Raw genomic sequence first — 223410 nt, 5'->3', positions numbered from 1 at the left:
CTGCACCAGTTGCGTGGCCGGGTGGGGCGCGGCGCGGCGGCCTCGGCCTGCGTGCTGCTGTACTCCACGGGCGATGCCCCGCGGCTGGGAGAGGCGGCGCGCGAACGCCTGCGGGCCATGGTGGAAACCAACGACGGCTTCGAGATCGCCCGGCGCGACCTGGAGATCCGCGGCCCGGGCGAGTTCCTGGGGGCCCGCCAGAGCGGCGAGGCCATGCTGCGGTTTGCCGATCTGGCCACCGATACCGTGCTGCTGGAATGGGCGCGCAAGGAAGCCCCCATGCTGCTGGACCAGCACCCGGCGCTGGCGGAAAAACACGTGCAACGCTGGTTGGGTGGAAAATCGGAGTATTTAAAGGCTTAGCCGCCCGCGGATACTGCGCAGATAGCTATCAAATTTGTATCAAACTGATCTGATAGGACAATACGGCCATGACCCTCACCGAACTCAAATACATCGTTGCCGTGGCACGGGAGCGGCACTTTGGCAAGGCTGCCGAGGCCTGCTACGTGTCGCAACCCACCCTGTCGGTGGCGGTGAAGAAGCTGGAGGAAGAGCTCGACGTCAAGCTCTTCGAGCGCAGTGCCAACGAGGTCACCGTGACGCCGCTGGGCGAAGAGATCGTGCGCCAGGCCCAGGCGGTGCTGGAGCAGGCGGCCAGCATCAAGGATCTGGCCAAGCGCGGCAAGGATCCGCTGGCCGGCCCGCTGCGCCTGGGCGTCATCTACACCATCGCGCCCTACCTGCTGCCCGACCTGGTGCGCCAGGTCATCGGGCACACGCCGCAAATGCCGCTGATCCTGCAGGAGAACTTCACCGTCAAGCTGCTGGAGATGCTGCGCACCGGCGAGCTCGATTGCGCCATCCTGGCCGAGCCTTTCCCGGACACCGGGCTGGCGGTCGCGCCGCTGTACGACGAGCCGTTCCTGGCGGCCGTTCCGGTGCACCACCCACTGGCTACGCGCCCGAGCGTGACCACGCCGGAACTCAAGAAGGAGACCATGCTGCTGCTGGGCAACGGCCATTGCTTCCGCGACCACGTGCTGGAGGTCTGCCCCGAGTTCGCCCGGTTTTCCAGCGATGCCGAGGGCATCAGCAAGAGCTTTGAAGGTTCGTCGCTGGAGACCATCAAGCACATGGTGGCCGCGGGCATGGGCATCACGCTGGTGCCCCGCCTGAGCGTGCCCGCCGAGGCGTTGGAGGCCAAGCCGCGCAAGGACGCGCTGGTGCGCTACCTGCCCGTGCTCGACGGCCCTGGCGGCGAGCCGCCCACCCGCCGGGTGGTGCTGGCCTGGCGCCGCAGTTTTACCCGTTACGAAGCCATTGCCGCCCTGCGCAATGCCATTTATGCCTGTGAGTTGCCCGGCGTGGCGCGCCTGTCCTGATGAAAAACCGCTTTGCCCTGTACCTGGACCTGATCCGCTGGAACCGCCCCGCCGGCTGGCTGTTGTTGCTGTGGCCCACCTGGAGCGCGCTCTGGCTGGCTGCCGGGGGCTTTCCCGGCTGGCACCTGCTGGGGGTTTTCACCCTGGGCACCATCCTCATGCGCAGCGCCGGATGCTGCGTCAACGATGTGGCGGACCGCGAGTTCGACCTGCACGTCAAACGCACCGCGCAGCGGCCTGTGACCAGCGGCGCCCTGTCCAGCCGGGAGGCGCTGGCGGTCGGTGCGGTGCTCACGCTGGCGGCTTTTGCGCTGGTGCTCACCACCAATGCGGCCACCATCGCCTGGTCTTTCGCAGCCCTGGCGGTGACCCTGGTGTACCCGTACGCCAAACGCTTTGTCTCCATGCCGCAGGCGGTGCTGGGCGTGGCCTTCAGCTTTGGCATTCCCATGGCCTTCTCGGCCGTGCAGAGCACCGTGCCCTGGCAGGCGTGGGTGCTGCTGCTGGGCAACCTGTTCTGGGTGCTGGCGTATGACACCGAATACGCCATGGTGGACCGCGATGACGACCTGCGCATCGGCATGAAGACCTCGGCCATCACCCTGGGGCGCTGGGACGTGCCGGCCGTGCTGGCGTTCTACGGGCTGTACCTGGTGCTGTGGAGCGCCGTGGTGGCGCCGCTGCTGCAGTCGGGCTGGTGGTGGGTGGGGGTGGCCGCTGCCGCGGCGCAGGTGGTCTGGCACGGCACGCTGATCCGCACCCGCACGCGCGAAGGCTGCTTCCAGGCGTTTCGCGTCAACCACTGGGTGGGGTTTGCCGTGTTTGCCGGCATTGCGGCCGGTTACGGACTGCGCTGACGTAAAAAAGCCCGAACCGCTGGCGCGGTCGGGCAGCTGGCAACGGTCGCTCTGCGGCCGTTGCAGGATTTACAGGCGGTTACTTCTTCAGGCACTCGCTCATGTGTTTTTTGCGCTCATCGCCCTTCATGCCCTTGGCTTCCGCGTTGCAGGCTTTCATTTTTTCCTGCTGGCTGGTGCCCTTGGCGGCCGCGGCGGGCTTGGCGCTCAGACATTCCTTCATGAAGGCTTTGCGTTCATCGCCGGTCTTGCCCGTGGCTTCCTTGTTGCAGGTGGCCATCTTGGTCTGCTGGGGCGTGGCCGCGTGGGCGGCGCCCAAGGACAGGGAAAGACCCAGAGCCAGAAGGGAAAGCAGTTTTTTCATCGGATGTCCTCTCAGGTAAATGGCGTATGACCGCCGTGGCAGAAAAATGCACCAGGGCATTCAAGCACACAACGTTCCAAAAGACAACGCGGATGACTCGGGCGGGTGCCCCGTAAAATCACGGCATGCTGTCTGTAAAAAATGAACTTCTGGAGGCGCTGGCCGCTTCCCTCGAAAAACTGTCCCCCGGGGCGGGCGCCAAAGCCGCATTCGAGTCGCCCAAGGTCGCCGCCCACGGCGATCTGGCCACCACCGCCGCCATGCAACTGGCCAAGCCGCTCAAGCTCAACCCGCGCCAGTTGGCCGAAACCCTGCGCGCCGACCTGTTGGCCCAGCCGGTCTACCAGCGCTGGGTGGATGCGGTGGACATCGCCGGACCCGGCTTCATCAATATCCGCCTCAAGCCCGAGGCCAAGCAGCAGGTGGTGCGTGAAGTCCTGGTGCAGGGCGCGCAGTTCGGTACACAGGCGCGCAATGGCCAGCGTGTGCTGGTGGAGTTCGTGTCGGCCAATCCCACCGGTCCCCTGCATGTGGGCCATGGCCGCCAGGCTGCGCTGGGCGACGCCATCTGCAACCTATTCCAGACGCAGGGCTGGGAGGTGTACCGCGAGTTCTATTACAACGACGCCGGGGTGCAGATCAGCACGCTGGCCAACAGCACGCAGCTGCGCGCCAAGGGCTTCAAGCCGGGGGACGCACAGTGGCCCGAGGCGGCCTACAACGGCGACTACATCCAGGACATTGCCAACGATTACCTGGCCCGCAAGACGGTGCATTCGGACGACCGGGAGTTCACCGCCAGCGGCGACGTGGACGCGCTGGACGATATCCGCCTCTTCGCGGTGGCCTACCTGCGGCACGAGCAGGACCTCGACCTGAAGGCGTTTGCCGTGCAGTTCGACAACTACTACCTGGAGTCCAGCCTGTACACCAGCGGCAAGGTGGATGCCGCCGTGCAGCGCCTGCGTGACGCCGGCAAGACCTACGAGCACGACGGCGCCCTGTGGCTCAAGTCCACCGACTACGGGGACGACAAGGACCGCGTCATGCGCAAGGGCGACGGTTCGTACACCTACTTCGTTCCCGATGTGGCCTACCACATCACCAAATGGGAGCGCGGCTTCCACAAGGTGGTCAACATCCAGGGCACCGACCACCACGGCACCATCTCGCGCGTGCGCGCCGGCCTGCAGGCCGTGGGCCTGGGTATTGCGCAGGGCTTCCCCGACTATGTGCTGCACACCATGGTGCGGGTGGTGCGGGGGGGCGAAGAGGTGAAGATTTCCAAGCGCGCTGGCAGCTACGTGACGCTGCGCGACCTGATCGAGTGGACCAGTAAGGACGCCGTGCGCTTCTTCCTGCTCAGCCGCAAGCCCGACACCGAATACACCTTCGACGTCGATCTGGCCGTGCAGAAGAACAACGACAACCCGGTGTACTACGTGCAATACGCCCATGCCCGCATCTGCTCCGTGCTGGCGGCCTGGGGAGGTGACGTGGCCAGCCTGCGGCAGGCGGATCTCTCACCCCTGCAAAGCCCCCAGGCCCAGGCGCTCATGCTGCTGCTGGCCAAGTACCCGGAAATGCTGACCGCCGCCGCGGCGGACTTCGCGCCGCACGACGTGACGTTCTACCTGCGCGAACTGGCCGCCTGCTACCACAGCTACTATGACGCCGAGCGCATCCTGGTGGAGGACGAGGCGCTCAAGACGGCCCGTCTGGCGCTGGTCGCTGCGGCGGCGCAGGTGTTGCACAATGGGCTGGCGGTGCTGGGCGTGAGCGCTCCGCAAAAAATGTAGTCAATCAAACAAGAAGGCAGCGCATGAAACAGCAGCGTGGCGGAACCCTGTTGGGGTTCATCATCGGAGTGGTCGTCGGTTTAGGTGCCGCGCTGGCGGTGGCCGTGTACGTGACCAAGGTGCCCGTACCCTTCATGAACAAGGGTCAGAGCCGTTCGGCCAACCAGGATGACGCAGAGGCCAAGAAGAACAAGGACTGGGACCCGAACGCCCCCCTGTATGGCAAGAATCCGGTCAAGCCGGCGCCTGCCGCCGCGCCCGCGGAGCCGGATGCCAAGTCCGCACCCGCCACCAAGGCGGAGAGCAAGCCCGACGCCAAGGGCACCGCCAAAGGCGAGCTCAAGCCCGCCGTGTCAGCGGACCCGCTGGGGGATCTGGCCAAGGCCAAGACCGGTGCTGCCGCGACGGCAGAGCCTTTTGCGTACTTTATCCAGTTGGGCGCCTTCCGCACGATGGAGGATGCCGAGAGCCAGCGCGCCAAGCTGTCCCTGAGTGGCATTGAAGCCAAGATTTCGGAGCGGGACCAATCCGGGCGCACGGTGTTCCGGGTGCGCGTGGGGCCGTTCGACAAAAAGGAAGACGCCGAGCGCAGCAAGGACAAGCTCGACAAGGCTGGCCTGGAAACCGCACTGGTCCGGGTGCAGCGCTAGCCGGCGCGGGAACTTCCGCGGAGTCCCGGGGTCGCATCTGTTCACACTTGGAGTTGTTTTACATGTTTATGAAACGTCGTGAGTTTTCCCGGGCTGCTGCCAGTGCCGCTGTGGTGTCTTCTGCCTGGTTCTCGCCCCTGGTGCAGGCACAGGCCAAGAAACCCCAGGCGGGCACCGATTACCAGGCACTGGAAGCACGGGCTCCGGTGGAGGCCCCCGCCGGCAAGATCGAGGTGGTGGAGTTCTTCTGGTACAGCTGCCCCCACTGCAATGCGTTCGAGCCCATGTTGGACGCGTGGTCCAAAAAACTCCCCAAGGATGTGGTGCTGCGGCGCGTGCCGGTCGCTTTTCAGGACAGTTTCGTGCCGCAGCAGCGCCTGTTCTATGCGCTGGAAGCCATGGGGCTGGTGGAAAAACTCCACGCCAAGGTGTTTGCCGCCATCCACGGTGACCGGATCAACCTGACCAAGGGCGATGCCATCGTGGAGTGGGTCAGCCGCCAGGGGGTGGACAAGGCCAAGTTCCTGGAACAGTTCAACTCCTTCTCGGTGGCGAGCAAGGTGACGCGTGCCACGCAACTGCAAAACGCCTACCGGGTCGAAGGCGTTCCTGCCCTGGGTGTTGCCGGACGGTACTACACCGACGGCTCCATGGCGCGCAGCATGGAACGCGCCTTGCAGGTGGTGGAGTCCCTGGTTCTGGACGTACGCTCCGGGCGCTGAGACGCCCCGGGCCCAGGGCGTTCGCACCTGCGGCCCATTTCATTTTTCCAGGAAATGCTTGCCTTCCCTGTGACAGCGGGATGGTTCGGTGCGCTCAATAATTCGCATCATGAAACTCTAAACCGGAAATTTCGATTTAAGTTTTAAATTCGATTAAATCGATTGACACGATTCTTTCGATTCGATATTCTCGCCTCCAAGCACAATTTCTGAGCAGGAGCAGCGAGCATGAGTCAGTCCCCGACCCCCCACGACAGCAGCGCCGGCGCCGCGCAAGGCGCGCCCGTCACGTCGATCCAGGAATTCCTGTCCTTCAAGCTGGCCAGCGAGGAGTACGGCATTGACATCCTGCGCGTGCAGGAAATCCGGTCGTACGAAGCACCGACCCGCATCGCCAACGCACCGGCGTTCGTCAAGGGGGTCATCAATCTGCGCGGCGTGATCGTTCCCATCATCGACATGCGGTTGAAGTTCAACCTCGGCGAGGTCAACTACGACGGGTTCACCGTGGTCATCGTGCTCAACATCGGCCGCCAGGTCGTGGGCATTGTGGTCGATGGCGTGTCCGATGTGATCACGCTCACCCCCGAACAGCTGCGCCCGGTTCCCCAGATCTCCTCGGCCATCGACAACGAACACCTGCTGGCCATCGGCTCGGTGGGCGACCGCATGCTGATTCTGCTGGACATCGAAAAACTCATGAATAGCGCCGACATGGGGCTGGTGTCCCAGGCGTTGCAGTAAACCCAACCGAGGAAAGCACCATGAATTTTTCAAACCTGAAAGTGGGCGTGCGTCTGGGTTGGGGCTTTGCCGTCGTCATTCTGGCCGGGCTGGTTGTGGCCATGTTTGGCAGCCTGGAGCTGGGCGCGGTGAATACCGAGGTGACGGCGCTGGTCGAGGACCGCATGGTCAAGGTGGAGCAGCTGAACCAGGTGAAGGAAAACCTGAATGTCGTGGCCCGGGCCATCCGCAACATTGCCCTCATGTCCGACGAAAAGGCCGAGCGGGCGGAGCAGCAGCGCATCTTGGACGCGCGTGTCCAAAATGCGGAACTGCTCAAGAAGCTGGAGGCATCCATCGTCAGCGAGCAGGGGCGCAAGCTGCTGCAGGACATTGCCGAAATCCGGGCACCATACAACGCGACGGTCGACAAGGCCCTGGCGCTGGGGCTGGCAAACAATGACGCCGAAACCCGGGATGTGCTGATCAACGAGAACCGGCCTTTGCAGGCCGCCTACTTCAAGGCACTCAACGCGCTGATTGGATTGCAAAAAAGCGCAATGGACAGCACGGCCAAGCATGTGCAGGAAACCACGGCGGCAACCCGCCTGGCGATGCTGATCATCGCCGCCGTGGCTGCCATGGCCGGTGGGCTGATCGCCTGGGTGCTGACCCGTTCCATCACCCGCCAGCTCGGCGGCGAGCCGGACTACGCCTCCAATGTGGCCCGCGAGATCGCGGCCGGCAACCTGGTGGTGGACGTGCAACTGCGCGGTGGCGACGAGTCCAGCCTGCTGGCGGCCATGAAGGCCATGCGGGACAGTCTGGCGCGGGTCGTATCCCAGGTGCGCCAGGGCTCCGAAAGCGTGGCGACAGCCAGCGTGCAGATCTCCCAGGGCAACAACGACCTGTCCGCCCGCACAGAAGAGCAGGCCAGCGCGCTGGAAGAAACCGCCGCGTCGATGGAAGAGTTGAGCTCCACCGTCAAGCAAAACGCCGACAACGCCCGCCAGGCCAACCAGCTGGCCCAGAGTGCGTCCACGGTGGCGGTGCGCGGCGGCGAAGTCGTGGCCCAGGTGGTGGACACCATGAAAGGCATCAACGACAGCTCGCACAAGATCGCCGACATCATCAGCGTGATCGACGGCATTGCGTTCCAGACCAACATCCTGGCGCTCAATGCGGCCGTGGAAGCGGCCCGTGCCGGCGAGCAGGGCCGTGGTTTTGCCGTGGTGGCCAGCGAAGTGCGCAGCCTGGCCGGTCGCTCGGCCGATGCCGCCAAGGAAATCAAGAACCTGATCACTGCCAGCGTGGAGCGTGTGGCCCAGGGCACCGAACTGGTGGACCAGGCGGGCACCACCATGACCGAAGTGGTCACCAGCATCAAGCGCGTGACCGACATCATGGGAGAGATCAGCGCGGCCAGTTCGGAACAGAGCGCAGGTGTCTCGCAGGTGGGTGAGGCGGTGACGCAGATGGACCAGGCCACGCAGCAGAACGCCGCGCTGGTGGAAGAAAGCGCCGCTGCCGCCGACAGCCTGAAGACCCAGGCGGAGCAGCTGGTGCAGGCGGTCAGCGTGTTTCGCCTGTCCGAGCAGGCCGTCCAGGCCCGGGTAACGGTGGCGCGCACTCCCGCCCCAGCCGTCGCGGCGGTCCAGGTCGCCGCAGTGGGGGGCAAGCGCCCCAGCCCGCTTCGCGTGGCCAACGCTACCAGCCCGCCACCCAAAGTCGCTCCCCGCAAACCGGCGCTGTCACTCGCCAACAGCAGTGCCAGCCAGGCGGGCGCAGACGATTGGGAAAGCTTCTGACCCGCCGGACCGAGGGCGGCCTGCGCGGCCCATGCAAGGTCCATATGAGAAATCGCAATATTTTCCCGGCTTGATGGCCGTGCAATGAGTCTCGCGACGCCGGGCGTCGCCAAGGAAAGAACAAAGGAATGCAAATGAAACTCACCATTGCTAGGCGGCTGGGGCTGCTCATAGCCAGTGCGCTGTTGGGCATTGTCCTGCTGGTAACCGTTTTTCTCTTCACGGAGAGAACCATGATCATGAACGAGCGCCAGTTGGGCGTTCAGCAAGCGGTGGAGACGGCGCATGGTCTGATTGCCCATTTCTACGACCAGGTCAGCAAAGGCCAGATGTCGGAAGAGGAAGGCAAGCGCCGTGCCGCAGCGGCCATCAAGGGATTGCGTTACAGCGGCACCGAGTATTTCTTCGTCCAGGACATGCAAATGAAGATGCTGGTGCATCCCAGCCCGAAGCTGGAAGGAACAGATGCGTCCAATCTGCAGGACTCCCAGGGCAAATACCTGACGGTGGAGATGACCCGCGTGGTCAAGGAGCAGGGTGCAGGTTCCGTGTACTACATGTGGCCCAAACCCGGTGGCCAGACGCCCGTGCAGAAAGTCACCTACGTCAAGGGATTCGAACCCTGGGGCTGGGTGGTGGGTTCGGGTGTGTATGTGGACAACGTCGATGCCGTGGTGTTCAAGCGGGTCGTCAGCGCCTCTGTCGCGGCCTTGGTTCTGGCGGGGATTCTGCTGGGTATCGGGCTGCTGATCACGCGCAACCTGCTGCGCCAGCTTGGCGGCGAACCCGAGGACGCTGCGGAGATCACCCAGCGCATCGCCCACGGCGACCTGACCGTGCACATTGATCTCAAGAAGAACGACCAGTCCAGCCTGCTGTTTGCCATCAAGTCCATGCGCGACAGCCTCTCCGGCATCGTGGGCCATGTGCGCACCGGCTCGGAAGGCGTGGCCACGGCCAGCGCCGAGATCGAACAGGGCAACCACGACCTGTCGGCACGTACCGAACAGCAGGCCAGCGCCCTGGAGCAAACGGCGGCGTCCATGGAAGAGCTCAGCTCCACCGTCAAGCAAAACGCCGACAACGCGCAGCAGGCCAACCAGCTGGCGCAAAGCGCCTCGGCTGTTGCCAAGCAGGGCGGCGAAGTCGTGGCCCAGGTGGTGGACACCATGAAAGGCATCAACGACAGCTCGCACAAGATAGCCGACATCATCAGCGTGATCGACGGCATTGCGTTCCAGACCAACATCCTGGCGCTCAATGCGGCCGTGGAAGCGGCCCGTGCCGGCGAGCAGGGCCGTGGTTTTGCCGTGGTGGCCAGCGAAGTGCGCAGCCTGGCCGGTCGCTCGGCCGATGCCGCCAAGGAAATCAAGAACCTGATCAACGAAAGCGTGCAGCGCGTCGAGCAGGGCAGCGCCCTGGTGGACCGCGCTGGCAGCACGATGACGGACGTGGTGAATTCGATCCGCCGGGTGACCGACATCATGGCGGAGATCAGCGCGGCCAGCCTGGAGCAAAGCACCGGTGTCTCGCAGGTGGGCGAGGCGGTGACGCAGATGGACCAGACGACACAGCAGAACGCGGCGCTGGTGGAGGAGATGGCGGCGGCGGCCTCCAGCCTCAAGACCCAGGCCCACGAGCTGGTGGACACAGTGGCCGTCTTCCGGATCGCTGAGTGAGGCGTGTGAAACCCCGTACAACAAAGACTGGAATGAAAATGAAACTCACAATCGCAAAACGGCTGGGCCTGCTCATTGGCAGTGCCTTGTTGGGCATGGGTGTTCTGGTTGCGGTATTTCTCTATACCGAGAGAACCATGATCATGGAAGAGCGCCAGCTGGGCGTGCAGCAGGTCGTGGAGACCGCCCACGGAGTGGTTGTGCATTTCTACGACCAGGTCAGTGCGGGCAAGCTGACGGAAGAAGAAGGCAAGCAGCGCGCCATGGCGGCGTTGCGCCCCTTGCGCTATAGCGGCTCCGAGTACATCTGGATCAATGACATGCAGCCCAAGATGGTGATGCACCCGATCAAGCCGGAGCTCGAGGGCAAGGACCAGTCCGGGAACAAGGACCCGACGGGGGTGAGCATCTTTGTGGAATTCGTCAAGACGGTGAAGGCCAGCGGTGCCGGCTACGTGTTTTACATGTGGCCCAAGCCGGGCAGCGATAAGCCGGTGCAGAAGGTTTCCTACGTCAAGGGTTTCGAGCCCTGGGGCTGGGTGGTAGGCTCGGGCGTGTATGTGGACAACGTGAATGCCGTCATCACCAAGCGGGTCATCAGCTTCACAGTGGGGGCACTGGTGCTGGGCGCCCTGTTGCTGGGGGTCAGCCTGCTGATCACGCGCAGCCTGCTGCGCCAGCTTGGCGGCGAACCCGAGGACGCTGCGGAGATCACCCAGCGCATCGCCCACGGCGACCTGACCGTGCACATTGATCTCAAGAAGAACGACCAGTCCAGCCTGCTGTTTGCCATCAAGTCCATGCGCGACAGCCTCTCCGGCATCGTGGGCCATGTGCGCACCGGCTCGGAAGGCGTGGCCACGGCCAGCGCCGAGATCGAACAAGGCAACCACGACCTGTCGGCCCGCACCGAACAGCAGGCCAGCGCCCTGGAGCAAACGGCGGCGTCCATGGAAGAGCTCAGCTCCACCGTCAAGCAAAACGCCGACAACGCGCAGCAGGCCAACCAGCTGGCGCAAAGCGCCTCGGCTGTTGCCAAGCAGGGCGGCGAAGTCGTGGCCCAGGTGGTGGACACCATGAAAGGCATCAACGACAGCTCGCACAAGATAGCCGACATCATCAGCGTGATCGACGGCATTGCGTTCCAGACCAACATCCTGGCGCTCAATGCGGCCGTGGAAGCGGCCCGTGCCGGCGAGCAGGGCCGTGGTTTTGCCGTGGTGGCCAGCGAGGTGCGCAGCCTGGCCGGTCGCTCGGCCGATGCCGCCAAGGAAATCAAGAACCTGATCAACGAAAGCGTGCAGCGCGTCGAGCAGGGCAGCGCCCTGGTGGACCGCGCTGGCAGCACGATGACGGACGTGGTGAATTCGATCCGCCGGGTGACCGACATCATGGCGGAGATCAGCGCGGCCAGCCTGGAGCAAAGCACCGGTGTCTCGCAGGTGGGCGAGGCGGTGACGCAGATGGACCAGACGACACAGCAGAACGCGGCGCTGGTGGAGGAGATGGCAGCGGCGGCCTCCAGCCTCAAGACCCAGGCCCACGAACTGGTGGACACAGTGGCCGTCTTCCGGATCGCGTAGCCAGCAACCCTGGCACCACGTCCTCGTCTGCCGCACCTGCGGGTGCGGTGTCATGTAAGTCATTTTCTGAATTTATGCGCACCAATCTACCGGTTACCCAGCACGAATGCCCTTTTCCGTCGGGGGCCAATCTGGTTTCGACCACCGACCTGAAAGGGCGCATCACACACTGCAACGATGCCTTTGTCAGCCTGAGTGGCTACACCCGCGAGGAGCTGTTGGGGCAGCCGCACAACTTGGTCCGCCATCCCGACATGCCGGCGGAGGCGTTCCGTGACATGTGGGCCACCCTCCACCTGGGCGTGCCCTGGACCGGCGTGGTCAAGAATCGCAGCAAGAACGGCGACCATTACTACGTGGTTGCCAACGTGACGCCCATCATGGAAGGCGACCAGCCTGTGGGCTACCTGTCCGTGCGCACGCAGCCGTCGCGGGAGCAGGTTGCAGCTTGCGAAGCGCTCTACGCCACCATGCGTGCGGAGCAGCAAGCCGGAAAATTGGTGCACTGCCTGCACCATGGTGCGGTGGTGCGCCATAGCGTGTGGGGCCATGTAAGCAGCTATGTGCGGCCAACGGTCAATGCGCGCATTGTGGCCAAGAGTTTGTTGGTGGGTGGCGTGGGCGTGATCGCCGGAGCGCTGGCCGCGGGGGGCACTTCGACGGTCTTCTCGCCGCAATTTGCAGGTGCAGTGATGTTGACACTCGGAGTGGGGTTGCTGGCTGCGTGGCGGGTGTATGAGTTGACGGCGCGGCCGGTGCAGAAGGTGCTCGCCTTTGCCAACAGCATGGCGGCGGGGGATTTGACCCGGGAACTGCACAGCGGCCGAGGCGGTGTTTATGGCCGCTTGGATCGGGCGCTCAACCAGCTCAAGGTCAATATCCGCTCCATCGTGGGTGATGCCCGCACGGAAGTCGTTCGCATGGAAAGTGCCACGGCCAATATTGCAACCGGCAGCCAGGACCTGTCCGCGCGCAACGAGTCTCAGGCCGCCAGCCTGGAGGAGACGGCTGCTGCGGTTGCGCAGCTTGCTGGCAATGTGCAGCAAACCGCAGGGGCGGCGCGACAGGCTACCGAGCTGGCGGCAGATGCCACCCGCATTACAGAGCGCAGCAACGAGGCGGTACAGGCGGTTACCCGGACCATGCAGGAAATCAACGAATCCTCGCAACGCATCGGCGAAATCATCCAGTTGATCGATGGCATCGCGTTCCAGACCAACATCCTGGCGCTCAATGCGGCCGTGGAAGCGGCCCGCGCGGGCGTGCAGGGGCGGGGTTTTGCCGTGGTGGCGACGGAAGTGCGCAATTTGGCGGGACGTTCAGCCGATGCGGCCAAAGAGATCAAGCAGTTGATTCTGGATTCCGCCCAAAAGATCGAGACGGGGACCCGCTTGACCCGCACCGCCCGTAGCACGATGGATGAGGCGGTGGACACATCGCGCCAGGTCAGTGCCCATATCGCTGATATCCACCGTGCCGTCGAGGAGCAAAGCAGCGGCATTGTGCAGATCAACGCGGCGCTGAACCATATTGAAGATCTGACGCAGAAGAACAATGCCTTGGTGCATGCTCTGGCGGACTCGTCTGCTGCGCTGGACATCCAGTCCCATGCGGTTGCCGATTCCATGCGCGTGATCCGGCTTACCCAGGCCGACGTGGTGGTTGATCCAGACGCCGTGGCGTTGCGCCGAAAAATGAAAGAAAAACAGGCCCTTCCCGTGCAGGGGCCGGCACGTCTGGCAGCGACCGATGCCGGGAGGGCGGTGTCGCGCAGGAGTCCGCAGATAGCCAGAGTTACATCGCTTAAAGTGATGTAATCGATCAAAACACGTTTCAACATGGTTGACATAAAAAACATGGTCGAAGAGCTGAAAAGCAAGCCCTATCTCACGCCCAACGAGGTGGCCCAGTGGATGATGGTGTCACCCATCACCGTGCGCGGGTGGGCGCAAAAGGGCATGCTGCAGGCGGAAGTGACGCCGGGCGGACACCGGCGTTTTCGCCGGGAAGAAGTCGAGCGCTTCGCCCGCCAATGGAACCCGGCGGGCAACCGCGGGCCGTTGCGGGTGCTCATCGTGGACGACGACAAGTCCGTGGTCGGCTTCCTGAAGGAGCTGCTGGAGGGTGCAGCGGATCCCGTCACCGTGGAGGTGGCCTATGGCGGGTTCGAGGCCGGGCGCAAGGTGCACGCGTTCACGCCGGACATCGTCTTGCTGGACTACATGATGCCTGGCATCCGGGGGGCGGAAGTCTGCCGGCAGATCAAGCAGATTCCGGGCTTGGCCAACGTCCGGGTGATTGGCATGAGTGGCTTCCTGAGCCCGGAAAACGAAGCCGAGCTGATCGCCGCAGGGGCGGAATGCTGCCTGACCAAGCCGCTGGACACGTCACGGTTGCTGACCCTGATGGGTGTCGAAGACTGACAACATAAAAAAACATGTGCAGGGGGAAAAGATGGTGTTTGCTCGTGAACCGTTTCAATCCTTGGGTAACGCCGGCCCCTGCCGCGTTTTGGTGGTCGATGACGATCCGGCACACCGCTTGCTGGCGTGCGATGTACTGACGCCCTCCCGCTACGCCGTCACGCAGGCGGGTTCGGGACGGGAGGTGCTGGATCTGTTGCGCGTCCACAGCTTTGACATGGTGCTGCTGGACAAGCGCATGCCCGGGATGGATGGCGACGAGGTATGCCGGCGCATCCGGGGGGAACTGGGTCTGGCCATGCTGCCCATCTTGATGGTGACCGGTGACGGGGACATCGACAATCTGACACAAAGCCTCTCGGCGGGGGCGGACGATTTCCTGCGCAAGCCCTTCGAGCCCCGTGAACTCCTGGCCCGCGTGGATGCTGCCGTGGCCCGCAAGCGCCTTACCGATCAGCTTGACAGTGCCGAATCCATGCTGTTCGCGCTGGCGCGCATGGTGGAGGCCAAGGATGGCAACACCGGTGACCACTGCTCACGCCTGTCGCACAGCGGAGTGGTGCTGGGCAAGGCCCTGGGGTTGGGGCCGGACGAGTTGATGGCCCTGCGCCGCGGTGGCGTGTTGCACGACATCGGCAAACTGGGCATTCCCGACCGCATACTGCTCAAGCCCGGCAAGCTGACGGAGGACGAGTGGGTCCTCATGCGCCAGCATGTGGACATTGGTGCCCGGCTCGTGGGCGGTCTCAAGACCATGCAGCGCACGGTGCCCATCATCCGCCACCACCATGAAAAATGGGATGGCAGCGGCTACCCGGACGGCTTGAAGGGCGAGCGCATCCCCCTTCTGGCCCGCGTGTTCCAGATTGTGGACATTTACGATGCGCTGGCCCACGCACGGCCCTACAAGCAGGCACTGGAGCGTCGCGACATTGTCCAGATCATGGAGGCCGAGGCGGCCCAGGGCTGGCGTGACCCCGAACTCACTGCCATCTTTCTGGACATCGTCAAAAACCGGCCCGAGGAACTGGACGTTCCTTCAGCGTCCCCGGATGACCTGGGCATGCACCTATTCAGCGCCATCCGCAGCACCGGCGCCATGGGCGGGCATGCGGGGACGGGCGCGTGAGCGCACCCGTGGCCGCCGCGTTGGGGCCCTTGCTGCGCGCGCAGGTCAGGCTGGTGGCCGTGATGGCGGGCTTGATGCTGCTGGCCCTGGTCTTGCCCCTGCACACCTGGCATATTGAATCCCGGTATTACCTGCCACTGCACACGACGGTGGAGTTCGTGGCGGTCATGGTGGCGTTCCTGGTGTTCGCCACGGTATGGCATACCCCTTCCCGGGAAGGCTCTGCCTCGCTGCTGTTCATTGCGGTGGCCCTGTTTGCGGCCGGCTGGCTGGATTTCTCGCACGCGCTGTCCTTCAAGGGCATGCCGGACATGGTGACGCCGTCTTCCACGGAAAAGGGAATTGTGTTGTGGCTGGCGGCGCGCTTTCTGGTGGCAGTGACGCTGGCGGGCCTGAGCCTGGCGCCCGAGCTGGCGGTGCCTTCGCGGCGCATGCGGTACGACATCCTGCTGGCGTACGCGGTGGTCAATGGGCTGGTGCTCGGGGCCGTGCTCTTCCATGAGTCAGAACTGCCCGCCACCTTCGTCGAGGGGGTTGGCGTGACCCGCACGAAGGTGCTGGCCGAATGGGTCATTACCGGTTTGCTGGTACTGGCGGCGTGGCGCTACTACCGGCGGGCGCGAGCGACCGGCGATGAGTTCCCCGCCCTGATCTTTGGCGCCGCGGCGGTCGCTGCATTGGGCGAAGTCTTTTTTACGGCGTATTCAGAAATCAACGACGCGCAGAACCTGCTGGGTCACCTGTACAAGATTGTGAGTTACAGCCTGATTTACCAGGCCATGTTCGTCATCAGTGTGCGTGCCCCGTATGTCCGCCTGGCCCACAAGACCGACCTGCTCCTGCAGGCCAATGAAACCCTGCGGACCCAGGCGCTGGCGCTGGAGTCCACCACCGCGCCGGTGTTGGTGACCGATGCCGAAGGTCGCGTGCGTTGGCGCAACCGGGCATCCCACCAACTGCTGGTCGTCGGGCCACTGGAACAAACGGAAGGTCTTTCGCTGTTCGCAGCGCCTGTCACGCCCGATCCGGAAGTGGCCGCGGTCATGCGGGAAGCCCTGCTGGCCTCGGGGCGCTGGCGGGGAGTAGTCGAGCTGCGCGACGACGGCGGCAAGCGCCTCATCATCAACCGCATGGTGACCTCCTTGCGCAGCGAATCCGGGGTGCTGGAAGGCTTTGTTTCGGTGGCCGAGAATGTGACCGAAAACCGGCGCGCGCGGGAGCGGCACAAGCGCGTGCTCGACACCGCCATTGACGGGTTCCTGATTGCGGATGCGCACGGCAAGCTGCTGGAAACGAATGCGGCTTTGGCCCGCATGTCGGGTTACTCGGCGAGCGAGTTGCGCAACCTCCATGTCCATGAGTTCAGCGTCACCGGCCGCCTGCGGGAAGCCCAGGAGCGCCTGCGCAAGGCCGACGTGCTGGGCCAGGAGCAGTTTGAAACACGGTTTCGCCACAAGTTGGGGCACGAGGTGGCGGTTGTCGTGTCCCTCACGTTCGACCCGGAAGTGCAGCAGTATTTTGTTTTTGTCCGCGACATCACCGACCAGATGCTGTCGGCGGCGGTCCAGCTGGATCTGGAGCGGCAGTTGCAGCAGGCGCAGAAGATGGAGGCGCTGGGGCAGCTCACGGGGGGCGTGGCCCATGACTTCAACAACATCCTGGCGTCGGTGTTGGGGTATTCCAAGCTGGCGCTGGACCGGCTGGTCCCCGACAAGCAGAGCAAGCTGGCCAGCTACCTGCGCGAGGTCATCATGGCCAGCGAGCGCGCGCGCGACCTGATTGCCAAGATGCTGGTGTTCTCCCGCACCAAGTCCAGCGCCGCGGCGCAGGCCATTTCTCCCGCGGCCGTGGTGCAGGAGGTCCTGTCCATGGTGCGCCCCTCCATCCCGTCGAGCATTCAGCTCGATGTCCGGCTGGAGGATGACCTGAGCATCCTGATGGACGCCGGGGACTTGAACCAGATTCTGCTCAACCTCATCATCAACGCCCGCGACGCCATTGCCGGCCACGGCGTGATCGGCATCCGCCTGCACCGGATCGAGGCCCATGGACAGGTGTGCGCTATCAGCGGGCAGCGCCTGAGCGGCCCCTACCTGGCGCTGGAAGTGAGCGACAACGGCAGTGGCATTGCGCCGGCGCACCGGCTGCGCATGTTCGATCCCTTCTTCACCACCAAGGACGTGGGCAAGGGCACGGGCCTGGGCCTGTCCATGGTGCAGGGCATCGTGCTGCGCTCTGGCGGCCACATCGTGGTGGAGTCGCAGCTGGGGCAGGGCAGCATGTTCCAGCTGCTGTTCCCGATCGCCTCGCCCGTGCAGGCCGCACCGGACCAGCCGTCCGACGCGCTGGAGCTGCTCCGGGGTGCCGGGCAGCGGGTCTGGGTGGTCGATGACGAACCGGCGGTCACCCGGTATCTGGGTGAACTGCTGGAGGGGCAGGGCTACCAAGTGACGCTGTGCAACAGCCCGGATGCCGCCCTGGCCGCATTTGCCGGTGCGAGCCACGCGGTGGATCTGCTCATTACCGACCAGACCATGCCCGGCATGAGCGGCACGGAACTGGCTGCGCGCCTGCATGCGGTGCGGCCCGAGCTGCCGGTGATCCTGTGTACCGGACACGGTGGCGGCATCGACCAAAGCGATCTGACGCGCTCTGGCATCCGCCATTTCTTCACCAAACCGGTAGCGGCCCACGACCTGTTGCAGGTCATGGCCGAAGAATGGGCCGTGGGCGTTCGAACCGTCTGAGCCCGCTTGTGGCATGCTGGCGGACATGAGCACCACGCACACGCCACCGCCGGGCTTTCTGACGGCCCCCACGCAATTCTTGTTCTTTACCGGCAAGGGCGGGGTCGGCAAGACCTCGCTGTCCACGGCGGCCGCCATTGCCCTGGCCGACGCGGGGCGGCGCGTGCTGCTGGTCAGCACCGATGCCGCCTCCAATCTGGATGAAATGCTGGGCGTTCCCTTGCGCAACTGGCCGGTTCCGGTGCCCGGCGTGGCTGGTTTGCAGGTGCTCAACATCGATCCCGATGCCGCTGCAGAGGCGTACCGTCAGCGCGTGCTGGCCCAGCTGGAGCCCCAGGCGTCGCAGGATGAGCGCGCCACCGTGCGCGAGCAGCTGTCCGGCGCCTGCACCACGGAAATTGCCGCATTTGACGAGTTCTCGGCCCTGCTGGCCAACCAGGGGCAGCCCATGGGCAGCCCGGCCGGCGACGTTGCGGCTGCGCCCTGGGACCATGTGGTCTTTGACACGGCGCCCACCGGCCACACTTTGCGCCTTCTGAGCCTGCCCAAGGCCTGGAGTGGATTCCTGGCCGGCAATGACCGGGGCGCGTCCTGCCTGGGGCCGCACTCCGGGCTCAAGATGCAGGAGGCGCGCTTCAACGCCGCGCTGGCAGCCCTGAGCGACGCCACGCGGACTACCGTGATCCTCGTGACCCGGCCGGACCCACGCCCCATGCAGGAAGCCGCCCGCACGGCGCAGGAGTTGCGTGCGCTGGGCCTGTCCAACCAGCGTCTGGTCATCAATGGCGTATTCCATGCCAGCCAGCCCGACGACCCGACGGCCCAGGCCCTGGAAGCGCTGGGACGGCAGGCGATGGCGGACATGCCCGGCCCGCTGGCGGCTTTGCCGTGCGACGAAGTGCCGCTACGGGCCTTCGACACCGTGGGCCTGCCGGCCCTGCGGGCGTTGCTGGGTGGGGCAGCGGCCCCGCAGCAGGGCGTGGGTAGCCCGGCTGCAACGCCCCTGCCGGCCGAGCCGCTGGACCGGCTGGCCGACGAACTGGCGGCCCTGGGCCACGGCCTCATCATGGTCATGGGCAAGGGTGGGGTGGGCAAGACCACCATTGCGGCGGCGCTGGCGGTGGGCCTGGTGCAGCGCGGCCACAACGTGCACCTCACCACCACCGACCCGGCCGCCCATTTGGCCGACACGCTCAACGGCAGCCTGCCCGGGCTGAAGGTGGACCGCATCGATCCCCAGGCGGAAACCGCGGCCTACATTGCCAAGATCATGGCCAGCCGCGGCAAAGACCTGGATGCCCAGGGTCAGGCGCTGCTGCTGGAAGACCTGCAGTCGCCCTGCACCGAAGAAGTGGCCGTGTTCCACGCCTTCAGCCGGGTGGTCACCGAAGCGCGCAGTGCCTTTGTGGTGCTGGACACGGCGCCCACCGGCCACTCGCTGCTGCTGATGGACGCCACGGGCGCGTACCACCGCCAAATGGTGCGCCAATACGAAGGCGGCGCCAACACCCGGCACATCGTCACCCCGCTCATGCGCCTGCAGGACGCCAGCATGACGCACGTGCTCATCGTCACCCTGCCTGAAGTGACTCCGGTGAGCCAGGCGGCCGCCCTGCAGGATGACTTGCGCCGCGCGCGGATCGAGCCGTGGGCCTGGATCATCAACAAAAGTGTGGCGGCAACCGGTACCACGGACCCGTTGCTGCAGGCGCGCCTGGGCGGCGAGTACCGCCAGGCGGCGCGCATTGCCAGCGGGCTGGCCCAGCGGACCTTTGTCCTGCCATGGCTGGCGCAACCCCCGGTGGGGGTGCCCGCGCTGGCACAACTGGTGCTACCAAAAAAATAGCTGCAGACGCATGTGGAATGCGGGCTGCAGCTATCTTTTGCACTGAATTCCGGGCAACCGGAATTCAGGGAGGAGGCGGATTAACCGCCCTTCTTGGAACGCTTGCCGGGGTTCTTCTTGCTGCGGGTGGCAGTGCCACGCTCAAGACTGATCTTCTGGCCGCGGCCACCGGTTGCCAGGGTCATGCCGGGCAGCGGCTTGGGTGCGGGGGTGGCTTTGCGGTCTGCTTCGGTGACGATTTTGTTGCCCATGAGATTTCTCGGCTTTAGAGTTGAAAACCGTTATTAAGCCATAGGTGAGAACGTCCCCGGCCGGCCGGGTGTACGCGGCGGACGGCGGCCATAATGGAAACCGTATGACCACGACGCTCCCCGACCGCTGCCTGCACCTCACCGGTGCCACCAATTTCCGCGACCTGGGGGGCTATGTGGGTCACGGCGGGCGCGCGGTGCGCTGGCGGCGCTTGTTCCGCTCCGACCACCTGGCGGCGCTCACTCCGCAGGACGTGGCCGCGGTGCAGGCCTTGGGGCTGGTGCGGGTGTGCGATTTCCGGGGCGTGGCCGAGCGCGCGCCGCTGGCCTGCACGGTGCCGGGCGTGGCGGTCCATTCCCTGCCCATTGAACCGACGGTGGTGCAGCGCATGCAGGACTGGGTCGCGTCGGGCCAGGCCCTCACCGCCCACGACACCGTGGGCCTCATGCAGCAGACCTACCGCGCCTTTGTGCACCACAACGCAGCCCGCTTTGCTGCCCTGTTTGCGCAGCTGCTGGACAACGACGCCCCGCTGGTGTTTCACTGCACGGCGGGCAAGGACCGCACCGGCTTTGCCGCGGCGCTGATCCTGCTGGCGCTGGGGGTGCCCCGACCGGTGGTGATGCAGGATTATCTGCTGAGCAACACCCTGTACCCCACCCCGAGGACTTCGGCCCACCAGGCGCCGCAGGACGTGCTGAACGTGGTCTGGAGCGTACGCGAGGCGTTCCTGGAGGCGGCCCTGCAGGCGGTGGATGCCGACTTTGGCGGCGTGTCGCGTTACCTGCAGGATGCGCTGGCGGTGGGGCCGCGGGAGCAGACCCGGTTGGCGCAGCTGTACCTGTCGGCCGCGTAACCCGGCCACCGCGCCGTCTCAGGGGTTGGTCTCGGGCATGTGCCAGTGTGCCAGCGCCGCGGCCGGCCCGGGGCGCGCCAGCAGGTAGCCCTGGTACTGCAGGCAGCCCAGGTGTTCCAGCGTGTCGCGCTGCGCGCGGGTCTCCACACCCTCGGCAATGACGTTGAGTTCCAGGGCCTGGCCCAGGGCGACGATGGTCTTGACGATGGCGGCATCGCCCGGATCGCTCTGCAGGTCCCGCACGAACGACTGATCAATCTTGAGCTTGTCCAGTGGCAGGCGCTTGAGGTAACTCAGGCTGGAGTAGCCGGTGCCGAAGTCGTCCAGCGCAAAGCGCACGCCGCGCGCGCGCAGGGTGCGCATCTTGGCGATCACGCCTTCTACATCGTCCACCAGCTGGCTCTCGGTGAGTTCCAGTTCCAGCCGTTCGGCCGGGGCGCCGGTTTCGTCGAGCACGGCCAGCACGTCGTGCACGAAGTTGGGGTGGCGGAACTGTCGTGCGCTGACGTTGACCGCCAGGTCCAGATGCGCCATGGCGGGCTGGCCGGCCCATGCCTTCAGCTGGATGCAGGCGGTGTGCAGGATCCAGCGGCCCAGCGGCAGGATCAGGCCGCTGGCCTCCGCTGCGGCAATGAAGTGGCCCGGCGCGACCAGGCCGCGGCGCGGGTGTTGCCAGCGCACCAGGGTTTCGGCGCCCAGCAGCTGCCCCTGGCTGTCGACTTGCGGTTGGTAGTGCAGCAGAAACTGCCCTTGCTCCAGCCCCTCGCGCAGTTCGGTTTCCAGCGCCACCCGGGCGGACATCTGGGCCTGCATGTCGGGGTTGAAGAAGCGCAGCACGTTGCGCCCGTCGGTCTTGGCCTGGAACATGGCCAGATCGGCCCGCTTGAGCAGCTCTTCCTGCGTGCTGTGGGGGTCTGAGAACATGGCAATGCCCACACTCACCGTGTTCTGGTAGCGCTGCGTGCCCAGCGGGTAGGGCTCGGCCAGTGTGGTGAGGATTTTCTGCGCCACCGTTTCAGCCTGGCGGGCAGCTTCGTCCACGTTGACGCTCAGGTCCTGCAGCATCACCACAAACTCATCCCCGCCCAGGCGCGCCAGGGTGTCCTGGTCGCGGGTGCAGTCGTGCAGGCGGCGGGCCACCTGCTGCAGCAGCAGATCGCCCATGTCGTGGCCCAGCGTGTCGTTGAGGGTCTTGAAGTTGTCCAGGTCGATGAACAGCAGCGCGCCGTCGTGCGCCGTGCGGTCCCGCGTGGCCAGGGTGTGGCGCATGCGGTCCAGCAGCAGGCGGCGGTTGGGCAGGTGGGTGAGCGGATCGTAGAAGGCCAGCTGGTGGATGGCTTCGCGGTTGCGCTTGAGTTCGGTGATGTCGGTGGAGACGCCGCACAGTGCGTAGATCTCGCCTGTGGAGCGGCGCAGTGGCAGTTTGACCGAGAAGTAGGTGCGGGTGTTCTGGCCGTCCGCGCTGGTGACGACCTCCTCCTCGGCCACCCGCTCGCCCCGCTCCAGCACGTGCAGGTCGTTGCGGCGCAGGCGTTCGGCGGTGGCCACGTCAAAGAGATTGGCGTCACCCTGGCCCAGCACGTCGGTCAGCGGCAGGCCGATGACCGTGCACATCGTGCTGTTGGCGTAGCGGTAGCGCAGCTGCAGGTCCTTGATGTAGATGTGGGACTCGACGCTGTTGAGAATGGTGTTGAGCTTGTCCTCGTTTTCGCGCAGACTGCGGGTCTTCTCGTTGACCTGGCGACGCAGCAGCGCGGCAAAACCCACCACCAGCAACAGCAGGGCCCCGGCGACGGCCGCGCCCCACCAGAACGTGCGCGGCACCAGTGTGCGGGGCGGCTCGCTCCCCCAGCGGCCCAGGATATTGAAGTACACCGAGTCCGGCTTCTCCTTCCAGTCCAGCAGATGGCGGTCCACCGCGGCCAGCAAATCGGCGTTGCGTCCCTTGCCCGTGGCGTAGAACAGGCGGCTGGGCTGGAACATGATGCTGGTTTCCACCAGCTTGTAGTGCGCAGCCTGCAGCTCACCGAACTGGTGGTTGGCCACCACGGCGTCGGCCTCCCGCGCGGCGACCTTGGCAAATCCCTCGGTCAGGTTGGACACCGGCACCCATTGGGCCTCGATGCCAAAGCTGGCGAGCAGGGTGCTGAAGTACTCCTGCTGGACAGAGCCCTGCAGGATGGCTACCCGCCGGTTCTGCAGGTCCAGCACCGACTGGATGGCCGATCCGTCACGCCGGTACAGTTGGGACCAGCTGTGCAGTGCCGGCACCTGGTGGAAGTCAAAGATCTGGGCGCGCTGCTCGCTGAACGCCACGTCGGGCATCAGGTCGATCTGGCCCAGCCGGGTGGCTTCCAGGCAATCCTGCCATTCGCATGCCACCGGCACCAGCGTCCAGTCTTCGCGCTGGGCAATTTCCTGCAGCAGGTCGCCCAGGATGCCGGTGGGCCGGCCGTCGGCTCCAAGGGAAATCTTCGGTTCGTTGGCGTACACGCCCACCCGCACTTCGCGGGCCTGTGCCATGGCGCCGTGCAGCAGGCAGCCCAGCAGCACGCCGCCGATCAGCCGGAGGAGGGGTAGGGGCTGTGGATGCAGGGGCATGGCGCAGAGGGCGGACCCCGGCGCCAGCGCGGGGGCTGGTTCCGGGCGGGGTGCAGGATTGCCTGAAAAATGGAAAGCACCAGTGTAGTGCCCTTCGCGCTCAGTACAATGGGCAACGCTCTATTTGAGCAAGTTTCGTGCCTTTATGAAAAAACCACTCTTCCCTCTGCTTCTGCTGCTGGCCTGCGCCGGGTTCCTGGGGGCGGCCCATGCCGAAAAGGCCGACCGCAACAAGCCCATGAACATCGAGGCCGATGCCCTGCGCTACGACGATGTCAGGCAGGTCAGCATTTTCACGGGCAACGTGGTCATGACCAAGGGCACCATCGTGATCCGTGGCGCCCAGGTTGAAGTGCGCCAGGACCCGGACGGCTACCAGTTCGGTCTGGTGACCGGGACGCCGGGCAAGCAGGCCTTTTTCCGCCAGAAGCGCGAGGCGCTGGACGAGTTCATCGAGGGCGAAGGGGACTCCATCGAGTACGACGGCCATGCCGACACCGTGAAATTCATCAAGAAGGCCCAGTTGCGCCGCTACCGCGGAGCCACCCTGGCCGATGAGGTCAGCGGGGGCCTCATCGTGTACGAGAACCTGACCGACATGTTCAGTGTGGACGGCAACGCCGGCAAGGGCCTGGGCGTCGCGCCCGGCGGGCGTGTGCGGGCCATGCTGATGCCCAAGCCCGAAGGGGCGGCAACGGCGCCCGCGCCAGCCCCGGTGGTGCCCGCCCTGCGCGCGACCACCACGCTGGGAGGGCCGCCGAAGTGAGCGACGCTGTGGACCACGGCCCCGACACATCGGTCGGCCGGCTGGAAGCCCGCCACCTGCAGAAATCCTACGGCAAGCGCCAGGTGGTCAAGGACGTGTCCCTGACCGTGCGCACCGGCGAGGTGGTGGGGCTGCTGGGGCCCAACGGGGCGGGCAAGACCACCTCGTTCTACATGATCGTGGGCCTGCTGCGCGCCAGCGCGGGCGACATTACGATCGACGGCCAGAGCATCGAGCACATGCCCATCCACCGCCGCGCGCGCCTGGGGCTGGGTTACCTGCCGCAGGAGGCGTCCATTTTCCGCAAGCTCAACGTGGAAGACAACGTGCGCGCCGTGCTGGAGCTGCAGCACGACGAGGCCGGCCAGCCGCTGCAGAGCGCGGAGATCGAGCTGCGCCTGACGGCGCTGCTGCAGGACCTGCGCGTGGAACACCTGCGCGAGTCGCCCTCGTTGGCGCTCTCCGGTGGCGAGCGCCGCCGCGTGGAGATTGCCCGTGCCCTGGCGACCCGTCCGCGGTTCATCCTGCTCGACGAGCCGTTTGCCGGCATCGACCCGATTGCCGTGATCGAGATCCAGCGCATCATCAACTTCCTCAAGAGCCGCGGCATTGGCGTGCTCATCACCGACCACAACGTGCGCGAAACGCTGGGCATCTGCGACCACGCCTACATCATCAGTGACGGCACCGTGCTGGCGCAGGGGACTCCGTCCGAGATCGTGGACAACGCCGATGTACGCCGCGTGTACCTCGGTGAACATTTCCGGATGTAGCCATGGTGCCCCCACGCTTGTTACTTCGTGTACTGCGCTGCCCCCCGCGGGGGCCAAGTCCGCTTGGGGCGGCCCGGCGCGGACTTGCCGTGCCCTGGCCATGAAACAGGGGCTGTCCCTTCGCGTCTCCCAACACCTGGCGCTCACGCCGCAGCTGCAGCAGTCCATCCGCCTGCTGCAGCTCTCCACCCTGGAGTTGAGCCAGGAGGTGGAGCAGATGCTGGACGAAAACCCCTTCCTGGAGCGTGCGCAGGAGAGCGCCGAGCGCGAGGACTTCGGCCTGGAGCAGGCCGATACGCCGGTCAGTGCGGGCGACCGCGAGTCGGAGTCTGCTCCTGATTTTGTAGCAAACTACGCAGATTCCACGGTCGCTGTCAGCCAGAATAATGACGAAACCACGCCCCTATCGGCCGATGAGGGGCCGAGCTGGGACGGTGACGGCACTACCGAGATGCAGCCCGATGACGGCGAATGGGGCACCGACGCCAAGGCGCGCGCCAACAACCTGGGCGATGGCGACGAGGCGGACGCCACCGAGCTGGCGCGTTCGCGCGAGTCGCTGCAATCCCACCTGCACCGCCAGGCGCTGAGCCTGCGCCTGAGCGAGGCCGACGCGGGCGCCCTGCGTTTCCTGATCGAGTCCCTGAACGACGACGGCTACCTGGAGGAGTCGCTGCAGGATCTGGCGCACGGCCTGGCCGGCGACGACGTCGAGCAGGCCGACGACCTGGTGCACCACTTCACCGTGGCGCTGGGTCTGCTGCACAGCCTGGAGCCGGCCGGCGTGGGCGCCCGGGACCTGGGCGAGTGCCTGCGCCTGCAGCTGCGCGCCCGGCTGGATGCGACGCAAGCCAGTGGGCAGCCGCAGGAGCGCCAGGCGGTGCTGGCCCTGGCCCTGCGCATCTGCGCCCAGCCCATGGAACTGCTGGCCCGGCGCGACGTCAAGACCCTGGTGCAACGCTGCGGCGGCACCGACGCCCAGACGCGTGAGGCCATTGCCCTGATTGCCCGGCTGGAACCCAAGCCGGGGCGGCGCTTTGTGGACGTGGAACGCAACATCGTGGTGCCCGACGTGCTGGTGGTGCCGGTTGGCAAGACCGGCGCGGGCCTGACGCCCCAATTCCGCGTCCTGCTCAACCCCGACGTCATGCCCAAGCTGCGGGTGCACGACATCTATGCCAGCGTGCTGCGCAACCACCGTGGCGGCAGCGACGCGGCCAGTTATGCCGGCCTGCAGCAACGCCTGCAGGAGGCCCGCTGGTTCATCAAGAACATCCAGCAGCGCTTTGACACCATCCTGCGCGTGAGCACCGCCATCGTCGAACGGCAGAAGAGCTTCTTCACCCACGGCGAGCTGGCCATGCGCCCGCTGGTGTTGCGCGAGATTGCCGATGAGCTGGGCCTGCACGAGTCCACCATCAGCCGCGTCACCACGGCCAAGTACATGGCCACGCCGTTTGGCACCTTCGAGCTCAAGTACTTCTTCGGCTCCGGGCTGGGCACCGAATCCGGCGGCAACGCCTCCAGCACGGCGGTGCGCGCCCTCATCAAGCAGTTCATCAGCGCCGAGAGCCCCAAGAAACCGCTGTCGGACAACCAGATCTCCGACATGCTCAAGGAGCAGGGCATTGAATGCGCCCGGCGCACGGTGGCCAAATACCGCGAGGGGCTCAAGATCGCGCCCGCATCGCTCAGAAAGGCTCTTCAATGAACCAACTCCAGATTTTTCTCCCCTGCGCCGCCGGCGTGGAAGACCTGCTGGCCCACGAGGTGCACCACCTCACCGGCCTGATGGGCCAGGACCTGCTGACCCGCCGCGGCGGCGTCATGGCGCGGGCCTCGTGGCGCGACGCCATGCGCCTGAACCTGCACAGCCGCCTGGCGCAGCGCGTGCTGGTGCAGCTGAGCTACACCGAGTACCGCAACGAGCAGGACCTGTACCGCGCCGCCGCCGACGTGGCGTGGGAGATCTGGTTCACGCCCAAGCAGAGCATCAAGGTAGAAGTCACCGCCCAGCACAGTCCGCTGACCAGCCTGAACTTTGCCGCGCTCAAGATCAAGGACGCGGTGTGTGACCGTTTCCGCGACAAGGCCCACGGTGTGCGCCCCGATGTGAACACCCAGTGGCCCGACGTGCGCATCTACGCCCACCTGACCACCGACACCTGCTCGCTGTACATCGACACCTCGGGCGAGCCGCTGTTCAAGCGTGGCTGGCGCGAGGACAAGGGCGACGCCCCGCTGAAGGAAACCCTGGCTGCCGCCATGATCGCCGCCAGCGGCTGGGCCGATGGCGACGACGACCTGTTGCCCCTGTACGACCCCTGCTGCGGCAGCGGCACCATTGCCATCGAGGCCGCGCAGGTGGCCTGCAACATCGCGCCCGGCAGCCTGCGCCACTTTGCCTTCGAGAAGTATCTGCCGTTCCAGGCACATGTCTGGTCTGCTATCAAAAAAGAAGCTGCTGACGCAGTGGTGAAGCCGGCAGCAGGCCAAAAAGCCCTGATTTACGGCAGTGACGTGTCGCACCGCATGGTGGACTTCGCCCAGCGCAACGCCGAGCGCGCCGGCGTGGCCGACGTGGTGGAGTTCCGCGGCGGCGACGCCCTGCAGCGCATGCCGCCCACGGATGTGCCCGGCGTGCTGCTGCTCAACCCGCCCTATGGCGAGCGCATTGCCGTGGGCGGCATCAGCGGTGCCGCAGCGACACGCTCCGGCGCGGCGCGGCGCAGCCCACAGGGTAGTGACGCGCCGCCGGATTTCGAGGCCCAGTTTGGCGCCCGCGAGCAGGCGGTGACCGAAGACGGGGGCGAGTTTTTCAGCCAGCTGGCGACGCACTGGAAAAAGAACTTTTCCGGCTGGACGGGCTGGATTCTCACGCCGGACCTGAAACTGCCCGGAAAAATGCGCCTCAAGGAGTCGCGCCGCGTGCCCATGTGGAACGGGCCCATTGAGTGCCGGCTGTTCCGTTTCGACATGGTCAAGGGTGCGGCGCGCGAGCGCAAACCAGGGGGCGCTGGCTCCGCAGGAACGTGATGCCTGTGCCGGCAGAAGCCCGCCAGGTGGTGTTGGACACCAATATCGTCCTGGATGTCTTCGTCTTTCAGGACCCCGCCGCGCAGCCCCTGTTGCAGGGCCTGCAGCAGGGCCACCTGCGCTGGCTGGCCACCGCGCCCATGCGTGACGAGCTGGCGCGCGTGCTGGCCTATCCGCAAATTGCCAAACGCCTGGACTACCACCGGTTGCCCCCGGCCCAGGTGCTGGAACGCATGGATGCGTTGGCCCACTGGGTGGCGGTGGCGCCCAAGGCCGGCGTTACCTGCAAGGACCCGGATGACCAGAAATTCATCGATCTGGCGGTGGCCCACCAGGCGCTGGTCCTGAGCAAGGACCACGCGGTTCTGTGCATGGCCAGGCGCCTGCTCGCCCTCGGGGCGGCTGCGCGGGCCGCTCTCTAAAGAAGCCGCACCCTAGTGGCGGTGTACCCTCGTCTCAGGGCGTGCCCAGGCGCAGCGCGGGTTGCGTCCGGTAGGCTGCATCGGTGATGCGCGGGGCGGCGTCGTTGCCGCCGAGCTTGAACACTGCCACCGTCTGCACCAGTTCCTGGGCCTGGCTCTTGAGGCTGGAAGCCGCTGCCGCCATCTCCTCCACCAGCGCCGCATTCTGCTGCGTGGCCTGGTCCATCTGCGTCACCGCCTCGCCCACCTGCGTCACACCCAGGGCCTGCTCGTTGCTGGCCGCGCTGATCTCGCCCATGATGTCGGTGACCCGCTTGATGCTGCTGACCACCTCGGTCATGGTGATGCCGGCCTGGTCGACCAACGCCGTGCCGTGCTCCACCCGCTCCACGCTGGCGCCAATGAGGTTCTTGATCTCCTTGGCGGCCTCGGCGCTGCGTCCGGCCAGGCTGCGCACTTCCGATGCCACCACGGCAAAGCCGCGGCCCTGCTCGCCGGCGCGGGCCGCTTCCACGGCCGCGTTCAGGGCCAGGATGTTGGTCTGAAAGGCAATGCCGTCGATCACGCTGATGATGTCGGAGATCTTGCGGCTGGACTCGTTGATGCCCTTCATGGTGTCGACCACCTGGCCGACGACCTCGCCGCCTTTGACGGCGACGGTGGAGGCGTTCATGGCCAGCTGGTTGGCCTGGCGGGCGCTGTCGGCGTTTTGCTTGACGGTGGAGCCCAGCTCCTCCATGGAGGCGGCAGTCTGCTCCAGCGCGCTGGCCTGCTGCTCGGTGCGGGCGGCCAGGTCGTTGTTGCCGGAGGCAATCTGGGCACTGGCGGTGGCCACGCTTTCGGATCCCTCATGCACACTAGAAACGACCTTGACCAGGCTGTCCTGCATGACCGTCAGCGCCTGCAGCAACTGCCCCATTTCATCATGGCCCGTCACCGCAATATGCAGGCTGAGGTCGCCGGCCGTCACGGCCTGGGTCAAACGGAGCGCACGCGCCACCGAGGCGGTCGTGGTACGCGTGATGGCGACCATGATCCAGAGTCCGAACGCCGCCAGGGCGGCAATGGCCACACAGCCCATCGCCAGCGTCCACTGCGTCGCCTCAACGGTCTGGTCCAACTGCCCGCGCAGGGCGCCAAACGCGGCATTGATCAGTTCGAACTGGGCATCGATGATCGCCGTCATGGCGGAGAAATACTCTGCCGACGGGAAGTTCAGGGTTTCGGCACGCAGAATCTTCTCGTCCACCAGCTGCAGGCTGCCTTCGGCGGCCCCGAACGCCTTGTCCAGCGTAGCCGCGAGCGTCAACTTGAGCGAGGGGTTGGCCGCGACGGCCAAGTCAAGCGACTTGCGGGCGCTGCGCAGACTGACACGAATCGGCTCGGACAGTCCTTCAATGCGTACCTTGTCTTCCGGCAAGGCGTTTCCGCGTGCCAGCAGGGTGGCGCCACGGGCGCGCATCTGGCCCAGGCCTTCCGTCAGGCGGGGAAGATGCTGCAACACGGCGGCCTGCAGGTGGTAGCCGCCGGGGTTGGCGTCCTGGTTGATGCCCGACGCAATGGCAATGTCTTCCACCAGCGTCAATTCATCGGCAATCAGGGCCGTATGGCGGGCAAAGCTCTCCGGCCCGGCAATGGACTTGCTGCCCACGGCGGCGGCCAGCGCTTTCCAGTCATTGCTGATCTTGGCCGCCAGTGCCTTCAGCTTGGCGTCGTCCAACGCAGCGACGGAGCCCTCGGCGCGCGCCAGAGCGCGCTCCACCTCTGCCGATTTGGTCTGGCGGGCTGCGGCCTGGCCATCGCCGCCGCTCAACACCACGGCAGACAGACCGCGGTGCTGCTGCGTCAACTGGGCCAGCTTCATCGCGTCGCCCGCAGGTGCCAACCCGCTGACCTCCCGCCGGGCATCGCCAATGTTCGCCAGTTGCCCCTTGATGAACATGACGGTTGGCACTGCCAGCATCAACGCCGCCAATACGGTGATGAGCGAAAACTTATGGGCGAATTTCAGGTTTTGGATAAACGACTGCATGGGGTGTTTTCGCGGTTACGGGGGGGAGTGCAAAGAGTCACGGAAAGCCCCGGTCAGGGGCGGTCAGTCGACCAGGATCTGTCCATCGTGTTCCACATAGGGCTGGTACGGGCCGGTGCCGCTTGTGGAGGCAATGGACGCCGGAACGAATCCCCCATGGAGCGCGTCAAAAACATGGATCTCCCCTTCTTCAATCACGTAATGCCAACCGTGCAGGGTCAGCGCTCCGGCTTCGACTTCCCGTCGAACCATGGGGTAATCCATCAGACGCTCCAACTGCAACACCACCGCCCGCTGCTCGGTGCGACACAACGCCTCCGGGCTGGGTTGCACAGGCAGCAGCGCTTCGCTGGCCAGCTTGAGCCACTGCTTGAGCGCCACGGCCTCTTCCGGTGCACCTTCATACGCCGTGCGGATGGCTCCACAATGGCTATGCCCGCACACGATGATGCGTTCAACGTGCAGACTCAACACGGCAAACTCGATGGCCGCCATGGTCCCATGCAAGCCATGCGAACCATCATAGGGCGGTACAAATGCCCCTACGTTGCGTACGATGAACAATTCACCCGGCCCCGCGCCCGTCAGCAGATACGGAACCAGCCGCGAGTCCGAGCAACCAATGAACAGTGTCTTGGGGTGTTGCCCGTCGGTGACCAGATCCTGAAACCGCTGCTGGTGCAGCGGAAAGTAGTCCGAGCGGAATCGCCGCAAACGCAGCAGCAGGTCGTCAGGCGGTGCGGCGGCCATGCTCACTGCACCAGAGGCGAATCGCTCCACTCCAGATCGATGCCCTCGACCGTGGCCTCTCCCACCAGGAGACTCATGTACTGGTGCAGCGCCTTGGCACGCGACTGCATGGCCAGCTGGGCTGCCACACGCTGGCGCACATCGTCATAGGACAACTGCTTGCCGGCACGGCGCTCCAGCACCTCAATGATGTGAAAGCCAAACCGGGTATGCACCAGTTTGGTATGCACGCCCAGGGCCCACGGAGTCTGCTTCTGGTGAAACAGCTCATTGGCCAGCTCGGGGGCGCATTCATCCGGCCCGATCCAGCCCAGGTCGCCACCCTGGGTGCTGGTAGGGCAGTTGGACAGCTCTGCCGCACGCTTCTCGAAGAGACCGGCGGGAGCGTCCTTGTGCAACAACTCCAGCAACGCTTTTTCTGCGTGGGTCGCCAGTGCCTGCACGTTCACACCCGGCGTCACCGCAAACAAGATGTGGCGTACATGCAGCGCCTGCCCCACGACAAACTTTGCCAGGTTGGCGTCGTAATAGCGCCGGCACTCTTCCTCGGTGGGCTGTGGCGTGACCACCGCTTGCTCCACCATGGTTTCTATGACCTGGCGCTCAGCGTCCGTTAGCTCCGGGGCAACCAGTCCCGTGTGCCGCGGCAGCAGATTGGCCTGGACGGCGTGCTGACGCAGCAACTCGCCGTAGGCAATTTCCTTGAGTGTCAGGCCGTCCGGATTGGCCCCAGGGGCATGCAAGGCAATGCCGTTGATGCTGGCGGCGGGCGTTGCCTCAGCACCGCCAGAGCACTGGCAGGCACCACCGCCGCAGCCGGTAGAGGGGGTCATGGTTGCATTCATGGGAGCTCCTGGCTATGCCGGTTCAGTTGTTACGTTGCTGGCTCAGCGGCGTGGTGGGCGTCATGCCCAAACGGCGGCTGCGCACCACCTGGTACGGGCGTACCAGATAGGCCGCGGCACCGAACCCGCTCCACACATGCACCAGACGGGTGAAGGGGAAGATCAAGAAAATGGACATGCCCAGGAACATGTGCACCTTGAAGACCCAACCCACGCCCGCCAGCATCTCTGCCGCGCCGCCCTGGAAGGTCATGATGTGCTGCGCCCAGCCGGCGAGAACCATCATCATGCTGCCGTCCAAGTGCTGCGCCGACAGGGGAATGGTGCCCAGGCCCAGCGCCAGTTGCAGCCACAGCAGCAGCAGCAACACGATGTCGCTGGTCTTGGAGTTGATGCGGATGCGTTCATCGCTCAAGCGGCGGTGCAGCAGCAGCGTGACGCCGACGAATCCGAAAAATCCGAACAGGCCGCCGGAAATCATGGCCATCAGCTGCTTGTTGCCGGCACTGATGAACGACTCGTACAAGAAGTGCGGTGTCAGCATGCCGAAGCTGTGACCGAAGAACAGGAACAGCACGCCCACGTGGAACAGGTTGCTGCCCCAGCGCAACTGCCCAGCACGCAGCATTTGCGAGGAGTCGCTCTTCCACGTGTACTGGTCACGGTCAAAACGGATGAGACTGCCCAGCAGGAAGATGCTCAGGCAGATGTACGGATAGATACCGAATAGAAAGTTGTCAAGGTAGTTCATGCGTTCACTCCTTGGGAAGTGCTTGGTTTACGTACAAAGTGGATGGGTTGGGGGTCGCCGGGCTTGGCCTGACCTTTGGTGCTGCAGCCGTCAAAAGCCATGGGTTCAACCCAGCTCTCGTCCATGGGCTCATCGGCCTCGATAGGTACGGCCTGCACCTTCTGGCCCGCGAGTTCCAGCACAGCCGCCAGCACGGCAGCGTAGGGGCTGCCGCGCTTGAGCAGCGCGCTGAAAATGGCCGTGAGGATGTGCTCCATCTCGCCCAGGAAATCGGCCGCCAGCTTGGGCGGCTGGGTAGAGGCGAACTCCAGCACGACGCACAGGTGGTCGGGCAACTCATCAGGTCCCAGCAACAGGCCGGCCTTCTCGTAAGTCTGCGCCAGGTCCACCATGGCAGGCCCACGGTCGCGCGAGTCTCCGTGCACATGCTCGAACAGGTGCAGGGAGGTTGCGCGACCCCGGTCAAAGGTTTCCACGTAACGGGATTCCACTTCCATGGGGTCCAGGCGGGTCAGTTCGGCGGCCAGGGCCTTGAGCTCCTGACGCCGTTCTGCGGGCACCACTGCTTCGGCCTCAATGGCCTCGATCAGTTTGGGCAAGTTGGCGCGCAACTCTGCGCTGGGGTACCCCAGCAACATCGCCAGCGCGCGCAGGGAGTAACGGTTGTCTTTCACAATGTTCTCCTGATGGTCAGACCATCGACTTGATGGGAATGGTGCGCGCCTTGGTGCCACCAAACAAACTGGTTTCGGAAGCACCATCCGAGCACCCGTTGCCAAACGAGAAACCGCAGCCGCCGCGCAGGTCGAACGCGTTCTCGGCGTACTCACGGTGCGTGGTGGGGATGACGAAACGGTCTTCGTAATTGGCGATGGCCATGATCTTGTACATGTCCTCCACCTCGGCTACCGTCAGTCCGGTCTGCTCCAGCACGGCCAGGTTCTGCACCTGGTCCACGTGCTTGCTGCGCTGGTAGGCGCGCATGGCCAGCATGCGCTCCAGGGCGCGGACCACGGGTCCGGTGTCGCCGCCAGTCAGCAGATTGGCCAGGTACTGCACGGGGATGCGCATCTGGGCAATGTCCGGAATCTCGCCGTTGGCGCCGATGTGACCGGCATTGGCCGCCGAGTTGATGGGCGACAGGGGCGGCACATACCAGACCATGGGCAGGGTGCGGTACTCGGGGTGCAGGGGCAGTGCGACCTTCCAGTCCACGGCCATCTTGTACACCGGGCTGTTGCGCGCGCCGGCCAGCCAGGCTTCCGGGACACCGTCCTTGCGCGCCTGTTCGATCACGGCAGGATCGCTGGGGTTCAGGAAGATATCGAGCTGGGCCTGGTACAGGTCCTTCTCGTTTTCCACGCTGGCCGCTTCCTGGATGCGGTCGGCGTCGTACAGCACCACACCCAGGTAACGGATGCGGCCCACACAGGTTTCCGAGCACACGGTTGGCTGGCCGGCTTCGATACGGGGGTAGCAGAAGATGCACTTCTCGGCCTTGCCGGACTTCCAGTTGTAGTAGATCTTCTTGTAGGGGCAGCCGGACACGCACATGCGCCAGCCGCGGCACTTGTCCTGGTCGATCAGCACAATGCCGTCATCTTCGCGCTTGTAGATCGAGCCCGAGGGGCACGATGCCACACACGCCGGATTCAGGCAGTGCTCGCACAGGCGTGGCAGGTACATCATGAAGGTGTTTTCGAACTGGCCGACCATGTCCTTCTGGACCTGGTCGAAGTTGGCCAGGTTGGCGTCCTTGCTGCGCTTGGAGAACTCGCCGCCCAGGATTTCTTCCCAGTTCGGGCCCCACTCGATCTTCTCCATGCGCTTGCCGGTGATCAGGCTGCGCGGACGTGCGGTCGGGGGCGCCTTGACTTCAGGCGCCGACTGCAGATGGTCGTAGTCGAAGGTGAAGGGCTCGTAGTAGTCGTCGATCTGCGGCAGGTTGGGGTTGGAGAAGATGCGCATCAGCAACTTCCACTTGCCACCCTGACGCGGCTCGATGGAACCGTCGGCCTTGCGAACCCAGCCGCCATTCCACTTGTCCTGGTTTTCCCACTCCTTGGGATAGCCAATGCCGGGCTTGGTTTCCACGTTGTTGAACCAGGCGTATTCCATGCCCGGACGGCTGGTCCAGACGTTTTTGCAGGTGACTGAACAGGTGTGGCATCCGATGCACTTGTCCAGGTTCAGCACCATGGCGATTTGCGCGCGTACTTTCATGTTGTGTGCTCCTTCTTAAGCCTGGATGGTTGCTGCGGCTTCGTCATCGAGCCAGTCAATCTTGCGCATCTTGCGCACCACCACAAACTCGTCGCGATTGGTACCAATGGTTCCGTAGTAGTTGAAGCCGTAGCTGAACTGCGCGTAGCCACCGATCATGTGCGTGGGCTTGAGCACCACGCGGGTCACGGAGTTGTGAATGCCACCACGGGTGTTGGTGATTTCCGCTCCGGGCGTGTTCACGATCTTTTCCTGCGCGTGGTACATCAGGACCATGCCGGGGTTCACGCGCTGGCTCACCACCGCGCGGGCCGCGATGGCGCCGTTGGTGTTGAACAGCTCGATCCAGTCGTTGTCCTCAATACCCGCTTCCTTGGCATCGTCTTCGCTCATCCATACACAAGGACCGCCACGGCTCAGGGTCAGCATCAGCAGGTTGTCCGTGTAGGTGGAGTGGATACCCCACTTCTGGTGCGGCGTGATGAAGTTCAAGGAAATTTCCTTGTTGCCATTGGGCTTGCGGTCCTTGATGCCGGCAACGGCCTTCAGGTCCACAGGCGGACGGTAGGTGGACAGCCCCTCACCAAAGGCCACCATCCAGGGGTGATCCAGGTAGAAGTGCTGGCGACCGGTCAGGGTGCGCCATGGGATCAGTTCATGCACGTTGGTGTAGCCGGCGTTGTACGACACGGTCTCGGACTCGATGCCGCTCCAGGTCGGGCTGGAAATGATCTTGCGCGGCTGTGCCTGCACGTCACGGAAGCGGATCTTCTCGTCTTCGCGGTGGATGGCCAGGTGGGTGTGGTCGCGTCCGGTGATCTTGGACAGGGCCTCCCAGGCCTTGACGGCCACGTGACCATTGGTCTCGGGAGCCAGTTGCAGGATGACTTCGGCTGCGTCGATGTCCGTCTCGATCTTGGCCATGCCCTTGGACACGCCGTCCGTCAGCACTTTGCCGTTAAGGCTCTGCAGCTGCTTGACCTCGACGTCTGTATTCCAGCCGATGCCCTTGCCACCGTTGCCGGCTTTTTCCATCAACGGTCCGAGGGACGTGAAGCGGGCGTAGGTGTTGGGGTAGTCGCGCTCGATGACGGCCACACTCGGAGCAGTCTTGCCGGGGATCAGTTCGCACTCGCCCTTCTTCCAGTCCTTCACGTCGAAGGGCTGTGCCAGCTCGGAGGCCGTATCGTGCATCAACGGCGTGAGCACCACTTCCTTCTCGACGCCCAGGTGACCCACGCACACTTCGCTGTAGGCCTTGGCGAAACCCTTGTAGATTTCCCAGTCCGAGCGCGCTTGCCACGCGGGGTCCACTGCCGTGGACAGCGGGTGGATGAAGGGGTGCATGTCGCTGGTGTTGAGGTCGTTCTTCTCATACCAGGTGGCCGTGGGCAGCACGATGTCCGAGTACAGGCAAGTGGTGCTCATGCGGAAGTCCAGCGTGACCAGCAGGTCCAGCTTGCCTTCGGGCGCCTTGTCATGCCACTGCACTTCGGTGGGTTTGGCTTCATCCTTGCCCAGGTCCTTGCCCTGCACGCCGTTGGTGGTGCCCAGCAGGTGCTTGAGGAAGTACTCGTGGCCCTTGCCGGAAGAGCCCAGAATGTTGGAACGCCACACGAACATGTTGCGCGGCCAGTTCTTGGGGTTATCCGGGTCTTCGCAGCTCATCTTCAAGGAACCGTCCTTGAGCGACTTGACGACATAGTCCTTGGTGTCCATGCCAGCGGCCTGCGCATCCTTGACCACCTGGAACGAATTGGTTTCCAGTTGCGGTGCGCTGGGCAGCCAGCCCATGCGCTCGGAACGCACGTTGTAGTCGATCATGCTGCCGCCGAACTTCGTCTTGTCGGCCAGAGGCGACAGGATTTCGTCCACGCCCAGCTTTTCGTAGCGCCACTGGTCGGTGTGCGCATAGAAGAAGCTGGTGGAATTCATCTGGCGGGGTGGGCGCACCCAGTCCAGCGCGAAGGCCAGCGCCGTCCATCCGGTCTGGGGACGGAGCTTTTCCTGGCCCACATAGTGGGCCCAGCCGCCGCCGCTTTGGCCGATACAGCCGCACATCATCAGCATGTTGATGATGCCGCGGTAGTTCATGTCGGAGTGGTACCAGTGGTTCATGGCCGCACCGATGATGACCATGGACTTGCCACGGGTCTTGTCGGCGTTGTCGGCGAACTGGCGCGCCACAGCAATCACCTGGTCGCGCTTGACGCCAGTGATCTTTTCCTGCCATGCGGGGGTATAGGGGGTGTCCTGGTCGTAGCTGGTGGCGCCATTGTCGCCAGCCAGCCCGCGGGCCACACCGTAGTTGGCCACCGTCAGGTCGAAAACCGTGGCGACCAGCACCGAGCGGTCGCCCAGCTGGACGCGGCGCACCGGCACCTTGCGCACCAGCACGTCGTCCACTGCAGCACCTTGCTTGTTGGCCGTGAAGTTGGGGGTGTCGATACCGCCGAAATAGGGGAAACCGACGTCGCCGACTTCGTAGTTCGGCGTTGCGCCCTCCATCAGGCTCAACTTGAGCTTGGTGTCACCGTTGTCGCGCGCTTCCTTGCTCTCCAGGTTCCACTTGCCCATGTCGGCGCGCCCCTCGGCGCCCCAACGGAAACCGATGGAGCCATTGGGCAGAACGATCTTGTCGTTCTCGTCGATGGCAACCGTCTTCCACTCCGGGTTGTTGTCTTGGCCCAGCTTGTCGCTGAAGTCGCTGGCGCGCACGTATTGCCCCGGCACCATGACCTTGCGGCCGTCCGGCAGGGTGCGCTCTTCCAGCTGCACCAGATTGGGCATGTCGGTGTAGCGGCGCACATAGTCGTCGAAGTAGGCGCTGCGCTTGTCAAAGTAGAACTCTTTGAGGATCACGTGGCCCATGGCCATGGCGACGGCAGCATCGGTACCCTGCTTGGGGTGCATCCACAGGTCGGCCAGCTTGGCGACTTCGGAATAGTCAGGGGTTATGGCGACCGTCTTGGCGCCCTTGTAGCGCACCTCGGTGAAGAAGTGGGCGTCTGGCGTACGGGTCTGGGGCACGTTGGAGCCCCAGGCGATGATGTAGTTGGAGTTGTACCAGTCGGCGGACTCGGGCACGTCGGTCTGCTCGCCCCACACCTGCGGGCTGGAGGGTGGCAAGTCGCAATACCAGTCGTAGAAGCTCATGCAGACGCCACCGATGAGCGACAGGTAGCGGCTGCCGGCGGCGTAGGACACCATGGACATGGCGGGAATCGGCGAGAAGCCGATCACGCGGTCCGGGCCATATTTCTTGGCGGTGTACACGTTGGCGCTGGCGATCAGCTGGTTGACTTCTTCCCAGGTGCTGCGCACAAATCCACCCAGACCGCGCTGCTTTTGCCACTCGCTGCGGGCAGCATCGTTCTCGACCACGGCAGCCCAGGCGTCGACCGGGCTCTTGGCAACGGCCAGCGCGGCACGCCAGTGCTGCAGCAGGCGACCACGCACCATGGGGTACTTCACGCGGTTGGCGCTGTACAGGTACCAGGAATAGGAAGCGCCGCGCGCGCAGCCACGGGGTTCGTGGTTGGGCAGGTCGTCGCGGGTACGGGGGTAATCGGTCTGCTGGGTTTCCCAGGTGACGATGCCGCCCTTGACATAGATTTTCCAGGAGCAGGAACCTGTGCAGTTCACGCCGTGGGTGGAACGCACGATCTTGTCGTGGGCCCAGCGGTCGCGGTATGCGTCTTCCCAGGTGCGATCTTCACCCGTGGTAACGCCATGGCCGTCCGAAAAGGTCTCCTTCGGGCTGGAAAAGTGGCTTAGTCGATCTAAAAAATGACTCATGTGGATCTCCGGTAACAACTTCTTTTAACAGGGCAGAGGCACAAGGCCTCTGTCGCTTCAGGGGTTCTTGATTTCAGCGTCTGCGCGCAGGTAGAACCACCAATTGATGACCAGGCACACCGCGTAGAACACGGCAAACCCGTACATGGCGAACTGGGGGGTTCCCGCCTTGATCTGTGCACCAATCAGCACCGGAGCGATGAACGCGCCGTAGGCAGCAACAGCCGATGTCCAGCCGAGCACGGGGCCGGCCTGCTGACGGTCAAAGATGAAGCCAACGCTGCGGAAGGTGGAGCCATTGCCCACACCGGTGGCGGCAAACAGGACAATGAACAGCACCATGAACAGGAAGAAATGCTGCTCGGGTGCCGGCGACTGGTAGGCCAGCATCATCACGTAGCCCACGGCAGCAGATGCCGCGACCATCACCACCGAAACCCACTGGGTCACGATCGAGCCACCCAGCTTGTCGGAAATCCAGCCACCAATGGGGCGCACGGCGGCGCCGATGAACGGGCCCATCCAGGCGTAGGTCAGTGCCGAGGGGGCGTTCGGGTTTTTCAGCGTGTGGGTCATCACACCGGCGGCGTCCGGCACGTGCTGGAAGCCGAAAATGACCGTGATGGCCAGCGGCAGCGCCATCGAGAAACCGATGAAGGAACCGAAAGTCACCACGTACAGAGCCGTCATGGACCAGGTGTGCTTGTTCTTGAAGATTTCAAACTGCTTGGCAACGTTTTCCTTCATGGAACCGAAGGCGGCCAGGCGCATCATCAGCACGGCCGCGATGATGTCCAGGGGAATGGCCACCCACATGTTGAGCAAACCCAGGCCGGTAGGCGCCGGCAGGTACAGGTACAGCATGAAAATGGACGGCACGAACGCCAGCGTGTACAGGTAGGTCACCTTGATGAACGCTGCAATGGGGTTGCCCGTGTCCGGCGACACCGTCTTGAGGTTGCTCATGCCAAACCAGCACAGGATGCTCAGCGGAACCAGCGACAGGACCCAAGCAAACCCGGCGTTCTGGATCCAGGTCTGGGTGCCGGCAACGATCTTGCCGAAAATCCAGCCGCTGTCCTTAACCAGCGCGCGGGATTCACCGCCGAAGGCGCCGAACAGGCCGATGGTCATGACCAGCGGGATGACGATCTGCATGGTGGTCACGCCAAAATTGCCCAGACCCGCGTTCAGGCCCAGCGCCGTGCCCTGCAGGCGCTTGGGGAAGAACGTGCTGATGTTGGACATGGAACTGGCGAAGTTACCACCACCCACGCCCGACCATAGCGCCATCAGCTGGAATACCCACAATGGCCACTCGGGGTGCTGCAGCGCCACACCGGTGCCAATGGCCGGAGCCAGCAGCATCGCGGTGGTCAGGAAAATGGTGTTGCGCCCGCCTGCCAGACGGATCAGGAAAGACGCCGGAATGCGCATGGTGGCGCCGGAGATGCCCGAAATGGCAGTCAGCGTGAACAGTTCCGCCTGGGTGAACGGGAAGCCCAGGTTGAGCATCTGCACCGTGATGATGCCCCACATGCCCCAGACGGCGAAGCCGCACAGCAATGCCGGAATCGAGATCCAGAGGTTGCGGTAAGCAACTTTCTTGCCTGTGCTTTCCCAAAACTGCTCGTCCTCGGGACGCCAGTCGGAGATGTCAGCACCGGTATTGGTTTTTGTATTCATAGTGTTGGCTCCAGGTAAGAGAGCGATTTAGTCTTGCAGTGAAAACGGGGTGGCAGTTTTGCCCATGACTTGTGAGCGACGCACTTCGGTCCAGTACATCCAGATCAGGGAGACCCAGACCACGCCGTACATGAGCATGAAGGCGCTGGAGCGAATGCCGGTAAGGTCCATCAGCGCACCGAACATGATCGGCAGCACGAAGCCGCCCAGTCCTCCGGCCAGACCCACCATGCCGCTGATGGCGCCAATGTTGTGGGAGTAGTCATCGCTGATGTACTTGAACACGCTGGCCTTGCCAAAGGCGAAGGCCACGCCCAGGATGCCCATCAGCACCGTGAAGGCGTACACATTGAGGCCCAGGTGGAAGGTCGTGGAACCGTTGACCGTCATGATCGTGAAGTCGGTCTGGGGATAGGACAGCAGGAACAGGCAGATCCAGCTCACCCACATCACCCACCAAGTCACGCTGTGGGCACCGTACTTGTCCGACAGCACGCCACCGAAGGCGCGCAGCACACCCCCCGGCAGGGAGAAGCAGGCCGCCAGCAGGGCCGCCACGCGGATGTCCAGGCCGTACTCGCCCACGTAGTACTGCACCATCCACAGGGCCAGCGCCACATAGCCGCCGAACACGATGCTGTAGTACTGGCAATACTTGATGACCTTGGGGTCTTTCAGGGCCTTGAGCTGGTCCTTGAAGCTGACCGTGCTGGGCACCAGGTGCGCCGGATCGCTGTAGCTGAACATCCAGAACAGGATCAGCGCGCCCAGCATGATGGCGGCGTAGACCTGCGGCACCATGGTCCAGCCAAAGGCCACCAGGATCACGGGCGCCACGAACTTGTTGACTGCCGCGCCGGAATTGCCGGCGCCGTACACGCCCATGGCAGTACCCTGGCGCGCCTTGGGGAACCAGCGCGCGACATAGGGGGTTCCCACCGAGAAGGAGCCGCCAGCCAGCCCGACAAACAGGCCGATGGTGAGAAAGTGCCAGAACTCGGTGGCGTAGCTCATCAGCCAGATGGCCGGCACGGTGATGGCCATCAGGGCCGCCATCACGACACGCCCACCAAACCGGTCGGTCCAGATGCCCAGGGGCACACGGATCAGGGACCCGGTAAGCACCGGCGTCGCCATGAGCAATCCAAACTGCGTGGAGTTGAGGTTCAGCATTTTCTTGATCGGGATACCGATCACGCCGAACATCATCCACACCATGAAACAGACGGTGAAGGCCAGGGTACTGACAATCAGCACCGACCACGCTTTTCTTGAGTTACTCAGTTCAGAAGCCATATGTCTTTCTCCAGAGATATGGCGTAACTGTCGGGCATTCAGGGGGTGCTGAATATCCACCTTTGGAACATGGCGATCCACCAAAAAGAACTAGGGCGCGTCCCGTCGCCCTAGTTCCAAAGAACTACTCCCTAGTCCAAATGGATTTCATTTGATTTGCATCAAGTGAGATCGTGCGCTGCTGCGTAGACGGCTGCCTGCACCCGCGACGTCAACTGCAGCTTGCGCAGGATGTGCTGCACATGGATCTTGACCGTGGTTTCCGCAATGTCCAGCGCCCGTGCGATCACCTTGTTGCTGTCCCCGCGCGCAATGAGGGCCAGAATTTCCCGCTCCCGGGAGGACAGCGCGTCCAGCCCCGAGACGGCGCGCGGGCTGCGCACCGCGGCCCCGGTCGGCGCGGCGGCCGCCCCCCCCGGTTCCACCAAGGGTGCGGCAGAGGATGCCACGGCCGCGGGTACGGCGGCATTGCTGCGGAAAGCGGTGACCAGCTTGGTCATCATTTCCGGGCTGACCACCGACTCCCCGGCGAGCACCTTGACGATGGAGTCGCACAACTGGTCTGATTCCACCGTTTTCAGCAGGTACCCATCGGCGCCGGCCCGCAGGGCGGCCGCCAGATCGTCCTCGTTCTCGCTCACGGTCAGCATGAGCACGCTGGTTCCCGGCGCGGCGTCTTTCAGGGCGGCGATACCGTCGACCCCCCGCACGCCTGGCAAATGGTTGTCCAGCAGAATCAGGTCGGGGCGGCTGCGCTGCACGCAGCGCAGCGCCTCGCCGACGTCTCCCGCCTCACCCATGACATGGAAACGCTCGTCCTGGGAGAGCAGCGCGATCAGCCCGCGGCGAAACAGGTTGTGGTCATCGACCACCAGCAATTCAATGGTTTTCATCCGTTGTGTCTCTTCAGGCACCATGCACCGGTTCTGCCAGCGGCGCCAGGTTCAGCCCCGCAGTGGCCAGGCCACCGGCAACGGGATGTTGCGGCAATGTTAACGTGACGGTGGTGCCCTGGCCCGGCACGGAGCTCACGCTCACTTCGGCACCGATGCGGTCGGCCCGCTCGCGCATGATCTTCATGCCCACGTGGGACTCGCCGGGGCTCTGGTGGGCATCGAATCCCACACCGTTGTCGCGCACCACAAAACGCCAGTCCAGGCCCTTGGTCACATCCAGACTGACGTGGGTGGCCCCTGCGTGCTTGCGAACATTGGACAAGGCTTCCTGCACCACGTGCAGCACCTGCACTTGCACGTCGGGCGGCAGGGGCAGGCCATCGCCCTGCACCTGCAGCAGGGTGGGCAGGCCCGTCTGGTGCTTGAACTTCTGCAAAGTCTCCTGCAGCGCCTGCTCCACGTCGTCGGTGTTGGTGCGGGTGCGGAAATGGACCAGCAACTCACGCACATCGTTGATGCTCTCGCGCAACCCGGCATCGAGTTCGTCCAGCGCGGCCTGCACCTGGGTGGGCTGTGCCTTCTGCGTGGCCGTGCGCAGCAGTTGCACCTGGATTTTCAGGAACGCCAAGGACTGGGCGATCGAATCGTGCAGCTCCCGCGCCAGCATGGCCCGCTCTTCGCCGACGGCGGCCTCGCGCTCCAGCGCAGCGGCGCGCAGCCCCTCCAAGGCGCTGGCCAAGTGGCTGGCCAGGGCATCCAGCAGTTCCACCTCATCCCCGCTGAGACTGACGGTGCTGCGGAAAAACAGGTCGATTTCGCCAATCAGACGCTGCTGCAGCCGGATGGGCACACTGACCACACTCTCGTAACCCGCACGCACGCAATGCTGCATGGGCGAGTCGTCCTGACTCACGATCGGTATGACGCGGGTACGGGCATCGAGCTTGAGGTCGCCGCACGCGCAGGCGCCGGCCATCAGGCCGCGCTCATCGTTTTCCATCTCCTTGGGCAGGCAGTCGGAGGCCAGCATGAGGTAGCGCTGGTTTTCCTCGTCCGACCAGCGCACCGCCACTGCGTCAGCCTTCATCACCGTGCGCACCCGTTGTGCAAACCCCTTGCACAGCTCCTCAATGGTGGCGGCCCCCGCCAGAAAGGCACTGACCTCGTACAGCGTTTCAATGCGGGTCCGCTGCGCCTCGATACGCCGGGTTTTCGCATCGACCTTCGCCTCCAGGCCGTCGTACAGCGACTGCAGCCGGGTCGCCATCATGTTGAAGCCGGCAGCCACCTGGCCGAACTCGTCCTGCGTGTCCACCTCAATCCGGGTATGGAAATCGCCGGACTCCACCTTCAGAAGACCCTGCCGCAGATTGGCCAGCGGGTTGATCACATACAGGTAGCCGGTGTACAGCATCACCACTGCCGCCCCGATAGCCAGCGCCATCATCACCAACTGAAACAGGTTCAGGATGGCCGTAAAACGGGACATCTGCTGCTCAATGGCCATCACAAAGCTGTCAATGGCGCTGACAAACTCACCGGCCGTCAGCAGCGACTGATGGGCCGACAGGGGCTGCTCGGCCAGCCACTGGCCGCGCTGCACCTGCCACAACGACTCCACCACGGTGAATTTGCGGCGGACCGTCTCATCCCACGGCACGAACAGCGGGCGTGTCGGGTCCCCGGTGCGCAACAAGCCCAGGCTTTGGTCGAACTCGCTGACCAGCGCCTGCACTTCCGCACGCGACAGCCCGGCCTGCACCGTGCTGGACAGGCGCCAGGTCTGCATGCGCATGCGCCCGGCCTCGTTGACCGCGGCGGCGCCCCCCTCCAACTGCCAGGTGACCCACAGCGTCAAACCGATGGAAACCAGGGCCACGACCAGCAGACCCGCGCCAATCCGGATAAGCTTGTTGGACAGGGAGGATTTTCTTTGCATCCCCCGAGGTTACTACTGCGACCGCTATCAAAGTGATTGAACTTCTTGATTGGCACTCGATCACAGAGAGTGCTAATATTCCTCCAGTAATACAAGGAGTTCTGGTATGACGCTTCAAATTGGATCTTCCGCCCCCGCTGTGACCGTTGCGAACCCGTGGGCCATGGTGCCCTCGCTGGGCAACTTGGACGCCTATATTTCGGCCGCCAACCGCTTGCCCATGCTCACGCTCGAGGAAGAGCAGGCCTTCGCACGCAAGCTGAAGAACGAGAACGATCTTGAAGCCGCAAGTAAGTTAGTGCTCTCTCACTTGCGCTTGGTGGTGTCCGTATCCCGCCAGTACCTGGGCTACGGCCTGCCCCACGGCGACCTGATCCAGGAAGGCAATGTGGGCCTGATGAAGGCCGTCAAGCGCTTCGACCCCGACCAGGGCGTACGCCTGGTGAGCTACGCCCTGCACTGGATCAAGGCCGAAATCCACGAGTACATCCTGAAGAACTGGCGCATGGTCAAGGTGGCCACCACCAAGGCCCAGCGCAAGCTGTTCTTCAACCTGCGCTCCATGAAGCAGCGCTACAAGAGCGACGATGCGGCTGCCGACGCCGGCACCCACCGCGAAACGCTCAGCCCCGACCAAGTGGCGGCCATGGCGCGCGAACTCAACGTCAAGCCGGAAGAGGTGCTGGAGATGGAAACCCGCCTGTCGGGCGGCGACGTGCTGCTGGACCCCAGCCCGTCGGACGACGGCGAGGACGCCTTTGGCCCCATTGCCTACCTGACCGACACCAGCCATGAGCCGGTCGCCATGCTGGAGTCCCGCCAGCGGGACGTGCTGGCCTCGGAAGGCATTGCCACGGCCCTGGAGGCGCTGGACGCCCGCAGCCGGCGCATTGTGGAAGAGCGCTGGCTCAAGGTCAACGACGACAACACCGGCGGCATGACCCTGCACGACCTGGCCGCCGAGTACGGCGTCAGCGCCGAGCGGATCCGCCAGATTGAAGTCGCCGCCATGAAGAAGATGAAGGCCACCTTGGCCGCCTACGCCTGAGCGGCCCTGCCAACCGGGCACACCGTGCTGCGGCCCCCACCCCAGCCCCTGAGGGCGGGGGCCATCAGGGGTTTTTCGTATCCGGAACCGTATCCATGCAACGCCGCGCCCTGCTTCTTGCTCCATTTTTCATAGCTGCCTGCACAACATCCACGCTGGCCAACGCCCAAAAAGACCCTAAAAATGAGCCGGCATGGCCAACCCGCCCGCTGCGCATCATCGTGGGCTTTCCCGGCGGCTCCTCCCCCGACCTGACTGCCCGGGCCTTTGCCGAACCATTGGCCCAGGCGCTGGGCCAGCCGGTGATTGTGGAGAACAAGGTGGGCGCGGCCGGCAACATCGCGGCGGCTGCCGTGGCCAACGCCACCGACGGCCACACCATCGGCCTGATGATCAACGGCAACCTCACCATTGCCAAGCTGCTCAACCCCAAGCTGGCCTACGACCCGCGCCGGGACCTCACGCCCATCAGCCTGATTGGCACCTCGCCCCTGGTGCTGGTGGCGCCGGTGCGCATGCCCGGCGTGGCACCCGGGGCCCCGGCGCCGGCGGTTCTGGCCGCCGCGCGCGCCGCCGGCGACCACTGGAACTATGGCACGCCCGGCGTCGGCACCGTGGGCCATCTGGCCATGGAACTGCTCAAGACCCAGGCCCACATTGCGCCCGTGCATGTGCCCTACGCCGGTTATCCGCAAGTGGCCACGGCATTGATAGCCGGCGACCTGCAACTGTCCCTGCTGCCCCCGGCCCTGGCTCTGGCGCAGATCCAGGCCGGCAAATTGCGCGCCCTGGGCATCACCGCCAGCGTGCGCAGCCCGCTGGCACCCGACTTGCCCAGCCTGTCCGAAGTCGGCGTGCCGGGCTTCAACCTGGCGATCTGGAATGCGGCCGCCGCACCCAGCACCATGTCCCGGGCGGTGGTGAACCGCCTGTCCACCCTGTTCAGCGAGATTGCCCGCAGCCCCGCCATGCGGCGCACGCTGGCGCAGCAGGGCTGGCAAGTGGCAGGAACGTCGGCGCAGGGGCTAGCCAACCGCATCGCGTCGGACACGGCGCTGCTGGGCGGCATCATTGCCGCACAGGGCATCCGGATCGACTAGTTTTGCTATTGTTTTGGTAGCTGCCTGCGCAGATTGCACGGGCGCCAGAGGCCAAAAATGCCCCGAAATTGCGGGGCCGCTACGGCCCCGCCCAGCTCAGGATGCCTGCTTGAGCAGGATCTGGATGTCGGAGGTCAGCGCCTTGACGTCGCTGCCATAGCGGGCAAACAGGCGCAGCTGGCCCTTGGTGTCGTACACATAGCTTCCGGCTGAGTGGTCCAGGGTGTAGCTGGTGGGGGTCTTGCCCTCCACCTTCTTGTAGTAGATCTTGTATTCCTTGGCCAGCTCGGCCTGCTTTTCCGGCGTGGTGTACAGCGCCAGGAAGGTGGGGTCGAAATTGGCCATGTAGCTCTTGAGCAGCTCCGGCGTGTCACGCTGCGGGTCCAGCGTCACGAACAGGCCCTGCAGGCGGTCCCCGTCCTTGCCCAGCGCCTTTTTCACCGCCGCCAGTTCCGACATGGACGTCGGGCACACATCGGGACACTGGGTGTAGCCAAAGAACATGACCACCACCTTGCCTGCAAAGTCCTGCAGGTGGCGGACCTGGCCATTGTGGTCGGTCAGCTCAAAGTTCTTGGCGTACTCCGCCCCCGTGATGTCCACCGACGAAAACGCCGCCTGCTGCGGGGAGCAGGCCCCCAACAGGCCCAGGGCCCCGGCCAGCAGGGTGCTGCCGGCGATCCACTTCAATGCAAAACGTTTGTTCATATCGACCCGATTCATCCAAAGTGCGCTTGGCCGCGCCAGACCCTGCAGTCTAGCGCGCCGTCTAGAAAATATAGTGGTCCAGCAAAAGCGCCGCGAACAGGGCGCTGAGGTGGATCAAAGAGAAGCGAAAGGTCCTGCGCGCCAGCGCATCGGAGTAGTCGCGCCACAACTTCCAGGCGTAGCCGCAGAAACCCGCGCCCAGCACCACCGCCGCGGCCAAGTAGAGCCAGCCGCTCATGCCGTAGACAAAGGGCAGCAGGCAGGCCGCGAACAGCACCAGGGTGTAGAGCAGGATCTGCAGCCGGGTGAATTCGCTGCCGTGCGTCACCGGCAGCATGGGCAGACCGGACTTGCGGTAGTCCTCCACCCGGTACAGGGCCAGCGCCCAGAAGTGCGGCGGCGTCCACAGGAAGATGATGAGGAACAGGATCAGCGCCTCGGGCCCCACGTCGCCCGTCATGGCCGCCCAGCCCAGCACCGGCGGCATGGCGCCGGACGCGCCGCCGATGACGATGTTCTGCGGCGTCAGCGGCTTGAGGATCACGGTGTAGACCACGGCATAGCCCACAAACGTGGCAAAGGTGAGCCACATGGTCAGCGGGTTGACCCAGAAATACAGCACCGCCGAGCCCAGGGCACACAGCGCGACCGAAAACAGCAGGGTCTGCCCGTCGCCCAGTTCACCGCGGGCGGTGGGGCGCCAGGCAGTGCGCTTCATCTTGGCATCGATGCCCTTTTCCACCAGGCAGTTGAAGGCCGCCGCCGCCCCCGCCACCAGCCAGATGCCTAGGCAGGCCAGCGCCGCCCGCACCACCTGCGCCGGCGTCGGGGCCCCGGGCACGGCCAGCACCATGCCGATGAGGGCGCAGAAAACAATCAGTTGGATGACGCGCGGCTTGGCCAGCGCATAAAACTGCCGGAACACGGACAGGGCCGGCGCAGACGTATTGGCGCTCATGCGGACACCTCCGCGGGTGCCGTCCGGCCCCGGGTCAGCAGCCAGACCAGCGCCACCACCATGGCACCGGCACCGCCGGTATGCAGCACGGCGGCGACCAGGGGCCAATCCAGCACCACGTTGCTCAGGCCCGTGGCGAACTGCAGCACCACCAGCATGCCCAGCGCCCGCGCCGGAGTGCGCAAGGCCGGGTAGCGGCGCCCGAGGTGCCACGCAAGGCCCCCCAGCACCAGCAGGGTCAGGACAGCCAGCAGGCGGTGCGAAAAATGGATGGCCGTGAGCGCCTGGAAGCTGATGTGCTCACCCTGCGCCGTCAAGCCCAGGGGGCGCCAGATTTCAAAGCCCTCGGCAAAATGCATGGCCGGCCACCAGCTGGCCTGGCACATCGGAAACTCGGCGCAGGCCAGCACGGCGTAGTTGGTGCTCACCCAGGCGCCCGAGGCGGCCTGCAACACCAGCAAACCCAGAGCCAGCCACAAGGCGGTACGCGCGCCGTGGCGCAGCGCGCTGCCCGGCACGGGCGGGGGCCCCAGGCGCACCACCTGCGTGGCCAGCAGGGCCAGCAACATGTAACCCCCGAGCAGATGCAGGGTCACGATGGCGGGAAACAGTTTCATGGTGACCGTGAGCGCGCCGAAGGCACCCTGGATGCACACCCACACCAGGGTGAGCGTCGGCCACCAGGGGCTGATGCCGCCCCGCAAGGCAGGGGACTTGCGCCCCACCCAGCCGGCAACCGCCAGCACGGTGATCAGGACGCCCACGCCCATGGCCAGATAGCGGTGCACCATCTCCACCCAGGCCTTGCCAGGCGTCACCGGCCCGGTGGGCATGGCCTGCTGGGCCGCCGCAATATGCTCCCCGGCCCCCAGCGGGCTGGCGCTGCCATAGCAGCCGGGCCAGTCCGGGCAGCCCAGGCCGCTGTCGGTCAGCCGGGTGAACGCACCGAACAGCACCAGGTCAAAGGTCAGGAACAGGGTCATCACGGTCAGCGCCTGCAGGCGCCCCACGGGCGTGGCCCCCCGGTTGCGCAGCACCACCCAAGTCAGCGGCCCGGACGCCAGCAGCAGCCCCATCACGAGCATGCGCAGGACCGGCGAAAAATCGTACAAAGCAGTAGGCATAACGGTCGTTCTCAGGGTTGGCGGCCGGGGGTGTCCCAGACAGCTGCGGCGCGCAGCAGGCGGTCCAGGTCACGCTTGACATTGGAGGCACCGTGGGTGTCGAGTTGGGGCGGGAAGCGCATCATCCAGTTGCCCATGGGGTCCACCAGATACAGGTGCTCGGACAGCTCGTGCCCGGCCTGCGGCTGCAGCCACTGGGCCAGCGCCGCGGGTGGCACCCGCAGCACCGTGGCGCCCTTCAGCGCCGGACGCAGCGCCTCGGGCACCACCGCGGTATCGGTGATCAGCCAGACCCAGTCCACGCGGTCCTTTTCCTTGCCCAGCGCCTCGCGCAACTGGCGTTGCAGGTACAGGTGGCGCTGGCAGGCATCGTCGCAGGCGCCGGTGGACGCGCTGACGAGCAACCACTGGCCCTTGAGTGCACGCAGGTTGACCGGCTGGGCGTCCAGCGTAGTGGCCACCAGATCGGGCAACGGGCGCTGGGGATTGATCAGTTCGCCGAAATTGCGCCGCCCCTCCGGGCGCAGCACGTAGTAGGTGTAGTACGACGCCACGACCGGGGCTACGCACACCAGCAGCACCAGCAGCATTTTCCAGCGCCCCATGCGGGTGCGCCCCGCCTGCGCGGTCGCGACCTCCTGCAGGGCAGGCAGGGAATGCACGGTCATGCCCAGGGGCTGATCGTCATGGAGAGGGGGGCTAGACATGGCGGGACGGGTCCTTGGGGCGATGAATGAAACGTCGAACAATTTGAAACCAGACATACAGCACGGCAATCAGGCCGGCCAGGGCAAACCACTGCAAGGCATAACCGATGTTCTTTTCCACCCCGAGGTTGAGGGCGGGCCAGTCACGCAGCAGGCCATCGCCCGAGGCGCCGGTCTGCTGCAGGGTGATGGCCGGCAGCGGCAAGCCGGTTTCCCGCCTGAATTGTGTCAGGTCGAGATTCTGCCGGATTGCACCCTCCCCCACGCCACCCGGGGCATAAAGGTCGGACGGTGGCAAGGCCATGCGCCCCTCCACTTCAACCACACCATTCGGCGTGTCCAGGGGCGCCAGGCGCGTGCGGTCCACGAAATTGCGGGGCGTCCAGCCCCGCTGCACCACCACGGCACCGCCGCCCTCCAGCAACAGGGGCGTCAGCACCAGGAACCCGACGCGCCCGTCCATGGGGCGGTTCTCCAGGTACACCGTGGCGCCCTGCACCCACGAGCCGCGCAGACGCGCCCGCTGGTGCAAGAGCCCCAGGGGGTCAGCCGCGTGGCGCAGGGCCGCGCTGTCCAGCGGCGACTTGGCGCTCTGGCGCTCCACGGCGGCCTGGCGTTCCTGCTTCTCCGTGGCCCGTGACAGCTGCCACACACCCAGCGCCACCGTGGCCGCCATCGCTGCGACGGCCAGCACCGAGACCAGGGCAAACTTCAAACGGGAATTCACCCGATAATCCTGTGCATGACGTACCTTGTAAGCATTGCCTTTGTGGCCATTCTCGCCAGTCTGGCGCTGGCCCTGTTCTTCATGTTGCGCGGCGGGCGCAACGGCGAGAACGCCTCCCCCAAAATGGCCCGCGCCCTGGGGTTGCGGGTGGGATTGTCCATCGTTCTGTTCGTCGGTATTCTCGTGGCCTGGAAAATGGGCTACATCCACCCGAGCGGCATTCCCCCGGGACATTGACCGGCCCCTGTTCAGGGCACCAATCAAAAAGGCACCGCAAGCGGTGCCTTTTTACATGGCGCCCCGAAGATCAGAGCCAGTAGACCAGCACGTACAGGCCCAACCACACCACGTCGACAAAGTGCCAGTACCACGCCGCGCCTTCAAAACCGAAATGGCGCTGGGGTGTGAAATGCCCCTTTTGCAGGCGCAGGGTAATGAACAGCAGCATCAGCATGCCCACGAACACGTGGAAGCCGTGGAAGCCGGTCAGCATGAAGAAGGTGGAACCAAATACGCCCGAAGTCAGCTTCAGGTTGTACACGGTGTAGGCGTGGTAGTACTCGAAGCCCTGCACGCAGAGGAACGTGGCGCCCAGCAGCACCGTGGCCCACATGAAGCCGATGGTCGTGCTGCGCTTGCCGGCCACCAGGGCGTGGTGGGCAATGGTCAGGGTCACGCCGGAGGACAGCAGCAAGGCCGTGTTGATGGTGGGCAGCCAGAACGGGCCCATGGTCGTGAAGGGCTCCACAATGCCGGCGGGCGACGCCGTGGCACCGGCTGCCACACTGGGCCACACGGCCTTGAAGCCGGGCCACAGCAGGGAGTTGTCCAGGCTGCCCAGCGCGGGCACCGAGTGGGCGCGGGCCCACCACAGCGCCGTGAAGAACGCGCCGAAGAACATCACTTCGGAGAAGATGAACCAGCTCATGCTCCAGCGGTACGACAGATCGATCTTGTGCCCGTACTGGCCACTCTCGCTCTCCGAGATGGCATCGCCAAACCATTGGTACAGCACAGCCAGCCAGCCCACCAGGCCGATGGCCAGCGCATATTTGCCCCACTCGACTCCGTTGACCCATTGGCCTGCGCCCAGGATCACGAAGAACAGCCCCAGCGCCGCCATGGCGGGATGGCGCGAGGGGCCGGGCACAAAGTAGTACGGGCTTGCGCCGTGTGTTGATGAACTCATTTCAGCTCCATTCCTTCCAAATACTCGTCTGTTCCTAGCCCGCGAAAAACCCGGGGGCTTCGTCTTCTCTTATTTAGCAACCACCCAATTGACCAGCACCACCAGCCCCACCACCAGCAACAGCACCCCGACCAGCCCGACCGCCACCACGTGCAGGGGGTTGACCCGGGCCAGATCCTCCTGATAGCCGCTCTTGCTGCGCACACCCAGGAACGACCAGGCCACCAGCTTGACGCTGCGCCAGAACGAGGCCGCGGGGGCCGCCGAATTTTTATCCGTCACGACCGCACCTCCGTCCCGTCAGCACCCCGCACACTGGCCACCGGAGCCGGAGGCGTTTTGCCACCAACTTCAAAAAAGGTATAGGACAGCGTGATGGTGTTCACGTCCTTGGACAGCTTCGGATCAATCACAAACGCGACCGGCCAGTTCTTTTTCTCGCCCGGATCCAGCGTGTACTGGTTGAAGCAGAAGCACTCCAGCTTGTTGAAATGCGCAGCGGCCTGCTGGGGCGCATAGCTGGGAATGGCCTGCGCCGACATGCGCCGGTTCTGGGTGTTCTGGAATTCGTACATCACAGTGGTCAGCTCGCCCGGGTGCACCTGCACCGACCGCAGCGCCGGCTTGAACTGCCAGGGCCCGCGAGCGTTGGCGTCGAACTCCACCGTGATGGTGCGGCTGGTATCCACCTGCGTGTTGGCCGGGCCAACGGGCGTGGCGCCGGGGATGGTCCGGTCGCCCAGCGCCAGAATGTTGATGCCCGTGACCTCGCAAATCGTCTTGTAGATGGGCACCAGCGCGTAGCCGAAGGCGAACATGCCAACCGTGATGACGGTCAGCTTGCCCACCATGCGGAGGTTTTCGCGCTTGAGGTTCATGGCTCAGTGCCCCAGGACAACCATCCGGGCCACAAAGCCCAGGAAGAACAGGGCCGCAACCGAAGCCAGGATCAGGCCGGTTTTGATATTGGCTTTCTTTTGCTCGGGGGTCATGATCACGCTCCGGTCCTGCACCACGCTCAACCAATGACCTTGGTGGCCGTTGCGTCCAGCTTGGGCGGGTTTTCAAAGGTATGGAACGGCGCCGGCGACGGCACTTCCCACTCCAGGCCTTCTGCGGCTTCCCACGGTTTCTGCGGGGCTTTCTCGCCCTGGCCGCGCATGGTGGGCACCACCACGAACAGGAAGAAATACACCTGGGCGAAACCGAAGAAGAAGGCACCCACGGAGGCCACGGCATTGAAGTCGGCGAACTGCATGGGGTAGTCGGCATAGCGGCGGGGCATGCCGGCCAGACCCAGGAAGTGCATGGGGAAGAAGGTGACGTTGAAGGCGATGAGGGACCACCAGAAGTGGATCTTGCCACGCGTTTCGTTGTACATCACGCCGGTCCACTTCGGGCTCCAGTAGTAGAAACCGGAGAACATGGCAAACAGCGAACCGGCCACCAACACGTAGTGGAAGTGGGCCACGATGTAGTAGGTATCCTGCAGCTGGATATCGATCGGAGCCACGGCCGGAATCAGGCCGGTGAACCCGCCGATGGTGAACACGAAGATGAAGCCCACGGCGAACAGCATGGGGGTTTCGAACGTCATGGAGCCCTGCCACATGGTGGCGATCCAGTTGAAGATCTTCACGGCGGTAGGCACGGCGATCAGCATGGTGGCGTACATGAAGAACAGCTGGCCGGTCACCGGCATGCCGGTGGTGAACATGTGGTGCGCCCAGACGATGAAGGACAGGATAGCGATGGAAGAAGTTGCGTACACCATGGAGGCGTAGCCGAACAGCTTCTTGCGGGCAAAGGCGGGAACCACCTGGCTGATGATGCCGAAGGCCGGCAGGATCATGATGTACACCTCGGGGTGGCCGAAGAACCAGAAGATGTGCTGGTACATCACCGGGTCACCGCCGCCGGCGGGGTTGAAGAAGCTGGTGCCGAAATGGCGGTCGGTCAGCGTCATGGTGATGGCGCCGGCCAGCACGGGCATGACGGCGATCAACAGGTAGGCGGTGATCAGCCAGGTCCAGCAGAACATGGGCATCTTCATCAGCGTCATGCCGGGTGCGCGCATGTTGAGCACCGTGACGATGATGTTGATCGAACCCATGATGGAGCTGGCGCCCAGGATGTGCATGGCAAAAATGCCAGCGTCCATGCTGGGGCCCATCTGCAGAGTCAGCGGTGCGTACAGCGTCCAGCCGGCAGCGGGGGCGCCGCCGGGCATGAAGAACGAACTGACCAGCGTCACGGCGGCCGGAACCATCAACCAGAAACTGAAGTTGTTCATGCGGGCGAACGCCATGTCCGAAGCACCGATCTGCAGCGGGATCATCCAGTTCGCAAAGCCCACGAAGGCCGGCATGATGGCGCCGAACACCATGATGATGCCGTGCATGGTGGTGAGCTGATTGAACAGCTCGGGGTTGACCAGTTGCAGCCCGGGCTGGAACAGCTCGGCGCGGATGATCAGGGCCAGAATGCCGCCAATCATCAGCATGGTGAAACTGAACAGCAGGTACAGCGTGCCAATGTCCTTGTGGTTGGTGGCGAACACCCAGCGCCGCCAGCCCGCGGGCGCGTGGCTGTGGTCGTCATGGGCGTGATCGTGGTGGTCTAGAACGGCACTCATCCTGATTTCCTTCTCAATTCTCGAATTTGTATCTGGCGGCTTGACGGGCCCGGATCACATCACTTGCGCAAGGCCAGCACATCGGCCGGCTGCACCACCTGACCCGTCTTGTTGGACCAGTGGTTCTTGGTGTAGCTGATGACCGCGGCGATATCGGTATCGCTCAGGGCCTTCCAGGACGGCATGGTCAGATTGTTCTGCCCGTTGAGCACCACGGCGATCTGCTTGGTCTTGTCTGCGTCCAGCACGACTGCGGCTCCATCCAGCGGCTTGACAGGACCGCCGCCCTTGCCGTTGGCCTGGTGGCAGGCGGCGCAATTGGCGGCGTACACCTTTTCACCGCGCTGCAGGCTGTCGGCCAGCGTCCAGACCTTGGCAGGATCATCGGCCTTGGCGGCCAGCTTCTTCATCTCGCCGTCCACCCATTTGGAATAGTCTTCCGCCGACAACACCTTGACGTGAACGGGCATGTAGGCGTGCTCCTTGCCGCACAGTTCGACGCAGTTCCCGTAGTAGTCGCCCACCTTCTCGGCACGGAACCAGGTGTCGCGGACAAAGCCCGGAATGGCATCCTGCTTGACGCCGAACGAGGGCACACCCCAGGAGTGGATCACGTCATTGGCGGTGGTGATGATGCGCACCTTCTTGTTGACCGGCACCACCAGAGGCGCATCTACCTTGAGCAGGTAGTCATCGACGGAGTCGCCCTTCTTGGGGCCACCGGCGTCGGACAAGGCGCGCTGGCTGCTGTCGAGCGACGAGATGAACCCGATGCCCTCACCTTCGCCCTTGAGGTAGTCGTAACCCCACTTCCACTGCATGCCGGTCACCTTGATGGTGAGATCGGAGTTGGTGGTGTCTTTCATGGCCACCACCACCTTGGTCGCCGGCAAGGCCATCAGGATCACGATGAGGAAGGGAATGACTGTCCAGACCACTTCCACCAGCACGGACTCATGGAACGTGGCGGCCTTGTGGCCCACCGACTTGCGGTGTTTCCAGATGGAATAGAACATGACGGAGAACACGGCCACAAAAATGATGGAGCACACGATCAGCATGAACCAGTGCAGGCCGTGCAACTCTTCCGCGATCCGGGTCACTGGCGGGTGCAGGTTCAACTGGTGCACCGCCGGTCCGCCGGGCAGGTCGTTGACCGCATGCGCCAGAGTGAACGCCGCAGTACCTGCCCATGCGCTGGCCGCCAGCAGCAGCGAAACCAACTTCTTGAAAATGCTCTTCATCATGGTTGTTTCTTCATCGAATCGGATTAATCGGCACCAACCCCAGCCCGACCCGCGTAGCAGGCCGCTGGCTGGGTCGCCAGAACCAGGTTGCGGGTTATTGTAGCCCACACCATCCGAATAAATTCAGAACCAAAACCGAATGTCAAGCCCGGTTATCAAGCGCTCGGCTATTTTTTCTTGACTTGCCTCAAAGCCGTCCGCATTTCGTCCAGCGACACTGTCGTTTCCGGGCGCATCGTCAGGCGCGGCTGCGGCTTGAACGCATGGCCATAGATGACCTCGAACGTCAGCTGAAGGCGGCCATCCGCCGCGCGCGCACCATCGCGCTCCAGCGCCGCGCACAGCTGCGTGCGCCAGCCGCGCCCGCGCAGGGCGTCAAAGCGCTGCGGATGCAGGTTGCGCCCCAGTTCGCGCAACTCGGCCAGCAGGCGCTGCGGTGTCGCAAACGTCAGGGTGATGCGCTCCATGTCCATCACCGGTTCGGCAAAACCGGCCTGCACCAGCATGTCGCCCCAATCGTGCATGTCGGTAAAGGTGTGCGACGGGACAGGCCAACCCTGCGCGGCATACACCGCCCGCAACTCGCGCAGGGTATCGGGCCCCAGGCAGGAAAACATCAGGAACCCGTCGGGCGCAAGCAGGCTGCCCCAGCGCGTGAGCAGCGCCTGCGGGTCCGCCGCCATGTGCAGCGCCATGTTGGCCCACAGCATCTGCACCGGTGCGGACGGTGCGCCGAAGTGGACCGGCGCGCCGGTCCACCGTGCCGGATTCCACCACGCAGGCGCTATCAATTTGCTAGCTGTCTGCGCATGTTCTGCGGCAGTTTCCACCACATAACACTCTGATTTCGGATACCGCCGGGTGAGCAGCGCCTGCGCCTGCAAACCGCCCCGCAAGGGCTCCCAGTGCACCCAGGCCTGCGGCTGCAGCGTCATCCACTGCAGTCGGTCCTCCATGCGGCGCGCGACTTCCTCGTGCAGCCATGGAGAGGCGGCCGGCAGACTGCGGGCCCAGCGCGCAGCGGCCTGGAGATCGATGGTGGGAGGGAGCGCGGACGACATGGTGTGCAGGGGCTGGAGAGAGGGGGCGAGACGAGTATATTGGCAGCGTGTTTCGCCAACTGCTTCAAGGGATATCGCGACGCCTGCCCAGCCAGTGCGCCGTGTGCCATGCCTGGCCCGCCCAACCGGTGTGCGACGCCTGCGTGGGCGCATTTGCGCAACCACTGCCCCGCTGCCAGACCTGTGCCCTGGAAGTACCTCCCGGTGTGCACCAGTGTGGCGCCTGCCTGGTGGCGCCGCCCCCGCTGGACGCCTGCCTGGCGGCCGTGCCCTATGCCTACCCCTGGTCCACCCTGGTGGCGGACTTCAAGTTCCGCCAGCATCCCGGCTGGGCCGCCAGCTTTGCGCTGGTGCTGCGCAGCACCCCCTGGGTGGAGCCGGCACTGGAGCGCGCCGACGCGCTGCTACCCATGCCCCTGTCGAAAGAACGCCTGCGGGAGCGCGGCTACAACCAGGCCCACGAACTGGCCTGCGCCCTGGATGCGTCCAAGGCGCGCACCGGCGTGCTGCTGCGCATCCAGGACACACCGCCCCAACGCACCCTGCCCCGCGCTGAACGTCTGCGCAGCGTCCAGAACGCCTTTGCCGTAGACCCCCTGCAGGCAGAACACCTCCGGAACCGACACGTGGTGCTGGTGGACGATGTCATGACCAGCGGAGCCTCCCTGCACGCCGCCGCCCGCACCTTGCGTAGCGCGGGCGTGGCCACCATCACGGCGATCGTGCTGGCCAGGACCGCCTAGTGCGGAACCGTTCCGCACCGGACCGGTCACCCGCCGTGGAGGGCGGCCATCAGCTGCGACCGGGCGGTGTAGACCATCAGGATATCCAGTTGCGCAACCTCCGCGGCATGGGCATGCACCGTGGCACCCACCTGCACGGCCATGGGGGCCATTTGCCGGCACTGAATGTGGAACTCCACATCGGTCTGCGGCACCACCGGACGCTTGAAGAGGCATTTGCGAACCGATGCGAGCACCCCCACCAGGTCGCCCGGCAAGGACCGCACGTAGGGGTCGCCGGCCAGCAGCCCGGCCCCCGCCAGTTGCGCCATGGCTTCGATCAGCAGCACGCCGGGGACCACCGGCAACCCGGGAAAATGCCCCTGGATCACGCCGTTTTCCAGCGGCCAACGCGCCATTCCCGTGAAGTGATGCGGCCCCTGGACCTGCACCTGCTCACAGACAAAGATATCGCCCCGGTGCGGCAGCAGGGCCTGAATGGCCGGGCGATCCAGGGAGAACGGATAGACCACGGCTGGCGCCGTCATGGCGCATACCGGCGTGCCAGCAATGCTGCGTTGCTGCCGCCGAATGCAAAGGAATTGGACATCACCGCGTCAACATGGCACCCATGCCGGGCGTGCAGCGGCAGGTAGTCGAGGTCACACCGCGGATCGGCCTGGTCCAGATGGGCGGTGGGCGGCAGCGAACCGCTGTTCATGGCCATGATGCTGAGCGCGAACTCCAATGCTCCGCCGGCTCCGATCAGGTGCCCGTGCACGGCCTTGGTCGAACTGACGGCCAGCCGGTCGGCCGCAGCGCCAAAAACCGTGCGAATGGATTCGGTCTCCGTCACATCCCCGGCATCGGTGGCGGTGCCGTGCGCATTCAGGTACTGCACCTGCGACGCTTCCATGCCCGCCTCGCGCAAGGCTTGCTGCATGGCACTGACCTGCCCCTGCACCGAAGGTGCCGTCATGTGCTGGGCATCGCTGCTGCAGCCGTAACCGGCCACTTCAGCCTGAACAGGCGCCTGCCGGGACTGGGCATGCGCCGCACTTTCCAGCACCAGGGCTGCCGCGCCCTCGCCCAGGACAAAACCGCTCCGGTCGGCCGCAAACGGTCGGCAGCTGCGCGCCGGATCGGCGGCATCGGGCTTGGCCATGACCCGCAGGGCATTCCAGGCCATCAGCGAACCCGGGCTCAACATGGCTTCGGTACCGATCACCACCGCAGCGTCCAGGTAGCCGTGCCGGATGGCGCGCATGGCATCCCCGACCGCCACGGCCGACGACGCGCAGGCCACGGAGTAGGTACTGCTCTGCCCCCGCAGGCCGTACCGCATGGACACCAGGGCCGCCGCAGCATTGGCCATCATGCGGGGCACCGACAGCGGGTGCATCACGGTCGGGTTCTTGTGCGCCTGAGCCGGATCGTGCAGAGTGTCGAAATAGCGGGTGTACAGACTGTCAACCGTCTGCGCGCCACCGAAACCGATGCCGACAAACACGCCAAAACGCGTGGGGTCGGCAGGCGGCACGGCCATGCCCGCATCGGCCATGGCCTCCTGCGCGGCCACCAGCGCAAACTGTGTGGCGCGGTCCAGACCGGCATATTTCTTGTCGAGCAACGGCTCCGGCTCGGGGGCCGGAGCCAGCAACAGATGGGGCAGCCGGGGAACCAGTCCGGCCGGCGCCATCTGGACGGCGCTGCGGGCGGCCAGCGCAGCGGCAAAGCTGCTGTGCCGATCAGTGCCCAGAGGGCAGATCATGCCCAGGCCGGTAACGAGAACCGTATCCACTCAGCAGGCAGCTTTTTCGGCGTCGAGCGCCGGCAGTTGCCCGCCATGGTGCGCGCGCACCGTGGATTCGATGTCAGCCACCATTTCCGTGAAGCTCATCGACAGGAACCGCATGGGTTCGGGAACCTGCAGGCCGTACTTGTCTTCAATTTCGAACAACATCTCCAGCAAGCCCAAAGAATCCAGCTCAAGGTCTGCGACCTGCAGTCCCGGCGCTGCAAACTTGGCCGGATCAACCCCTGCACTGGTGATCAAATAATTTTTGATGGTTTCTTCAAGCATAGGTGGGTACGGGTTGTTTGCCGAAATTGTACCGGAGCCCCCTCTGTGAACCGGCCCGTTGCAGGGCGTGTGCGCACAGCGACAAACGGCATAATGCCGGGGGATCTGAAAACGAACATGTAGGGGGCGGTCATTTTGACCCAGCGGTCTGAATTGAAGTTATGGATGCATCGTAGTCCGGTCACGGATGAGGCCGGGCCGGACCGTCCGGGTTACCCCAACCTGGCCCGGGTCCTCCCCGGCGTGGTGTCCCCCCTGCACCATCCCGCAGATGCCATTCCCCTCTTTCAGGTCCCCATGACCTGCTTGGGAGGTGCACGGCACGCCCAGCAGTGGTGGTGTGTGGGCGGCGAGCAGCCCGCCACGGCCTCCCAGACTGTCAACGGCTTGACCGTGACCTGGGCACAAACGGCCGACTTCCTGTTTGCGTACGTTTCCATTTCGGCGCCCACGCCGGTAGCACAGCAAAGTTTTGATGCATATCAAACGTTGTTGCGCACCGCACAGACCCAGGGCAAGCCCCATCTGTTGCGGATCTGGAACTACCTGCCGCACATCACCGAGCCGGAAAATGGCGTGGAGCGCTACCGACTGTTCAACCTGGGGCGCAAGGATGCCTTCCGGGCGCAGAACTACACCCTGGCCGAGGGTGCCCCGGCAGCCTGCGCCCTGGGCACCCACAGCGGACCGTTTCAGGTCGCCATCCTGGCGAGCAACCGTCCAGGCATCGCCATCGAGAACCCCCGCCAAGTCAGCTCCTACCATTACCCCAAGCAGTACGGTGAAGACCCGCCCATTTTTTCCCGCGCAGCCTGGTTGCCACAGCACGCCGGAGAGGATGTGCTGTTCATCAGCGGCACCGCCAGCATCGTGGGACACCAGACCCTGCACTGCGGAAATGTGCTGGCGCAGGCGCAGGAGTCCATCCGCAACATCCAGGCAGTCCTGCACAGCGCCAATGACAAGGCCGGAACCGGGCAGTGGCAACTGGGCCACCTGAAGGGCTGCGTCTACATCCGCCACGCCACCGACTATCCGGTGGTTCGCGACTGCCTGCTCGCGCACGGCATGACGGACTTCTGCTTCATGCAGGCTGACATCTGTCGCAACGACCTGCTCGTGGAAATCGAGGCGGAAGGCCAGCTTCCCCATGCGCACTGACACCGGGTGGCCGCGGCGACTGGGGCAACTGTGCCTCTTCTACCTGATGCTCCTGTGGCTGGGCGCCATGCTGCTGGCGGGCAATCTCGGCCTGCTGCCCTTGCTGGCAACGCCCCGGTCGTTCCGGGAACCGCTGGCGCAGCAATTGATCAGCGGCCTGTTTCGCCTGTTCCTGTGGGGCGCACAACGCTGCGGCCTGATGCATCTGGACCTGAACGCCCTGGACGGACTGAACCAGCGCGCCCCCCTGCTGCTGGTCGCCAACCACCCCAGCATGATCGATGTCTTTCTCATCGTATCCCGGGTGCACCGGACGGTGTGCCTCATGAAGGCCAGCATCGGCGCCAACCTGCTGCTGGGCATCGGCGCCCGCGTGGCAGGCTACGTCTCCAACCGGCACCCCGACACGATGCTGCGCCAGGCCATCCGGGTACTGGCACCGGGGCAGCATCTGCTGGTCTTTCCGGAGGGAACCCGCACCACCCGCCAACCGGTCAATATCCTCAAGCCCGGTGTGGCCCTCATTGCCAAACGGGCCCATGTGCCGTTGCAGGCCATTTTTCTCGTCACCAACTCCCCCTATCTGAGCAAGGGCTGGCCCCTGTTTCGCCCGCCGCAGTTCCCCCTGGTGTACCGGGCCACATTGGGGGCGCAGCTGGCCTCCAGCGGAGCCTGTGCCGAAACGGCAGGAAGCCTGCAAGCCTATTTTGAACAGCACCTCACCCGCTCCATCGACCCGAGCCTGCGCGCCTGACATGCCCATTCCGTCCACCTCCCATCTGGTGCTGATTCCCAGCTACAACCCGGGCAGCAAGGTCTATGACACTGTCCGCGAGGCCCGCGCCCAATGGAACCCCGTCTGGGTCGTGGTGGATGGCAGCACCGACGGAACCGCCGACGGCCTGTGCGCCCTGGCGTCGCAAGACGATGGCCTGCACGTCATCACCCTCCCCACCAACCAGGGCAAGGGGGCGGCCGTGTTGCAGGGGCTGGAGGAAGCCCTACGGGCCGGCTTCACCCACTGCCTGTGCATGGATTCGGACGGCCAGCACCCTGCGACGCTGATCCCGCGGTTCATGGAAGCCTCGCGACGCGCTCCCGATGCCATGGTGCTGGGGGTGCCGGTTTTTGACGCCAGCGCACCGGCACTGCGGGTCAAGGGGCGCAAGATTTCAAACTGGTGGGCCAACCTGGAGACCCTGTGGATGGGCATCGGCGACTCGCTGTACGGTTTCAGGGTCTATCCCGCGGCTGCCCTGCGCGACGTCATGCAAGGCCAGCGCTGGATGCGCCGCTTTGACTTCGACCCCGAGGCCGTGGTGCGTCTGTGCTGGCGCGGCGTGCGCCCGGTCAACCTGCCCGCGCCGGTCAAGTACCTGCGCGCCGACGAGGGGGGAGTGTCCCATTTCAATTACTGGCGCGACAACCGCTTGCTCACCTGGATGCACATCCGCCTGATGGTCGGCTTTGCGGTGCGCCTGCCCCTGCTGCTCCTGCGGAAGATTTTTCCTGACCTTGCCGAGACCCCTGTATGACCCTTTCCCCCAATCTGGCGCCCGCCAAGGCGCCCCACGCGCCACTGACCGATTACTACCGTGACGAGCAGGCCCGCGCCGGTTTCGTGCGGGACATGTTCGACAGCACGGCCGAGGACTACGACCGCATGGAACACATCCTGGGCTTTGGCACCGGTATGTGGTACCGCGGCCAGGCGCTGGAACGGGCGGGTCTGCGAGCCGGCATGCGGGTGGTGGATGTGGGCGTGGGCACCGGCTTGGTGGCACGGGAGGCCGCACGCATTGTGGGCGAGCCCAGCCTCGTCACGGGCGTGGACCCCAGCCCGGGCATGATGGCCAACGCCAAAGTGCCAGCCGGCGTGGCGCTGGTGCAGGGCAGTGCGGAGGCCATCGGGTTTCCCGATGCGCATTTCGACTTCCTGAGCATGGGCTACGCGTTGCGCCACATCAGCGATCTCGACGCCGCCTTCCACGAATTCCACCGCGTCCTGAAGCCCGGCGGCAAGCTGTGCCTGCTGGAGATCACCTGCCCCGAAAGCCGCTGGGGCCGCTTCCTGCTCAAGATGTACATGAAGGGCCTGGTTCCGCTGCTGGCCCTGGTGGTGGGACGCAAGAAGAACACCCGCCGGCTGTGGCGTTACTACTGGGACACCATCGAGGCCTGCGTACCCCCCGAGCAGGTACTGGCCACGCTGCGGGCTGCCGGCTTCTCGGATGTGCGCCGCCACATCGAGGTGAGGGGCATGAGCATCCTGGCGGAATACCAGGCCGTCAAGCCGCTGTAACCGGCCGAGCAGGGTGCCGACAACATGAAAGGGTGCTGATGTCCGGCCCGGCAATGTTGGGACATTTGCTTCTGGAGCGCCTGTCGCGGCAGGTGCTGGAGCGGATACCGGAGCCCGACCTGGTCATGCACGACCCGGAGCAGGTTGCTGCCTTTGTGGACTGCGGACGCGACGAAGGCCTGCTGGCGTTCACGCACCTGTTTCACGCACTGCAGATCACGCCCCTCCTGCGCCCCGGCGACCGGGTGCTGGACCTGGCCTGCGGGCCTGCCAACCAGCTGCTGCCCGTCGCCCTGCTCAACCCGCACACACACTTTGTCGGGATCGACGCCTCCGCCACCATGCTCGATGTGGCACGGGCCACGCTGGCGCGCGGCGCCGTCGGCAATGTGGAACTGGCCACCGCAGACATGACCCGCCTGGACGGATTGGACGATGCCAGCATGGACGGCGTCATGTGCACCATGTCCCTGCACCATTTGCCGGACACCCGGGCGCTGGGGCGCACCCTGCAGGAGGTACGGCGCGTGCTCAAGCCCGGAGGCGCCCTGTACCTGGTGGACTTCGGACGATTCAAGCGCGCCCGCACACAGCGCTTCTTCGCATACGATCGCCGGGAATGCCAGAGTGCACGGTTTACGCAGGACTACCTGCAGTCCTTGCAGGCCGCGTTCAGCACCACGGAGTTGCGTGATGCCACCGCCCTGCTGGGACCGGATGTTGCCTGCTACCAGACCCCGCTGGCCCCCTTCATGGTGGTGTTCAAGAGCGCGGCCCGGCGCACCCTGGATACCGAAACCCGGCACCGGATGCAGCAGGCCCATGCCCGCCTGACACCGGCACAGCAACAGGACTTCCGGGTCCTTGCACGCTGGTTCCGGGCGGGCGGGTGCGCCCTGCCCTGTGCCCTGGCGTAATCAGCGGATACGGCTCACACCATGCCGCCATTCACCGAAATGACTTGCCCGGTGATATACGACGCCTGCTCCGACGCGAGGAACCCCACCAGATCGGCGACTTCCTGAGCCCTGCCCGCGCGCTTCATCGGGACCAGCCGCGCAATGGTTTCCGCATCAAACGCGTCCTTGCTCATGTCCGACGTGATGATGCCGGGCGCCACAGCGTTGACCGTGATGCCCCGGCTGGCCAATTCGAGCGAGAGCGACTTGGTGGCGGCATGCAAAGCGCCTTTGGCCGCCGCGTAGTTGGTCTGCCCCCGGTTACCGGTAATGCCGGCAATGGACGAGATATTGATGATGCGGCCCCAACGGCCCCGCACCATGGGCATGGTCAGGGGTTGCGTCACATTGAAAAACCCATGCAACGACACATCAATGACGCCATGCCACTGGGCTCGGCGCATGCCGGGAAACGCGGCGTCATCGTGGATGCCAGCGTTGTTCACCAGCACCGCAATGCTGCCGTCCTGCAGCAGGGTTTCCAAAGCGGCCTGGGTCGCATCGGCGTCGACCACATCGAACTGAACGGCCTGGGCCGCACCGCCCTGTGCCCGCAGCTCATCACACAGCGCCTGGGCTGCCGCCATATGGTGATTGGCGTGAACGATGACCTGCATGCCGTCGGCCGCCAGTCGGCGACAGATGGCGGCGCCAATGGCACCACTGCCCCCGGTTACTAAAGCACGTCGCATGGCGATTCCAATACGGAGTGAATATGAAGAAGCCGCCTCACGCCTCGGGGGCCTGAAGCAGGACACTGGCACGCCCGCTCAGCAGCACGGCGTCTGCCGCCAGCACACTGAACTGGTACAGCAGGCTGACCGCGTTGCCGGAGAACCGCTCGGCGCGCACCGTCAGGTCCGTTGCCACGTCATCCAGCCGCGAACGCAGCCAGCGCACATCGCGCACGCTGGTCAAGAAGCCCACGCAGGGCACAGCATCCTGTGCGGCCAGCAAGGCCCCGTGGACCGCCATGGCCTGTGCCGCGTATTCAATGCCGGCACTGATGCCCAGACGCCCGGCAAACCGCAGGGGGTTGTCCTCCCGGCGGTGGCTGTGCGCACGGCACACGATCTCGGTCGGACTCCAGTGCTGCACGGCCTCCAGCAGGCACATGCTGCCCTGGTGCGGGATGTGGGCCGCAATCCAGGCGTGGTCCGGATTCACACCTGCACCTCCACCGCGAGGTGCAGCCCATCCAGGTAGTCAATCACCACGGCCCCGCTGCGGGCCTGAGCCAGGAGTTGCAGCAAAGGCAGGCTGCGAGCGGCCGGAATGTGCTGGCGCAAAGACTCCAGCGTGGCGTCCGCCATGGGCGTCACAGCCACCGGCGTAGTCGCCAGCGTGAACGTGGCGCGCGCGGCATCCGTCTTGTGCGGATTGAGCAGCATGCCCACGCCCAGCGCATACGGAATGGGACGCAGGGCGTGCAGCGGCTCTGGGTACAAGGTATCAAAGGCAATCAGCAGACAGGGCTGGCCACTGGTCAACACCTGGGTGGCAGCCTCCAGCAAGCCGGCCGCAAAGGTGGCGTCATACGCGCACAGGCTGGTGGAAGGTGCCATGCAGCCCGTGGCAATACTCCAGTACCCCGCGGGCGCGTTGTGCACCGAATTGTGAAACCGTGTGGGCGACACGGCACGGTCCGCCGATGCCAGTGTTTCCAGAATGGCGTGGCAATTGTCGCAATCGCCCCCGGTGGAGGAAAAGACGGTGGCCAGTGGGGTGGCATCGGCGCCGGCGTGGCGCACGGCCTCGAAACCCACCGCCATGGCCAGCTTGATGGCCTGCCCCACGCGCCGGCGCTCCGCCGGCGGCAAAGCCTCAACGGGCGGCAGCACCGGCGTTGCCAGTTCAAGCGTGCTGCGGCCCGCCAGCACGCCGCAGGCGGCGTCCCAGCCCGACAGGCCCGGTCCGATCAGACCGATGCCGTCAACATGGACCTGCAGCGCACTCATGCCGGCACCCGCGACAGGACGAGGCTGCAATTGCTGCCGCCAAAGCCAAAGGAATTGCTCAGCACATGGTGCAGCGGCTGCTCCAGGTTGGCCAGCAGATATCGGCTGCGCAGCTGCGGGTCCAGCTCCCGCGTGCCGACGCCGCCCGGGGCAAAGCCATGGCGCAGCGCCAGCGCGCAGATGACGGCTTCCACGCCGCCGGCCGCGCCCAGCGTGTGCCCTGTATGCCCCTTGGTGGAGCTGCAAGGCGTCTGCGTGCCAAACAAGGCGCTGACGCCTTTGTCCTCTGCCGCGTCGTTGCTGGGCGTGGAGGTGCCATGCAGGTTGATGTAGCCAATGTCGGTGGTCTGCAGACCGGCCATGCGCAAGGCGGCCTCCATGGCCATGCGAGCGCCCAGTCCCTGCGGGTGGGGTGACGACATGTGGTGTGCGTCGCTCGATTCGCCAATGCCACTGACCAGGATATCGCCGGGCTGCGTGTTGGCGGCAGGCTCCACCAGCGCAAACGCCGCGCCCTCGCCCATGGTAATACCGTCACGGTGGGCATCAAAGGGCCTGCACGGCTGGGTCGATACCAGCTGCAGGGAGTTGAAGCCGTAGAGTGTGGTCAGGCACAGCGAATCCACACCGCCAACGACCGCGGCGTCAATCATGCCGCTGGCGAGCATGCGCTGGGCACTGCCAAACACCTTGGCGCTGGAAGAGCAGGCGGTCGACACCACGTAAGCCGGCCCCCGCAAGCCGAAGTACTGGCGCACGAAGTCGGCTACCGAGTAGCTGTTGTGGGTGTGGCGGTAGTCGAGGCCGGGCGGCAGGGCGCCACTGACCGGATCGCGGTGGCGGTAGGCGATTTCAGAACTCAGGATGCCCGACGTACTGGTTCCCAGGAACACCCCCACACGCTCTGCGCCATGGCGCGCGACAGCGCCCCGGACAGCGTCGGAAAAACCGTCCTGCTCCAAACCCCGCTGGGCCAATCGGTTGTTGCGGCAGTCGAACGCGGACAGATCAGCGCGCACCGGCTGGGCATCCAGGCCATCCACCATGCCAATGCAGGTATCCAGGTCCACGGTTTCCCATTGCGTGCGCGTGATGCCGCTGCGTCCTGCACGCAAGGCCTGCAGCGTGGAGGCCAGACCCGCGCCCAGAGCGCTGGTCATGGTGAACGAACTCAGTCGAAGTGATTGCACGCCAGATCCGCTTGAACAAGTGCTTGAAAGTTGGGCAGCGCGCATCATGCCACACGCGCAACGAGCAGGACGTTGGCAAACGGCGTGCCGTCGCTCATGGGGCAGGCCTGCACCACGAAGCCCCGGGCTTGCAGCGCCTGCACCCACGCATCCTGCGAACGGCACCACAGGCGGCTGATGCGGTAGCCCCGGACCAGGGCAATGCCCATGTCCACGCACTGGCTGAGCGCAAACCGCAGTCCGCCGCCGGCATCGCCCACACGGGTCACAAAGACCCCCCCGCCATCCAGTGCCGTGCGGACACGGTCCAGCAGCCGCTCCTGCTCCGCATAGGGGATGTAATGCAGCACGTCCAGCAGCGCGATGGCGTCTGCATCGCCCAGGTCGGCCACACGGATATCGCCGGCATCAAGCTGCACGCGCCGACCATGGACGGACTGCAAGGCCCGGTTGCCGCATGCCACGTCCTGCCCCACCTGTTCCAGCCCCCGAAAGTGCAGCCCCCGGGGCGGCGGCGTCAGGGACGCCGGCCAGCAACCCTCGGCCCGCAGTTGCTCCGCAGCCAGCAACCAGGCGGCCAGCAGCCCGCGGCCACACCCCAGGTCGAGAACCCGCGCCCCATTGGGAAACACCCCGTGTTCGATCAGCGCAAAGAACAGGGGATCGTGCCCCAGCTTGCCACGTGCCCATTGGTAATGGAACTGGCCGGACACCCGGTAGGGTTCACTGGCCAAGTCCCGCAGCCGCCGTTTCAGGATGGATCGCATACGGAACGCAAGGTGACGGGCGTGAGCCGGCGCACGGCCAGTTCATCCAGCAGGCGGGGCAACACTTCCAGAATGACCGGGCGCCCCGATGCCGTTCGGGCGCTGTGGCCATCGTGCAGCAGCAGAATATCGCCGGCCGCCAGCCGGTGGGTCAGGCGCGCCAGCACGCGCGCGGCATCCCCCTCACGGGTGTCATAGCCACGGCGGGTCCAGGTGGCCAGCCGCAACCCCAGCTGGTGCAGCACCGGGTCGAGAAAAGGGTTGCGCAGGCCCGCCAGGGCCCGGAAAAATACCGGCTTCTGACCGGTGATGGCCGCCAGCGTGGCTTGCGCGGTGCCCACCTCGCGCCGCCAGCCGCGCGGCCCCAGCGCTGCCGTGTGGTTGCGGTGCCACTGTCCGTGGTTTTCGATCGCATGCCCGGCGGCCACGATGGCACGGCAGACCTCGGGGTGCGCCGCGGCCCGCTCCCCAATGCAGAAAAAAGTGGCGCGTGCACCCCGGGATGCCAAGATCGCCAGCACCTGTGGCGTCACCTCCGGATCGGGGCCGTCGTCGATGGTAATGGCCACTTCGCCACGCCGCGCCGCCGCATCGGGCAGGCGCACCAGATTGGGCCCCAGCGCCGTGCTGCGTGGCCACAAGCCGATCGCACCGAGAACCAGGTGATTCAACAGCACCCCGCCCAACGCCCAGGCCCACAGGTCAAAGCGCAGGAGCAGCGCCAGCAGCGCGCCCACATGCAGCGCCACGCTGGCCAGCAGAGCAGGAGTGGGCCGCCAGCCGTGCATGGTCACCCCCCTGAGGCACCGGTTTGCGCCTGGACCGCTGGCAGGGCGAGGGGGCCATGGTCCAGCCATTGCTGCCACAGGGCTTGCCAGACCGGCCAGGCATGGCCACCGGGCACCGTGCGCACATGCGCGACGGGCAGCAGATCGGCCATCAGGCGTTGCCCTCGCACAAAACGGTCTTCACTGCCGGTGCTAAGGTGCACCGGTGTGGCCCACTGGCCAGATTGCGCCTCGCGGCACAGCCAGCGCCACCAGGCGCGCTCATCGCCCTGGCCTTCGTACGGAGCATCCGCCCAGGCAAGCGGACCGCCGGCCGTGCAGATTTCGGCCAGCACATCGCTCGTACCCGGATAGGGCGCCATGAGATGGACGCCCGCCAAGTGGTGCGCATGTTCGGCCGCGTAATACAGGGCATGGAAGGCGCCCAGCGATATGCCCGCCAGCCAGACCTGCGCGTAGCCCGCCGCCTGGGCCGGCAGAACCACCTGCTCGTGCAACAGGGAAACACCCGTTTTGTCCATCAGGTGCTGGTAGGTGGTTTCCACCAGCGCGAGATCCGCCCGGATTCCCCGCGCGCGCACGGCAGCGACAAAACCCTGTGCCAGGAAATCCTCGGGACGCGCCTGCGCCGGAGGCAGCAGTACCAGCAGCGTCTGCGCGCGGCGGGTGCTGTCGAAGGCATCAGTGATCTGGCGCATCGGAAGCTCCTCCTGCCAACATGGCGGAGAAAAACAGGGCCAGCAGGGCGCCAGGCCCGACGGTGGTACCAAATGCCGACAGCACCGGTACCGAGGACAGGCCCAGAACACCAAAACTGGCCACCGTAGTGAGATTGGCCACCACCAGCGAAACCAGCGTCTGACGGCGCTCGGCCAGGGAGCGGGCTTGCGCGCCACTGTCAAAGAACAGCGCGTAATTGGAACCCACGGCCACCACCAGCAGCAAGCCCACCAGATGCAAGATCGTCAGCTGGACGCCGCCGGCGAGATGCCCCGCCGTCACACACAGCACCGCGCAGGCCACCGGCGCGATCACCCGCAACATGCGCGTGACCGATCGCAGCGACAGCAACAGCAGCCCCACAATGGCCAGGCCGCCCAGTCCGGACAGCAGCAGCGCCTCCTTCAAGTAGCTATCGAAGATGCCCGTCGTTTCCTCCAGCAGATCAATCACGGTGACGCCGGAGAGGCCTCCCGCTTCCAGCGCTGCGTTGACCCTGGCGAGGTCAATCACATCACCCTGGGGGCCCACTCCGGTGGATTGCAAGGGCATGAGCACCAGAAAGTCCTTGTCGCGCTTGACCAGCAAGGAGTCCACCAACAGCGCCGCCGAGGTGCCGTCCAGATCGGCGCGCACCAGAGCGGGCCGGGACCGGTTGGCCTGCACGTCCGCCAGGAAACCCTCCAGGCGCTCGGGCTGGATGGGCAGGCCCACCAGGGCCTCCCGCAGGTTGATCCGTGCCTGCGCCTCGTCCGGCAGCGCCGCTTGGCGTTGCCGCTGCAACGCCAGGCTGGGCAGAACCCGCGCGGGCGAGTTGAACCCACCCAGATCCTGCTCCCGGATCAGCCCCTGCATCACCCCGCCGACCTGTTCGGCACGCTGCAAGGCGGTCTCCTGGTCGGGCGCCGTGAACGTTGCCATGTAGCGCATGTCTGGCGCCCCCAGGTCGCGCCGCAGCTCCAGGTCCAGCTGCATGTCCGCCTTGGAGACGGGGCTGAGGGCCGACAGCTGGCGGTTCCAGATAGCGCTGGAGTGGTAGGCCACGGTGCCCGCTGCCGCCAGCAGCAGCACCGCAATCAGCCACTGCAGACGCCGCAGGCGCTGCACCATGCCGTCCAGCAGCACGCCGAACCGGGACAGATCGCGCACCGCCATTCCCGGCGGGATCAAGCCCGTCAGGACATAGCGGGTCACCAGCACCGCGGCGACCAGACCGCTGATGGAGTACAGACCCAGCTGGGACAAGCCGGGAAATCCGGAGCCCAGCATGGCGGCAAAACCCGCGATGGAGGTCAGAACGCCCAGCCGGATCGTGCGCCAGAAACCACTGGCATCGGCCCCGTGGGCACGCTGAATGAACAGGTAGATCGAATAGTCCACGGCTTCCCCGATCAGGGTGGTGCCAAACCCCAGCGTCAGGCCATGCACATGGCCAAAACCCAGGCTCACCGCCGCAATCCCGACCAGGGCGCCGGAAACCACGGGCAGCAAGCCCAGTGCCAGCAGGATGAACGACCGGTAGACAAACAACAGCAAGCCCGTGACCAGCACCAGGCTGGCAATGGCCAGACGGCTGACTTCCGTCTCGATCGTGCTGCGCGAGGACACCGAGAACACACTGGTGCCGCTCATCACCAGACGGGTATCTGCGTGCCGGCCGGGGATGGCGGCAAAGGTCTGCTCGATGGTGTGAATCAGCTGGGCTTGCGCCTCGGTGTCGGAACCTTCCACGCGCGTCTGCGCCAGCAACAGGGCCCGCTGGCCGTCGCGGGAACTCCAGACGCCCTCCAGGCTGCGCGGCTGGCTGCCTCCGGCAAACTGCTCCAGCAGTTGCAGCGTTTCGCCGGTAGGGTCGTGTGGCAGCAGGCGCTTGAGTACCAGCCCCGCATTGCCGGCCAACGCATCCAGCGAGTGGCCAATGGCCTGGTGCAAGCCGTCACGGGTGAAGCGTTCACTGGTGACTGCCGGGCTCAAAAGGTACCGGTTGTTGAAGAAATAGGCGCGGTCCCGATCCTGGATCGACGCCTCGCCGTTTTGCACGCCCATGAACGACGGCTGCGCACGCAGCGCGGCCGCCAGCTCGCGTGACAGGCGGGCGCGCTCGGCCGCGTCGCCGCCTTCGATCCCCATCATGATGAGGCGGGCGATCACGCCGTCACGCAACTGCTCAACCAGCAGCTGCTGGCGCGCATTGGGCATCTTGGGCATGAACGCAGACAGGTCCGCCACAAAACGGGTCTGCACGATCACCGCCGCACACACGGCCAACGCAGCCAGCCAGAGGGCCAGCGCCAGTGAGCGGCTACCGGACTTCACTTGGCAACCGTTCCGGTGATGAACATCTCGGAACGATCACCGTCCGCCTGCTCGAATTCAATGGTCTTGACGCTGGCATGCGCACCGTTGATTCGGATGCGGCTGATGACCTGGGCCATGCGCGCCTGCGTGGGGATGAGCTGCAGTTGCCATTTCTCCATGGGGCCGGTTACGGCGACGGTGTAGTACTTCTCCAGCGCCGTGCGGTCGCCCGCCAGCGTGCCACGGATGCTTTCCACAAAAGCCGACACCTCCGGGTGTTCCTGCAGGCTCACAGTGAAGCGGCGTTTGTCGGCCTGGTCGATGGTGAGGCTGTCGCCCTCGAGCACCAGCGACTCCAGCGCAGGCTTCAGGGTGCGCTTCTCCAGCTTGTTCGGGGCAGTAAACGCCAATTCACCCGAAGACTCCACCGGCTTGTCCACGATGCCAATGTATTTCTTTTCCACAAAGCTGGCCTTGCCCGATTTCTGCTGTGCCAGCAGCTGCATCAGTTCCGGCAGCTTCACGTCACCCGCCATCGCCACGCCTGTGGCAAGGGCGAGAAGGACCGCAGCCAGCGTGCGGGGCAGGATCGGATTAGTCAGTGTCACGGCGCTGAGGCTCCCAGAATTCATAGAAATTAAACCAGTTGTAGGGTGCCGCCCGGCAATGGCGCTCCAGTGCGGCCACGTAGCGGGTGAGGACCTCGCGCACGGCGGCGTCACGCCCCCCGGCACCTAGGGCAGAAAAATCTGCCAGCAACTCAAAATGCACATCGTAGCGATTGCCACCCCGGTACAAACCGGCCATGAAATAGACCGGGTGGCGCAGCACCGCCGCCATGCGCAGGGGGCCGGTCGGGAAGTTGGCCGGCGCCCCCAGAAACGGGACGCTGATGTACTGATCCGGCCCGGCGGCACGGTCTGCCAGCACGCCAACCATGGCGCCGTCCTCCAGCTTGTTGCGGATGGCCAGGATCGCATCGAGCTGCCCCAGCGCAATGATGTCCTGCATGGCCCGCGGGTTGATCGCAGCCAGCATGGTGTTGATCTGGCGCGCGTTCTCCGGATACATCGCCATGCAGACCCGCATGCCGGGCTGGTCGCGCGCCAGGGACCGCAGCACCTCAAAACTGCCCAGGTGCGCGCCAAACAGGAAGAGCCCCTGCTGGCGGGCGTGCACCGCGTGCAAAGCTTCGGTGCCGTGCGTGCGGATATCGAACAACTCATGCCGGTCGTTGATGAGGTACACGCGGTCATGGATGGTGCTGGCAAAGGTCAGGAAATGCCGGTACACGTCCCGCCAGGTCGCAGGCCGCTCCAGACACCGCGTCAGGTAGGCGCGCGAAGCCCTGCGCGCGGCGGGTACGGCCAGCAGGAAATACAGGGCAATGCCGTACACCACCGTGCGGGACAGGCGCCGCCCCAGGGTCAGCGAGAGCCAGCACATGACGCGCAACCAGAACACGGTGCCGCGCTCCTTGCGCTGCATCCACTCGGGCATTTCGCCGGACTTGCGCGGCTCGCCGGGTGTGCTCATGTCGCAGACCGGTGGGCAACCACGAACCGGCCGCTGGCCACGGCACGCGCACCGCACCGCACCTCGAAGCGCACGGCCTGGTCGACCACCTCGTACACAACGCTCAACGCGTCGCCGGGCAGTGCGGGACTGAGAAATTTGGCCGCCGCCACCCCCTCCAGCACCAGCCCGGTCGCCGATTCGACGGCATGCTGTGCCCAGTCCAGCAACAGCACGCCCGGAACCAGCGGCCGGCCGGGAAAATGCCCGGCAAAGGCCGGGTGATCGGGGGCACAGGTGATGTCCACGCTCGGCATGTCAACTCCGCGGTGCCAGATGCTCGGCCATCAGAGCGCGCAGGGCGGCCGCCACGATCTTGCCATTGCCATCGCGCGGCAAGACGTCCAGCGACACGATGGGCCGGGGCAGGAACACCGGGTCCAGGTGTGGCCGCAAGGCAGCCAGAATGTCCGCCGGACTGAGCCCGGGTGCCACGACAAACGCCGCCAGGCGCGCAACGTCCTGCCCGTCCTGGGGGGCGGGCATGCAAAAAACGCCATCGCGCACGCCGGGCAAGCCGGCAATGACATGGTTGAGAAAGGCCAGCGAACTGCGTTTGCCGGCGATGTTGACCATGTTCGCGCTGCGATCGATCAGCCGGAAGACCGTGGGGCCGAGCAACTCCACAACGTCGTTGAGGGTCTGTGCCCCCTCCAGATGCCCGCCGGTGGCGACCGTGGCGTCCTGCTCCTGGTGCAGCACGACGCCTTCGAAGGTTGTCCACTCGGCTTGCTGGGCCGGGCGGCGCGTGGCGAGTTGCCCGGTTTCGGTGGATCCGTAAATTTCCAGCATGGGCGCCGCCAGCCGGGACTCCGCCAGAGCGGCCAGATCCGGCGACAGCGGCGCGGTGGCACTCAGGATCGCCGCCACCGGGGGAACGGCAACATCGGCCTCCAGCAACTTGCGCAAATGAAAGGGCGTGGTCACCAGCAGCCGCGGCGCGGGCAACTTCGCCAGCACGCTGGCGACATCGGCCGGGAAAAACGGGGTCTTGTCGCTCAGCTGCCCGCCGGTCAGGAGAGGCAGCAACACGGTCGACTCCAGCCCGTACATGTGCCGAAAAGGCACAGTCCCCAGGACGGAACAGGGCCCGCCGGTGGCGGCCCACAGACGCTCGGCCTCGGCCCGCGCACTGTGCAGGATGCGTCCAAAACTCTTGTGGTGCGCTACCGGCTGGCCCGTGGAACCGGAGGTGAACACGCGCGCGACGCATTGGTCAGCAGGAATCTGCGGCATGAACACCTCCGCTCCCCCAATATCCGCCACGTCCGCCCCCACCCGCAGGTAGGGCAGGTGGTTCAACGGCGGCTGCGGCTGGTCACCCACGCATACCAGGTCCGGCGCGTCCGCGCACAGGGCGACCATGTGCTCTGCGGCCGGCGAGTTGGGCAGCAAGCTCACCAGCCCCCGGGCAATGGCCGCAAAGAACGCCACGGCGAACCCGTAGCGGTCCATGCAGACATTGAGCACCGGGCCGCCGCTCGGCAAACGGTCGGACAGGGCCAGCACCTCGCGCAAGAAGGTGTCGCCACGCACGGCGTGCCCATTGCGATAGGCCACGACCGCATCGGGAGAAAAATCGGGCAACAGCGGCAGCGTGGGCATGGTCATTCGGCGCAGGTCCTAGCGGCGCCGCGCGTAGGCGCGGTAGGCCTGGATCGTCTGGGCAATGCTGAAGTGCTCCCGGTTGGGCAGGGCGCGCAGGCGGATCAGGTATTCCCCGGCGAACATGACGCCCAGCAGCACCGGAGTCAACAGGTTGGCAAACGCCGACCACACTGCCAAGGGAGCCAGGAAGAACAGCAAGACCGAGAGGACCGCGCTGGCAAAGAAAAACGCCGTCCAGGCCACCGTCACTTTCCACGTGTAGTGCAGGTACGCAGCATCCAGCGGTGTGGGCAACAGGAACCGGGCAATGCGGGAACACAGCGCCTGTGCGTGGCCGTTCCCCAGCGTGCTTCCGAACATGATGCCCAGAAGCGCCATGGCGCCAGCATGCTGCATAAAAAACAGCCAGGCCATATGGCTGAGCAGTTGGTCCACATGCAGCGCAATCGCCACCGCGCCGACAGCGCACAGCGTCAACGCCGCCGCGCGCGCACGCGCCTTCCAAGCCAGGGCCAATGCAGCGGCACCCAGCGGGGCAAGGCCAACTACCAGGGCGATCACGGGCGGATGGTCGGAGGCGGCGGCGAGGTAGCCCAGCCCAAGGTAGACGGCTCCCGCCGCTGCGATCAATGCAAGACGCAGAGCCTGGCGGATGGAGATCACTTCGTGCGGTGTTCGCCGATGTAGGCCGTCAGGGTGCGCAGCGAACTGAAAATCTGGAAGTTGTCTTCGCTGTCGGCCTTCATCTGGATGCCGAATTGCTTGGAGATCACCAGGGCGACTTCCAGAATGTCGATGGAGTCCAGTCCCAATCCGTCCCCGTAAAGCGGTTCTTCGGGCGCAATGGCGTCGGCGGAGGTTTCCAGATTGAGTGCGGACACGATCAGCGCGGCAACTTCACGCTCGAGCAGCGTGTCTGGAGCGGCCAATGCGGAGGGTTGTTGTTCCATTGTGATTAGAATCCGTTGGTGTTGCGTACGGGAATGCAGCGGCACGAAATTTTTGCCCCATCAGCATGCGATTGCGGGCCCGTTCGGGCCACGGCCTCAGCGTGCTGCCGATTGTAATGTAGCCCCCCGCCCCTCCAGCGCGGCGCTGGACACCGTTGGCGCTCCCGGCGAACCACGGAAGAGGAACAAAGCAGCATGTATTCCACGATCATGGCGCACTTCTGGTTCAAGTTTCTGGGCACCACCGGTTTCACACTCACCTTCTTTTCCGCCTACATCTACCTGCTGAAAAACCCGGCCGCGCACGTCACCGTCATGCCGGTCACGCTGCTCGACCGGCTGGTGGGCTTCGAGCCCCTGGCGTTGCCCATCTACCTGTCGCTCTGGGTCTACGTGTCGCTCCCCCCCATGCTGATGCGCACACGGCGGGAGATCATTGAATACGGGATGTGGATCGGCGCCCTGTGCCTGGTGGCCCTGGTCATCTTCTACTTCTGGCCCAGCGCCGTTCCCCCGGCCAACATCGATTGGGCCGCCTATCCGGGCATGGCCTTTCTCAAGAACGCCGATGCGGCGGGCAACGCCTGCCCTTCCCTGCATGTGGCCACCGCCGTGTTTTCCGCGTTCTGGCTGCATGCCTTGCTGCCCTCCGCCGGCCTGGGACGCGTTTCGCGCGCTGTCAGCGCCTGCTGGTGCGTGGCCATCGTCTACTCGACGCTGGCAACCAAGCAGCACGTGGCGCTGGACGTCTTCGCCGGCACGGCGCTGGGCATCCTGGTGGCCTGGCTTTCCCGGCCGAAACCGGCGCTGGCCGCGTCCTGGTAAAAGGCCGCAGACCTACGTGCCAGCGTGGCCGGCAGCATCCAGCGCGCCGGCCAAATCCGCAATCAGGTCGTGCGGGTGCTCTATCCCCACGCTGAGCCGGATCAACCCCTCCCGTATGCCATTCTGGGCCCGAGCCTGCGGCGTGATGAAGCTGTGCGTCGTGCTGGCCGGATGACAGGCCAGGCTGTCCACATCGCCCAGCGAAACGGCCTGGGTGAACAACTGCAGCCGATCCAGCACCGCCGCGGCACCCGCCCGCCCCCCGTGCGCCAGTTCAAAGGAAACCATGCCGCCGTAGCCGCCCTGCATCTGGCGCGTGGCCAGGGCGTGCTGGGGGTGGCTGGCCAGCCCCGGATAGTGGGTGACCGCCACCGCCGGGTGCGTGCTCAGAAATTGCGCCACGGCCAGGGCGCCCTCGCAATGTGCCACCATGCGCAGGGGCAAGGTCTTGATGCCGCGCAGGAACAGGAACGCCTCCTGCGGCGACAGGTTGCCGCCCACCTGCCCCAGGCCGGTGCTGCGAATGGCCGCCACCAGCGCTGCTGATCCGGCCACCACGCCGCCCGTGGCGTCGCCGTGGCCGCCCAGGTATTTGGTCATGGAATGCATCACCAGGTCAAAGCCGTGCTCCAGGGGCCGCGTCAGGCAGGGGGTGCAAAACGTGTTGTCGGCCACGCTCACCACGCCGCGGGACCGGGCCACCGCCGCCACGGCGGACAAATCGTGGAGGCGCAAACCCGGATTGGTCAGCGTTTCCACCCAGACCATGCGCGTGGCCGGCGTCAGGCTGTCGGGCAGGCCGCGCAGCGAAGCATCCACCGCCCGGATACCGAAACGCTCCCCCAGGGAACGAAACAGGCTCTCGGTCCCCCCGTACAGGGGCCCCAGGAACACGAGTTCGTCGCCCGGCTTGAGCAGCCCCAGCAGGATGGACGCGGTGGCCGCCGTGCCGCTGCCGAAAGCCACCGCAGCCGGCGCACCTTCCAGGTCGGCCATCTTGGTTTCCAGTGCCTGCACCGTGGGATTGCCAAACCGGCTGTAGCGGTAACCCGGGGCATCGCCGGCAAAAATAGCGGCGCCGTGCTCCAGCGTGCCGTAGCCGAACGCCGAGGTCTGGTGGACCGGCGTCGCCAAGGCGCCGTGGGCGGGGTCCGGGCCTTGCCCGGCATGCACGGCACGTGTACGAAGATGGCTCATGACGGGGCTCCCTACAAAGGTGGTTTCGCCGGGTTCATCGCCAAAGCGGCCCCGGCGTCACGGGTTGGCGGCAGGCGTGTCGGCCGGCGTCAACCCGCCGGCCTGTCCGCAATAGACGAGGAAGGTTTCCAGCTCGTCCCGGTGCTGGCGCGCCAGCCGCTCCACGGTGCGCTCCCCTTCGTCGGTCAGATGCACCTCGACCTGGCGCAGGTCGGTGGTGCTGCTGCGCCGCTGCACCAGCCCCAGGGACTCGCAGCGGGAAACCAGGGCGACCACACCGTGGTGCTTGGCCTGCAACCGCTCGGCCAACTCCGTCACGGTGGCCCAGGCACGCCCCGGGTAGCCCTTGATCTGCAACAGCAGCTGGTACTGCAACGGCGTGATGTCGTTCTTGTTGCACAGCTCTTCGCTGAAGCGGAGAAACAGCCGCAGCTGGTAGCGGAACTTGGCCAGGGCCTCGAAATCGGGTTGGGCCATTGCCCGCTTGCCGGCCCCCGCAGGGCCACCCGGTGAAATTGCGATTGACTTGCGCTTGCTCATGATTTATAAACCGAATATATCATGCCGTGATACAGTTATTGCACCGCGGCCATGGTTCTGAAACCCATTTTCTGGAGGTGCCAAATGAATGTCCTGTCTGTTTTCATGGTGACGAATCCGCCCCAAGGCGGTTGGTCGGAGCTGGGTCAGACCCGTCCCCCGCTGCTCAAATTATTTGTAGCCCTGATTTTCCCCCTGTCGCTGCTGCCGTCCGCCATGCTGTTTTACGCCGGAACCCACTACGGCAACGCCATGGTTACGGGCTACTCCAGCAAGCCCTGGGGCAGCATTGCCATTGTCTTCTTCCTCACCGAGGTGGTGACGGTGCTGCTCATGGGCTGGCTGGTGGGGCAAGTGGCCCGGCAGCACCAGGCGCAGCTCAGCACGCGCGATTCCTACCTCATTGCCGGCCTGGCGCCCGTTCCGCTGTGGCTGTCTTCGCTGGCCTTGCTGGTGCCCAACCCGCTGTTCACCTTGGTTGTCGCCGGTCTGGCGTTCGCATTTTCCTGCCGCCTGGTCTACAACGGCGTGTACGCGCTGTGCCAGTTGCGTGACGGGGTTGCAGCAGCGGCCATCACGCACACGGTCATGGGGGCCAACCTGTTCGTCTGGGCCATGCTGCTGTGGCTGATTGTGGCGCTGTGAGCGCGTCGCTGCGCCAACGCGGCGCAGCACACGGGCGACAATAGCGCCCATGTTCCATATTGTTCTGGTTGAACCTGAAATTCCGCCCAACACGGGCAACGTCATCCGCCTGGCGGCCAACACCGGCTGCACGCTGCACCTGATCGAGCCGCTGGGCTTTTCCATGGACGACAAGCACATGCGCCGCGCCGGGCTCGACTACCACGAGTACGCCACGCTGCGCACCCACGCCAGCTGGCAGGCCTTTCTGGCAGCCGAGCAGCCCGCGCCCGAGCGGCTCTTTGCACTCACCACCAAGGGAACCGGCAATGTCTATGACGCGGCCTTCCAGCCCGGCGACTGGCTGGTGTTCGGCTCCGAAACCAAAGGCCTGTCCGACACCGTGCGCGCCAGCTTCGCCCCGCAGCGCTGCCTGAAACTCCCCATGCGGGCGGGCCAGCGCAGCCTGAACCTCAGCAACGCCGTGGCGGTGACGGTGTTCGAGGCCTGGCGGCAGAACGGCTTCCAGAGCTAAGCCCACGCGCCGCACCTGGCGGCTTGGGGGAAACCGATCAGGGGTAGTGGCGGGCGATCGACTCGGCCACGCAGGCCGGCTTGGACGCCCCTTCGCGCTCGGTGGTGACCTCCCAGGTCATCTGCATGCCGCCGTTGTCGATCGGGTCGCAGGCCAGCAGCTTCATGCGCGCGCGCAGGCGGCTGCCCACCGGCACCGGGCTGACAAAGCGCACCTTGTTCAGCCCGTAGTTCACACCCATGCGGGTCTGCACGATGTGCAGGGACGACTCAAAGAAGCGCGGCAGCAGCGACAGCGTGAGGAAGCCGTGGGCAATGGGCGCGCCAAACGGCCCCTGCTTGGCGCGTTCCACGTCCACGTGAATCCACTGGTGGTCCCCCGTGGCCTGGGCAAACAGGTTGACCTGTTCCTGCGTGATGGTGATCCAGTCGCTGACCACGACTTCCTGTCCCACCAGGGGAAGCAGCTCGGAGAGAGTTTGGAATGTTTTCATGACCCCACTGTAGGGTCTGGCGGGCGCGCCCGGTGTCAAGCCCGCGACAAACCCGCCACCGTCGCTTCAGGCATCCAGCCAGTCGCACAGGGCCTGCCACTGCTCCAGGTCCTTGGCCACCCGCCCGGGCGCCACGTCAAACAGCGTCAGCCCGCGCGCGGCCAAGTGGATGTAGTTCTGCGTGTCGCGCAGATAGCCCAGAACCGGAACGCCCAGCTGGTCCACAAACGTGTGCAGCTGGTCGGCCGCAATGGTGCGGGCGTCCACGCGCATGCCCACCAGGGCAATCTGGGTCTTCTCGCTGTGCTTGTTCTGGGCCAGCTGGTCCAGAAACGCCCGGGTGGCAAAGATGTCGAACACGCTGGGCTGCAGTGGCACGACGATGTGGTCGGCCATCTTCATCACGTCATTGAAGCGCCAGCCGTGCAGGCCCGCCGGAGTGTCCAGCACCACATGGGTCGTGCCCTTGGGGGGTTTGGCAATGGCGTCCGCATCGGTCTCCCAGCTGGCAATCGGGCGTGCCGCCGTCGGGCGCAACCCCAGCCACAGACGCGACGACTGCTGCCGGTCCACATCACCCAGCATCACCGCGTGCCCTTGGGACGCGTAATAACCCGCAATATTGGTGGCCAGCGTCGACTTGCCGACGCCGCCCTTGGGATTGGCCACAACCACAACTGGCATGAGGTTCTCCTGACGGTTTGGGAATTTGCTATGTTAGCGGCATGGAACACACCCCCACCTGGTTAATCAACAGCTTCGTCTACCTCAGCGCCGCCGTCATCGCCGTCCCCCTGAGCCGCGCCCTGGGACTGGGTTCCATCATTGGCTATCTGGCCGCCGGCATGGCCATCGGCCCCTGGGGCCTCGGGCTGGTCACCAATGTGGAAGACATCCTGCACTTTGCCGAGTTCGGCGTGGTACTGATGCTGTTCCTGGTCGGCCTGGAACTGGAACCCAAGCGCCTGTGGAGCCTGCGCCGCCCCATCTTTGGCTGGGGCACGGCCCAGGTGCTGGGCTGCACCGCCGCCCTGTTCGCCGTGGCGTGGACCTTCGGTATCCGGTGGGAAATTGCCCTGGTCGCGGCCCTGGGCCTGGCCCTGTCGAGCACGGCCATTGCGCTGCAGGTCATTGGCGAGCGCAGCCTGCTGCCCACCAACAGCGGCCAGGCGGCGTTCTCCATCCTGCTGTTTCAGGACGTGGCCGTGATCCCGGTGCTGGCCCTGCTCCCGCTGCTGGATGGAATTTCAGAGGCAGAAATGGCCCTGAGCCCCATGGATCGCGCGCAGACAGCTATAAAAATAGTAGCAGTCGTCATCAGCATCGTGGTCGGGGGCCGGCTGGCGCTGCGCCCGCTGTTTCGCTGGATTGCCCGCAGCAAGACCCCCGAAATCTTCACCGCCGCATCGCTGCTGCTGGTCGTGGGCATCGCCAGCCTGATGCAGCTGGTGGGCCTGTCCATGGCGCTGGGGGCCTTTCTGGGTGGCGTGCTGCTGGCCGAAAGCGAATACCGGCGCGAACTGGAAACCAACCTGGAGCCGTTCAAGGGTCTGCTGCTGGGGCTGTTCTTCATTGCGGTGGGCATGGGCATCGACTTCGGCGTGCTGATGCACGACCCGCTGCGCATGGCCGCCATCGTGGCGGGTTTCCTGCTCGTGAAGCTGCTGGTGATCTATGGCCTGGCGCGCGCCATGGACCTGCCCTTTCAGGAGCGTCCGGTGTTCACCCTGCTGCTGGCGCAGGGCGGTGAATTTGCCTTTGTGGTGTTCCAGGCCGCGGTGGGCGCGCGGGTGTTTTCCGCCGAGGTGGCCTCGCTGCTGATTGGCGCGGTGACCCTGTCCATGCTGGTCTCGCCGCTGCTGCTGGTGGCGGTGGACAAGTGGCTGCTGCCCCGCTATGCGCGCAACGGCAAACCTCGGCTGCAGGAAATCTCCGAGCCCCAGAACGCCCCGGTCATCCTGGCCGGCTTTGGCCGCTACGGCCAGATCATCGGCCGCCTGCTGCTCGCGCAGGGGGTGCCCGCAACCGTGCTGGACAACGATGCCCAGATGATCGAGGCCGCACGCACCCAGGGCTACCAGGTGCACTACGGCGACCCCACCCGGCTGGACCTGCTGCGCATCGCCGGGGCCGATCAGGCCCGCGTGCTGGTGATTGCCGTCAACAGCGTGGACGCCTCGCTGGCCATCGTGGACCTGGTCAAACAGCATTTCCCGCACCTGCAGCTGGTGGCGCGCGCCCGCGACGTGGCGCACTGGAATGCGCTGCGAGCCCGCGGCGTGCTGCGCATCGAGCGGGAAATGTTCGAAGGCAGCCTCAAGAGCGGCCTCAGCGTGCTGGAGCTGCTGGGCCAGACGCCGCAGGAAGCCCACCACGCCGTCAACCGCTTCCGCACCCACAACCTGGCCTTGCTGGAGAAGATGCACCCACACCACAAGGACCGCGCCAAGATGATTGCGGTGGCCAGACAGGGGCGCCAGGAACTGGAAGAGCAGATGGCACGGGAGCGGGAAGAGCAGGCGCAAAACCCCGCGGCATGACCCGCCCCCCAGTCCTCTGGGTCCGTCAGCGTCCCGGTGGCGGTGGCGGTGGCGGGTAAGCCGCCGGCCCGTACGGGGCCGGGTAGGACGGCACGACCACGGCCGGGGCCGGCACGCGGTAACCCGCCCGCGGCGTCGCGTTGTTCTTAGTGGCCATGCACTGTTCGTAGGCCAGGTCGTAGCGCCGTTGCGCCTGCTCGGAGGCCACCGCACTGCGGTTGGCCCCGATGGCCGTGCCCATGACCAGCCCGGTGGCGGCACCGGACGCGGTGTGGTCGTGGCGCCCACCTGCCGCCGAGCCGACGGCAGCGCCAATCACCGTGCCCACGACGGCCGCACCGGCTACCGTGGCGCCGGGCGATTCCGGGGCGATGGTCTGCTCGGCATAGTTCCGGCAGGCCTGGTCTTCAGCCGCAAACAACTCCAACGGCTTGCCCGGCGTGGGCATCACCGTCACGCGGGGCGCCTGCGGGGGCGGCGCGGCACAGCCGGCCAGGCCGGCCAGACACAGCAGCGCCACCGTGCCGGTCCAGCGGGAAAGGGGTACGGTCATTGCGGCACACCCGGCGGTGTGGCAGGCACCGTCTTCCAGCCGCGCGGACAGGACGCTACATAGGGGTAGTAGCCCTTGGCCGCTTCACAGTAGTACCAGTACTGCGTGGGCGGCGGGCTGGCCACCGGCGGCGCTTGCACCACCACGGGCGGAGGCGCCTGCTCCACCACGACGACGGGCGGACGATAGGGGTCGGGATAGGGATAGACCGGCTGGGGATAGAAGTACCACAGACCGCCTATGACCCACCACCATCCGAAGCGGCCATCGTGGGAGCCATGGCGCCAGGCGCCCGACTGCCAGCGGCGGGCGTCGTGGTATTCAAAATGCCGGATGTCGCCGCGCCATTCGCGGCCACGGTCATGGTCCCGGTGCTGGGCCATGGAAGTCAGGGGAAGCGTGCCCAGCAGGGCCGCCACGGCGCAGGCTATGCCAACGAGCGGTTTCATAGAAAGACCTCGGTAAGCCGGGTGCCCAAGGCCCCCGGCAGGAATCCATACAGGATTGGTCAACGCCTCCCCGCGCGGGCCAGTTGACCCCCGCCGTGCAGCTTTACCGGGTGTTCATGAAACAGTTTGTAATGGCCCTGGCCTCAGGCCAGCCCGTCCCACAGCAGCTTGATGCCGGTGAGCAGCATGCCGGCGTACAGGAAGCGGTAAAACCAGACCGGACGGATGCGCCGCGCCAGCCACACCCCGGACCACACGCCCACCGGCGCCAGCGGCAACAGCACCAGCGAGGTCGCCATGTTGCGCCAGTCCAGCAAGCCCAGCCAGGCGTAGGGAATCCATTTGGAGAGGTTCACCACGAAGAAGAAAAAGGCCATGGTGGCGGTGTACTGCACCGGCGACAGGCGCAGCGGAATCACATAGGCCGAAATGGGCGGCCCGCCGGCGTGGGCAATGAAACTGGTGAACCCCGAGGTGGTGGTCAGCAGCGCCCCCAGCCACCGGGGCGGCGGCGGGCTGTCGGCGTGGGGCGGAAACACCAGGCGCTGCGCCAGGAACAGCAACGTGAACGCACCCACCAGGGCCGCCACGGTGTGGGCATTGAGCACCTTGAACAGCACCGCGCCAATGGCGATGCCCAGCACCCCGAACGGGACCAGAAACTTCAGCAGCGTCCGGTCAAAATCCTTGCGGAACGCCGCCATGCCCAGCACGTCCATCAGGAACAGCAGCGGCATCAGGATCGCGGCCGCCTCGGGCACGCTCACGGCCAGCGCCATCAGCGGTACCGCCAACGAACCGAAGCCCGCGCCAAACCCGCTTTTGCTCACCCCCAGCAACAGGACGGCGGGGATGGACACCGCATAGAAATACGGGTCGGTGATGAGGGGAAAGCTCACACCCGTTCCAGAACCAGCGCAATGCCCTGCCCCACACCAATGCACATGGTGCACAGCGCGTAGCGCCCGCCCGTGGCGTGCAGGCGGTTCACCGCCGTGGTCGCCAGGCGCGCACCCGAGGCCCCCAGCGGGTGGCCCAGCGCAATGGCGCCGCCCCAGGCGTTGACGCGGGCGTCGTCGTCCTTCAGGCCGAGCTGGCGCAGCACGGCCAGGCCCTGGGCGGCAAAGGCTTCGTTGAGTTCGATGACATCCAGCTGCTCCAGCGTCAGGCCGGTAAGCGCCAGCACCTTCTGCGTGGCCGGCACCGGGCCCATGCCCATGGTGCGCGGGGCCACACCGGCCGTGGCCATGCCCACGATGCGAGCCCTGGGGGTGAGGCCGTTCTTGGCGGCGCTGGCCTCGTTGGCCAGCAGCAGGGCGCAGGCGCCGTCGTTCACGCCCGAGGCGTTGCCGGCGGTGACGCTGCCGTCCGGGCGCACGACGCCCTTGAGCTTGGCCAGGGCTTCGAGGCTGGTCTCGCGCGGGTGTTCGTCCTGGCTGACGACGATGGCATCACCCTTCTTCTGGGGGATGGTGACGGGGGTGATTTCCCGGGCCAGGTGGCCGGCCTTCTGGGCGGCAACGGCCTTGAGCTGACTGGCCAGGGCCATGCGGTCCTGGGCTTCGCGCTCAATCTGGTATTCGACGGCGACGTTCTCGGCGGTTTCGGGCATGGAGTCCACGCCGTACTTTTCCTGCATCAGCTTGTTGATGAAGCGCCAGCCGATCGTGGTGTCGTAGACGGCGTTGGCGCGGCTGAAGGCGGATTCCGCCTTGGGCATGACGAAGGGGGCCCGGCTCATGCTCTCCACGCCGCCGGCGATCATCAATCCAGCCTCACCCGATTTGATGGCACGGGCTGCCGTACCCACGGCATCCAGGCCCGAGCCGCACAGGCGGTTGAGGGTGGCGCCGGGCACTTCCAGGGGCAGGCCGGCCAGCAGGCTGGCCATGTGGGCGACGTTGCGGTTGTCTTCACCGGCCTGGTTGGCGCAGCCCAGGATGACGTCGGTCACACTGGCCCAGTCCACGCCCGGGTTGCGCTCCAAGAGGGCTTTGAGGGGGATGGCTGCCAGGTCGTCGGTGCGCACGCTGGAAAGGGCGCCGCCGTAGCGCCCGATGGGGGTGCGGATGGCGTCGCAGATGAAGGCTTGGTTCATGGCAGGGGTCCGTTTACGGGGCAACAAAAAGAACGACGACTCTGCCACGGTACCGGAAAAATTGCCCGTCCCGCTGGCGACAAGGCCATGGGAGGCCGTGTTACCCTTGCCGGATGTTCAGTCCGTCCCAAGCCGATGTCCGCCGTTTTTTCTGCTCTGTTTATGCCAAGGCCCGCGCAGGCACTGCGCTGGAAGCTATTGAAACCATAGCAAGCCAGTGGATGGACGAGCACCCCGAATACGCCGCCGACTTCGCCGACGTGGACGCCGCCCTGCGGGCCATGACCGAGGTGCAGGACGGCCGCACCAACCCCTTCCTGCACCTGTCCATGCACCTGTCGATCAGCGAGCAGTGCTCCATCGACCAGCCACGCGGCATCCGCCAGGCCGTGGAGCTGCTCACCCACCGGCGCAATTCCCTGCACCAGGCGCACCACGAAGCCATGGAGTGCCTGGGCAGCATGCTGTGGGAAAGCCAGCAGGCAGGCCGCCCGCCGGACGGCGAGGCCTACATTGCCTGCGTGCAGCGCCACGCCACCCGGGACTAAAGCGAAGGGGCCAACGCCCCCGCCGCTCAGCCCTTGAACACCGGCGCCCGCTTCTCCATATTGGCCAGCATGGCCTCCTGCAGGTCCTTGCTCATCAGCATGGCGGCGTTCCAGGTGGCGATGTAGTTCAGGCCGTCGGCCACGGAGTGGTCCCGCCCGTAGGTGATCATTTCCTTGGTGCCGCGCACTGACAAGGGCGATTTGGCGGCAATGCTGGCAGCGATCTCGCGCACGCCGGCGTACAGCGCCTCGCGCGTGTCGAACACGCGGTTGAGCAGGCGCATCTCGCGCGCCTCGGCCGCGCTGAAGTTACGCCCGGTGTAGGCCAGCTCGCGGGCCATGCCTTCACCGATCAGCCGGGGCAGGCGCTGCAGGGTGCCCACGTCGGCCGTCATGCCGATGTCGATCTCCTTGATGGTGAAGTAGGCGTCGCTGGAGGCGTAGCGCATGTCGGCGCAGGTGATGAGGTCGATCCCGCCGCCCACGCAGCCGCCGTGGATGGCCGCCAGCACGGGCTTCCTGCAACGCTCCAGGCTGGTCAGGGTGTCCTGCAGGTCCAGGATCACGCGGCGCAGCGCTTCGCGGGTGCGGCCGTCGCAGTCGTTCTGGATCTGCGGGCCCAGGCCCATCATCATCTTCAGGTCAATGCCGGCGGTGAACAGACGGCCTTCGCCCTGCAGGATGGCCACGCGGACCTCGGGGGTGGCGTCCACCCACTCGAAGGCCTTGCGGATTTCCTGCCACATGGTGGCGTTCATGGCATTGGCCTTTTCGGGCCGGTTCAGGCGCACGGTGGCAATGTGATCTTCCAGCGTGACGGACAGGGTTTCGAACTCCATGTGCAACTCCATTTTCAGTGTGTTTTTGGCTTGCAGCCCTCGCAGAACCTGCGCAGACTGCTATCAATTTCAAAGCAATCAGGCCTTGGCGCCCTTCATGGCGGCCAGGTAGGGCGCCAGGCGTTTGGCCATTTCGTCGCCCAGGGCCTGCAGGCCGCTCATGGGGCGCACCATGACCTCAAAGTCGGTGATCTTGCCCTCGGCATCGAACTGGATCATGTCGATGCCCTTGAGCTCCTTGCCGTTCACTTTGGCCGAGAACTCCAGCACCACGCTGTTGCCCTCGGGGTTGGCAAACGTGCGGTGGTAGGTGAAGTTCTCGAACACCTTGACCACCGTGCCCAGGATCAGCTGCACGGCCTGCGCGCTCGGATACGGCGTGTGCGCCATGGGCGAGCGGAACACCGCCTTGGGGTGCAGGATGCCGGCGAGCTCGCCCAGGTTGCCTTCGGCCACCATGGCGTGCCAGGTGGCCAGGCTTGCGGCCACGGCGGGGCTGACGCGCTGATCCAGGGTGGCAGCGGCCCCGTTGGCAGGCGCTGCCTGGGGCGCAGCGCCCGGGTCCAGGCTGAGGGCCAGCTCGGTGCCCTGCTTGATGGCGCGCTTGGCGTCCAGCTCGACGGCCTTGTCGGCACCGCCGATCAGGTGCACGGTCACGCCGGCGGCCTGCAGCGCGTCCTGCAGTTCACGCTGGGGGTCCTGCCCGGCGCAGACGATGACGTTGTCCACCGGCAGCACCATGTCCTTCTCGCCCACGCTGATGTGCAGGCCGGCGTCATCGATCTTGCGGTAGTTCACACCGGGGATCATTTCCACGCCGCGGTTCTTCAGGCCCGTGCGGTGGATCCAGCCCGTGGTCTTGCCCAGGCCGTCGCCCACCTTGCTGACCTTGCGCTGCAGCAGATAGACCTTGCGCGGCACCTCACCGATGTGCGCCGCAGCCAGCCCGCCACGTGCGCCGCCCGTGGTGTCCACGCCCCACTCCTTGAAGAACAGGGCCTTGTCCAGGCTGGGGCTCTTGCCCTCGTGCAACAGGTATTCAGACACGTCGAAACCGATGCCGCCGGCACCGATCACAGCCACCGTCTTGCCCACGGGTTTCTTGTCGCGCAGCACGTCCAGGTAGCCCAGCACCTTGGGGTGGTCGATGCCGTCGATGGCCGGCAGGCGCGGAACAATGCCGGTGGCCAGCACCACCTGCTGGTAGCCCTGGGCCACCAGGTCCTGGGCGCTGACGCGCCGGCCCAGCTGCAGCTTCACGCCGGTCCGTTCGATCTGCTTGCCGAAGTAACGCAGCGTCTCGTAGAACTCTTCCTTGCCCGGTACCTGCTTGGCCACGTTGAACTGGCCGCCGATCTCGGTGGCCGCATCAAACAGCGTGACATCCATGCCGCGCTGTGCGGCTTCGGTGGAGAAGGCCAGCCCGGCCGGGCCGGCGCCGACCACGGCGATGCGTTCCTTCTTCTGCAGGGGTTTCTGCACCAGGATGGTTTCGTGGCAGGCGCGCGGGTTCACCAGACAGGACGTGATCTTGCCGCCGAAGGTGTGGTCCAGGCAGGCCTGGTTGCAGCCGATGCAGGTGTTGATCTCGTCGGCCTTGCCCGCAGCGGCCTTGGCCACGAAATCGGGGTCGGCCAGGAAGGGGCGCGCCATGCTCACCATGTCGGCCATGCCATCGGCCAGCACCTGCTCGGCCACCTCGGGGGTGTTGATGCGGTTGGTGGCCACCAGCGGAATGCCCACCTTGCCCTTGAGCTGCTGGGTCACCCACGCATAGGCGGCGCGCGGCACCTTGGTGGCGATGGTGGGAATGCGCGCCTCGTGCCAGCCGATGCCGGTGTTCAGGATGGTGACGCCGGCAGCTTCGAGCGCCTGCGCCAGCTGCACCACCTCGTCCTGTGTGGAGCCGCCTTCGACCAGGTCGAGCATGGACAGGCGGAAGATGATGATGAAGTTGGCTCCCACGCGTTCGCGCGTGCGGCGCACGATCTCCAGCGGAAAACGGATGCGGTTCTCATAAGCGCCGCCGTACGCGTCGTCGCGCTGGTTGGTCTGCGCGGCGATGAACTCGTTGATGAGGTAGCCCTCGGAACCCATGATTTCCACGCCGTCGTAACCCGCGCTCTGCGCCAGGGCTGCGGTGTTGGCATAGTCCTCAACGGTCTGCTGCACTTCTTCGGTGGTCAGCGCATGCGGGCGGAAGGGGCTGATCGGGGCCTTGAGCGCGCTGGGAGCCACCAGCTCGGGGTGGTAGGCGTAGCGGCCGAAGTGCAGGATCTGCATGGCGATCTTGCCGCCGGCGTCGTGCACGGCTTGCGTCACCACCTTGTGCTTGTCGGCCTCGGCCTGCGTGGTCATGGCGGCGCCGCCGGGCATGGGGCGGGCACGGTCGTTGGGGGCAATGCCGCCGGTCACGATCAGGCCCACGCCACCCCGGGCGCGCTCAGCGTAGAAGGCGGCCATGCGCTGGAAGCCGTCCTTGGCCTCTTCCAGCCCGACGTGCATGGAGCCCATGAGCACGCGGTTTTTCAGGGTGGTGAAGCCCAGGTCCAGGGGTTGGAGCATGTGGGGATAAGCGGTCATGAAGGCATCCTCTGCGTTGAAAAATGGCCGCAACTATGCAACCAGTTGCAGCAGTCTAGGGGGATTTTGAATTTTATGCAACCAGTTGCATAGCTGGCCAACAGCCCGTAGACTGGCGCCCATGTCCCTTGCCCATGCTGTACTGACTTCCCTGATCGAAAAATCGTCTTCGGGCTACGAACTGGCACGCCGGTTCGACAAATCCATCGGCTATTTCTGGCACGCCACCCACCAGCAGATCTACCGGGAGCTGGCGCGCATGGAGGCCGCAGGCTGGATCGAATCGAGCTCCGCCCCGGATGCGGGCAAGACCCGCAAGCGCGAGTACCGCGTGCTGCCGGCGGGCCGCGAGGAGCTGGCGCGCTGGGCCCAGGCGCCGTCCGAGCCCATGGACCTGCGCGACGAATTCATGGTGAAGCTGCGGGCCGATGCCGCACTGGGTGAGGTCGATCTGCGCGACGAGCTGCGCCGGCGCATCGCCCTGCACCAGGAAAAACTGGCGCACTACCGCGCCATCGAGCAGCGCGACTTTCCGCCCGGCGCACCGCTGTCGCGCGAGGCCCGCATCCACCACATGATTTTGAAGAAGGGCATCCTGTACGAGCAGGGCTCGATCGCCTGGAACACGGAGATGCTGGAGATGCTGTGAATTGCATCGCGCAACACCCCATGCATTGGATGGCGTGTGGCTACCCCCACTTTGCCTTGAGCACGCGGACCATTTCTGGACTCAACTGCTTGCGCAATTCAGCGTTGTAGGAGCCCCGGGGCATGAAATGGACACTGGGGTCGCCGGTCGGGTTGTAGTTGTCCACCTTGTCCCCGTCCTTGACGATCTGGCTTGCCGCGATGGCGTAGGCGCGCGACTTTGCCGCAGGCGTGCCCTCCTGAACCGCCGGGTCCACGTTGGTGGTCACGATGGAGATTGAGTAGTCGCTGTTGAGGTGAATCTCGAAGGTGCGCAACTGCTGCGGAAAATCGCGCAGCGAGGAGGTTTCGACCTGCCAGAAACCCGCTTGCGGAGTGGGGCCGGCAAATGCCTTGACGGTGTTGAGATGGCGGTGGCCCGACAGCCACATCAGCAAATTCGGATGGCGGTGCAGTTCGGCAATCAGCCCGGGCAGATCGACGGCGTTTTGCACCGGCGCAGTGGGGTCGGGATTCACCCACCAGCCCATCGGGCTTTGCTTCTTGCCTGTCGGCAGAACCGGGGGCGGATTGGTCTCTTCGACGGCCAGCGGGATGTGCGCTGCAATGACCATCAACTGGCCGGCGGCATCACCGGCGGCCAGTTCGGCCTTGAGCCAGTTCCAGCGTTGCAGGTCCAGAAAACCGTGCCCGTGGATGTCGGGCGAACCGTCGTCTTCGCGTTGGGTGTTGTCGAGCACGATCACCTTCAGCGGCAGCGTGGACTTCGGCACGAAGCTGTAGCAGGCAAAGCCGGCTTTGGCATTCGCAGGAGTGAAGCCGTGGCCGACCGGCAGGGAGGACGTCTTGAAAAACTCGGCCATCCATTCTTCGGTGCCCACCGGGCGGCGGTTCGCATCGGGAGCCACCTTCGGAGGATGGGGAAAATCCGCGACCTTGCCCGCGTGCCGGATGGCGCCGTCGGGCGACGCGCCATCGAGCACCCCCATGTAGTAGACCGGCTCCTTGAGGTTATTCACGTCCGCAAGGACGTTGCCCGTGGCAAAGACCGTATCGCTCGTGTAAGACGCCCGGAGATCGGGCCTGAGCGGGGTGTCCACCGGAAACGAGCCCATATAGAAATGGTCATGGTTGCCCAAGGCCTGGTACCAGGGAATCGACTTGTCCAGCCCCGCGGCCTTGAACGGTTTTTGGTAGTCAATGGAGTCGGCGCCGAGATGGGCCCCGGAACTCGGGTGAATGACCTTGCCGTCAAGGACGTCGATATACCAGCGCAATTCGTTGTACTGGCTGCTGTTGCAGACATCGCCAAGCGAGAGACCAAAGTCGATCGGATTCTTGGCGTGCAGGGCATTGACGGTCTGGATGGCGGCATCCAGGACCTGCGTGGAACACATCATGACCGGCGAATACAGCGCGGCGGAGATGGCCAGGTGCGACTCGACCAGGCGCCCGAGGTGGATCAACTGGTTGGGTGTTTCCTTGTCGGTGATGTGGATGTCGCTGATGGTGAAGAAGCTGAGCAGCTTTTCCTTTCTACGGGTGGTGGTGGCGTCATACGACGCAGGCATCAGATCCGTGCGCAGCTCGGCCGGGAGTGGATTGCCCAGCGTCCAATTGCCATAACCGTACTGCTTGAATCGCGAGACGGCACTCAGGGGAATCGGCACCGAAGGCTTGGCGCCGGGCACCACCGTATGTTCGAGGGTGGTGAACACTTCGGGGGCAATCGCATTGCTCTGGAGTGCTTGCGGGGCCGCCCCGGCGATGCTTTCGCCAGCGACAAGACTGGCCCCGACGGGGATGGCGGACAACGAAAATTTCAGGAAATTGCGACGCTCAACCATGGACGACCTTTCTGCATGGGGTTATTTGCGAGGAAGTTCCGCATCGTAAGGCGACCCCATTGGCCGATGATTGTGGCACCGAAATCCAGCCAGAAAGGCGTGCCGACGCAGACGCAAAAAAGCCGCTTCAAGAGCGGCTTTTTTTTGTGCGGGCGGGAACCGGTGCTTACTTGAAGCGGTTTTGCGGCACGGTCTTCAATTCGCTTGGCAGGCTGCCCACGTAGTTGGCCAACTCTTTGAGTTCTGCGTTCGAGAACTGTTTGGCCACACCGCCCATGATGGCGTTGCCGCGACCGATCAGCGCATTGTTCTCGGTCTTGTAGGCCTTCAGGGCCACGAACAGGTAGTCGCTGTGCTGGCCGGCAATCTTGGGGTAGGACGGGTCAATGGGCTTGCTGAAGCTGTCCCCGTGGCAGGAGGCGCAGGCGCCCTTGGCCACCAGTTCCATCGCCTTGGCCGAGCCGTCCGCCGCCTTGGCCGGGGCTGCGGCCCCTTCCACCACACCGCTGGCCGCGTAATAGGCCGCCACGTCAGCAATGTCCTGGTCGCTCAGCGAGCCGGCCATGCCGCGCATGGTGGGGTGCTTGCGGTCGCCCTTCTTGTAGGCATTGAGCGCCGACACGATGTACTTGGCGCTCTGGCCCGAAATCTTGGGCACCTTGTGCACTTCGGGGAAGCTGGACTGGTAACCCACAATGCCGTGGCAGCCAATGCACGCGTCAATCTTTTTCTCGCCGGCCTTGACGTCACCGGTGATCTCCTGCGCGCTGGCAGACAAAGTGGTCACCGAAGCGACAATCACAGCAGAAATGGTTAGCAACAGTTTGTTCATTTTGCAAGGACAATTAGACAATGATTGATTTAAATCTAATTTTCATTATATAGATCAGCGTATTGCCATCCTTGCAGCCACTAAGCTGCACGGTTCCCCCTCTTTTTTGTTCAGCCAAGCCACCACCATGAAATTTCACGGAACCAAGAACTACGTCGCGACCCAGGACCTGATGCTGTCCGTCAACGCGGCCATCACGCTGCAGCGTCCGCTGCTGGTCAAGGGCGAGCCGGGTACCGGCAAGACCATGCTGGCCGAAGAGGTGGCCCAGGCACTGAACCTGCCGCTGCTGCAGTGGCACATCAAGTCCACCACCAAGGCGCAGCAAGGCCTGTACGAGTACGACGCCGTGAGCCGCCTGCGCGACTCGCAACTGGCCGACGTGGACGGCGGTGAGCGCGTCAAGGACATCCACAACTACATCGTCAAGGGTGTGCTGTGGCAGGCCTTCACCGCCGACCAGCCGGTAGCCCTGCTGATCGACGAAATCGACAAGGCCGACATCGAGTTCCCCAACGACCTGCTGCGCGAAATCGACCGCATGGAGTTCTACTGCTACGAAACGCGCCAGCTGATCAAGGCCAAGCACCGCCCGCTGGTGTTCATCACCTCCAACAACGAGAAGGAACTGCCCGACGCATTCCTGCGCCGCTGCTTCTTCCACTACATCAAGTTCCCCGACGCGGCCACCATGCAAAGCATCGTGGAGGTGCACTTCCCCGACCTCAAGAAGGAACTGCTCACCGCCGCCATGAAGACCTTCTACGACGTGCGCAACCTGCCGGGCCTGAAGAAGAAGCCCTCCACCAGCGAGCTGCTGGACTGGCTCAAGCTGCTGCTGGCCGAAGACATTCCCACCGAAGCCCTGCAAAGCAAGGACGACAAGATGGCCGTGCCCCCGCTGGTGGGCGCACTGCTGAAGAACGAGCAGGACTCGACCCTGTTCGAAAAGCTGATGTTCATGCAACGCCACAACCGCTAAGGCGCCACCATGAAAAACTCGCTGTGGCTGGAAGGCGTCTCCGATGCCGTGGGCTTTGTCGGCGGCGCGCTGCTGGGTTACTGGATCGGCCGCCTGCTGGGCCTGGACATTTTTTCGTCCGGCTATACCAACGCCAGCATTGGCGGCATCCTTCTGGTGGGGCTGGGCGGCGGCATCGGCCTGCAGGTGGCACGGCGCTGGCGCGCCAAACAGGCCGGCAACGCGGAGGAATGAGCATGGCTTTTGTGGAACCCGTCATTCTGTCGGCCCGTGGCGTGGAACTGGTGCCGCTGGCACTGGAGCACGAAGCGGGTCTGCGCGCGGCGGCCGCAGACGGCGCGCTGTGGAACCTGCGCGTTACCTCGGTCCCTGAACCGGAGCACACCCGCAAATACATTGAAGACGCCCTGGCCATGCGCGAAGCCGGCAACCGCTTTGCCTTTGCCGTGCGGGACAGCGCCACCGGCACGGTGCTGGGCAGCTCCAGCTACCACGACATCATTCCGGCCGTGAAACGGGTCGAGATTGGCTACACCTGGTACGGCAAGAGCAGCCAGCGCAGCCACGTCAACACCACCTGCAAGCTGCTGCTGCTCACCCATGCCTTTGAGACCCTGCAGTGCAACGTGGTGGGCTGGCGCACCGACAACTTCAACTTTGCATCGCAAGCCGCCATCGAGCGGCTGGGCGCCAAGAAGGACGGCGTGATACGCGGCCACGCGCTGCGCCGCGACGGCACCATCCGCGACACCGTGATGTACAGCCTGCGCGCCGGCGAGTGGCCGGAAGTGAAAGCCCAACTGATGTACCTGCTGGACAAACCCCGCAGCACCGGGAGCGCGCATGCTGCTTGATTTTTTCTACACCCTGCGTGCGGCCAAGCTGCCGGTCTCGGTCAAGGAATACCTCACCCTGCTCGAAGCCCTGCAAAAGGGCGTGGTCGGCCCCAAGACGCCGCAACCCGAAGACGACGCCGAACCCACCGGCTACAAGATTGACGACTTCTACTACCTGAGCCGCACCGCGCTGGTGAAGGACGAGAAGCACTACGACAAGTTCGACCGCGCCTTTGCCGCCTACTTCAAGGGTGTGGAGATGCTGGCCGACTTCACCAAGGAAGTCCCGCTGGAGTGGTTGCGCAAGAACCTGGAGCTCAACCTCAGCCCAGAAGAACTGGCCAAGATCGAGAAACTGGGCTGGGACGAGCTGATGGAAACGCTGAAAAAGCGTTTTGAGGAACAGAAGGAACGCCACGAAGGCGGCAACAAGTGGATTGGCACCGGCGGCACCTCGCCTTTTGGCGCCTACGGCCAGAACCCGCAGGGCATCCGCATCGGCCAGGACAAGGGACGCAACAAGAGCGCCGTCAAGGTCTGGGACCAGCGCGCCTACAAGGACTACGACGATACGCAGGAGCTGGGCACGCGCAACATCAAGGTCGCCTTGCGCCGCCTGCGCAAGTTCGCCCGTGAAGGCCACGAGGACGAACTGGACCTGGACGAAACCATCAGCCGCACGGCGGCCAATGCCGGTTACCTCGACATCAAGATGCGCCCCGAGCGCCACAACAACGTCAAGGTGCTGCTGCTGATGGACGTGGGCGGCACCATGGATGAGCACATTGCCCGCGTGGAGGAGCTGTTCTCGGCCACCAAGACCGAGTTCAAGCACCTGGAGTTCTACTACTTCCACAACTGCGTGTACGACTTCATGTGGAAGAACAACCGCCGGCGCTTCGCCGAGAAGTTCGAGACCTGGGACATCATCCGCAAGTACAACAAGGACTACAAGCTGATCTTTGTGGGCGACGCCACCATGAGCCCGTATGAGATCCTGCAGCCCGGCGGCAGCGTGGAATACAACAACGCCGAGGCCGGCGCCGAATGGCTGCAGCGCCTGACCCACGCGTTCCCCAAGTTCGCGTGGATCAACCCCGAGCCCCAGGGCGTGTGGCAATACCGCCAGAGCATCAGCGTGGTGCAACAGCTCATGAGCCAGCGCATGTACCCGCTGACCCTCAAGGGCCTGGAAGAGGCCATGCGGCAACTGACCAAGTAAGCCGCAGCGGCCCTTACAATCCCCGCTCCCGGTCTCCGTAGTTCAATGGATAGAACGGCCCCCTCCTAAGGGGCAGATACAGGTTCGATTCCTGTCGGGGGCACCAGTGACGCCCGCTATGCCATCCATAGGTGCACCCTGGGTGCGAGTAGAGGAGGGCTAAGGGTTTGGGCGGGAATGACTGCTACAGGCTGGATGCTGCCGTTCATCTTCGGCAGTTGAACGACGCCTGAGTCTGAAACCGGTCACGCAAGGGTTAATAAGGCGGATGACCGCTGCACATTCCAGACCCGTCGCTCGTGCAATGCGTCCCCGGCATGACGGCCCTCGAACGCCCCCCTCCTGCCCGGAACGACCAGCCGAACCCGCCCCGTTGTTGCCCTTCGCCTCGGTGGTCTGAGTAACCGGTGTGCAGCGTGTGCGGTTAGACAATCTAGGGAGGCAAGTGTCGGCGAGCGCTGAAAACTGAATCTCACAGTCTGACATCTCTGTTGGCTGCATCGTCCAGACCAGTATTAATCGGTTCAAAGAGCGGAGGACCTCGTCGACCCCAGAAGATGACGTTTGCCGCGTATGGAGCGGTTGCGACCATCCGCTGCGGCACTGGTCGCTGTTGCTGCAGAAAAGATGATTCAGAGTTAGCTATCTGGTTCACTTCCTTGCGTAGCCCGAGGCAGTCGGTAGTCGATGGGTACACTTGGCGGCGACCGAGGAGGAAAAGATGGACCAAAAGCTCCCGTTTACTAGCTACGACTTCTGGGCGTACCTGAGCGCCGGGTTCTTGCTGCTGTTTGCGTTCGACTCTGCAGCAGGGACGAATCTATTGATGCGCGACTCGTGGACCGTGGTTCAGGGCGTTGTCGCGATGGCGCTCGCCTACGCGGCCGGTCAGATCGTTGCAAGCGCTTCGTCGTTCCTCTTCGAAAAGATACTGGTCGGCAAGTTGCTCGGTTACCCGCGGAACGTGCTATTTGGCCAGCCGACGGCCTGGAAATGGGTGCGGTGGTGCATTCCTGGCTATTTCGAGCCACTGCCCGCCGCCACGCAGAATGCAGCACTCGCGAAGGGTCGCATGGTAGGCGTCAACGCTCCGGGCGAGGCTCTATTTTGGCCGGCTTTCGCCAACGCCCGCGGAACGGAGTCGGTCCAGGCGAGGTTGAGCGAATTCTTGAACCTCTACGGGTTTTGCCGGAACACTGCCTTGGTTGCGTTTATCGACGCGGGCATCTTCTACTGGTCTTTTCTCCAACCGAAGGGGCCTTCGGACCATCTGCTGTGGGCCCGCATCGCACTCGTTGTTGGCATCGGCATGACGCTACGGTACTTAAAGTTTTACCGGCACTACGCTGTCGAGGTGTTCACAGCGTTCGCGTACGCGAAGGAACCCGAGAAAAAGTAATGACCATCGACATTTGCGATGGCTTGCTGCAAATTTTCAACGTAGACCACGGCGCGTGCGCCCTATTGACTATGCCCTCGCCTCAGGGCGTGAAGCGCGTGCTTATCGACTGCGGCCATGCAAGCGACTTGGGCGGTGAGCCGTGGTTTCCGGGGGACCACCTGCGCCGACTCGGAGTGGTCCACGTCGACTTGCTCATCTGCACGAACTACGACGAGGACCATGCCAGCGGCGTGCTGAGCCTATTGCAGAACAAGGTGTCAGTCGGCTGCATCCTCGGCAACCCGACGGTTCCGCCAGAGGTTATCGAGCACCTCAAGAGTGAGGACGGGATGGGCAATGGGATTAGGCTTGTCGCGAACAGTTTGGCCAGCCGCAGGTCCGCCGGCGAGATTCAGACACCTCCGACCATCCCGGGCGTTGAGCTTCGCTGGTTCTACAACCAGTGGCCATACTGGGATACTGAGAACAACCTCTCACTGGTGGCGCACCTGACCATCTGGAACACACGGCTCCTCTTCCCAGGGGACCTGGAGCGCGACGGGTTCGAGTATCTACTGAACTTGCCGTCATTCTCAGCCTTGATGCCGGGAATCAATGTCTTGATTGCCGCCCACCACGGACGCGAGAACGGAAAATGCCCGGCGATGTTTGACGACTATGCCTGCTCGCCACAGCTTGTCATCATCTCGGACTGCGCCAAGCGTTACCAGTCGCAGGAGACGGTGACGTACTACTACCGGAAGGCCCGTGGCGTTCCGAACGTCCGCGGACAGAACACTCGCTACGTGATGACCACGCGTGACGACGGCGAGATTATTTTTCGCTGGGAGAATGGGCGCTGCATTCTGTACTGAGGACGCAAGCGTCGTGACTGAACACTGAATTTCAAAAAGGAAAAGACCTGTGCTCCTACAAAACGTCAGAACACAGTACGCGGTTGGTCAAGGATTTTTTCAAGCTGGCGACCTATTCAATGACACGTCGCTTCGGATGCGCTACGTGGTCGACTGCGGAGCGATGACCCGGTACGCCAGCCAGCGTGACGAACGAATCGATGCATATCTGAAAAAGGTCGGAGCAAGGCAGCCGCTCGATCTTCTTTTCATCTCGCATGCGCATGCCGATCACTTGAACGGTGTCGAGCGGCTACTCAACAAAGATTCAGGACTGGTAGTCAAGACCATTGTCCTACCGCTACTCAATGTCGAGGATCGCTTGATCGCATTCGCACGTGCGGCATCGGAAGACCCGATGTCGGCGGACCACGAGTTCTACAGGGCCTTTGTTGCAGACCCAGCCTCGGCGCTCAGCGGGTTCAACCCCGAACGAATCATCTTCGTCGAGAGAGGCGATCGGGACGACGGGGCGCCGTTCCGCGAAGGTCCCGATGACTCTCCCGGCGAAAACGGGGAGTCGAATTGGATGCTGCAAAGCGATGAGCGGCTCCCGTGGAAAATCGTGGGCAAGGGCCACACGCGCCAATATGTTGGAGCGACGCCCAAACCGATAGCTGGTGTCATTCGCGTCATGCAGGACACCCAGGGGTTTGTATGCCCATACCCCTTAACCGGGACAGCCTGGCTACTTGCGCCCTTCGTCGACCCATCGGTGGAAGGCAATGCGCCGCTATTCATGACATCGCTCGCGACAGCAATAGGGCAGTCCGTGACAGATTTGAAGGAATGGTTACGCAATATCGGCAATATCGAGAAGTTGTTGACTGACCACGTCACAGATCTAAAAAAGGCCTATGAGTCGATGCACCCAGACCTTAATGTCACGTCGATGTGCCTTTACTCCGGGCTGGTACCGACCATCACTCCACTCGAGAGCGCATATGACGGGAAGTTTGGAATGTGGAGGGTCTCAGGTAGTGACAAATCTCGCATAGCGTGGCTTGGTACGGGGGACGCAGCATTAGCTGACACAACGCGACGCAATGCGTTCTTCAAGCACTATGGATCTCTGTTGAATGAGGTTGTCACGTTGACGCTGCCCCATCACGGTTCGGAGCACAACTTCCACGTGGAGCTTCTTGATCGCATTCGGCCAAATTTTTGCGTCGCACCCGCAGATCAGTTCAGTAAATGGCGGCATCCTGGCACGGCGGTCATTCAGGCTGTGGCATCTTCGGGTCGATTCTTGTCGGTGGTCACATCCAATGTCGCGTCGGAGGTGACTGAGGAGATCATTGTGGTTTGAAGCATAACGGGCAGACAAGTCGTTTGAGACGTGGATCGCCGCCTCATATGAATGACTGCAAAGCAGTCGAGACCGTGAGCTCGGTAGCCGACCGCCACTGACCGGATAGGCTGTAAAGCAGTCATCGATCTGATTACCCTGCGAGGCCGCTAAGGGTCGGACTCGGTCTTCTGGGTTGGCTGATCCGACGATCGCTTCCAGCCTGTAGCTGACCTCGTCAGTCGAACCTTGTAGAAGGCTGCATTAGTCTGGGAGCGTTCTGTCGTGGGAGACGAGAGAAGGTCGGCTTCCGACCCTGAAGCGGTCGCCGAGCGGACCTCGCGTCGCACGGCACAAACTCCCACCTAGCGGCGTTTTGAATCACTGACTTGGGCTGGTTTTCGCGAAGTAACAGGTTTCCAAGCAGCGTCTTAAATCCCCCAATTAAGTCCCAAGCCTTGCAACTAGTTCCAGACACAAGCTGGACCCGATGGTCGAACGCAATACCCTGCGACCAATATACAAGCGACGGCGAAAGGTGTATCGCGTCATGTTGATTAACATTGCACACTTTCGTCGTCAGCGCTCGTAGCATAGGGCGAATTCGCCTCTACAAGCGAAGCGTGAAGGAGCTGGAAGCGCAGCTTCCTACGACGGCCTACCAAGGACTTGTGATTTACGGTTGAGGCCGAACCTGTGCGCGACCGTATAACGTTCAAGCTAGTCGTGCTCCTGCTCGGTTGGGTACTCCATTGGCGTCACGGTGTTCCAGCCTGCCCGAGCGCGAGCATTCCGAGTGGTTCGAATTGATTGGCCCTCGGTTGCGTACACCTTGCCGCCGCGGTGGTATACGGCGCGAACGACCGACTTTCTAGGATGGTGTGCGTCGGCTTTAGCAGAGCTGATGTAGGCCTTGAACTTCGTGCCTGCCTGGTTCTCCGGCACCTTCGGCCCAAGCCATCGATCGAGGACTTCAGACGAGACGTTCCGTCGCGAACCATGATGCGGCACCTGGAACTTGTCTATTCCAGGCAAGGCGAGTCCTGCATTGGGAGCGTAATCGGCCGCTTCCGTAAGTCCGCCACGCCCCACATCGCCGGTCAGCAAGATGCGGTCACCTGCCAAGTTGGCGAACTGGACTACGCTCATATCGTTCTCAGCGCTGGTTTCGTTGGGCGAGAACACCTCGTCACCCCACAGCGCTTTGACGAACTCCTTCGCCGCCTTCTTAGCTGTTTCAAATAATCCTGCGAGACCGGCCTTTTTGGCCATGGGGTCGTCTGCGGCGATCTCCGGCGTCTTCTCCGAGGCCACGACGAGGTCCAGGAAACGGGCCTTCGTCGGCGCCAAGACGCTAAACGCGCCTATTTTTTGCCCCTGAAACGGCTCTCGAATATCGATGCCCTTCTCGTTGGCGATATCTTCGAGTGCTGCCAGATTCGGATAAAGAGAACGCAGCTTGCGGCGTAGATATTCTTCCGACTCATAGTTTTCAAATCTATCGAGTAATTCGTTACTGTACTTCCAAGGCCTCAACATCCATAGAGTGCCAATTTCGAAGTTCTCCAAGATCGGTCGCAAGCCGCCGGCATGATCACCGTCGTTATGTGTCGCGACCACGTGGTCGATCCTCTTCACTCCGTCGTAATATTTCTGGATGTTCTGAACAAGGCTCTCCCCAGTCGACTGATATCCGCCGTCGATGACGTGCACATAGATCTGTCCGCCGATGCTGTAGTGCATCGAAATTGCATCTCCACTCTTGTCGGACTCGACGTCCCAAAAGTCGATCTCGTAGAAATCCGTCATCTGTCGCTCCCCGTTGTTGAACCACTCTTCTGCTCAGATCTCGATTGCCTTGACGGTTCGACGCCCCAAATCGACTTCCCTATGCCCTCAAACTTCTCGACAAACTTGTCCACGTTGAGACCTGCCAGAAAGGCCAAGGCCCACACACCGAGTTGACTCGCGTCGGGGTTCTTCGCGGCCCCTAGAAGTAGCCGTCCTGAGTTCACAAACAGATAGCTGATGCCACCGACCACGCAGCTGACCACCGGTCGAATGAAGTACCAGATCAACCAGTTATTGCTCCACTGGTTACGAACGGCCGAATTGACGTAGACGCCGCGCAGACAGTACACACACCCACCTACACCGCCGAAAAGGATGCAGTAGAGTGCGGGATGCAGTCGCTCTGGGATGGTGGTTTGACCCAGAACCATCTGCCCTGCGAGCCAAGTACATGCGCAAAGCTCGGCCATCAACACGATTGCCACAACCCATTTCATTGACTCCTTCCTTGCCCATTGATGGGCAACGAGGTGTAACTCTACCTTACGCTTCGAATAAACGCCATTCCGCACTCGCTGGAGTGAACCACCACTTTTGAAGCACAGCCAACGGAGCAGAAATCCGTTGGCCTTTCGTGTCTCTTTCGGAATCGGGTGCCCTTTTCTGGCCGACAGCGGTCTTTCAGTACAAGAGTTCCACCGACCGCAAACGCTGCTATTCTGCCGTTCTCAGATTGTCTTGCCCATCACCCAAACGGGTGACCCCCCCCCGAGCCTCCTGCATTCCCGACGCAATTCACCATGAAGCTACGGCAATGCGGTGTGATTGACGAACGGCTACGGCGTGGTCAGCGCGATGCCGCCAATTGCGCCAGGGACGCCCTGAAATCCGGGAACTGCAGGGTGTAGCCCGTCGATTTCAGTTTTCGGTTGTCCACGATGTAGTCGTCGTGCAGGTAGCGAATGGCGGCATGTTCCAGTTCGGGAATGCGCCCCTGCCGAGCGGCAATGGCGCCGTCGATGCGTGCCAGTGGCTGCAGCAGCCACAGCGGCAGGTGCAGCGTGGGAACCTTGGTGCCGAAGGTCTGCGCTGCCAGGCACAGGGCTTCTTCCAGGGTGGGGTTGGAGTCGTCTGCCAGGTTGTACACCTGGCCCACCGTATCGTCCCGGCATGACAGGTAGTGCGCGGCGGCGGCCACATCCTCCACCCGGATGTTGGACAGGCGCTGGCGGCCATGGCCGGGGATGGCGGAAATCGCCGTGGCGCGTGAGAACGCCTTGCCCGCGCCGTCGTTGCAGCCGGGGCCATAGACGGTGCAGGGCCGTGTGATGACCGCCGGCAAGCCCTCGGCCATGCGCGCCCACACCACGTCCTCGCCGTCACGCTTGCTGATGCCATAGTCTTCCTGCGGCGCACGGGCGCTGTCCTCGCGCAGGGGCGTGCCGGGATAGGGGCCATAGACGCTGGTCGACCCGATGTGGATATAGCGCTTAACACCCGCTTGCAGGGCCAGCCGGGTGACGTACTCCACACCCGCCACGTTGACCGGATACAGACGTTTGTACGGTGTCGAAAGGTTGCAGATGGCGCCCACATGGAATACCCGGTCTACCTCGCCCTCGAACAGAGGCGCCAGCGTGTGGGGTTGCGTCAGGTCGGCCGCCAGAAACTCACCCCCCTGTTGCGCAAAGAACGCCGCATCGGTACCCGGCTTGTCCGTCGCCCGCACGCGCGTTCCCAGTGCCACCAGATGCGCCACCAGGCAGCGCCCGACAAAGCCGCCAGCCCCTGTGACCAGGGTGATGCCGTTGTAGACCATGGTTGTGAGCCCGCGTTATTTGATGTCCATGTGGTTCAGCAAGATGGCATCGCGCATCCGGCGGGGCAGAAAGCGGTTCAGGAACAGGAAGACGGTGCTCATGAAGTCAATCTGGTTATGGAACGCCGGCTTGGCCTGGCGCACTACGGCGGCAATGCGCCGGCCCGCCTGTTGCGGGGTGGGCGCGGTCTTGATCAGCTCGTCATCACGTGCAATGAAGCGCCGGGCCCGCTCCCGGTACGGCGAGCCCTCAGGCGGCAACTGGTGAATCTTGCTGGCAAAACTGGTGGAGACCTGGGCGGGCTCGATCAGGGCCACATGGATGCCGAAGGGCGCCACTTCATAGCGCAGGGACATGACCATGCCCTCGATTGCGAACTTGCTGGCCGAGTAGATGGACTCGAACGGAAAGGGCACCTGCCCCACCAGGGAGGACATGGCAATCAGCTTGCCGCTGCCGCGCTGGCGCATGCCAGGCAGAAACGCCTGAAAGATGGAAGCGGCGCCAATGACGTTGATTTCCAGGCAGCGGCGTGCGGCCTCCAGGTCGGTTTCTTCAAAGGGACCAAAGAAACCGATGCCCACATTGGAGAGCACCGTGTCCACCTGCGCGTACCGCGCCAGCACTTCGTCGCGGAATGCCTGCACGCCCGCACGGTCCATGATGTTCAGGGTAGTGAGGTAGTGCTTGGCGCCGTTGTGGGCCGAGAGCGCATCGAGCTCCTGTTGCAGCGCGGCGATGCCGTCCGGGTTCATGTCAAACCCGGCGATGCTGTCTCCGGCCGCAGCCAGCAACTTGGCAGCCTCCTTGCCCATGCCGTCGGCCACGCCGGTAATGACCACTACTTGTCCCATGCTTGTCTCCTCGTTGTTGTTCAGGTATTCAAAACCGCGGGGCTCTGGCATCAAGCCGGTGCGCCGCGTGCGTCGGCACGCAGCATGTCTGCCGCCTTCTCCGCAATCATGATGGTGGGGGCATTGGTATTGCCGCCCACGATGGTCGGCATGATGGATGCGTCAACTACCCGCAAGCCCTGCACGCCGTGCACGCGCAAGCGCGCGTCGACCACCGCCAGGGGGTCGTGGCCCATCTTGCAGGTGCCCACCGGGTGGTACTGCGTGTCGGCCAGCTGGCGGATGTTACGTTCCAGTGCCCGGTCGTCCTGAGAGTCCACCGGAAACAGCGCTTTGCCACGCACTGCCGCCAGGGGCTGGCCTTCCAGGACCTGCAGCATCTTGCGGGTGCCGTCCATCAGAACGGCCAGGTCTTGCGGCGCGCTGAAGAACTGGGGGTCGATGGCCGGCGCCGTGGTGGCATCGGGGGCCTGCAGGCGCACCGTGCCGCGGCTCTGGGGGCGCAGCAAGGCCACACGCCCGGTAAAGCCATGGCCCAGGCGCATCTTGCGGGCGTGGTCGTCTTCCAGCGCCACGATGAACACCATCTGCACGTCGGGCACCGCCACATCCGGACGGCTGCGAAAGAAAGCGCCGGACTCTGCGTAGGTGGTGGTCATGGCGCCCGTGCGCGCCTTGCGCCACTGCATCACACCACGGGCCATGCGCAAGGCACCGGGAAACGACAGGCCATAGGTATCCGCGTGCGCCGGGCTGCGGAAGGAGTGCACATAGTCAATATGGTCCTGCAGGTTTTCGCCCACACCGCGCAGGTCGTGCAACACACCGATGCCCAGCTTCTGCAACTGTGCACCGGGCCCGATGCCCGAAAGCATCAACAGCTGCGGCGAGCCAAAGGCACCAGCACACAGCAGCACTTCGCGTCGCGCCTGAATGCGCACGGATGCCCGCTGGACGCGCGCCTGCACGCCCGTGGCACGCTTGCCGTCGAACAGCAGCCGCTCGGTCAGAGCACCCGTCACCACCGTCAGGTTGGGACGGTCCCGGTGGGGCGTCAGGTAGGCCTTGGAAGCGCTGCAACGCTCACCCTTGCGCTCGGTCACCTGGAAGAGATGCGCCCCCTCCTGGGTCGCCCCGTTGTAGTCCTCCACATACGGAATGCCTGCCGCCTGCGCAGACTGAAAGAACAGGGCGTTGAGCCGGCTGGGTTCGCGCAGGCGTGTGACGTTCAGGGGCCCGCCCTGGCCGTGGAATGCATCCTGGAAATCCTCGTTGTGCTCGGCCTTGCGGAAGTAGGGCAGCACCTCGTCGTAGCTCCAGCCGGGGTTGCCCAGACTGGCCCAATGGTCGTAGTCCCAGCGATGGCCCCGGACATAGAGCATGGCATTGATAGAGCTGGACCCCCCCAATGTCTTGCCCCGCGGCTGGTAGCCCCGGCGTCCGTTCAGGCCCGGCTGCGGCACGGTCTCGAACGCCCAGTTGTTGATCTTGGTGGGCACCATGGCGGGGTAGGCCGCGGGCATGTGGATCAGCGTGCTGCTGTCGGGTCCACCGGCCTCCAGCAGGCAGACGGTGACCGAGGGGTCTTCACTGAGCCGGCCAGCCAGCACGCTGCCGGCCGAACCACCACCCACAATGACGTAGTCGTAACTGGTTTGCATGGTCGGTCCTCAGGCTCCTGTGAATTGGGGGGCACGTTTGGTCAGCGCGGCGCTGATGCCTTCGATGAAGTCGCTGGTCTTCATGTGCCGCAGCTGCGCGCCAAGCTCCTGCTCCAGCGCTGGCGCAAAGGCGGCCAGGAGCGGCGCACGCAGAAGCGCGCGCATGTCTTGCACCGCCTGCGGCGCGTTGGCGGCAAGAATACGGGCCCGCGCGATGGCGGCATCCCGCACACCCTCCACCGTGTCCACCAGCACGTCGGCAAGGCCCAGGCGCAGGGCTTCCTCACCCCGCACCGGCTGGCCCAGCAGCAGCAGGTTGCTGGCTGCGTGCGGACCCAACACATGCGGCAAGGTGGCCGTCAGGCCAAACCCGGCATGGAAACCCAGCTGCGCAAAGCTGGCGGTGAACTGGGTCTTGGGGCCTGCCACCCGCTGATCGACCAGCATGGCCAGGCCCAGACCGGCCCCTACCGCTGCGCCCTGCACGGCGGCAATGCACGGCTTCCTACCCGCCAGCAGGCGCGAGGCCAGTTGGTAGAGCGGCTGGGGTGAGTTGTCGCCACCGGCCGCCGCCATGCTGCGGAAATCCACCCCGGCGCAGAACACACGGCCTGCGGCGCACAGCACGATGGCGCGGCACTGCGGCTCTGCATCCGCCCAGGCCCAGGCCTGCGCCAACTCCTGCATCAGGCCCACCGACAGGTAGTTGAAGGGATCGGACGCAAATTCAATGGTAGCCACGTGGTCGGTCAGAGAGATAGTGACCTGGCTGAGCGAGGGAATCGTCATGGTGTGGGGTGCAAGTGCAGGTTGAATCAGGCCGCCGCACGTTGGGCGTCGGCAGCGAAGTGGCGCGAGGCTTGCCAGGTGGCCAGAGCCATCAGCAGCAGGGCGGCGGGAATCAGCAGCATGGCCGTATGCAGACCGTTGCCGCGGTGCAGTTCATCGACGGCCTGCCCAACCGCCTGCGCAGATGCGCGGGCAAAGCGGTCGGACAAGGCCCCTACTAGCACCACCCCCGCACCGCCTCCTATGACATTGCCAATGGCCAGGTGCATCGCCATGGCAATGCCCCGCTGATGCGCAGGCACGGCATCCTGCAGCGCGGGATAGGCACACACGGGAAAGAGGTAGGTTGCCAGCCACCCCACCGAGAACAGCAGCACGAACAGAGTCACCTGGGCTGAGGGCAGCAGCAGTGCCATGGCCGTCAGCGCAGTGCCGGCTATGGATGCCAGCGCGGTCAAGCCCAGACGCCCCGCACTCCAGCGCTGCTGCAGCACGTCCGCCAGCCAACCGCCGCCCAGCATGGCCACCAGGCCCGTCATCCCGATCATGATGCCGGAGGCCATGCCCGCCTGGATCAGGGGCATGTGGAAATAGCGTTGCAGCAGGGCCACCATGAAACCGGTTCCGACATAGCCGGCCAATCCGAAGCCAATGGCCCCCAGCGTGAGCCAGCGCACGGAACGCAACGCCCACACCAGCCGCAGCGCCTGACCCATGCCGCCGTGGGAGCCGTCTTGCCGTGCCGTCTGCCGCGGCGGCTCGGGCATGCACAGCATCACCACGCCCAGCACGGCGCCCGGCACCGACGCCAGCCAGAACACCGCGTGCCAGGAACCCATGGCGGTGGCAATGGCCCCGCCGGTGAAGAAGGCCGCCACCAGGCCCAATGGGAGCCCCAGCATCACGACACCCATGGCACGCGACCGCCGATCGGGCGCGTACAGATCGGCCACCATGGATTGCGCCGTGGGCGCACAGCTTGCCTCACCTATACCCACGCCAACCCGCGCCAGCAGAAACCAGCCAAAGCCTACGGCCATGCCGCTCCACGCGGTGGCCGCGCTCCAGGCGATGAGTCCCAGGCCCATGACCCGCTTGCGCACGCCCACGTCCGCCAGGCGCCCCAGAAAGATGCCACACACGGCATAGGTCACGGTAAAGAGGGCGTTCAGGACACCCAGCAGAGTGTCGGTCAGGCCGAACTCCCTGCGTATGGGCTCCATCAGGACGGCCGGTATGGTGCGGTCGTAGTAGTTGACGAACATGGCCAGAAACAGAAGCGCCACCATGCGCCGCGCTTGCGCGGCGGGCACTGCAGTAACAGCCACAGAGGTCATGCCTTGCTCCTGATGAATGGTTCAGAGTGCCAGAGACGATAACGTGGCCAGCGCATTGAGCTGGCCGCGCTGAACCTTGCCCACACCGGTGCGCGGCAGCGCCGCCACGCGGATCACCTGCAGCGGCTGCATGAAGCGGGGCAGCGGTGCGACGGCGGCACGCACTTCGTCCAGGTTGACAGCGTCCGACTCGGTGTAGACCACCACTTCGTGGCCCGTTGTGGCACTGTCGACCCGCCACAGCGCGAAATTGCCCAGCGAGGCGCATTGGGTAAGCGCCGTCTCGACAAATTCGATGGGGACATACTCGCCTTTGACACGGATGGCTTCGTTCATGCGCTCAATGAACACCAGGTTGCCGTATTCGTCGATGCGCCCCTTGTCGCCCGTATGGAACCAGCCATCCGGGTCCAGGGGCGACACCACCTTGCCGTCGCGCACATAGCCCGAGAAGATCGCCCGGCCCAGCTTGTCGCGGGTCAGAATTTCACCATCGCCGCTGACGGTCCAGCCCACGTCGTAGCGCGCACGACCGGCGTAGTTGCTGATGCCTTCCTTGGCCATCTGCTTGTCGCCGGCGCGGAAATTCCAGGCGTGGCTGAGGCCCGCAGATTCGGTGGAACCGTAGCCGCCCACCCCCACCGGAATGCCGAACAGGCCGCACAGCGTCGCCTCCATGCCGAACGCGGCCCGCAGGCCATGGCCTTTGGCGTCGTCCGGCGTGGTCGAGGTGGCCAGGATGATGGAGGGCGCGGTGTGCGAAATCAGGACGGAGATGTTGCGCTCTTTCACGGTGGGCCAGAACTTGCTGGCCGAGAACTTGTCGGTTCCCAGAATGCTGGCGCGCGCCGTCAGGCTGCCGATCAGGCCATACCCCAGCGGGTTGATGTGGAACATGGGCAGCGGCGCGAAGACACGGTCACCGGAACCGAGCATCAGGGTGTCGGCAATGAAGCGCCCCAGCCGCAGCAGGTATTCATGGCTCAGTGCGCAGAACTTGGGGCGCCCGGTGGTGCCCGAGGTATGGATGTAGCTGGCAATCTCGCCACCGTCACACGCCAGACCTTGCAGGCCCTCCAGGGATGCGCCACCCGTGCCACCGGCGCGGTGCGCATCCCACCAGGCGCGCAGGTCGAGCTGGGGCACGGCACGCTGGGCCAGATCACCGGCCGGACGGTCCAACCAGGCAATGGCAGCGGGCTGCAGGTCATCCAGCATGGCCCCCATCAGCTCGTCGGGGTATTCGGGGTTGACCAGCGCCAGCTCCACCCCGGCCAGTTGCGCGGCCAGCCAGGTCAGCATGTAGTCGTTGCCGGTGCGCCCCACCAGGGCCCAGCGGGTGCCGCGGCCCAGCCCCAGGCTTTGCAGGTGCAGCGCCAGACGGGCGGCGTGGCCCACCGCATCGCCCAACGGCTGGGAGGACTCCAGCGTGCCGAATGCGTTCTGCGGGTGTGACTTGGCCGCTGCGGTGATGAGCGTAGCGAGGTTGCTCATGCGATGCCTTTCTGTCCCGCATCGTCCTTGAGGATCTGGCGGGCAATGAAGTTGCGCAGGATTTCCAGCGAGCCGCCGGCCACGCGCAGGGTTTTGACATCCAGAAGAATCTGCCCATACGGCTGGTCCCAGTACAGGCCGTGGCCGCCGACCAGGGCAAACACTTCGTTGACGGTTTTCTCCGCCGCCTCGATGGCCAGCTTCTTGGCTATGCTGGATTCCACGGCGTGTTCGGTTCCCTTGCGCACCAGGTTGGCCGCATGGTCACGCACGGCCGAGGCGCCGTAGAGCGCCGAGTAGCAGTCCGCAATGGTCCACTGGATGCCCTGGAAGTCGGTGACCTTGCTGTCGCCCACCGCGCGCGACTTGGCATAGCGGATGCCGTCCGACAGGGCGCGGCGCGCCTGGCCAATCAGCTCCGAGGCATTGCCCAGGCGGCTGATGTTGAAGGTGGTGAGAAAGGTGGCCATGGCATTGCCCGGCTGGCCCAGCACCGCGTCGCCGGGGATGCGCATGTTCTCGAAATACATGTCGGCCGTGAGCGCCAGGCGGTAGCCCAGCGGGTCGGTCACCTCGCAGCGGAAACCGGGCAGCTTGGTGTCCACCAGAAACGCGGTCATGCCCTCTTCGGTCATGGCGAAGACGACGGTGACATGGCAGGCGGCGCCGCCGTTGATGTGCACTTTCTTGCCGTTCAGAATCCAGTCGTCGCCATCGCGCCGGGCGGTGGTGTTCATGTTCTTGAGCGAAGACCCAGCGCCGGGCTCGGAGATGGATTCGGAAAACACGATGCTGCCGTCGCACATGCCGGGCAGGTACTTGCGCTTCTGTTCTTCCGTACCCCAGAACAGCAGCCACACCATGCCCTGGATCTGCGCTTGGGTGGACGGCAGGCCATAGCGGGCGATTGTCTCCGTCACCAGGCAGTATTCGGGCGCGTTCCCCCCGTAGCCACCGTACTCTTCCGGGCACAGCACGCCAATCAGGTTCTGCTTGCCCAGCTCGCGGAACGAGCCATACGGCAGCGTGCCGTTCTTGATGCAGTCATCGAGTTCCTGTTGGTAGTCGGTCGCGATCTGGCGGATGGTCTCCACCGTTTGCTTGGCCCAGGCCGGGTCCTTGAATTCCAGGTTCACGTTCATGCGGCGTTCTCACATTGTTGGTCAATGGAGCGCATATTCCCGGAGACCGCGCCGCCGCGCTTTTCATGGCGGGACAATCAATTGCGCATTGGGGACAGGCAGGGGAAAACCCTAAACCGCGCTGGAATGGCCCGTGTGCGTGCGCCGGTGCTGGCTGGGCGGCATGCCGTAGCGGCGGCGATACCAGTTCACGAGAGCACTGGTGGAATGAAAGCCCAGCATGGGCGCCAGGTCGCTGATGGGCAGTGTGGAGGCCAGCACGTAGCGTGCGCTGAGTTCAATGCGCACTTCCTCGATCAGGCCGGAGACCGTCTTGCCTTCCCGCAGCAACTGGCGGTGCACCGTGCGGCGGTCGACCCCCAGGCACTCGGCTATGTGTTCGGCATCGCAGCGCCCTGTCGGCAGCAGTTGCAGGATGACCCGCAGCACGTCGTCGGCACGGCGTGCGGCCGTCGAACCGGCCCGGGCTTGGACCAGGTTGCGGGCGTAGAGTGAGAAATCGGTGTCTGCACTGGGGTTGCGCTGGTCCAGCAGCGATACCGGGCACACGAAGCCGTTGAAGTCATGGTCAAACACGGGGGTATGCCCGAAGAACTTCTGGTACGGGGACATGTCCGCCGGCGCGCTGTGGCGGAAACACACCCGCAGCTGGTCGCGTGCCTCGGCAAACTGGCTCACGAAGATACGAAAGGCCGAACCCTGCACAAACTCGCTGAATTGGCGGGTGGGCTTCCCGCCGGCGACCCGGTTTTCCATCAGGATGTGGGTCACATCCTGTTTCTGCTCCAGCGCATAGACCAGGGACGCATTGTGAAACCGCACGAACTCGCTGGTTGCCTGCATCACATCGCGCACCGTCGGCAGGTCGCGCAGCAGCAGGCCCAGCTCACCCAGGTGCGACAGACGACGGTGCTGGGCCAGTTCCAGGCCGAACGTGGCACAGCCACTGCGCTGGGCCGACTCCTCCAGCAAGGCGCACACCCGGTCGGTGGGCAGCTTGAGGTCGCGCTCGGTCAGGCTGGCAGCCGGCAGCTTCATGGCCAGCACCATGCCCAGCGGGTCCAACCCGAGGGCGCGCGCGACCCCGGCGTACTCGGACAGGGCAGCACTGCGAATGCCGGAAACCGTCACGGCGTTCAACCGCGCACGGCGCCCGTCCGGGCCAGGCACCGACACGACAGCCGTGCATTCGATGGATTCCATGCTTGCATGTTCATTTCCAGGGGCTCCATGAGCCAAAACAATTGCGATAGGCCTAGCTTAGACCAATTGCCCCGCCCGGCGACACCCCTTGCTCCGGAAAAGTGAGAAACGGGGACTCCCCAGCACCCTGGCGGCGACCCCGACTGGGTCAAACAATGCGCAGAAACATGCATTCCGATTGCGGATTAAAGCGTCCCGGCGCTTAACATCGGCGCCCGACGCCTTTTAACCGCCACACCATGCATACCCACAGCCCCATCCATTTCTCGCCCTCCAAAGCCACCCTGCCGGTTCCCGAGTCGGACCCCAACCCCATCGTCGGCGGCCGCGTGGAGCTGCAGCTGCTCACCACGCTCAAGTGCAACCTCAAGTGCAGCTACTGCTCGCTGGGCGTGGGCGACGTGCTGGGCTCCCAGGTCCATGTGGAATACGACATCGAGCAACTCAGCGCCTTTGTGGACAAGCACCTGCAGGGCAAGGAGGTCTACGTCACCTTCTACGGCGGCGAACCCACGCTGAACAAGAAACTCATGCTCGAAGTGATGCAGCGCTTCCCGCGCTTTCGCTTCCAGTTGCAGACCAATGCCACGCTGATCGACAACTTGCCTGAGTGGTCACTGAACCGCCTGTCCAATGTGCTGGCCTCCATCGACGGCGGCGAGTCAACCACCGACGGCTACCGCGGCAAGGGCATCTACCGCCAGGTGGTGAAGAACCTGAAGGAAGTGCGCGAGCACATTGGCGGCAGCGTCACCGCCCGCGTCACCTGGGGCAACCCCGACACCTGTTTCGAGGAGCTCGACGAGCTGGTCTCCGAGGGCACACCGTTCGACTACCTGTACTGGCAGTTCGTGGCCGACGAGATGTACGCCGGCGACTCGGTGGACAAGCGCAAGGCCGTGCTGGTGCAGCTCATCGACAAGTTCTTCTCCCGAACCGATGTGCTGTACCCGCTGATTCCGCTAATGGGCATGGTGCGCAACAAGCTGTTCCCCACCCGCGCGCAGGAGCTGTACGCCGGCGCCACGCAGTGCCGCGTGTCCACCCATTTGCTCAACGTCATGCCCAACGGCGAGATCTACCCCTGCCCGGACATGATGTACGCGCCGGCCATGAAGATGGGCGACGTGAAGACCAACTGGCTGAAGAAGAGCCCGCTGCAGCAGGACCCGGCCATGCCCTGCCACAGCTGCGAAGCCTACAGCTGGTGCCGCGGCAACTGCATGAAGAACATGTACCTGGGGTATGTGAAGAACGACCTGCGCTACCGCGCCAACGTGGTCGAGCCGATCTGCGACCTGATCCGTTTCATGGGCCAGGAGATCGACAAGCGCAACCCGCAGGCGTGGTTTGATGCCGCCACGCTGCCGGTGCGCAAGCAGATCATGGACTGCGAGGTCTACGAGTACGTGGAAGTCATGCCCTGAGCGCCTGAGTCGCCGCGCATGGCGGCGATGGTGGCGCGCAAATCGGCCGCCCAGACGCGGCGGTCGCGCCCCTGCGCCCACTGGGGCTCGCCAAAACGCACCACGGCCACCAGGTCGCGGGTGCACAGGGTGCGCCACAGGGATTGCAGCAGCGTGTCGTCTCCCACGTAGCAGGGCGCCAGGCTGAGCACGCCGGTGTGCGCATCCGTGAATTGCAGCGCCACCGGCTGGACGGGCGCATCCGCCACGATGGGGGCCTGCAGCAGGTTGGCATGGAACGGCAGCAAGGTGGTGCCGTCACCGGTCGTGCCCTCGGGGAACACCGCCAGCACATCGCCCTGTGTCAGACACTCCGCCATCTGGTGCACCACCCGCATGGCGTCGCGGCGCGATGCGCGGGTGAGGTACAGCGTGCCCGCGCCGGTGGCCAGCGTACCCACCAGCGGCCAGTGCCGCACATCGTCCTTGGAAATGAAACGGCAGTGGCGCGCCGCGTGCATCACCACAATGTCCAGCCAGGAGATGTGGTTGGCCGCCAGCAAGACGGGCCCCGTCAGGGGCGGCTGGCCATGCACTACTAATTTGATAGCAAGCCGCGCAAGCATTTCAAGGGCCCAGACCTGAATACGCAGTTCTTTCTGGGCCGGCGTGAGCCGCGGGAAGACGAACTGGATCGTGAGCGCACCCACCACGATGTGGCCCAGCACGCGCAGCAGTTTCCAGCAGGCGTGCAGGCGGCGCATGGGCGACTCAGGCAGCGTAGGCCAGGTGCCCGCCTACCAGCGTGGCCCGCACGCGCCCTGGCAGCTCGTAGCCACCAAATGGCGTGTGGTGGCCTTGGCTGCGCAGGGCGGACGGCTCCACGACCCACGCGGCGTCCGGATCGAACACGCACACGTCCGCCGCCGCACCCACCAGCAAGCGCCCGGCGCTGGCGGCCAGCGGGCCCAGCGCCGCGCCCACCACGCTTGCGGGCTGGCTGGTCACGGTCGCCAGGGCGCGGGGCAATGCCACACCACTGTCCTGCGCCCATTTGCAAGCCAGGCTGAGCAGCAGTTCCAGCCCGGTGGCACCGGGCTCGCTCTCGGCAAAGGGCAGCGCCTTGGCGTCTTCGTCCACCGGAGTGTGATCGGACACCAGGGCGTCGATGGTGCCGTCAGCCAGGCCGGCGCGCAGGGCATCGCGGTCGCGCTGCTGGCGCAGGGGCGGGTTCAGGCGCATGCGGCTGTCGAAGTAACCGATGTCCACGTCGGTGAGGTGCAGGGAGTTGATGCTGACGTCGCAGCTCACCGGCAGACCGTCGGCCTTGGCCTGGCGCACCAGCGCCACGCCGGCGGCGCTGCTGATGCGGCACAGGTGCACGCGGGCCCCGGTGGAACGCATCAGTTCGAAAATGGTGTGCAAGGCGATGGTCTCGGCCGCCACCGGCACGCCGGAAAGGCCCAGGCGCGTGGCCAGCGCACCGCTGGCCGCCACGCCCTTGCCCAGGTGCATCTCCTGCGGGCGCAGCCAGACGGTGTAGCCAAAGGTGCTGGCGTACTGCAGGGCGCGCTGCAGCACCTGGGTGTTGGCCAGCGGAACTTCGGCCTGGCTGAAGCCCACACACCCGGCCTGGGTGAGCTGCAGCATCTCGGTGAGGACCTCGCCTTCCAGGTTGCGGGTCAGTGCCCCCAGCGGGAAGACCCGGGCCAGGTTCAGCCGCTCGGCGCGGTAGCGCAGCATTTCCACCAGACCGGCTTCGTCGAGCACCGGCTCGGTGTCGGGCGGGCACACCACGCTGGTCACGCCACCGGCGGCCGCGGCGGCCATTTCCGAAGCCAGCATGCCTTCGTGCTCATGGCCGGGCTCGCGCAGGCGCACCGACAGGTCCACCAGACCGGGCATGACGATGCAGCCACGGGCGTCGATCACCGTGTCGGGGGAAAAATCAGATGCTATGTTTTTTATAGCTGCAATCGCAGAACCTGCGATGGCTACGTCGGCTTTTTCATCGAATCCGCTGGCGGGATCAATGACCCGGCCACCCTGGATCAGTATTTTCATGTCAGGCCTCGTTTCCGGCAACAATGCTCATCACCGCCATGCGCACCGCGATGCCAAAGGTCACCTGCGGCAGGATCACGCTCTGGCGACCGTCCACCACGGCCGAGTCGATCTCGACCCCGCGGTTGATGGGCCCGGGGTGCATCACGATGGCGTCGCTCTTGGCCAGCTGCAGCTTTTCGGGCGTCAGGCCAAAGCTCTTGAAGAATTCGTGCATGGACGGCAGCAGCGCGCCGTTCATGCGCTCGTTCTGGAGCCGCAGCATGATGATGACGTCGCAGTCCCGGATGCCCTCTTCCAGCGTGTGGCACACCCGCACGCCCATCTGCGCCATGTCGGCCGGCACCAGGGTCTTGGGACCCACCACGCGGACCTCGGCGCAGCCCAGGGTGGTCAGCGCATGGATGTCGGAGCGCGCCACCCGCGAGTGCAGCACGTCACCCACGATGGCCACCGTGAGATTGGAGAAGTCCTTCTTGTAGTGCCGGATCGTGTACATGTCCAGCAGGCCCTGCGTCGGGTGGGCGTGGCGGCCGTCGCCCGCATTGATCACGTGCACGTGTGGCGCCACATGCTGGGCAATCAGGTAAGGGGCGCCCGATTCGCTGTGGCGCACCACGAACATGTCGGCTGCCATGGCGCTGAGGTTGGCGATGGTGTCCAGCAGCGACTCGCCCTTGGAGGCAGAGGAGCGCGCGATGTCCAGGTTGATGACGTCGGCCGAGAGCCGCTTGGCGGCGATCTCGAACGTGGTGCGGGTGCGGGTGGAATTCTCGAAGAACAGGTTGAAGACGCTTTTGCCGCGCAGCAGCGGCACCTTCTTCACCTCGCGGTCGTTAACCGAGACAAAGTTGGTGGCGGTATCCAGAATGTGCGTGAGGATACTCTTGGGCAGGCCCTCCACCGACAGCAGATGGATCAGCTCGCCGTTCTTGTTGAGTTGGGGGTTGCGTTTGTACAGCATGTCAGGCCTCCTGCCGGGCCGCCCCACAGGAGGCTCGCGCCCCCTCGGGGGGCAGCGAATACACGAAATGATGAACGTGGGGGCTCGTCATGTTTTCTCTTTCACGTCAAAACTGAACACGCCGGCGTCGCTGCGCGCCAGGGCCAGCGACTGGTTCGGGCCCAGGCTCACCCGGGCCGCGGCGAAGTCGGCCTGCACCGGCAATTCGCGCCCACCCCGGTCCACCAGCACGGCCAGCTTGACGCTGGCTGGGCGCCCGTAGTCGAACAGTTCGTTGATCACCGCTCGCAGGGTGCGTCCGGTGTAGAGCACATCGTCGAGCACCAGGATGTGGGCCCCATTGACATCGAAGGGCAGCACCGTCTGGCCGCCGGCCGACAGCCCGCGCTGCGCGAAATCATCGCGGTGCATGGCAGATGAAATGGTGCCGGCCTGCCCAGGGAGCTTCAGGTCCCGCTGCAGCCGCTCGGCGAGCCAGGCGCCGCCGGAGGTGATGCCCACCAGCCGGGTATCGGGCTGGCTGATCAAGGGCACCCCGCGCAACAACTCGCGGTAAAGCGCTTCCGCATCCAGAACCAGTGTACTCACGCCAGACTCCTTAAAAACTGTTCCAGAATAATGCATGCCGACTCTGCATCGGCATCGTGTGCGCCGTTGGCCAGCGCCTCGGTGGTGCTGTAACGCTCATCCACCTCAAACACCGGCAGGCCGAAACGGCCATGCAACTGTCGGCCAAACTTCCTGGCCCGCGCCGTATTTTCGTGTTCCGCGCCGTCCGGATGGTAGGGCACGCCGATGACCAGGGCGTCGGGCTGCCACTCCTGGATCCGCTGCGCAATCTGGGCGAATCGTGCGTCGCCCTGCGCGTGGATGGAACCCGCCGGCTGGCCCGCGCCCCGCAAGCGGCTGCCGACCGCCACGCCCGTGCGCTTCATCCCGAAATCGAACGCCAGAAACGTCTGCAGGGCGGCGGGAACCGTGGGTGCCTGGCTCATGCGTGGCCCGCCTGCGTGGACAGCATCCAGGACTGCAAGCCCAGCAGGGCCAGGGCCCTGTCGTACCGCTGCTCCACCGGCGTGTCGAAGATAACCGTCTGGTCGGCATCCACCGTGAGCCAGCTGTTCTCGCCCAGTTCGGTCTCCAGCTGCCCCTCGCTCCAGGCGGAATACCCCAGCGACACCAGGACCTTGCGGGGACCCGAGCCACTGGACAGGGCTTCCAGCACGTCTTTGGAGGTCGTCATTTCCAGCCCTCCGGGAATCGTCATGGTGGACGCGTACAGCGCCTCCTCGGGCTTGGCACCCTGTGCAAACAACGGCTCGTGAAGGACAAAACCGCGCTCCACCTGCACCGGTCCGCCCTGGAACACCGGGCTGTCCGTCAGGTCGTGGCGCAGCAAGGGGAGGTCGACCTTGCCAAACAGGGCCTCCATCTTGATGTCCGAGGGTTTGTTGATCACCAGGCCCAGCGCGCCGCGCGGACTGTGCTCACACACATAGACGACGCTCTTGGCAAATATCGCGTCATCCAGCCCGGGCATTGCAATCAAAAAATGGTTCGTGAGGTTGATGGATGCAGAATCGCCGGACATGTTTTGATTTTAACGGCTGTCATGCAAAAAGAATTCAGCACGGGGCTGGTCTGGTTCCGGCGGGACCTGCGCGCACAGGACCACGCGGCGCTCAGCGCCGCCCTGCAGTCCTGCCGGCAGGTGCACTGTGTTTTCGTCTTCGACCGCGCGATTCTGGACGCATTGCCACGCGCTGATCGGCGGGTGGAGTTCATCCGGGAGTCGCTGGTGGAGCTCGATGCCCAGTTGCGCACGCTGGCGGGCAGACCCGGCGCCGGCTTGATCGTGCAGCACGGCTTTGCCACCACCATCCTCCCCGCGCTGGCTTCAGCATTGGAGGTGCAGGCCGTCTTTGCGGCGCACGACTACGAACCGCAGGCCATCACCCGCGACGCGCAGGTGCAGGCTGCACTGGAAACCCGCGGCGTGGCCTGGATCACCGCCAAGGACCATGTCATTTTCGAACACCAGGAGGTGCGGACGCAGACCGGCAAGCCCTACAGCGTCTTCACGCCGTACCAGCGGGCCTGGCGGGCGCGCCTGGGTGACGCGCCGCCCGGCGCGCATGCCTGCGAACCCCATGCGGCAGCGCTGGCCGAGCGCCCACCGGCCTATGTCCAGCCAGTACCGGCACTGGCCACGCTGGGTTTTGCGCCAACCAACCTCCACACTCTGGGCCTGCGCACCGGGACCACCGGCGCACGTGCGTTGCTGGATGACTTCTGGGAGCGCATGGACCAGTATGACGCGACGCGCAACTTCCCCGCCGTGAAAGGCCCCAGCTACCTGAGCGTGCATCTGCGTTTTGGAACCCTCTCCATCCGGCAACTGGTGGCCTTGGCCCTGCAGCGGCATCTGCAGGGCAGCGCGGGCGCCACAACGTGGCTGAGCGAACTGATCTGGCGCGATTTCTACTTCCAGATCCTGGCGAACTTCCCGCATGTGGCCACCGCCGCCTTCAAGCCGGCATACGACCAGATTGCGTGGGAGCAAGGCCCCCACGCGCAGGCGCTGTTTGCCGCGTGGTGCCAAGGGGCCACGGGCTATCCGCTGGTCGATGCCGCCATGGCCCAGCTCAACCAGACCGGCTACATGCACAACCGCTTGCGCATGGTGGCCGGGAGCTTTCTGGTCAAGCACCTGGGCATCGACTGGCGCTGGGGTGAGGCGTATTTTGCGGAAAAACTCAATGACTTCGACCTGGCCGCCAACAACGGTGGCTGGCAATGGGTGAGTTCCAGCGGCTGTGACGCGCAACCCTACTTCCGCATCTTCAACCCAGTCAGCCAGAGTGAGACGTTCGATGCACAAGGGAAATTCATCAAGCGCTACCTGCCTCAGCTGGCGCCGTTAAGCCCCAAACTGATTCACGCGCCATGGTTGGCCAAGCCGGTGGATCTGGCAGCTGCCGGCTTGGTCCTGGGGAAGGACTACCCCCTTCCCGTTGTGGACCACGCCGAAGCCCGCGCCCGGACCTTGCAGCGCTATGCCGTGGTGCGCAAGCCCGCCTAGGCTTCCACCGTCTTGTCGCAGTAGCTGCGCACCAGGGCGAGCAACTCTTCTTCCGAATAAGGCTTGCCGAGGTAGTGATCAACCCCCAACTCCAGCGCGTGTTCACGGTGCTTGGACGCGATGCGGGAAGTGATCATGATGATGGGCAGGTCCCGCAGGCGCGCGTCACCACGGATATTGCGCGCCAGGTCAAAACCGTCCATGCGCGGCATTTCGATGTCGGACAGCACCACCGCAGGCTTCTCTTCCTGCAGCCGCTCCAGCGCCTGCAAGCCGTCGTTGGCCAAGGCCACGCGGTAGCCTTCACGCTTGAGCAGGCGCTGTGTCACCCGGCGCACCGTGATGGAATCGTCCACCACCAGCACCAACGGCACGTGGTGGGTTTCCCCCATCAGGGTGGTCACCGGCTGGGCAACCGCGGCATCTGGCTTGGCCTCTGCCGCCGCCCGCAACTGGCGGGCTTGTTCACCGTAGACGGCGGCCAAAGCCACCGGGTTGTAGATGAGCGCAACCGCACCGGAAGCCAGCACCGACACCCCCGCCAAACCTGGCAGACGGGCCAACTGGGGCCCGAGGTTCTTCACCACGACTTCCCGGTTACCCAGCACTTCATCCACGTGCATGGCCAGGCGCTGACCCGCGCTGCGGAACACCGCCACCGGCAGGGTCCTGTCCTGCGTCTCATCACTCTGGGAAGATACCTGCAACAAGGCACCGGCCCAGAAGAACGGGATGGTCTCGCCGCCAATATCGAAGCCATCGCGCTGATAGGCCTGCTCCAGCACGGCAGCAGGTGTGCGCAAGACGGTCTCCACCAGACTGGAAGGCACACCGATGGTGAACTCGCCCATGCGCAGCATCACCACCTGCGTCACCGCCGTGGTCAACGGCAGCACCAGCTTGAACGTCGTACCCTGCCCCAAAAGGGTGGCGGTTTCAATCCGCCCGCCCAAGGCATTGACTTCGGAGCGCACCACGTCCATGCCGATACCCCGTCCGGACAGCTCCGTAACCTGGTCTGCAGTGGAGAATCCGGGCATGAAAATCAGGTTGGCCGCATCGCCTTCCGCGAGCACCTGATCGGCCGAGATCAGTCCCTGGTCCAGGGCCCGCGCCCGGATGCGGTCCAGGTGCAAGCCGCCGCCGTCATCGCGGAAGGCCACGGAGACGTCGTTGCTTTCCTGGCTCACCTGGATGGCAATCGTGCCCACCGCCGGCTTGCCCGCCGCGGCGCGCACGGAAGCGTCCTCGATACCGTGGGCCACAGCGTTGCGCAGCATGTGCTCGAAGGCGGGGGCCATGCGCTCCAGAACACCCCGGTCCATTTCAATGGAACCACCGGTAATGTCCAGCTTGACCTGCTTGCCGGTGTCCTTCCCGGCCTGGCGAACCACCCCATACAGGCGCTCGGAAATGCTTTCAAACTCCACCATGCGGGTGCGCAGCAGATCGCGCTGCAGCTCCCGCGCCTGGCGACCCTGGGCAATCAGATCGTCTTCAGCGCCTTCCACCGAGCGCTGCAGGTTGCGCTGCACCGTGGCCACGTCGTTGACCGACTCGGCCATCATCCGCGTAAGCTCCTGCACCCGGGTAAAGCGATCGAACTCCAGCGGGTCGAAGGCCTGTGCGGAATCCTTGGCTTGAGCCAGGCGCGATTGCACCTGCGACTCGGCCTGCAACTCGACGTCCCGCAACTGCTGGCGCAACCGTTCCAGGTTGCCACTGAGCTCACCCAGGGAGCCACGCAGCTGGGTCAGGCGGTCGTCCATGCGCGCCCGCGTAATCATCACCTCGCCGGCCTGGTTGACCAGCCGGTCAAGCAGTTGCGAACGCACACGGACCGATTGGCTGGCGGACTGGCGCGGCGGGGCAAACGCCATGCTGCGGGGGGCAACCGGCAGCGCCACGCCGGCAGCAGCCGGTTCGGCCAGCGGTGCGGCGGTCTCCTGTGACAACTCCGCAGCGGTACCCTGGGCACCCAGGCCGGAAAAGACCGCCTGCAGCGCATCGAAACGGGTCAGCAGGGGCTCCAGCTGAACGGCCTGCAACTGGTCCGTTCCCACCTGCTCAATGCTCGACTCCATCCGGTGGGCCATTTCCCCCAGACGCATGGCACCGGCCAGACGGGCGCTTCCCTTGAGGGTGTGCAACACGCGCAGCACTTCGCTGCGGGCACCCAAGTCATCCGGCTGACTGACCCACTGGCGCAGGGCCGCCGCCATTTGCGGCAGGAGTTCGGTCGCCTCCTCTTCAAAAATCGGGAACAAGTCGACATCGAGGTTGTCGACCGCATCAATGTCGTCGTCCTGGGCCGATGCCACCGTGAGCGGCGCCGCCGCCACCACGGGCGCGACAGGGACCGCCGACACAACCGGGGCCACCTCGGGCAAGGCCTCCGTTTCAGGGCTCTCGGGCAGCAACGCCTCATCATCCAGAACACCCGCCACGGAGTCCATGGTGGGCGCGGGGAACTCGGTCGCGATGATCGCCTGCAGCGCCTGCAGAACCGATGCATCCGCCTCCTTGAGGAAACCGGCGGCGAACTGGTGCAGCAGACGGCGGATGTCTTCCGCCGCACTGGCAAAAACCTGTGCCTGTTCAGGCGTGCCTTGGCGGTGCAACTGCACGTGCTGCAAAGCCTGCTCCAGCGAACGCGCCATCTCGGACAGCGCCACAAAACCGACCGTTGCCGAACTGCCCAGCAGGGAGTGCGCCAGCGTGACGGCAGAGTCCGGCAAGGGGCGATGCAACTCCATGGCCCACTCGCTCAACTCCACCTGCAGGCGCCGCGACCATTCGTCCGCCTCGTTGAGGTACACGTTGTACAGCGGAATGCTCAGGCGCAGATGCCCGATGACCTTGACCTGTTCCTCGGCCGGCGCCGGGACAGGCTCCTGAGGCGGCTCCACCGCCGCCTGTGCAGCAGGGAACTCCAGGTCATCCAGCGATACTTCGGACGGCGTGAGATTCAGCGCGGGCACGGCGTCGTCGGGCGCCACCGCGGCATCCAGCACACCGCTCAGGTCCAGATCCGCAGCCTCCTGCGCCACGGGCGCAGGCGCTTCGGCCGGCGTCATGTCGGTGAAGTCAAAGTCGCCGAAATCGAGTTCCTTGACTTCGGTCGCTGCAGACGCTGGCGCGGCCTGCGCCGGCTCCAGATCGAAGTCGGAAATTTCGGTCGCCACGAAATCGGGATGGGCCTGCTCCGGCTCCGGCAGCAGCCCGTCAAACATCTGGGTGGCAGCGAAATCCGGCGGTGCCACGGCAGCAACGGCCTCGGGCTCCACCGACACAACCTCTGCCACCGGCTCGGGCGCGGGGGCCGCTGCAACATCGACGCCTTCGGGAGGCGTGTGCAGCGGAATCAGCAAGCCTTCCAGGCGCAAGCCGTCGGACGACTTGCGGAAGTCCTGCGCGCTCCACTCGGTGCCCGTTTTACCGGCAATATCTTCCACCCAGCGACCAAACGCGTGCATGGCACTGCTGGCGGCGGTGATCAGCTCATTGCTGGCGGGACGCTGCTCTGCCAGCCAGGTGTTGAGCAATTGTTCGAACGACCAGGCGGCCTCGCCAAAGTCGGTCAGGCCCACCATGCGCGAACTGCCCTTGAGCGTATGGAACGCCCGGCGCAAGGTCGTCTGGTCCGCCAGATTGGTGGGGTCGGCCACCAAGGCATCAATGGCCTGCAACCCGTTTTGCACCACCTCGCGCGCCTCGTCCAGGAAGATGTCCAGGATTTCGTCGTCATCCTCGGAAGGTTCCTCTGCGGACGGTGTGGCGGCCACGCTGGCCGGCGCCACCGCGGGAGCCATTACCGGCGCGGCGGGAGCGGGTGCACTGACAGCCGCCTCCGGCACCGCGGCAACCGGCTCGGGCAACCCCAGGTCGAATTCCAGGGGCGCTGACACCTCTGGCACCGGTTCGGGCTCCTGCACCGACACGCGCTCGCGCCCCATCAGCGGCTTGAACTCGCCCAGGTCTTCGTCCCACACAAACAGCTTCTTGGCCAGCGCACGCTGGTAACTCAGCATGTCGATGAGAAAGCCCATGGCGCCCAGGCTGTTGCCCAGCTTTTCGAAAATGCCGGTGCGGGCCGATGCCTCGTCGATATCGTCGACCAGGAACTGCTCGACGCTGGCCCGCATGCGCAAGGCCGCCAGAGACGGCTGATCCAGCCCCAGAACCGAAAATACGCCGCGCATTTGCGCCAGCTGGCTGGGCACCTCACGCAGAGGGGCCTTGTCCTGCGGACTGCGGAAAAACTGGTCGAGCGATTTCTCAACCTCCGCCAGCGTGGCACGCAACTCGTCCACCACACTGCCCATGGTCTGGCGGTCGCTGACTCTACGGTACAGGTCCTCCATCCAGGCTTCCATGGGCTCCGGCTGGCCGCCGGCAATGACATGCTCAAGCCGTTGTGCCAGCCGCGCGCTGCGGTCCGCCATCTTGGATTCCGTGGGGTCCAGGTCTTCGTACGCGGCTTCCAGATAGAGCACCGCGGTAGCCACCTCCATGGCGATCGCCGGAACCGGCGCCGTGCCGGAGCGCACGGTGGCATCAATCGCATGCGTCAGGGACCGGGCCAGCTCTCCGCTTTCGGGATGCAACTTGAGCACCGAATCGGCAACCGTGGCGAACTGCTCTGCCACCACCTTGAGCCGATTGGTATCGCCCCCCGCCAGGGCCGACCAGGTTTCGGCCGCCGCCGCAATGCGCTTGCGCGCCAGCACCATCTGGGCCGGGTCAAAGCGCCCGAACTGCTCGGTTTCGTAATCGACCGGCTTGGTGGCGGTCAGGCCATAGGCCTTGCGCACCGCCTGCAATACCGGCGCAGGCTGGGCGGCTGTTGGCACGGCCAGCGAGCAGAAGAAAACCAGCTCATGGGCCAGCCGCTCGGAAATACTGCTGTCACCCCGCTCCAGGGAGGTGTACTGCTGCAAAATGCGCGAGGACACCCGCTTGGTGTAGACGTCGTTCGGGCAGAGTCCCAGGGCAACGGCCTCAAAATAGGCGGCACAGACCGTCCAGAAAGTACGGGCGTCCAGGGCCGACTGCCCCGCCGCCAGCCCGGCACACACCGCCACCAGGTTCCTGGCTGCCTTGGCGTCTCCGGTGCGCATGATCTTCAGGACCGCCTGGTCCATCTGGGCCCTCACCGCGGGCGCATAGGCCAGAGCGGTAACGTTGGACGGCAGCCCTACCTCCAGCCAGCGCAGCTCCACGGGCCACAGATCGGCCGGATGTGCCCGATCACCACCCACCAGTTCCATGACGGCGCGGTACTGGGGAAACAGTGCGACAGACGAGGCCGTCTTGCCTTTGAGCACCCCTTCCAGGTACTCCGTCAAGGCAAAACTGGCACGCTCCACCTTGTTCGCCGCGTCATCGCTGCACTGCTCCGGACGCTGCACAAATTTCTGCGCCAGCGCCTCCATGGCACGCAGCACCTTGGCCGGTGCACCCAGCCCCACCATCTCCAGCGCACCCACGGCCTGGTGCAACTGCTGGCGCGCGATGCGCAGGTGGCTGGCATCGAGCTCTGTCAGATCGGACCCGCGGGCCAACTCGGCGTCGCGCACAAAACGGCGCAACGCCTTGGTTGCACCATCCAGCGATTTGCGCAGCTCGTCCAGAACCCATGCCAACGGGCCAAGATCGCTGGTCGCTAGTTCATTGTCGCCAGGCAGGGCAGAATTCGATGACATGGGTTCAGGCTTTCCTGGAGATCACTATTGATCGCGTTTCCGAAGGGGGTGTACCAGATGGCTCTCAAGCAATCTTGAAACGCGAAACCGATTGCCGCAGCTCTTCCGCCATGCGGGACAGTTCCCGAACCTGTGTCGCCGTCACCCGCGTACCTTCTCCGGTTTGCTCCGTCACGGCAAAAATGTGCTGGATGTTTTCCGCCACTTCATTCGCCAAGCCGGCCTCGCGGGACGCGGAGCCTGAAATCTGCTCAATCAGCGCCGCAACCCGGCGGGACACGCTATCAATCTCGGTCAGCGCGGTACCCGCGTTATCGGACAGTCGTGCCCCTTCCACCACACCCTGCGTGGAACGCTCCATAGCGCCGATGGCATCCTGCGTGTCCGTCTGAATGGCCTTCACCAGCGCCGAGATCTGCCGCGTCGCGTCAGCGGAGCGTTCCGCCAGACGCTGCACTTCTTCCGCCACCACCGAGAAGCCGCGACCGGCTTCACCGGCCGAGGCCGCCTGGATGGCGGCGTTGAGCGCCAGCACGTTGGTCTGTTCGGTAATGTCTGAAATCAGTTCGGTAATTTCACCAATTTCCTGCGACGACTCACCCAGTCGCTTGATGCGCTTGGAGGTGTCCTGAATCTGGTCACGGATGGAGTTCATACCGCCGATCGCGTCCTGCACGGCCTTCAGGCCCGTCTCCGCAGCCAACAGGGACTGGCGCGCTACCGTCGCAGATTCCTGCGCCTGGGCGGACACCTCGTTGATGCGTCCGGCCATATCCACAACGGATTTACCCGTTTCGCGAATTTCATGCAGCTGTTCGTTGGATGCCGCCAGCAGTTCGGTGGATGTGGCATCCACATCGGCCGTCGTCTGCGCCACGCGGGACGCCGTGTTCTGCACGTTCGACACCAGCGAGCGCAACTCTTCCACCGTGTAGTTCACCGAGTCGGCAATCGCACCGGTAATGTCTTCCGTCACCGTCGCTTCCTGGGTCAGATCCCCCTCGGCAACGGTCTGCAATTCGTTCATCAAACGCAAAATGGCGGCCTGGTTGGCGTCGTTGACGCGCTTGGCCTCGTGCTCCTGGCGTTCCGCTTCCAGCCGCTGGTCTTCGGCCACCACCTGGCGCTTGCGGCTGTCCTGCAGCTGGACATACGACAGTCCACCGGCACAAATCAGCGCAAACAGCGCGGCGGCAGCCAGGGTCGCCAAGGCACCGGAACCGATACCGGTCTGCTCCGACAACTTGCTTTGCAATGCTTCGAGGTCGCGGCGCAGCGGCTCGCTGTCCGCAATGATGGAGTCCTGCGCTTCCCGCGCAGAAACCAGGCCCTGCAAGTTACCGAGAATCGCGCTGGCCTGGACCCGTGTTTCCTCATACATCTTGATCAGGGCTTCCAGCTGCTCACGCGTGCCGGGGTCCTTGGTGGCCGACAGGCGCAACTCGGCGCTACCCGACAGCAGACCTTCGGCCAGTTCCTTGAAGGTGTTCAAGTCCTTGCCCAGCAAGAAAACCGCCTCGGGACTCACACCCTCCGCGGTCAGGAACTCGTTGGACGACTTGCCGATACGCTGGGTCAGCATCACCAGCTGACCCACGGACGAAATCTCGACCGAAGGCGCGTTCTGCTGCAGCTTCAGTGCCAGGATGTTCTCAGCGATTTCCAGCAAATCCGACGACTGGCGGTTGATCAGTCGCAACGCCGAACCAATCTGGGTCAGCACCTTTTGCTGACCCATGACGGCCTTGGCGCTCTTCTCCGCACGGTCCACCAGCGGCATGACCTTGTCCAGCTCGGGGCGGTAGTTGTCATCCAGCGCTTTCAGGCGCAATTCGTCGTCGCCCGACTGCAGACCACGCACCGTCTTGACGAGAACGCCGGCGCTCTCGGACACGTCCGGGAAAGCCTGCGCGCTACCCACCACGGCCTGCGACACCGATTTGGCCAAGCGCTGCGACTGCATCAGGGACTGACCCGTTGCGCCCAGCTGCTGCGCCACCTTGTCCGACTGGCTCAGGGCATAAAACGTCACCCCGGCCAACAGCACCAGTGACGAACCCAGCAATATGGACAGCGTGCGCTGGTGCTGGACCACCGTGCGCTGGCCCAGGCCCGGAATGGAGATCAGGTCACCCTCGCTGACCGGCGCGGCCGCTGGCTCGTTCCCCGCTGCCTCACCCGCAGCCGCCGCGGACTCGACTGTCGCCGGCTTCACCGGTGCTGGCGCGTCCTGTACGGTTTCTGCCCCGGCCACGTTCACAGAGTCCTCCGGCATGGCCAGGCTCAGGCGCGAATCCAGTTCGGACTCCGACTGCTTTTTGGTAAACAGGTTCTTCAATTGATCGACTACGGACATGGTGAGGCCTTACGGGTGGTCTAAACGCTGATACTCAGGAATTGAGGGGTTTGGGACAGGGTGCGCAGATTGATCTCCTGCCAGTGCTTGCCGGCAGCATCCACAAAACGGTTTCCGAAATAGGGCGGTGCTTCGGGCGCCGGGGGCGAGGAGGACGCAAAGGCGTCCGCGCCCCGCAGCCCCAGCAGGCCATCGACCTGCAATGCGCAGTTCACCTCGAGTGCGACATTCAGCGTAACCACGCTGGGGTCCTGCGCGGCCGGCTCGGTTCGCGCAATACCACCGTCCTCGGCCACGAAGCCCGCCAGATCGACCACGCCGTACAGGCCGCCCCGGATGTTGAGAACGCCACGAAACCAGCTGCGGGCATACGGCACCGACTGCAGGCTCGACAGCGGAAAGATCTCTCCGGATTGACCCAGCGGGAACAGGTAATGCTGCCCGCCGGCCTGCACGGCCAGCCAGGCAACGGACATACCTTCCGCGCGGGCGGCCTGCAGGCGGCTGGCCAGTCTGGACTGGAGCTCTCGAAGTGCTTCTCGGTTGGTTGCCATGTCAGTGGCGAATCAACCCAGTGCCTTGATCTTGGCAAACAGCTCGGCCGAATCCACCGGCTTGGTGATGTAGTCCCGCGCGCCCTGGCGCATGCCCCACACCCGGTCGGTTTCCAGGTTCTTGCTGGTGCAGATGATGATGGGCACATCGGTGTACTCGGGCGTGCGGTTGATGGCACGCGTCAACTGGAAACCGTTTTGCCCCGGCATGACCACATCCATCAGGATCAGGTCGGGTTTCTCATCGGCCAAGCGCTTGAACGCCTCGTCTGCATTCTCGGCAGTCCGCACTACAAAGCCGTTCTTCTGCAACAGGTCCGTCAGGAACATGAGTTCGGTTTTTGAATCATCGACGATGAGTACTTTGTTGATTGCCATCAATTAGCTCCTTGCAAAACAGCCCCGAACTGCTGCACCGCTTGCAGCAATTGGTCTTTGGTAAAAGGTTTGGTCAAATAGTGCTGGGCGCCGACCATGCGGCCGCGCGCCTTGTCGAAGACGCCGTCCTTGGAGGACAGCATCACCACCGGCACGGAAGAGTACTTAGGGTTGCGCTTGATGATGGCACAGGTCTGGTAGCCGTCCAGCCGGGGCATCAGGATGTCGCAAAAAATCAGGTGTGGCTGGTAATCGTTGACCTTGGCCAGCGCGTCAAAACCATCTTCCGCCAGCATCACCTCGTGGCCGCCCTGCTTGAGAAAGATTTCTGCGCTGCGCCGGATGGTGTTGCTGTCGTCGATGACCAGAACCTTGTACGTGGGTGCGGTGTTACTCACAAAACTGTGCTCCTGAACAGGCGTGGATGTATGGGGGACAACCTGCGCCGTCCAAACATTGTTCTTTCAAATCTGAACCATTTCAAAATCTTCCTTACGCGCGCCGCACTCGGGACACGTCCAGTTCATGGGTACGTCTGCCCAGCGGGTACCGGGTGGAATTCCATGATCGGGCGCACCGGTCGCCTCGTCATATATCCAACCGCAAATCAGACACATCCACGCTTTAGTATCACTCACAGCTTAAAGGGCCTTCGAATAGAATGCAACGATTGTATAGAGGCGTTCTAGGCAAAATGAGGTCCCTCAGCCACAAGTGCACCATTTAGCCTGATGACAAACCCTAAGACAGGCTCCCCCATGCCGGCATCTCCCGCGCCCGAAGAAGACGACGACGTCATCGACGACGGACCGTCGGCCTGCGTCATGGTCTTTAATGCCAACGATCCCAGCGGAGCCGGTGGCATCACGGCCGACATCACCGCCATGGCTTCGGTCGGAGCCCACGCCCTGCCCGTCATCACCGGCGCCTATGCCCGCGACACGACCGAGGTGTACGACCACTTTGCCATGGACGACGAGGCCGTCACCGAACAAGCCCGCACCATCCTGGAAGACGTGCCCGTGCAAGTCATCAAGGTCGGGTTTGTCGGCTCGCCCGAGAACCTCAGCGCCGTAGCCGAACTGGCATCGGACTACGCCGACGTGCCGCTGGTGACCTACATGCCCGACCTCTCCTGGTGGCAGGAAGACCAGATTGACCTGTACCAGGACGCTTGTAACGAATTGTTGCTACCCCAGACGACGGTGTTGGTCGGAAACCACAGCACCCTCTCGCGCTGGCTGCTGCCGGACTGGAGTGCCGAGCGCAGTCCGTCCGCCCGCGACATTGCCCGCGCCGCCAACGAATTCGGCGTGCCCTATACGCTGGTCACGGGCATCCCGCTGCCCGACCAGTTCATTGACAACGTGCTGTGCAGCCCCACGGCGGTGCTGTGCAGCAACAAGTTCGAACACTTCGAAGCGATCTTTGCCGGCGCCGGCGACACCCTGTCAGCAGCACTGGCCGCCCTGATTGCCAGCGGCAGCGAACTGTCCGAGGCAGCAACCGAGGCCCTGAGCTACCTGGACCGCTGCCTGGAAAGCGGCTTTCGTCCCGGCATGGGCAGCGTGCTGCCAGACCGCCTGTTCTGGGCGCACCCGCAAACCGATGATGACGAACTGCAAGAATCCTCCTTTGAAATCTCACCCAATGACACCCGACACTGACCGCAATCTGCAACTGTTCCAACGCGCCCAACACGTCATCCCCGGCGGCGTGAATTCGCCCGTGCGCGCCTTCAAGGCCGTGGGGGGCACACCCCGCTTCGTGTCCCGGGCGCAGGGCGCCCATTTCTGGGACGCCAACGACAAACGCTACATCGACTACATCGGCTCCTGGGGCCCCATGATCCTGGGCCACGGCCACCCCGCGGTCGTCGACGCGGTGCAACGCGCGGTGCTGGAAGGGTTTTCGTTCGGAGCCCCCACCGAGCGTGAAGTGGAGCTGGCCGAGGCCATCCTCAAGCTCGTGCCGTCCATGGACATGGTGCGCCTGGTGAGCTCGGGCACCGAAGCCGGCATGAGCGCCATCCGGCTGGCCCGCGGCGCCACCGGCCGCAGCAAGATCCTCAAGTTCGAAGGCTGCTACCACGGCCACGCCGACGCGCTGCTCGTCAAGGCCGGCTCGGGCCTGGCCACCTTCGGCAACCCCACCAGTGCCGGCGTGCCGCCCGAGGTGGTGCAGCACACGCTGGTGCTGGAGTACAACAACGTCGCGCAGCTGGAAGAAGCCTTTGCGCTGCACGGCAAGGACATGGCCTGCCTGATCATCGAGCCCATTGCCGGCAACATGAACTTCGTGCGAGCCTCCGTGCCCTTCATGCAGCGGGCCCGCGAGTTGTGCACCCAGTACGGCGCGCTGTTCATCTTTGACGAAGTCATGACGGGATTCCGCGTCGCGCTGGGCAGCGCGCAAAGCGTGTACGCCAAGGCCATTCCCGGGTTTGAGCCCGACATGACCGTGATGGGCAAGGTCATCGGCGGGGGCATGCCGCTGGCAGCCTTTGGCGGAAAGCGGGCGGTGATGGAACACCTGGCGCCCCTGGGGCCGGTGTACCAGGCCGGCACCCTGTCGGGCAACCCGGTCGCCACGGCCTGCGGCCTGGCCACGCTGCACGAGATCAGCAAGCCCGGTTTCCACGAAGCCCTGGGCCGCAAGACGCAGACCCTGGTGTCGGGCATGACCCGCGCCGCGCAGGCCGCGGGCATTCCGTTTTGTGGCGACAGCGAAGGCGGCCTGTTCGGCTTCTTCTTCTTTGACCGCCTGCCACAGAACTACGCCACGGTCATGACCACCGACAGCAAGCGCTTCAACACCTTCTTCCACGGCATGCTGGAGCGGGGCGTGTACTTTGCGCCGGCGCTGTACGAAGCCAGCTTCATGGGCGCCGCGCACACCGACGCCGACATTGCCGCCACGGTTGAAGCCGCTGCGGAAGTGTTCAAGACGCTATAAAAAACAGAGCTGCCTGCGCAGCATCTGCGGGGCTCTTCAGTTCTTTTTGCTCAAAAAAAGGCCACCCTTGGGTGGCCTTTTGCATGCAGCACGCAAGCGCTCAATGGCGGAAATGGCGCACGCCGCTGAACACCATGGACACGCCACGCTCATTGGCGGCGGCAATCACCTCGTCGTCGCGCATGGAGCCGCCGGGCTGGATGATGCAGGTAGCGCCGTGGTCCACGACCACATCCAGGCCGTCGCGGAACGGGAAGAAGGCGTCGCTCGCCACCACCGTGCCCGCCAAGGACAGGTTGGCATGGCCGGCCTTGATGCTGGCAATACGGGCCGAGTCCAGGCGGCTCATCTGGCCGGCGCCCACACCCATGGTCATGCCGCCCTTGCAGAAGACGATGGCATTGCTCTTGACGAACTTGGCCACGTTCCAGGCGAACAGCAGGTCGTTCAGCTCTTCTTTGGTGGGCTGCTTGGTGGTGACCACTTTCAGGTCGGACAGCGCCAGTTCGTGGTTGTCGGCCGTCTGCAGCAGGATGCCGGAGCCGATGCGCTTCATATCCATGGCGTTGCGGCCCTGGTCCCACGCAGACGCACCGCCCTTGGGCAAGTCGATCTGCAGGATGCGCACGTTCACCTTGCTCTTGAACACTTCCAGCGCCGCAGCGGTGAAGCTGGGTGCCATCAGCACCTCGACGAACTGCTTGGAAATCTGCTGCGCCGCGGCTTCGTCCAGCTCGCAGTTCAGGGCGATGATGCCGCCAAACGCGCTGGTGGGGTCGGTCTGGAAGGCCTTGCTGTAGACCTCCAGCGCGTTGGCGCCCACGGCCACGCCACAGGGATTGGCGTGCTTGACGATGACGCAGGCCGGGGTGGCGAAGCTCTTGACGCACTCCCACGCGGCATCCGCGTCAGCGATGTTGTTGTAGCTCAGTTCCTTGCCCTGCAGCTGCTTGGCGGTGACCAGGGAGCCGGGCGCGGGATACAGATCGCGGTACAGGGCGGCCTGCTGGTGGCTGTTCTCGCCGTAGCGCAGGTCCTGCACCTTCACGAAGCGGCCGTTGCTCTGGCCAGGGAACAGGTCGAGCGCAGGCGCTGCATTGCCCGCGGGCACGTCGTCGCCCACCCGCACGGCAGACAGGTAGTCGCTGATGGCGCCGTCGTACTGGCTGATGCGGTTGAAGGCGGCAACCGACAAGGCGAACTTGGTCTTGTCGCTGACTTTGCCAGCGGCTTGCAACTCGGCGATCACGGTGGCGTACTGCGAGGCGTCGGTCAGCACGGCCACGTCTTTCCAGTTCTTGGCGGCGCTGCGCACCATGGCCGGGCCGCCGATGTCGATGTTCTCGATGGCGTCTTCCAGCGTGCAGCCGGGCTTGGCCACGGTGGCTTCAAACGGATACAGGTTGACCACCAGCACATCAATGGTGTCGATGTCGTGCGCTTTCAGCGCCGCCATGTGCTCAGGGAAGTCGCGGCGCGCCAGCAGGCCGCCGTGCACGCGCGGGTGCAGCGTCTTGACGCGGCCGTCGAGCATTTCGGGAAAGCCGGTCATCTCGGCCACTTCGGTCACGGGCAGGCCCTTGTCGGCCAGCAGCTTGGCGGTGCCGCCGGTGGAGAGCAGCCGGATGCCCTGCGCGTGCAGCGCCTGGGCGAGTTCGACGATGCCGGTTTTGTCGGAGACAGAGAGAAGTGCGTTCATAAAGAGGCAGGCTAAGTTAAAAAATGGGTAGGGCCGCAGGGGCCGTGGGCGGACGGGCCGCTCAGGAAATGAGCTTGTGTTCCAGCAGCTTCTTGCGCAGGGTGTTGCGGTTCAGGCCCAGCCATTGGGCGGCCTTGGACTGATTGTTGTCGGCGTGCTCCATGACCACTTCCAGCAGCGGTTTTTCGAACGCGCGCACCAGCATGTCGTGCATGCCGTCGGGTTCGGTTCCGCGCAGATCCCGGAAGTAGCCTTCCAGGCTGGTGCGCACGCACTCCTCAATGTGCTTCTTGCTCATGCTGCAAATTCCATCAAGTCTCGATCTCGGGTACTGGTCCTGTCCAGCGGGGCGGGAATACGGTCCATGTCCGCGTTCAACCCGTCCAGGAAGCGCTCCACGGCCAGGACCTGCGCGGCGCTGTCTTCCAGCGTGTTCATCTGGGCGCGAAACGCCTCGCCGCCGGGCAGTGCACGCACATACCAGCCAATGTGCTTGCGCGCCGAGCGCACGCCGATGAACTCGCCATACAGGCTGTAGTGGTCGTGCAGGTGCTCCACCAGCAGGCGCTTGACCTCGCTCACCAGCGGTGGTGCAAGATGCGTGCCGGTCGCCAGGAAATGGGCGATCTCGCGGAAGATCCACGGCTGCCCCTGGGCCGCACGGCCGATCATGATGGCGTCGGCCCCGGTGGCCTGCAGCACCTCGCACGCCTTCTCGGGCGTGGTGATGTCGCCATTGGCCACCACGGGAATCTGCACGGCGGCCTTGACGGCGGCAATGGTTTCGTACTCGGCCTGGCCCTTGTAGCCCTGCTCGCGCGTGCGGCCATGCACGGCCAGCATCTGCACGCCAACGTCTTCAAAGGCGCGCGCCAGGGTCACGGCGTTCTTGTGCGTCTGGCACCAGCCGGTACGCATCTTCAGGGTCACCGGCACGCCGTGCGGCGCGCAGGCGGCCACCACAGCCTCGGCGATGGAAATGGCCAGGGTCTCGTCCTGCATCAGGGCCGAACCGGCCCACTTGTTGCACACCTTCTTGGCCGGGCAGCCCATGTTGATGTCGATGATCTGGGCGCCGTGCTCGATGTTGTACACGGCCGCATCGGCCATCATGCGCGGCTCGGTGCCCGCGATCTGCACGGCAATGGGGCCCGGCTCACCCGCGTGGTTGGCGCGGCGCGAGGTCTTGAGCGTGTCCCACAGGTCCGGGCGCGACGTCACCATTTCACTCACCGCGTAGCCCGCTCCCAGGCGTTTGCACAGCTGGCGGAAAGGCCGGTCCGTCACGCCCGCCATGGGCGCAACAAACAGGGAATTCGCCAAAGCGAAGGGGCCGATGTGCATGGAACTACCGAAAGAAAAGAAGGTGGACGCCAAATACCGCAGCGCAGGCGGATCGCCATTCTAACTGCCCAAAATTTCAGCAATTGAAATAGCGCACCACAACCCAGCAGGATGCCCCTACACTGCACGCCATGCCCCCCTGGATTACCCATTTGCTCGCCCTGTTGGCCCTGCCCGAGTACAGCCTGGGAACCGTGTTTTTGGTGTCTTTCATTTCAGCGACGCTGTTGCCGCTGGGCTCCGAACCGGCGGTGTTCGGGCTGATCCAGCTCAACCCCGCCCTGTTCTGGCCGGTGATCCTGGTGGCCACCGTGGGCAACACCCTGGGCGGCGCGGTGGACTGGTGGATGGGCTATGGCGCCCACCAGGCCGCCGACCACTACCGCCACTCGTCATCACACACCAAGGCACTGGCGTGGCTGGAACGCCTCGGCCCCAAGGCCTGCCTGCTGGCCTGGATGCCCGTGGTGGGCGATCCGCTGTGCGCGGTGGCGGGCTGGCTGAAGCTGCCGTTCTGGCCCTGTGTGGCCTACATGGCGATCGGCAAGCTGGCCCGCTACCTCACCATGACGACCGCCCTGATCGGCGTGTCTGCTATGTTTTAGATAGCTGTTTGCGCAGGATTGACAAGGCGTTGCGCCTTGTTTTTCTTCAAAAATCCGCCTAGGCGCTGAACAGGAAGTTCATCACGTCGCCGTCCTTGACGACGTAGTCCTTGCCCTCGGCGCGCATCTTGCCGGCGTCCTTGGCGCCCTGCTCGCCCTTGTAGGTGATGAAGTCCTCGAACGCGATGGTCTGGGCGCGGATGTAGCCCTTCTCGAAATCGGTGTGGATCACGCCGGCGGCCTGCGGGCCGGTGTCGCCCACGTGGATGGTCCAGGCGCGCACTTCCTTCACGCCGGCGGTGAAGTAGGTCTGCAGGCCCAACAGGCTGTAGGCCGAGCGGATCAGGCGATTCAGGCCGGGTTCGTCCTGGCCTAGTTCTTTCAGGAATTCCAGACGGTCGGCATCGTCCATTTCCGACAGCTCGGCTTCGATCTTGGCGCAGATGGCCACCACCGGCGCGTTCTGCGCCTTGGCAAACGCGGTCAGGCGATCCAGCAACGGGTTGTTCTCGAAACCGTCTTCGGACACATTGGCCACGAACATGGCGGGCTTGGCCGTGATCAGGAAGAACTGTTGCAACAGCGGCAGCTCTTCCTTGCTGAAATCCAGCGTGCGCACCGGCTTGGCTTCGTTGAGCGCGGCCTGGCATTTCTCCAGGATCGCGACCAGCTTGGCGGCTTCCTTGTCGCCGGAACGGGCCAGCTTGGTGACACGGTGCAGCCCCTTTTCCACGGCGGCCAGGTCGGCTAGGCACAGCTCAGTCTGGATGACTTCGATGTCGGCAATCGGGTCGACCTTGCCGGCCACGTGGATCACGTTGTCGTCTTCAAAGCAGCGCACCACATTGATGGTGGCGTCGGTCTCGCGGATGTGCGAGAGGAACTTGTTGCCCAGGCCTTCACCGGTGCTGGCGCCGGCCACCAGACCGGCGATGTCCACAAACTCCACCACGGCGGGAACCATACGTTCGGGCTTGACGATCTCGGCCAGCTGCGCCATGCGCGGATCGGGCACTTCCACGATGCCCACGTTGGGTTCGATGGTGCAAAACGGGTAGTTCTCGGCAGCGATGCCAGCCTTGGTCAGGGCGTTGAACAGGGTGGATTTACCGACATTGGGCAGGCCGACGATGCCGCACTTCAAACTCATACAAATTCCTTGAAAATCACTGAACAATAGCGCCTTGGGCGGCTGACCGGGTGGCCGCAGCCCGCGCCCGCAGGGGGCAGCGGAGGGTTGGGGTCACCCCGTCCACAACGGGCTCACGGGGGTACGCTGTATCCAGGCCTGGACCACAAACCGTTGCGCCCATTGTAATGAGGGGCCGTTTTTGCCCCCCTGCAGACCGCAGACGCCTGCGTGCCCGGCCCGCTACCAGCGCCAGGACAGCTCGGCGCTGTTGAGGATCGCCACCCCGTTCCCGCCCGCCACCAGCACCTTGCCACTGTTCAACACGGTCGCCGTGTGGGACGCGCGCGCAGCGGTCAGGCTGCCCGCGGCTGACCAGGTGCCGGCCCCCGGGTCATACACCTCGGCACTGGCCAGCGTGGCGCCCCCCGTGCCGCCCACCAGCAAGACCTTGCCCGAGCCCAGCAGGGAGGCGGTATGGGTGGAGCGCGCAGTCGCGAGGCTGCCAGTGGTCGACCAGGTGCGGGTTCCGGGGTCATACAACTCGGCGCTGGCCAAGGCCCCGCCATTGGCACCACCGGCCGCCAGCACCTTGCCGCTGGCCAGCAGCGTGGCCGTGTGGGACGCACGCGCAAAGCCCATGCCGCCGGCCGCCGACCAGGTATTGGCCGTCGGGTCGTACTCCTCGGAGTTGGCCAGGGCCGCCCCACCGGTGCCACCAGCCACCAGCACCTTGCCGCTGGCCAGCACCGTGGCGGTGTGGTTGTACCGTGCAGTCACCAGCGTGCCCGCGGCCGACCAGCTGTTGGTGGCCGGGTCGTACAGATCGGCAGTATTAAGCGCACCCGCCAGGTTGCCGCCGGCCACCAGCACCTTGCCGCTGGCCAGCCGGGTGGCCGTGTGGGACGCGCGGGCAGAGGCCATGTTGCCGGCCGCCGACCATGTGTTGGCCGTCGGGTCGTACAACTCGGCATTGGCCAGCGTTGCGCCACCCGTGGTTCCGCCGGCCACCAGCACCTTGCCGTTGGACAGCAAGGTGGCGGTGTGGCTGTACCGCGCGGTCACCAGCGGGGCCACCGCCGTCCACGCGCCGGTCGCCGGGTCATATAACTCCGCCACGGCCACCGCGCCGGAGACCCCCAGGCCCCCGGTTACCAAGACCTTGCCGTTGGACAGCAAGGTGGCCGCATGGGCGTACCGCGCCGCACCCAGGCCGCCCGTCGTTGACCAGGGGTTGTTCGTCACCACGAAGGAAACGCTGCTGGCAACGCCTTCCAGCGTAGCGGTGATCGCCGTCGTACCCAGCGCGACACCGGTAACCAGCCCCGTGCCGGCGTTCACCGTGGCCACCGACAGGTTGGCCGAGGCCCACACGACCTGGCTGGAGACATCGGCCGTCGTCGCATCCGAATAGGTTCCCGTCGCCACCAACTGCTCCGTCAGGCCGACGCCGGCATAGGGCGCGGCCGGCGTCACCGTGATGCGAACCAGCGCCTTGCCGCCGCCACCGCCGCCGCCCCCACAACCGGCCAGCAACCCTGCCAGCAGGAAGGCCGCCAGAGCCCAGACACCTGTCCGCCATACCGTGATGCGCATACCACCCCTTTGTGCTTGTACTGTGTAGTGAGTTCCACCCATTGCGAGCCAACATACGGGGCATTGGAAGCCCCCGCATTGATAGCTGTCAATGCCGACCCCCATCCGGGTAGATGCAGCCCCCCAGGCCGGTGCGCCCTGGCAAAACCTACAATGCCATAACCCCACCCGCTCTGGAAACCCGGCCACCGCCACCCATGCCCTTCCCGCTCGCGCGCCTGCTGCTGACCCTGTTGCTCCTGTGCGCCAGCCCCGGCTGGGCCGTCGCGCCTGTGCCGGCAGGAACCATCGTACTGGACGACGGCATTCCGTCCCACCAGATCGATGCGGACATCCAGGTCTGGATGGACACCGGCTCCCAAGCCACCATTGCCAGCGTTGCGGCAACCCCCGGAAAGTTTGAAACGGTCCCGGCGCTCAGCCGCCTGCCGCTGACCGCGCGCGACACCCTGTGGATCCGACTGCGGGTACTCCGGGTGACGGGCAGCCCGTCCGCCTGGAGCCTGAACATTCCGCTGCCGGCCCTGGAATCGGCGGTGCTCTACCAGCGCGATGCCATCCGGGGCTGGACGGCGCAGAGCGCCGGCAGCAGCCTGGCCCAGGCCGACTGGAGCAACAAGGGGCTGTATCCGGAATTCAACCTCAACCTGCCCAGCGGGGCGGCGCAGGAGTTGTACCTGCAGGTCCGCAACTTCAAGCCCGTGAGCGTGCCCATGCGCCTGATCAGCACCCCCAAGCGCGACCTCCAGCGCCTGTGGGAGTTCCTGTCCCTGGGTCTGATGCTGGGCGCCCTGCTGACCATGGCGATGCTCTCCCTGATCCGCTACCTGGAGCATCGCAACCCGGTCGACCTCAAGGCCGCGCTCTATGGCCTGCTGATCCTGACCACGGTGGCCCAGCTCAACGGCGTGCTGGGCACGTTTGTCTGGGGCCCGCTGCCCCAGTGGGACGACTACGCCTACAGCGTGATCCCCGTGGTCGCCGTGGGCTGCGCGCTGCTGTTTGTGCGCGACCTCTACGCCCTGTCCAACCACTACCGCCGGTTCGACGCCTTCCTGTCGAGCACCGGCTGGGGCACCATCGCCTCGGTGCTGAGCTATGCCGTTCTGGACCGTTTCACGGCCGAATGGGTAAGCTGCATCGCGCTGCTCTTCGCCACGGCGATCGGCCTGCTGGCCACCGTCCTGAGCTGGCGCAGCGGCGCCCTGGTCGGGCGCTGGCTGATACTGGCCTATGTGCCCCAGTTCCTGGGGGCGATGTACCTCACGGCCGACGCTTTCGGCCTGGTGCCGCCCCTGTGGGGCATGCGCTACCTGATGTCCATGAGCATCGCCGTTTCGGTTCCCATCATGGTGTATGCGCTGAGCCAGATCACCCACGACCGCAAGGCGCTGGTGGTGCGCGCCAACCGCCTGCCCACCCAGGACGCACTGACCGGGTTGCTGACCGCGGAGGTTTTCCAGACCCACCTGGCGGGCGCCGTGCGGCGCTGCATTGAGAACCGGGAGCCCGTCGCCCTGGTGCTGGTCCGGGTGGTCAACCACGAACACATCCGCGAGGTGTATGGCGACACCACGGCCGAGCAGTGCCTGCTGCGGGCGGTCATCAAGATCCAGCGCATCCTGCGCGACGTGGACCCGGCGGGTCGCATCGATACGGCCCACTTCGGGCTGCTGATGGAGGGCATCACCACCCGCAAGGCGCTGACCGAGCGCATGGTCCAGCTGATTGCGTCCGGACTCATTCCGCTGCCGGGGCTGGAGCCGGAGGTCACCCTGCAGTTCCAGGTGGCCTGCGTGATGCTGCACGAAAACCCGGTTGCGCCCGAGCGCGTGCTGGCCGACCTGAAGGACCTGCTGGAGGGCATGTCCCTGCGCACGCGCCGCCCGATCCGGTTTCTCGAGCCCATACCCACCCAGCCCGCCGAGCTGCAATCCACGCTGGACACGGTCTGAACGCCGCCCGCCTTCTACAATCCCCCGATGACCAGACCCTTTGACATCTGTATCCGTGGCGCCGGCATTGTCGGGCGCACGCTGGCACTGCATCTGGCAGGCAAACAACTGCGCGTGGCCCTCACGGCGCCCGGGCTCACCACGGCGCAACCGTCCGCCACAACACCGGCCGAAGCCGACGTGCGCGCCTACGCGCTGAACCAGACCTCGCGCCAGCTGCTCGAATCGGTGCGCTGCTGGCCCGGCGTGCAGGACGCCACGCCCGTGCTGGGCATGCAGGTGCACGGCGATGACGGCGGGCAGGTGGCCTTTGACGCGTCCGAACAGGGCACCGAGGCCCTGAACTGGATCGTGGACGTTCCGGCGCTCGAGGCCCGCCTGGCCGACGCCGTGCGCTTCCACCCCCTGATCGAGGTGTTTGACACCCCGCAGGCCGCCACGCTGACCGTGGTGTGCGAAGGCCGTGCCAGCAGCACCCGCGAGGAACTGGGCGCGCAATGGGACGTCACCCCCTATGGCCAGTGGGCGCTGGCCACCCGCGTGCAGTGCGCGCAGGCCCACGCTCAGGTGGCTCGCCAGTGGTTCAGCCAGGGCGAAATCCTGGCTTTTCTGCCCTTGGGCGGCCCGCAGGGGAACTTGTGCGCCGTGGTGTGGTCAGTCAGTCCGGAGCGTGCCCAAACCTTGCAGACCACCACCGACGACGATTTTTGCCGCCAGCTCGAGGAAGCCAGCCATGGCACCCTGGGCGCCATCACGCTCACCAGCGGCCGCAAGGTGTGGCCGCTGCAGCAGGCGCTGGCCCGACGCTGGAGCGGCCGCGCAGCGCAGGGCACCTGGGTCCTGGCAGGTGACGCCGCGCACAACGTGCACCCGCTGGCCGGGCAGGGCCTGAACCTGGGGCTGGCCGACGTGGCCGAACTGGTGCGCGTGCTCGACAGCCGACCTTACTGGCGCAGCGTGGACGACGCGCGCCTGCTGCGCCAGTACGAGCGGGCCCGCAAGGCGGACTTCGCGGTGATCGGGCAGGCAGGCGATGCGCTGCAGCAGCTGTTCGCCCACCCGCACCCCGCACTGCAGGCCCTGCGCAACTGGGGCATGAACCGATTCGAACAAAGCGGCCCACTCAAGCAATGGGTTGCCCGGCGTGCCATGGGCACCCTAACCCGCACTCCCCCATCCCGGAAACACCACCCATGAACCCCATTTTCAAAACCCTGCTGGCTGGCACCGCCGCCCTGCTGTGCCTGGGCGCCCTGGCGCAGGAAGCCACCATCCGCAAGAACATTGCCGAACGGGTGCCGCAGCTCAAGGCCATCGACGAAGTCAGCAAGACCGGCATCCCGGGCGTGTACGAAATCCGGGTCAACGGCAGCGAAATCTATTACACCGACGCCCAGGCCAACTACGTGCTGCAGGGCAACCTGATCGACACCCGCGCCCGGCGCAACCTGACCGAGGAGCGCATCGACAAGCTCACGGCCGTGAAGTTCGACGCCCTGCCCTTCAAGGACGCCTTCACCATCGTGCGCGGCAACGGCAAGCGCAAGCTGGCCGTGTTCGAAGACCCCAACTGCGGTTACTGCAAGCGTTTCGAGCGCGACCTGCAGAAGGTGGACAACGTCACCGTTTACCTGTTCCTCTACCCCATCCTGGGGGCGGATTCCGGCGAAAAGTCCAAAGCCATCTGGTGCGCCAAGGATCCGGCCAAGGCCTGGCAGGACTGGATGGTGCGCGACCAGGCTGCGCCCGCCGCGCCGGCAAGCTGCGACACCAGCGCACTGGCCCGCAATGTGGAGCTGGGCCGCAACCACAAGATCAATGGCACGCCCACGCTGGTGTTTACCAACGGCACCCGGGTTCCGGGCGCCGTGGACGCCAAGCAAGTCGAGCAGATGCTCAACGATTCGAAGAGCTGAACGCTACCAAAACAATAGCTGCCTGCGCAGCATCTACCAGGGCCGGGGCCGTTTTTCATGACTATTTTGCGCCAACAGACCTCCCGCCCGGCTTCGACGGCAACGCCTAAGGGCCCGCACTACCGGGTCGAAGTGGCCGACCTGCACGCCCACCGGTTTGCCGTCACCCTCACCATTGACGAACCCGCGCCCCAGCAGGTACTACGCCTGCCGGTGTGGATTCCGGGCAGCTATCTGGTGCGCGAGTTTTCCAAGAACCTGCAGAACCTGCAAGGCCACCAGGGCGCGCGCACCGTCACCGCCGAGCAAACCGACAAGGCCAGCTGGCTGCTGACGTGCACGCCCGGAAAGCCGCTGCAGGTGCGCTACGAAGTCTACGCATTCGACAACTCGGTGCGCACCGCCTGGCTGGACGCCACACGCGGCTTTTTCAATGGCACCAGCCTGTGCCTGCAGGTCGCCGGGCAGGAAAACCTGCCGCACACGCTGGAGCTGGTTGCTACCAAATCCATAGCGCACTGGGCAGTGGCCACGGGAGCCACACCCCACAAAGTCAACAAAAACGGCTTTGGCACCTACCGGGCTCCCGACTACGACACGCTGGTGGACTGCCCGGTGGAAATGGGACCGTTCTGGAGCGGCACGTTCACCGCCTGCGGTGTGCCGCACCGCTTTGTGGTGGCCGGTGCGCCCCCCAGTTTCGACGGCGAGCAACTGCTGGCCGACACCCGCGCCATCTGCGAAGCCGAACTGCGCTTCTGGCACGGCCCGCATCCCCGGCACACCGACACCGCGCGCCAGCCAAACACCGGCCCGGCGCAAGTGCCCTTTGCCCACTACGTCTTCATGCTCAATACCGTGAGCGACGGCTATGGCGGGCTGGAGCACCGCAACTCCACCGCCCTGATCTGCAACCGCAAGGACCTTCCGCGCCTGCCCCGCACCACGCTGGCGCCGACCACGCACAAGCAGCCCGAAGGCTACACCACGCTGCTGGGGCTGATCAGCCACGAGTACTTCCATACCTGGAACGTCAAGCGCCTGCGCCCGGCCGAGTTCGCGCGCTACGACTACACCCAAGAAAACTACACCGAACTGCTGTGGTTCTTTGAAGGTTTCACCAGCTACTACGACGACCTGCTGCTGCGCCGCGCCCAGCGGATGGACAACGCCAGCTACCTCAAGGCGTTGAGCAAGACCATCAACCAGGTGGCGCAAACCCCGGGGCGCAAGGTGCAGACCGTGGCGCAGGCCAGTTTTGACGCCTGGGTGAAGTACTACCGGCAGGACGAAAACACCCCCAACGCCACCGTGAGCTACTACACCAAGGGCGCACTGGTGGCCCTGTGCCTGGACCTGACGCTGCGTACGGAAGGGGTCACCACGCTGGACGCCGTGATGCGCGCCCTGTGGAGCCGCTGCGCCGGCGGCCCCATGACCGAACAGGACCTGCTGGCCGTGCTGGAGCAGCTGGGCCAGCGCCCGTATGCCAAGGAACTGGCGCGCTGGGTGCACAGCACCACCGAGCTGCCGCTGGCCGAGCTGCTGGAAGCCCACGGCGTCCAGGTCAACCGCGAACCCGATCAGGTGGCGCAGCAACTGGGCCTGCGCGTGAAGGAGGGCAACGGCCTGTTCATCCAGCAGGTGCTGCGCGGCGGCCCGGCCGAAAAAGCCGGTTTTGCCGCCGGCGATGAGTGGCTGGCCGTGGAGGCCGCCACCGGCAGCGCGCGCGGCCCCTGGCGCATGCAGGTGCTGGACGACCTGACCCTGTATGCGGGTAACGCCAAGAAAGTGCAGGCACTCGTCGCCCGCGACAGGCGCCTGTTGACGCTGCCCCTGACCCTGCCCAAACCAAGCCAGGCGGTGCGCCTGTCGGTGCGCGACGCAACTGCGGCCAACCGCTGGCTGGACGGTACGACAAGCTCCTGAAGCTGTAACGCGGACCGCAACGGAGCGGGGGCTGCCGGGGCGCCGATTTTCTGGCCGAAGGACAGATGAGACGCCCCGGCAGCCCCCGCTCCGCCGCCCAACGCCCCGTACCGTGCGCTCTACTGCCCGGTAAACCGGGGCACCCGCTTCTCCCGAAACGCCAGCACCCCTTCCACATAGTCCTGGGTCCGCCCCATGGCCGACTGGGCGTCGCGCTCGGCGTCGAGCTGCTGGTCCAGGGTGCGACTGGCGCCATCGCGCAGCAAATGGCGCGCGGCCACCAGCGCCTGCGTGGGCATGGCCGCCAGGCGCTGGGCCAGTGCCGTGGCAGCCCCCAGGCAATCGTCTGCCACATCCCAGATCAGGCCCCACTCCTTGGCCTGCGCCGCGTCCAGGGCATCGCCCGTCAGCGCCAGGGCCAGCGCACGCGCCATGCCCAGACGCTGCGGCATGAACCAGCTGCTGCCCGCATCCGGAATCAGGCCGATCTTGCAAAAGGCCTGGATGAAACGCGCCGAAGGCGCGGCAATGGCAACGTCACACGCCAGCGCAAACGAGGCGCCCGCCCCGGCCGCCACGCCATTGACGGCGGCCACCGTGGGCATGCGCAGGGCCTGCAGGCGCCGGGTCGTCGGGTTGAAGGCTTTCTCGATGGATTCGCCCGGGTCGGGACGCTGCACGGCGCTGTTGCCCGATGCCAGGTCGGAGGCGTTCAGGTCGGCACCGGCGCAAAAGCCACGCCCGGCGCCGGTGAACACCACGGCGCGGATCGCCGGGTTGGCCTCGGCCTGGTCCAGTACCGCCCACAAATCGGTGTGCATGGCCCGGGTAAAGCTGTTGAGCGCGGCAGGCCGGTTCAGGGTGATCAGGGCCACGGCACCGTGGTCGGCAAACAGAACAGTCGGTTCGGTCATGGGAATACCTCTTCGCTATAGTGTGCAGTCAGCGTGTCATTTCAACTCTAACGGCTTTCATCATGAACTACGAATGCATCACCACCCGTCTTGAGGGCGACAAGGTTGCCATCATCACCTTGAACCGCCCCAAGGCGCTCAACGCACTGAACGACCAGCTCATGGACGAGCTGGGCCATGCGCTCAAGACTTTCGACGCGGACCCCGCCATCGGCTGCATGATCCTGACCGGCAGCGAAAAGGCCTTTGCCGCCGGTGCCGACATCACCGCCATGGCCAAGTTCAGCTTTGCAGACGCCTACAAGGGCGACTTCATCACCCGCAACTGGGAGACCATCCGCTCCATCCGCAAACCCGTCATCGCGGCGGTCAGCGGCTTTGCTCTGGGCGGCGGCTGCGAACTGGCCATGATGTGCGACTTCATCATTGCGTCTGACACCGCCAAGTTCGGCCAGCCGGAAATCAAGCTGGGCATCATTCCCGGCGCTGGCGGCACGCAGCGCCTGCCGCGCGCCGTGGGCAAGTCCAAGGCCATGGACCTGGCCCTGACCGGGCGCATGATGGACGCCCTTGAGGCCGAGCGCGCCGGGCTGGTGAGCCGCGTGGTGACGCAGGACAAGCTGATGGACGAGGCCCTGGGCGCCGCCCTGATGATCTGTGGCTTCTCCCAGATGGCCACCATGGCAGCCAAGGAGGCGGTCAACCGCTCCTTTGAAGGCACACTGGCCGACGGCATCCAGTTCGAGCGCCGCATGTTCCACGCCCTGTTCGCCACCGCCGACCAGAAGGAAGGCATGGACGCCTTCGTGAACAAGCGCAAGGCCGAATTCACGCACCGCTGAAGCACTTCGCGCCGGAATTTGGACGACGGCCAAAAAGTTGGCTATAATTCCGGGCTCTGGTGATATAGCTCAGTTGGTTAGAGCGCAGCATTCATAATGCTGATGTCGGTGGTTCAAATCCACCTATCACCACCACATTCTGAAAAAAGCCGTTGATTCATGGGGTCTGCGGCTTTTTTTTCACCGCCGGATTTTCACCACAGCCTCTGGATACATACCATGAACCGCTGCTACCGCCTCCCCCCGCTACGCCAGGTCGCCGCGCGCGCGGCCCTCTGCCTGAGCCTGGCGGCAGGACTGGCCAGCCTGTGCGCCCCCGCCGGCGCGCAGGCATTGACCATCCGCCCCTTCCCGGCAACCGCCCTGCGCGGAACCCTGCAGGTCACCAATCCCCCGGACGTGCTGCTCGACGGCAAGGCCGCGCGCCTGGCACCCGGCGCCCGCATCCGTGGCACCAACAACATGCTGGTGATGTCCGGCGCCATCGTCGGCGAGACCGTCGTGGTGAACTACGTGCTCGAGCCCCTGGGCCTGATCCACGACGTGTGGATCCTGAACGAAGCCGAAGCCAAGCTCCCGCGCCCCACAGCGCCCTGAGTTTTGCAGGCATTTCAGGGTCCAAGCCCTTGTAGCTACTGCGCGAGCAGCTACTAAATACATAGCAGACACCCGTATCCCCCAGACCGTCCATGTCCAAAAAAGTCTTTATCAAAACCTTCGGCTGCCAGATGAACGAGTACGACTCGGACAAGATGGTCGACGTGCTGCACGCCGCGCAAGGCTACGAGACCACGCAGAACGTGGACGAGGCTGACCTGATCCTGTTCAACACCTGCTCGGTGCGCGAGAAAGCGCAGGAGAAGGTGTTTTCCGACCTCGGACGCATCAAGCACCTCAAGGCCCGGGGCGTGCAGATTGGCGTGGGCGGCTGCGTGGCCAGCCAAGAAGGCGCCGAGATCATCAAACGCGCACCCTACGTGGACGTGGTGTTCGGCCCGCAGACCCTGCACCGCCTGCCCGAGCTGCTGGCGGCGCGCAAGGCGCAGGACCGTTCGCAGGTGGACATCAGCTTCCCCGAGATCGAGAAATTCGACCACCTGCCCCCGGCCCGGGTCGAGGGCGCCAGCGCCTTTGTGAGCATCATGGAAGGCTGCAACAAATACTGCAGCTATTGCGTGGTGCCCTACACCCGCGGCACCGAGATCAACCGCCCGTTCGAGGACGTGCTGGTGGAGGTGGCCGGCCTGGCTGACCAGGGCGTGAAGGAAATCACGCTCCTGGGCCAGAACGTCAACGCCTGGCGCGGCCCCATGGGCGATACGTCAGAGCAGGCCGACTTTGCGACGCTACTGGAGTACGTGTCCGACATTCCCGGCATCGAGCGCCTGCGCTTCACCACCAGCCACCCCAACGAGTTCACGCCCAGCCTGATCGCCGCTTTTGAGAAGCTGCCCAAGCTGGTGAGCCACCTGCACCTTCCGGTGCAGCACGGCAGCGACAAGATTTTGATGGCCATGAAGCGCGGCTACACCGCCATGGAATACAAGAGCACGGTGCGCAAGCTGCGCGCCATCCGCCCCGACCTGTCCATGAGTTCGGACTTCATCGTCGGCTTTCCCGGCGAAACCGAGGACGACCACGCCAGACTCATGAAGCTGCTGGACGACGTGGGCTTTGACAACAGTTTCAGTTTCATCTTCAGCCCGCGCCCCGGCACGCCGGCAGCCAACCTGCAGGACGACACGCCGCACGACGTGAAGCTGCGCCGTCTGCAGGAGGTACAGGCGAACATCAACGCCAACATCACCCGCATCAGCGAAAGCCGTCTGGGCACGGTGCAGCGGATCCTCGTGGAGGGCAGCAGCAAGCGCGACGGCGGCGAGCTGATGGGGCGCACCGAGTGCAACCGCGTGGTGAACTTTGCCGGCCAGCCCCATCTGGTCGGGCAACTGGTGGACGTGAAAATCACCGAAACGCGCACCTATACCCTGCGCGGCGAAGTGGCCGCATAAAAGGCCAGGCAACCAAAACCCACGGCGCGACCCGACCAACCGTCACGCCATGACCAACCGGGAGGCCAAAAGCCCCCTTTCCATGAGAGAAGAAAATGAAACGTCTGACCCACCATCTCTATTTCTGGGTACTCGTAGCCATCGTGCTCGGCGGTACCTTTGGTTATCTGGATGCCACCAACGCCGTCAAACTCAAGCCGCTGGGCGACGGTTTTATTTCGCTGATCAAGATGCTGATCAGCCCGGTTATTTTCTGCACCGTGGTACTCGGCATCTCTGGCGCCGGTGACATGAAGAAGGTGGGTCGCGTGGGCGGCAAGGCCTTGCTCTACTTCGAAGTGGTGTCCACTTTTGCACTGGCCATCGGCCTGCTGGTCATGAACATCCTGCGTCCCGGTTCCGGCTTCAATGTGGACCCCACCACGCTGGACAGCAAGGCGGTTGCCAACTACGCCAAGGCAGCCACCGAGCAAAGCACCGTGGACTTCATCCTGCACATCATTCCGAAGACCTTCACCGATGCGTTCACCGGCTCCGGCGACCTGCTGCAGGTGCTGCTGGTGGCCATCCTGTTTGGCTACGCCATGGTGCACATGGGCAAGGCAGGCCAGGCCGTTCACCTCTTCATCGAGGACGCCTCCCACATCTTCTTCGCCATGATGAACGCGATCATGAAACTCGCCCCGCTGGGTGCCGGCGGCGCGATGGCCTTCACGGTGGGGAAATACGGCGTTGCGGCGCTCAAGCCCCTGGCGGCGCTGATGGGCAGCTTCTACCTGACCTGCCTGTTGTTCGTCATCGTGGTGCTGGGGACCATTGCGGCGCTGGTCGGTTTCAACATCTTCCGTTTCATTGTCTACATCAAGGAAGAGCTGCTCACGGTACTGGGCACCTCGTCGTCCGAGTCCGCACTGGTGCCCCTGATGGCCAAGCTGGAAAGGCTGGGCTGCTCCAAGTCGGTAGTGGGTCTGGTGGTCCCCTCGGGCTATTCGTTCAATCTGGACGGAACCAACATCTATCTGACGATGGCCGCGCTGTTCGTCGCCCAGGCCCTGAACATTGAACTCACGCTGACGCAGCAACTCACCATGCTGGGAGTGGCCATGCTGACCTCCAAGGGTGCGTCCGGCGTTACCGGCGCGGGCTTCATCACCCTGGCGGCCACGCTGGCGGTGGTGCCAACGATTCCAGTTGCCGGTCTGGCGCTGATCCTGGGGATCGACCGCTTCATGTCCGAGGCGCGCGCGTTGACCAACTTCGTCGGCAACGGCGTGGCAACCATTGTGGTGTCCCACTGGGAAAAGGAACTGGACCACGCCAGCCTGAACCAGGAATTGCGGTCCAACGGATGATGGGGGCGGGGGCGCAACGCCCCCCAGCGGCGGGACGGCCGGTCAGAAAGGCATCTTGGGCATGCCCTTCATGCCGCCCAGGCGCTTCATCATCTTCATCATGCCGCCGCCCTTCATTTTCTTCATCATTTCCTGCATCTGCTCAAACTCCTTGAGCATGCGGTTGACGTCCTGAACCTGCACGCCGGCGCCGGCCGCAATGCGGCGCTTGCGCGTGGCCTTGATGAGCTCGGGCTTGCGGCGTTCCAGCGGCGTCATGCTCTGGATGATGCCTTCCTTGCGCTTGATGTCCTTCTCGGCGCGGTCCATGTCCACATTGCCGGCCTTGGACGCCATGGCAGCCGGCAGCTTGTCCATGAGACTGGACAGGCCGCCCATCTGCTTCATCTGCTGGATCTGCGCCAGAAAGTCATTCAGGTCGAAGCCACCACCGCTCTTGACCTTGGCAGCCAGTTTCTGCGCCGCCTGGATGTCCACCCCGGCCGTGACCTGCTCGACCAGCGCCACGATGTCGCCCATGCCCAGAATCCGTCCGGCATGGCGCTCGGCGTCGAACACCTCCAGGCCGTCGAGTTTCTCGCTGGTACCCGCAAACTTGATGGGCGCACCGGTAACCTGGCGCACCGACAGGGCCGCACCGCCACGGGAGTCGCCATCGGTCTTGGTGAGGATGATGCCGGTCAGGGGCAACGCGTCCTTGAAGGCCTTGGCGGTGTTGACCGCATCCTGACCCTGCATGGCGTCCACCACAAACAGCGTCTCCACTGGCTTGAGCACGGCATGCAGGTCCTTGATTTCACGCATCAGCGCTTCGTCAATCGCCAGGCGGCCCGCCGTGTCCACCAGCAGCACATCAAAGAAATGTTTCCTGGCATAGTCCAGCGCGGCCAGGCCAATGTCCACCGGCTTCTGGTCCGGGCTACTGGGGAACCATTCGGCACCCGCCTGCGCCGTCACCGTTTTCAGCTGCTCGATGGCGGCTGGCCGGTACACGTCGCCCGACACCGTCAGCACTTTCTTCCTGCGCTTTTCAATCAGGTGCTTGGCCAGCTTGGCGGTCGTCGTCGTCTTGCCAGCGCCCTGCAGGCCGGCCATCAGAATGACGGCAGGAGGCTGGGCGGCCAGGTTGATGTCGCTCACGCCCTCACCCATGGTGGCCGCCAGCTCCTTGCTGACGATGCTCACCAACATCTGGCCGGGTTGCAGAGACCCCATGACCTCCTGGCCCAGGGCCTTCTCCTTCACCCGGGCGATGAAGTCGCGCACCACCGGCAAGGCCACATCGGCCTCCAGCAGGGCCATGCGCACCTCCCGCAACATGTCGGAGACGTTGGTTTCGGTGATGCGGGCCTGGCCACGCATTTCTTTGACGAGGCGGGAAAGTTTGTCGGAAAGAGCGGAGGCCATAAGACGTATTCCGTTGCACGGAACCTGGTGTGAAAGCCAGCCTGGGCTGGCAGGGAGCAAAACGCTAAACTGTACGCATGATTTTAGCCAGTACGTCCCCCATTAGCCTGACCTTGACTGTTTTGGCTGCCGCAGCCTACGCCTGGCCTGCCGTGCGGGCCAACCGCATCAGTCCGCGCTCGGCACGCGCCTGGGTGGCCGTGGCCTGGCTGTTGCACGGCGCCGTTCTATCCTGGAGTCTGCTGGGCGCACAAGCCCATTTCGGTTTTGCACCGGCGCTGTCGGTCACCGCCTGGCTGGTGGCGGCCGTTTACGCGGTCGAGAGCCAGATATTCCCCCAGCTGCCGACCCGCTGGACGCTGTGCACCATCGGCGCCGCAGCGGTACTGATCGCCCTGCTCTTCCCCGGCAGCCCCATGCCGGCCACGGCATCGGCATGGCTGCCCCTGCACCTGGCTTTTGGGGTCGCCTGCTACGGCCTGTTCGGCACTGCCGTGGTACACGCCTGGTTCATGACGCGGGCGGAGAACCGCATCCGCCACGCGGAAGATCCGCACAGCGGGCTGCCGCTGCTGACCCTGGAGCGCCTGACTTACCGTTTCGTCGGTGCCGGCTTTGTGCTGCTCAGCGCCACGCTCCTTGTCGGCGTGGTGTTTGAAGAATCTCTGTACGGCCATGCCCATGGCTGGCGCTGGGACCACAAGACCGTTTTCTCCCTGCTGGCCTGGGTCACCTTTGCGGTGCTGCTCATCGGGCGTCGCGCCTTTGGCTGGCGCGGCAAGCGGGCGGTGCATGTGCTGTACACCGGCTCGGCCTTGCTGTTGCTGGCCTATGTCGGCTCGCGCTTCGTGATGGAAATCGTCCTCGGGCGCACGCCATCATGAGGTTTCTGCTCCTATTCCTGGCCGCGCTGCTGATCGCATGGCGCTGGCGTGCCTGGCGCGCCACACAGGCGCCGCTGACCCGCCCCAAGAGGCCGGACACGCTGGCGCCGCAGACCATGCTGCAGTGCCACCAGTGCGGCGTCCACATCCCGGCCAGCGACGCCGTCATCGGCACGCACGGCACCTACTGCAGCATCGCGCACCGGCAGCAAATGGAACCCTGAATGGACGCATTGGACCCCGCTCACTCGTGGTTTGATCCTACCGTCCTGCAGGCGCCACCCGAAGCGCCGGAGGATTCGCACGAGCTGGTCCGTCTGTGGCAGGGTTTCATGACGGCACGGCTCACCCTGGGCCTAGTGCTGGTGGTCCTGCAGATCGCTCTGTTCGTCACCGGCACCTTGCACAGCTTGGCGCTGATTGCCATCAGTGCCGTCTATTTCTCTGGCACGCTGGCCGCGCGGTTCTACATGCGCCCCCGGCCTCTGGGCCAGTCGTTCAACCGGACCTGGGGCGCACTGGTGGGGCTGGACGTCCTGACGTTTTCCGCCCTGCAACTGCTACCGGGCAGCAGCATCAACTACACCCCGCTGTTTGCCCTGCCCATCCTGCACGCCTCCGTGCTGGGGTCCTTGCGGTTGGCACTCGGCACGGCAGCAGCCGTCACCATGCTGCTGCTGGGCAACACCCTGTGGACCTACCTGCACGGCCCCGCCGATGCCACACCCTACTTTGTGCAGTCGGCGCTCAGCGGCGCCGGCTACTTTGTCATTGCCCTGCTGGGTAACCAGCTCTCCAACCGCCTGGCCAGCGAGGGCCGGCGCGCCCGCCTGAGCCAGCTGGCCGTCACCATCCAGCGCCAGGTCAATGAGCTGGTGATCGAATCACTGCCGGACGGGGTGCTGATCGTGGACGACCGGGGCTGTGTCCGCGCCGCCAACCCGGCAGCACGGGAATTGCTGGGCTCCCCGTTGATCGCGCACGCGTCCGTATTCGACCTGCGCGACGAGCCCGGCTGGAAGCCCTTGCTCAACCTCACCCGCCTGAGCGTGGGTACCGGACAAAGCCACGAAGAAGACGTGACCATCCGCCACCATGACCACGGGCCCCGCCGGGTACGGGCGCGCACCCGCCTGGCCGCACCACACGGGCCGGAAGGGGAAAGCCTGTGCGTCCTGTTTTTGCAGGACCAGCGCGAGCTGGAAGCGCGCATGCGAACCGAAAAGCTGGCCAGCATGGGACGCCTGTCGACGGCGGTCGCCCATGAAATCCGCAACCCGCTGGCTGCCATTGTCCAGGCCAATGCGCTGCTGGAAGAAGACCTCACAGACCCCAAGCTGAAGCAGCTGACCCTGATGGTCAGCCAGAACGCCAAGCGACTGGAAAAGATCGTCCTCGACATCCTCAAGGTCTCCCAGGCACAACCCCACGACCAGACACACCCCTTGACCGCCCTGGCACTGAGCGAATGGACGCACCGCATTTGCAGCGACTGGAGCGCCCAGAACGCGTGCCAGCGCCAATTGCTGACCCCACCGGGGCCCCAGGGAATAACCGTCCGCTTTGACGCCGACCACCTGCGGCGGGTGCTGGTCAACCTGCTGGACAATGCGCGCCGTTACGCCACGCAGCAGCCAGAAGCGATCCAGGTCAGCACCAGCATCACCGGTGCGCAACACGCAACCCTTTCCGTTTGGAGCGATGGCGCGCCCATGGACCAGTCGGTGGAGAGCCATCTGTTTGAACCCTTCTTCTCATCGGAAAGCCGGTCCAGCGGACTGGGTTTGTACATTTGCCGGGAATTGTGCGAGGGGCACGGCGCGACCATTGCGTACCAACGCAGTTTCCGCAACGCCCGCGGCCAGTCCACCGACGGCAATGAATTTGCCATCACCTTCCTGCGCACCAATACCCCCACTACCGTACCCACAACCGAGGCCACCGCGACCCCATGGCAAGCCACACTGCATTGAGCAACGCACAGATTCTGGTAATCGACGACGAGCCGGATCTGCGCACCCTGTACGAACTCACCCTGCTGCGTGAAGGCTACCGGGTGGAAACCGCCGGCAGCGTGCAGGACGCCTGGCAGCTGCTGGACGCCCAGCACTTCGACGTGGTGATCACCGACATGCGCCTGCCGGACGGGCTGGGCATCGACATCCTGTCCACCATGAAGGTCCGGCAGCGGCCGGAACGCTGCATCGTGATCACTGCGCACGGTTCGGCCGAAAACGCGGTGGAGTCGCTCAAGGCCGGCGCGTTTGACTACCTCACCAAACCGGTAGACCTGAAACAGTTCCGCGCCGCCATTGCATCGGCGGTGCAAGACGCACCCACCCGCAGCACGCCCGTGCGCGCGGTGGCGGGGACGCCTCCATCCGGAGCAGCGCCCGCGACCGTCAGCGGCCAGGCGGCACTCGCGCGCCTGGCGGGCAACTCTGCCGCCATGCGCAGCGTCAAGGAGCGCATTGTCCGGGTCGCCCGCAGCATGGCACCGGTACTGGTACGGGGTGAGTCCGGCACCGGCAAGGAACTGGTGGCCAGCGCCCTGCACGCCAACAGCCACCGCGCAACCGGCCCCTGGGTCGCCGTCAACTGCAGTGCCATACCGGAGAACCTGCTGGAAGCGGAATTCTTCGGCGCCAGAAAGGGCGCCTATACCGGATCGACCCACGACCGGGAGGGCTTTTTCCAGGCTGCCAAGGGTGGAACCCTGTTTCTGGACGAAATTGGCGACTTGCCCCTGGCCATGCAGTCCAAGCTGCTGCGTGCCATTCAGGAACGGTGTGTGCGCCCTCTGGGTTCCAGCCAGGAGGAGCCGGTGGACGTGCGCATCATCAGTGCCACGCACAAGGATTTGCCGGCCGAGGTTCAGGCCGGCCGGTTCCGCCAGGATCTTTTTTACCGGCTCAACGTCATCGACATCTTCATTCCCCCGCTGCGCGAGCGGTGCGAGGACCTGCCCGCGCTGTGCCAGACGCTGGTGGCCCGGATTGCCGACGAATCGGGCATGCCCGTGCCACGCCTGTCGCACGATTTCATGGAGCAGCTGGCGCGCCAGCCCCTCAACGGCAACGTGCGCGAGCTGGAGAACCTGCTGCACCGTGCGGTCGCGCTGTGCGATGGCGACGAGTTGCAACTCGACGATCTGCACACACCGACCAGTGGCTTGATGCCGCTGGAAGTCCCCGCCACCGCAGCGCCGCCCGCAGCCGCCGCCACGCCCGGCCATGCGGAGCTGCCCACCGATCTGCAAAGCCATCTGGATCAGCAGGAGCGGGAAATCCTGATCAAGACCTTGGGCGAAACCGGCTTCAACCGCACCCTGGCAGCCAGCCGGCTGGGCCTGAGCCTGCGGCAAATCCGCTACCGCATTGCGCGGCTGAAAATCAACGTCCCCGCTTCCCGGGACGAGGGCTCCGATGCCTGAGGCGCAGCACTCCGGATCGGGCCTGTGGCAAGACGGCTGGTACCACTTTGCGCGCCGCCTGCCGTCACCCAACTTCGGTCCGCGCCCGGCCTTGGCGCAGATCGACCTCATCGTGCTGCACTCCATCAGCCTGCCCCCGGGTGTCTATGGCGGCTCCCAGGTACAAGCCCTGTTCACCAACCAGCTCGACTGGGAACAGCACCCCTACTTCAAGCAGATAGAAGGCCTGCAGGTATCGGCCCACTTCTACATCCAGCGCGGGGGCGAGATCTGGCAGTTTGTCAGTTGCGATGACCGTGCCTGGCACGCCGGTGTCTCGCACTACCGGGGGCGTGCGCAATGCAACGACGACTCCATCGGGATCGAACTCGAAGGCCTGGAAGGCGACACATTTGAACCGGCGCAGTACGAGGCACTGGAAGCCCTGTGCCCGGCACTGGCCCAGCAGTACCCGATTGCGCATCTGGCCGGCCACGAACACATCGCGCCCGGGCGCAAGGCGGACCCCGGCCCCGGCCTGGACTGGGCCCGGCTGCGGCAAAGTCTGGGGTTCGCGCCTCAGTGTTTTCCCGGAATGGCCCGGCACCCGAAACCGGATTGATTTTTGTGCCGCCGCCTGGGTGGCACAACACACGCCCCCGCATCGGCCGATCTCAGTCCATCCGAAACGACGGCTGCACGCGCCTGCTGCCGTCAAATGCCGCCGAAAGCGGCATCAGGACTGGATGCATTCTCCCGGACTCCCACAGGACAAGGCCTGCGCGGCCCTGTCGGCAGGGCAACGCCGGCGTGCCGCACGGCAGCGCACGGGTAGCACATCTTGCAGCGGTCCGTGCGCCAAGGGGGCTTTGACCAAAAACGCTACAGGTAGTGGCTTGTAACTGTCACAGACCCCATATATAGTGGGCACCGTCTCCACCGTCTTTTCGACAATCGCATCTCGCAGGACGGTCGCCGAGTGCAGCCCAACCCAAAAAAATACGGATCACGACGAGGAAATCATGCAATCTGTTTCTAGCACCCCCACCCCGGCTTCCAGCCCCTTCGCACACCAGACACCCATGGCGGCCGAAACCGCCCACAACCTGCTGGCCCACTACCAGATCATTCGACGCAACGGTGCGGTCGTTCCCTTTGAGCCCAACAAAATTGCCATCGCCATGATGAAGGCCTTTCTTGCGGTGCACGGCACCCAGGGAGCGGCATCGGCCAGCGTGCGCGAAACGGTCGACGGACTGACCCAGCAGGTCATCCGGGCGCTCATGCGTTCGCGCCCCGGCGGCGGCACCTTCCACATCGAAGACGTGCAAGACCAGGTCGAACTCGGGCTCATGCGCGGCGGCCACCACGAAATCGCCCGCGCCTATGTGCTGTACCGCGAGCGCCGCACCCAGGAACGCGCCCAGCATGTCGCCCAGGAAGCGCCGCCCGCGCCGGTTCTGCATGTGCTCGAAGATGGACAGCGCGTGGCGCTGGACCTGAGCCGGCTCCAGTCCCTGATCGAGGCCGCCTGTGCGGGCCTGGGCAGCGACGTCCAGGCGGCCCCCATTCTGGCCGAGACCATGCGCAACCTGTATGACGGCGTGCCCATGGACGAGGTGTACAAGGCATCCGTCCTGGCCGCCCGCACCCTGATTGAAAAGGACCCCGACTACACCTACGCCACCGCGCGCCTGCTGTTTCACAGCATTTCACGCGAAGTGCTGGGCCGTGACGTGGCGCCCGTCGACATGGCACAGGCCTACGCCGACCACTTCCCCGGCTTCATCAAGCAGGGCGTGGACGCCGAGTTGCTGGACGAGCGCCTGATGCAGTTCGACCTGAAGCGTCTGGGCGCAGCCCTCCAGGCCGGGCGGGACCTGCAATTTGACTACCTGGGCCTGCAAACCCTGTACGACCGCTACTTCCTGCACGTGGGCAAGGCCCGCATTGAATTGCCCCAGGCCTTCTTCATGCGCGTGGCCATGGGTCTGGCACTGAACGAGATCGACCGCGAAGCCCGCGCCATCGAGTTCTACGAGGTGCTGTCCTCCTTCGACTTCATGTCCTCCACGCCAACGCTGTTCAACAGCGGCACGCTGCGCTCCCAGCTCTCCAGTTGCTACCTGACCACCGTGCCCGACGACCTGGACGGCATCTACGAATCGATTAAGGAAAACGCCCTGCTGTCCAAATTCGCCGGCGGTCTGGGCAACGACTGGACACGCGTGCGTGCCCTGGGCGCCCATATCAAGGGCACCAACGGCGAATCGCAGGGCGTGGTGCCGTTCCTGAAGGTGGTCAACGATACGGCCGTGGCGGTGAACCAGGGCGGCAAACGCAAGGGAGCTGTCTGCACCTACCTGGAAACCTGGCACCTGGACATCGAAGAGTTCCTGGAGCTGCGCAAGAACACCGGCGACGACCGCCGCCGCACCCATGACATGAACACCGCCAACTGGATTCCCGACCTGTTCATGCGCCGCGTGATGGAAAAAGGCAGCTGGACCCTGTTCTCACCTTCCAACGTGCCCGATTTGCACGACCTGTTTGGCGCGGATTTCGAGAAAGCCTACGTAGCATATGAGGAAAAGGCCGCCCGCGGCGACATCAAGCCCTCCCGCACGGTGCAAGCCACGGACCTGTGGCGCAAGATGCTGACCATGCTGTTTGAGACCGGCCACCCCTGGATCACGTTCAAGGACGCCTGCAACGTGCGCTCCCCCCAGCAACACGCCGGCGTGGTGCACTCCAGCAACCTGTGCACCGAGATCACGCTCAACACGTCGGACACCGAGACAGCGGTCTGCAACCTGGGCTCCGTCAACCTGCGCCAGCACTTGAAAGACGGCGCACTGGACCACGACAAGCTCAAGCGCACCATCGCCACCGCCATGCGCATGCTGGACAACGTGATCGACATCAACTACTACGCCGTCAAGAAGGCGCGCGACTCCAACCTGCGCCACCGTCCGGTCGGCCTGGGTGTGATGGCTTTCCAGGACAGCCTGTACGAGTTGCGCATCCCCTACGCCAGCGAGGCCGCCGTGCAGTTCGCCGACCAGTCCATGGAGGCGATCTGCTACTACGCCTACTGGGCTTCCACCGAGCTGGCCCGCGAGCGGGGCAAGTACAGTAGCTACAAAGGCTCCCTGTGGGACCAGGGCATCCTGCCACTGGACACCCTGGACCTGCTGGCCAATGCGCGCGGCGGCTACGTGGAGGTGGACCGCTCCGCCACGCTGGACTGGGACGCCCTGCGCAAAAAGATCGCGCAGGACGGCATGCGCAACTCCAACTGCGTGGCCATTGCGCCCACCGCCACCATCTCCAACATCATCGGCGTCGATGCCTCCATTGAACCCAGCTTTGGCAACCTGTCGGTCAAGTCCAACCTGTCGGGCGAGTTCACCGTCATCAACGGCTACCTCGTCAAGGACCTGAAACGCCTGGGCCTGTGGGACGACGTGATGGTGATGGACCTGAAGCACTTTGATGGCTCGCTCAGCCCTATCGATCGCGTGCCCCAGGAAGTGAAGCAGTTGTACGCAACCGCGTTTGAGGTGGAAACCCAGTGGCTGGTGGAAGCCGCTGCACGCCGCCAGAAATGGATCGACCAGGCGCAGTCACTGAACATCTACATGGCGGGAGCCTCCGGCAAGAAGCTCGACGAGACCTACAAGCTCGCCTGGCTGCGCGGACTGAAAACAACGTACTACCTGCGCACCATGTCCGCCACCCACGCCGAGAAATCCACCGTGACGGCTGGCCGTCTGAATGCCGTCTCCAGTGGCAGCGATAGCGCCGGTTCCCTGCGCAGTTCCAGCGCACTGGAGGCAGCGGCAGCGGCCGCGCACATGCAGATGGAGATGGCCAGTCACGTTGCGACCGACATCAAATTCTGCGGCGTCGACGACCCCACATGCGAGTCGTGTCAGTAATGCAAGCCTGGCCATCGCATGCCATGCGATGCAATTGAACAACACATGAGGGCAGTGAAATGCAGGATTACTTTTCATTTCATTTCGCTGCTCTCATAATCCGCTGATTGGAATCACTTATGTTGACCTGGGACGAAGAAGTCAAGCCCACATCGCTAACAAATTTTGTGCACATGCCGCCGGTCAACCCGTCGGTCGTGCAGGCTCAAGTCACCCCCGGATTTCGCACACTGAACGACGGCGCAACGGTTGCATCCCACACGGCACCGGCTGTCGCTTCCACTGACACGGCGCCCCGCCGCGTACAAGCTGCCGACAAGCGCATCATCAATGGCAAGACGGACGTCAACCAGCTCGTCCCCTTCAAATACAAATGGGCCTGGGAAAAATACCTGGCCACCTGCGCCAACCACTGGATGCCGCAGGAAGTCAACATGACGCGCGACATTGCCTTGTGGAAAGACCCCAACGGCCTGACCGAGGACGAGCGCCGCATCATCAAGCGCAACCTCGGCTTCTTTGTCACCGCCGACTCGCTGGCTGCGAACAACATCGTGCTGGGTACCTACCGCCACATCACGGCGCCCGAATGCCGCCAGTTCCTGCTGCGCCAGGCCTTCGAGGAAGCCATCCACACCCACGCCTACCAGTACATCGTGGAGTCGCTGGGCCTGGACGAGAGCGAGATATTCAACGCCTACAACGAAGTCCAGTCGATCCGCGACAAGGATCAGTTCCTGATCCCCTTCATTGACGCCATCATGGATCCGAACTTCAAGACCGGGACACCCCAGGCCGACCAGACGCTGCTCAAGTCGCTGATTGTGTTCGCCTGCCTGATGGAAGGCCTGTTCTTCTACGTGGGCTTCACCCAGATCCTGGCGCTGGGCCGCCAGAACAAGATGACGGGGGCCGCCGAGCAGTACCAGTACATCCTGCGCGACGAATCCATGCACTGCAACTTCGGCATCGACCTGATCAACCAGCTGAAGCTGGAGAACCCGCAGCTCTGGACGGCCGAATTCAAGGCCGAGATCAAGTCCCTGTTCGAGAAGGCCGTGGAGCTGGAATACCGGTATGCCGAAGACACCATGCCGCGTGGCGTGCTGGGCATGAACGCCTCCATGTTCAAGGGTTACCTGCGCTATATCGCCAACCGGCGCGCCACCCAGATCGGGCTGGAGACGCTCTTTCCCAACGAAGAGAACCCCTTCCCCTGGATGAGCGAGATGATCGATCTGAAAAAAGAACGCAACTTCTTTGAGACCCGGGTCATTGAATACCAGTCCGGCGGCGCGCTGTCCTGGGATTGATGCGAAAAAAAATGAATCCACGAATTTCACACATGCAAGATCACACCCCAGAGCGTGGGTTGGATGTGTGTCACCAAGTTCATGCTGCTGGGATCCAGCCCAACAGCATGAATCACTTCCTGCTCTCCAACTTGCAAGAAGTGCTCTTTGTTAATTGATCAAGGAGAAAACCATGGCAACTGCAAAAAAACCGGCCGCAAAAAAGGCCGCTCCCGCGAAGAAAGCTGCACCAGCAAAGAAAGTAGCCGCTAAAAAGGCTGCCCCCGCCAAGAAAGCCGCTCCAGCTAAGAAAGTAGCTGCGAAGAAGGCCGCTCCGGCGAAAAAAGCTGTTGCGAAAAAAGCCCCCGCCAAGAAAGTAGCGGTCAAGAAAGCCGCTCCGGCGAAAAAAGTCGCGGCCAAGAAGGTCGTCAAGAAAGCCGCTCCCGCCAAGAAGGTAGTGGCCAAGAAGGTCGTGAAGAAAGCGGCTCCTGCCAAGAAAGTGGCAGCCAAGAAGGTCGTCAAGAAGGCCGCTCCCGCCAAAAAAGCGGCTGTAGCCAAGAAACCTGTCGCCAAGAAAGCTGCCAAAAAGCCGGCCGCGAAGAAAGCCGCGAAAGCACCCGCTGCCAAGAAACCGGCCGCTCCTGCTGCTCAGACCACTCTGAGCCCCCAGGCTGCGTGGCCGTTTCCGACCTCCAGCAAGCCCTAAGCACTTCGTTGCAAGGCTTCAAAACCCGGGACCGCAAGGTTCCCGGGTTTTTTTATGCCCGCTATGCCGTCAGGGGTAGAAAGCCAGCAGGCGGTAACCCGAGATGCGTGCCACGTCACCCGACAGGTTGACGCTGACCGACAGCGATGCCACCACCTCGCTCCCTGGGCCCATGGCCGCCTGCTTGGCGCCGAAATCCTGGGCCAGGAACACCCGGCGGACGACCGGCTGGTCCTGCAGATCCGTCAAGGTCAGCTCCATGGCCGGTGTCGCCACCGCAGTCAAGGCGGTGTTTTTGAGTGTGAAATTCAAGCGGTACACCTCCGCCCGCACCTTGGTGAAGGACGAGCTGTCAATCACCACCGACTCGATCTGGCGCAACGGGGAAACCCGGCAAGCCAGGACTGCACAGACCGACTCCAGGAAGGGCTGGACGGCAGGCTCCGTCGCCGCAATCCGGTCACGCTCCTGAACCACGATCTGCAGCAGCAAACCAGCAACCAGCAGCAGACTCAGCAACACCAGGGCACCCCGCACCCAGGGACGGTCCCTTCTGGAACGCGCACGGACCGGCCGCAGGAACGACAGCTTGGGGTCCGCCGCCGCAGGCCCCTCCTGGACATCGGCCTGCAGATACCGCGGCGCAACGCCTGGTTCCCGGGCCGGATCGTGTGCGGCCCCGTCCGGATCCATCTCTGCGGGGCTTGGTGCATCGTCCTCCAGTTGCGGTGACTCCGGTTCCGGCAGGGGTTCGGCGTGGGGATCGTGTTCCAGAAACGGGTCCACCAACGGGGCATTGCCCGTGTCGGTATCCACAGCAATGTCGATATCGATATCCACCGGGGTCGGCACCGGTGGGGGTACACCGTCTTCCACGTCCGGATATTCCCACTCCATTTCGGGTTCGGGAGCGATTTCGGGTGCAAGCCCAGCTGCCGCGGAAGGAGGGCTTCCAACTACGGATTCATCGGTGGTGACGGTGCCAGGGAGCTTACCCTCCTCTGCGCCCGGCGTCTCCCGCACCAACTGGGCATTGGCGTCAAAAACCTCGTCGCATTGACCACAGCGCACCCACCCGTCCGAAATGCGGAGCTGGTCCGGCACGACCCGAAACATCGTGGCGCATGCGGGGCATCGGGTGATCAGACTCATCAGGGGGGCATTGTAGTGACCCGGCTGCAGCCGGTCAGAGCGTGGCCGTCATCAGTATCCAGCCATCCTCACGGTCTGCCACCGCCAAGCGGCAATGGGCCGCATAGGCCTGGATCAACTCGTCGGCCTGGCGCTCCAGAATGCCCGCCAGCACCAGATGCCCGCCAGGCGCCACGTGTGCGCACAACAGCGGAGCCAGCACCTTCAGCGGCGTTGCCAGGATATTGGCCAGCACCAGGTCGTATACGCCATCCGCCCGGTCCGGCAAGCCTGCCGCCAGCGCGACGTTGTTGGCCGCGGCATTGAGTTCCGTAGACTGCACGGCCGCCACGTCGATATCCACCGCCACCACTTCACGCGCGCCAAACTTGGCAGCGCCGATGGCCAGGATGCCCGACCCGCAGCCGTAGTCCAGCACGCGACCTTGCCCAGGATGGGCCGCGATCCAGCGCAGGCACATGCGTGTCGTGGGGTGGGTTCCCGTACCAAAGGCCAGCCCCGGGTCCAGGCGGATCAGCTCGCGCGCCTGCGCCGGCGGCTCATGCCAGGTGGGCACGATCCAGAATGTGGGGGTGATCTCGACCGGCGCGAACTGCGACTGTGTGAGACGCACCCAGTCCTGATCCGGCACGGCCGCCATGGCCAGCACCTGGCAGCCCGCAAAAAAGTCCTGCGCCTGCAGCAGATCCGCCGCTTCCTGCGCCACAGCCGCGTCCGCAAACAAGGCCGTGATCCGTGAACGCTGCCAGCCGCCCTTGGGCGCCGGCATGCCGGGTTCGCCAAACAGGGCCTGCTCGGCATCGGTCTGGGCGTCGGCATCTTCCACGCTCACGCTCAAGGCGTCCAGCGCATCCAGCGCGTCGCTCAGCGATTCCACCCGGTCTTCCGGGCACATCAGGCTCAGTTCAAACATGGCTTGGCCGCTCAGCGCTTGTGCTGTTCCAGCCACTGCTCGAGATAGTGGATATTGGTGCCACCATCCATGAACTTGGCATCCACCAGCAGCTCGCGGTGCAGCGGGATATTGGTGTTGATGCCCTCCACCACGGTCTCCGCCAGAGCCGTGCGCATGCGCGCCATGGCCTGCTCCCGCGTGTCGCCGTGCACGATGATCTTACCGACCATCGAGTCGTAATTGGGCGGCACAAAGTAGTTGGTGTACACGTGCGAGTCGACCCGTACGCCCGGGCCGCCCGGTGCATGCCACATGGTCACCCGGCCGGGTGACGGAATGAACTTGTAGGGGTCTTCGGCATTGATGCGGCATTCGATGGCGTGGCCACGGATTTCGATCTGGCGCTGGGTAAACGGCAACTTCTCGCCCGCAGCCACCATGATCTGGGTCCGGACGATGTCGATGCCCGTCACCAGTTCGGTCACCGGATGCTCCACCTGGACCCGGGTGTTCATCTCGATGAAGTAGAACTCGCCGTCTTCGTACAGGAACTCAAAGGTGCCGGCACCGCGGTAGCCAATTTTCTTGCAGGCCGCCACGCAGCGCTCGCCCACACGGTCGATCAGCTTGCGGTTGATGCCCGGTGCCGGCGCTTCTTCCAGGATTTTCTGGTGGCGCCGCTGCATGGAGCAGTCCCGCTCGCCCAGATACACCGCATTCTTGTGCTTGTCTGCCAGGATCTGGATTTCCACGTGCCGCGGGTTCTGGAGAAACTTCTCCATGTACACCGCCGGATTGTTGAATGCCGCGCCCGCCTCGGCCTTGGTCATGGCCACTGCGTTCACCAGCGCCGCCTCGGTATGGACCACGCGCATGCCGCGTCCGCCACCGCCGCCGGCCGCCTTGATGATGACGGGATACCCGATGGCCTTTGCAATGCGGCGAATCTGGACCGGATCGTCCGGCAGCTCGCCCTCGGATCCGGGGACGCAGGGCACGCCGGCACGAATCATGGCCTGCTTGGCCGACACCTTGTCGCCCATGATGCGGATCGACTCGGGCGTGGGGCCAATGAACTGGAAGCCGCTCTTTTCCACCCGTTCGGCGAAATCGGCGTTTTCACTCAGGAAACCGTAGCCGGGGTGGATGGCTTCGGCGTCCGTCACCTCGGCGGCCGAAATAATGGCCGGCACATTCAGGTAGCTCAGTGCCGAAGCAGCCGGTCCGATGCACACCGCTTCGTCCGCAAGCTTGACATATTTGGCGTCACGGTCCGCTTCGGAGTAGACCATGACCGCCTTGATCCCCAGCTCGCGGCAGGCGCGCTGGATTCGCAAGGCAATCTCGCCACGGTTGGCGATCAGGATTTTTTTGAACATGGCAATCTGTGCGGCAGCTTATTCAATGATGAACAAGGGTTGACCGAACTCCACCGCCTGGCCGTTCTCGCACAGAATGCGGGTCACCGTACCGGACTTGTCGGCCTCGATCTCGTTGAGGATCTTCATGGCCTCGACAATGCACAGGGTTTCGCCTTCCTTGATGGCGCTGCCCACTTCCACAAACGCCTTGGCGCCAGGAGAGGACGAACGGTAGAAAGTACCAACCATGGGCGACTTCACCGTGTGGCCCGACACCACCTCTGCCACCGGAGCCGCCGGCGCGGCCGCAACAGCCACTGCACCTGCAGCAACCGGCGCGGCAACGGGTGCGGCATAGACCGGCGCGGGCGCATAGCCCTGCACCATGGCGCCCCCCCCCTTGACGATGCGCACCTTGCCTTCGGCTTCGGTAATTTCCAGTTCCGACACATTGGAATCGGACACCAGGTCAATCAGGGTTTTGAGTTTGCGTAAATCCATGTGATCTCCAACTGCCGTCATTTAGTAAGGGGCGAATTTACAGCAAAAATCAGCCATTTGACGGCAAAACAATTTATTTGCAAACAAAGTTCCTGCAATTTTCGAAAAAACCGCCAGGAAATGTTCGCCAGACAGGCCGCGAACGCCGCCACCGGGGCGAAGGCCGGACCCTATTTTAAACGAAGCCAGGCGTCCAGGTCCGCGGCATTCAGGCGCCCCATCTTGCGCTGCAGCACCAGCCCTTCGCTCCCCAGCACCAACGAAAACGGTAAGCCGCCGGCCAGATTGCCCAGGCTACGGCTCAGATCCGCGCCCGGCATACCGGCCATGGCAATGGGGAAGTCCAGGGGCATTTTTTGCAGGAACGCCTGCACGGGAGCCAGCTTGTCTACCGCCAATCCCAGCACTTGCCAGCCACTCGCCTTGTTTTGGCGATAGAAGTCGTTAATTAACGGAAGTTCCTCGACGCAGGGTGGGCACCAGGTAGCCCAGAAGTTCACGAGCAGGGGGCGCCCCCGAAACGACTGCATGGACACACGCCCGCCCTGAGGCGTGTCCCACTGCGACGACCAGAACCCGTCCACCGGCGGGCTGGCGGGCGGCGCATCCGGCGTTTGGGTCCGGCGCCAGGCCAACCCCGCCCCGGCGAGGGCGGCAGAGACGGCAACGGCGCCCAGCAGCAGGCGGCGGGAAGAAGCATGCCCACGATCGGGCACGTCAGGGGTTTGGGTTTGGGGAGCGTTCATGGCCCGCCATCATGCAGCAAACGGCGCACGGCCGCCACATCCCCGCGCGGACGGCGACCCCGCGCATCCGCCGCCAGGGCGCCCCGCAGGTCATCGTAGTCATGCACCAGCAGGTGCAGACCCACATGCTCGCCCAGCTCGGCACTGAACACATGCACGCTCAGGGCATCGACCGGCTTGCCCTGCAGGCCGCTCACCGTCCGGGGCTCAAAGCGCACGCCCATGTCAATCAGGCCGATCTCGGCCGATTTGGGGTCATCACAGAACAACAGCAGGTAAATATCCGACCGGCGGGTGGCCGTACCGTGCCAGACCGCACCGCCCAGGTGGGGGCGAAACCGCGCCAGACGCTCCATCCAGTCCAGCGCCAGCAGGCGCAAAGCCCGCAATTCCTGCGGTTGGGTGTCGGCGCAGAACACGGCGATGTACTCCTCCACCGCCGCCTCCACCTGCTCGTTGTCCGGCAGGGCCGCGCGCGGCGACAGCCCCAAGTGCTTGACCGCCCGGCGCTTGGCGGCGCCGTACTCCAGCCCCTCCTCGACCACCATGCGCGCCGCAACCGCCGCAATTTCCGCCTTCAATGCATCCATGACGGAATTGTGCACCGGGCGCACCCGCCAGTCCCGTGGCCTGCCAGCGCGGCCCGGATGCTATGTTTTCAATAGCTGTTTGCGCAATCCGTGTGCGGCCTGGCGGGCGAAAACACCTGTATTCCAGCTTTAGAATAGGGCCATGCACATACACATTCTTGGCATTTGCGGCACGTTCATGGGTGGCTTGGCGGCACTGGCCCGCGAGGCGGGTCACCGCGTCACCGGTTGCGATGCCGGCGTCTACCCCCCCATGAGCGACCAGCTGCGCGCGCTGGGCATTGAGCTGATTGAAGGCTTCGGCGCCGACCAGATGGCGCTGCAGCCCGACATGTTCGTCATCGGCAATGTGGTGAGCCGCGCGCGTCTGGCCGACGGCACGCCCAAATTTCCGCTGATGGAAGCCATCCTGGACGCCGGCACCCCCTACACCAGCGGCCCGCAGTGGCTGGCCGAGCACGTGCTGCAGGGCCGCCACGTGCTGGCAGTGGCCGGGACCCACGGCAAGACCACCACCACGGCCATGCTGGCCTGGATACTGGAATGCGCCGGCCTGCAGCCGGGCTTTCTGGTGGGCGGCGTACCCCTTAACTTTGGTGTCTCCGCGCGCCTCGGCGGTTTGGCTGGGCGTGGGGCGGCGGCGGGGGCTGCGCAGGTAAAGGAGGAGCCCGCAACGCGGGCGGGGGACACGGAGCAGAGCCCCCTGCCGCCCCACGCCCAGCCAGACCGCCCCCTCTTCGTGATCGAAGCCGACGAGTACGACACCGCCTTTTTCGACAAGCGCAGCAAGTTCGTGCACTACCGCCCGCGCACCGCCATCCTCAACAACCTGGAATTCGACCACGCCGACATCTTCGACAACCTGGCGGCCATTGAGCGCCAGTTCCACCACCTGGTGCGCACCGTGCCGGCGTCCGGACGCATCGTGGTCAACGGCCTGGAAGAAAGCCTGACCCGGGTGCTGCACCAGGGCTGCTGGAGCGCGGTACGCAGCTTTGGCGCAGCCGACAGCGACTTCACGGCCCAGGGCGAACCCGACGCGTTTGATGTGCTGCACCGGGGCCAGACCGTGGCGCGCGTGCAGTGGAGCCTGGGTGGCGTGCACAACCAGCTCAATGCGCTGGCCGCCATTGCGGCGGCCGAGCACGTGGGCGTGGCTCCCGACGTGGCCGCACAAGCGCTGGGTCGCTTCGAGAACGTCAAGCGCCGCATGGAAGTGCGCGCCAGCATTGCCTGGCAGGGCGCTACCCTGCCTGGCGAGCACGCCGCGCCCGTCACCATCTACGACGACTTTGCCCACCACCCCACTGCCATCCACACCACGGTCAACGGCCTGCGCCGCCAGGTGGGCACGGCGCGCATCCTGGCGGTGTTCGAGCCGCGCAGCAACACCATGAAACTGGGGGCCATGAAGTCCCAGCTGCCCTGGAGCCTGGAAGAAGCGGACCTGGCCTTTTGCCACGCCGGCGGCCTGGACTGGGATGCGCGCGAAGCGCTAGCCAGCATGGGCGCACGGGCGCAGGTGGCCGACAGCGTGGACGCCCTGGTGGCCCTGGTGGCCGCCCAGGCGCGCCCCGGTGACCACATCCTGTGCATGAGCAATGGCGGCTTTGGCGGCGTGCACCAGAAACTCGCGCAAGCGCTACAAAAAAAATAGCAATCTACGCAATAAATACGGGGCACAAACCCGTTTTTTTGACCCAAATTACCGGACGAAACGGCCGTTGTTGGAGACCACCGTCAGTTCCACGAACTGCGATCCCTGGTGCTCGGTCCGGTTGAAGTTGACCACGAAGCCTCCCAGATCGAGCTTGCCCAGGCCGTCCAGCGCGTCGGCCAGGCGTTCACGCGTGACATCCTGCTTGACGGTGCGCAGCGCCTCCACCAGAACCTTGGCGTTGACGAAGCCTTCCATGCTGGCGTAGGAGAAGTTCTTCCGCCCCGCCGCTTCCATTGCCTTCTGGTACTCCCGCACGATGGGCGACATGCCCGAGAACGGATACGGCATGACCTGGGACACCACCACTCCGGTGCCGTCCTTGCCCAGCGCCTGTACCGCGGCCTGGGACGCCAGGACCGACAGCGCAAAGTACTGCATACCGCGGGCCTTCTTGTTGTAGGCCTTGATAAAGTCGCTAGACGGCTTGCCCGCCGTGACCAGCAGGATGGACTGCAGATCGGCCTTCTGCATCACCTCCACCACCCGGTCCAGATCGGACGAATCGTTGGCCAGGCTGCTGACGGCCGTCAGCCCCAGCTTGTATTTCTCGGCGGCCAGCTGCGCGCCCGCCAACCCCTCCTTGCCAAACGCATTGGCCTGGTACACCACCCCCAACCGGGTCACGCCGCGGGCGGCCAGGTGCCCGACAATCTTGTCCGCCTCGGTCGCATAGCTTGCGCGGATGTTGAAAATCATGTGGTTCAGCGGCTTGCGCACTACCTGGCCGCCGGTATAGGGCCCCACGCTGGGGATGCCGGCCTCGCTCACCACCGGAATCAGGGCCGTGTTGGCCGGCGTGCCCATCATGCCCAGCAGCGCCACGGCGTTCTCCCGCTGGATCAGTTGCCGTGCGTTTTCCACCGCCTTGTCGGCGTTGTAGGCGTCGTCCAGCACCACGAAGCGGATCTTGCGGCCGTTCACGCCGCCCTTGGCGTTGACCGTCTCGAAGTACGCCTTGGCGCCCCAGGACGTTTCGGTCCCGATCTCGGCCAGGATGCCGCTGAGGTCCGTCGACTGGCCGACAACGATGTCACTGCTCTGCGCCGCGGCGCCCAACGCCAGGCACAGGCCCCATGCCAGTACCGACAAGGGGCGCAGAAATACGTTCAACATAGTGTTCCTTGGTTGCGTGAATGACCCTGAAGTCGCGCCAACTACCTGCGCCGGCCCGCCGGGGGCTGCGCCCGGCCTGCCCATAATGGGAACCGGAAACCGGGGGTATCTGGCCGGGCGCAGTATGCGCACCGGTTCTGCCACCAACCTGACAAATGAAACCGAGATGAACTGGCTGCAAAAAAATCCGCGCTCCATCCGCAGCGCCAGCGGGCTGGAATGGACGCTGTGGCGCAAACTGCCCCTGATTGCCCTGCTGGGCACGGCCCTGCCCGTGCTGGCCCTGCTGGCGCTGCATATCTGGGCCGACCCGCAGGCCAGTGCCAGCGAGGCGCGCTGGCTGCAGATGGCGGACTTCATTGTCGGAGCCGTGGTCGTTTTCCACTGGACCATGGTGCTGACCGTGGCCATTGGCTGCGTGATCGTGATGATCATGAAAGGCCCCGGCTACATGGCCGACAGCTACCCGGTGTCGCACAGCGACCAGCCGCGCCCGCAGCCCGAAACCGCCGAAGAAGCCGCCCGCAACCGCGCGCCGGGAGCGCAGTCCGCAGCGGCCGGCACTCCACCAGACCACCCACACTAGGCCCTTGCGGCGCAACCAGGCAGCCATTCGCAGCCGTCTGGCCGTCTTTTCACGAGAAAAAAACCCCACGGGGTATAAAGGTCTACAATCAAAGTAATTATTCAATTACTTCCAGATTGTGATCCCTCTCTCCAAACGCCCCAAGCAGGCCACCGCCGTGCGCCAGGCCAGCCTGGTGGAAGCCGCCCTGCAACTGGCCGCCCTGCGCAGCCCGGCCGACATCACCACCGCCGATCTGGCGCAGGCCGTGGGCATCACCCAGGGCGCCGTGTTCCGGCACTTTGCCAGCAAGGAAGCGATCTGGCTGGCGGTGCTGGACTGGACCGCCGACACCCTGATCGCCCGGCTGCAAGCCGCTGCCCAGGCCTGCCCCGCGCCCACCGACCCGCTGGCCGCCCTGCAGGCCGTCTTCACCGCCCACGTGGACTTTGTGGTGGCCTACCCCGGCGTGCCCCGGGTCATTTTCCAGGAGCTGCAACACGCGCAGGACACTGCGCTGAAGTCCCGCGTGCGCAGCCTGATGCAGCAGTACCGCACCCTCGTGCTGGGCCTGCTGCAACGCGCCCAGGTGCAGCGCCTGCTGGCGCCGGGCACCGACCTGCAGGCCGCCGCCGTGCTGCTCCTGGGCTCGGTCCAGGGCTTGCTGATGCAGGCCCTGATCAGCGGCCAGGTCGAGGGCATGGTCCCGCAGGCCCGCGGTGTTTTTGCCATCTATCTGCGCGGATTGCGCGCCAAGGAAACCCCATGACACACAAGCCCCTGATCCTGCGCCGCCTGGCCCTGGGCACCCTGGCGCTGGCCCTGGCCGGCGCCCTGGCCTTTGTCGCTCTGCGCACCGGCCCGCTGGCGCCGGTCCGCGTGACCGTCACCACCGTGCAGGAAGGGCGCCTGCGCCCCGCCCTCTTTGGCATCGGCACCGTGGAAGCCCGGCGCAGCTGGATGGTCGGCCCCACGGCGGCTGGGCGCGTGCTGGCCGTCAAGGTGGATGTGGGCGACACGGTAAAAGCCGGCCAGGTGCTGGCCGAGATGGACCCGGTGGACCTGGACCAGCGCCTCACGGCCCTCAACGCCGGGCTGGCCCGGGCCGGCAGCGCACAGGCCGCCGCGCAGGCGCAGGTGAACGATGCCATGGCGCGGCGGGAACTGGCCACCCTCAACGCCCGGCGCAACCAGGATCTGGCGGCGCAGAACTTCATCAGCGCCGGCGCGCTGGAAAGCCGCCTGCAGGAAAAAACCTCTGCCGACGCGGCACTGCAGGCCGCGCAGGCCAACCTCAGCGGCGCCACCCAGGACATCGCCCGCCAGCAGGCCGAGCGCGCCGCCCTGCAGCAGCAGCGCAACAACGTGCGCCTGCTGGCGCCAGCCGACGGTGTGGTCACCAGCCGCGACGCCGAGGCCGGCACTACGGTGGTGGCCGGCCAGCCGGTGCTGCGCCTGATCGACCCGGGCAGCCTGTGGGTGAAGCTGCGGGTGGACCAGGGCCGCTCCGACGGGCTGGCGCCCGGACTGGACGCCAGCATCGTGCTGCGCTCGCGGCCCCACGCCCCCGTGGCCGGCCAGGTGGCCCGGGTGGAGCTGCTGGCCGATGCCGTGACCGAAGAGCGCATTGCCCAGGTCGCGTTCCATCCGCCGGCGGCATCCGGCGCACCGGTGGCCTCCGTTGGGGAAATGGCCGAAGTCACCCTGCAACTGCCCGAAACCCCGGCGGCCCTGCTGCTGCCCAATGCCAGTGTCCAGCGCCAGCGGGGCCAGACGGGCGTGTGGCGGCTGGACGACAGTACCCCCGTATTCGTCCCTGTGCGGCTGGGCGCCAGCAGCCTGGGCGGCCAGGTGCAGGTACTCGACGGCCTGAAGGCCGGTGACACCGTCGTGGTCTTCAGCCAGAAGGCCCTTGCGGCCGGCGCCCGCGTGCGGGTGGTGCCGGCACTGGTGCCTGCGGGCACGCAAGGCGCGGCGCCATGATCAGCCTGGCCAGACGTGACATCCTGCACAGCGGGAGCAAGTTTGTGCTCACGGGCCTGGGCCTGGGCCTGCTGATCGGCGTGACGCTGACCATGGCCGGCGTCTACCGCGGTATGGTGGACGACGCCCACGCCCTGCTCAACAACAGCGGCGCCGACCTGTGGGTGGTACAGAAGGATACCCAGGGACCGTACGCCGAAGCTTCCAGCCTGAAGGACGACGTGGTGCACAGCCTGCGCGGCCTGCCGGGCGTGGCGCAGGCCGCCAACGTGACCTACCTCACCATGCAGGTGCAGGACCGGGACCAGGGCGGCGGCGACACGCGTGCCATGGTGGTGGGCGTGGAGAGCGGCCAGCCGGGCGAACCGGGTTACCTGGTCGCGGGCCGCCAGCTCACGCGCAGCCACTACGAAGCCGTGGCCGACATCAAGACCGGGTTTGCGCTGGGCACGCACATCCGCATCCGCCGCCACGACTACACCGTGGTGGGGCTGACGCAGCGCATGGTGTCCTCGGGTGGCGATCCCATGGTGTTCATCCCGCTCAAGGACGCGCAGGAAGCGCAGTTCCTGAAGGACAACGACGCCATCGTGAACGACCGCATCCGCACGGCCGGCAATCCGGCCTTCAACCGCCCCGGCGTACCCGGCCTGCTCGATGCCGTGCAGGGCCTGCAGACCAGCAGCCACAACGTCAACGCCGTGCTGGTGCAACTGGCACCCGGCTTTGACGCCGAGCAGGTGGCCGAGCCGATTCGCCGCTGGAAGCACCTGCAGGTGTTCACGCGCGCGGGCATGGAAGAGATTCTGGTGGCCAAGCTGATCGCCACCTCGGCCAAGCAGATCGGCATGTTCCTGGCCATCCTGGCGGTGGTGAGCGCGGCCATCGTGGCGTTCATCATCTACACCATGACGCTGGGCAAGATCCGCGAGATCGCGGTGCTCAAGCTCATCGGCACCCGCAACACCACCATTGCCGGCATGATCCTGCAGCAGGCGCTGGGCCTGGGGCTGATCGGCTTTGTGGTGGGCAAGCTGGCGGCCACCCTCTGGGCGCCGGTGTTTCCCAAGTTCGTGCTGCTGCTCACGCAGGACGCGCTGACCGGGCTGCTGGCCACCCTGCTGATCTGCGCGCTGGCCAGCACGCTGGCCATCCGCGCCGCCCTGCGGATCGACCCCGCCACCGCCATCGGATGACACGCGCCATGGACACCCTCTCCCACGCCGCCCCGGGCGGCATCCTGATCGAAGGCCTGCGCAAGGTCTACGGCCAGGGCGATACTGCCGTCGAGGCGCTCAAGAACGTGACCATGCAGGTCCACCCGGGCGAGGTGGTCGGGCTGGTCGGCCCCTCGGGGTCGGGCAAAAGCACCCTGCTCAAATGCCTGGGAGCCATCATCGAGCCGACGTCGGGCCGCATGACGCTGGGCCAGGACGTGATCTACGACGACGGCTGGACCGTACGCGACCTGCGTGCGCTGCGGCGCGACCGCATCGGCTTCGTGTTCCAGGCGCCCTACCTCATTCCGTTTCTGGATGTGACCGACAACGTGGCCCTGCTGCCCATGCTGGCAGGGGTGCCCAACGCCCAGGCCCGCGCCCGCGCGCTGGAGCTGCTCACCGCGCTGGATGTGCAGCACCGCGCCCGAGCCCAGCCGTCGCAGCTCTCGGGCGGCGAACAACAGCGCGTGTCGATTGCCCGCGCCCTGGCCAACCGCCCACCCGTCATCCTGGCCGATGAGCCCACCGCCCCGCTGGACAGCGAACGCGCCCTGGGCGTGGTGCGCATCCTCAACCAGATGGCCCAGCAGGCGCAGACCGCCATCATCGTGGTGACGCACGACGAGAAGATCATTCCCACCTTCAAGCGGATTTACCACATCCGCGACGGCCACACCTACGAAGAGGCGGGCGAGGGGCGCAGCCTGTAAAGGACCATGGCGCAGGCCCTGCGGCACGGGCGGATGGGCTGCCGTTTCATGATCTACATCAAGCATTTCGGGGCCGCCATCGCCCATACTGGCCGCACGACTTTCCAGGAGTGTGACCCATGAAATTGCTGACCGACCTCTTTTCCACCGACTACGGCCTGATGAGCATCAGCGGCATCGTCTTCATGCTGGGCATGGCGGTGTTCTTTGTGCGCCTGTTCAAGCGCAAGATGCGCGAGGACGCGGCCAAGGCAGGCGTCTAACGGTGCAGTGACTTGGGTGTAGCCACTGCACGCGCGGCGGTCAGAACATCACGGTCACACCCACGTAGATCGAGCGGCCCATGCCCGCAACGGGGGTTCCGTAGGGAACCGCCGTTCCCATGGTGCTGCCCTGGCCCACATAGGCCCCGCCCAAGGGGTCGTTGTAGAGCCGGTCCAGGACATTCTCCACCCCCATCTCCAGGCGGGCCTGCTTCCACGCGTAGCTGCTGCGCAGGTGCAGCAGACCGTAGCCCGCCGTTTCCATTTCGTTGCGCACCTTCGAGGTGGCGGTCTTGGCACTGACCAGTTGTACCTCGGCGGTGTGGGTCCATTTCGCCACCTGCTGCACCAGCGCCAGCTTCGCGTTCAACGGCATGGTGTTGTACAGGTTGTCTCCGGTCACCTCGTTCTTGCCGTTGACGTAGCTCAGCACACCGGTGAACGTGAAGCTGCCGTAATCGCCGGTCTTTGCCAGAGGCAGGTAACCGGACACATCCACGCCATACAGGCGCGCGCTCTGGTTGACAAACTGCAGATAGACAAACCCCGTGGTGGCCGTCTGGTTGGCGGCATTGCAGTTCGTGTTGGCCGAGGCGCAGCGGCGGGCATCGATGTAATCCTGCACGTAGGTCAGATAGGGCGTGACCTTCAGCCCCCATTGCGTCTGGGCGGCATCATGCCAGTCCATCGTGGCGCTGACAGTGTGCGCCACTTCGGGCTTGAGATCCAGGTTGCCCACGTAGCCATTGCCATCGCCCGCCCAGTTGACCATCCGCATGGCCATGCCGCCGGTGGACCAGGCAAACCGCTCATACAGGTTGGGTGAACGGGTTTTCTGGGCATAGCCAAACTCGTAGGTCTGGCTGCGGTCCGGCGTGTGGCGCGCCAGGGCGGTCCAGTCGAGGTTGCGGTCCGTGCGCTGGCGGTCGCGGGCATTGAAGGCCGTGGACTCGGCCAGATATTGCGCCCCAGTGGTGTTGTACCCCTGCACCGCACCGGCATTGGTCTGCACCGTGGCCGCGCGCGCACCCAGCTGGGTCACCCATTGCGGGGTCCAGCGCGCCTCCCATTGCGAGAACACATCCAGCCGGTCGCGCTGCCCGTCATTGATGTTCAGGAACGTGTTGGGCGCCATGCCACCACCGGACGGCGCCCACCAGTCGTTGAGGCGGTAGCGCTGGTACTCGCCGCCCACGGTGAGCAGATCGCGCCCGGAGAGTTCGAGGTCGGCCTTGACCACGGCGCCGGTGTTTCTTCCCTCGGTGTCCATGGGCATGCCCGGCACGTTGGCCAGGGCGCCGTACCAGAACTGCTTGTCATCGCCAAAGTTCATCTTGTGGCGCGTGTGCTCGTCGTACACGCGGGCTTCCAGCACGCCCCACTGGTACTGGCCCTTGTAGCGCAGGTTGATCTGCTCGCTGGTGTTGCTGGTCATGTCCATGCGCTGGTTCGGGAAACCCTGGTAGGGAATGTTTTGTGCACCCAGCTTCAACTCCAGCAGGTGGTTGTCATTGCGCAGCGCCATTCCCAGCGCATGGTTCTGCGACTGGTAGCGCGACGACCCCACCTCGTTGGCCGCCAGCGTGGTCGTCCCCCGTGGGGTTCCCGTCACCGTGGCCGCGGGCTTGAAGTCGCCGCCGGCCTTGTAGTTCCCCGCTTCCACGGTGGCGCCGCTGTAGGTGACGCTCAGGGTTTCCGTGGCCGCCGTGGCCGACAGGTTGAGACCCTTGACGTTGCCATTGCTGCGGTAGAACGTGGCGGCCTGCCCCTTGCGCAAGGCACCTTGCCCCGCCTCGGCAAACTCCGGCTCGGGTGAATTGACGCGGATGGTGCCGCCCAGGCTGTCCCCACCGGCGCTGACGGGCGCAATGCCGCTGTACACCTGGATGCTGCCCACCTGGGAGGGGTCGATGTACGACAGCGGTGGGTTCATGTGGTTGGCGCAGGCAGAAACCAGGTTCATGCCATCGACCTGGATGCGCAGACGGTCGTCGGCCAGCCCGTGCAGGGCCGGCAAGCTGGAGACGCCGCCGGCGCCGTACCGGCTCAACCCGGGAACGTCGCCCAGCAGCGATGCGGCGTCCTGCGCCGGACGCTGCATGCCGGGCGCGGCCATGTTGAGATCGGTGCCCCCCAGCGGGGCCAGCGGGCGGGCGCCGGTGATGGTCACCGTGTCCAGCGTGGACACGGATTCCGGCGGGGATGAGGGGGCGGTTTGGGCCGCCAGTGTGCCGCAGGTCAATGCAGCGGCAGCGGCCAACAGGTTCAATTTCATAGGTCGTCAGGCGAATAGGAGCGGACAAATGCCAGGCCGTGAAGGCGCGTGGCGCGGACAGCCTCACCCGGTGCGGGGAGGAGCGGGCTTTGGACAAAACAGCGCATGGCGGGCCAGCCCGTGGGGCGACCCGCAGACGCCCCTGCGGGGGCGGTTCAACTCAGATCAGAGGATGGACGGCGGGCCGTGGCTGAACGGCAGCCCCACCACGGTGGTCGCCCAATTCGCCGGGACGTCCACCAAAGCCACGTGCGGGCCGGGACAACTGGGAATGACACTGAAGGGCAACTGCGGCAGCGGCAGCCAAGCCGTGCAACACAAATCGCAGTGCATGCTCGCATGCTGTGCGGCGCCCTGCACAGGATCGGCATGGCGCTCTGCACTCGCACTGGCAGTGCAGACGCCGCCCAACAGGCCGGTACGCGCCTCTTCGGCCAGCATGGAAACCGGTGCCCACAAGGCCGACACCACGGCCAACACCCCCAGGCAGGCCACCCACCGCGACCACGCCGGCAGGGGGATACGGGAGAGAGGCCAACGGGTCATGCAGTGATTGTAAAAATGCCGCCGCACTCAAGCACCGCCAAATGGCGATAGCTTGCGGAGAATCATAAATCCGGCCGGACGCGCCCGTGGGCGGCAACCGGCCAGGCGGGCGAGCGCCTACTCGAACGACGGCGCGTCGGGTTGGGCCACCGGCTTGCCCGCGGCCACCCAGGCGTCAAAACCGCCGGCGAGGGACTGCACATTGAGGTAACCCATGTCGTGCAGGGCGGCGGCGGCCAGTGCGGCGCGGCCACTGGTCTTGCAGTACAGCACGATCTTCAGGTCCCGAGACTGCAGGGCCGGGTTGGCGCTGAACTTGAACTCCAGCATGCCCCGCGAAATGTGCACCGCACCGGCCAGGTGGCCGGCGGCATATTCGTCGGCTTCGCGCACATCTACCAGCACGTCCGCATCGCGGATGGCTTGTTCGGCCTGGGCCAGGGCAACTTCCTGCACGCGGGTCTTGGCGGCAGCAACGAGGTCGTGGGCGGTCTTCATGGTTTCTCCTGAATATGAGCTATCAAAATCATAGCTGCCTGCGCAGCAAATTCGGGCATCAGAGCCCCATTCCTACCCCAAACGCTGCCCCACCCAACGCGTCACGTGGGCCAGCCCCTGGTGGCCCGGGCCTTCCGAGAGGGTGGTCTCGCCGTGCCACACCAGCACGGGGGCCAGCAAACCAGCAAAGTCGGCGTCCAGCTGTTCGGGCGTGTACAGCATATCGGGATCTTTGGGGCCACCGCTGGCATGGGCCAGCTGCGCCGGGTGAAACGCTTCCAGGATCAACCAGCCACCGGGTCGCAAGCCCTGCGCCAGACGGCGGTGGGCACTCTGGCGGATGGCACCGGGCAAGTGGGTGTAGACCAGCACCACGGCATCCAGGCTGGCGGCCTGCGGCGCCCAGTCGGTCAGGTCGCCCCACTCGGTCGCCAGCGCCACGCCCCGGCTGGCCGCCAGCGCACGGGCTTTTTGGAGGCCCACCTGCGAAGCATCCACCGCGGTGACGGCATGCCCCTGTTCGGCCAGCCAGACGCCGTTGCGGCCTTCGCCGTCGCCGGGCACCAGCACGCGGCTCCCCGGCGGCAGGCGCGCTGCCTGCTCGCGCAGGAAGGCGTTGGGTTCGGTGCCGTACTTGTAGCCGGGCTCGGCAAAGCGCTCGTCCCAGACGTTCGGGGGGGTCGCCATGCTCAGGTCCCGCCGCCAAAGCTGGCCGGCATCTGCACGGCCACGACCTCGCCACGGGCGGTGGCCACGCCATCGACCAGCACCGTGGTTTCCACGATGACCTTGCGGCCCTTGATTTCCTTGACGCGGCCGCGGATTTCAATCGCACCGCTCAGGGGCGTCGGTTTGAGAAAGTCCACGTGCAGCGAGCCCGTGACGAAGCGAAACGGCGGCAACGTGTCCATGGCGCGCCCCTCGGACCGGTACATGGCGGCGGCGGCGGTGCCGGTGCTGTGGCAGTCGATCAGCGAGGCGATGAGGCCGCCATAGGCAAAGCCGGGAACCGAGGTGTGGTACGGCTCGGGCTTGAAGCGGGTGACCGTTTCCTCCCCCTCCCAATAGGTCTTGATCTGGTGGCCGTGGGCATTGAGCTGGCCGCAGCCATAGCAGTGCGCCACGTTTTCGGGGTAATACTCTTGAAACGCTTTCATGGATTCTCCGGAAGAATGCAAAGTACATGCGGGGCCGGCGGCTGCTGACCAGCCCGCCCCATTGTCAGCTTACGCAGGGCCCCATTTGCTACCATTGAGATGGATCAATCTGCGCCGCCTCCTGCACCCCATTGCTGCCATGCCCATCCCCAAAATCAGTACCGACGAGGTGAAAGTCACCCAGTTTGCCCCGCATGGCCGGGTGGATATTGCCATGGAGGGCGACGTGCTGCAGTACACCTGCACCGGTCCCTTCAACAAGGAACTGGTCGACTGCATGGCCGTTACGCAGGCCGCCATGCTGCGCTCCCTGGAACGCACGGGCCCCTGGGCCAGCATCGCCACCTTTGTGGGCAGCGCCATGTGTCCGCCGGACGGCATCCAGCGCTACACAGAGCTAATCCAGACCCAACTGCCCCCCGAGCAGAAGCCGGTTGCGACCGCCTTTGTCGTCGGCCCCGAGATAGAAGGCGGGCGGATCATGGAATCCTACTTCACGGAGATCTTTGCCTCGATCGGGCGGCCCTTCGCCGTCTTTTCCACCATGGCCGAGGCGCGCGACTGGGTCCAGCCGCTGCTGGACGCCAACCGCGCGCCGCGCGAACCCAAACCCTAGCGGGCGCGGCGGGCCTTCACGGCCGCGGACAGCACGTCCAGCGCCTGGAGGGAGTCGTCCCAGCCCAGGCAGGCATCGGTGATGCTCTTGCCGTATTCCAGCTGGGCCGCATCGTCCTTGCCCGGAGTGAACTTCTGGGCCCCGGCGTGTAGGTGGCTTTCCACCATCACGCCAAAGATGTGGCGGGAGCCACCGGCAATCTGGCCGGCAATGTCACGGGCCACATCCAGCTGCTTTTCGTGCTGCTTGCTGCTGTTGGCGTGGCTGCAATCGACCATCAGGGTCGCCGGCAACTTGGCCTTCTCCAGGTCCTTGCAGGCAACCGCCACACTGGCCGCGTCGTAGTTGGGCGCCTTGCCACCGCGCAGGATGACGTGGCAGTCCGGGTTGCCCTTGGTCTGCACGATCGCCACCTGGCCGTTCTTGTGCACGGACAGGAAATGGTGGCCACCGGCCGCCGCCTGGATGGCGTCGGTGGCGATCTTGATGTTGCCATCAGTGCCGTTCTTGAAGCCGATGGGCGCCGACAGACCCGAGGCCAGTTCGCGGTGCACCTGGCTTTCGGTGGTGCGCGCGCCGATGGCGCCCCAGGCAATCAGGTCGCCCAGGTACTGCGGGGAGATCACGTCCAGAAACTCGCTGCCGGCGGGCAGGCCCAGGCGGTTGATCTCGATGAGCAACTGGCGCGCCATGCGCAGGCCCTCGTCGATGCGGAAGCTCTCGTCCAGGTAGGGGTCGTTGATGAGGCCCTTCCAGCCCACGGTGGTGCGCGGCTTCTCGAAATACACGCGCATCACGATTTCCAGCGTGTCCTTGTACTTCTCGCGCTGCGCCTTCAGGCGGCGGGCATAGTCCAGGGCGGCAGCCGGGTCATGGATGGAACACGGGCCGATGATCACCAGCAGGCGGTCATCCTTGCCGGCCATGATCTTGTGGATGTGGCGGCGGGTGTCGGTGATCAGTGTTTCCACGGCGGTGCCGCGGATGGGGAAGAAGCGGATCAGGTGCTCGGGAGGTGGCAACACGGTGATGTCCTTGATGCGTTCGTCGTCGGTCTGGCTGGTGCGGTCAGCGGGGCGGGCGGCCGGCGGGGTCCATGCGTCCGAAGTGGCTGAGGCTTTTGCAGTCATGCTGGAGGCTCCTAAGTCAAAAAGTGAACTAAAAAAGCAAAAAAAACCGCCGGGGGTGCCGGCGGTTCTTGGAAGGTCAGGACGTTTTTTTCAGGTACGTTCAGAACTCTCTACCGCCAACAGCGCTTGAGAACCAAAAGTAGCCAAAGAAAAAACGGACCGCATTCATGGGTATCAATGTAGCACAGTCCGAAAACGGCTGCCTTACGCCGTGCCGCCCACGGTCAGGCCATCGATGCGCAGCGTGGGCTGCCCCACACCCACCGGCACGCTCTGGCCTTCCTTGCCGCAGGTCCCCACGCCGCTGTCCAGGCGCATGTCGTTGCCGATCATGGAGACGTGCTTGAGGCACTCCGGCCCGCTGCCCACCAGGGTGGCGCCCTTGACCGGGTACTGGATCTTGCCGTTCTCCACCCAGTAGGCCTCGCTGGCAGAGAACACGAACTTGCCGGAGGTGATGTCCACCTGGCCGCCACCGAAGTTGGTGGCGTACAGGCCCTTCTTGATGCTGGCCACGATTTCCTGCGGGTCCTTGTCGCCACCGAGCATGTAGGTGTTGGTCATGCGCGGCATGGGAATGTGGGCGTAGCTTTCGCGCCGGCCATTGCCGGTGGGCGCCACGCCCATCAGGCGCGCGTTCATGGCGTCCTGGATGTAGCCCTTGAGGATGCCGTCCTCGATCAGCACGTTGCGCTGGCTGGTGTTGCCCTCGTCGTCCACGTTGAGCGAGCCGCGGCGGTCTGCGATGGTGCCGTCGTCCAGCACGGTGACACCCTTGGCCGCCACGCGCTGGCCGATGCGCCCGCTGAAGGCGCTGGAGCCCTTGCGGTTGAAGTCGCCCTCCAGCCCGTGGCCGATGGCTTCGTGCAGCAGGATGCCGGGCCAGCCCGGCCCGAGCACCACGGTCATTTCGCCGGCCGGCGCCGGTCGCGCGTCCAGGTTGGTGAGCGCCGCATGCACGGCTTCGTCCACGTATTTCGCAATTTGCGCGTCGTCGAAATAGGCCAGGCCAAAGCGCCCGCCGCCGCCGGCAGAACCCACCTCGCGGCGGCCCTTGTGCTCGGCGATCACCGTCACCGACAGGCGCACCAGCGGACGCACATCGGCAGCCAGCGTGCCGTCGGCACGGGCCACCAGCACCACGTCGTATTCGCTGGCCAGGCCGGCCATGACCTGGGCCACGCGCGGGTCCTTGGCCCGCGCCAGGCGCTCCACCTTGCCCAGCAAGGCCACTTTGGTGGTGCTGTCCAGGGTGGCAATCGGGTCCAGCCCGGCGTACAGCGACCGCGCTTTTGCTATCTTTTTGGAAGCTGCCCGCGCGCGCCCTGCCTGGGCTGCACCGGCAATGGTACGCACGGTGCGGGCCGCGTCGAGCAGCGAGGCCTCGGAGATGTCGTCGGAGTAGGCAAACGCGGTTTTCTCGCCGCTCACCGCCCGCACGCCCACGCCCTGGTCGATGGAAAACGACCCGGTTTTGACAATGCCTTCTTCCAGGCTCCAGCCTTCGGAGCGGGTGTACTGGAAGTACAGGTCGGCTTCGTCAACCCGGTGCGCCTTGATCTCAGCCAGCGCGCGCGCCAGGTGGGTTTCGTTCAGGCCAAAAGGCGTCAGCAGCAGGCTCTGGGCAATGGCCAGGCGCTCGATGGTGGGTTCGCGTGCAATCATGCGCCGATTCTAGGCGCCTCCCCGCAAGCCTGCTGGCGCTCAGGACTGCACCAGCCGCTTGGAGTTGGAAATCGACATCAGGATGCCCAGCGCCAGCCCCAGCGTCACCATGGCGGTGCCGCCGTAGCTGATGAAGGGCAGGGGCACGCCCACCACGGGCAGGATGCCGCTGACCATGCCCATGTTGACGAAGGCATAGACAAAGAAAATCATGGTCACACTGCCGGCCAGCAGGCGCGAAAACAGGGTGGGTGCCTCGAGCGCGATGGCCAGGCCGCGCAGGATAAGGAAAATGAACGCGCCAATCAGGAACAGGTTGCCCAGCAGGCCGAACTCCTCGGAAAAGGCCGCGAAGATGAAGTCGGTGGTGCGCTCAGGAATGAATTCCAGGTGCGTCTGCGTGCCTTTCATGAAGCCCACGCCCAGCACGCCGCCGGAGCCGATGGCGATCATGCCCTGGATGATGTGGAAACCCTTGCCCAGCGGGTCGCGCGTGGGGTCCAGCAGGGTACAGATGCGCTGCTGCTGGTAATCGTGCAGCACCGGCCAGCGCACGCCATCGGCGCACAGGGACGGCTCGAACGCCACGATCAGCACCACCCCCACCAGACCCAGCACCACCGGCGGAATCACCAGCTTCCAGCTCATGCCGGCAAAGAAGATCACCGACAGGCCGGCGGCGAGAATCAGCAAGGCGGTGCCCAGATCGGGCTGCTTGATGATGAGCCCCACCGGCAACGCCAGCAGTACGGCGGCCACCATGAAGTCCAGCGGGCGCAGCTGGCCCTCGCGCTTCTGGAACCACCAGGCCAGCATCAGCGGCATGGCAATTTTCAAAATCTCGCTGGGCTGGATGGTCACGCCCACGTTGATCCAGCGTTTGGCGCCCTTCTTGGTGATGCCGAACACCGCCACGGCAACCAGCAGCGTGACCCCTATGACGTACAGGGGCACGGCCAGGGCCATCAGCCGCTGCGGCGGCACCTGGGCCACCACGAACATGATGGTGGCGGCAATCAGCATGTTGCGGCCGTGGTCCTCGAACCGGGTGCCGTGGTCGTAACCCGAGGAGTACATGGTGAGCAGGCCTGCGCAGGCCAGCATGAAAACGGCGAAGGCCAGCGGGCCGTCAAAACCTTGAAACCAGGGCAGGACGCGCCGCCAGAGGGGGGGGTTCTCGAAAACTGTTGCCATAAAGTCCCGCCATTATCGGCGGTACGGCGGGACCCTGTTTCGCCGTTACCATGCCCCGATGCCCACCACGCACCTGCTCTACCTGCACGGTTTCCGCTCCTCGCCCCAGTCCACCAAGGCTCGCACCATGGCCGCGCTGGTCGCTGCCCGTTTTCCCGGCGTCACCTGGTGGTGCCCGCAGCTGCCACCTTCTCCGCGCGAAGCCATGGCACTGGTCCTGCAGGGCATCCGGCACTGGCCGCGCGCCACCATGGCCGTCATGGGTTCCTCGCTGGGCGGCTTCTACGCCACTGCGGTGGCCGAGCAGACCGGCTGCAAGGCCGTGCTGCTCAACCCCGCGGTGCACCCGGCGCGCGATCTGGCCCGCTACATTGGCGAGCAGACCAGCTGGCACGACCCGCAGGAGCGGTTCTTCTTCCGCCCGGAATATGTGGACGAGCTGCGCGCCCTGCACGCCGGCCCCCTGACCCACCCCGAGCGCTACCTGGCCATCCTGGCCCAAGGGGATGAAGTGCTGGACTGGCGCGAGATGCACGCCCGCTATGCCGCCACCCAGGTCACCCTGCTGACCGGCAGCGACCATGCCCTGAGCGACTTCGACGCCCAGCTGGACCGCGTGCTGGCGTTTCTGGAGCTGGCCGCCTGAATCCCGGCGCCTGGGCCGCCCATGGGACAATCCACCCCATGTATGTATTGTTTGAAGAAACCGGAAAATTCCTGGCCGGTCGTATCCTGTCCGAGGCGGAGTCCTCCGCCCAGGTGGAACTCGACAGCGGCAAGCGCGTCAAGGTCAAGGCCGCCAACCTCCTGCTGAAGTTCGAGAAACCGGCGCCAGCCGAGCTGATCGCGCAGGCGCAGGCCGCCAGCCAGGGCATCGAGCTGGAGCTGGCCTGGGAGTTCGCCCCCGAAGACGAGTTCGGCTTCGCCGACCTGGCGCGTGACTATTTCTCTGCCCAGGCCCCGCTGGTGGAGCAGGCGGCCATGCTGTTTCGCCTGTTCGAGGCGCCGCACTACTTCCGCCGCGCCGGCAAGGGGCGTTTCCGCAAGGCATCGGCCGAGGTGATTGCGCAGGCCCTGGCCGCCATCGAGAAGAAAAAACTGGTGGCGCTGCAGATCACGCAGTGGGCCACCGACCTGGGCGCCGGCCAGTGCCCGGCGCCGATCCAGGAGCAGCTGTACAAGATCCTGTTCAAACCCGACAAGAACGCCCCCGAGTACAAGGCCGTGGTGGAGGCGGCCCGCGCCACCCATACCGCGCCACTGGAGCTGCTGCAAAAGGCCGGCGCCATTGCCTCGCCCTACCAGTTCCACTGGAAGCGCTTCCTGCTGGAGAACTTCCCCAAGGGCACGGGCTTTCCCACTATTGCGGCGCCCACCATCGACGATGCGCTGCCGCTGGCCCCGGTGCAGGCCTTCTCCATTGACGACTCGGCCACCACGGAAATTGACGACGCCCTCTCGGTGCAGGGCCTGGGCAGCGGCACCCTCACGCTGGGCATCCACATTGCCGCGCCCGGGCTGGCCGTGCGCCCCGGCAGCGCCGTGGACCAGCTCGGCCGTGCCCGCCTGTCCACGGTCTACATGCCCGGCTACAAGGTCACCATGCTGCCCGACGACGTGGTGCAGAGCTACACCCTGCAGGAGGGACGCGACTGCCCGGCGCTGTCGCTCTACGTCACGCTGGACGAGGCCACACTGGAGATCCAAGGCAGCGAGTCCCGCGTGGAGCGCGTGCCCATCGCCTGGAACCTGCGCCACGACCAGCTCGACACCGTGGTCACCGAGGCCTGGCTGACCGACCCCGCTTTCAACCATGAAAACGAGCCACACCCCTTGCCGGACCTGCGTGAGCAGCTATCATTTTTATACCGCTTAGCCCAAAACCTGAAGGCCAAGCGCGAGGTGGTGCGCGGCAAGCCCGAGACCTTCAACCGGCCGGATTACAACTTCCGGCTGCTGGAAAACGGCAAGCTGGAGCCGCAGGGCCACGAGACCGTGCAGATCAGCACCCGCATGCGCGGCGCGCCGCTGGACCTGATCGTGTCCGAGGCCATGATCCTGGCCAACAGCACCTGGGGCAACTGGATGGCCGAGCTGGGCGTGCCCGGCATCTACCGCAGCCAGGCCTCGCTCGCTCCCGGAGTGAAGGTGCGCATGGGCACCAAGGCCCTGCCGCACGCCGGCATTGGCGTGAAAAGCTACGCCTGGAGCACCTCGCCGCTGCGCCGCTACACCGACCTGGTCAACCAGTGGCAGATCATTGCCTGCGTCAAGCACGGCAAGACCGCGGCGCTGGCCGCGCCGTTCAAGCCCAAGGACGCCGAGCTGTTTTCCATCATCTCCGGCTTCGATGCGGCCTACAGTGCCTACAACGGTTTCCAGGGCGCCATCGAGCGGTTCTGGACCCTGCGCTACCTGCAGCAAAACGCCATCACCGAGCTGACGGCCAGCGTGTTCAAGGACAACATGGTGCGCGCCGACACCCTGCCCCTGGTGCTGCCGGTGATGGGTGCGCAGAACCTGCCACGCGGCGCGCGGGTGCGGGTGAAGCTCGGCGAGATGGACCTCATCACGCTGGACATCCACGGCACCGTGGTGGAGCAACTCGACACACCGGCGGCCGGGGCCGCAACGGCCGATGAGGAAGCCGACGGCGGAGAAGACGAGGAAGTGGCCGGCCCGATTGCGATCGCCGTCGACCTGGACGAACCCACCGAGCCTTCCGGCGATAATCCTGCTCCGTGAACCTGCGGTCCTTCAGCACTCTCCAACTCGCCCTTGGCGCATCCATTGCGGTGCACGCCGCGCTGCTGACAGTGCGCTTCGTGGACCCCGAGTCCTTCAATCGGGTGTTTGAGGACACGCCGCTGGAAGTCATCCTGGTCAACGCGCGCAGCAACGAAAAGCCCGACAAGGCCCGGGCCATCGCCCAGGCCGCGCTGGCCGGAGGGGGTGACGCCGACAAGGGCCGCGCCACCAGCCCGCTGCCGCCCTCCGCGTTCACGGACCTAGGCGACACCATGGAGCAGGAATCGGCCCGGCAGCTGCAGACCCTGCAGGAGCAGCAGACCACCTTGCTGGCCGAAGTGAAGAACCAGCTCACCGCCCTGCGCGCGCCCGACCCGCGCCAGGCGCCCACCAAGGCCGAGCAGGCCGAACGCGAAGCCAAGCGCCGCCAGCTGACCAAGCTGCTGGCCGAGATCGAACGGCGCATCAACCAGGAAAACGAGCGCCCGAAGAAGCGCTACATCAGCCCGGCGACGCGCGAAGAGGTGTACGCGGTGTACTACGACGCCATGCGCCACGCCATTGAAGACCGCGGCACCGAGAACTTCCCGCAGGCCGGCGGCAGGAAACTGTACGGCGAGCTCACCATGGTGGTGACCGTGAACCACGACGGCCGGGTGCTCGACACCGAGGTGGCCCAGAGCTCGGGCAACGCCACGCTGGACCGGCGCGCCGCCAACATCGCCCGGTCCGCCGGTCCCTTCGGCGCCTTCAATGCGGCCATGCGCCGCCAGGCCGACCAGATCCTGGTGGTGTCGCGCTTCAAGTTCACCCGCAACGAGACGCTGGAAGCCAGCATGGCCGCACAGCCATGAAAGCCCTGCTGCGCTGGCTCGGCCTGTGCGTGCTCGCCCTGGCAGCCTTGCAGCTGTACTTTGTGCTGCGCATTGCCACCATGGCGGTGGTGGCACCCCAGTCCACCACCTTCCAGCGCTCCGAAGCCTGGCGCATTGCCAACGAAACCGGCACCCTGCGCTGGCGCCAGCAATGGGTGGACTACGCGCAGATTTCCAACAACCTCAAGCGTGCCGTCATCGCCTCGGAAGATGATGGCTTCAGCAGCCACGATGGCGTGGACTGGGACGCGCTGGAGAAGGCCTGGGAGAAGAATGCCAAGGCCGAACAGCGCGCCGCGGCCCGCAAGCCCGAAACGCGCATGACCCAGGGTAAACCGGTGCCTGTGGCCCGGCCACCCAAGATCGTGGGCGGCTCCACCATCACCCAGCAACTGGCCAAGAACCTGTTCCTGTCGGGCGAGCGCACCCTGGTGCGCAAGGGCCAGGAGTTTGTGCTGACGCTGCTGCTGGAGCGCCTGCTCTCCAAGCAGCGCATCCTGGAGATCTACCTCAACAGCGTGGAATGGGGCGAAGGCGTGTTCGGGGCCGAGGCGGCCGCGCAGCATTACTTTCGCAAGCCCGCCTCCCAGCTCAATGCCTTCGAAGCCGCGCGCCTGGCCGTGATGCTGCCGCGCCCGCGCTACTTCGAGAAGCTGCCCAACTCGGCCTACCTGTCGGGCCGCGCCGCCGTCATCACCGCTCGCATGGGCGACGCGCAGCTGCCCTGACCGGCACGGCCAACGGTCTGTATCATCGCGGCCATGCTTGCCAAGTTGATGGGTTGGTTTCTGCTGGGCCTGATCCGGGTGCTGACGGGCGCCCAGGCGCGCTGGCACGGTTGCCCGCCCAAGGCCGAACAGCGCATCTACTTCGCCAACCACCAGAGCCACGCCGACCTGGTGATGATCTGGGCCGCACTGCCCCACGAGCTGCGCAGCGTGACCCGCGCCATCGCCGCACGCGACTACTGGACCAAGTCGCCCTTTCGGCAATGGCTCACCACCGCCGTCTTCAACGTGATTTACGTCTCCCGCGACCGCAGCGCCGAGGAAGACCCGCTGGAGCCCCTGTTTGACGCATTGGAGAACGGCGACTCCATCATCCTGTTCCCCGAGGGCACCCGGGGATTCACCGGGGAGCCCCAGCCCTTCAAGGCGGGCCTGTACAACCTGGCGGCGAAATTTCCCAACGTGGTGCTGGTGCCGGTCTGGATCAACAACGTGCAGCACGTGTTGCCCAAGGGCGAGGTGGTGCCGGTGCCGGTGCTGTGCTCCGTCACGTTCGGCGCTCCCATGGCTCTGCAGGACGGCGAGGACCGCCGCGCCTTCCTGGAGCGTGCCCGCAGTGCCGTGCTGGCGCTGCGCGACGTATAGGACAAGGCCATGTACTTCTTCCTGAAAAACATGACTCCCACGCAGCAGGTCGGCGCCCTGTTCGTGCTGGTGTTCGGGCTGCTGCTGCTGGCCAGCGCCACGGCCTTCATCCTGTCCCTCCGCGACCATGGCGACGACGCCCACGCCGAGCGGTGGCGCAGGGAGCTCAAGGACGTGGACGGCATCCTGCGCACCAGCTGGTTCATGGTGCTGGTGTTCTGGGTCGGCTGGGTCGCCGGTGACTGGGTGGCGCTGACCCTGTTCGCCCTGGTCTCACTGTTTGCGCTGCGCGAATTCCTGACCCTGTCACCCACCCGCCTGGGCGACCACCGCAGCCTGGTACTGGCCTTTTTTGTGGTGCTGCCCGTGCAGTACTGGCTGGTGGGGGCCGGCCACTTCGACATGTTCGCGGTGTTCATCCCGGTCTATGTGTTTCTCGCGCTGCCCCTGGTCAGCGCCCTGGCCAACGATCCGCTGCGCTTCCTGGAACGCAATGCCAAGCTGCAGTGGGGCATCATGGTGTGCATCTACGGCATGAGCCACGTGCCGGCCCTGCTGATGCTGAAGTTCCCGGGCTACGACAACAAGAACGCCTTTCTGGTGTTCTTCCTGGTGCTTGTGATGCAGACCTGCATGCTGACGCAGCACCTGGCCGCGCGCCGGTTGCAGCGTCCGCCGGTGGCGCCGGCCATCAGCCGCAGCTTCAACTGGCGCAGCTGGGGCATGGGCGTGGGCGTGGGCAGCCTGGTGGGCGCCGTACTGGCGGGCATCACGCCCTGGGTGCCGGGCACGGCGTTTGCGCTGGCCTTCATCGCCTGCGTGGCCGGCTCGCTGGGGCACTTCGTCATGAAGGCCCTCAAGCGCGACCGCGGCATCCCCAGCTGGGGCGCCGAGGGCCGCTCCACCACCGGCGCCGGCGGCTTGCTCGACCGGGTGGACGCCCTGTGCTTTGCCGCACCGGTCTTCTTCCACTCCGCGCGGTGGTATTTCAACCTGTAGCCGGCGCCCATCTTGCGCAGGCAGCTACTAAAACCATAGCATGAGAATACTGGGTATCGATCCTGGCCTGCGCACCACCGGCTTCGGCGTGATCGACGTGGAAGGGTCCGCACTGCGCTACGTGGCCAGCGGCACCATCAGCACCCAGCACCTGGAAGTTGGCGCCCTGCCGGCGCGGCTCAAGGTACTGTTCGACGGCATCGGCGAGGTGGTGCAGCGCTACGAGCCGGACTGCGCCTGCGTGGAGATCGTGTTCGTCAACGTCAACCCCCAGTCCACCCTGCTGCTGGGGCAGGCCCGCGGCGCCTGCATTACCGCCCTGGTGTCCAAGGACCTGCCGGTGGCCGAATACACGGCGCTGCAGATGAAGCAGGCGGTGGCCGGTCACGGCCGGGCGGACAAGGCCCAGGTGCAGTCCATGGTGCAGCGCCTGCTGGTGCTGCCCGGCCTGCCCGGTCCGGACGCCGCCGACGCCCTGGGCCTGGCCATCACCCACGCCCACGCCGGCAGCGCCATGGCGCGCCTGGCGCAGGCCAGCGGCCTGGGCGGCAAGATCGGCGGCAATTACCGGGCGGGGCGCAGCCGCTGACGCAGCCAGGGCAGCCAGGGCGGCTAGGCGATTCGCTGCAGGATAAGGACACCGAAGAAGCCAAAGGCCCCCAGCAGCGTCCACTTCAGGATGAACAGGCCCCAGCGCTTGAAACGCGCCTGACCGGTCACGGCGAAGGCGGCAAACAGCACGGCCGCGCCCAGCAGCAGCAACAGAACGAACCAGCGGAAGAATGCCATGGCAACCGCGACGCCCAGCGCCCTACCAGGCCCGCGCCAGCTGCGCAAACCCGTTGGGGGCCTGCTTCTCGTCTTCGAAGGTCACCACATCCCAGGCATCGGCATGGGCGAGCAGTTCGCGCAGCAACTTGTTGTTGAGCGCGTGGCCGGAACGGAAAGCCCGGTAGCTGGCCAGCAGCGGCTTGCCCACCAGGTACAGGTCGCCCATGGCGTCCAGGATCTTGTGCTTGACGAACTCGTCGTCGTAGCGCAGACCGTCGGCGTTGAGCACCTTGTAGTCGTCCATGACGATGGCATTGTCCAGCCCGCCACCCAGCGCCAGGCCGTTGGCGCGCATCATCTCCACGTCCTTGGTGAAACCGAAGGTGCGCGCGCGCGCGATGTCCTTGGAGTAGGAGCCGGTGCTCATGTCGAACTCCACGCACTGGCCGGTGGAGTCCACCGCAGGGTGCTTGAAGTCGATCTCGAAGCTGAGCTTGTAGCCGTGGTACGGCTCCAGCCGCGCCCACTTCTCGGCCGCTCCCGTGCCTTCGCGCACCTCCACCGGGCGCAGCAGGCGGATGAAGCGGCGCGGCGCGTTCTGCAGCTCGATGCCCGCACTTTGCAGCAGGAACACAAACGACGCCGCCGAGCCGTCCAGAATGGGCACTTCCTCGGCCGTGATGTCCACGTACAGGTTGTCCACCCCCAGGCCGGCACAGGCCGACATCAGGTGTTCCACCGTGTTGACCTTGACCGCGCCATTGGAAATGGTGGACGCCAGCCGCGTATCCGTCACGGCTGTGGCCCCAACCACGATGTCCACGGGCGCGGGCAGATCCACGCGCCGGAACACGATGCCCGTGTCAGGCGCCGCCGGGCGCAGGGTCAGCTCCACCCGCTGGCCGCTGTGCAGCCCCACGCCCACGGCGCGGGTAATGGATTTGAGGGTTCGTTGTTTGAGCACGGCCATATTGTAAAAGCGCAGGGGCACGGACGCGGGGCCGCCCGCAGGCGACCCCGGCCCCCACAGGGGCGCCCATGCAGGGGTGTGGGGCGCTCAGTCCGCCTGCTTGCGCAGGAAGGCCGGGATTTCGTAGTCGTCCATGCCACCGCTGGACAGGGCGTCGACCTTGGCGGCAGCCGAGGTGCGGCCGCGCCAGACGGCCGGCGTACCCATGCTGCCGTAGTCCGGCTGGGCCAGACCTGCCGGTGCCGCGCCCACGCTGGCCACGCCATTGGCCTGGGCATTGAGCGTTGGCACATGGAACGGCACGTTGTCAGTACCGGTACGCAGCACCTGCAGCGGCGGGGCCGTGCGGCGCGCGCCCTGGCGGGACAGGCCGGTGGCCACCACGGTGACGCGGATGTTCTCGCCCAGCTCGTCGTCGTACGCAGTACCGTAGATCACATGCGCGTCGGGCGACGCGTAGGCGCGGATGGTGTTCATCGCCAGCTTGGATTCGGACAGCTTCAGCGAACCCTTGGCCGCGGTGATCAGCACCAGAACGCCCTTGGCGCCGGAGAGGTCGATGCCTTCGAGCAGCGGGCAGGCCACGGCCTGCTCGGCGGCAATGCGGGCGCGGTCCGGGCCGCTGGCCAGGGCCGTGCCCATCATGGCCTTGCCGGGCTCGCCCATCACGGTGCGCACGTCTTCAAAGTCGACGTTCACGTGGCCGGGCACGTTGATGATTTCGGCAATGCCGCCCACCGCGTTCTTCAGCACGTCGTTGGCGTGGGCAAAGGCCTCGTCCTGCGACACGTCATCGCCCAGCACTTCCAGCAGTTTTTCGTTGAGCACGACGATCAGCGAGTCCACATTGGCTTCCAGTTCAGTCAGACCGGAGTCGGCGTTGCTCATACGGCGGCCGCCTTCGAAGTCGAAGGGCTTGGTGACCACACCCACCGTCAGAATGCCCATTTCCTTGGCCACGCGGGCAATGACCGGCGCCGCGCCGGTGCCGGTGCCCCCGCCCATGCCGGCGGTGATGAACAGCATGTGCGCGCCTTCAATGGCGGTGCGGATATCGGACTCGGCCAGCTCGGCCGCCTCGCGGCCTTTCTCCGGCTTGCTGCCAGCGCCCAGGCCACCCGCGCCGAGCTGGATGGTCTTGTGCGCCGTGCTGCGGCACAGGGCCTGGGCATCGGTGTTGGCGCAGATGAACTCCACGCCGCCGACCGCCGTGTTGATCATGTGCTCGACCGCGTTGCCGCCGCCGCCGCCCACGCCAATGACCTTGATCTGGGTGCCTTGGTTAAACGCTTCTTCTTCAATCATTTCGATGGCCATGTTGTTCTCCTGAAGTTTCAATAAATCTGTTAACGCAGTTGCTGGTATGTTTTTGTATGTTGGGTCGGCCTAAGCCGGCGGATCTACGCATCGCCATCGCCAATGGGGACTTCCCCGTGCCAGCCAAGTCTTGTGTTCCATGGTCAGAAGTTCCCGATGAACCAGTCTTTGACCTGGCCGAGCGCTGTTTTCATGGAGCCGTTTTTCTGCGCCACCTTGTAGCCGCGCATGCGCGCCAGGCGGGCCTCTTCCAGCAGACCCATGACCGTGGCGGCACGGGGCTGGGCCACCATGTCCGACAGGGCGCCGGTGTATTTCGGAATGCCGCGGCGCACCGGCTTGAGGAAGATGTCTTCGCCCAGCTCCACCATGCCCGGCATGACGCAGCTGCCGCCCGTGAGCACGATGCCGGAGGACAGCACTTCCTCGTAGCCTGACTCGCGCATGACCTGGTTGACCAGGCTGAAAATTTCCTCGATGCGCGGCTCGATCACGCCGGCTAGCGCCTGGCGGCTGAGCATGCGCGGACCGCGGTCGCCCAGGCCGGGTACCTCGACTTGCGTCTCCGGGTCCACCAGCAGTTGCTTGGCGTGGCCGCTTTCGACCTTGATGTCCTCGGCATCCTTGGTCGGCGTGCGCAGGGCCATGGCGATGTCGCTGGTGATCAGGTCGCCGGCAATCGGGATCACGGCCGTGTGGCGGATGGCGCCGTTGGTGAAGATGGCGATGTCAGTGGTGCCGGCGCCAATGTCGACCAACGCCACGCCCAATTCGCGCTCGTCCTCGGTCAGCACGGAGAGGCTGCTGGCCAGCGGGTTGAGCATGAGCTGCTCCACTTCCAGGCCGCAGCGGCGCACGCACTTGATGATGTTCTCGGCCGCGCTCTGGGCGCCGGTCACGATGTGCACCTTGGCTTCCAGGCGGATGCCGCTCATGCCAATGGGCTCGCGCACGTCCTGGCCGTCGATGATGAATTCCTGCGGTTCCACCAGCAACAGGCGCTGGTCGGTGGAGATGTTGATGGCCTTGGCCGTCTCCACCACCCGGGCCACGTCCGCCGGCGTCACCTCGCGGTCTTTCACCGCCACCATGCCGCTGGAGTTCAGGCCACGGATGTGGCTGCCGGTGATGCCGGTGTACACGCGGGTGATCTTGCAGTCGGCCATCAGCTCCGCTTCGCGCAGCGCCTGCTGGATGCTCTGCACCGTGGCGTCGATGTTCACCACCACCCCGCGCTTGAGGCCGTTGCTGGGCGCCACGCCCAGGCCGGCCAGCTTCAGTTCGCCCCCGGGCAAGACCTCGGCCACCACCACCATGACCTTGGCGGTTCCGATATCCAGCCCGACGACGAGGTCTTTGTATTCTTTTGCCATATGGATTCCTGCGAGTCTTCTTCCGTTATTTTTTGGGGCCAGCGGCCGCCAGCGTGCTCACGCCGCGCAGCCGGATGGCATACCCGTTTTCATGCCGCAAATCCGCCGACTCCACGGCATTGGCATGCCGGGCGTAGCGGGAAGTCACCTGGGTGAGGGTCTGGAGGAAGCGCTGCACGCGCGCGACAATGTCCGCCGTCTCGCCCCGACCCAGTTCAATGACGGCCCCCGACTCCAGGTGGGCCCGCCAGCTGCCGCCGCCCGAGAGCTCCAGCTGCTCGATCGGCAATTCCATCGGCTCGAACAGCGGCGCCAGGGTGCGGTACATGGCCAGCACTTCGGCGCTGCGGCCTTCCGGTCCGCTGAGCTGGGGCAGTGCTTCCTGCTCCACTTCCCCCACGTTGGCCTCGAACACTTCGCCGTAGCTGTTGATCAGGCGCACGTCACCGTCGCCACCCCAGTAGGCCACCGGCTTGTGTTCCTGCAGCACGACCTGCAGGCGGTTGGGGAAATCGCGCCGCACCACGGCCTGGCGCACCCAGGGCACCGACTCGAAGACCGTCCGCACGCGGGCCAGGTCCACGCTGAAAAACGTGCCCGACAGGCGGGGGGTGACGTTGGCGCGCAGCGTGAGCAGGTTGTTGTGCTGGACATCCCCGCTGACGGTAATGCTGCGGATGTCAAAGACCGGCATGCGCGCAACCCAGCGGGCCAGGGCGACGGCGCCAAAGACGGCAAACGTCAGCAACAGGATCGCTGCGGTCATGTTCATCAGCTTGACATCCAGCGGCATCGCCTCGGCACGGTTCATGCGCGGGCACCTCCATCCAGGTCGGTGTGCTGCAGCAACTGCACGCACAGGTCTTCGTAGCTGATGCCGGCTGCCCGGGCCGACATGGGCACCAGCGAGTGCCCGGTCATGCCGGGCGAGGTGTTGATTTCCAGCAGGTAGGGCTTGCGGGTCCGCGCGTCGATCATCACGTCGGCCCGCGCCCAGCCGCGGCAACCCAGCACCTGGTAGGCCTTGCAGACCATGGCCGCAATGGCGTCTTCCTCGCCAGCAGGCAGGCCCGCCGGCACCAGGTACTGCGTGGTGTCGGTGAAGTACTTGTTCTGGTAGTCGTAGTTGCCGTCGGGCGCCACGATGCGGATGACGGGCAGCGCCCGTGGCTGGTCGGTGGGGCCCAGCACGGGACAGGTGACTTCGTCGCCGGCAATGAACTGCTCGCACAGCACCATGGGGTCGTGCTGGGACGCCAGTGCGTACGCGGCCTCGCACTGGTCGACCGACATGACCTTGGTAAAGCCGATGGAGGAGCCTTCGCGCGCGGGCTTAACGATCATGGGCGCGCCCAGCTCGGCAAACGCCGCACGGGTTTCGGCACCACTGTGCACCTGGCTCCACGCCGGGGTGGACAGGCCTTCAAAGCGCCAGATGCGCTTGGTCATGACCTTGTCCATGGAGATGCTCGACGCCATGACGCCCGAGCCGGTGTAGGGAATGCCCAGCAGTTCCAGGGCGCCCTGCACCGTGCCGTCTTCGCCGTGGCGACCATGCAGGGCAATGAAGCAGCGCGCGAAGCCTTCGCGCTTGAGCGCATCCAGGTCCCGCTCGGCCGGGTCGAACGCGTGGGCATCCACCCCGCGGGACAACAGCGCCTTGAGCACGCCGTTGCCCGACATCAGGGACACCTCGCGCTCGGCCGAGGTGCCGCCCATCAGGACGGCGACCTTGCCCAGCACGGAGCCCACGCCCGGGGCCGATCCGGCAGCCTTCAAATTTGCATCCAATTGGCTCATAGCCCTTGACCTTTCTGCGCAGGCAGCTCATTTTTTTGTAGCAGTTCCACCACCTTGGCTGGCACGGCACCGATGGAGCCGGCTCCCATGCTCAGCAGCACGTCGCCCGGCCGGGCGTTGTCCACGATGGCCTGGGGCATGGCGGCAATGTCGTCCACGAAGATCGGCTCCACCTTGCCGGCAATGCGCAGTGCCCGCGCCAGCGAGCGGCCGTCGGCGGCCACGATGGGCGCCTCGCCCGCGGCATAGACCTCACCCAGCAGCACCGAGTCAGCCTGGCCGATCACCTTGACGAAGTCTTCAAAGCAGTCGCGGGTGCGCGTGAAGCGGTGGGGCTGGAACGCCAGCACCAGGCGGCGCCCCGGGAAGGCCCCGCGCGCGGCCGCCAGCGTGGCGGCCATTTCCACCGGGTGGTGGCCGTAGTCGTCGATCACGGTGAGCACGCCGCCGGCGGGCAGCGGCAGATCCCCGTAGCGCTGGAAACGCCGGCCCACACCGCGGAACTCGGCCAGCGCCTTCACCACGGCGGCATCGGCGATGTTCAGCTCCACCGCCACGGCGATGGCCGACAGCGCATTGAGCACGTTGTGCCGACCCGGCAGGTTGAGCACCACGTCCAGGTCGGGCAGCACCACGCCGTTGCGGCGCTGCACCGTGAAATGCATCTGCCCCCCCACGGCACGCACGTCCACGGCCCGCACCTGGGCGTCTTCGTTGAAACCGTAGCTGGTAATCGGGCAGGTCACCTGCTCGGAGATCTCCCGCACGGCGGCGTCATCGGTGCACAGGATGGCCGTGCCGTAAAACGGCATGCGGTGCAGGAAGTCCACGAACGCCTTCTTCAGCTTGCCGAAGTCGTGGCCGTAGGTTTCCATGTGGTCGGCGTCGATGTTGGTCACGACCGCCATCACCGGCAACAGGTTCAGGAAGGAGGCGTCCGACTCGTCCGCCTCCACCACGATGTGCTCGCCCTGCCCCAGGCGGGCGTTGGTGCCGGCGCTGTTGAGCCGTCCGCCAATCACAAAGGTGGGGTCCAGACCGGCCTCGGCCAGCACGCTGGCCACCAGGCTGGTGGTGGTGGTCTTGCCATGGGTGCCGGCAATGGCAATGCCCTGCTTCAGGCGCATCAGCTCGGCCAGCATCAGGGCGCGCGGCACAACGGGAATGTGCATGGCACGGGCGCGGATGACCTCCGGGTTGTCGGCCTGCACCGCCGTGGACGTGACCACCGCGTCGGCGCCCGCCACGTGCTCGGCCGCGTGGCCCACATGGGTCTGGATGCCCAGCGTGGCCAGGCGTTTGAGCGTCGCGCTGTCGGACAGGTCGGAACCGGAAATGGTGTAGCCCAGGTTGCACAGCACCTCGGCAATGCCGGACATGCCGGAGCCGCCCACGCCGACAAAATGGATGTGTTTGATCGCGTGTTTCATTGGGCGAGCTCCTCGCAGGCGGACACTACCGCGTCCGTCGCATGAATTTGTTGCAGCTTTTTGGCCTGCAGGCCACGCTGCAGTAGCGCAGATCGCTCTGTTTTTTGTAGCAATTCGGCCAAGGCCGCGGGCGTCAGGCTTGTCTGCGGCAACAGCCAGCCGGCTCCCTGGTCCACCAGGAAGGCGGCGTTATGGGTCTGGTGGTCATCCACCGCTGCGGGAAAAGGCACAAACACCGCCGCGGCACCGACGGCCGCCAGCTCCGTCACGGTGCTGGCGCCCGCCCGGCAGATCACCAGGTCGGCGTCGGCAAAGGCCTGGGCCGTGTTGTCGATGAAGGGGGTGATAGTGACCTCCGGGGGGGCCTTCGGGTCTTGGGACGGCCCGGCGACGCTCACCGCAATTCCAGCCGCCGCATAGTTGGCCCGCAGTTCGTCGATCTGCTTCTCGCCGCTCTGGTGGATCACCAGCGGACGCTGGTCTGCCGGGATCAGCGCCAGGGCCTGCGGCACCACGGTGTTGAGCGCGCGCGCGCCCAGGCTGCCGCCCACTACCAGCACGCGCAACGGACCGCTGCGTCCGGCAAAGCGCTGCTCGGGCGCCGGCTGCAGCAGGAATTCCGCCCGCAGGGGGTTGCCCACCCACTGGCCCTTGGCAAACACGTTGGGAAAGGCCGTGAACACACGGCGTGCCAGCACCGCCAGCACCTTGTTGGCCATGCCGGCCACCGAATTCTGCTCATGCAGCACCAGGGGTTTGCCCAGCAGCGCCGCCATAACCCCCGCCGGGAAGGTAATGTAGCCGCCCAGCCCCACCACCACATCGGGTTGGACCCGGCGCAGCACCGCCCGGCTTTGCGCCAGGGCCCGCAGCAGGCGCAGCGGCAATGCGACCACGGTGCGCAGCCCCTTGCCGCGCACGCCGGAAAAATGCACCAGCTCCAGCGGGAATCCTTTGGCGGGTACCAGTCGGCTTTCCATGCTGTCGGGTGCACCCAGCCAGTGCACGCGCCAGCCGCGTTCGCGCAGGGCCTGCGCCACTGCCAGCCCCGGAAAGATGTGCCCCCCGGTGCCGCCGGCCATGATCAATGCGCAAGGACTGTGCGCCCCCACGCTTGTCACTGCGTGTACTGCACTGCCCCCCGAGGGGGCCCTCACGCCTTGGGACGGCCCGGCGGCGTTCATGTTCGCGCTCATACACGGCCTCCGTGCATGAGTTGTCGGTTCTCGTAGTCGATGCGCAGCACCACGGCGATCGAAATCAGGTTGATCAGGATGGCCGAGCCGCCGTAGCTCATGAGCGGCAGCGTCAGGCCCTTGGTGGGCAAGGCCCCCAGGTTCACGCCCATGTTGATGAAGGACTGGAACCCCATCCAGATGCCCACACCCTGCGCCACCAGCCCGGCGAACACGCGGTCCAGCGCAATGGCCTGGCGCCCGATGTGCATCATGCGCCGCGTGAGCCACAGGAACAGCGCGATCACCGCCAGCACGCCCAGCAGCCCGAATTCCTCGCCAATCACCGCCAGCAAGAAGTCGGTGTGCGCTTCGGGCAGCCAGTGCAATTTTTCCACGCTGCCGCCCAGCCCCACGCCAAAGATTTCACCGCGGCCGATGGCGATCAGTGAGTGGGTCAGCTGGTAGCCCTTGGCCAGCGCGTTGTTCTCGCTCCAGGGGTCCAGATAGGCAAAAATCCGCGCCCGCCGGTAGTCGTTGAACGCGATCATGAGCCCGAAGGCGGCCACCAGCACCGTGGCAATCAGAAAGAACATGCGGGCATTGACGCCGCCCAGGAACAGGATGCCCATGGCGATCACGGAGATCACCATGAAGGCGCCCATGTCCGGCTCCGCCAGCAGCAGCGTGCCGACAATGGCGACCGCCACACCCATGGGCAGAACGGCGCGGAAAAACCGCTCCTTGACCTCCATCTTGCGCACCATGTAATCGGCGGCGTACAGCAGCACGGCGAACTTGGCCAGCTCGGAGGGCTGGAAATTCAGGATGCCCAAAGCAATCCAGCGCCGGGCACCATTGACACCCTTGCCGATGAAAGGCACCAGCACCAGGATGAGCAGCGCCAGAGAGACCACAAACAGCCAGGGCGCAGCCTTCTCCCAGGCCTGGATGGGAATCTGGAAGGCGATCAGCGCCGCCACAAATGCCACGGCAATCGAGGCCATGTGGCGCACCAGGAAATGCGCGTGGGTGTAGTTGGCGAAGCGCGGGTTTTCGGGCATGGCAATGGAGGCCGAATACACCATCACCGAGCCCCACAGCAGCAACGCCGCCACCACCCAGACCAGCGGCTGGTCAAACCCGCGCACCGGCGCCACGGCGGTGGTGGACGAGAACGAGCCCCGCCCCCCCAGACGCACCGGCAGGGCGGAGGCCGCCGGCGCCACGCGCGCCGCAAACCAGCCTTTCAGGGAGGAGCCCCAGGCGCTCATGCACCGCCCTCCAGGTCCACGCCGGTCGACCGTGCCAGCTCCTGCACCGCGGCGCAGAACACACGGGCACGGTGCGCGTAGTCGTCAAACATGTCAAAACTGGCACAGGCCGGCGACATCAGCACCGCGTCGCCCGCGTGGGCCCGCTGGTTGGCCAGCGCCACCGCCGCTTCCATGGACTCGGCGTCCGCCAGGGGAACCCCGGTCTGCTCCAGCGCCTGGCGGATCAAGGGCGCGTCACGCCCGATGAGCACCACGGCGCGCACGTAGCGGGCAACCGGCGCGGCCAGCGGCGAAAAGTCCTGCCCCTTGCCTTCCCCACCCAGAATGACGACCACCTTGCGGTCGGCTCCCAGGCCCTGCAGCGCAGCGGCGGTGGCCCCCACATTGGTGCCCTTGCTGTCATCGAAGAACTCCACACCGTTGAGGATGCCCACCGGCTCCACACGGTGGGGTTCGCCCCGGTACTCGCGCAAGCCATACAGGAGTGGCGCCAGCGTGCACCCGGCCGCGGCGCACAGCGCCAGGGCCGCCAGGGCATTGCTGGCGTTGTGGCGCCCACGGATGCGCAGCGCGTCGGCGGGCATCAGGCGCTGGATGTGCAACTCTTCCTCGTCGTCCTTGCGCTTCTTGCGGGTTTCGTCGGCTTCCAGTGCGCGCACCAGCCACACCATGCCATTGACTTCCTCCAGGCCGAAGTCGCCGGGGCGCCGGGGCATGTCGCAGCCAAAGGTGATGTGGGCACGCACCTGCGGGCGCTGCAGCTTGACGCGAACCGGCTCGGGCAGCATGGCCATCACGGCGGCGTCGTCGCGGTTGAGCACCATCAGCGCGTGCTGACCAAAGATGCGGGCCTTGGCCTGGGCGTAGGCCTGCATGCTGCCATGCCAGTCCAGGTGATCCTGGGTGAGGTTGAGCACTACGGCCGCCGTGGGCTCGAAGCGATCCGCGGCATCCAGCTGGAAGCTCGACAGCTCCAACACCCACACCTGCGGCAGGGTCTGCGCATCCAGGTGCCCCGCCAGCGTGTCCAGCAAAGTGGGACCGATGTTGCCGGCCACCGCCACGGTCTTGCCGGCATGGGCCATCAGCTGGCCGGTGAGGGAGGTGACCGTGGTCTTGCCGTTGGTGCCGGTGATGGCGAGCACCGCCGGTGTGTAGGCGCGGGTTTCGCGCAGGGCCTCCAGCGCCATGGCATACAGGCTCAGCTCGCCACCGGTGGTGATCTGGCTGGCCTGCGCCGCGGCCAGAACCGGCGCCACCGTTTCCGGGCTGAGGCCGGGGGAGCGGTACACCGCCTGCAGGTTCTGGCCCTCGACCAGCGCCGCATTGAAATCGCCGGCCACGAAACGCACCTGCGGCAGTTCCTGCTGCAGCACCGCCAACTGGGGCGGCGCAGCGCGCGTGTCGGCCACCGTCACGTGGGCCGCACCCGTGCGCACGCACCAGCGCGCCATGGCCAGACCCGAGGCCCCCAGCCCCAGGATCAGGACGTTTCGCCCCAGCAGCGGTTGCAAGGGCGCCTGCGCGCCCGCCACGGCCGGCTCCGCCACGTGTTCTGCCGCGTCCTGCACGGTCTGCGGTTCGGACGCCGTCTGCCCGGGCACGGCCTTGTCGGCCAGGGTCTCGGCAAAGACCTGCGCCACGAATTCGGCGGCATCGCGCGCGGCGGTCAGGGTGGTCGGCAAGGCCCGCACCGTTGTCGCGGGTGCCGCGGTTTTCTGCTCCACCGCGGCAAACGACTCCTCGGCCTGCGGCGCAGGTGCGCCGGGCTGCGACTCCTGCGCAGGCAGGTCTGCCCCGGCGTCTACCGGAGGCACCGCGGGCAGGTCGTCGGGAGTGGGCGGTTCGTAGGGATTCATCGTAATTTCAGGGTGGACAGGCCCACCAGGCACAGCAGCATGGTGATGATCCAGAAACGCACGACCACCTGGGTTTCCTTCCAGCCGGCCTTCTCGAAATGGTGGTGCAGCGGTGCCATCTTCAGCAGGCGGCGCCCCTCTCCGAATTTCTTCTTGGTGTACTTGAAGTAGGTCACCTGCAGCATCACCGACAGGGCTTCGACCACAAACACGCCACCCATGATGGCGAGCACGATTTCCTGGCGCACGATGACGGCAATGGTGCCCAGTGCCGCACCCAGGGCCAGGGCACCCACATCCCCCATGAACACCTGCGCCGGATGGGTGTTGAACCACAGAAAGGCCAGACCGGAGCCGGCCATGGCGGCACAGAAAATCATCAGTTCGCCCGATCCCGGAATCAGCGGGAAGAACAGGTACCGGGAATACACGGCGCTGCCGGTGACGTAGGCAAACACGCCCAGCGCAGAACCCACCATCACCACCGGCATGATGGCCAGGCCATCCAGGCCATCGGTCAGGTTGACGGCGTTGCTGGAGCCGACGATGACCAGGTAGGTCAGGATGACAAAACCCAGCACGCCCAGGGGGTAGCTCACCTCCTTGATGAAGGGCAGCAGCAGGCCGGCCTTGGGCGGCAGATTGACGTCAAACCCCGAGCGCACCCAGTTGAAGAACAGCTCCAGCACCCGCAGGTTAGAGCTTTCGGAGATGCTGAACACCAGATACAGCGCCGCAAGCAGGCCGATGACGGACTGCCAGAAATACTTCTCGCGCGAGCGCATACCTTCCGGGTCCTTGTGCACCACCTTGCGCCAGTCATCCACCCAGCCAATGGCGCCAAAGCCCAGCGTCACCAGCAGCACGATCCAGACAAAGCGGTTGCCCAGGTCGGCCCACAGCAGGGTGGACACCGCAATCGCCAGCAAAATCAGCACGCCACCCATGGTGGGGGTGCCGCTTTTCTGCAGATGCGTTTCCATGCCGTAACCGCGCACCGGCTGGCCGATCTTGAGTTCGCGCAGGCGCCGGATCACGTACGGTCCCGCAGCCAGGCCGATCACCAGGGCCGTCAGCGCCGCCATGACGGCGCGAAACGTCAGGTACTGGAACACCCGGAAAAAACCGAACTCGGGCGACAGGGTTTGCAGCCATTGGGCCAGGCTCAACAACATGGGACTTCTCCAAATGGGCAATCAGTGGGCATGGCGGGACTCCTGCGACGCGGGAACGCTGGACACGATGGCTTCCACGACCCGCTCCATGCGCATGAACCGGGAACCTTTGACCAGCACGCTGCCCACGCCGGGCAGGGCAGCCAGCACGGCGGCGTTCAGGTCTTCGATCGAATCGCAATGGCGTGCACCCGCGCAGGCCTGGGCGGCGCTCTGCGCCAGAACCCCCAGCGTCAACATTTTTTCAATGCCTGCGGACTGGGCATAGCGGCCGGCTTCGGCATGGAATTGCGGGCCTTCCTGCCCGACCTCCCCCATGTCGCCCAGCACCAGCAGACGCGGGCCGGGCAGGCCGGCCAGCACGTCAATGGCGGCGCGCACGGAGTCCGGGTTGGCGTTGTAGGTGTCATCCACCAGCGTGCAGACACGGCCCTGCACCTCCACGGCCAGCGCGCGCGAGCGGCCCTTGACGGGCACGAAGGCTTCCAAGCCGCGGGTCACCGCATCAGGCGGCACACCGGCAGCCAGGGCGCAGGCCGCGGCGGCCAATGAATTCTTGACGTTGTGCTTGCCGGCAATGGCCAGGCGGTAGTGCAGGTCGGCCTCCAGCCCGCGCGCGTGGACCCGCCAGGCGCCGTCCACCCATTGCGCATCCACACAGCCAATGTCCTGGGGTTGCTGTGCCGGTGCCAGGGCAAACCGTGCCACGCGGCGCGGGCCAGCCAGGTTCTGCCACAGGGCCGTGTAGGTGTCGTCCGAAGGAAAGACCGCCACGCCCTGGGCGCCCAGGGCCGTGATGACCGAGCCGTTCTCCTGCGCCACGGCCTGCACCGTCTGCATGAACTCCAGGTGCTCCCGCTGCGCATTGTTGACCAGCGCAACCGTGGGTTGCGCCATGCCCGCCAGGGTCGCAATCTCGCCCGCATGGTTCATGCCGAGCTCGACCACGGCGATCCGGTGGTGCGCCCGCAAGCGCAGCAGTGTCAGGGGCACACCGATGTCGTTGTTCAGGTTGCCGCGTGTTGCCAGCGCGCCGTCCTGCGGCTGGAAGGCCGCCAGGATGGACGCCAGCATCTGGGTCACCGTGGTCTTGCCGTTGCTGCCGGTCACGGCAATCAGGGGCAGGGAGAACTGCGCGCGCCAGGCGGCCGCCAGTTCACCCAGCGCCACCCGGGTGTCCGCCACCTCGATGCACGGCAGCCCCGGCACCCGCTGGCTGGCGCCGGCGTGGCACAGCACTGCGGCTGCGCCCCGCTGTTGCGCCTCCTGCAGGAAATCGTTCGCATCGTAGCGCTCGCCCTTGAGCGCCACGAACAGGTCGCCGGGCTCTATCGTACGGGTATCGGTGTGCACCCGCACCACCGGCGTCGCACCTTCGCCAACAAGACGGGCACCGCGCAGCCACTGCGCTGCCTGGGCAAGGGACATCATGGGCTTCATGGCTGCACCTCCGGCCCGCGCTGGCGCCGCTGGCGCAGGGCCTGCTCGGCGTGGCTGCGATCGGAAAAGGGATACTTGACGCCCGCAATCTCCTGCGTGTCCTCATGTCCTTTGCCGGCCAGCAGGATGACGTCCTGCGCCTGCGCCCGCGCCACGGCGTCCGCAATGGCAAGCGCCCGGTCTACCTGCACTTCCACGGCGTGGTCCTGCGGCAGCCCCAGCAGAATCTGCGCCAGGATGATTTCCGGCTTCTCGCTGCGGGGGTTGTCGCTGGTCACCACCACCTGGTCCGCATTCTGTGCAGCAATGGCGCCCATCAGAGGGCGCTTGGAGGCATCACGGTCACCACCGCAGCCAAACACGCACCACAGGCGGCCGCCACGTTGCGCCGCGAGCGGCCGCAAGGCCGCCAGGGCATGACCCAGCGCGTCCGGGGTATGGGCGTAGTCCACGGCCACCAACGGCTCGCCGGCTTCCCCCAGGCACTCCATGCGGCCCGGTACGGGATGCAGGGCCGCGCAGGCCTGCACGGCGGCGGCCAGCGGCACGCCCAGGCTGCGCATGGCCGCCAGCACCCCCAGCAGATTGGAAACGTTGTAGGTCCCGATCATGCGCGTGTGCAGCACCTCGGTGTGCTCTCCCTCCACCACGTCAAAGCGCAGGCCCTGCGCGTCGTATGCGATGTGGCGCGCCTGCAGACGAGCCGGGCGCTGGCAGGAAACGGTCCATATATCCAGCGCGGTGCCCGCCAGCGATTGCGCCAGCTCCAGCCCCCGGACGTCGTCCAGGTTGACCACGGCGCTGGCCAGGCCCGTCCAGGCGAACAGCTGGCATTTGGCTTGCCAGTAGGCCTCCATGGTGCCGTGGTAATCCAGATGGTCCTGCGTCAAATTGGTGAACACTGCAACGCGGATCTGCGTGCCATCCAGCCGGCGCTCTGCGACACCGATGGAGGACGCCTCCATGGCACAGGCCCGCAGTCCGTCGTCCACGAACTGGCGCAAGGTTCGCTGCAGCAGCACCGGGTCCGGCGTGGTCAGGCCGGTGGAGATGACGGCCGCATCCTTCGCATCCTGGTCCGCGGCCGGCGGACGCCCCACACCCAGGGTACCGATCACCCCGCATGGCAGGGCCTGCGCCGCCGGCAAGGCCGACAAAGCCTGTGCCAGCCACCAGGCCGTGGAGGTCTTGCCGTTCGTTCCCGTGACCGCCACCACGGCCAACTGGCGGGAGGGGTGCGCAAAGAACTCGGCGGCAATGGCTCCGGTGTCGGATTTGAGGCCGGCATAGCTGCCAATGCGTTCATCGGTCAGGCCAAAGGGGGCCAGACCGTCACTTTCCACCAGGCAGGCCGCCGCCCCCCGCTGCAGGGCTCCGGCCACGAACTGGCGCGCATCCACCGCGGCACCCGGCCAGGCAATGAAGCCGTCGCCCGGCGCCAGCTGGCGGCTGTCGGAGCGCAAGGTGCCCGTGACGCGCTGGCGCAACCATTGCGCGGCCTGGGCGGGCGTTTGGAGCAGCACCATCAGAAGCTCTCCTCCACAACCTGCGAGACGATCTGCGGTCGCACGGCCATGTCGGGCTGCACACCCAGAATGCGCAAGGTCTGCTGCACGGTTTCACTGAAAACCGGCGCTGCCACATCCCCGCCAAAGTACTTGCCGGCGCTGGGCTCATCGATCATCACGGCCACCACAATGCGGGGGCTGTCAATCGGGGCCATGCCCACAAACCAGCCGCGGTACTTGCGGTTCTTGTCGCTTCCATAACCCTTACCGATTTGCTTGTAGGCGGTACCCGATTTGCCACCGACCGAATAGCCAATGGTCTGCGCCTTTTGCCCGGTACCCCCGGGGCCTGCCGCCATTTGCAGCATCTTGCGCACCTGTCGGGCGGTGCGCGCCGACAGCACCGGGACCCCCACGGCGGGTTCGGTATTGCGCAGCAGCGTGGCCGGAATGATCTCGCCATCGTGCGAGAACACGGTGTAGGAACGGGCCATCTGGAACAACGAAGCTGACAGGCCGTAGCCGTACGACATAGTGGCCTGCTCGATGGGCCGCCAGGTCTTGTAGGGGCGCAGCCGGCCCGACACCACGCCGGGGAAACTGATCTGGGGCTTTTGCCCGAAACCGGCCTGGGTGAACAGCTCCCACATTTCGCGCGGCTGCATCTGCATGGCGATCTTGGTCGTGCCCACGTTGCTCGACTTCTGGATCACCCCCTCCACCGTCAACACGCCGTTGGGGTGGGAGTCGGAAATGGTGGAACCGGTGATGGTGAGATGGCCGTTGCCGGTGTCGATGATGGTGTTGGGCGTGACACGCCCAGTCTCCAGCCCCAGCCCGATGGTGAAGGGTTTCATCACGGAACCGGGCTCGAAGGTATCGGTCAATGCCCGGTTGCGCAGCTGCTCACCGCTGAGGTTGCGCCGCTTGCTGGGGTTGTAGCTGGGGTAGTTGGTCAGCGCCAGGACTTCGCCACTGATGGCGTCGAGCACCACCACGCTGCCGGCCTTGGCCTTGTTGTCGAGCACGGCTTCGCGCAATTTCTGGTAGGCGAAGAACTGCACCTTGCTGTCGATGCTGAGCTGAAGGTCCTTGCCTTCCACCGGAGGAATCTGGTCGCCCACGTCTTCCACCACGCGGCCCAGGCGGTCCTTGATCACGCGGCGCGATCCGTTGCGTCCGGCCAGCTCCTTGTTGAAGGCCAGCTCCACCCCCTCCTGCCCGTGGTCTTCCACGTTGGTGAAGCCCACGACGTGCACCGCGGACTCGCCCTCTGGGTACTCGCGCCGGTATTCCTTGCGCTGGTAAATGCCCTTGATATTGAGCGCTGCAATCTGGCGTGCCACCGACTCGTCCACCTGGCGCTTCAGCCACACGAAGGTCTTGTCTTCGTTCTCCAGCTTCCGGGACAACTCGCCAGCGGGCATCTCCAGCAACCGGGCCAGGCTTTGCAGCTGGGCCTTGTCGATGTCCACGTCTTCCGGAATCGCCCAGATGCTGGGCGAAGGCACGCTGGACGCCAGGATCAGACCGTTGCGATCAAGGATGCGCCCCCGGTTGGCCGGCAGCTCCAGAGTGCGCGCAAACCGCACCTCACCCTGGCGCTGGAAAAAATCATTGCCCAGCACCTGGATATAGGCGGCGCGCGCCGCCAGACCGCAGAATGCAAAGGCGATGGCCCCAACGACAAACTTGCTGCGCCAGACCGGAGTGCGGCTGGCCAGCAAGGGGCTGGAGGTGTATTGGATGCTGCGGCTCACGGGCTGGCCCCCCTGGCCACGGCGTCTCCCGACGGGACCGGCGGCGCCGCCTGGGACGCAGGCGGCGCGGAATACGTCACGTAGGTGGTGATACCCGGCGTGGCCTGGCGCATTTCCAGCTTCTCGCGCGCCAGCCGCTCCACGCGTGCCGGCGTGGCCTGGGCCCGCTTTTCCACCTGCAGACGCTCACGCTCCACATCCAGGCGCCGGGCCTCGGTGTGGGCCTTGTCCAGTTCCGCAAACAAGCGACGCGATTCGTACTGGACATTGACCAGATAGAAGGCGCTGGCCAGCACGGCCAGCAGCAGCACCAGGTTGAGGCGGATCATGCCGTGGTCCTCTGCGCCACACGCATGATGGCGCTGCGGGAACGGGCATTGCCGTCCACTTCATCCGCGCTGGGCTTGATGCGATCCAGGGCCTTGAGCTTCATGACCTTGGGCAGGGCAAACGGCGCCCGCCGGTCGTACGCATCGCGCGAGTGCTTGGCAATGAACTGCTTGACGATCCGGTCCTCCAGCGAATGGAAGCTGATGACGACAAGGCGCCCGCCGGGCTGCAGCACATCCAGACTGGTTTCTAGCGCTTGTTGCAGCTCTTCAAGCTCGGCGTTGATGAAAATCCGAAAAGCCTGAAATGTGCGCGTTGCAGGGTTCTGGCCCGGCTCGCGGGTTTTGACCGTGTCAGCCACGAGCTGGGCCAGCTCAGTGGTGGTTGAAATTGGGCCCCGTTCCTGTCGGCGAGCAACAATCGCCTTTGCAATGGGGCCAGCAAACCGTTCTTCACCATATTCACGTATCACCTCCGCGATCTGATCTGTCTCGGCCGTCGCCAGCCACTGGGCCACACTCTCCCCCTGCGTGGTATCCATCCGCATGTCCAGCGGACCTTCGAAACGGAAACTGAAACCCCGCACCGGGTTGTCGATCTGGGGCGAACTCACGCCCAGATCCATCAGCACGCCGGCCACGCTGTTGCCGGGCAGTTCGTTGAGGTGCGAAAACGATGCGTGGCGGATGGAGAACCGTTCGTCGTCAATGGCATTGGCCACGGCGACGGCATCCGGGTCCCGGTCAAAGGCAATCAGACGCCCCAGGGGCGACAGACGGGAGAGGATGAGACGGGAATGTCCGCCGCGGCCAAACGTGGCGTCGACATAAGTGCCGTCCGCAGCAGAGTGCTCGGCGTCCGGCTCATTGTTGAACAACGCATCGACAGCTTCGTTCAACAATACGGTGGAGTGGGTCCATGGAGTTTCCACCGCCGCGTCCTAAAAGGAAAAGTCCTTGAAGACATCGGGCATTTCGCCCTGCATGGCCTTCGCTTCCTGGGCATCGTAGGTGGCCTTGTCCCACAGCTCGAAGTGGTTCCCCATGCCCAGCAGCATGGTGTCTTTGGCAATGCCGGCGGCCTCGCGCAACTCCGGGGAGACCAGCACGCGCCCCGTGGCATCCATTTCCACATCCATGGCATTGCCGAGAAAAATGCGCTTCCACCACTGGGCCGACATCGGCAGTGCGGCAATGCGCTCGCGGAACTTTTCCCACTCGGGGCGCGGAAACACCATGAGACAGCCGTGCGGGTGTTTGGTGATGGTGAGTTGACCGGCGGCAGTGGCGCTCAGGACGTCACGGTGCCGGGTCGGCACACTAAGCCTTCCCTTCGCATCGAGACTGAGAGACGAAGCCCCTTGAAACACCGCAGACCACCCTTTTTTTGCACGTCCACATGAAAAGGCCTACGCAGAGACACTTTTCACCACTAAATTGCACTTTTTTGCACTGTATCAGCAAATGTGCAGCTTGCAAGGGGGCTTGCGAGAAATTTTTCCAATGAAATCAAGGACTTAGAGACGATTCTGAAGTCAAATGGACAGCAAAAAACGTTCTAAATTAAGCACTTAGCGCCGGCAATGAAAGTAACGCTTGAAGCACGTCAGGCGCCCTGGCCGGCACGCGTTTACAAAATGTAACGGGAGAGATCCTCGTTCTGGCTGAGTTCCCCCAGCCGCGCATCCACATACGGCGCGTCGATCCGCACGGTTTGGCCCGCCAGCGCGGCGGCATCAAAACTCACGTCGTCGAGCAGCCGCTCCATGACGGTGGCCAGACGGCGCGCACCAATGTTCTCGGTGCGCTCATTGACTTCGAATGCAATCTGCGCCAACCGCGTGATGCCGTCCGGAGTGAACTCCAGGGTCACCTGTTCGGTGGCCAGCAAGGCCTGGTACTGTTTGACCAGCGAGGCGTGGGTCTGCATCAGGATGGCTTCGAAGTCATCCACCGACAGCGACTGCAACTCCACCCGGATGGGAAAGCGCCCCTGCAACTCGGGAATCAGGTCGCTGGGCTTGCTCAGGTGAAAGGCGCCCGAGGCGACAAACAGGATGTGGTCCGTCTTGACGACGCCGTATTTGGTGGACACCGTCGTTCCTTCCACCAGGGGCAGCAGATCGCGCTGAACGCCCTGGCGGGACACCTCGGCACCACTGCCCTCGCTGCGCGAGGTGACCTTGTCAATTTCGTCGATGAAGACAATGCCGTTTTGCTCCAGCAGATGCAGCGCCTGGGTCTTGATGTCGTCTTCATTCACCAGCTTGGCGGCTTCCTCGTCGACCAGCAACTTGTGCGCCTCGCTGATCTTCAGCTTGCGCGTCTGCTTCTTCTGCTGTCCCAGCTGGCCAAACATGCCCCGCAGCTGCTCCGTCATCTCTTCCATGCCGGGCGGACCCATGACCTCCAGCTGGGGCATGGCCTGCGCCACATCGATCTCGATTTCGCGCTCGGCCAGCTGACCTTCCCGCAATTTCTTGCGAAAGGTCTGGCGCGCGGTGCTCTCCGGCGTATCGGTGGCGGATGTGACACCGAACTCGGTGCGGGGCGGCGGGATCAGAATGTCCAGAATGCGGTCCTCGGCCGCATCTTCCGCGCGGGCACGCACTTTCTTCTTTTCGGCCTCACGCGTCTGCTTGACTGCGATGTCGGCCAGGTCCCGGATGATGGCATCCACATCCTTGCCGACATACCCCACCTCGGTGAACTTGGTGGCCTCCACCTTGATGAACGGCGCATCGGCCAGGCGGGCCAGGCGGCGGGCAATCTCGGTTTTTCCGACGCCGGTGGGGCCGATCATCAGAATATTCTTGGGTGTGATTTCCGCCCGCAAGCCGACCTCGACCTGCTGGCGGCGCCAGCGGTTGCGCAGGGCGATGGCCACCGCCCGCTTGGCCTGGCTTTGGCCCACGATGTGTTTGTCGAGCTCGGCGACGATATCCTGCGGTGTCATGTCGGTGTTCAATCCAGTGTTTCGATCGTGTGCTGCATGTTGGTGTAGATGCACAACTCACCCGCAATTTCCAGCGAGCGCTTGACGACATCGGCCGCCGTCAGCTCCGTGTGGTTGAGCAGGGCCACGGCCGCCGCCTGCGCGTACGCGCCGCCCGATCCGATGGTGACAATGCCATTTTCCGGCTCCAGCACATCTCCGTTGCCGGTGATGATGAGGGACGCGTCACGGTCCGCCACGGCCAGCATGGCTTCCAGGCGGCGCAGTACTCGGTCGGTGCGCCAGTCCTTGGTCAACTCGATGGCGGCACGCACCAAGTGGCCCTGGTGCTTCTCCAGCTTGGCTTCAAAGCGCTCAAACAGGGTGAAGGCGTCCGCCGTCGCACCGGCAAAACCTGCCAGCACCTTGCCGTGGTGAAGCTTGCGCACCTTGCGGGCCGTGCCCTTGACCACAATATTGCCCAGGGTCACCTGGCCGTCGCCGCCGATGGCCACCGAATACCCCTGCGGGGTTTTACGACGCACGCTGATGATGGTCGTGCCGTGAAATGCATCCATAAGTTCCTAGGTTCGGGCAGATTCCCGAAATACAAGAGTCATATACCGCGTTGCCATCGGCAAAAATCCGTGCAACTACAGGGACCGTGGGACCACCCGTGCGTGCTCACTGATGCCGATGACGTTGAAAAAGGCCGCCACCAGCCGGTGCACATCGCGGAACTGGACATGGCACCCCTCCGACTGGCGCATGGCCACCCAGTTGAGTATGCTGCCCGCCGCAGAAAAGTCCACACGAACCAGTTCGTCGCAGGCCACGATGATGCGGTCCCCCGGGCGGCGCCCCCCCTCGTCCAAGCCGGCCAGCGCTTGCGTGGCATCTCCCTGCACCAGGCCCCGCAGCTTGCGGGTGCTGGCCGTACCGGCCTCCAGCCCCATGGGGGCCGTCGGCTCCAGGTTGAAGCCGGTTCCCCAATCCCCTGTCTCGACGCGCATGGGCGCGGTATTGACTGCGGCCACATCGGCAAACTGGCAGCGGGCTTTTTCCCACGCCGGTGGCGACACTTCATAGGTCACACAGTAGTCCAGCGCCACCAGCTCGAATTCGTCCTGCAGCTGCATGGTGCGCAGCACGTTCAGGCGGACCGCCCACCAGGCAGGTGGCACGCTGCGGTCGCCGGAGGGCATCATCGCGCGCAAGGCCTGCACCAGACGGTCCATGCCGCTGAAACGCAGAACCACCGGCTCGTCGCACAGGCTGCTGAAGAGGCCCGCCAGCAAGGGCATGGCGCCCGGCGTGATGCGCACCAGCCGCGACCAGCCGAGATGCCACGGCATGGGGTTGGCCGCCATGGCCTCGCGCAGGTTCTCCATGGCCTGCGCCGTCAGTTCCGAAGGGCTTTCCCAAATGGCATCGCTGTCCGGATAGGAAGCCGCAGCGGCAACACCCACCGCCGGCACCGGCGGCGCCACGCCCCCGTCCGCGCCGCGCGCATCACCAATGGGCGCCCAGACCGGAACCACATTGTCGAAATAAATCGCAAACTCCTTCACGGCCCGGTCAAACCCGGCGTGGTTGTGGGTGGCGCGGTACAGGTCCAGCAAGGCCGCCGCCCAGGAGAACGCAGCGTCTGGCAGGGCGATGTCGCCCCGCAATGCGTCCAGCAGGCCGTTTTCGGCGCCGGCATCGTCCCCATTGGCAAAGCGGATCGCTGCTTCTTCCAGATCCGGATCGGTCGCCATACTGTCGGAGGTCTCCATGGCAAACAGCCCGGAGGTGGAAAAATCCGACGGTGACGGCGCGAAACCCGCCCCCGGCACGCTGGCCGCTGGCAACGCGGCGGCCGCCGGCACGGACCCGCGCGTCAGCGGCACATGGGTTGACACCGGAGGGGGCATGCCGGCCCCCATCTGGGTGGGCACAAACTCCGCGGAACCCGATTGCGAGCCGGAGAACCCCAGATTCGACGGCATGGTGGCAGAGTAGCTCTGCGAGCCGGCCGAGGACAGCGTCGTGGGGTCCGGGGGAACGGTTTGCAGGAGGAAGTCAATGGGCGGCTGGCCGTCGGCGACCAGGCCCGCGTTCTGGGTGGTGGCGGCTGCTTCCTGCTTGCCTTTCCACCACTGCCGGGACATCTGGGCCTCGATCTCATCGATTTTCTTCAGCGTCACGGCGCGCCCGTCCTGGTCGGTGGTCAGGCTGGACTGGAACACCGATGGCCGTGCCACGCCGCTCACGGCAGCCGCATCGCGGCTGCGCAACTTGCGCAGCTGGTCAAACTCCCGCTTGCGGACAAAATCGTTTTGCCGCTTGCGCTCAATCATTGCCTTGAGCGCCTGCTTGTCGTAGCCGCTTTCCTGCTCAGGCTCAAGCCGTTCCAACTCCGACCAGTCCTTGGTCGGGTTGCGAACAAACATCGCCATCTTCGACAGCAGACCCGGGCGATCGTCTTTGGTGGCCATGGAAACAGCTTACCAAATGTGCGCCGCAATTACACGCGCGAAATCAATCACCAAACATCTTCTGCTTCAGTTCGCGACGCTGCTGCGCCTCCAGGGACAGGGTCGCCGTGGGGCGCGCCAGCAACCGGCCCACACCAATGGCTTCGCCGGTTTCATCGCAGTAACCGTAGTCTCCGGCATCGATGCGTGCGATGGACTGTTCGATCTTCTTGAGCAGCTTGCGCTCGCGGTCGCGGGTGCGCAACTCCAGGGCATGCTCTTCTTCGATGGTGGCGCGGTCGGCCGGGTCCGGCACCACCGAGGTGTCCTCGCGCAGGTGTTCCGTGGTTTCGCCGGCATTGCTGAGGATGTCGCGCTTGAGACTCGCCAGCTTCAACCGGAACGCCGCCAGCTGAACTTCGTTCATGTACTCGGAGTCGGGCATGGCCATCAGTTCGGCATCCGTCAGCTCGGCAACCGGCTTGGTCTTCCAGTTGTTGGCGAGCTTGGGGTCTTTCTTGACCGCCGAGGGCAGCACCGGAACGATGACGGGCGACGGGCTCGACTGGCTGTAGCTGGCCTTGGCCGCGGTGGAGGCCACCGTCTGCGCCATGGACGGAACAGTCAACTGGGCCAGGCGCGACGAAGGCCGGCCGGCTTTGGCGGGAGCAGCTACCGGCGCAGGAGCGGCAGGCGCCGGCGACACTTTGGTAACGGGAGGGGACACAGACATGGGTTTCTTCTCTTTCGCTGCCGCAGCAGTGGGGGTCGGTTTGACCGGCGGCTTGACGGCCGGTTTTGCGACGGGAATGACAGGGGATTTGGCTTTGGCTTTGGCGGCCGGCTTGGCCACCACTTTGGTCGCCGATTTGGCGGCGGGCTTGGCCACCGGTTTGGCGACGGTTTTCTTCGCCGGCACCTTGGCAGCGGGCTTGGCCGCTGCCTTGCTTGCCGGTTGCGTTGTTTTTCCGGAAACTCCCTTGGATACAGTCTTGGCCACCACTTTGGTCACCGGTTTGGCGACGGTTTTCTTCGCCGGCACCTTGGCTACCGGCTTGGCCTTGACCACAGTCTTCGCCTTGGCAACCGGCTTGGCCGCCGGCTTCACCGTTTTGGCCGCAGGTTTGGCGCTCTTGACAGCAGGTTTTGCGGTCGGCTTGGCGGCCGCCTTGCTTTTGCTTGTTTTGGCCTTGCTGTCTTTTCCAGATTTAGCTATCACTTCTTGTCTCCTGGCAGGGCTGGCCTGCGCATGATCGGTGGGGGCTGCTGTTCCACCACGGGCCTTGGAAGGCTTCTTTGGTGGGGTTTCTCCGGCGCGCGAGTGTACAGGCTTCGCCTTGGGAAAACCTAACAGTTGCAAAAGCGAGACAATCATTTGGCGTTCAGACCAGCGATTGCTCCATGCCCTGCAACAAGATGTCCTGGGGCAGGTCAATGCCGATGAATACCATTTTGCTGCAGCGTGGCTCGCCTTCGGCCCATTGTGGCCCCAGATCGCTGCCCATCAACTGGTGCACGCCCTGGAAGATGACCTTGCGGTCCGTCCCCTTCATGTTCAGCACACCCTTGTAGCGCAGCATGCGCGGGCCATAGATATTGACGATGGCGCCCAGGAAGTCCTCCAGCTTGGCCGGATCAAACGGGCGCTCGGACCTGAACACGAAGCTCTTGACGTCGTCGTCGTGGTGATGGTGGTGGCCGCCTCCGTGCGCATGGGACGGGTGGTTGCAGTGCTCACCGTGCACATGGTCGTGGTGGGCGTGGTCATGCCCGTGGTCGTGCGCCGCTTCCTGGAGAAAGTCGGGGTCGATGTCCAGCTTGGCGTTGAGGTTGAAGCCGCGCAGGTCAAACACCTCGCCAAGTGCCACCTCGCCGAAGTGCACCGTTTTTTGCGGTGCCCGCGGGTTCATGTGCTTGAGGCGGTGCTGCAACGCGTCCAGTTCGTCGGCCGACACCAGTTCCGATTTGCTGATGAAGATCTGGTCGGCAAAGCCGACCTGGCGGCGCGCTTCCTGGCGGTCGTCGAGCTGCTGCGGGGCGTGCTTGGCATCCACCAGCGTCAGGATGGAGTCCAGCAGGAAGCTTTCGGCAATTTCGTCGTCCATGAAAAAGGTCTGCGCCACCGGACCGGGGTCGGCCAGGCCGGTGGTCTCGATCACCACGCGCTCAAAATCCAGCAGGCCCTTGCGTTTCTTGGCTGCCAGCAGCTGCAGCGTGGCGCGCAGGTCCTCGCGGATGGTGCAGCAGATGCAGCCATTGCTCATCTGGATGATCTGCTCGTTGGTGTCGCTCACCAAGATGTCGTTGTCGATGTTTTCCTCGCCGAACTCGTTCTCGATGACGGCGATTTTCTGGCCATGGGCTTCTTCCAGCACCCGCTTGAGCAGGGTGGTCTTGCCGGAACCGAGAAAGCCCGTGAGGATGGTGGCGGGGATAAGGCTCATTGTGGAATCCAAAATTCAGCAGGTGGGGAGTGTAGCGGTCTGCCAAGACCACGGCGCAATCCCGGTTTGCACCGGGTCCGGCTATTTGCGCATCACCACCAGTCCCTTGAGGTATTCACCTTCGGGAAAGGCAATCGTCATGGGGTGGTCCGGGGCGCCGCCCATGCGCTCGGTGATGAAGCCGTCCACCCCGGCGTCCGAGCCGGCACCGGCCACGATCTTGTGGAACAGGTCGGCGCTGATACCGCCCGAGCAGGAATAGGTAAACAGCACGCCGCCGGGCTCCAGCAGCTTCAGGGCCAGGCGGTTGATATCCTTGTAGGCGCGTGCCGCCCGCTCGGCATGCGCCACCGTGGGCGCAAATTTCGGCGGATCCAGCACGATGGCATCAAAAGTCTTGCCCTGGTCCAGGAACTGGCGCAGCGAGGCGTTCACATCGGCATCCAGGAAGGTGGCGCGGGCGGCGTCAAAGCCGTTCAGGGCCACATTGGCCGCCGCTTTTTCAATGGCCGGGCCGGAGGAGTCAATGGACGTGACGTGCGCCGCACCGCCGGCCAGCGCCGCCACCGTGAAGCCGCCGGTGTAGCAGTAGCAGTTGAGTACGCGCTGAAAGCCCAGGCGCCGGGTGTAGTCGGCGAACTTCTTGCGGCTGTCGCGCTGGTCCAGGTAAAAGCCGGTCTTGTGGCCTTCGGCAATGTTCAGGCCCAGCCGCCAGTCGTGCTCGTGCAGCACCAGGTCGGTGGGACCGTCGCCGCGCAGCCAGCCGGTGGCCTCGGCCAGGCCCTCCAGGGCGCGGCTGCTGGCATCGGAACGCTCATACAGCCGGGTCAAGCCGGTCTCGGCCAGCAGGGCATCGGCAATCACCCCTTTCCACTTCTCCACCCCGGCCGAGGTGAACTGCGCCACCAGCGTGTCGCCGTAGCGGTCCACGATCAGGCCGGGCAGACCGTCGGACTCGCCGTGCACCAGGCGCATGCCGTCACTTTGTATATCAAATCGGGCTCTGGCCTTTATGGAACGTGCGACAGCAGCTGCAAAAAAAGGAGCATCAATGCGCTGGCTTTCGTCAAAGCTCCAGGCCCGGGCACGGATCTTGGAGGCCGGGCTGAACGCCGCCCAGGCCAGGAACGCGCCGCTGTCGGACTCCACGCGCACGGTTTCGCCGCTGTCGCCACCGCCCTTGGCAATGGCAGATTCAAAAATCCAGGGGTGGCGGCGTTGCAGGGAGCGCTCTTTGCCGGCGCGCAGTCGAATGGTTTTCATAACGCGTGATTGTGCGCCTGCGCGCCCGGCCTACTCTTTCTTGCCGCCCTTGGCGTGCGCCCGGGGGTGCGCGGCGTCGTAGGCCTTGGCCAGGTGCTGAAAATCCAGCCGGGTGTAGACCTGCGTGGTGGTGATGTTGGCGTGACCCAACAGCTCCTGCACGGCGCGCAAATCGCCGCTGGACTGCAGCATGTGGCTGGCAAACGAGTGGCGCAGCATGTGGGGATGCACCGGCGTGGAGAGGCCCGCCTGCAGGCTGCGCCGCTTGAGCCGCTGCCAGACCGACTGCGGCGTCAGGCGCGTGCCGTTGCGGCCGGTGAACAGGGCACCGGCATCCGCCTGCGCCGCCGCATCCGGCCCGCGCAGCGCCAGCCAGCGCTCCAGCGCCTGCAGCGCCACGCTGCCCACCGGCACGGTGCGGCGCTTGGAGCCCTTGCCCAGCACATGCGCTTCGCAGGCCTGCAGATCGACCCAGCCGCGGGCGCGGGCGCTGGCCACCACGTCCAGCCCCACCAGCTCGCCCACGCGCAGGCCGCTGCCGTAGAGCAATTCCACCATGGCCGCGTCCCGGGCCTCCAGCCAGGGGGTGTCGGCACTGCGGAAATCGGCGAACTGCACCGCGTCGTCCACCCCCAGCGCCTTGGGCAGGGGCTTGGGGGCCTTGGGAGCGCGCACATCCTGCACCGGGTTGCTGGCCACCAGGCCCTGGCGCCCCAGCCAACGGTAAAACCCCCGCCAGCCCGACATGATGAGGGCAATGCCGCGGCCACTGCGGCCGCCGCTGTGCATCTGCGCCACCCAGCGGCGGATATGGGGGTTTTGCACCGCCGTCAGCGCCACCGGCACCTGGGCGGCGAAGGCCGCCAGCTTGTGCAGGTCCAGCGCGTACAGCGCTACCGTGCGCGCGGCCAGCCGCTTTTCGACGCGAACATACTCAAGGTAGCGCTCGACGAGCTGGGCGTCGGTCGACACCGCATTACCTCAGGCGTGACAGCGCGGCACTGGCCAGTTCGCCCATGCGGGCCAGGAAATCGGTGCCCATGCCGCTGTGGAAGCGCTGCGCGTCGGGCGACGCCAGCACCAGCATGCCGAACGCGGGTGCGGTGGCGCTGGGCGGGCTGCTGCGCAGCGGAATCAGGGCCAGCGACGTCACGGCGGCCGGGTCCGCCAGCCAGCCCACCGCCTCAAAGCCGGTATTCAAGCCGCAAAAGGGTTCCATGAGGGAAGAGGCGAACACCTTGGCGTCGTCGCTCACGCCCTGGGCTGCGGCCAGGTCGGCAAACGCCGGTGCCACGCCCCACAGGCGCAACCCCACCTGGGGCACGGCAAACTGCTGCTGGATTTCCTCGGCGATGGCCGCAGGCAGCGCCCGCAGATCGCTGGCCAGCAGCAGGCTGCGCGCCCAGCGCAGGATCTTGTCCGACAGCAGCACGTTGTCGTTGCCGTTGCGGATCATCTCCATGATGCGCTGCTCCAGCACCTTGATCTTTTCCCGCAACATTTCCGCCTGGCGTTCCTGCAGGCTCACGGCGCGGTGGCTGTGCGGGCTGGTGAACTGCACCGCCGCCAGCAGCTCGGCATGGCGCTGGAAGAAATCCGGCGTGATGCTCAGGTAGTTGGCAATGTCGTCTTCGGTGATGGGGTTGTTCAGTGATTGGTTCATAGGTCGTCCGGAATTTCAATTTCGCCCTGGAAAACGGTGGTGGCCGGGCCCGTCATAAGGACCGGCGCCGCGCCACCGGCCCACGCAATGCTCAGCACCCCGCCCAGGGTCTGCACTTCCACGGTGGTGTCCAGCAGACCCAGCCGGATGCCCGCCACCACGGCGGCGCAGGCGCCCGTGCCGCAAGCCAGCGTCTCGCCCGTGCCGCGCTCGTACACCCGCAGGCGGATATGGCTGCGGTCCAGCACCTGCATGAAGCCGGCGTTGACCCGCTGGGGGAAGCGCACATGCCGCTCGATCAGCGGCCCCTGGGCCTGCACAGGCGCGGTGTCCACGTCGTCCACCACCTGCACCGCGTGCGGGTTGCCCATGGACACCGTGGCGATGAAAACCGTCGTGGGAGGCGCCGTATCGGCCAGGGCCAGCGGCCAGACCCCCCAGGAACCCCGGGGCAGCAGCTGCAGGCCCGCGTCATCAAACGGAACCTGCTCGGGCGCGAACACGGGCGCGCCCATGTCCACGGTGACGCGGCCGTCCGCGGTCAGGCGCGGTTCGATCACGCCTTTCAGGGTCTGCACGCGCAGCACGTCTTTCTGCGTCAGGCCCTGGTCGCGCACAAAGCGCGCAAAGCAGCGTGCGCCGTTGCCGCACTGCTCCACCTCGCCGCCGTCGGCGTTGTGGATGGCGTATTCAAAATCGATGCCTTCGGCGGGCGACGGGCGCACACTCAGGATCTGGTCGGCCCCGACACCAAAGTGCCGGTCACCCAGAAAGCGGTACTGCGCCGCGGAGAGGCCCAGCCGGCCCCGCGTTTCGTCGAGCACGACGAAGTCGTTTCCCGCGCCCTGCATTTTGGTGAATCGGATTCGCATGCAGCGGATTATCTCTCCATGCCGGCCGTCGCCACCGCACTGGATATCCGGGCGCATTTGGCTGCACAATGCCCCGCATGGTACGACCCCATCAACACCTCCATTCGCATCCCGCTGGCACCGCGCACACCGCGGGCGAGGGCCCCGCCCAGCGCACCGCCCTGCTGGCCGGCATTGCCACCCGCGTGCTGCAGCACGACATGGCCTACGGCGAGTTGGCGCTGGTCAACCCCCACGGCCAGGAGCCCCACCACGCGCTGGACTGGCAGAGCGAACGCGCCGTGCCGCTGACGCGCAACGTGCAGCGCCTGACCGCGCCCAACCCCGGTTTCATGACCGGCCCCGGCACCAACAGCTACCTGGTGGGTGATGCACGCACCGGCTTCATCGCCATCGACCCCGGCCCGGCGGACGCCGACCACCTGCGCCGGCTGTGGCGCGCCGCCCTGCACCCGGACGGCAGCGGCGGCAACATCGTGCAGATTGTCTGCACCCACTCGCACCCCGACCACTCGCCCGGCGCCGCGCCGCTCCAAGCCCTGTGCGAGGGCCGCCCCCCCATCCTGGGCCTGCCCTCGGCGCCCACGGCGCGCGCCGCCAGCGCCTTCACGCCCGACCGGGTGCTACACAATCAGGAGCAGCTCACGCTGATTCCACGGGGGCCGGATGCCCATTTGGCACCCCGCCACACACTGCAGGCCATCCACACACCGGGCCACGCGGCCAACCACGTCTGCCTGCTGCTGGTGGAGGACGGCCTGCTGTTCTCGGGGGACCACATCCTCAACGGCAGCACCACGGTGATCGACCCGCCCGACGGCAACATGGCCGACTACCTGGACTCGCTGGATGTGCTGCTGGCGGCCTGCCAAGCGCACGACGTGCAGTTCATTCTTCCGGCCCACGGCCACGTGCTGGGCGGCTCGCTGGCCGCCGCCACGGGCGCCATCAGCCACCTGAAGGCGCACCGCCTGAAACGCGAGGCCAAGATCGCCGCCGTGGTCGCCGCCCACCCCGGTGGCACGGTGGACGACTGGCTACCCCTGGCCTACGACGACGTGGAACCCCGCGTCTGGCCAGTGGCCAAGCGTTCGCTGCTGGCGCACCTGGAACGTATCCAGAAGAACCGCTGATGCAGCCCACCCCGATCGCGCAGGCCGCCGAGCTGATCCAGCAGGCCGACGGCATGCTGATCGGCGCCGGTGCCGGCATGGGCGTGGACTCGGGCCTGCCCGACTTCCGCGGCACCGCAGGCTTCTGGCGGGCCTACCCGGCGCTGCAGCAGACCGGCATGGCCTTCACCGAAATCGCCAACCCGGCGGCATTTGCGCACGACCCGCGGCTGGCCTGGGGCTTCTACGGCCACCGCCTGGCCCTGTACCGCCGCACCGTGCCGCACGCCGGCTTTGCCCTGCTGCGCCACTGGGCGGCCAGCATGCCCCTGGGAGCACGGGTCTTCACCAGCAATGTGGACGGCCAGTTCCAGGCCGCCGGTTTTGCGCCGGCGCACGTCACGGAGTGCCACGGCAGCATCCACCACCTGCAATGCACCATGCCGTGCGGCCCACACGTCTGGCCCACCACGGACTTCCAGCCCGACGTGGATGAAACCCGTTGCCAGTTGCGCAACGCCTTGCCGACCTGCCCGCACTGCGGCGCCCTGGCCCGGCCACAAATCCTGATGTTTGGCGACGGGGCCTGGGTAGACGGCAGCGGCGCGGCGCGGGAGCACAACCTGGACCAGTGGCTGGAGCGTGCAGAGCGCCTGGTGGTGGTGGAACTGGGCGCCGGCACCGCCATCCCCAGCGTGCGCCAGCGCAGCCACCACGCCATGCAGCAGCACCACGCCCGCCTGATCCGCATCAACCCGCGCGAGGCCCACACGCCGCCCGGCCACGTGGGCCTGGCCATGGGCGCGCTGGAAGGTTTGTCGGCCATTGCCGCCCGGCTGTGAAAACGGTGCGGGCTGCACTACAGTACCCCCAATGACGAAATCTCCCGTACCCGGCACCCTGCGCCTGCCCAAAAAGCCGGCCAGGCCCACACCTGCCCCCCGGCCCGCCGCCACTCCTGCACCCACCGCACGGCCTGCCAGCCCCGGTGCAAAGCCGCGCCAGCGGCCCACCACCGCACTGCGCACCAAGCCGCCAGCCCCAGCCCAGGCGCCCCACCAACCGCCGCCCCTGCCAGATACCGGTGACCGCCTGGCCAAGCGCGTGGCGGCGCTGGTGCCCTGCTCGCGCAGCGAAGCCGAGCAGTACATCGAAGGCGGCTGGGTGCGCGTGGACGGCATGGTCGTCGAGGAACCGCAGTTCCGGGTGGATGCACAGACCGTGACCATCGACCCCAACGCCAGCCTGATCAGCCTGGAGTCCATCACCCTGGTGCTGCACAAGCCGGCCGACTGGGTGGACGGCACCGAAGAATCCCTGGCCAAGCTCAACCGTGCGGCGCGGCGCGGCAAGGTCCACGATGCGCGCACCCTGCTGACGCCAGCCAACCATCTGACCAACGATCCGTCCGGCATCCGCATGCTGCAGCGCCACTTCAAGCATCTGGAGGCCCTGGTGCCGCTGGAGACGGCCGCCAGCGGCCTGATCGTGTTCACGCAGGACTGGCGCGTGGCGCGCAAGCTGAACGACGACATGGCTTCCCTGGAGCACGAAGTGATCGTGGATGTGGCCGGCGAGGTGTCGGCGCAGACGCTGCACCTGCTCAACCGCACGCAGGACGCCGACCGCGACCTGCCGCTGACCAAGGTCAGCATCAACAGCAGCACGCCCGAGCGCAGCAAGCTGCGCTTTGCCATCAAGGGCGCGCACCGCGGCCTGATTGCCCACCTGTGCGCGCGCGCCCAGCTGGAGATTCTGGACATGCGCCGCATCCGGCTGGGGCGCGTGGCCCTGCGCGACCTGCCCGAGGGGCAGTGGCGCTATCTGGCGCCCCACGAGAAGTTCTAGCGGGTGATGTAGTTTTCCAGGTGGCTGATGGTCCGCTCATGGTCGGCAATGATGTCGTCCATGATGTCGCGAATGGAGATCATGCCCAGCACCCGGCTGCCGTCCACCACCGGCAAGTGGCGGATCTTCTTCTGGCTCATCAGGGCCATGCACTCGCGCGTGCGGGTTTGGGGTGACACCGTCTGCACCTGGGCGGTCATGATGTCCTTCACCAGCGTGTCCCGGGAGGCCTTGCCCGCCAGGGCAATCTTGCGGGTGTAGTCGCGTTCGGAAAACACACCCACCAGCCTGTCGCCGTCCATCACCAGCAGAGCCCCGACATCGCGATCGGCCAGGGTCCTGAGCGCATCGAACACGCTGTCGTTGGGGTGCAGGCTCCAGATGGCCCCGCCATGTTTTCTCAGCAGTTCAAGAATCGGTCGCATGGTGCCTCCTCTTTCAGCAGTGTGGAGACCTAACCATACAACAAAAAAAGTGTGAAGCCCACCGATAAGCCGGATTCTGTGCACGCAAGTTGCCCTGCGCGTGACCACCATTACTCTGGGCCGCTGGTCACCCAACGGCTCGATGCTACCTACCCGCACACTCCGGGGGCCCCGTCAACGTGTGCCTACTTGGTATTGCTGCGCGTAGAGATTGCCCGTTTCACCCGCACCAAAGCGGCTCGTCTCTGTTGCTCTGATCCTCACCTTAGGGCCCTGCACTTGCGTGCCGGGCTTGTCAGTGGACAGCCGTTAGCTGCTACGCTGCCCTATGCAGTCCGGACGTTCCTCCAGTGCCTGGTTTCCCAGATTGCACCAGCGGTGGTCTGGCGGGCTTCACAGGCGTGATTATCGCGGGTGTGGATAAGGTTATATCGAATTTGATAGAACAATTCATCCAGAATAAGGGCACAACCGGTCCTCTCACCCCCTCACACGGAGCTCCCATGAAAGCTGACAGCATTCTGCAAACCATTGGCAACACCCCGCACGTGCGCATCAACCGCCTGTTTGGCAGCACGCACCAGGTCTGGATCAAGTCCGAGCGCAGCAACCCCGGCGGCTCCATCAAGGACCGCATTGCCCTGTCCATGATCGAGGACGCGGAAAAGAGCGGCGCCCTGCAGCCCGGCGGCACCATCATCGAGCCCACCTCCGGCAACACCGGCGTCGGCCTGGCCATGGTGGCGGCCGTCAAGGGTTACAAGCTGGTTCTGGTCATGCCCGACAGCATGTCCATCGAGCGCCGCCGCCTGATGCTGGCCTACGGCGCCAGCTTCGACCTCACGCCCAAGGAAAAGGGCATGAAAGGCGCCATTGCCCGGGCCGAGGAACTCAAGGCCGCCACCCCCGGCGCCTGGATTCCCCAGCAGTTTGAAAACCCCGCCAACGCCGACGTGCACGCCCGCACCACGGCGCAGGAAATCCTGGCCGATTTCCCGGACGGACTGGACGTGATCATCACCGGCGTCGGCACGGGCGGGCACCTCTCGGGCGTGGCACGGGTGCTCAAGGCCAAATTCCCGCAGCTCAAGGTGTACGCCGTCGAGCCCACGCTCTCGCCCGTCATTTCCGGCGGCGCCCCTGGGCCCCACCCCATCCAGGGCCTGGGCGCCGGCTTCATTCCCAAGAACCTGGACACCAGCCTGCTCGACGGCGTGATCCAGGTCGACGCCGAACCGGCACGCGAATACGCTCGCCGTTCGGCGCGGGAAGAAGGCATCCTGGTGGGCATCTCCAGCGGTGCCACCCTCGCCGCCATCGCGCAGAAGCTGCCTGAACTGCCTGCCGGCAGCAAGGTGCTGGGCTTCAACTACGACACCGGCGAACGCTACCTGTCCGTGGAAGGCTTCCTGCCCGCCTGAGCCGCTGCCGCGCCATGCAGATCTGCAGTGCCGGGGAGACCCGCGCGGCCTTGCCCTTCGACCGCCTGATCGAGGCGCTCAAACGCCTGTTCGTCGAGGGCTGCGAGGTGCCGCTGCGGCACACCCACACGGTCACGGCCGCCGACGGCAGCCAGGGCACGGTGCTCATCATGCCGGCCTGGCGCGCCGACCGCTACCTGGGCATCAAGACGGTCAACATCTTTCCCGGCAACGCCGCACGTGGCCTGCCAGGCCTGTTTTCCACCTACGTGCTGTATGACGCACGCACCGGCGAGCCGCTGGCGCAACTGGACGGCGACGAGATCACCGCGCGCCGCACGGCGGCGGCTTCGGCGCTGGCGGCTTCCCGGCTCGCGCGGCCCGATGCGCGGCGCCTGCTGGT

208 protein-coding genes, 2 tRNA genes, 1 other RNA gene and 4 pseudogenes (1 of these 215 only partly in view) are annotated in these 223410 nt (G+C 65.1%); 87 read left to right on the top strand and 128 right to left on the bottom strand.

From position 1 onward, the window contains the following. From recG to ubiA, 3 genes are all read left to right on the top strand, one after another. Positions 1 to 363: the end of an ATP-dependent DNA helicase RecG gene (recG, locus tag AC1Q5W_RS08270; RefSeq protein WP_492644850.1), read on the top strand. 1776 nt of this gene lie to the left of the window's left edge; the window shows 363 of its 2139 coding nt (coding positions 1777–2139); its start codon lies beyond the left edge, outside the window; the stop codon is at positions 361 to 363. 68 nt (positions 364 to 431) lie between these two features. Then, positions 432 to 1385: a LysR substrate-binding domain-containing protein gene (locus AC1Q5W_RS08265; RefSeq protein ID WP_492644851.1), complete on the top strand. Its 954-nt coding sequence runs from the start codon at positions 432 to 434 to the stop codon at positions 1383 to 1385. Then, positions 1385 to 2242: a 4-hydroxybenzoate octaprenyltransferase gene (ubiA, locus tag AC1Q5W_RS08260; RefSeq protein WP_492644852.1), complete on the top strand. Its 858-nt coding sequence runs from the start codon at positions 1385 to 1387 to the stop codon at positions 2240 to 2242. The genes AC1Q5W_RS08265 and ubiA overlap by 1 nt, the downstream gene beginning before the upstream one ends. A 79-nt stretch (positions 2243 to 2321) precedes the next feature. Here ubiA and AC1Q5W_RS08255 read toward each other — a convergent pair whose 3' ends face one another. Continuing rightward, positions 2322 to 2606 (bottom strand): PsiF family protein, encoded by a 285-nt coding sequence (locus tag AC1Q5W_RS08255; RefSeq protein ID WP_492644853.1) that lies wholly within the window; start codon positions 2604 to 2606, stop codon positions 2322 to 2324. A gap of 125 nt (positions 2607 to 2731) precedes the next feature. Between AC1Q5W_RS08255 and argS the strand changes: the two genes are divergently transcribed. From argS to arsA, 12 genes are all read left to right on the top strand, one after another. Next, positions 2732 to 4405, top strand: coding sequence for an arginine--tRNA ligase (argS, locus tag AC1Q5W_RS08250; protein WP_492644854.1), 1674 nt, complete (start codon positions 2732 to 2734; stop codon positions 4403 to 4405). A gap of 23 nt (positions 4406 to 4428) precedes the next feature. Next, positions 4429 to 5055, top strand: a complete 627-nt coding sequence (locus AC1Q5W_RS08245; protein WP_492644855.1) for an SPOR domain-containing protein — start codon at positions 4429 to 4431, stop codon at positions 5053 to 5055. Between the two features lie 68 nt (positions 5056 to 5123). Then, positions 5124 to 5777, top strand: a complete 654-nt coding sequence (locus AC1Q5W_RS08240) for a thiol:disulfide interchange protein DsbA/DsbL (RefSeq protein WP_492646155.1) — start codon at positions 5124 to 5126, stop codon at positions 5775 to 5777. A 228-nt stretch (positions 5778 to 6005) separates the two neighbouring features. After that, positions 6006 to 6521 (top strand): chemotaxis protein CheW, encoded by a 516-nt coding sequence (locus AC1Q5W_RS08235; RefSeq protein ID WP_492644856.1) that lies wholly within the window; start codon positions 6006 to 6008, stop codon positions 6519 to 6521. A 20-nt stretch (positions 6522 to 6541) separates the two neighbouring features. Next, positions 6542 to 8308: a methyl-accepting chemotaxis protein gene (locus AC1Q5W_RS08230; RefSeq protein WP_492644857.1), complete on the top strand. Its 1767-nt coding sequence runs from the start codon at positions 6542 to 6544 to the stop codon at positions 8306 to 8308. 128 nt (positions 8309 to 8436) lie between these two features. After that, positions 8437 to 9987: a methyl-accepting chemotaxis protein gene (locus AC1Q5W_RS08225; protein WP_492704134.1), complete on the top strand. Its 1551-nt coding sequence runs from the start codon at positions 8437 to 8439 to the stop codon at positions 9985 to 9987. A gap of 38 nt (positions 9988 to 10025) precedes the next feature. Next, complete coding sequence (locus AC1Q5W_RS08220) at positions 10026 to 11570, top strand: methyl-accepting chemotaxis protein (RefSeq protein ID WP_492644859.1); 1545 nt, start codon at positions 10026 to 10028, stop codon at positions 11568 to 11570. A gap of 74 nt (positions 11571 to 11644) precedes the next feature. Further along, positions 11645 to 13387, top strand: coding sequence for a methyl-accepting chemotaxis protein (locus AC1Q5W_RS08215; protein ID WP_492644860.1), 1743 nt, complete (start codon positions 11645 to 11647; stop codon positions 13385 to 13387). A 21-nt stretch (positions 13388 to 13408) separates the two neighbouring features. Further along, positions 13409 to 13993, top strand: coding sequence for a response regulator (locus tag AC1Q5W_RS08210; RefSeq protein ID WP_492644861.1), 585 nt, complete (start codon positions 13409 to 13411; stop codon positions 13991 to 13993). A 34-nt stretch (positions 13994 to 14027) separates the two neighbouring features. Further along, entirely contained in the window at positions 14028 to 15122 is a 1095-nt protein-coding gene (locus AC1Q5W_RS08205; protein ID WP_492644862.1) for an HD domain-containing phosphohydrolase, read from the top strand. After that, positions 15119 to 17869 carry a hybrid sensor histidine kinase/response regulator gene (locus tag AC1Q5W_RS08200; RefSeq protein WP_492644863.1) on the top strand — a complete coding sequence of 917 codons (2751 nt, stop codon included), beginning with the start codon at positions 15119 to 15121 and terminating at the stop codon, positions 17867 to 17869. The genes AC1Q5W_RS08205 and AC1Q5W_RS08200 overlap by 4 nt, the downstream gene beginning before the upstream one ends. A gap of 25 nt (positions 17870 to 17894) precedes the next feature. Next, positions 17895 to 19715: an arsenical pump-driving ATPase gene (arsA, locus tag AC1Q5W_RS08195; protein ID WP_492644864.1), complete on the top strand. Its 1821-nt coding sequence runs from the start codon at positions 17895 to 17897 to the stop codon at positions 19713 to 19715. Between the two features lie 80 nt (positions 19716 to 19795). Here the strand turns inward: arsA and AC1Q5W_RS08190 are convergent, their stop codons facing one another. Beyond that, positions 19796 to 19966, bottom strand: a complete 171-nt coding sequence (locus tag AC1Q5W_RS08190; protein ID WP_492644865.1) for a hypothetical protein — start codon at positions 19964 to 19966, stop codon at positions 19796 to 19798. A 104-nt stretch (positions 19967 to 20070) separates the two neighbouring features. Between AC1Q5W_RS08190 and AC1Q5W_RS08185 the strand changes: the two genes are divergently transcribed. Further along, complete coding sequence (locus AC1Q5W_RS08185) at positions 20071 to 20823, top strand: tyrosine-protein phosphatase (RefSeq protein WP_492644866.1); 753 nt, start codon at positions 20071 to 20073, stop codon at positions 20821 to 20823. Between the two features lie 18 nt (positions 20824 to 20841). Here AC1Q5W_RS08185 and AC1Q5W_RS08180 read toward each other — a convergent pair whose 3' ends face one another. Continuing rightward, positions 20842 to 23424 carry an EAL domain-containing protein gene (locus AC1Q5W_RS08180; protein ID WP_492644867.1) on the bottom strand — a complete coding sequence of 861 codons (2583 nt, stop codon included), beginning with the start codon at positions 23422 to 23424 and terminating at the stop codon, positions 20842 to 20844. Between the two features lie 145 nt (positions 23425 to 23569). Here AC1Q5W_RS08180 and lptA point away from each other — a divergent pair, with 145 nt between their 5' ends. From lptA to AC1Q5W_RS08155, 5 genes are all read left to right on the top strand, one after another. Continuing rightward, positions 23570 to 24190 carry a lipopolysaccharide transport periplasmic protein LptA gene (lptA, locus tag AC1Q5W_RS08175; protein WP_492644868.1) on the top strand — a complete coding sequence of 207 codons (621 nt, stop codon included), beginning with the start codon at positions 23570 to 23572 and terminating at the stop codon, positions 24188 to 24190. Next, positions 24187 to 24963, top strand: coding sequence for an LPS export ABC transporter ATP-binding protein (gene lptB / locus AC1Q5W_RS08170; protein ID WP_492644869.1), 777 nt, complete (start codon positions 24187 to 24189; stop codon positions 24961 to 24963). The genes lptA and lptB overlap by 4 nt, the downstream gene beginning before the upstream one ends. Before the next feature lie 100 nt (positions 24964 to 25063). Further along, the gene (gene rpoN, locus AC1Q5W_RS08165) at positions 25064 to 26674 is read left to right on the top strand and encodes an RNA polymerase factor sigma-54 (protein WP_492644870.1); all 1611 of its coding nucleotides are present in this window, start codon (positions 25064 to 25066) and stop codon (positions 26672 to 26674) included. Beyond that, a complete protein-coding gene (locus AC1Q5W_RS08160; RefSeq protein ID WP_492644871.1) occupies positions 26671 to 27999 on the top strand; it encodes a THUMP domain-containing class I SAM-dependent RNA methyltransferase in 1329 nt (442 codons plus the stop codon). The genes rpoN and AC1Q5W_RS08160 overlap by 4 nt, the downstream gene beginning before the upstream one ends. After that, on the top strand, positions 27999 to 28421 hold the full coding sequence (locus tag AC1Q5W_RS08155; RefSeq protein WP_492644872.1) for a putative toxin-antitoxin system toxin component, PIN family: 423 nt from the start codon (positions 27999 to 28001) through the stop codon (positions 28419 to 28421). Before AC1Q5W_RS08160 ends, AC1Q5W_RS08155 begins: the two co-directional genes overlap by 1 nt. 34 nt (positions 28422 to 28455) lie before the next feature. Here AC1Q5W_RS08155 and AC1Q5W_RS08150 read toward each other — a convergent pair whose 3' ends face one another. The 11 genes from AC1Q5W_RS08150 to AC1Q5W_RS08100 form a co-directional block, all read right to left on the bottom strand. Beyond that, positions 28456 to 30453 (bottom strand): methyl-accepting chemotaxis protein, encoded by a 1998-nt coding sequence (locus AC1Q5W_RS08150; RefSeq protein WP_492704132.1) that lies wholly within the window; start codon positions 30451 to 30453, stop codon positions 28456 to 28458. A gap of 63 nt (positions 30454 to 30516) precedes the next feature. Further along, positions 30517 to 31203 (bottom strand): carbonic anhydrase, encoded by a 687-nt coding sequence (locus tag AC1Q5W_RS08145; RefSeq protein ID WP_492644020.1) that lies wholly within the window; start codon positions 31201 to 31203, stop codon positions 30517 to 30519. Positions 31204 to 31205: 2 nt separating this feature from the next. Continuing rightward, entirely contained in the window at positions 31206 to 32048 is an 843-nt protein-coding gene (locus tag AC1Q5W_RS08140) for a peptidylprolyl isomerase (protein ID WP_492644021.1), read from the bottom strand. Between the two features lie 22 nt (positions 32049 to 32070). Further along, positions 32071 to 32799, bottom strand: a complete 729-nt coding sequence (narI, locus tag AC1Q5W_RS08135) for a respiratory nitrate reductase subunit gamma (protein ID WP_492644022.1) — start codon at positions 32797 to 32799, stop codon at positions 32071 to 32073. Next, complete coding sequence (gene narJ, locus AC1Q5W_RS08130) at positions 32796 to 33437, bottom strand: nitrate reductase molybdenum cofactor assembly chaperone (RefSeq protein ID WP_492646127.1); 642 nt, start codon at positions 33435 to 33437, stop codon at positions 32796 to 32798. The genes narI and narJ overlap by 4 nt, the downstream gene beginning before the upstream one ends. Positions 33438 to 33489: 52 nt before the next feature. Beyond that, positions 33490 to 35022 (bottom strand): nitrate reductase subunit beta, encoded by a 1533-nt coding sequence (narH, locus tag AC1Q5W_RS08125; RefSeq protein WP_492644023.1) that lies wholly within the window; start codon positions 35020 to 35022, stop codon positions 33490 to 33492. 15 nt (positions 35023 to 35037) lie between these two features. After that, the gene (locus tag AC1Q5W_RS08120) at positions 35038 to 38820 is read right to left on the bottom strand and encodes a nitrate reductase subunit alpha (protein ID WP_492644024.1); all 3783 of its coding nucleotides are present in this window, start codon (positions 38818 to 38820) and stop codon (positions 35038 to 35040) included. 57 nt (positions 38821 to 38877) lie between these two features. Next, positions 38878 to 40506: an MFS transporter gene (locus AC1Q5W_RS08115; RefSeq protein ID WP_492644025.1), complete on the bottom strand. Its 1629-nt coding sequence runs from the start codon at positions 40504 to 40506 to the stop codon at positions 38878 to 38880. Positions 40507 to 40533: 27 nt separating this feature from the next. Further along, positions 40534 to 41802 carry an MFS transporter gene (locus AC1Q5W_RS08110; RefSeq protein WP_492644026.1) on the bottom strand — a complete coding sequence of 423 codons (1269 nt, stop codon included), beginning with the start codon at positions 41800 to 41802 and terminating at the stop codon, positions 40534 to 40536. A 161-nt stretch (positions 41803 to 41963) separates the two neighbouring features. Continuing rightward, on the bottom strand, positions 41964 to 42695 hold the full coding sequence (locus AC1Q5W_RS08105; protein ID WP_492644027.1) for a response regulator: 732 nt from the start codon (positions 42693 to 42695) through the stop codon (positions 41964 to 41966). Positions 42696 to 42708: 13 nt separating this feature from the next. After that, positions 42709 to 44637 (bottom strand): type IV pili methyl-accepting chemotaxis transducer N-terminal domain-containing protein, encoded by a 1929-nt coding sequence (locus tag AC1Q5W_RS08100; RefSeq protein WP_492644028.1) that lies wholly within the window; start codon positions 44635 to 44637, stop codon positions 42709 to 42711. A 106-nt stretch (positions 44638 to 44743) separates the two neighbouring features. Between AC1Q5W_RS08100 and rpoH the strand changes: the two genes are divergently transcribed. After that, positions 44744 to 45685, top strand: coding sequence for an RNA polymerase sigma factor RpoH (gene rpoH, locus AC1Q5W_RS08095; protein ID WP_492644029.1), 942 nt, complete (start codon positions 44744 to 44746; stop codon positions 45683 to 45685). A 95-nt stretch (positions 45686 to 45780) separates the two neighbouring features. After that, positions 45781 to 46785 (top strand): Bug family tripartite tricarboxylate transporter substrate binding protein, encoded by a 1005-nt coding sequence (locus AC1Q5W_RS08090; protein ID WP_492644030.1) that lies wholly within the window; start codon positions 45781 to 45783, stop codon positions 46783 to 46785. A gap of 96 nt (positions 46786 to 46881) precedes the next feature. Here the strand turns inward: AC1Q5W_RS08090 and AC1Q5W_RS08085 are convergent, their stop codons facing one another. From AC1Q5W_RS08085 to AC1Q5W_RS08065, 5 genes are all read right to left on the bottom strand, one after another. Continuing rightward, the gene (locus AC1Q5W_RS08085) at positions 46882 to 47493 is read right to left on the bottom strand and encodes an SCO family protein (protein WP_492644031.1); all 612 of its coding nucleotides are present in this window, start codon (positions 47491 to 47493) and stop codon (positions 46882 to 46884) included. Positions 47494 to 47554: 61 nt separating this feature from the next. Continuing rightward, on the bottom strand, positions 47555 to 48451 hold the full coding sequence (gene cyoE / locus AC1Q5W_RS08080) for a heme o synthase (RefSeq protein ID WP_492644032.1): 897 nt from the start codon (positions 48449 to 48451) through the stop codon (positions 47555 to 47557). Then, a complete protein-coding gene (locus AC1Q5W_RS08075; protein ID WP_492644033.1) occupies positions 48448 to 49575 on the bottom strand; it encodes a COX15/CtaA family protein in 1128 nt (375 codons plus the stop codon). Before AC1Q5W_RS08075 ends, cyoE begins: the two co-directional genes overlap by 4 nt. Positions 49576 to 49586: 11 nt before the next feature. Then, positions 49587 to 50282, bottom strand: coding sequence for an SCO family protein (locus AC1Q5W_RS08070; RefSeq protein WP_492644034.1), 696 nt, complete (start codon positions 50280 to 50282; stop codon positions 49587 to 49589). After that, on the bottom strand, positions 50275 to 51009 hold the full coding sequence (locus AC1Q5W_RS08065; RefSeq protein WP_492644035.1) for an SURF1 family protein: 735 nt from the start codon (positions 51007 to 51009) through the stop codon (positions 50275 to 50277). The genes AC1Q5W_RS08070 and AC1Q5W_RS08065 overlap by 8 nt, the downstream gene beginning before the upstream one ends. Before the next feature lie 15 nt (positions 51010 to 51024). On the opposite strand from AC1Q5W_RS08065, the gene AC1Q5W_RS08060 reads away from it, so the two are divergent. Beyond that, on the top strand, positions 51025 to 51246 hold the full coding sequence (locus AC1Q5W_RS08060; protein WP_492644036.1) for a twin transmembrane helix small protein: 222 nt from the start codon (positions 51025 to 51027) through the stop codon (positions 51244 to 51246). A 70-nt stretch (positions 51247 to 51316) separates the two neighbouring features. On the opposite strand, the gene AC1Q5W_RS08055 is transcribed toward AC1Q5W_RS08060, so the two are convergent. The 7 genes from AC1Q5W_RS08055 to AC1Q5W_RS08025 all read right to left on the bottom strand — a co-directional run bounded on the left by AC1Q5W_RS08055 (position 51317) and on the right by AC1Q5W_RS08025 (position 57141). Continuing rightward, on the bottom strand, positions 51317 to 52198 hold the full coding sequence (locus tag AC1Q5W_RS08055; protein WP_492644037.1) for a cytochrome c oxidase subunit 3: 882 nt from the start codon (positions 52196 to 52198) through the stop codon (positions 51317 to 51319). Positions 52199 to 52267: 69 nt separating this feature from the next. Then, positions 52268 to 52480 (bottom strand): DUF2970 domain-containing protein, encoded by a 213-nt coding sequence (locus AC1Q5W_RS08050; RefSeq protein ID WP_492644038.1) that lies wholly within the window; start codon positions 52478 to 52480, stop codon positions 52268 to 52270. Further along, positions 52477 to 53076 (bottom strand): cytochrome c oxidase assembly protein, encoded by a 600-nt coding sequence (locus AC1Q5W_RS08045; protein ID WP_492644039.1) that lies wholly within the window; start codon positions 53074 to 53076, stop codon positions 52477 to 52479. The genes AC1Q5W_RS08050 and AC1Q5W_RS08045 overlap by 4 nt, the downstream gene beginning before the upstream one ends. 3 nt (positions 53077 to 53079) lie before the next feature. Then, positions 53080 to 53190 (bottom strand): cytochrome oxidase small assembly protein, encoded by a 111-nt coding sequence (locus AC1Q5W_RS08040; RefSeq protein WP_492644040.1) that lies wholly within the window; start codon positions 53188 to 53190, stop codon positions 53080 to 53082. A gap of 26 nt (positions 53191 to 53216) precedes the next feature. Then, positions 53217 to 54833 (bottom strand): cytochrome c oxidase subunit I, encoded by a 1617-nt coding sequence (gene ctaD / locus AC1Q5W_RS08035; RefSeq protein ID WP_492644041.1) that lies wholly within the window; start codon positions 54831 to 54833, stop codon positions 53217 to 53219. A 59-nt stretch (positions 54834 to 54892) separates the two neighbouring features. Further along, the gene (coxB, locus tag AC1Q5W_RS08030; RefSeq protein ID WP_492646128.1) at positions 54893 to 56077 is read right to left on the bottom strand and encodes a cytochrome c oxidase subunit II; all 1185 of its coding nucleotides are present in this window, start codon (positions 56075 to 56077) and stop codon (positions 54893 to 54895) included. A gap of 170 nt (positions 56078 to 56247) precedes the next feature. Beyond that, on the bottom strand, positions 56248 to 57141 hold the full coding sequence (locus AC1Q5W_RS08025) for a biotin synthase (RefSeq protein ID WP_492644042.1): 894 nt from the start codon (positions 57139 to 57141) through the stop codon (positions 56248 to 56250). A gap of 47 nt (positions 57142 to 57188) precedes the next feature. Here AC1Q5W_RS08025 and AC1Q5W_RS08020 point away from each other — a divergent pair, with 47 nt between their 5' ends. Further along, positions 57189 to 57884, top strand: coding sequence for a ComF family protein (locus AC1Q5W_RS08020; protein WP_492644043.1), 696 nt, complete (start codon positions 57189 to 57191; stop codon positions 57882 to 57884). Between the two features lie 26 nt (positions 57885 to 57910). Here AC1Q5W_RS08020 and AC1Q5W_RS08015 read toward each other — a convergent pair whose 3' ends face one another. The 3 genes from AC1Q5W_RS08015 to AC1Q5W_RS08005 are packed head-to-tail and all read right to left on the bottom strand — an operon-like array spanning position 57911 to position 59946. Further along, positions 57911 to 58411, bottom strand: coding sequence for a 3-hydroxyacyl-ACP dehydratase FabZ family protein (locus AC1Q5W_RS08015; RefSeq protein ID WP_492644044.1), 501 nt, complete (start codon positions 58409 to 58411; stop codon positions 57911 to 57913). Continuing rightward, entirely contained in the window at positions 58408 to 59664 is a 1257-nt protein-coding gene (locus AC1Q5W_RS08010; protein WP_492644045.1) for a beta-ketoacyl-[acyl-carrier-protein] synthase family protein, read from the bottom strand. Before AC1Q5W_RS08010 ends, AC1Q5W_RS08015 begins: the two co-directional genes overlap by 4 nt. Next, positions 59665 to 59946: an acyl carrier protein gene (locus AC1Q5W_RS08005; RefSeq protein WP_492644046.1), complete on the bottom strand. Its 282-nt coding sequence runs from the start codon at positions 59944 to 59946 to the stop codon at positions 59665 to 59667. It abuts the gene before it with no gap. Between the two features lie 165 nt (positions 59947 to 60111). On the opposite strand from AC1Q5W_RS08005, the gene AC1Q5W_RS08000 reads away from it, so the two are divergent. From AC1Q5W_RS08000 to AC1Q5W_RS07980, 5 genes are read left to right on the top strand one after another with little or no spacing between them, the layout of a single operon-like run. After that, complete coding sequence (locus tag AC1Q5W_RS08000; RefSeq protein WP_492644047.1) at positions 60112 to 61107, top strand: chorismate transformation FkbO/Hyg5 family protein; 996 nt, start codon at positions 60112 to 60114, stop codon at positions 61105 to 61107. Next, positions 61097 to 61861, top strand: a complete 765-nt coding sequence (locus AC1Q5W_RS07995; protein ID WP_492644048.1) for a lysophospholipid acyltransferase family protein — start codon at positions 61097 to 61099, stop codon at positions 61859 to 61861. The genes AC1Q5W_RS08000 and AC1Q5W_RS07995 overlap by 11 nt, the downstream gene beginning before the upstream one ends. Position 61862: 1 nt before the next feature. Further along, positions 61863 to 62642 carry a glycosyltransferase family 2 protein gene (locus tag AC1Q5W_RS07990; RefSeq protein WP_492644049.1) on the top strand — a complete coding sequence of 260 codons (780 nt, stop codon included), beginning with the start codon at positions 61863 to 61865 and terminating at the stop codon, positions 62640 to 62642. Continuing rightward, the gene (locus tag AC1Q5W_RS07985) at positions 62639 to 63409 is read left to right on the top strand and encodes a class I SAM-dependent methyltransferase (RefSeq protein WP_492644050.1); all 771 of its coding nucleotides are present in this window, start codon (positions 62639 to 62641) and stop codon (positions 63407 to 63409) included. The genes AC1Q5W_RS07990 and AC1Q5W_RS07985 overlap by 4 nt, the downstream gene beginning before the upstream one ends. Before the next feature lie 38 nt (positions 63410 to 63447). Continuing rightward, positions 63448 to 64326, top strand: a complete 879-nt coding sequence (locus AC1Q5W_RS07980; RefSeq protein ID WP_492644051.1) for a class I SAM-dependent methyltransferase — start codon at positions 63448 to 63450, stop codon at positions 64324 to 64326. 14 nt (positions 64327 to 64340) lie between these two features. On the opposite strand, the gene fabG is transcribed toward AC1Q5W_RS07980, so the two are convergent. The 14 genes from fabG to AC1Q5W_RS07910 are packed head-to-tail and all read right to left on the bottom strand — an operon-like array spanning position 64341 to position 76222. Continuing rightward, positions 64341 to 65060 (bottom strand): 3-oxoacyl-ACP reductase FabG, encoded by a 720-nt coding sequence (gene fabG, locus AC1Q5W_RS07975; RefSeq protein WP_492644052.1) that lies wholly within the window; start codon positions 65058 to 65060, stop codon positions 64341 to 64343. A gap of 37 nt (positions 65061 to 65097) precedes the next feature. Further along, positions 65098 to 65535 carry a hotdog family protein gene (locus AC1Q5W_RS07970; protein ID WP_492644053.1) on the bottom strand — a complete coding sequence of 146 codons (438 nt, stop codon included), beginning with the start codon at positions 65533 to 65535 and terminating at the stop codon, positions 65098 to 65100. Next, on the bottom strand, positions 65532 to 66326 hold the full coding sequence (locus AC1Q5W_RS07965) for a beta-ketoacyl synthase chain length factor (protein WP_492644054.1): 795 nt from the start codon (positions 66324 to 66326) through the stop codon (positions 65532 to 65534). The genes AC1Q5W_RS07970 and AC1Q5W_RS07965 overlap by 4 nt, the downstream gene beginning before the upstream one ends. After that, positions 66323 to 67516 (bottom strand): beta-ketoacyl-[acyl-carrier-protein] synthase family protein, encoded by a 1194-nt coding sequence (locus tag AC1Q5W_RS07960; RefSeq protein ID WP_492644055.1) that lies wholly within the window; start codon positions 67514 to 67516, stop codon positions 66323 to 66325. Before AC1Q5W_RS07960 ends, AC1Q5W_RS07965 begins: the two co-directional genes overlap by 4 nt. A gap of 44 nt (positions 67517 to 67560) precedes the next feature. Continuing rightward, complete coding sequence (locus AC1Q5W_RS07955; RefSeq protein ID WP_492644056.1) at positions 67561 to 68283, bottom strand: methyltransferase domain-containing protein; 723 nt, start codon at positions 68281 to 68283, stop codon at positions 67561 to 67563. Continuing rightward, on the bottom strand, positions 68268 to 69071 hold the full coding sequence (locus AC1Q5W_RS07950) for a polysaccharide deacetylase family protein (RefSeq protein WP_492644057.1): 804 nt from the start codon (positions 69069 to 69071) through the stop codon (positions 68268 to 68270). The genes AC1Q5W_RS07955 and AC1Q5W_RS07950 overlap by 16 nt, the downstream gene beginning before the upstream one ends. 2 nt (positions 69072 to 69073) lie before the next feature. Continuing rightward, entirely contained in the window at positions 69074 to 69769 is a 696-nt protein-coding gene (locus AC1Q5W_RS07945; protein ID WP_492644058.1) for an alpha/beta fold hydrolase, read from the bottom strand. Then, entirely contained in the window at positions 69753 to 72107 is a 2355-nt protein-coding gene (locus AC1Q5W_RS07940) for an MMPL family transporter (protein WP_492644059.1), read from the bottom strand. The genes AC1Q5W_RS07945 and AC1Q5W_RS07940 overlap by 17 nt, the downstream gene beginning before the upstream one ends. Continuing rightward, positions 72104 to 72697 carry a LolA-related protein gene (locus AC1Q5W_RS07935; RefSeq protein WP_492644060.1) on the bottom strand — a complete coding sequence of 198 codons (594 nt, stop codon included), beginning with the start codon at positions 72695 to 72697 and terminating at the stop codon, positions 72104 to 72106. Before AC1Q5W_RS07935 ends, AC1Q5W_RS07940 begins: the two co-directional genes overlap by 4 nt. After that, complete coding sequence (locus tag AC1Q5W_RS07930) at positions 72684 to 73625, bottom strand: lysophospholipid acyltransferase family protein (RefSeq protein WP_492644061.1); 942 nt, start codon at positions 73623 to 73625, stop codon at positions 72684 to 72686. The genes AC1Q5W_RS07935 and AC1Q5W_RS07930 overlap by 14 nt, the downstream gene beginning before the upstream one ends. Further along, a complete protein-coding gene (locus AC1Q5W_RS07925) occupies positions 73622 to 73921 on the bottom strand; it encodes an ApeI family dehydratase (protein ID WP_492644062.1) in 300 nt (99 codons plus the stop codon). The genes AC1Q5W_RS07930 and AC1Q5W_RS07925 overlap by 4 nt, the downstream gene beginning before the upstream one ends. A 1-nt stretch (position 73922) precedes the next feature. Then, complete coding sequence (locus AC1Q5W_RS07920; protein ID WP_492644063.1) at positions 73923 to 75275, bottom strand: AMP-binding protein; 1353 nt, start codon at positions 75273 to 75275, stop codon at positions 73923 to 73925. 12 nt (positions 75276 to 75287) lie between these two features. Continuing rightward, a complete protein-coding gene (locus AC1Q5W_RS07915; RefSeq protein ID WP_492644064.1) occupies positions 75288 to 75935 on the bottom strand; it encodes a COG4648 family protein in 648 nt (215 codons plus the stop codon). Beyond that, positions 75932 to 76222, bottom strand: coding sequence for a phosphopantetheine-binding protein (locus tag AC1Q5W_RS07910; protein ID WP_492644065.1), 291 nt, complete (start codon positions 76220 to 76222; stop codon positions 75932 to 75934). Before AC1Q5W_RS07910 ends, AC1Q5W_RS07915 begins: the two co-directional genes overlap by 4 nt. 195 nt (positions 76223 to 76417) lie before the next feature. Between AC1Q5W_RS07910 and AC1Q5W_RS07905 the strand changes: the two genes are divergently transcribed. Next, positions 76418 to 77047, top strand: coding sequence for a phosphatase PAP2 family protein (locus tag AC1Q5W_RS07905; RefSeq protein ID WP_492644066.1), 630 nt, complete (start codon positions 76418 to 76420; stop codon positions 77045 to 77047). 12 nt (positions 77048 to 77059) lie between these two features. On the opposite strand, the gene AC1Q5W_RS07900 is transcribed toward AC1Q5W_RS07905, so the two are convergent. Continuing rightward, positions 77060 to 78244: a trans-sulfuration enzyme family protein gene (locus AC1Q5W_RS07900; RefSeq protein WP_492644067.1), complete on the bottom strand. Its 1185-nt coding sequence runs from the start codon at positions 78242 to 78244 to the stop codon at positions 77060 to 77062. Between the two features lie 57 nt (positions 78245 to 78301). After that, positions 78302 to 78721, bottom strand: a complete 420-nt coding sequence (locus AC1Q5W_RS07895) for a MarR family winged helix-turn-helix transcriptional regulator (RefSeq protein WP_492644068.1) — start codon at positions 78719 to 78721, stop codon at positions 78302 to 78304. Between the two features lie 147 nt (positions 78722 to 78868). Here AC1Q5W_RS07895 and AC1Q5W_RS07890 point away from each other — a divergent pair, with 147 nt between their 5' ends. Together AC1Q5W_RS07890 and trmL are read left to right on the top strand one after the other, a co-directional pair. Next, positions 78869 to 79429, top strand: a complete 561-nt coding sequence (locus AC1Q5W_RS07890) for a Yip1 family protein (RefSeq protein ID WP_492644069.1) — start codon at positions 78869 to 78871, stop codon at positions 79427 to 79429. A 49-nt stretch (positions 79430 to 79478) separates the two neighbouring features. Further along, a complete protein-coding gene (gene trmL / locus AC1Q5W_RS07885) occupies positions 79479 to 79943 on the top strand; it encodes a tRNA (uridine(34)/cytosine(34)/5-carboxymethylaminomethyluridine(34)-2'-O)-methyltransferase TrmL (protein WP_492644070.1) in 465 nt (154 codons plus the stop codon). Positions 79944 to 79980: 37 nt separating this feature from the next. Here the strand turns inward: trmL and AC1Q5W_RS07880 are convergent, their stop codons facing one another. Beyond that, positions 79981 to 80436 (bottom strand): MaoC family dehydratase, encoded by a 456-nt coding sequence (locus AC1Q5W_RS07880; protein WP_492644071.1) that lies wholly within the window; start codon positions 80434 to 80436, stop codon positions 79981 to 79983. 66 nt (positions 80437 to 80502) lie between these two features. After that, on the bottom strand, positions 80503 to 81120 hold the full coding sequence (locus AC1Q5W_RS07875; protein ID WP_492644072.1) for a nucleotide-binding protein: 618 nt from the start codon (positions 81118 to 81120) through the stop codon (positions 80503 to 80505). A gap of 41 nt (positions 81121 to 81161) precedes the next feature. Between AC1Q5W_RS07875 and kefC the strand changes: the two genes are divergently transcribed. Continuing rightward, positions 81162 to 82976: a glutathione-regulated potassium-efflux system protein KefC gene (gene kefC, locus AC1Q5W_RS07870; RefSeq protein ID WP_492644073.1), complete on the top strand. Its 1815-nt coding sequence runs from the start codon at positions 81162 to 81164 to the stop codon at positions 82974 to 82976. Between the two features lie 25 nt (positions 82977 to 83001). On the opposite strand, the gene AC1Q5W_RS07865 is transcribed toward kefC, so the two are convergent. The 4 genes from AC1Q5W_RS07865 to pcaF form a co-directional block, all read right to left on the bottom strand. After that, positions 83002 to 83529: a hypothetical protein gene (locus tag AC1Q5W_RS07865; protein WP_492644074.1), complete on the bottom strand. Its 528-nt coding sequence runs from the start codon at positions 83527 to 83529 to the stop codon at positions 83002 to 83004. Then, positions 83526 to 83978, bottom strand: coding sequence for a hypothetical protein (locus AC1Q5W_RS07860; RefSeq protein ID WP_492644075.1), 453 nt, complete (start codon positions 83976 to 83978; stop codon positions 83526 to 83528). Before AC1Q5W_RS07860 ends, AC1Q5W_RS07865 begins: the two co-directional genes overlap by 4 nt. 143 nt (positions 83979 to 84121) lie before the next feature. After that, positions 84122 to 84877, bottom strand: coding sequence for a sulfite exporter TauE/SafE family protein (locus AC1Q5W_RS07855; protein WP_492644076.1), 756 nt, complete (start codon positions 84875 to 84877; stop codon positions 84122 to 84124). Then, positions 84874 to 86076, bottom strand: a complete 1203-nt coding sequence (gene pcaF / locus AC1Q5W_RS07850; RefSeq protein WP_492644077.1) for a 3-oxoadipyl-CoA thiolase — start codon at positions 86074 to 86076, stop codon at positions 84874 to 84876. Before pcaF ends, AC1Q5W_RS07855 begins: the two co-directional genes overlap by 4 nt. Before the next feature lie 113 nt (positions 86077 to 86189). Between pcaF and AC1Q5W_RS07845 the strand changes: the two genes are divergently transcribed. Then, positions 86190 to 86624 (top strand): DUF1841 family protein, encoded by a 435-nt coding sequence (locus AC1Q5W_RS07845; RefSeq protein ID WP_492644078.1) that lies wholly within the window; start codon positions 86190 to 86192, stop codon positions 86622 to 86624. Positions 86625 to 86650: 26 nt separating this feature from the next. On the opposite strand, the gene AC1Q5W_RS07840 is transcribed toward AC1Q5W_RS07845, so the two are convergent. Further along, complete coding sequence (locus AC1Q5W_RS07840) at positions 86651 to 87463, bottom strand: crotonase/enoyl-CoA hydratase family protein (protein WP_492644079.1); 813 nt, start codon at positions 87461 to 87463, stop codon at positions 86651 to 86653. A 564-nt stretch (positions 87464 to 88027) separates the two neighbouring features. Further along, positions 88028 to 90046: pseudogene (locus tag AC1Q5W_RS07835) on the bottom strand (oxidoreductase); the annotation flags it as partial. A 121-nt stretch (positions 90047 to 90167) separates the two neighbouring features. On the opposite strand from AC1Q5W_RS07835, the gene AC1Q5W_RS07830 reads away from it, so the two are divergent. Further along, positions 90168 to 90695 (top strand): PadR family transcriptional regulator, encoded by a 528-nt coding sequence (locus tag AC1Q5W_RS07830; protein WP_492644080.1) that lies wholly within the window; start codon positions 90168 to 90170, stop codon positions 90693 to 90695. Between the two features lie 40 nt (positions 90696 to 90735). On the opposite strand, the gene AC1Q5W_RS07825 is transcribed toward AC1Q5W_RS07830, so the two are convergent. Next, positions 90736 to 92541 carry a TIGR03768 family metallophosphoesterase gene (locus AC1Q5W_RS07825; protein WP_492644081.1) on the bottom strand — a complete coding sequence of 602 codons (1806 nt, stop codon included), beginning with the start codon at positions 92539 to 92541 and terminating at the stop codon, positions 90736 to 90738. A gap of 166 nt (positions 92542 to 92707) precedes the next feature. Beyond that, a complete protein-coding gene (locus AC1Q5W_RS07820) occupies positions 92708 to 93373 on the bottom strand; it encodes a c-type cytochrome (RefSeq protein ID WP_492644082.1) in 666 nt (221 codons plus the stop codon). A gap of 127 nt (positions 93374 to 93500) precedes the next feature. Between AC1Q5W_RS07820 and AC1Q5W_RS07815 the strand changes: the two genes are divergently transcribed. The 8 genes from AC1Q5W_RS07815 to AC1Q5W_RS07780 all read left to right on the top strand — a co-directional run bounded on the left by AC1Q5W_RS07815 (position 93501) and on the right by AC1Q5W_RS07780 (position 100017). Next, positions 93501 to 94355 (top strand): AAA family ATPase, encoded by an 855-nt coding sequence (locus AC1Q5W_RS07815; protein WP_492644083.1) that lies wholly within the window; start codon positions 93501 to 93503, stop codon positions 94353 to 94355. 9 nt (positions 94356 to 94364) lie between these two features. After that, positions 94365 to 94589 (top strand): hypothetical protein, encoded by a 225-nt coding sequence (locus AC1Q5W_RS07810; RefSeq protein WP_492644084.1) that lies wholly within the window; start codon positions 94365 to 94367, stop codon positions 94587 to 94589. 2 nt (positions 94590 to 94591) lie between these two features. Then, complete coding sequence (locus AC1Q5W_RS07805) at positions 94592 to 95209, top strand: GNAT family N-acetyltransferase (RefSeq protein WP_492644085.1); 618 nt, start codon at positions 94592 to 94594, stop codon at positions 95207 to 95209. Then, positions 95199 to 96413 carry a vWA domain-containing protein gene (locus tag AC1Q5W_RS07800; protein ID WP_492644086.1) on the top strand — a complete coding sequence of 405 codons (1215 nt, stop codon included), beginning with the start codon at positions 95199 to 95201 and terminating at the stop codon, positions 96411 to 96413. The genes AC1Q5W_RS07805 and AC1Q5W_RS07800 overlap by 11 nt, the downstream gene beginning before the upstream one ends. 31 nt (positions 96414 to 96444) lie before the next feature. Then, positions 96445 to 96519 (top strand) — tRNA-Arg (locus tag AC1Q5W_RS07795). 615 nt (positions 96520 to 97134) lie between these two features. Beyond that, the gene (locus tag AC1Q5W_RS07790; RefSeq protein WP_492644087.1) at positions 97135 to 97812 is read left to right on the top strand and encodes a hypothetical protein; all 678 of its coding nucleotides are present in this window, start codon (positions 97135 to 97137) and stop codon (positions 97810 to 97812) included. Further along, the gene (locus AC1Q5W_RS07785) at positions 97812 to 98669 is read left to right on the top strand and encodes a ComEC/Rec2 family competence protein (protein WP_492644088.1); all 858 of its coding nucleotides are present in this window, start codon (positions 97812 to 97814) and stop codon (positions 98667 to 98669) included. Before AC1Q5W_RS07790 ends, AC1Q5W_RS07785 begins: the two co-directional genes overlap by 1 nt. Before the next feature lie 136 nt (positions 98670 to 98805). Next, positions 98806 to 100017, top strand: coding sequence for an MBL fold metallo-hydrolase (locus AC1Q5W_RS07780; protein WP_492644089.1), 1212 nt, complete (start codon positions 98806 to 98808; stop codon positions 100015 to 100017). A gap of 699 nt (positions 100018 to 100716) precedes the next feature. Here AC1Q5W_RS07780 and AC1Q5W_RS07775 read toward each other — a convergent pair. The 10 genes from AC1Q5W_RS07775 to AC1Q5W_RS07730 all read right to left on the bottom strand — a co-directional run bounded on the left by AC1Q5W_RS07775 (position 100717) and on the right by AC1Q5W_RS07730 (position 112087). Then, positions 100717 to 101805 carry a ComEC/Rec2 family competence protein gene (locus AC1Q5W_RS07775; protein WP_492644090.1) on the bottom strand — a complete coding sequence of 363 codons (1089 nt, stop codon included), beginning with the start codon at positions 101803 to 101805 and terminating at the stop codon, positions 100717 to 100719. Then, positions 101802 to 102284, bottom strand: coding sequence for a hypothetical protein (locus AC1Q5W_RS07770; RefSeq protein WP_492644091.1), 483 nt, complete (start codon positions 102282 to 102284; stop codon positions 101802 to 101804). The genes AC1Q5W_RS07775 and AC1Q5W_RS07770 overlap by 4 nt, the downstream gene beginning before the upstream one ends. Before the next feature lie 350 nt (positions 102285 to 102634). Then, entirely contained in the window at positions 102635 to 103606 is a 972-nt protein-coding gene (locus tag AC1Q5W_RS07765) for an NAD-dependent epimerase/dehydratase family protein (protein WP_492644092.1), read from the bottom strand. Positions 103607 to 103621: 15 nt separating this feature from the next. Further along, a complete protein-coding gene (locus AC1Q5W_RS07760; protein WP_492644093.1) occupies positions 103622 to 104461 on the bottom strand; it encodes an SDR family NAD(P)-dependent oxidoreductase in 840 nt (279 codons plus the stop codon). 50 nt (positions 104462 to 104511) lie between these two features. After that, positions 104512 to 106122, bottom strand: a complete 1611-nt coding sequence (locus AC1Q5W_RS07755) for a GMC family oxidoreductase (protein WP_492644094.1) — start codon at positions 106120 to 106122, stop codon at positions 104512 to 104514. Positions 106123 to 106131: 9 nt separating this feature from the next. Next, positions 106132 to 106911, bottom strand: coding sequence for an enoyl-CoA hydratase/isomerase family protein (locus tag AC1Q5W_RS07750; RefSeq protein WP_492644095.1), 780 nt, complete (start codon positions 106909 to 106911; stop codon positions 106132 to 106134). Between the two features lie 26 nt (positions 106912 to 106937). Beyond that, positions 106938 to 108248 carry an MFS transporter gene (locus AC1Q5W_RS07745; protein ID WP_492644096.1) on the bottom strand — a complete coding sequence of 437 codons (1311 nt, stop codon included), beginning with the start codon at positions 108246 to 108248 and terminating at the stop codon, positions 106938 to 106940. A 21-nt stretch (positions 108249 to 108269) separates the two neighbouring features. Continuing rightward, entirely contained in the window at positions 108270 to 109742 is a 1473-nt protein-coding gene (locus AC1Q5W_RS07740; protein ID WP_492644097.1) for a class I adenylate-forming enzyme family protein, read from the bottom strand. Next, positions 109739 to 110884 (bottom strand): acyl-CoA dehydrogenase family protein, encoded by a 1146-nt coding sequence (locus AC1Q5W_RS07735; RefSeq protein ID WP_492644098.1) that lies wholly within the window; start codon positions 110882 to 110884, stop codon positions 109739 to 109741. The genes AC1Q5W_RS07740 and AC1Q5W_RS07735 overlap by 4 nt, the downstream gene beginning before the upstream one ends. Positions 110885 to 110995: 111 nt before the next feature. Next, on the bottom strand, positions 110996 to 112087 hold the full coding sequence (locus AC1Q5W_RS07730; protein WP_492644099.1) for an AraC family transcriptional regulator: 1092 nt from the start codon (positions 112085 to 112087) through the stop codon (positions 110996 to 110998). A gap of 239 nt (positions 112088 to 112326) precedes the next feature. Between AC1Q5W_RS07730 and AC1Q5W_RS07725 the strand changes: the two genes are divergently transcribed. After that, complete coding sequence (locus AC1Q5W_RS07725) at positions 112327 to 113514, top strand: radical SAM protein (protein ID WP_492644100.1); 1188 nt, start codon at positions 112327 to 112329, stop codon at positions 113512 to 113514. On the opposite strand, the gene AC1Q5W_RS07720 is transcribed toward AC1Q5W_RS07725, so the two are convergent. From AC1Q5W_RS07720 to AC1Q5W_RS07695, 6 genes are all read right to left on the bottom strand, one after another. Then, on the bottom strand, positions 113487 to 114257 hold the full coding sequence (locus AC1Q5W_RS07720; protein WP_492644101.1) for a lysophospholipid acyltransferase family protein: 771 nt from the start codon (positions 114255 to 114257) through the stop codon (positions 113487 to 113489). The two genes, AC1Q5W_RS07725 and AC1Q5W_RS07720, sit on opposite strands and share 28 nt — an antisense overlap. A gap of 7 nt (positions 114258 to 114264) precedes the next feature. Continuing rightward, positions 114265 to 115557: a dihydroorotase gene (locus tag AC1Q5W_RS07715; protein ID WP_492644102.1), complete on the bottom strand. Its 1293-nt coding sequence runs from the start codon at positions 115555 to 115557 to the stop codon at positions 114265 to 114267. A 1-nt stretch (position 115558) separates the two neighbouring features. Beyond that, a complete protein-coding gene (locus AC1Q5W_RS07710) occupies positions 115559 to 116521 on the bottom strand; it encodes an aspartate carbamoyltransferase catalytic subunit (RefSeq protein ID WP_492644103.1) in 963 nt (320 codons plus the stop codon). Between the two features lie 87 nt (positions 116522 to 116608). Then, positions 116609 to 117145: a bifunctional pyr operon transcriptional regulator/uracil phosphoribosyltransferase PyrR gene (gene pyrR / locus AC1Q5W_RS07705; protein WP_492644104.1), complete on the bottom strand. Its 537-nt coding sequence runs from the start codon at positions 117143 to 117145 to the stop codon at positions 116609 to 116611. Further along, positions 117106 to 117516 (bottom strand): Holliday junction resolvase RuvX, encoded by a 411-nt coding sequence (ruvX, locus tag AC1Q5W_RS07700; RefSeq protein ID WP_492644105.1) that lies wholly within the window; start codon positions 117514 to 117516, stop codon positions 117106 to 117108. The genes pyrR and ruvX overlap by 40 nt, the downstream gene beginning before the upstream one ends. Further along, positions 117513 to 118112, bottom strand: coding sequence for a YqgE/AlgH family protein (locus AC1Q5W_RS07695; RefSeq protein ID WP_492644106.1), 600 nt, complete (start codon positions 118110 to 118112; stop codon positions 117513 to 117515). Before AC1Q5W_RS07695 ends, ruvX begins: the two co-directional genes overlap by 4 nt. 21 nt (positions 118113 to 118133) lie before the next feature. Here AC1Q5W_RS07695 and AC1Q5W_RS07690 point away from each other — a divergent pair, with 21 nt between their 5' ends. Further along, entirely contained in the window at positions 118134 to 119603 is a 1470-nt protein-coding gene (locus tag AC1Q5W_RS07690) for a cryptochrome/photolyase family protein (RefSeq protein ID WP_492644107.1), read from the top strand. On the opposite strand, the gene AC1Q5W_RS07685 is transcribed toward AC1Q5W_RS07690, so the two are convergent. From AC1Q5W_RS07685 to AC1Q5W_RS07660, 6 genes are all read right to left on the bottom strand, one after another. Beyond that, positions 119600 to 125308 (bottom strand): hybrid sensor histidine kinase/response regulator, encoded by a 5709-nt coding sequence (locus AC1Q5W_RS07685; protein ID WP_492644108.1) that lies wholly within the window; start codon positions 125306 to 125308, stop codon positions 119600 to 119602. The genes AC1Q5W_RS07690 and AC1Q5W_RS07685 overlap by 4 nt on opposite strands. Positions 125309 to 125372: 64 nt before the next feature. After that, positions 125373 to 127664 carry a methyl-accepting chemotaxis protein gene (locus tag AC1Q5W_RS07680; protein ID WP_492644109.1) on the bottom strand — a complete coding sequence of 764 codons (2292 nt, stop codon included), beginning with the start codon at positions 127662 to 127664 and terminating at the stop codon, positions 125373 to 125375. Positions 127665 to 127684: 20 nt separating this feature from the next. After that, on the bottom strand, positions 127685 to 128218 hold the full coding sequence (locus AC1Q5W_RS07675; RefSeq protein ID WP_492644110.1) for a chemotaxis protein CheW: 534 nt from the start codon (positions 128216 to 128218) through the stop codon (positions 127685 to 127687). Positions 128219 to 128230: 12 nt separating this feature from the next. Continuing rightward, entirely contained in the window at positions 128231 to 128596 is a 366-nt protein-coding gene (locus tag AC1Q5W_RS07670) for a response regulator (RefSeq protein ID WP_492644111.1), read from the bottom strand. Further along, positions 128596 to 128994 carry a response regulator gene (locus AC1Q5W_RS07665; protein WP_492644112.1) on the bottom strand — a complete coding sequence of 133 codons (399 nt, stop codon included), beginning with the start codon at positions 128992 to 128994 and terminating at the stop codon, positions 128596 to 128598. The genes AC1Q5W_RS07670 and AC1Q5W_RS07665 overlap by 1 nt, the downstream gene beginning before the upstream one ends. 66 nt (positions 128995 to 129060) lie before the next feature. After that, positions 129061 to 129213: a rubredoxin gene (locus tag AC1Q5W_RS07660; RefSeq protein ID WP_492646129.1), complete on the bottom strand. Its 153-nt coding sequence runs from the start codon at positions 129211 to 129213 to the stop codon at positions 129061 to 129063. 141 nt (positions 129214 to 129354) lie between these two features. Here AC1Q5W_RS07660 and thiD point away from each other — a divergent pair, with 141 nt between their 5' ends. After that, positions 129355 to 130263: a bifunctional hydroxymethylpyrimidine kinase/phosphomethylpyrimidine kinase gene (gene thiD, locus AC1Q5W_RS07655; RefSeq protein WP_492644113.1), complete on the top strand. Its 909-nt coding sequence runs from the start codon at positions 129355 to 129357 to the stop codon at positions 130261 to 130263. Continuing rightward, complete coding sequence (gene hemL, locus AC1Q5W_RS07650; protein WP_492644114.1) at positions 130247 to 131551, top strand: glutamate-1-semialdehyde 2,1-aminomutase; 1305 nt, start codon at positions 130247 to 130249, stop codon at positions 131549 to 131551. The genes thiD and hemL overlap by 17 nt, the downstream gene beginning before the upstream one ends. Positions 131552 to 131651: 100 nt before the next feature. Here the strand turns inward: hemL and purH are convergent, their stop codons facing one another. The 3 genes from purH to dusB all read right to left on the bottom strand — a co-directional run bounded on the left by purH (position 131652) and on the right by dusB (position 134594). Beyond that, entirely contained in the window at positions 131652 to 133250 is a 1599-nt protein-coding gene (gene purH, locus AC1Q5W_RS07645; RefSeq protein WP_492644115.1) for a bifunctional phosphoribosylaminoimidazolecarboxamide formyltransferase/IMP cyclohydrolase, read from the bottom strand. Between the two features lie 61 nt (positions 133251 to 133311). Next, on the bottom strand, positions 133312 to 133548 hold the full coding sequence (locus tag AC1Q5W_RS07640; protein ID WP_492644116.1) for a helix-turn-helix domain-containing protein: 237 nt from the start codon (positions 133546 to 133548) through the stop codon (positions 133312 to 133314). Continuing rightward, entirely contained in the window at positions 133545 to 134594 is a 1050-nt protein-coding gene (dusB, locus tag AC1Q5W_RS07635) for a tRNA dihydrouridine synthase DusB (RefSeq protein WP_492644117.1), read from the bottom strand. Before dusB ends, AC1Q5W_RS07640 begins: the two co-directional genes overlap by 4 nt. 131 nt (positions 134595 to 134725) lie before the next feature. Between dusB and AC1Q5W_RS07630 the strand changes: the two genes are divergently transcribed. Beyond that, the gene (locus AC1Q5W_RS07630; protein WP_492644118.1) at positions 134726 to 135199 is read left to right on the top strand and encodes a YqaA family protein; all 474 of its coding nucleotides are present in this window, start codon (positions 134726 to 134728) and stop codon (positions 135197 to 135199) included. Between the two features lie 58 nt (positions 135200 to 135257). Here AC1Q5W_RS07630 and ychF read toward each other — a convergent pair whose 3' ends face one another. Together ychF and AC1Q5W_RS07620 are read right to left on the bottom strand one after the other, a co-directional pair. Continuing rightward, a complete protein-coding gene (gene ychF / locus AC1Q5W_RS07625; RefSeq protein WP_492644119.1) occupies positions 135258 to 136349 on the bottom strand; it encodes a redox-regulated ATPase YchF in 1092 nt (363 codons plus the stop codon). Positions 136350 to 136571: 222 nt separating this feature from the next. After that, complete coding sequence (locus tag AC1Q5W_RS07620; RefSeq protein ID WP_492644120.1) at positions 136572 to 137924, bottom strand: Kelch repeat-containing protein; 1353 nt, start codon at positions 137922 to 137924, stop codon at positions 136572 to 136574. Between the two features lie 197 nt (positions 137925 to 138121). Here AC1Q5W_RS07620 and AC1Q5W_RS07615 point away from each other — a divergent pair, with 197 nt between their 5' ends. The 4 genes from AC1Q5W_RS07615 to AC1Q5W_RS07600 are packed head-to-tail and all read left to right on the top strand — an operon-like array spanning position 138122 to position 143724. Continuing rightward, on the top strand, positions 138122 to 139879 hold the full coding sequence (locus AC1Q5W_RS07615; RefSeq protein ID WP_492644121.1) for a sensor domain-containing diguanylate cyclase: 1758 nt from the start codon (positions 138122 to 138124) through the stop codon (positions 139877 to 139879). A gap of 27 nt (positions 139880 to 139906) precedes the next feature. Next, positions 139907 to 141076 (top strand): FAD-dependent monooxygenase, encoded by a 1170-nt coding sequence (locus tag AC1Q5W_RS07610; protein WP_492644122.1) that lies wholly within the window; start codon positions 139907 to 139909, stop codon positions 141074 to 141076. Beyond that, positions 141073 to 141795 carry a DsbC family protein gene (locus AC1Q5W_RS07605; protein ID WP_492644123.1) on the top strand — a complete coding sequence of 241 codons (723 nt, stop codon included), beginning with the start codon at positions 141073 to 141075 and terminating at the stop codon, positions 141793 to 141795. The genes AC1Q5W_RS07610 and AC1Q5W_RS07605 overlap by 4 nt, the downstream gene beginning before the upstream one ends. 57 nt (positions 141796 to 141852) lie before the next feature. Continuing rightward, a complete protein-coding gene (locus AC1Q5W_RS07600) occupies positions 141853 to 143724 on the top strand; it encodes a M61 family metallopeptidase (RefSeq protein ID WP_492644124.1) in 1872 nt (623 codons plus the stop codon). A gap of 119 nt (positions 143725 to 143843) precedes the next feature. Here AC1Q5W_RS07600 and AC1Q5W_RS07595 read toward each other — a convergent pair whose 3' ends face one another. Then, entirely contained in the window at positions 143844 to 144638 is a 795-nt protein-coding gene (locus AC1Q5W_RS07595) for an enoyl-CoA hydratase-related protein (protein ID WP_492644125.1), read from the bottom strand. Between the two features lie 62 nt (positions 144639 to 144700). Here AC1Q5W_RS07595 and AC1Q5W_RS07590 point away from each other — a divergent pair, with 62 nt between their 5' ends. The 5 genes from AC1Q5W_RS07590 (at position 144701) to AC1Q5W_RS07570 (ending at position 148844) form a co-directional block, all read left to right on the top strand. Then, on the top strand, positions 144701 to 145480 hold the full coding sequence (locus tag AC1Q5W_RS07590; RefSeq protein WP_492644126.1) for an enoyl-CoA hydratase: 780 nt from the start codon (positions 144701 to 144703) through the stop codon (positions 145478 to 145480). Between the two features lie 58 nt (positions 145481 to 145538). Continuing rightward, positions 145539 to 145615 (top strand) — tRNA-Met (locus AC1Q5W_RS07585). 84 nt (positions 145616 to 145699) lie between these two features. Next, positions 145700 to 146077: a hypothetical protein gene (locus tag AC1Q5W_RS07580; protein WP_492644127.1), complete on the top strand. Its 378-nt coding sequence runs from the start codon at positions 145700 to 145702 to the stop codon at positions 146075 to 146077. A gap of 92 nt (positions 146078 to 146169) precedes the next feature. Next, positions 146170 to 147492 carry a tRNA (N6-isopentenyl adenosine(37)-C2)-methylthiotransferase MiaB gene (gene miaB, locus AC1Q5W_RS07575; protein ID WP_492644128.1) on the top strand — a complete coding sequence of 441 codons (1323 nt, stop codon included), beginning with the start codon at positions 146170 to 146172 and terminating at the stop codon, positions 147490 to 147492. Positions 147493 to 147587: 95 nt separating this feature from the next. Further along, positions 147588 to 148844 carry a dicarboxylate/amino acid:cation symporter gene (locus AC1Q5W_RS07570; RefSeq protein ID WP_492644129.1) on the top strand — a complete coding sequence of 419 codons (1257 nt, stop codon included), beginning with the start codon at positions 147588 to 147590 and terminating at the stop codon, positions 148842 to 148844. 42 nt (positions 148845 to 148886) lie between these two features. Here AC1Q5W_RS07570 and ffh read toward each other — a convergent pair whose 3' ends face one another. After that, on the bottom strand, positions 148887 to 150251 hold the full coding sequence (gene ffh, locus AC1Q5W_RS07565) for a signal recognition particle protein (RefSeq protein WP_492644130.1): 1365 nt from the start codon (positions 150249 to 150251) through the stop codon (positions 148887 to 148889). Between the two features lie 77 nt (positions 150252 to 150328). Here ffh and AC1Q5W_RS07560 point away from each other — a divergent pair, with 77 nt between their 5' ends. The 8 genes from AC1Q5W_RS07560 (at position 150329) to AC1Q5W_RS07525 (ending at position 160486) form a co-directional block, all read left to right on the top strand. Further along, positions 150329 to 151135 (top strand): cytochrome C assembly family protein, encoded by an 807-nt coding sequence (locus tag AC1Q5W_RS07560; protein WP_492644131.1) that lies wholly within the window; start codon positions 150329 to 150331, stop codon positions 151133 to 151135. Further along, positions 151132 to 151359 (top strand): PP0621 family protein, encoded by a 228-nt coding sequence (locus AC1Q5W_RS07555; protein WP_492644132.1) that lies wholly within the window; start codon positions 151132 to 151134, stop codon positions 151357 to 151359. Before AC1Q5W_RS07560 ends, AC1Q5W_RS07555 begins: the two co-directional genes overlap by 4 nt. Continuing rightward, a complete protein-coding gene (locus tag AC1Q5W_RS07550) occupies positions 151360 to 153108 on the top strand; it encodes a two-component system sensor histidine kinase NtrB (protein ID WP_492644133.1) in 1749 nt (582 codons plus the stop codon). Continuing rightward, complete coding sequence (locus tag AC1Q5W_RS07545; RefSeq protein ID WP_492644134.1) at positions 153087 to 154568, top strand: sigma-54-dependent transcriptional regulator; 1482 nt, start codon at positions 153087 to 153089, stop codon at positions 154566 to 154568. Before AC1Q5W_RS07550 ends, AC1Q5W_RS07545 begins: the two co-directional genes overlap by 22 nt. Then, positions 154561 to 155169, top strand: a complete 609-nt coding sequence (ampD, locus tag AC1Q5W_RS07540; RefSeq protein WP_492644135.1) for a 1,6-anhydro-N-acetylmuramyl-L-alanine amidase AmpD — start codon at positions 154561 to 154563, stop codon at positions 155167 to 155169. The genes AC1Q5W_RS07545 and ampD overlap by 8 nt, the downstream gene beginning before the upstream one ends. 400 nt (positions 155170 to 155569) lie before the next feature. Then, the gene (locus AC1Q5W_RS07535; protein ID WP_492644136.1) at positions 155570 to 158488 is read left to right on the top strand and encodes a ribonucleoside-diphosphate reductase subunit alpha; all 2919 of its coding nucleotides are present in this window, start codon (positions 155570 to 155572) and stop codon (positions 158486 to 158488) included. Between the two features lie 119 nt (positions 158489 to 158607). After that, positions 158608 to 159801, top strand: a complete 1194-nt coding sequence (locus AC1Q5W_RS07530) for a ribonucleotide-diphosphate reductase subunit beta (RefSeq protein WP_492644137.1) — start codon at positions 158608 to 158610, stop codon at positions 159799 to 159801. Positions 159802 to 159973: 172 nt separating this feature from the next. Then, on the top strand, positions 159974 to 160486 hold the full coding sequence (locus AC1Q5W_RS07525) for a histone H1-like DNA-binding protein (RefSeq protein WP_492644138.1): 513 nt from the start codon (positions 159974 to 159976) through the stop codon (positions 160484 to 160486). A 69-nt stretch (positions 160487 to 160555) separates the two neighbouring features. Here AC1Q5W_RS07525 and AC1Q5W_RS07520 read toward each other — a convergent pair whose 3' ends face one another. From AC1Q5W_RS07520 to AC1Q5W_RS07490, 7 genes and pseudogenes are all read right to left on the bottom strand, one after another. Further along, positions 160556 to 161383, bottom strand: a complete 828-nt coding sequence (locus AC1Q5W_RS07520; RefSeq protein WP_492646130.1) for a DUF3426 domain-containing protein — start codon at positions 161381 to 161383, stop codon at positions 160556 to 160558. Positions 161384 to 161533: 150 nt separating this feature from the next. Further along, positions 161534 to 161638 (bottom strand): annotated as a pseudogene (locus tag AC1Q5W_RS07515) (zinc-ribbon domain-containing protein); the annotation flags it as partial. 34 nt (positions 161639 to 161672) lie between these two features. Next, positions 161673 to 162551, bottom strand: coding sequence for a 50S ribosomal protein L11 methyltransferase (gene prmA, locus AC1Q5W_RS07510; RefSeq protein ID WP_492644139.1), 879 nt, complete (start codon positions 162549 to 162551; stop codon positions 161673 to 161675). A gap of 11 nt (positions 162552 to 162562) precedes the next feature. Further along, positions 162563 to 163912 carry an acetyl-CoA carboxylase biotin carboxylase subunit gene (accC, locus tag AC1Q5W_RS07505; protein WP_492644140.1) on the bottom strand — a complete coding sequence of 450 codons (1350 nt, stop codon included), beginning with the start codon at positions 163910 to 163912 and terminating at the stop codon, positions 162563 to 162565. Positions 163913 to 163930: 18 nt separating this feature from the next. Next, a complete protein-coding gene (gene accB / locus AC1Q5W_RS07500) occupies positions 163931 to 164395 on the bottom strand; it encodes an acetyl-CoA carboxylase biotin carboxyl carrier protein (protein WP_492644141.1) in 465 nt (154 codons plus the stop codon). Between the two features lie 170 nt (positions 164396 to 164565). Beyond that, complete coding sequence (locus AC1Q5W_RS07495; RefSeq protein ID WP_492644142.1) at positions 164566 to 165141, bottom strand: TlpA family protein disulfide reductase; 576 nt, start codon at positions 165139 to 165141, stop codon at positions 164566 to 164568. Next, positions 165138 to 165731 carry a hypothetical protein gene (locus tag AC1Q5W_RS07490; RefSeq protein ID WP_492644143.1) on the bottom strand — a complete coding sequence of 198 codons (594 nt, stop codon included), beginning with the start codon at positions 165729 to 165731 and terminating at the stop codon, positions 165138 to 165140. The genes AC1Q5W_RS07495 and AC1Q5W_RS07490 overlap by 4 nt, the downstream gene beginning before the upstream one ends. A 142-nt stretch (positions 165732 to 165873) precedes the next feature. Between AC1Q5W_RS07490 and mpl the strand changes: the two genes are divergently transcribed. Then, positions 165874 to 167388 (top strand): UDP-N-acetylmuramate:L-alanyl-gamma-D-glutamyl-meso-diaminopimelate ligase, encoded by a 1515-nt coding sequence (gene mpl / locus AC1Q5W_RS07485; protein WP_492644144.1) that lies wholly within the window; start codon positions 165874 to 165876, stop codon positions 167386 to 167388. A gap of 48 nt (positions 167389 to 167436) precedes the next feature. On the opposite strand, the gene AC1Q5W_RS07480 is transcribed toward mpl, so the two are convergent. Next, on the bottom strand, positions 167437 to 168564 hold the full coding sequence (locus AC1Q5W_RS07480) for an ABC transporter substrate-binding protein (protein ID WP_492644145.1): 1128 nt from the start codon (positions 168562 to 168564) through the stop codon (positions 167437 to 167439). 124 nt (positions 168565 to 168688) lie between these two features. Here AC1Q5W_RS07480 and AC1Q5W_RS07475 point away from each other — a divergent pair, with 124 nt between their 5' ends. From AC1Q5W_RS07475 to AC1Q5W_RS07450, 6 genes are all read left to right on the top strand, one after another. After that, a complete protein-coding gene (locus tag AC1Q5W_RS07475; RefSeq protein ID WP_492704127.1) occupies positions 168689 to 169150 on the top strand; it encodes a hypothetical protein in 462 nt (153 codons plus the stop codon). Between the two features lie 118 nt (positions 169151 to 169268). Continuing rightward, entirely contained in the window at positions 169269 to 169898 is a 630-nt protein-coding gene (locus tag AC1Q5W_RS07470) for a TetR/AcrR family transcriptional regulator (protein ID WP_492644147.1), read from the top strand. Beyond that, positions 169895 to 171112 (top strand): efflux RND transporter periplasmic adaptor subunit, encoded by a 1218-nt coding sequence (locus AC1Q5W_RS07465; protein WP_492644148.1) that lies wholly within the window; start codon positions 169895 to 169897, stop codon positions 171110 to 171112. Before AC1Q5W_RS07470 ends, AC1Q5W_RS07465 begins: the two co-directional genes overlap by 4 nt. After that, positions 171109 to 172308: an ABC transporter permease gene (locus AC1Q5W_RS07460; protein ID WP_492644149.1), complete on the top strand. Its 1200-nt coding sequence runs from the start codon at positions 171109 to 171111 to the stop codon at positions 172306 to 172308. Before AC1Q5W_RS07465 ends, AC1Q5W_RS07460 begins: the two co-directional genes overlap by 4 nt. An 8-nt stretch (positions 172309 to 172316) precedes the next feature. After that, a complete protein-coding gene (locus AC1Q5W_RS07455; protein ID WP_492644150.1) occupies positions 172317 to 173042 on the top strand; it encodes an ABC transporter ATP-binding protein in 726 nt (241 codons plus the stop codon). A gap of 119 nt (positions 173043 to 173161) precedes the next feature. Then, complete coding sequence (locus AC1Q5W_RS07450) at positions 173162 to 173305, top strand: DUF3149 domain-containing protein (RefSeq protein ID WP_492644151.1); 144 nt, start codon at positions 173162 to 173164, stop codon at positions 173303 to 173305. Positions 173306 to 173345: 40 nt separating this feature from the next. Here the strand turns inward: AC1Q5W_RS07450 and AC1Q5W_RS07445 are convergent, their stop codons facing one another. The 5 genes from AC1Q5W_RS07445 to AC1Q5W_RS07425 all read right to left on the bottom strand — a co-directional run bounded on the left by AC1Q5W_RS07445 (position 173346) and on the right by AC1Q5W_RS07425 (position 177781). Next, positions 173346 to 175580: a TonB-dependent receptor plug domain-containing protein gene (locus AC1Q5W_RS07445; protein WP_492644152.1), complete on the bottom strand. Its 2235-nt coding sequence runs from the start codon at positions 175578 to 175580 to the stop codon at positions 173346 to 173348. Positions 175581 to 175745: 165 nt separating this feature from the next. Next, positions 175746 to 176126 carry a DUF2946 family protein gene (locus AC1Q5W_RS07440; RefSeq protein WP_492644153.1) on the bottom strand — a complete coding sequence of 127 codons (381 nt, stop codon included), beginning with the start codon at positions 176124 to 176126 and terminating at the stop codon, positions 175746 to 175748. A 117-nt stretch (positions 176127 to 176243) separates the two neighbouring features. After that, a complete protein-coding gene (locus AC1Q5W_RS07435) occupies positions 176244 to 176624 on the bottom strand; it encodes a rhodanese-like domain-containing protein (protein WP_492644154.1) in 381 nt (126 codons plus the stop codon). Between the two features lie 72 nt (positions 176625 to 176696). After that, positions 176697 to 177311, bottom strand: a complete 615-nt coding sequence (locus AC1Q5W_RS07430) for a class I SAM-dependent methyltransferase (RefSeq protein WP_492644155.1) — start codon at positions 177309 to 177311, stop codon at positions 176697 to 176699. 2 nt (positions 177312 to 177313) lie between these two features. Next, positions 177314 to 177781, bottom strand: a complete 468-nt coding sequence (locus tag AC1Q5W_RS07425; protein WP_492644156.1) for a PaaI family thioesterase — start codon at positions 177779 to 177781, stop codon at positions 177314 to 177316. A 139-nt stretch (positions 177782 to 177920) separates the two neighbouring features. Here AC1Q5W_RS07425 and AC1Q5W_RS07420 point away from each other — a divergent pair, with 139 nt between their 5' ends. Next, positions 177921 to 178397 (top strand): hypothetical protein, encoded by a 477-nt coding sequence (locus tag AC1Q5W_RS07420; protein WP_492644157.1) that lies wholly within the window; start codon positions 177921 to 177923, stop codon positions 178395 to 178397. Here the strand turns inward: AC1Q5W_RS07420 and AC1Q5W_RS07415 are convergent. The 3 genes from AC1Q5W_RS07415 to rodA form a co-directional block, all read right to left on the bottom strand. Beyond that, positions 178394 to 179527 carry a 3-deoxy-7-phosphoheptulonate synthase gene (locus AC1Q5W_RS07415; protein ID WP_492644158.1) on the bottom strand — a complete coding sequence of 378 codons (1134 nt, stop codon included), beginning with the start codon at positions 179525 to 179527 and terminating at the stop codon, positions 178394 to 178396. The two genes, AC1Q5W_RS07420 and AC1Q5W_RS07415, sit on opposite strands and share 4 nt — an antisense overlap. Positions 179528 to 179731: 204 nt before the next feature. Continuing rightward, positions 179732 to 181192, bottom strand: a complete 1461-nt coding sequence (gene tldD / locus AC1Q5W_RS07410; RefSeq protein ID WP_492644159.1) for a metalloprotease TldD — start codon at positions 181190 to 181192, stop codon at positions 179732 to 179734. A gap of 39 nt (positions 181193 to 181231) precedes the next feature. After that, positions 181232 to 182386: a rod shape-determining protein RodA gene (rodA, locus tag AC1Q5W_RS07405; protein WP_492644160.1), complete on the bottom strand. Its 1155-nt coding sequence runs from the start codon at positions 182384 to 182386 to the stop codon at positions 181232 to 181234. Positions 182387 to 182444: 58 nt separating this feature from the next. Between rodA and AC1Q5W_RS07400 the strand changes: the two genes are divergently transcribed. The 7 genes from AC1Q5W_RS07400 to ruvC are packed head-to-tail and all read left to right on the top strand — an operon-like array spanning position 182445 to position 188970. Beyond that, positions 182445 to 183032 (top strand): YqiA/YcfP family alpha/beta fold hydrolase, encoded by a 588-nt coding sequence (locus AC1Q5W_RS07400; RefSeq protein WP_492644161.1) that lies wholly within the window; start codon positions 182445 to 182447, stop codon positions 183030 to 183032. 38 nt (positions 183033 to 183070) lie between these two features. Beyond that, on the top strand, positions 183071 to 185131 hold the full coding sequence (locus AC1Q5W_RS07395) for a ribonuclease catalytic domain-containing protein (protein ID WP_492644162.1): 2061 nt from the start codon (positions 183071 to 183073) through the stop codon (positions 185129 to 185131). A gap of 2 nt (positions 185132 to 185133) precedes the next feature. Then, positions 185134 to 185988, top strand: a complete 855-nt coding sequence (locus AC1Q5W_RS07390; protein ID WP_492646131.1) for an energy transducer TonB — start codon at positions 185134 to 185136, stop codon at positions 185986 to 185988. After that, positions 185985 to 186737: a transglycosylase domain-containing protein gene (locus AC1Q5W_RS07385; RefSeq protein ID WP_492644163.1), complete on the top strand. Its 753-nt coding sequence runs from the start codon at positions 185985 to 185987 to the stop codon at positions 186735 to 186737. The genes AC1Q5W_RS07390 and AC1Q5W_RS07385 overlap by 4 nt, the downstream gene beginning before the upstream one ends. A 33-nt stretch (positions 186738 to 186770) precedes the next feature. Beyond that, entirely contained in the window at positions 186771 to 187382 is a 612-nt protein-coding gene (locus AC1Q5W_RS07380) for a lysophospholipid acyltransferase family protein (protein WP_492644164.1), read from the top strand. A gap of 9 nt (positions 187383 to 187391) precedes the next feature. Then, positions 187392 to 188381 (top strand): phosphatidate cytidylyltransferase, encoded by a 990-nt coding sequence (locus AC1Q5W_RS07375; RefSeq protein ID WP_492644165.1) that lies wholly within the window; start codon positions 187392 to 187394, stop codon positions 188379 to 188381. Between the two features lie 40 nt (positions 188382 to 188421). Next, a complete protein-coding gene (gene ruvC / locus AC1Q5W_RS07370; RefSeq protein ID WP_492644166.1) occupies positions 188422 to 188970 on the top strand; it encodes a crossover junction endodeoxyribonuclease RuvC in 549 nt (182 codons plus the stop codon). Positions 188971 to 188993: 23 nt separating this feature from the next. Here ruvC and AC1Q5W_RS07365 read toward each other — a convergent pair whose 3' ends face one another. The 21 genes from AC1Q5W_RS07365 to dksA form a co-directional block, all read right to left on the bottom strand. After that, entirely contained in the window at positions 188994 to 189170 is a 177-nt protein-coding gene (locus tag AC1Q5W_RS07365; RefSeq protein ID WP_492644167.1) for a hypothetical protein, read from the bottom strand. Between the two features lie 22 nt (positions 189171 to 189192). Then, positions 189193 to 190116 carry a UDP-3-O-acyl-N-acetylglucosamine deacetylase gene (lpxC, locus tag AC1Q5W_RS07360; RefSeq protein WP_492644168.1) on the bottom strand — a complete coding sequence of 308 codons (924 nt, stop codon included), beginning with the start codon at positions 190114 to 190116 and terminating at the stop codon, positions 189193 to 189195. 93 nt (positions 190117 to 190209) lie between these two features. Continuing rightward, entirely contained in the window at positions 190210 to 191439 is a 1230-nt protein-coding gene (ftsZ, locus tag AC1Q5W_RS07355; protein ID WP_492644169.1) for a cell division protein FtsZ, read from the bottom strand. Between the two features lie 143 nt (positions 191440 to 191582). Further along, positions 191583 to 192812: a cell division protein FtsA gene (gene ftsA / locus AC1Q5W_RS07350; RefSeq protein ID WP_492644170.1), complete on the bottom strand. Its 1230-nt coding sequence runs from the start codon at positions 192810 to 192812 to the stop codon at positions 191583 to 191585. Positions 192813 to 192837: 25 nt separating this feature from the next. Further along, the gene (locus AC1Q5W_RS07345) at positions 192838 to 193623 is read right to left on the bottom strand and encodes a cell division protein FtsQ/DivIB (RefSeq protein WP_492644171.1); all 786 of its coding nucleotides are present in this window, start codon (positions 193621 to 193623) and stop codon (positions 192838 to 192840) included. Continuing rightward, positions 193620 to 194612, bottom strand: a complete 993-nt coding sequence (locus AC1Q5W_RS07340; protein WP_492644172.1) for a D-alanine--D-alanine ligase — start codon at positions 194610 to 194612, stop codon at positions 193620 to 193622. Before AC1Q5W_RS07340 ends, AC1Q5W_RS07345 begins: the two co-directional genes overlap by 4 nt. Next, positions 194609 to 196042: a UDP-N-acetylmuramate--L-alanine ligase gene (gene murC, locus AC1Q5W_RS07335; RefSeq protein ID WP_492644173.1), complete on the bottom strand. Its 1434-nt coding sequence runs from the start codon at positions 196040 to 196042 to the stop codon at positions 194609 to 194611. Before murC ends, AC1Q5W_RS07340 begins: the two co-directional genes overlap by 4 nt. Next, on the bottom strand, positions 196039 to 197238 hold the full coding sequence (gene murG, locus AC1Q5W_RS07330; protein WP_492644174.1) for an undecaprenyldiphospho-muramoylpentapeptide beta-N-acetylglucosaminyltransferase: 1200 nt from the start codon (positions 197236 to 197238) through the stop codon (positions 196039 to 196041). Before murG ends, murC begins: the two co-directional genes overlap by 4 nt. Next, positions 197235 to 198491: a putative lipid II flippase FtsW gene (gene ftsW, locus AC1Q5W_RS07325; protein WP_492644175.1), complete on the bottom strand. Its 1257-nt coding sequence runs from the start codon at positions 198489 to 198491 to the stop codon at positions 197235 to 197237. Before ftsW ends, murG begins: the two co-directional genes overlap by 4 nt. Then, the gene (gene murD, locus AC1Q5W_RS07320) at positions 198488 to 200353 is read right to left on the bottom strand and encodes a UDP-N-acetylmuramoyl-L-alanine--D-glutamate ligase (RefSeq protein ID WP_492644176.1); all 1866 of its coding nucleotides are present in this window, start codon (positions 200351 to 200353) and stop codon (positions 198488 to 198490) included. Before murD ends, ftsW begins: the two co-directional genes overlap by 4 nt. Further along, the gene (gene mraY / locus AC1Q5W_RS07315; RefSeq protein WP_492644177.1) at positions 200350 to 201528 is read right to left on the bottom strand and encodes a phospho-N-acetylmuramoyl-pentapeptide-transferase; all 1179 of its coding nucleotides are present in this window, start codon (positions 201526 to 201528) and stop codon (positions 200350 to 200352) included. Before mraY ends, murD begins: the two co-directional genes overlap by 4 nt. Positions 201529 to 201549: 21 nt before the next feature. Next, the gene (locus tag AC1Q5W_RS07310; RefSeq protein WP_492646132.1) at positions 201550 to 202959 is read right to left on the bottom strand and encodes a UDP-N-acetylmuramoyl-tripeptide--D-alanyl-D-alanine ligase; all 1410 of its coding nucleotides are present in this window, start codon (positions 202957 to 202959) and stop codon (positions 201550 to 201552) included. 5 nt (positions 202960 to 202964) lie between these two features. Beyond that, a complete protein-coding gene (locus tag AC1Q5W_RS07305; RefSeq protein WP_492644178.1) occupies positions 202965 to 204494 on the bottom strand; it encodes a UDP-N-acetylmuramoyl-L-alanyl-D-glutamate--2,6-diaminopimelate ligase in 1530 nt (509 codons plus the stop codon). Next, positions 204494 to 206236, bottom strand: a complete 1743-nt coding sequence (locus AC1Q5W_RS07300) for a peptidoglycan D,D-transpeptidase FtsI family protein (RefSeq protein WP_492644179.1) — start codon at positions 206234 to 206236, stop codon at positions 204494 to 204496. Before AC1Q5W_RS07300 ends, AC1Q5W_RS07305 begins: the two co-directional genes overlap by 1 nt. Next, positions 206233 to 206565, bottom strand: a complete 333-nt coding sequence (ftsL, locus tag AC1Q5W_RS07295) for a cell division protein FtsL (RefSeq protein ID WP_492644180.1) — start codon at positions 206563 to 206565, stop codon at positions 206233 to 206235. Before ftsL ends, AC1Q5W_RS07300 begins: the two co-directional genes overlap by 4 nt. Continuing rightward, complete coding sequence (gene rsmH / locus AC1Q5W_RS07290; protein ID WP_492644181.1) at positions 206562 to 207497, bottom strand: 16S rRNA (cytosine(1402)-N(4))-methyltransferase RsmH; 936 nt, start codon at positions 207495 to 207497, stop codon at positions 206562 to 206564. Before rsmH ends, ftsL begins: the two co-directional genes overlap by 4 nt. Positions 207498 to 207506: 9 nt before the next feature. Then, positions 207507 to 207935 (bottom strand): division/cell wall cluster transcriptional repressor MraZ, encoded by a 429-nt coding sequence (mraZ, locus tag AC1Q5W_RS07285; RefSeq protein ID WP_094482051.1) that lies wholly within the window; start codon positions 207933 to 207935, stop codon positions 207507 to 207509. Between the two features lie 260 nt (positions 207936 to 208195). Continuing rightward, positions 208196 to 209521 carry an ATP-dependent protease ATPase subunit HslU gene (gene hslU, locus AC1Q5W_RS07280; protein ID WP_492644182.1) on the bottom strand — a complete coding sequence of 442 codons (1326 nt, stop codon included), beginning with the start codon at positions 209519 to 209521 and terminating at the stop codon, positions 208196 to 208198. A gap of 8 nt (positions 209522 to 209529) precedes the next feature. After that, entirely contained in the window at positions 209530 to 210078 is a 549-nt protein-coding gene (gene hslV, locus AC1Q5W_RS07275) for an ATP-dependent protease subunit HslV (RefSeq protein ID WP_492644183.1), read from the bottom strand. A 75-nt stretch (positions 210079 to 210153) separates the two neighbouring features. Further along, positions 210154 to 211980, bottom strand: a complete 1827-nt coding sequence (locus AC1Q5W_RS07270) for an STAS domain-containing protein (RefSeq protein WP_492644184.1) — start codon at positions 211978 to 211980, stop codon at positions 210154 to 210156. Between the two features lie 43 nt (positions 211981 to 212023). After that, positions 212024 to 212770, bottom strand: a complete 747-nt coding sequence (dksA, locus tag AC1Q5W_RS07265; protein ID WP_492646133.1) for an RNA polymerase-binding protein DksA — start codon at positions 212768 to 212770, stop codon at positions 212024 to 212026. On the opposite strand from dksA, the gene AC1Q5W_RS07260 reads away from it, so the two are divergent. Then, the gene (locus AC1Q5W_RS07260) at positions 212691 to 213212 is read left to right on the top strand and encodes a hypothetical protein (protein WP_492646195.1); all 522 of its coding nucleotides are present in this window, start codon (positions 212691 to 212693) and stop codon (positions 213210 to 213212) included. The two genes, dksA and AC1Q5W_RS07260, sit on opposite strands and share 80 nt — an antisense overlap. Before the next feature lie 129 nt (positions 213213 to 213341). On the opposite strand, the gene AC1Q5W_RS07255 is transcribed toward AC1Q5W_RS07260, so the two are convergent. From AC1Q5W_RS07255 to dapF, 5 genes are all read right to left on the bottom strand, one after another. After that, positions 213342 to 214403, bottom strand: coding sequence for a CobW family GTP-binding protein (locus AC1Q5W_RS07255; protein WP_492644185.1), 1062 nt, complete (start codon positions 214401 to 214403; stop codon positions 213342 to 213344). An 81-nt stretch (positions 214404 to 214484) separates the two neighbouring features. After that, positions 214485 to 215666, bottom strand: a complete 1182-nt coding sequence (locus AC1Q5W_RS07250) for a class I SAM-dependent rRNA methyltransferase (RefSeq protein ID WP_492644186.1) — start codon at positions 215664 to 215666, stop codon at positions 214485 to 214487. Between the two features lie 30 nt (positions 215667 to 215696). After that, positions 215697 to 216638, bottom strand: a complete 942-nt coding sequence (locus AC1Q5W_RS07245) for a tyrosine recombinase XerC (RefSeq protein ID WP_492644187.1) — start codon at positions 216636 to 216638, stop codon at positions 215697 to 215699. Between the two features lie 4 nt (positions 216639 to 216642). Continuing rightward, positions 216643 to 217329, bottom strand: a complete 687-nt coding sequence (locus AC1Q5W_RS07240) for a DUF484 family protein (protein WP_492644188.1) — start codon at positions 217327 to 217329, stop codon at positions 216643 to 216645. Next, entirely contained in the window at positions 217326 to 218201 is an 876-nt protein-coding gene (gene dapF, locus AC1Q5W_RS07235) for a diaminopimelate epimerase (RefSeq protein ID WP_492644189.1), read from the bottom strand. The genes AC1Q5W_RS07240 and dapF overlap by 4 nt, the downstream gene beginning before the upstream one ends. A 152-nt stretch (positions 218202 to 218353) precedes the next feature. Between dapF and AC1Q5W_RS07230 the strand changes: the two are divergent. From AC1Q5W_RS07230 to AC1Q5W_RS07220, 3 genes and pseudogenes are all read left to right on the top strand, one after another. Further along, a pseudogene (locus AC1Q5W_RS07230) lies at positions 218354 to 219334 on the top strand (MBL fold metallo-hydrolase); the annotation flags it as partial. Then, positions 219334 to 220155: an SIR2 family NAD-dependent protein deacylase gene (locus AC1Q5W_RS07225; protein WP_492644190.1), complete on the top strand. Its 822-nt coding sequence runs from the start codon at positions 219334 to 219336 to the stop codon at positions 220153 to 220155. The pseudogene AC1Q5W_RS07230 and the gene AC1Q5W_RS07225, both read left to right, overlap by 1 nt. Positions 220156 to 220186: 31 nt before the next feature. Continuing rightward, positions 220187 to 221161 carry an RNA pseudouridine synthase gene (locus AC1Q5W_RS07220; protein WP_492644191.1) on the top strand — a complete coding sequence of 325 codons (975 nt, stop codon included), beginning with the start codon at positions 220187 to 220189 and terminating at the stop codon, positions 221159 to 221161. Here the strand turns inward: AC1Q5W_RS07220 and AC1Q5W_RS07215 are convergent. Together AC1Q5W_RS07215 and rnpB are read right to left on the bottom strand one after the other, a co-directional pair. Next, complete coding sequence (locus AC1Q5W_RS07215; RefSeq protein WP_492644192.1) at positions 221158 to 221586, bottom strand: CBS domain-containing protein; 429 nt, start codon at positions 221584 to 221586, stop codon at positions 221158 to 221160. The two genes, AC1Q5W_RS07220 and AC1Q5W_RS07215, sit on opposite strands and share 4 nt — an antisense overlap. A gap of 49 nt (positions 221587 to 221635) precedes the next feature. Beyond that, an RNA gene (rnpB, locus tag AC1Q5W_RS07210) (RNase P RNA component class A) lies at positions 221636 to 221981 on the bottom strand. A 108-nt stretch (positions 221982 to 222089) separates the two neighbouring features. Here rnpB and cysK point away from each other — a divergent pair. Beyond that, positions 222090 to 223007 carry a cysteine synthase A gene (gene cysK / locus AC1Q5W_RS07205; RefSeq protein WP_492644193.1) on the top strand — a complete coding sequence of 306 codons (918 nt, stop codon included), beginning with the start codon at positions 222090 to 222092 and terminating at the stop codon, positions 223005 to 223007. Between the two features lie 14 nt (positions 223008 to 223021). Further along, positions 223022 to 223410: pseudogene (locus AC1Q5W_RS07200) on the top strand (bifunctional Delta(1)-pyrroline-2-carboxylate/Delta(1)-piperideine-2-carboxylate reductase); the annotation flags it as partial.

The sequence above is a fragment of the Rhodoferax sp. MLSD5-FHT05B10 genome (genome assembly GCF_058793415.1).
The sequence above is the reverse complement of the archived record's forward strand: the minus strand, read 5'-3'. Positions and strand labels throughout refer to the sequence as shown.

What these genes read in the sequence shown, in the direction of transcription:
- AC1Q5W_RS07860 (WP_492644075.1), bottom strand. Translation starts at nt 83,978, where the DNA reads ATGAAACCGCTCGTTGGCATAGCCTGCGCCGTGGCGGCCCTGCTGGGC.
- AC1Q5W_RS07675 (WP_492644110.1), bottom strand. Translation starts at nt 128,218, where the DNA reads ATGGCAACCAACCGAGAAGCACTTCGAGAGCTCCAGTCCAGACTGGCC.
- AC1Q5W_RS07630 (WP_492644118.1), top strand. Translation starts at nt 134,726, where the DNA reads ATGCCCCCCTGGATTACCCATTTGCTCGCCCTGTTGGCCCTGCCCGAG.
- AC1Q5W_RS07955 (WP_492644056.1), bottom strand. Translation starts at nt 68,283, where the DNA reads ATGCGATCCATCCTGAAACGGCGGCTGCGGGACTTGGCCAGTGAACCC.
- AC1Q5W_RS08155 (WP_492644872.1), top strand. Translation starts at nt 27,999, where the DNA reads ATGCCTGTGCCGGCAGAAGCCCGCCAGGTGGTGTTGGACACCAATATC.
- AC1Q5W_RS07725 (WP_492644100.1), top strand. Translation starts at nt 112,327, where the DNA reads ATGCATACCCACAGCCCCATCCATTTCTCGCCCTCCAAAGCCACCCTG.
- AC1Q5W_RS08140 (WP_492644021.1), bottom strand. Translation starts at nt 32,048, where the DNA reads ATGAATGCAACCATGACCCCCTCTACCGGCTGCGGCGGTGGTGCCTGC.
- AC1Q5W_RS08265 (WP_492644851.1), top strand. Translation starts at nt 432, where the DNA reads ATGACCCTCACCGAACTCAAATACATCGTTGCCGTGGCACGGGAGCGG.
- lptA (WP_492644868.1), top strand. Translation starts at nt 23,570, where the DNA reads ATGAAAAAACCACTCTTCCCTCTGCTTCTGCTGCTGGCCTGCGCCGGG.
- AC1Q5W_RS07520 (WP_492646130.1), bottom strand. Translation starts at nt 161,383, where the DNA reads ATGGAGTGGGAATATCCGGACGTGGAAGACGGTGTACCCCCACCGGTG.
- AC1Q5W_RS08160 (WP_492644871.1), top strand. Translation starts at nt 26,671, where the DNA reads ATGAACCAACTCCAGATTTTTCTCCCCTGCGCCGCCGGCGTGGAAGAC.
- narI (WP_492644022.1), bottom strand. Translation starts at nt 32,799, where the DNA reads ATGAACTACCTTGACAACTTTCTATTCGGTATCTATCCGTACATCTGC.
- arsA (WP_492644864.1), top strand. Translation starts at nt 17,895, where the DNA reads ATGAGCACCACGCACACGCCACCGCCGGGCTTTCTGACGGCCCCCACG.
- AC1Q5W_RS08025 (WP_492644042.1), bottom strand. Translation starts at nt 57,141, where the DNA reads ATGTCGTCCGCGCTCCCTCCCACCATCGATCTCCAGGCCGCTGCGCGC.
- rpoH (WP_492644029.1), top strand. Translation starts at nt 44,744, where the DNA reads ATGACGCTTCAAATTGGATCTTCCGCCCCCGCTGTGACCGTTGCGAAC.
- AC1Q5W_RS07590 (WP_492644126.1), top strand. Translation starts at nt 144,701, where the DNA reads ATGAACTACGAATGCATCACCACCCGTCTTGAGGGCGACAAGGTTGCC.
- rpoN (WP_492644870.1), top strand. Translation starts at nt 25,064, where the DNA reads ATGAAACAGGGGCTGTCCCTTCGCGTCTCCCAACACCTGGCGCTCACG.
- AC1Q5W_RS07810 (WP_492644084.1), top strand. Translation starts at nt 94,365, where the DNA reads ATGAAAAACTCGCTGTGGCTGGAAGGCGTCTCCGATGCCGTGGGCTTT.
- AC1Q5W_RS07260 (WP_492646195.1), top strand. Translation starts at nt 212,691, where the DNA reads ATGGGTTTCTTCTCTTTCGCTGCCGCAGCAGTGGGGGTCGGTTTGACC.
- AC1Q5W_RS07250 (WP_492644186.1), bottom strand. Translation starts at nt 215,666, where the DNA reads ATGAAAACCATTCGACTGCGCGCCGGCAAAGAGCGCTCCCTGCAACGC.
- AC1Q5W_RS07525 (WP_492644138.1), top strand. Translation starts at nt 159,974, where the DNA reads ATGGCAACTGCAAAAAAACCGGCCGCAAAAAAGGCCGCTCCCGCGAAG.
- AC1Q5W_RS07775 (WP_492644090.1), bottom strand. Translation starts at nt 101,805, where the DNA reads ATGACGGATTTCTACGAGATCGACTTTTGGGACGTCGAGTCCGACAAG.
- AC1Q5W_RS07535 (WP_492644136.1), top strand. Translation starts at nt 155,570, where the DNA reads ATGCAATCTGTTTCTAGCACCCCCACCCCGGCTTCCAGCCCCTTCGCA.
- AC1Q5W_RS07595 (WP_492644125.1), bottom strand. Translation starts at nt 144,638, where the DNA reads ATGACCGAACCGACTGTTCTGTTTGCCGACCACGGTGCCGTGGCCCTG.
- AC1Q5W_RS07385 (WP_492644163.1), top strand. Translation starts at nt 185,985, where the DNA reads ATGAAAGCCCTGCTGCGCTGGCTCGGCCTGTGCGTGCTCGCCCTGGCA.
- AC1Q5W_RS07550 (WP_492644133.1), top strand. Translation starts at nt 151,360, where the DNA reads ATGGACGCATTGGACCCCGCTCACTCGTGGTTTGATCCTACCGTCCTG.
- AC1Q5W_RS07460 (WP_492644149.1), top strand. Translation starts at nt 171,109, where the DNA reads ATGATCAGCCTGGCCAGACGTGACATCCTGCACAGCGGGAGCAAGTTT.
- AC1Q5W_RS08120 (WP_492644024.1), bottom strand. Translation starts at nt 38,820, where the DNA reads ATGAGTCATTTTTTAGATCGACTAAGCCACTTTTCCAGCCCGAAGGAG.
- pcaF (WP_492644077.1), bottom strand. Translation starts at nt 86,076, where the DNA reads ATGAACCAAGCCTTCATCTGCGACGCCATCCGCACCCCCATCGGGCGC.
- thiD (WP_492644113.1), top strand. Translation starts at nt 129,355, where the DNA reads ATGCCGGCATCTCCCGCGCCCGAAGAAGACGACGACGTCATCGACGAC.
- AC1Q5W_RS08190 (WP_492644865.1), bottom strand. Translation starts at nt 19,966, where the DNA reads ATGGGCAACAAAATCGTCACCGAAGCAGACCGCAAAGCCACCCCCGCA.
- AC1Q5W_RS07890 (WP_492644069.1), top strand. Translation starts at nt 78,869, where the DNA reads ATGAATGTCCTGTCTGTTTTCATGGTGACGAATCCGCCCCAAGGCGGT.
- AC1Q5W_RS07605 (WP_492644123.1), top strand. Translation starts at nt 141,073, where the DNA reads ATGAACCCCATTTTCAAAACCCTGCTGGCTGGCACCGCCGCCCTGCTG.
- AC1Q5W_RS07985 (WP_492644050.1), top strand. Translation starts at nt 62,639, where the DNA reads ATGACCCTTTCCCCCAATCTGGCGCCCGCCAAGGCGCCCCACGCGCCA.
- AC1Q5W_RS07455 (WP_492644150.1), top strand. Translation starts at nt 172,317, where the DNA reads ATGGACACCCTCTCCCACGCCGCCCCGGGCGGCATCCTGATCGAAGGC.
- AC1Q5W_RS08145 (WP_492644020.1), bottom strand. Translation starts at nt 31,203, where the DNA reads ATGGCCGCCGCACCGCCTGACGACCTGCTGCTGCGTTTGCGGCGATTC.
- AC1Q5W_RS07820 (WP_492644082.1), bottom strand. Translation starts at nt 93,373, where the DNA reads ATGAACAAACTGTTGCTAACCATTTCTGCTGTGATTGTCGCTTCGGTG.
- ruvX (WP_492644105.1), bottom strand. Translation starts at nt 117,516, where the DNA reads ATGAGCCAGGCACCCACGGTTCCCGCCGCCCTGCAGACGTTTCTGGCG.
- ftsA (WP_492644170.1), bottom strand. Translation starts at nt 192,812, where the DNA reads ATGGCAAAAGAATACAAAGACCTCGTCGTCGGGCTGGATATCGGAACC.
- AC1Q5W_RS07440 (WP_492644153.1), bottom strand. Translation starts at nt 176,126, where the DNA reads ATGACCCGTTGGCCTCTCTCCCGTATCCCCCTGCCGGCGTGGTCGCGG.
- AC1Q5W_RS07495 (WP_492644142.1), bottom strand. Translation starts at nt 165,141, where the DNA reads ATGAACGCTCCCCAAACCCAAACCCCTGACGTGCCCGATCGTGGGCAT.
- AC1Q5W_RS08115 (WP_492644025.1), bottom strand. Translation starts at nt 40,506, where the DNA reads ATGAATACAAAAACCAATACCGGTGCTGACATCTCCGACTGGCGTCCC.
- AC1Q5W_RS07425 (WP_492644156.1), bottom strand. Translation starts at nt 177,781, where the DNA reads ATGAAAGCGTTTCAAGAGTATTACCCCGAAAACGTGGCGCACTGCTAT.
- AC1Q5W_RS07465 (WP_492644148.1), top strand. Translation starts at nt 169,895, where the DNA reads ATGACACACAAGCCCCTGATCCTGCGCCGCCTGGCCCTGGGCACCCTG.
- AC1Q5W_RS07720 (WP_492644101.1), bottom strand. Translation starts at nt 114,257, where the DNA reads ATGCGCCGCCTGCACGCCTGCTGGAAACTGCTGCGCGTGCTGGGCCAC.
- AC1Q5W_RS07965 (WP_492644054.1), bottom strand. Translation starts at nt 66,326, where the DNA reads ATGAGTGCGCTGCAGGTCCATGTTGACGGCATCGGTCTGATCGGACCG.
- AC1Q5W_RS07895 (WP_492644068.1), bottom strand. Translation starts at nt 78,721, where the DNA reads ATGGCCCAACCCGATTTCGAGGCCCTGGCCAAGTTCCGCTACCAGCTG.
- AC1Q5W_RS07900 (WP_492644067.1), bottom strand. Translation starts at nt 78,244, where the DNA reads ATGAGCCATCTTCGTACACGTGCCGTGCATGCCGGGCAAGGCCCGGAC.
- ctaD (WP_492644041.1), bottom strand. Translation starts at nt 54,833, where the DNA reads ATGAGTGCCGTTCTAGACCACCACGATCACGCCCATGACGACCACAGC.
- AC1Q5W_RS07875 (WP_492644072.1), bottom strand. Translation starts at nt 81,120, where the DNA reads ATGCCAGTTGTGGTTGTGGCCAATCCCAAGGGCGGCGTCGGCAAGTCG.
- AC1Q5W_RS07880 (WP_492644071.1), bottom strand. Translation starts at nt 80,436, where the DNA reads ATGAAAACATTCCAAACTCTCTCCGAGCTGCTTCCCCTGGTGGGACAG.
- ampD (WP_492644135.1), top strand. Translation starts at nt 154,561, where the DNA reads ATGCCTGAGGCGCAGCACTCCGGATCGGGCCTGTGGCAAGACGGCTGG.
- ubiA (WP_492644852.1), top strand. Translation starts at nt 1,385, where the DNA reads ATGAAAAACCGCTTTGCCCTGTACCTGGACCTGATCCGCTGGAACCGC.
- AC1Q5W_RS07800 (WP_492644086.1), top strand. Translation starts at nt 95,199, where the DNA reads ATGCTGCTTGATTTTTTCTACACCCTGCGTGCGGCCAAGCTGCCGGTC.
- AC1Q5W_RS08180 (WP_492644867.1), bottom strand. Translation starts at nt 23,424, where the DNA reads ATGCCCCTGCATCCACAGCCCCTACCCCTCCTCCGGCTGATCGGCGGC.
- trmL (WP_492644070.1), top strand. Translation starts at nt 79,479, where the DNA reads ATGTTCCATATTGTTCTGGTTGAACCTGAAATTCCGCCCAACACGGGC.
- AC1Q5W_RS07840 (WP_492644079.1), bottom strand. Translation starts at nt 87,463, where the DNA reads ATGGAGTTCGAAACCCTGTCCGTCACGCTGGAAGATCACATTGCCACC.
- AC1Q5W_RS08230 (WP_492644857.1), top strand. Translation starts at nt 6,542, where the DNA reads ATGAATTTTTCAAACCTGAAAGTGGGCGTGCGTCTGGGTTGGGGCTTT.
- AC1Q5W_RS08100 (WP_492644028.1), bottom strand. Translation starts at nt 44,637, where the DNA reads ATGCAAAGAAAATCCTCCCTGTCCAACAAGCTTATCCGGATTGGCGCG.
- AC1Q5W_RS07545 (WP_492644134.1), top strand. Translation starts at nt 153,087, where the DNA reads ATGGCAAGCCACACTGCATTGAGCAACGCACAGATTCTGGTAATCGAC.
- AC1Q5W_RS07435 (WP_492644154.1), bottom strand. Translation starts at nt 176,624, where the DNA reads ATGAAGACCGCCCACGACCTCGTTGCTGCCGCCAAGACCCGCGTGCAG.
- AC1Q5W_RS08075 (WP_492644033.1), bottom strand. Translation starts at nt 49,575, where the DNA reads ATGCCTACTGCTTTGTACGATTTTTCGCCGGTCCTGCGCATGCTCGTG.
- AC1Q5W_RS07610 (WP_492644122.1), top strand. Translation starts at nt 139,907, where the DNA reads ATGACCAGACCCTTTGACATCTGTATCCGTGGCGCCGGCATTGTCGGG.
- rodA (WP_492644160.1), bottom strand. Translation starts at nt 182,386, where the DNA reads ATGGCAACAGTTTTCGAGAACCCCCCCCTCTGGCGGCGCGTCCTGCCC.
- kefC (WP_492644073.1), top strand. Translation starts at nt 81,162, where the DNA reads ATGGAACACACCCCCACCTGGTTAATCAACAGCTTCGTCTACCTCAGC.
- AC1Q5W_RS07480 (WP_492644145.1), bottom strand. Translation starts at nt 168,564, where the DNA reads ATGTTGAACGTATTTCTGCGCCCCTTGTCGGTACTGGCATGGGGCCTG.
- ftsW (WP_492644175.1), bottom strand. Translation starts at nt 198,491, where the DNA reads ATGAGCGCCTGGGGCTCCTCCCTGAAAGGCTGGTTTGCGGCGCGCGTG.
- AC1Q5W_RS07580 (WP_492644127.1), top strand. Translation starts at nt 145,700, where the DNA reads ATGAACCGCTGCTACCGCCTCCCCCCGCTACGCCAGGTCGCCGCGCGC.
- mraY (WP_492644177.1), bottom strand. Translation starts at nt 201,528, where the DNA reads ATGTTGTTGAGCCTGGCCCAATGGCTGCAAACCCTGTCGCCCGAGTTC.
- AC1Q5W_RS08150 (WP_492704132.1), bottom strand. Translation starts at nt 30,453, where the DNA reads ATGCAGTCGTTTATCCAAAACCTGAAATTCGCCCATAAGTTTTCGCTC.
- AC1Q5W_RS07685 (WP_492644108.1), bottom strand. Translation starts at nt 125,308, where the DNA reads ATGTCATCGAATTCTGCCCTGCCTGGCGACAATGAACTAGCGACCAGC.
- AC1Q5W_RS07215 (WP_492644192.1), bottom strand. Translation starts at nt 221,586, where the DNA reads ATGCGACCGATTCTTGAACTGCTGAGAAAACATGGCGGGGCCATCTGG.
- ychF (WP_492644119.1), bottom strand. Translation starts at nt 136,349, where the DNA reads ATGAGTTTGAAGTGCGGCATCGTCGGCCTGCCCAATGTCGGTAAATCC.
- dusB (WP_492644117.1), bottom strand. Translation starts at nt 134,594, where the DNA reads ATGCACATCGGCCCCTTCGCTTTGGCGAATTCCCTGTTTGTTGCGCCC.
- AC1Q5W_RS08105 (WP_492644027.1), bottom strand. Translation starts at nt 42,695, where the DNA reads ATGAAAACCATTGAATTGCTGGTGGTCGATGACCACAACCTGTTTCGC.
- AC1Q5W_RS07905 (WP_492644066.1), top strand. Translation starts at nt 76,418, where the DNA reads ATGTATTCCACGATCATGGCGCACTTCTGGTTCAAGTTTCTGGGCACC.
- AC1Q5W_RS07755 (WP_492644094.1), bottom strand. Translation starts at nt 106,122, where the DNA reads ATGCAAACCAGTTACGACTACGTCATTGTGGGTGGTGGTTCGGCCGGC.
- AC1Q5W_RS07950 (WP_492644057.1), bottom strand. Translation starts at nt 69,071, where the DNA reads ATGCACGGCTGGCGGCCCACTCCTGCTCTGCTGGCCAGCGTGGCGCTG.
- AC1Q5W_RS07825 (WP_492644081.1), bottom strand. Translation starts at nt 92,541, where the DNA reads ATGGTTGAGCGTCGCAATTTCCTGAAATTTTCGTTGTCCGCCATCCCC.
- ffh (WP_492644130.1), bottom strand. Translation starts at nt 150,251, where the DNA reads ATGGCCTCCGCTCTTTCCGACAAACTTTCCCGCCTCGTCAAAGAAATG.
- AC1Q5W_RS07365 (WP_492644167.1), bottom strand. Translation starts at nt 189,170, where the DNA reads ATGGCATTCTTCCGCTGGTTCGTTCTGTTGCTGCTGCTGGGCGCGGCC.
- AC1Q5W_RS07710 (WP_492644103.1), bottom strand. Translation starts at nt 116,521, where the DNA reads ATGCTGTACAAACGCAACCCCCAACTCAACAAGAACGGCGAGCTGATC.
- ruvC (WP_492644166.1), top strand. Translation starts at nt 188,422, where the DNA reads ATGAGAATACTGGGTATCGATCCTGGCCTGCGCACCACCGGCTTCGGC.
- AC1Q5W_RS07680 (WP_492644109.1), bottom strand. Translation starts at nt 127,664, where the DNA reads ATGTCCGTAGTCGATCAATTGAAGAACCTGTTTACCAAAAAGCAGTCG.
- AC1Q5W_RS08060 (WP_492644036.1), top strand. Translation starts at nt 51,025, where the DNA reads ATGACGTACCTTGTAAGCATTGCCTTTGTGGCCATTCTCGCCAGTCTG.
- AC1Q5W_RS08215 (WP_492644860.1), top strand. Translation starts at nt 11,645, where the DNA reads ATGCGCACCAATCTACCGGTTACCCAGCACGAATGCCCTTTTCCGTCG.
- AC1Q5W_RS07255 (WP_492644185.1), bottom strand. Translation starts at nt 214,403, where the DNA reads ATGAGCCTTATCCCCGCCACCATCCTCACGGGCTTTCTCGGTTCCGGC.
- accB (WP_492644141.1), bottom strand. Translation starts at nt 164,395, where the DNA reads ATGGATTTACGCAAACTCAAAACCCTGATTGACCTGGTGTCCGATTCC.
- AC1Q5W_RS08220 (WP_492644859.1), top strand. Translation starts at nt 10,026, where the DNA reads ATGAAACTCACAATCGCAAAACGGCTGGGCCTGCTCATTGGCAGTGCC.
- hslU (WP_492644182.1), bottom strand. Translation starts at nt 209,521, where the DNA reads ATGACACCGCAGGATATCGTCGCCGAGCTCGACAAACACATCGTGGGC.
- murG (WP_492644174.1), bottom strand. Translation starts at nt 197,238, where the DNA reads ATGAGCGCGAACATGAACGCCGCCGGGCCGTCCCAAGGCGTGAGGGCC.
- AC1Q5W_RS07395 (WP_492644162.1), top strand. Translation starts at nt 183,071, where the DNA reads ATGTATGTATTGTTTGAAGAAACCGGAAAATTCCTGGCCGGTCGTATC.
- AC1Q5W_RS07695 (WP_492644106.1), bottom strand. Translation starts at nt 118,112, where the DNA reads ATGTCCGGCGATTCTGCATCCATCAACCTCACGAACCATTTTTTGATT.
- ftsL (WP_492644180.1), bottom strand. Translation starts at nt 206,565, where the DNA reads ATGATCCGCCTCAACCTGGTGCTGCTGCTGGCCGTGCTGGCCAGCGCC.
- AC1Q5W_RS08000 (WP_492644047.1), top strand. Translation starts at nt 60,112, where the DNA reads ATGCATCGTAGTCCGGTCACGGATGAGGCCGGGCCGGACCGTCCGGGT.
- pyrR (WP_492644104.1), bottom strand. Translation starts at nt 117,145, where the DNA reads ATGCATTATTCTGGAACAGTTTTTAAGGAGTCTGGCGTGAGTACACTG.
- AC1Q5W_RS08240 (WP_492646155.1), top strand. Translation starts at nt 5,124, where the DNA reads ATGAAACGTCGTGAGTTTTCCCGGGCTGCTGCCAGTGCCGCTGTGGTG.
- AC1Q5W_RS07490 (WP_492644143.1), bottom strand. Translation starts at nt 165,731, where the DNA reads ATGGATGCATTGAAGGCGGAAATTGCGGCGGTTGCGGCGCGCATGGTG.
- AC1Q5W_RS07920 (WP_492644063.1), bottom strand. Translation starts at nt 75,275, where the DNA reads ATGACCATGCCCACGCTGCCGCTGTTGCCCGATTTTTCTCCCGATGCG.
- AC1Q5W_RS07865 (WP_492644074.1), bottom strand. Translation starts at nt 83,529, where the DNA reads ATGACCGTACCCCTTTCCCGCTGGACCGGCACGGTGGCGCTGCTGTGT.
- AC1Q5W_RS07420 (WP_492644157.1), top strand. Translation starts at nt 177,921, where the DNA reads ATGCCCATCCCCAAAATCAGTACCGACGAGGTGAAAGTCACCCAGTTT.
- AC1Q5W_RS07380 (WP_492644164.1), top strand. Translation starts at nt 186,771, where the DNA reads ATGCTTGCCAAGTTGATGGGTTGGTTTCTGCTGGGCCTGATCCGGGTG.
- AC1Q5W_RS07620 (WP_492644120.1), bottom strand. Translation starts at nt 137,924, where the DNA reads ATGCGCATCACGGTATGGCGGACAGGTGTCTGGGCTCTGGCGGCCTTC.
- AC1Q5W_RS07415 (WP_492644158.1), bottom strand. Translation starts at nt 179,527, where the DNA reads ATGACTGCAAAAGCCTCAGCCACTTCGGACGCATGGACCCCGCCGGCC.
- coxB (WP_492646128.1), bottom strand. Translation starts at nt 56,077, where the DNA reads ATGAAGAGCATTTTCAAGAAGTTGGTTTCGCTGCTGCTGGCGGCCAGC.
- ftsZ (WP_492644169.1), bottom strand. Translation starts at nt 191,439, where the DNA reads ATGGCCATCGAAATGATTGAAGAAGAAGCGTTTAACCAAGGCACCCAG.
- cyoE (WP_492644032.1), bottom strand. Translation starts at nt 48,451, where the DNA reads ATGAGCGCCAATACGTCTGCGCCGGCCCTGTCCGTGTTCCGGCAGTTT.
- AC1Q5W_RS07670 (WP_492644111.1), bottom strand. Translation starts at nt 128,596, where the DNA reads ATGGCAATCAACAAAGTACTCATCGTCGATGATTCAAAAACCGAACTC.
- AC1Q5W_RS07305 (WP_492644178.1), bottom strand. Translation starts at nt 204,494, where the DNA reads ATGGTGCTGCTCCAAACGCCCGCCCAGGCCGCGCAATGGTTGCGCCAG.
- AC1Q5W_RS07805 (WP_492644085.1), top strand. Translation starts at nt 94,592, where the DNA reads ATGGCTTTTGTGGAACCCGTCATTCTGTCGGCCCGTGGCGTGGAACTG.
- AC1Q5W_RS07375 (WP_492644165.1), top strand. Translation starts at nt 187,392, where the DNA reads ATGTACTTCTTCCTGAAAAACATGACTCCCACGCAGCAGGTCGGCGCC.
- AC1Q5W_RS07735 (WP_492644098.1), bottom strand. Translation starts at nt 110,884, where the DNA reads ATGAACGTGAACCTGGAATTCAAGGACCCGGCCTGGGCCAAGCAAACG.
- AC1Q5W_RS07750 (WP_492644095.1), bottom strand. Translation starts at nt 106,911, where the DNA reads ATGACGATTCCCTCGCTCAGCCAGGTCACTATCTCTCTGACCGACCAC.
- AC1Q5W_RS07345 (WP_492644171.1), bottom strand. Translation starts at nt 193,623, where the DNA reads ATGAACCGTGCCGAGGCGATGCCGCTGGATGTCAAGCTGATGAACATG.
- accC (WP_492644140.1), bottom strand. Translation starts at nt 163,912, where the DNA reads ATGTTCAAAAAAATCCTGATCGCCAACCGTGGCGAGATTGCCTTGCGA.
- AC1Q5W_RS07430 (WP_492644155.1), bottom strand. Translation starts at nt 177,311, where the DNA reads ATGGCGACCCCCCCGAACGTCTGGGACGAGCGCTTTGCCGAGCCCGGC.
- AC1Q5W_RS08225 (WP_492704134.1), top strand. Translation starts at nt 8,437, where the DNA reads ATGCAAATGAAACTCACCATTGCTAGGCGGCTGGGGCTGCTCATAGCC.
- prmA (WP_492644139.1), bottom strand. Translation starts at nt 162,551, where the DNA reads ATGTTTGAACTGAGCCTGATGTGCCCGGAAGACCGGGTGGAATCGCTG.
- AC1Q5W_RS07240 (WP_492644188.1), bottom strand. Translation starts at nt 217,329, where the DNA reads ATGAACCAATCACTGAACAACCCCATCACCGAAGACGACATTGCCAAC.
- AC1Q5W_RS08110 (WP_492644026.1), bottom strand. Translation starts at nt 41,802, where the DNA reads ATGGCTTCTGAACTGAGTAACTCAAGAAAAGCGTGGTCGGTGCTGATT.
- AC1Q5W_RS07745 (WP_492644096.1), bottom strand. Translation starts at nt 108,248, where the DNA reads ATGACCTCTGTGGCTGTTACTGCAGTGCCCGCCGCGCAAGCGCGGCGC.
- AC1Q5W_RS08090 (WP_492644030.1), top strand. Translation starts at nt 45,781, where the DNA reads ATGCAACGCCGCGCCCTGCTTCTTGCTCCATTTTTCATAGCTGCCTGC.
- AC1Q5W_RS07995 (WP_492644048.1), top strand. Translation starts at nt 61,097, where the DNA reads ATGCGCACTGACACCGGGTGGCCGCGGCGACTGGGGCAACTGTGCCTC.
- dapF (WP_492644189.1), bottom strand. Translation starts at nt 218,201, where the DNA reads ATGCGAATCCGATTCACCAAAATGCAGGGCGCGGGAAACGACTTCGTC.
- AC1Q5W_RS07600 (WP_492644124.1), top strand. Translation starts at nt 141,853, where the DNA reads ATGACTATTTTGCGCCAACAGACCTCCCGCCCGGCTTCGACGGCAACG.
- murD (WP_492644176.1), bottom strand. Translation starts at nt 200,353, where the DNA reads ATGAATCCCTACGAACCGCCCACTCCCGACGACCTGCCCGCGGTGCCT.
- AC1Q5W_RS07830 (WP_492644080.1), top strand. Translation starts at nt 90,168, where the DNA reads ATGTCCCTTGCCCATGCTGTACTGACTTCCCTGATCGAAAAATCGTCT.
- AC1Q5W_RS07220 (WP_492644191.1), top strand. Translation starts at nt 220,187, where the DNA reads ATGACGAAATCTCCCGTACCCGGCACCCTGCGCCTGCCCAAAAAGCCG.
- AC1Q5W_RS07780 (WP_492644089.1), top strand. Translation starts at nt 98,806, where the DNA reads ATGCGCTACGTGGTCGACTGCGGAGCGATGACCCGGTACGCCAGCCAG.
- AC1Q5W_RS07845 (WP_492644078.1), top strand. Translation starts at nt 86,190, where the DNA reads ATGTTCAGTCCGTCCCAAGCCGATGTCCGCCGTTTTTTCTGCTCTGTT.
- AC1Q5W_RS07790 (WP_492644087.1), top strand. Translation starts at nt 97,135, where the DNA reads ATGGACCAAAAGCTCCCGTTTACTAGCTACGACTTCTGGGCGTACCTG.
- AC1Q5W_RS07740 (WP_492644097.1), bottom strand. Translation starts at nt 109,742, where the DNA reads ATGAGCAACCTCGCTACGCTCATCACCGCAGCGGCCAAGTCACACCCG.
- AC1Q5W_RS08235 (WP_492644856.1), top strand. Translation starts at nt 6,006, where the DNA reads ATGAGTCAGTCCCCGACCCCCCACGACAGCAGCGCCGGCGCCGCGCAA.
- AC1Q5W_RS07770 (WP_492644091.1), bottom strand. Translation starts at nt 102,284, where the DNA reads ATGAAATGGGTTGTGGCAATCGTGTTGATGGCCGAGCTTTGCGCATGT.
- AC1Q5W_RS08245 (WP_492644855.1), top strand. Translation starts at nt 4,429, where the DNA reads ATGAAACAGCAGCGTGGCGGAACCCTGTTGGGGTTCATCATCGGAGTG.
- narJ (WP_492646127.1), bottom strand. Translation starts at nt 33,437, where the DNA reads ATGTTGCTGGGGTACCCCAGCGCAGAGTTGCGCGCCAACTTGCCCAAA.
- AC1Q5W_RS07445 (WP_492644152.1), bottom strand. Translation starts at nt 175,580, where the DNA reads ATGAAATTGAACCTGTTGGCCGCTGCCGCTGCATTGACCTGCGGCACA.
- AC1Q5W_RS08055 (WP_492644037.1), bottom strand. Translation starts at nt 52,198, where the DNA reads ATGAGTTCATCAACACACGGCGCAAGCCCGTACTACTTTGTGCCCGGC.
- AC1Q5W_RS08185 (WP_492644866.1), top strand. Translation starts at nt 20,071, where the DNA reads ATGACCACGACGCTCCCCGACCGCTGCCTGCACCTCACCGGTGCCACC.
- AC1Q5W_RS08070 (WP_492644034.1), bottom strand. Translation starts at nt 50,282, where the DNA reads ATGTCTAGCCCCCCTCTCCATGACGATCAGCCCCTGGGCATGACCGTG.
- AC1Q5W_RS07815 (WP_492644083.1), top strand. Translation starts at nt 93,501, where the DNA reads ATGAAATTTCACGGAACCAAGAACTACGTCGCGACCCAGGACCTGATG.
- AC1Q5W_RS07945 (WP_492644058.1), bottom strand. Translation starts at nt 69,769, where the DNA reads ATGCGCCAGATCACTGATGCCTTCGACAGCACCCGCCGCGCGCAGACG.
- AC1Q5W_RS07640 (WP_492644116.1), bottom strand. Translation starts at nt 133,548, where the DNA reads ATGAGCAAGAAGCACATTGAGGAGTGCGTGCGCACCAGCCTGGAAGGC.
- AC1Q5W_RS07225 (WP_492644190.1), top strand. Translation starts at nt 219,334, where the DNA reads ATGCAGCCCACCCCGATCGCGCAGGCCGCCGAGCTGATCCAGCAGGCC.
- argS (WP_492644854.1), top strand. Translation starts at nt 2,732, where the DNA reads ATGCTGTCTGTAAAAAATGAACTTCTGGAGGCGCTGGCCGCTTCCCTC.
- AC1Q5W_RS08255 (WP_492644853.1), bottom strand. Translation starts at nt 2,606, where the DNA reads ATGAAAAAACTGCTTTCCCTTCTGGCTCTGGGTCTTTCCCTGTCCTTG.
- miaB (WP_492644128.1), top strand. Translation starts at nt 146,170, where the DNA reads ATGTCCAAAAAAGTCTTTATCAAAACCTTCGGCTGCCAGATGAACGAG.
- hemL (WP_492644114.1), top strand. Translation starts at nt 130,247, where the DNA reads ATGACACCCGACACTGACCGCAATCTGCAACTGTTCCAACGCGCCCAA.
- narH (WP_492644023.1), bottom strand. Translation starts at nt 35,022, where the DNA reads ATGAAAGTACGCGCGCAAATCGCCATGGTGCTGAACCTGGACAAGTGC.
- AC1Q5W_RS08085 (WP_492644031.1), bottom strand. Translation starts at nt 47,493, where the DNA reads ATGAACAAACGTTTTGCATTGAAGTGGATCGCCGGCAGCACCCTGCTG.
- AC1Q5W_RS07560 (WP_492644131.1), top strand. Translation starts at nt 150,329, where the DNA reads ATGATTTTAGCCAGTACGTCCCCCATTAGCCTGACCTTGACTGTTTTG.
- AC1Q5W_RS07690 (WP_492644107.1), top strand. Translation starts at nt 118,134, where the DNA reads ATGCAAAAAGAATTCAGCACGGGGCTGGTCTGGTTCCGGCGGGACCTG.
- tldD (WP_492644159.1), bottom strand. Translation starts at nt 181,192, where the DNA reads ATGATTGCACGCGAACCCACCATCGAGCGCCTGGCCATTGCCCAGAGC.
- AC1Q5W_RS07990 (WP_492644049.1), top strand. Translation starts at nt 61,863, where the DNA reads ATGCCCATTCCGTCCACCTCCCATCTGGTGCTGATTCCCAGCTACAAC.
- AC1Q5W_RS07615 (WP_492644121.1), top strand. Translation starts at nt 138,122, where the DNA reads ATGCCCTTCCCGCTCGCGCGCCTGCTGCTGACCCTGTTGCTCCTGTGC.
- mpl (WP_492644144.1), top strand. Translation starts at nt 165,874, where the DNA reads ATGCACATACACATTCTTGGCATTTGCGGCACGTTCATGGGTGGCTTG.
- cysK (WP_492644193.1), top strand. Translation starts at nt 222,090, where the DNA reads ATGAAAGCTGACAGCATTCTGCAAACCATTGGCAACACCCCGCACGTG.
- AC1Q5W_RS07980 (WP_492644051.1), top strand. Translation starts at nt 63,448, where the DNA reads ATGTCCGGCCCGGCAATGTTGGGACATTTGCTTCTGGAGCGCCTGTCG.
- AC1Q5W_RS07785 (WP_492644088.1), top strand. Translation starts at nt 97,812, where the DNA reads ATGACCATCGACATTTGCGATGGCTTGCTGCAAATTTTCAACGTAGAC.
- AC1Q5W_RS07310 (WP_492646132.1), bottom strand. Translation starts at nt 202,959, where the DNA reads ATGATGTCCCTTGCCCAGGCAGCGCAGTGGCTGCGCGGTGCCCGTCTT.
- fabG (WP_492644052.1), bottom strand. Translation starts at nt 65,060, where the DNA reads ATGCGACGTGCTTTAGTAACCGGGGGCAGTGGTGCCATTGGCGCCGCC.
- AC1Q5W_RS08045 (WP_492644039.1), bottom strand. Translation starts at nt 53,076, where the DNA reads ATGAACCTCAAGCGCGAAAACCTCCGCATGGTGGGCAAGCTGACCGTC.
- AC1Q5W_RS08040 (WP_492644040.1), bottom strand. Translation starts at nt 53,190, where the DNA reads ATGACCCCCGAGCAAAAGAAAGCCAATATCAAAACCGGCCTGATCCTG.
- AC1Q5W_RS07530 (WP_492644137.1), top strand. Translation starts at nt 158,608, where the DNA reads ATGTTGACCTGGGACGAAGAAGTCAAGCCCACATCGCTAACAAATTTT.
- AC1Q5W_RS07930 (WP_492644061.1), bottom strand. Translation starts at nt 73,625, where the DNA reads ATGAGCACACCCGGCGAGCCGCGCAAGTCCGGCGAAATGCCCGAGTGG.
- AC1Q5W_RS07910 (WP_492644065.1), bottom strand. Translation starts at nt 76,222, where the DNA reads ATGGAACAACAACCCTCCGCATTGGCCGCTCCAGACACGCTGCTCGAG.
- AC1Q5W_RS07475 (WP_492704127.1), top strand. Translation starts at nt 168,689, where the DNA reads ATGCGCACCGGTTCTGCCACCAACCTGACAAATGAAACCGAGATGAAC.
- AC1Q5W_RS07555 (WP_492644132.1), top strand. Translation starts at nt 151,132, where the DNA reads ATGAGGTTTCTGCTCCTATTCCTGGCCGCGCTGCTGATCGCATGGCGC.
- AC1Q5W_RS07450 (WP_492644151.1), top strand. Translation starts at nt 173,162, where the DNA reads ATGAAATTGCTGACCGACCTCTTTTCCACCGACTACGGCCTGATGAGC.
- AC1Q5W_RS07760 (WP_492644093.1), bottom strand. Translation starts at nt 104,461, where the DNA reads ATGGGACAAGTAGTGGTCATTACCGGCGTGGCCGACGGCATGGGCAAG.
- AC1Q5W_RS07765 (WP_492644092.1), bottom strand. Translation starts at nt 103,606, where the DNA reads ATGGTCTACAACGGCATCACCCTGGTCACAGGGGCTGGCGGCTTTGTC.
- AC1Q5W_RS07925 (WP_492644062.1), bottom strand. Translation starts at nt 73,921, where the DNA reads ATGCCGAGCGTGGACATCACCTGTGCCCCCGATCACCCGGCCTTTGCC.
- AC1Q5W_RS07730 (WP_492644099.1), bottom strand. Translation starts at nt 112,087, where the DNA reads ATGGAATCCATCGAATGCACGGCTGTCGTGTCGGTGCCTGGCCCGGAC.
- AC1Q5W_RS07270 (WP_492644184.1), bottom strand. Translation starts at nt 211,980, where the DNA reads ATGGCCACCAAAGACGATCGCCCGGGTCTGCTGTCGAAGATGGCGATG.
- AC1Q5W_RS08015 (WP_492644044.1), bottom strand. Translation starts at nt 58,411, where the DNA reads ATGACGGCGCCAGCCGTGGTCTATCCGTTCTCCCTGGATCGCCCGGCC.
- murC (WP_492644173.1), bottom strand. Translation starts at nt 196,042, where the DNA reads ATGAAACACGCGATCAAACACATCCATTTTGTCGGCGTGGGCGGCTCC.
- AC1Q5W_RS07340 (WP_492644172.1), bottom strand. Translation starts at nt 194,612, where the DNA reads ATGAGCCAATTGGATGCAAATTTGAAGGCTGCCGGATCGGCCCCGGGC.
- AC1Q5W_RS07400 (WP_492644161.1), top strand. Translation starts at nt 182,445, where the DNA reads ATGCCCACCACGCACCTGCTCTACCTGCACGGTTTCCGCTCCTCGCCC.
- purH (WP_492644115.1), bottom strand. Translation starts at nt 133,250, where the DNA reads ATGAACGCACTTCTCTCTGTCTCCGACAAAACCGGCATCGTCGAACTC.
- AC1Q5W_RS07660 (WP_492646129.1), bottom strand. Translation starts at nt 129,213, where the DNA reads ATGTGTCTGATTTGCGGTTGGATATATGACGAGGCGACCGGTGCGCCC.
- AC1Q5W_RS07570 (WP_492644129.1), top strand. Translation starts at nt 147,588, where the DNA reads ATGAAACGTCTGACCCACCATCTCTATTTCTGGGTACTCGTAGCCATC.
- hslV (WP_492644183.1), bottom strand. Translation starts at nt 210,078, where the DNA reads ATGGATGCATTTCACGGCACGACCATCATCAGCGTGCGTCGTAAAACC.
- AC1Q5W_RS07715 (WP_492644102.1), bottom strand. Translation starts at nt 115,557, where the DNA reads ATGAAAATACTGATCCAGGGTGGCCGGGTCATTGATCCCGCCAGCGGA.
- AC1Q5W_RS08210 (WP_492644861.1), top strand. Translation starts at nt 13,409, where the DNA reads ATGGTTGACATAAAAAACATGGTCGAAGAGCTGAAAAGCAAGCCCTAT.
- AC1Q5W_RS08005 (WP_492644046.1), bottom strand. Translation starts at nt 59,946, where the DNA reads ATGCTTGAAGAAACCATCAAAAATTATTTGATCACCAGTGCAGGGGTT.